This is a genomic window from Microbacterium sp. nov. GSS16 (genome assembly GCF_028198145.1).
Taxonomy (GTDB): Bacteria; Actinomycetota; Actinomycetes; order Actinomycetales; family Microbacteriaceae; genus Microbacterium.
The window spans coordinates 2,389,014-2,617,235 of record NZ_CP116338.1 but is presented as its reverse complement, the minus strand read 5'-3'; the positions used below and the strand labels follow the sequence as shown (position 1 = coordinate 2,617,235).

214 protein-coding genes, 4 tRNA genes, 1 other RNA gene and 1 pseudogene (2 of these 220 running past the window's edge) are annotated in these 228,222 nt (G+C 68.9%); 159 read left to right on the top strand and 61 right to left on the bottom strand.

What is annotated here, in order from left to right; genetic code table 11:
* From lysA to prfA, 5 genes are all read left to right on the top strand, one after another.
* Positions 1–1,310, top strand: partial view of a diaminopimelate decarboxylase gene (lysA, locus tag PGB26_RS12475; RefSeq protein WP_271637945.1) — the 3' portion only. Its footprint begins 82 nt before the window's first position; the window shows 1,310 of its 1,392 coding nt (coding positions 83–1,392); its start codon lies off the left edge, out of view; the stop codon is at positions 1,308–1,310.
* Positions 1,311–1,368: 58 nt separating this feature from the next.
* Entirely contained in the window at positions 1,369–2,685 is a 1,317-nt protein-coding gene (locus tag PGB26_RS12470; RefSeq protein ID WP_271637943.1) for a homoserine dehydrogenase, read from the top strand.
* A gap of 77 nt (positions 2,686–2,762) precedes the next feature.
* A complete protein-coding gene (gene thrB, locus PGB26_RS12465) occupies positions 2,763–3,671 on the top strand; it encodes a homoserine kinase (protein ID WP_271639667.1) in 909 nt (302 codons plus the stop codon).
* A 167-nt stretch (positions 3,672–3,838) separates the two neighbouring features.
* Complete coding sequence (gene rho, locus PGB26_RS12460; RefSeq protein WP_333909426.1) at positions 3,839–5,941, top strand: transcription termination factor Rho; 2,103 nt, start codon at positions 3,839–3,841, stop codon at positions 5,939–5,941.
* A gap of 24 nt (positions 5,942–5,965) precedes the next feature.
* Positions 5,966–7,042 carry a peptide chain release factor 1 gene (gene prfA / locus PGB26_RS12455; RefSeq protein WP_271637942.1) on the top strand — a complete coding sequence of 359 codons (1,077 nt, stop codon included), beginning with the start codon at positions 5,966–5,968 and terminating at the stop codon, positions 7,040–7,042.
* Between the two features lie 10 nt (positions 7,043–7,052).
* Here the strand turns inward: prfA and epsC are convergent, their stop codons facing one another.
* Positions 7,053–7,616 (bottom strand): serine O-acetyltransferase EpsC, encoded by a 564-nt coding sequence (gene epsC / locus PGB26_RS12450; protein WP_271639665.1) that lies wholly within the window; start codon positions 7,614–7,616, stop codon positions 7,053–7,055.
* 14 nt (positions 7,617–7,630) lie between these two features.
* On the bottom strand, positions 7,631–8,569 hold the full coding sequence (cysK, locus tag PGB26_RS12445; protein WP_271637940.1) for a cysteine synthase A: 939 nt from the start codon (positions 8,567–8,569) through the stop codon (positions 7,631–7,633).
* Positions 8,570–8,686: 117 nt separating this feature from the next.
* Here cysK and prmC point away from each other — a divergent pair, with 117 nt between their 5' ends.
* The 17 genes from prmC (at position 8,687) to PGB26_RS12360 (ending at position 25,601) form a co-directional block, all read left to right on the top strand.
* Positions 8,687–9,544, top strand: coding sequence for a peptide chain release factor N(5)-glutamine methyltransferase (gene prmC / locus PGB26_RS12440; RefSeq protein ID WP_271637939.1), 858 nt, complete (start codon positions 8,687–8,689; stop codon positions 9,542–9,544).
* Between the two features lie 69 nt (positions 9,545–9,613).
* Positions 9,614–10,405, top strand: a complete 792-nt coding sequence (locus PGB26_RS12435) for an L-threonylcarbamoyladenylate synthase (protein WP_271637938.1) — start codon at positions 9,614–9,616, stop codon at positions 10,403–10,405.
* On the top strand, positions 10,402–11,601 hold the full coding sequence (locus tag PGB26_RS12430; RefSeq protein ID WP_271637937.1) for an MraY family glycosyltransferase: 1,200 nt from the start codon (positions 10,402–10,404) through the stop codon (positions 11,599–11,601). Before PGB26_RS12435 ends, PGB26_RS12430 begins: the two co-directional genes overlap by 4 nt.
* Entirely contained in the window at positions 11,598–12,107 is a 510-nt protein-coding gene (locus tag PGB26_RS12425; RefSeq protein ID WP_271637936.1) for a hypothetical protein, read from the top strand. Before PGB26_RS12430 ends, PGB26_RS12425 begins: the two co-directional genes overlap by 4 nt.
* A 179-nt stretch (positions 12,108–12,286) precedes the next feature.
* Positions 12,287–13,027 carry a F0F1 ATP synthase subunit A gene (atpB, locus tag PGB26_RS12420; protein ID WP_271639664.1) on the top strand — a complete coding sequence of 247 codons (741 nt, stop codon included), beginning with the start codon at positions 12,287–12,289 and terminating at the stop codon, positions 13,025–13,027.
* Positions 13,028–13,070: 43 nt separating this feature from the next.
* On the top strand, positions 13,071–13,310 hold the full coding sequence (atpE, locus tag PGB26_RS12415) for an ATP synthase F0 subunit C (protein ID WP_045265023.1): 240 nt from the start codon (positions 13,071–13,073) through the stop codon (positions 13,308–13,310).
* A gap of 27 nt (positions 13,311–13,337) precedes the next feature.
* On the top strand, positions 13,338–13,880 hold the full coding sequence (locus PGB26_RS12410) for a F0F1 ATP synthase subunit B (RefSeq protein WP_271637934.1): 543 nt from the start codon (positions 13,338–13,340) through the stop codon (positions 13,878–13,880).
* A complete protein-coding gene (locus PGB26_RS12405; RefSeq protein WP_271637933.1) occupies positions 13,880–14,668 on the top strand; it encodes a F0F1 ATP synthase subunit delta in 789 nt (262 codons plus the stop codon). The genes PGB26_RS12410 and PGB26_RS12405 overlap by 1 nt, the downstream gene beginning before the upstream one ends.
* Positions 14,669–14,718: 50 nt before the next feature.
* On the top strand, positions 14,719–16,359 hold the full coding sequence (atpA, locus tag PGB26_RS12400) for a F0F1 ATP synthase subunit alpha (RefSeq protein ID WP_271637932.1): 1,641 nt from the start codon (positions 14,719–14,721) through the stop codon (positions 16,357–16,359).
* A gap of 19 nt (positions 16,360–16,378) precedes the next feature.
* Positions 16,379–17,272: a F0F1 ATP synthase subunit gamma gene (locus PGB26_RS12395; RefSeq protein ID WP_271637931.1), complete on the top strand. Its 894-nt coding sequence runs from the start codon at positions 16,379–16,381 to the stop codon at positions 17,270–17,272.
* A 25-nt stretch (positions 17,273–17,297) separates the two neighbouring features.
* Complete coding sequence (gene atpD / locus PGB26_RS12390) at positions 17,298–18,752, top strand: F0F1 ATP synthase subunit beta (protein WP_271637930.1); 1,455 nt, start codon at positions 17,298–17,300, stop codon at positions 18,750–18,752.
* A gap of 2 nt (positions 18,753–18,754) precedes the next feature.
* Positions 18,755–19,015 carry a F0F1 ATP synthase subunit epsilon gene (locus PGB26_RS12385; protein ID WP_099197126.1) on the top strand — a complete coding sequence of 87 codons (261 nt, stop codon included), beginning with the start codon at positions 18,755–18,757 and terminating at the stop codon, positions 19,013–19,015.
* A 76-nt stretch (positions 19,016–19,091) separates the two neighbouring features.
* Complete coding sequence (locus tag PGB26_RS12380) at positions 19,092–19,832, top strand: YaaA family protein (protein ID WP_271637929.1); 741 nt, start codon at positions 19,092–19,094, stop codon at positions 19,830–19,832.
* 111 nt (positions 19,833–19,943) lie between these two features.
* Positions 19,944–20,777 carry a large exoprotein gene (locus PGB26_RS12375; RefSeq protein WP_271637928.1) on the top strand — a complete coding sequence of 278 codons (834 nt, stop codon included), beginning with the start codon at positions 19,944–19,946 and terminating at the stop codon, positions 20,775–20,777.
* Positions 20,778–20,927: 150 nt separating this feature from the next.
* Complete coding sequence (locus PGB26_RS12370; protein WP_271637927.1) at positions 20,928–21,911, top strand: aldo/keto reductase; 984 nt, start codon at positions 20,928–20,930, stop codon at positions 21,909–21,911.
* A gap of 68 nt (positions 21,912–21,979) precedes the next feature.
* Entirely contained in the window at positions 21,980–22,819 is an 840-nt protein-coding gene (locus tag PGB26_RS12365) for a PP2C family protein-serine/threonine phosphatase (protein WP_271637926.1), read from the top strand.
* Positions 22,820–22,877: 58 nt separating this feature from the next.
* Positions 22,878–25,601 (top strand): FtsK/SpoIIIE domain-containing protein, encoded by a 2,724-nt coding sequence (locus PGB26_RS12360; RefSeq protein ID WP_271637925.1) that lies wholly within the window; start codon positions 22,878–22,880, stop codon positions 25,599–25,601.
* Positions 25,602–25,613: 12 nt separating this feature from the next.
* Here PGB26_RS12360 and PGB26_RS12355 read toward each other — a convergent pair whose 3' ends face one another.
* Positions 25,614–26,609, bottom strand: coding sequence for an asparaginase (locus PGB26_RS12355; RefSeq protein ID WP_271637924.1), 996 nt, complete (start codon positions 26,607–26,609; stop codon positions 25,614–25,616).
* A gap of 40 nt (positions 26,610–26,649) precedes the next feature.
* Here PGB26_RS12355 and PGB26_RS12350 point away from each other — a divergent pair, with 40 nt between their 5' ends.
* On the top strand, positions 26,650–27,138 hold the full coding sequence (locus PGB26_RS12350; protein ID WP_271637923.1) for an OsmC family protein: 489 nt from the start codon (positions 26,650–26,652) through the stop codon (positions 27,136–27,138).
* A gap of 2 nt (positions 27,139–27,140) precedes the next feature.
* Here the strand turns inward: PGB26_RS12350 and PGB26_RS12345 are convergent, their stop codons facing one another.
* Positions 27,141–27,929, bottom strand: coding sequence for a lysophospholipid acyltransferase family protein (locus tag PGB26_RS12345; protein WP_442922986.1), 789 nt, complete (start codon positions 27,927–27,929; stop codon positions 27,141–27,143).
* A 159-nt stretch (positions 27,930–28,088) separates the two neighbouring features.
* Between PGB26_RS12345 and PGB26_RS12340 the strand changes: the two genes are divergently transcribed.
* Positions 28,089–29,003: an FKBP-type peptidyl-prolyl cis-trans isomerase gene (locus tag PGB26_RS12340; RefSeq protein WP_271637922.1), complete on the top strand. Its 915-nt coding sequence runs from the start codon at positions 28,089–28,091 to the stop codon at positions 29,001–29,003.
* Positions 29,004–29,064: 61 nt separating this feature from the next.
* Positions 29,065–30,147: a 1-deoxy-D-xylulose-5-phosphate reductoisomerase gene (gene dxr, locus PGB26_RS12335; protein ID WP_271637921.1), complete on the top strand. Its 1,083-nt coding sequence runs from the start codon at positions 29,065–29,067 to the stop codon at positions 30,145–30,147.
* Between the two features lie 57 nt (positions 30,148–30,204).
* Here dxr and PGB26_RS12330 read toward each other — a convergent pair whose 3' ends face one another.
* A complete protein-coding gene (locus tag PGB26_RS12330; RefSeq protein ID WP_271637920.1) occupies positions 30,205–31,815 on the bottom strand; it encodes a Mur ligase family protein in 1,611 nt (536 codons plus the stop codon).
* Positions 31,816–31,902: 87 nt separating this feature from the next.
* Here PGB26_RS12330 and PGB26_RS12325 point away from each other — a divergent pair, with 87 nt between their 5' ends.
* Positions 31,903–33,216 carry a M50 family metallopeptidase gene (locus PGB26_RS12325; RefSeq protein ID WP_271637919.1) on the top strand — a complete coding sequence of 438 codons (1,314 nt, stop codon included), beginning with the start codon at positions 31,903–31,905 and terminating at the stop codon, positions 33,214–33,216.
* A 107-nt stretch (positions 33,217–33,323) separates the two neighbouring features.
* On the opposite strand, the gene PGB26_RS12320 is transcribed toward PGB26_RS12325, so the two are convergent.
* Together PGB26_RS12320 and PGB26_RS12315 are read right to left on the bottom strand one after the other, a co-directional pair.
* Positions 33,324–35,204: an anthranilate synthase family protein gene (locus PGB26_RS12320; protein ID WP_271637918.1), complete on the bottom strand. Its 1,881-nt coding sequence runs from the start codon at positions 35,202–35,204 to the stop codon at positions 33,324–33,326.
* 194 nt (positions 35,205–35,398) lie between these two features.
* Positions 35,399–36,643 carry an HNH endonuclease signature motif containing protein gene (locus PGB26_RS12315; protein WP_271637917.1) on the bottom strand — a complete coding sequence of 415 codons (1,245 nt, stop codon included), beginning with the start codon at positions 36,641–36,643 and terminating at the stop codon, positions 35,399–35,401.
* Between the two features lie 134 nt (positions 36,644–36,777).
* Here PGB26_RS12315 and ispG point away from each other — a divergent pair, with 134 nt between their 5' ends.
* Positions 36,778–37,908, top strand: coding sequence for a flavodoxin-dependent (E)-4-hydroxy-3-methylbut-2-enyl-diphosphate synthase (ispG, locus tag PGB26_RS12310; protein ID WP_271639662.1), 1,131 nt, complete (start codon positions 36,778–36,780; stop codon positions 37,906–37,908).
* Positions 37,909–37,925: 17 nt separating this feature from the next.
* Positions 37,926–38,780, top strand: coding sequence for a hypothetical protein (locus PGB26_RS12305; protein ID WP_271637915.1), 855 nt, complete (start codon positions 37,926–37,928; stop codon positions 38,778–38,780).
* Positions 38,781–38,854: 74 nt separating this feature from the next.
* Here PGB26_RS12305 and PGB26_RS12300 read toward each other — a convergent pair whose 3' ends face one another.
* Complete coding sequence (locus tag PGB26_RS12300) at positions 38,855–39,376, bottom strand: hypothetical protein (protein ID WP_271637914.1); 522 nt, start codon at positions 39,374–39,376, stop codon at positions 38,855–38,857.
* A gap of 130 nt (positions 39,377–39,506) precedes the next feature.
* On the opposite strand from PGB26_RS12300, the gene PGB26_RS12295 reads away from it, so the two are divergent.
* Positions 39,507–40,256, top strand: coding sequence for an alpha/beta hydrolase (locus PGB26_RS12295; protein ID WP_271637913.1), 750 nt, complete (start codon positions 39,507–39,509; stop codon positions 40,254–40,256).
* Positions 40,257–40,279: 23 nt separating this feature from the next.
* On the opposite strand, the gene PGB26_RS12290 is transcribed toward PGB26_RS12295, so the two are convergent.
* Both PGB26_RS12290 and PGB26_RS12285 read right to left on the bottom strand, forming a co-directional pair.
* Positions 40,280–41,131 (bottom strand): phosphotransferase, encoded by an 852-nt coding sequence (locus PGB26_RS12290; protein ID WP_271637912.1) that lies wholly within the window; start codon positions 41,129–41,131, stop codon positions 40,280–40,282.
* Positions 41,128–42,549: an RNB domain-containing ribonuclease gene (locus tag PGB26_RS12285; protein WP_271637911.1), complete on the bottom strand. Its 1,422-nt coding sequence runs from the start codon at positions 42,547–42,549 to the stop codon at positions 41,128–41,130. The genes PGB26_RS12290 and PGB26_RS12285 overlap by 4 nt, the downstream gene beginning before the upstream one ends.
* Before the next feature lie 79 nt (positions 42,550–42,628).
* Here PGB26_RS12285 and PGB26_RS12280 point away from each other — a divergent pair, with 79 nt between their 5' ends.
* From PGB26_RS12280 to rbfA, 7 genes are all read left to right on the top strand, one after another.
* Positions 42,629–43,399, top strand: coding sequence for an isocitrate lyase/PEP mutase family protein (locus PGB26_RS12280; protein ID WP_271637910.1), 771 nt, complete (start codon positions 42,629–42,631; stop codon positions 43,397–43,399).
* Positions 43,400–43,440: 41 nt separating this feature from the next.
* Positions 43,441–45,195 carry a proline--tRNA ligase gene (locus PGB26_RS12275; RefSeq protein WP_271637909.1) on the top strand — a complete coding sequence of 585 codons (1,755 nt, stop codon included), beginning with the start codon at positions 43,441–43,443 and terminating at the stop codon, positions 45,193–45,195.
* A gap of 42 nt (positions 45,196–45,237) precedes the next feature.
* Entirely contained in the window at positions 45,238–46,272 is a 1,035-nt protein-coding gene (locus tag PGB26_RS12270; protein WP_271637908.1) for a TIGR00730 family Rossman fold protein, read from the top strand.
* A 79-nt stretch (positions 46,273–46,351) separates the two neighbouring features.
* Positions 46,352–47,335: a transcription termination factor NusA gene (gene nusA / locus PGB26_RS12265; RefSeq protein ID WP_271637907.1), complete on the top strand. Its 984-nt coding sequence runs from the start codon at positions 46,352–46,354 to the stop codon at positions 47,333–47,335.
* 60 nt (positions 47,336–47,395) lie between these two features.
* Positions 47,396–47,668 carry a YlxR family protein gene (locus PGB26_RS12260; protein WP_271637906.1) on the top strand — a complete coding sequence of 91 codons (273 nt, stop codon included), beginning with the start codon at positions 47,396–47,398 and terminating at the stop codon, positions 47,666–47,668.
* Between the two features lie 94 nt (positions 47,669–47,762).
* Complete coding sequence (infB, locus tag PGB26_RS12255; protein ID WP_271637905.1) at positions 47,763–50,522, top strand: translation initiation factor IF-2; 2,760 nt, start codon at positions 47,763–47,765, stop codon at positions 50,520–50,522.
* Positions 50,523–50,583: 61 nt separating this feature from the next.
* A complete protein-coding gene (rbfA, locus tag PGB26_RS12250) occupies positions 50,584–51,012 on the top strand; it encodes a 30S ribosome-binding factor RbfA (protein WP_271637904.1) in 429 nt (142 codons plus the stop codon).
* 12 nt (positions 51,013–51,024) lie between these two features.
* Here rbfA and PGB26_RS12245 read toward each other — a convergent pair whose 3' ends face one another.
* Complete coding sequence (locus PGB26_RS12245) at positions 51,025–51,927, bottom strand: A/G-specific adenine glycosylase (protein WP_271637903.1); 903 nt, start codon at positions 51,925–51,927, stop codon at positions 51,025–51,027.
* A 73-nt stretch (positions 51,928–52,000) separates the two neighbouring features.
* On the opposite strand from PGB26_RS12245, the gene truB reads away from it, so the two are divergent.
* The 7 genes from truB (at position 52,001) to PGB26_RS12210 (ending at position 58,952) form a co-directional block, all read left to right on the top strand.
* Positions 52,001–52,894, top strand: a complete 894-nt coding sequence (gene truB / locus PGB26_RS12240; protein ID WP_271637902.1) for a tRNA pseudouridine(55) synthase TruB — start codon at positions 52,001–52,003, stop codon at positions 52,892–52,894.
* On the top strand, positions 52,891–53,259 hold the full coding sequence (locus PGB26_RS12235) for a hypothetical protein (protein WP_271637901.1): 369 nt from the start codon (positions 52,891–52,893) through the stop codon (positions 53,257–53,259). The genes truB and PGB26_RS12235 overlap by 4 nt, the downstream gene beginning before the upstream one ends.
* 44 nt (positions 53,260–53,303) lie before the next feature.
* Positions 53,304–53,723: a hypothetical protein gene (locus tag PGB26_RS12230; protein ID WP_442922985.1), complete on the top strand. Its 420-nt coding sequence runs from the start codon at positions 53,304–53,306 to the stop codon at positions 53,721–53,723.
* Positions 53,720–54,670 carry a bifunctional riboflavin kinase/FAD synthetase gene (locus tag PGB26_RS12225; protein WP_271637900.1) on the top strand — a complete coding sequence of 317 codons (951 nt, stop codon included), beginning with the start codon at positions 53,720–53,722 and terminating at the stop codon, positions 54,668–54,670. The genes PGB26_RS12230 and PGB26_RS12225 overlap by 4 nt, the downstream gene beginning before the upstream one ends.
* Before the next feature lie 65 nt (positions 54,671–54,735).
* Positions 54,736–55,368: a hypothetical protein gene (locus PGB26_RS12220; RefSeq protein WP_271637899.1), complete on the top strand. Its 633-nt coding sequence runs from the start codon at positions 54,736–54,738 to the stop codon at positions 55,366–55,368.
* A 167-nt stretch (positions 55,369–55,535) separates the two neighbouring features.
* The gene (locus tag PGB26_RS12215; protein ID WP_271637898.1) at positions 55,536–57,701 is read left to right on the top strand and encodes a DEAD/DEAH box helicase; all 2,166 of its coding nucleotides are present in this window, start codon (positions 55,536–55,538) and stop codon (positions 57,699–57,701) included.
* A 222-nt stretch (positions 57,702–57,923) separates the two neighbouring features.
* Positions 57,924–58,952: an ATP-dependent 6-phosphofructokinase gene (locus PGB26_RS12210; protein WP_071642302.1), complete on the top strand. Its 1,029-nt coding sequence runs from the start codon at positions 57,924–57,926 to the stop codon at positions 58,950–58,952.
* A gap of 58 nt (positions 58,953–59,010) precedes the next feature.
* On the opposite strand, the gene PGB26_RS12205 is transcribed toward PGB26_RS12210, so the two are convergent.
* On the bottom strand, positions 59,011–61,131 hold the full coding sequence (locus PGB26_RS12205; protein ID WP_271637897.1) for a S9 family peptidase: 2,121 nt from the start codon (positions 61,129–61,131) through the stop codon (positions 59,011–59,013).
* A 151-nt stretch (positions 61,132–61,282) separates the two neighbouring features.
* Here PGB26_RS12205 and PGB26_RS12200 point away from each other — a divergent pair, with 151 nt between their 5' ends.
* The 4 genes from PGB26_RS12200 to PGB26_RS12185 all read left to right on the top strand — a co-directional run bounded on the left by PGB26_RS12200 (position 61,283) and on the right by PGB26_RS12185 (position 65,553).
* A complete protein-coding gene (locus PGB26_RS12200; RefSeq protein WP_271637896.1) occupies positions 61,283–62,758 on the top strand; it encodes an inorganic phosphate transporter in 1,476 nt (491 codons plus the stop codon).
* Complete coding sequence (locus PGB26_RS12195; RefSeq protein WP_271637895.1) at positions 62,755–63,084, top strand: peptidase; 330 nt, start codon at positions 62,755–62,757, stop codon at positions 63,082–63,084. The genes PGB26_RS12200 and PGB26_RS12195 overlap by 4 nt, the downstream gene beginning before the upstream one ends.
* Before the next feature lie 38 nt (positions 63,085–63,122).
* Positions 63,123–64,031: a phosphodiesterase gene (locus PGB26_RS12190; protein ID WP_271637894.1), complete on the top strand. Its 909-nt coding sequence runs from the start codon at positions 63,123–63,125 to the stop codon at positions 64,029–64,031.
* A gap of 61 nt (positions 64,032–64,092) precedes the next feature.
* Positions 64,093–65,553 carry an aspartate ammonia-lyase gene (locus PGB26_RS12185; RefSeq protein WP_271637893.1) on the top strand — a complete coding sequence of 487 codons (1,461 nt, stop codon included), beginning with the start codon at positions 64,093–64,095 and terminating at the stop codon, positions 65,551–65,553.
* Between the two features lie 85 nt (positions 65,554–65,638).
* On the opposite strand, the gene PGB26_RS12180 is transcribed toward PGB26_RS12185, so the two are convergent.
* Positions 65,639–66,508: a fumarylacetoacetate hydrolase family protein gene (locus PGB26_RS12180; protein ID WP_271637892.1), complete on the bottom strand. Its 870-nt coding sequence runs from the start codon at positions 66,506–66,508 to the stop codon at positions 65,639–65,641.
* 59 nt (positions 66,509–66,567) lie between these two features.
* Here PGB26_RS12180 and PGB26_RS12175 point away from each other — a divergent pair, with 59 nt between their 5' ends.
* The 3 genes from PGB26_RS12175 to PGB26_RS12165 all read left to right on the top strand — a co-directional run bounded on the left by PGB26_RS12175 (position 66,568) and on the right by PGB26_RS12165 (position 69,055).
* A complete protein-coding gene (locus tag PGB26_RS12175; RefSeq protein WP_271637891.1) occupies positions 66,568–67,770 on the top strand; it encodes a PrsW family intramembrane metalloprotease in 1,203 nt (400 codons plus the stop codon).
* A gap of 219 nt (positions 67,771–67,989) precedes the next feature.
* Positions 67,990–68,358, top strand: coding sequence for an FKBP-type peptidyl-prolyl cis-trans isomerase (locus PGB26_RS12170; protein ID WP_271637890.1), 369 nt, complete (start codon positions 67,990–67,992; stop codon positions 68,356–68,358).
* 148 nt (positions 68,359–68,506) lie between these two features.
* Positions 68,507–69,055 (top strand): YceI family protein, encoded by a 549-nt coding sequence (locus PGB26_RS12165; protein WP_271637889.1) that lies wholly within the window; start codon positions 68,507–68,509, stop codon positions 69,053–69,055.
* A gap of 45 nt (positions 69,056–69,100) precedes the next feature.
* On the opposite strand, the gene PGB26_RS12160 is transcribed toward PGB26_RS12165, so the two are convergent.
* Positions 69,101–70,327 (bottom strand): MFS transporter, encoded by a 1,227-nt coding sequence (locus PGB26_RS12160; protein ID WP_271639660.1) that lies wholly within the window; start codon positions 70,325–70,327, stop codon positions 69,101–69,103.
* 205 nt (positions 70,328–70,532) lie between these two features.
* Between PGB26_RS12160 and rpsO the strand changes: the two genes are divergently transcribed.
* The 3 genes from rpsO (at position 70,533) to PGB26_RS12145 (ending at position 71,937) form a co-directional block, all read left to right on the top strand.
* Positions 70,533–70,802: a 30S ribosomal protein S15 gene (rpsO, locus tag PGB26_RS12155; protein WP_071642334.1), complete on the top strand. Its 270-nt coding sequence runs from the start codon at positions 70,533–70,535 to the stop codon at positions 70,800–70,802.
* Positions 70,803–71,096: 294 nt separating this feature from the next.
* Positions 71,097–71,522, top strand: a complete 426-nt coding sequence (locus PGB26_RS12150) for a hypothetical protein (protein WP_271637886.1) — start codon at positions 71,097–71,099, stop codon at positions 71,520–71,522.
* Positions 71,515–71,937, top strand: a complete 423-nt coding sequence (locus PGB26_RS12145; RefSeq protein ID WP_333909425.1) for a transcriptional regulator — start codon at positions 71,515–71,517, stop codon at positions 71,935–71,937. The genes PGB26_RS12150 and PGB26_RS12145 overlap by 8 nt, the downstream gene beginning before the upstream one ends.
* Here the strand turns inward: PGB26_RS12145 and PGB26_RS12140 are convergent.
* The gene (locus PGB26_RS12140) at positions 71,934–72,938 is read right to left on the bottom strand and encodes an isopenicillin N synthase family dioxygenase (RefSeq protein ID WP_271637884.1); all 1,005 of its coding nucleotides are present in this window, start codon (positions 72,936–72,938) and stop codon (positions 71,934–71,936) included. The genes PGB26_RS12145 and PGB26_RS12140 overlap by 4 nt on opposite strands.
* Before the next feature lie 142 nt (positions 72,939–73,080).
* Between PGB26_RS12140 and efeU the strand changes: the two genes are divergently transcribed.
* The 3 genes from efeU to efeB are packed head-to-tail and all read left to right on the top strand — an operon-like array spanning position 73,081 to position 76,525.
* The gene (gene efeU, locus PGB26_RS12135; protein WP_271637882.1) at positions 73,081–74,037 is read left to right on the top strand and encodes an iron uptake transporter permease EfeU; all 957 of its coding nucleotides are present in this window, start codon (positions 73,081–73,083) and stop codon (positions 74,035–74,037) included.
* Positions 74,034–75,266: an iron uptake system protein EfeO gene (gene efeO, locus PGB26_RS12130; protein ID WP_271637881.1), complete on the top strand. Its 1,233-nt coding sequence runs from the start codon at positions 74,034–74,036 to the stop codon at positions 75,264–75,266. Before efeU ends, efeO begins: the two co-directional genes overlap by 4 nt.
* An 11-nt stretch (positions 75,267–75,277) precedes the next feature.
* Positions 75,278–76,525: an iron uptake transporter deferrochelatase/peroxidase subunit gene (gene efeB, locus PGB26_RS12125; protein WP_271637880.1), complete on the top strand. Its 1,248-nt coding sequence runs from the start codon at positions 75,278–75,280 to the stop codon at positions 76,523–76,525.
* Between the two features lie 7 nt (positions 76,526–76,532).
* Here the strand turns inward: efeB and PGB26_RS12120 are convergent, their stop codons facing one another.
* Complete coding sequence (locus PGB26_RS12120) at positions 76,533–77,657, bottom strand: acyltransferase family protein (RefSeq protein ID WP_271637879.1); 1,125 nt, start codon at positions 77,655–77,657, stop codon at positions 76,533–76,535.
* A gap of 135 nt (positions 77,658–77,792) precedes the next feature.
* On the opposite strand from PGB26_RS12120, the gene PGB26_RS12115 reads away from it, so the two are divergent.
* Both PGB26_RS12115 and PGB26_RS12110 read left to right on the top strand, forming a co-directional pair.
* On the top strand, positions 77,793–78,992 hold the full coding sequence (locus PGB26_RS12115; RefSeq protein WP_333909443.1) for an LLM class flavin-dependent oxidoreductase: 1,200 nt from the start codon (positions 77,793–77,795) through the stop codon (positions 78,990–78,992).
* A gap of 1 nt (position 78,993) precedes the next feature.
* Positions 78,994–79,638 (top strand): FMN reductase, encoded by a 645-nt coding sequence (locus tag PGB26_RS12110; RefSeq protein WP_271637877.1) that lies wholly within the window; start codon positions 78,994–78,996, stop codon positions 79,636–79,638.
* 57 nt (positions 79,639–79,695) lie between these two features.
* On the opposite strand, the gene PGB26_RS12105 is transcribed toward PGB26_RS12110, so the two are convergent.
* Positions 79,696–79,869: a DUF5302 domain-containing protein gene (locus PGB26_RS12105; RefSeq protein WP_099194908.1), complete on the bottom strand. Its 174-nt coding sequence runs from the start codon at positions 79,867–79,869 to the stop codon at positions 79,696–79,698.
* A 316-nt stretch (positions 79,870–80,185) separates the two neighbouring features.
* Between PGB26_RS12105 and PGB26_RS12100 the strand changes: the two genes are divergently transcribed.
* The 5 genes from PGB26_RS12100 to PGB26_RS12080 all read left to right on the top strand — a co-directional run bounded on the left by PGB26_RS12100 (position 80,186) and on the right by PGB26_RS12080 (position 85,652).
* Positions 80,186–82,453: a polyribonucleotide nucleotidyltransferase gene (locus tag PGB26_RS12100; protein ID WP_271637876.1), complete on the top strand. Its 2,268-nt coding sequence runs from the start codon at positions 80,186–80,188 to the stop codon at positions 82,451–82,453.
* Between the two features lie 183 nt (positions 82,454–82,636).
* On the top strand, positions 82,637–83,695 hold the full coding sequence (locus PGB26_RS12095) for an aldo/keto reductase (RefSeq protein WP_271637875.1): 1,059 nt from the start codon (positions 82,637–82,639) through the stop codon (positions 83,693–83,695).
* Positions 83,696–83,798: 103 nt separating this feature from the next.
* Positions 83,799–84,401 carry a histidine phosphatase family protein gene (locus tag PGB26_RS12090; protein WP_271637874.1) on the top strand — a complete coding sequence of 201 codons (603 nt, stop codon included), beginning with the start codon at positions 83,799–83,801 and terminating at the stop codon, positions 84,399–84,401.
* 64 nt (positions 84,402–84,465) lie between these two features.
* Positions 84,466–85,212: a 4-hydroxy-tetrahydrodipicolinate reductase gene (gene dapB, locus PGB26_RS12085; protein ID WP_271637873.1), complete on the top strand. Its 747-nt coding sequence runs from the start codon at positions 84,466–84,468 to the stop codon at positions 85,210–85,212.
* Positions 85,209–85,652, top strand: a complete 444-nt coding sequence (locus tag PGB26_RS12080; protein WP_271637872.1) for a hypothetical protein — start codon at positions 85,209–85,211, stop codon at positions 85,650–85,652. Before dapB ends, PGB26_RS12080 begins: the two co-directional genes overlap by 4 nt.
* A gap of 11 nt (positions 85,653–85,663) precedes the next feature.
* Here the strand turns inward: PGB26_RS12080 and PGB26_RS12075 are convergent, their stop codons facing one another.
* From PGB26_RS12075 to PGB26_RS12065, 3 genes are all read right to left on the bottom strand, one after another.
* Complete coding sequence (locus PGB26_RS12075) at positions 85,664–86,089, bottom strand: OsmC family peroxiredoxin (protein ID WP_071642358.1); 426 nt, start codon at positions 86,087–86,089, stop codon at positions 85,664–85,666.
* A gap of 89 nt (positions 86,090–86,178) precedes the next feature.
* Positions 86,179–86,754 carry a DUF4395 domain-containing protein gene (locus PGB26_RS12070; RefSeq protein ID WP_271637871.1) on the bottom strand — a complete coding sequence of 192 codons (576 nt, stop codon included), beginning with the start codon at positions 86,752–86,754 and terminating at the stop codon, positions 86,179–86,181.
* On the bottom strand, positions 86,751–87,176 hold the full coding sequence (locus PGB26_RS12065; RefSeq protein ID WP_271637870.1) for a thioredoxin family protein: 426 nt from the start codon (positions 87,174–87,176) through the stop codon (positions 86,751–86,753). Before PGB26_RS12065 ends, PGB26_RS12070 begins: the two co-directional genes overlap by 4 nt.
* Positions 87,177–87,244: 68 nt before the next feature.
* Here PGB26_RS12065 and PGB26_RS12060 point away from each other — a divergent pair, with 68 nt between their 5' ends.
* The 16 genes from PGB26_RS12060 (at position 87,245) to dapF (ending at position 102,646) form a co-directional block, all read left to right on the top strand.
* Positions 87,245–88,054, top strand: coding sequence for a thymidylate synthase (locus tag PGB26_RS12060; protein ID WP_271637869.1), 810 nt, complete (start codon positions 87,245–87,247; stop codon positions 88,052–88,054).
* Positions 88,051–88,527, top strand: a complete 477-nt coding sequence (locus tag PGB26_RS12055; RefSeq protein ID WP_271637867.1) for a dihydrofolate reductase — start codon at positions 88,051–88,053, stop codon at positions 88,525–88,527. The genes PGB26_RS12060 and PGB26_RS12055 overlap by 4 nt, the downstream gene beginning before the upstream one ends.
* Complete coding sequence (locus PGB26_RS12050) at positions 88,527–89,288, top strand: SDR family NAD(P)-dependent oxidoreductase (protein ID WP_271637866.1); 762 nt, start codon at positions 88,527–88,529, stop codon at positions 89,286–89,288. The genes PGB26_RS12055 and PGB26_RS12050 overlap by 1 nt, the downstream gene beginning before the upstream one ends.
* A 42-nt stretch (positions 89,289–89,330) precedes the next feature.
* Complete coding sequence (dapA, locus tag PGB26_RS12045; RefSeq protein ID WP_271637865.1) at positions 89,331–90,308, top strand: 4-hydroxy-tetrahydrodipicolinate synthase; 978 nt, start codon at positions 89,331–89,333, stop codon at positions 90,306–90,308.
* A gap of 60 nt (positions 90,309–90,368) precedes the next feature.
* Positions 90,369–92,045, top strand: coding sequence for a ribonuclease J (locus PGB26_RS12040; protein ID WP_271637864.1), 1,677 nt, complete (start codon positions 90,369–90,371; stop codon positions 92,043–92,045).
* A 60-nt stretch (positions 92,046–92,105) separates the two neighbouring features.
* Positions 92,106–94,865, top strand: a complete 2,760-nt coding sequence (locus PGB26_RS12035; protein WP_271637863.1) for a DNA translocase FtsK — start codon at positions 92,106–92,108, stop codon at positions 94,863–94,865.
* Positions 94,865–95,440 (top strand): CDP-diacylglycerol--glycerol-3-phosphate 3-phosphatidyltransferase, encoded by a 576-nt coding sequence (gene pgsA, locus PGB26_RS12030; protein ID WP_271637862.1) that lies wholly within the window; start codon positions 94,865–94,867, stop codon positions 95,438–95,440. Before PGB26_RS12035 ends, pgsA begins: the two co-directional genes overlap by 1 nt.
* A complete protein-coding gene (locus PGB26_RS12025) occupies positions 95,437–95,919 on the top strand; it encodes a CinA family protein (RefSeq protein WP_271637861.1) in 483 nt (160 codons plus the stop codon). Before pgsA ends, PGB26_RS12025 begins: the two co-directional genes overlap by 4 nt.
* 153 nt (positions 95,920–96,072) lie before the next feature.
* Positions 96,073–96,381 (top strand): helix-turn-helix domain-containing protein, encoded by a 309-nt coding sequence (locus PGB26_RS12020; RefSeq protein ID WP_071642381.1) that lies wholly within the window; start codon positions 96,073–96,075, stop codon positions 96,379–96,381.
* Between the two features lie 16 nt (positions 96,382–96,397).
* The gene (locus tag PGB26_RS12015) at positions 96,398–96,619 is read left to right on the top strand and encodes a DUF3046 domain-containing protein (protein ID WP_271637859.1); all 222 of its coding nucleotides are present in this window, start codon (positions 96,398–96,400) and stop codon (positions 96,617–96,619) included.
* A 246-nt stretch (positions 96,620–96,865) separates the two neighbouring features.
* Entirely contained in the window at positions 96,866–97,909 is a 1,044-nt protein-coding gene (gene recA, locus PGB26_RS12010; protein WP_182252964.1) for a recombinase RecA, read from the top strand.
* A gap of 48 nt (positions 97,910–97,957) precedes the next feature.
* Positions 97,958–98,650, top strand: coding sequence for a regulatory protein RecX (locus tag PGB26_RS12005; RefSeq protein WP_271637857.1), 693 nt, complete (start codon positions 97,958–97,960; stop codon positions 98,648–98,650).
* Between the two features lie 59 nt (positions 98,651–98,709).
* Positions 98,710–100,263 (top strand): tRNA (N6-isopentenyl adenosine(37)-C2)-methylthiotransferase MiaB, encoded by a 1,554-nt coding sequence (gene miaB / locus PGB26_RS12000; RefSeq protein ID WP_271637856.1) that lies wholly within the window; start codon positions 98,710–98,712, stop codon positions 100,261–100,263.
* Positions 100,264–100,304: 41 nt separating this feature from the next.
* A complete protein-coding gene (miaA, locus tag PGB26_RS11995; protein ID WP_271637855.1) occupies positions 100,305–101,189 on the top strand; it encodes a tRNA (adenosine(37)-N6)-dimethylallyltransferase MiaA in 885 nt (294 codons plus the stop codon).
* A 38-nt stretch (positions 101,190–101,227) separates the two neighbouring features.
* The gene (locus tag PGB26_RS11990) at positions 101,228–101,764 is read left to right on the top strand and encodes a dihydrofolate reductase family protein (RefSeq protein ID WP_271637854.1); all 537 of its coding nucleotides are present in this window, start codon (positions 101,228–101,230) and stop codon (positions 101,762–101,764) included.
* Positions 101,765–101,773: 9 nt separating this feature from the next.
* Positions 101,774–102,646 (top strand): diaminopimelate epimerase, encoded by an 873-nt coding sequence (gene dapF / locus PGB26_RS11985; protein ID WP_271637853.1) that lies wholly within the window; start codon positions 101,774–101,776, stop codon positions 102,644–102,646.
* Positions 102,647–102,656: 10 nt separating this feature from the next.
* Here the strand turns inward: dapF and PGB26_RS11980 are convergent, their stop codons facing one another.
* Positions 102,657–103,304 (bottom strand): class I SAM-dependent methyltransferase, encoded by a 648-nt coding sequence (locus PGB26_RS11980; RefSeq protein WP_271637852.1) that lies wholly within the window; start codon positions 103,302–103,304, stop codon positions 102,657–102,659.
* A gap of 70 nt (positions 103,305–103,374) precedes the next feature.
* On the opposite strand from PGB26_RS11980, the gene hflX reads away from it, so the two are divergent.
* A complete protein-coding gene (hflX, locus tag PGB26_RS11975; protein ID WP_271637850.1) occupies positions 103,375–104,883 on the top strand; it encodes a GTPase HflX in 1,509 nt (502 codons plus the stop codon).
* Positions 104,884–104,925: 42 nt separating this feature from the next.
* Here the strand turns inward: hflX and PGB26_RS11970 are convergent, their stop codons facing one another.
* Positions 104,926–105,579, bottom strand: coding sequence for an SIMPL domain-containing protein (locus tag PGB26_RS11970; RefSeq protein WP_271637849.1), 654 nt, complete (start codon positions 105,577–105,579; stop codon positions 104,926–104,928).
* 159 nt (positions 105,580–105,738) lie between these two features.
* Here PGB26_RS11970 and ssrA point away from each other — a divergent pair.
* Positions 105,739–106,108, top strand: a transfer-messenger RNA (tmRNA) gene (ssrA, locus tag PGB26_RS11965).
* 43 nt (positions 106,109–106,151) lie between these two features.
* Here ssrA and PGB26_RS11960 read toward each other — a convergent pair.
* Positions 106,152–106,757: a TetR/AcrR family transcriptional regulator gene (locus PGB26_RS11960; protein WP_271637848.1), complete on the bottom strand. Its 606-nt coding sequence runs from the start codon at positions 106,755–106,757 to the stop codon at positions 106,152–106,154.
* 117 nt (positions 106,758–106,874) lie between these two features.
* Between PGB26_RS11960 and PGB26_RS11955 the strand changes: the two genes are divergently transcribed.
* Positions 106,875–107,072 (top strand): hypothetical protein, encoded by a 198-nt coding sequence (locus tag PGB26_RS11955; protein WP_271637847.1) that lies wholly within the window; start codon positions 106,875–106,877, stop codon positions 107,070–107,072.
* 46 nt (positions 107,073–107,118) lie between these two features.
* Here PGB26_RS11955 and PGB26_RS11950 read toward each other — a convergent pair whose 3' ends face one another.
* The 5 genes from PGB26_RS11950 to PGB26_RS11930 all read right to left on the bottom strand — a co-directional run bounded on the left by PGB26_RS11950 (position 107,119) and on the right by PGB26_RS11930 (position 110,344).
* The gene (locus PGB26_RS11950; protein ID WP_271637846.1) at positions 107,119–107,688 is read right to left on the bottom strand and encodes a hypothetical protein; all 570 of its coding nucleotides are present in this window, start codon (positions 107,686–107,688) and stop codon (positions 107,119–107,121) included.
* Between the two features lie 36 nt (positions 107,689–107,724).
* Complete coding sequence (locus PGB26_RS11945) at positions 107,725–108,534, bottom strand: inositol monophosphatase family protein (RefSeq protein ID WP_271637845.1); 810 nt, start codon at positions 108,532–108,534, stop codon at positions 107,725–107,727.
* Positions 108,535–108,633: 99 nt separating this feature from the next.
* The gene (locus PGB26_RS11940) at positions 108,634–109,002 is read right to left on the bottom strand and encodes an A1S_2505 family phage non-structural protein (protein ID WP_271637844.1); all 369 of its coding nucleotides are present in this window, start codon (positions 109,000–109,002) and stop codon (positions 108,634–108,636) included.
* Between the two features lie 86 nt (positions 109,003–109,088).
* Positions 109,089–109,161, bottom strand: a tRNA-Lys gene (locus PGB26_RS11935).
* Positions 109,162–109,255: 94 nt separating this feature from the next.
* Complete coding sequence (locus tag PGB26_RS11930; RefSeq protein ID WP_271637843.1) at positions 109,256–110,344, bottom strand: LOG family protein; 1,089 nt, start codon at positions 110,342–110,344, stop codon at positions 109,256–109,258.
* A gap of 99 nt (positions 110,345–110,443) precedes the next feature.
* On the opposite strand from PGB26_RS11930, the gene PGB26_RS11925 reads away from it, so the two are divergent.
* Positions 110,444–110,923 (top strand): hypothetical protein, encoded by a 480-nt coding sequence (locus PGB26_RS11925; RefSeq protein ID WP_271637841.1) that lies wholly within the window; start codon positions 110,444–110,446, stop codon positions 110,921–110,923.
* Here the strand turns inward: PGB26_RS11925 and PGB26_RS11920 are convergent, their stop codons facing one another.
* The 4 genes from PGB26_RS11920 to PGB26_RS11905 are packed head-to-tail and all read right to left on the bottom strand — an operon-like array spanning position 110,924 to position 113,933.
* On the bottom strand, positions 110,924–111,421 hold the full coding sequence (locus PGB26_RS11920; RefSeq protein WP_442922984.1) for a YbaK/EbsC family protein: 498 nt from the start codon (positions 111,419–111,421) through the stop codon (positions 110,924–110,926).
* A 22-nt stretch (positions 111,422–111,443) separates the two neighbouring features.
* On the bottom strand, positions 111,444–112,670 hold the full coding sequence (locus PGB26_RS11915; protein WP_271637838.1) for an MFS transporter: 1,227 nt from the start codon (positions 112,668–112,670) through the stop codon (positions 111,444–111,446).
* Entirely contained in the window at positions 112,667–113,113 is a 447-nt protein-coding gene (locus PGB26_RS11910) for a MarR family winged helix-turn-helix transcriptional regulator (RefSeq protein ID WP_271637837.1), read from the bottom strand. Before PGB26_RS11910 ends, PGB26_RS11915 begins: the two co-directional genes overlap by 4 nt.
* Positions 113,114–113,147: 34 nt before the next feature.
* Positions 113,148–113,933: an IclR family transcriptional regulator gene (locus tag PGB26_RS11905; protein ID WP_271639659.1), complete on the bottom strand. Its 786-nt coding sequence runs from the start codon at positions 113,931–113,933 to the stop codon at positions 113,148–113,150.
* Positions 113,934–114,043: 110 nt separating this feature from the next.
* On the opposite strand from PGB26_RS11905, the gene PGB26_RS11900 reads away from it, so the two are divergent.
* The 3 genes from PGB26_RS11900 to PGB26_RS11890 are packed head-to-tail and all read left to right on the top strand — an operon-like array spanning position 114,044 to position 116,654.
* Complete coding sequence (locus PGB26_RS11900; protein WP_271637835.1) at positions 114,044–114,823, top strand: CoA transferase subunit A; 780 nt, start codon at positions 114,044–114,046, stop codon at positions 114,821–114,823.
* Positions 114,824–114,825: 2 nt separating this feature from the next.
* On the top strand, positions 114,826–115,479 hold the full coding sequence (locus PGB26_RS11895) for a CoA transferase subunit B (protein ID WP_271637834.1): 654 nt from the start codon (positions 114,826–114,828) through the stop codon (positions 115,477–115,479).
* On the top strand, positions 115,476–116,654 hold the full coding sequence (locus PGB26_RS11890) for an acetyl-CoA C-acetyltransferase (protein ID WP_271637833.1): 1,179 nt from the start codon (positions 115,476–115,478) through the stop codon (positions 116,652–116,654). The genes PGB26_RS11895 and PGB26_RS11890 overlap by 4 nt, the downstream gene beginning before the upstream one ends.
* A 56-nt stretch (positions 116,655–116,710) precedes the next feature.
* Here the strand turns inward: PGB26_RS11890 and PGB26_RS11885 are convergent, their stop codons facing one another.
* Complete coding sequence (locus PGB26_RS11885; protein WP_271637832.1) at positions 116,711–116,989, bottom strand: hypothetical protein; 279 nt, start codon at positions 116,987–116,989, stop codon at positions 116,711–116,713.
* Positions 116,990–117,123: 134 nt separating this feature from the next.
* Here PGB26_RS11885 and PGB26_RS11880 point away from each other — a divergent pair, with 134 nt between their 5' ends.
* The 7 genes from PGB26_RS11880 (at position 117,124) to ilvC (ending at position 125,840) form a co-directional block, all read left to right on the top strand.
* Entirely contained in the window at positions 117,124–118,347 is a 1,224-nt protein-coding gene (locus PGB26_RS11880; protein WP_271637831.1) for an MFS transporter, read from the top strand.
* Positions 118,348–118,419: 72 nt separating this feature from the next.
* Complete coding sequence (locus tag PGB26_RS11875) at positions 118,420–119,847, top strand: alpha,alpha-trehalose-phosphate synthase (UDP-forming) (RefSeq protein ID WP_271637830.1); 1,428 nt, start codon at positions 118,420–118,422, stop codon at positions 119,845–119,847.
* A complete protein-coding gene (gene otsB / locus PGB26_RS11870; protein WP_271637829.1) occupies positions 119,844–120,641 on the top strand; it encodes a trehalose-phosphatase in 798 nt (265 codons plus the stop codon). Before PGB26_RS11875 ends, otsB begins: the two co-directional genes overlap by 4 nt.
* A gap of 9 nt (positions 120,642–120,650) precedes the next feature.
* Entirely contained in the window at positions 120,651–122,384 is a 1,734-nt protein-coding gene (ilvD, locus tag PGB26_RS11865; RefSeq protein ID WP_271637827.1) for a dihydroxy-acid dehydratase, read from the top strand.
* Positions 122,385–122,417: 33 nt separating this feature from the next.
* Positions 122,418–124,220 (top strand): acetolactate synthase large subunit, encoded by a 1,803-nt coding sequence (locus tag PGB26_RS11860; RefSeq protein WP_271637826.1) that lies wholly within the window; start codon positions 122,418–122,420, stop codon positions 124,218–124,220.
* Positions 124,221–124,223: 3 nt separating this feature from the next.
* The gene (gene ilvN, locus PGB26_RS11855; RefSeq protein ID WP_271637825.1) at positions 124,224–124,733 is read left to right on the top strand and encodes an acetolactate synthase small subunit; all 510 of its coding nucleotides are present in this window, start codon (positions 124,224–124,226) and stop codon (positions 124,731–124,733) included.
* Between the two features lie 78 nt (positions 124,734–124,811).
* Positions 124,812–125,840 carry a ketol-acid reductoisomerase gene (gene ilvC, locus PGB26_RS11850; protein ID WP_271637823.1) on the top strand — a complete coding sequence of 343 codons (1,029 nt, stop codon included), beginning with the start codon at positions 124,812–124,814 and terminating at the stop codon, positions 125,838–125,840.
* A 66-nt stretch (positions 125,841–125,906) separates the two neighbouring features.
* Here the strand turns inward: ilvC and PGB26_RS11845 are convergent, their stop codons facing one another.
* Complete coding sequence (locus PGB26_RS11845) at positions 125,907–126,836, bottom strand: hypothetical protein (RefSeq protein ID WP_271637822.1); 930 nt, start codon at positions 126,834–126,836, stop codon at positions 125,907–125,909.
* Between the two features lie 70 nt (positions 126,837–126,906).
* Between PGB26_RS11845 and PGB26_RS11840 the strand changes: the two genes are divergently transcribed.
* The 3 genes from PGB26_RS11840 (at position 126,907) to serA (ending at position 129,548) form a co-directional block, all read left to right on the top strand.
* On the top strand, positions 126,907–127,443 hold the full coding sequence (locus PGB26_RS11840) for a DNA polymerase III subunit gamma/tau (RefSeq protein WP_271637821.1): 537 nt from the start codon (positions 126,907–126,909) through the stop codon (positions 127,441–127,443).
* Positions 127,440–127,787: a hypothetical protein gene (locus PGB26_RS11835; protein ID WP_271637820.1), complete on the top strand. Its 348-nt coding sequence runs from the start codon at positions 127,440–127,442 to the stop codon at positions 127,785–127,787. The genes PGB26_RS11840 and PGB26_RS11835 overlap by 4 nt, the downstream gene beginning before the upstream one ends.
* Positions 127,788–127,928: 141 nt before the next feature.
* Positions 127,929–129,548 carry a phosphoglycerate dehydrogenase gene (gene serA / locus PGB26_RS11830; protein ID WP_271637818.1) on the top strand — a complete coding sequence of 540 codons (1,620 nt, stop codon included), beginning with the start codon at positions 127,929–127,931 and terminating at the stop codon, positions 129,546–129,548.
* A 203-nt stretch (positions 129,549–129,751) separates the two neighbouring features.
* Here the strand turns inward: serA and PGB26_RS11825 are convergent, their stop codons facing one another.
* A complete protein-coding gene (locus tag PGB26_RS11825) occupies positions 129,752–130,321 on the bottom strand; it encodes a TetR/AcrR family transcriptional regulator (protein ID WP_271637816.1) in 570 nt (189 codons plus the stop codon).
* An 82-nt stretch (positions 130,322–130,403) separates the two neighbouring features.
* Here PGB26_RS11825 and PGB26_RS11820 point away from each other — a divergent pair, with 82 nt between their 5' ends.
* The 22 genes from PGB26_RS11820 (at position 130,404) to PGB26_RS11715 (ending at position 166,639) form a co-directional block, all read left to right on the top strand.
* Positions 130,404–131,933: an MFS transporter gene (locus PGB26_RS11820; protein ID WP_271637815.1), complete on the top strand. Its 1,530-nt coding sequence runs from the start codon at positions 130,404–130,406 to the stop codon at positions 131,931–131,933.
* Between the two features lie 92 nt (positions 131,934–132,025).
* A complete protein-coding gene (locus PGB26_RS11815; RefSeq protein ID WP_271637813.1) occupies positions 132,026–133,075 on the top strand; it encodes a 3-isopropylmalate dehydrogenase in 1,050 nt (349 codons plus the stop codon).
* 47 nt (positions 133,076–133,122) lie between these two features.
* On the top strand, positions 133,123–134,226 hold the full coding sequence (locus PGB26_RS11810; protein WP_271637812.1) for a branched-chain amino acid aminotransferase: 1,104 nt from the start codon (positions 133,123–133,125) through the stop codon (positions 134,224–134,226).
* Positions 134,227–134,421: 195 nt separating this feature from the next.
* A complete protein-coding gene (locus PGB26_RS11805; protein WP_271637811.1) occupies positions 134,422–135,402 on the top strand; it encodes a type IV toxin-antitoxin system AbiEi family antitoxin domain-containing protein in 981 nt (326 codons plus the stop codon).
* 253 nt (positions 135,403–135,655) lie between these two features.
* Positions 135,656–136,432, top strand: coding sequence for a fumarylacetoacetate hydrolase family protein (locus PGB26_RS11800; protein WP_271637810.1), 777 nt, complete (start codon positions 135,656–135,658; stop codon positions 136,430–136,432).
* A gap of 5 nt (positions 136,433–136,437) precedes the next feature.
* A complete protein-coding gene (locus PGB26_RS11795) occupies positions 136,438–137,691 on the top strand; it encodes an MFS transporter (protein ID WP_271637809.1) in 1,254 nt (417 codons plus the stop codon).
* 34 nt (positions 137,692–137,725) lie between these two features.
* On the top strand, positions 137,726–138,484 hold the full coding sequence (locus PGB26_RS11790) for a class I SAM-dependent methyltransferase (RefSeq protein ID WP_271637808.1): 759 nt from the start codon (positions 137,726–137,728) through the stop codon (positions 138,482–138,484).
* A gap of 62 nt (positions 138,485–138,546) precedes the next feature.
* On the top strand, positions 138,547–140,052 hold the full coding sequence (gene gltX, locus PGB26_RS11785; RefSeq protein WP_271637807.1) for a glutamate--tRNA ligase: 1,506 nt from the start codon (positions 138,547–138,549) through the stop codon (positions 140,050–140,052).
* Positions 140,049–141,362 (top strand): threonine/serine exporter family protein, encoded by a 1,314-nt coding sequence (locus tag PGB26_RS11780; RefSeq protein WP_271637805.1) that lies wholly within the window; start codon positions 140,049–140,051, stop codon positions 141,360–141,362. The genes gltX and PGB26_RS11780 overlap by 4 nt, the downstream gene beginning before the upstream one ends.
* Positions 141,363–141,462: 100 nt before the next feature.
* Positions 141,463–141,534: transfer RNA gene (locus PGB26_RS11775), tRNA-Gln, on the top strand.
* 208 nt (positions 141,535–141,742) lie between these two features.
* Positions 141,743–141,925 (top strand): helix-turn-helix domain-containing protein, encoded by a 183-nt coding sequence (locus tag PGB26_RS11770; protein WP_271637804.1) that lies wholly within the window; start codon positions 141,743–141,745, stop codon positions 141,923–141,925.
* Positions 141,918–143,123 (top strand): tyrosine-type recombinase/integrase, encoded by a 1,206-nt coding sequence (locus PGB26_RS11765; RefSeq protein ID WP_271637803.1) that lies wholly within the window; start codon positions 141,918–141,920, stop codon positions 143,121–143,123. Before PGB26_RS11770 ends, PGB26_RS11765 begins: the two co-directional genes overlap by 8 nt.
* A 783-nt stretch (positions 143,124–143,906) precedes the next feature.
* Complete coding sequence (gene mobF / locus PGB26_RS11760) at positions 143,907–147,374, top strand: MobF family relaxase (RefSeq protein ID WP_271639658.1); 3,468 nt, start codon at positions 143,907–143,909, stop codon at positions 147,372–147,374.
* 141 nt (positions 147,375–147,515) lie between these two features.
* Positions 147,516–147,692, top strand: coding sequence for a helix-turn-helix domain-containing protein (locus tag PGB26_RS11755; protein WP_442922983.1), 177 nt, complete (start codon positions 147,516–147,518; stop codon positions 147,690–147,692).
* A gap of 79 nt (positions 147,693–147,771) precedes the next feature.
* Positions 147,772–151,836 (top strand): protein kinase domain-containing protein, encoded by a 4,065-nt coding sequence (locus PGB26_RS11750; RefSeq protein WP_271637799.1) that lies wholly within the window; start codon positions 147,772–147,774, stop codon positions 151,834–151,836.
* On the top strand, positions 151,833–155,393 hold the full coding sequence (gene pglX / locus PGB26_RS11745; RefSeq protein WP_271637798.1) for a BREX-2 system adenine-specific DNA-methyltransferase PglX: 3,561 nt from the start codon (positions 151,833–151,835) through the stop codon (positions 155,391–155,393). The genes PGB26_RS11750 and pglX overlap by 4 nt, the downstream gene beginning before the upstream one ends.
* Complete coding sequence (locus tag PGB26_RS11740; protein ID WP_271637797.1) at positions 155,390–158,974, top strand: hypothetical protein; 3,585 nt, start codon at positions 155,390–155,392, stop codon at positions 158,972–158,974. The genes pglX and PGB26_RS11740 overlap by 4 nt, the downstream gene beginning before the upstream one ends.
* Complete coding sequence (gene pglZ, locus PGB26_RS11735; protein ID WP_271637795.1) at positions 158,971–161,646, top strand: BREX-2 system phosphatase PglZ; 2,676 nt, start codon at positions 158,971–158,973, stop codon at positions 161,644–161,646. The genes PGB26_RS11740 and pglZ overlap by 4 nt, the downstream gene beginning before the upstream one ends.
* A complete protein-coding gene (gene brxD, locus PGB26_RS11730) occupies positions 161,646–162,956 on the top strand; it encodes a BREX system ATP-binding protein BrxD (protein WP_271637793.1) in 1,311 nt (436 codons plus the stop codon). Before pglZ ends, brxD begins: the two co-directional genes overlap by 1 nt.
* Positions 162,904–165,051 (top strand): DEAD/DEAH box helicase, encoded by a 2,148-nt coding sequence (locus PGB26_RS11725; RefSeq protein ID WP_271637792.1) that lies wholly within the window; start codon positions 162,904–162,906, stop codon positions 165,049–165,051. The genes brxD and PGB26_RS11725 overlap by 53 nt, the downstream gene beginning before the upstream one ends.
* A gap of 41 nt (positions 165,052–165,092) precedes the next feature.
* Positions 165,093–165,683, top strand: coding sequence for a type IV toxin-antitoxin system AbiEi family antitoxin domain-containing protein (locus PGB26_RS11720; RefSeq protein WP_271637791.1), 591 nt, complete (start codon positions 165,093–165,095; stop codon positions 165,681–165,683).
* Between the two features lie 95 nt (positions 165,684–165,778).
* On the top strand, positions 165,779–166,639 hold the full coding sequence (locus tag PGB26_RS11715; protein ID WP_271637790.1) for a nucleotidyl transferase AbiEii/AbiGii toxin family protein: 861 nt from the start codon (positions 165,779–165,781) through the stop codon (positions 166,637–166,639).
* 281 nt (positions 166,640–166,920) lie between these two features.
* On the opposite strand, the gene PGB26_RS11710 is transcribed toward PGB26_RS11715, so the two are convergent.
* Entirely contained in the window at positions 166,921–168,492 is a 1,572-nt protein-coding gene (locus PGB26_RS11710) for a molybdopterin-dependent oxidoreductase (protein WP_271637789.1), read from the bottom strand.
* 182 nt (positions 168,493–168,674) lie between these two features.
* On the opposite strand from PGB26_RS11710, the gene PGB26_RS11705 reads away from it, so the two are divergent.
* On the top strand, positions 168,675–169,019 hold the full coding sequence (locus PGB26_RS11705; RefSeq protein WP_271637788.1) for a hypothetical protein: 345 nt from the start codon (positions 168,675–168,677) through the stop codon (positions 169,017–169,019).
* 37 nt (positions 169,020–169,056) lie between these two features.
* Here PGB26_RS11705 and PGB26_RS11700 read toward each other — a convergent pair whose 3' ends face one another.
* Entirely contained in the window at positions 169,057–169,650 is a 594-nt protein-coding gene (locus PGB26_RS11700) for a PRC-barrel domain-containing protein (protein ID WP_271637787.1), read from the bottom strand.
* 28 nt (positions 169,651–169,678) lie between these two features.
* Positions 169,679–170,314, bottom strand: a complete 636-nt coding sequence (locus PGB26_RS11695) for a hypothetical protein (RefSeq protein WP_271637786.1) — start codon at positions 170,312–170,314, stop codon at positions 169,679–169,681.
* A gap of 202 nt (positions 170,315–170,516) precedes the next feature.
* Between PGB26_RS11695 and PGB26_RS11690 the strand changes: the two genes are divergently transcribed.
* Entirely contained in the window at positions 170,517–171,512 is a 996-nt protein-coding gene (locus PGB26_RS11690; protein WP_271637785.1) for a pirin family protein, read from the top strand.
* A gap of 1 nt (position 171,513) precedes the next feature.
* Here PGB26_RS11690 and PGB26_RS11685 read toward each other — a convergent pair whose 3' ends face one another.
* Genes PGB26_RS11685 through PGB26_RS11675 form a run of 3 tightly spaced genes read right to left on the bottom strand, consistent with a single transcriptional unit; the run spans position 171,514 to position 172,738 of the window.
* Positions 171,514–171,906, bottom strand: coding sequence for a DUF1304 domain-containing protein (locus tag PGB26_RS11685; RefSeq protein WP_271639657.1), 393 nt, complete (start codon positions 171,904–171,906; stop codon positions 171,514–171,516).
* Between the two features lie 11 nt (positions 171,907–171,917).
* Positions 171,918–172,268, bottom strand: a complete 351-nt coding sequence (locus PGB26_RS11680) for a GNAT family N-acetyltransferase (protein ID WP_271637784.1) — start codon at positions 172,266–172,268, stop codon at positions 171,918–171,920.
* The gene (locus PGB26_RS11675; RefSeq protein WP_271637782.1) at positions 172,265–172,738 is read right to left on the bottom strand and encodes a carboxymuconolactone decarboxylase family protein; all 474 of its coding nucleotides are present in this window, start codon (positions 172,736–172,738) and stop codon (positions 172,265–172,267) included. The genes PGB26_RS11680 and PGB26_RS11675 overlap by 4 nt, the downstream gene beginning before the upstream one ends.
* Before the next feature lie 165 nt (positions 172,739–172,903).
* On the opposite strand from PGB26_RS11675, the pseudogene msrA reads away from it, so the two are divergent.
* Together msrA and PGB26_RS11665 are read left to right on the top strand one after the other, a co-directional pair.
* Positions 172,904–173,462, top strand: a pseudogene (msrA, locus tag PGB26_RS11670) (peptide-methionine (S)-S-oxide reductase MsrA).
* Positions 173,463–173,547: 85 nt separating this feature from the next.
* On the top strand, positions 173,548–174,888 hold the full coding sequence (locus PGB26_RS11665) for an APC family permease (RefSeq protein ID WP_271637781.1): 1,341 nt from the start codon (positions 173,548–173,550) through the stop codon (positions 174,886–174,888).
* Between the two features lie 2 nt (positions 174,889–174,890).
* Here PGB26_RS11665 and PGB26_RS11660 read toward each other — a convergent pair whose 3' ends face one another.
* Complete coding sequence (locus PGB26_RS11660; RefSeq protein WP_271637780.1) at positions 174,891–175,370, bottom strand: Lrp/AsnC family transcriptional regulator; 480 nt, start codon at positions 175,368–175,370, stop codon at positions 174,891–174,893.
* A 114-nt stretch (positions 175,371–175,484) separates the two neighbouring features.
* Here PGB26_RS11660 and PGB26_RS11655 point away from each other — a divergent pair, with 114 nt between their 5' ends.
* A complete protein-coding gene (locus tag PGB26_RS11655; protein WP_271637779.1) occupies positions 175,485–176,675 on the top strand; it encodes a trans-sulfuration enzyme family protein in 1,191 nt (396 codons plus the stop codon).
* A gap of 25 nt (positions 176,676–176,700) precedes the next feature.
* Here PGB26_RS11655 and PGB26_RS11650 read toward each other — a convergent pair whose 3' ends face one another.
* On the bottom strand, positions 176,701–177,609 hold the full coding sequence (locus PGB26_RS11650; protein ID WP_271637778.1) for an SDR family oxidoreductase: 909 nt from the start codon (positions 177,607–177,609) through the stop codon (positions 176,701–176,703).
* A gap of 122 nt (positions 177,610–177,731) precedes the next feature.
* Here PGB26_RS11650 and pepN point away from each other — a divergent pair, with 122 nt between their 5' ends.
* Positions 177,732–180,233, top strand: coding sequence for an aminopeptidase N (gene pepN / locus PGB26_RS11645; RefSeq protein WP_271637777.1), 2,502 nt, complete (start codon positions 177,732–177,734; stop codon positions 180,231–180,233).
* Between the two features lie 78 nt (positions 180,234–180,311).
* Here the strand turns inward: pepN and PGB26_RS11640 are convergent, their stop codons facing one another.
* A complete protein-coding gene (locus PGB26_RS11640; RefSeq protein WP_271637776.1) occupies positions 180,312–180,950 on the bottom strand; it encodes an MBL fold metallo-hydrolase in 639 nt (212 codons plus the stop codon).
* A gap of 145 nt (positions 180,951–181,095) precedes the next feature.
* Here PGB26_RS11640 and PGB26_RS11635 point away from each other — a divergent pair.
* The 3 genes from PGB26_RS11635 (at position 181,096) to PGB26_RS11625 (ending at position 182,431) form a co-directional block, all read left to right on the top strand.
* A tRNA-Glu gene (locus PGB26_RS11635) sits at positions 181,096–181,168 on the top strand.
* Between the two features lie 100 nt (positions 181,169–181,268).
* A complete protein-coding gene (locus PGB26_RS11630; protein WP_271637775.1) occupies positions 181,269–182,294 on the top strand; it encodes an Atu2307/SP_0267 family LLM class monooxygenase in 1,026 nt (341 codons plus the stop codon).
* A 64-nt stretch (positions 182,295–182,358) separates the two neighbouring features.
* Positions 182,359–182,431 (top strand) — tRNA-Glu (locus PGB26_RS11625).
* Between the two features lie 55 nt (positions 182,432–182,486).
* On the opposite strand, the gene PGB26_RS11620 is transcribed toward PGB26_RS11625, so the two are convergent.
* From PGB26_RS11620 to PGB26_RS11610, 3 genes are read right to left on the bottom strand one after another with little or no spacing between them, the layout of a single operon-like run.
* Complete coding sequence (locus tag PGB26_RS11620; protein WP_271637774.1) at positions 182,487–183,293, bottom strand: SDR family oxidoreductase; 807 nt, start codon at positions 183,291–183,293, stop codon at positions 182,487–182,489.
* A 49-nt stretch (positions 183,294–183,342) separates the two neighbouring features.
* A complete protein-coding gene (locus PGB26_RS11615) occupies positions 183,343–184,470 on the bottom strand; it encodes a DUF4349 domain-containing protein (protein ID WP_271637773.1) in 1,128 nt (375 codons plus the stop codon).
* Entirely contained in the window at positions 184,467–185,024 is a 558-nt protein-coding gene (locus tag PGB26_RS11610; protein WP_271637772.1) for an RNA polymerase sigma factor, read from the bottom strand. Before PGB26_RS11610 ends, PGB26_RS11615 begins: the two co-directional genes overlap by 4 nt.
* 226 nt (positions 185,025–185,250) lie before the next feature.
* Here PGB26_RS11610 and PGB26_RS11605 point away from each other — a divergent pair, with 226 nt between their 5' ends.
* The 7 genes from PGB26_RS11605 to PGB26_RS11575 all read left to right on the top strand — a co-directional run bounded on the left by PGB26_RS11605 (position 185,251) and on the right by PGB26_RS11575 (position 192,797).
* The gene (locus tag PGB26_RS11605) at positions 185,251–186,237 is read left to right on the top strand and encodes a TerC/Alx family metal homeostasis membrane protein (RefSeq protein ID WP_271637771.1); all 987 of its coding nucleotides are present in this window, start codon (positions 185,251–185,253) and stop codon (positions 186,235–186,237) included.
* A 179-nt stretch (positions 186,238–186,416) separates the two neighbouring features.
* Positions 186,417–187,844 carry a 3-isopropylmalate dehydratase large subunit gene (gene leuC / locus PGB26_RS11600; RefSeq protein ID WP_271637770.1) on the top strand — a complete coding sequence of 476 codons (1,428 nt, stop codon included), beginning with the start codon at positions 186,417–186,419 and terminating at the stop codon, positions 187,842–187,844.
* Positions 187,844–188,464, top strand: a complete 621-nt coding sequence (gene leuD / locus PGB26_RS11595; RefSeq protein ID WP_271637769.1) for a 3-isopropylmalate dehydratase small subunit — start codon at positions 187,844–187,846, stop codon at positions 188,462–188,464. The genes leuC and leuD overlap by 1 nt, the downstream gene beginning before the upstream one ends.
* Before the next feature lie 139 nt (positions 188,465–188,603).
* A complete protein-coding gene (gene murA / locus PGB26_RS11590; RefSeq protein WP_271637768.1) occupies positions 188,604–189,932 on the top strand; it encodes a UDP-N-acetylglucosamine 1-carboxyvinyltransferase in 1,329 nt (442 codons plus the stop codon).
* 4 nt (positions 189,933–189,936) lie between these two features.
* Positions 189,937–190,686, top strand: a complete 750-nt coding sequence (locus tag PGB26_RS11585; protein ID WP_271637767.1) for a lysophospholipid acyltransferase family protein — start codon at positions 189,937–189,939, stop codon at positions 190,684–190,686.
* Positions 190,676–191,812 (top strand): NAD(P)H-dependent glycerol-3-phosphate dehydrogenase, encoded by a 1,137-nt coding sequence (locus tag PGB26_RS11580; RefSeq protein WP_271637766.1) that lies wholly within the window; start codon positions 190,676–190,678, stop codon positions 191,810–191,812. Before PGB26_RS11585 ends, PGB26_RS11580 begins: the two co-directional genes overlap by 11 nt.
* A complete protein-coding gene (locus PGB26_RS11575) occupies positions 191,718–192,797 on the top strand; it encodes a D-alanine--D-alanine ligase family protein (protein ID WP_271637765.1) in 1,080 nt (359 codons plus the stop codon). The genes PGB26_RS11580 and PGB26_RS11575 overlap by 95 nt, the downstream gene beginning before the upstream one ends.
* Here the strand turns inward: PGB26_RS11575 and PGB26_RS11570 are convergent.
* Positions 192,763–193,323 carry a DUF3515 family protein gene (locus PGB26_RS11570; RefSeq protein ID WP_271637764.1) on the bottom strand — a complete coding sequence of 187 codons (561 nt, stop codon included), beginning with the start codon at positions 193,321–193,323 and terminating at the stop codon, positions 192,763–192,765. The two genes, PGB26_RS11575 and PGB26_RS11570, sit on opposite strands and share 35 nt — an antisense overlap.
* A 23-nt stretch (positions 193,324–193,346) precedes the next feature.
* Here PGB26_RS11570 and thiL point away from each other — a divergent pair, with 23 nt between their 5' ends.
* Positions 193,347–194,354 carry a thiamine-phosphate kinase gene (thiL, locus tag PGB26_RS11565; protein ID WP_271637763.1) on the top strand — a complete coding sequence of 336 codons (1,008 nt, stop codon included), beginning with the start codon at positions 193,347–193,349 and terminating at the stop codon, positions 194,352–194,354.
* 16 nt (positions 194,355–194,370) lie between these two features.
* Here the strand turns inward: thiL and rsmD are convergent, their stop codons facing one another.
* Complete coding sequence (rsmD, locus tag PGB26_RS11560) at positions 194,371–194,946, bottom strand: 16S rRNA (guanine(966)-N(2))-methyltransferase RsmD (protein WP_271637761.1); 576 nt, start codon at positions 194,944–194,946, stop codon at positions 194,371–194,373.
* Positions 194,947–195,000: 54 nt separating this feature from the next.
* Between rsmD and PGB26_RS11555 the strand changes: the two genes are divergently transcribed.
* The 6 genes from PGB26_RS11555 (at position 195,001) to mutM (ending at position 200,156) form a co-directional block, all read left to right on the top strand.
* Positions 195,001–197,172, top strand: a complete 2,172-nt coding sequence (locus tag PGB26_RS11555; protein ID WP_271637760.1) for an ATP-dependent DNA helicase RecG — start codon at positions 195,001–195,003, stop codon at positions 197,170–197,172.
* 57 nt (positions 197,173–197,229) lie between these two features.
* Positions 197,230–197,727: a pantetheine-phosphate adenylyltransferase gene (coaD, locus tag PGB26_RS11550; protein WP_271637759.1), complete on the top strand. Its 498-nt coding sequence runs from the start codon at positions 197,230–197,232 to the stop codon at positions 197,725–197,727.
* Between the two features lie 109 nt (positions 197,728–197,836).
* Positions 197,837–198,331: a YceD family protein gene (locus PGB26_RS11545; protein ID WP_271639656.1), complete on the top strand. Its 495-nt coding sequence runs from the start codon at positions 197,837–197,839 to the stop codon at positions 198,329–198,331.
* A gap of 2 nt (positions 198,332–198,333) precedes the next feature.
* Positions 198,334–198,543 (top strand): 50S ribosomal protein L32, encoded by a 210-nt coding sequence (rpmF, locus tag PGB26_RS11540; RefSeq protein WP_040165203.1) that lies wholly within the window; start codon positions 198,334–198,336, stop codon positions 198,541–198,543.
* A gap of 11 nt (positions 198,544–198,554) precedes the next feature.
* Complete coding sequence (gene rnc, locus PGB26_RS11535; RefSeq protein ID WP_271637757.1) at positions 198,555–199,247, top strand: ribonuclease III; 693 nt, start codon at positions 198,555–198,557, stop codon at positions 199,245–199,247.
* 6 nt (positions 199,248–199,253) lie between these two features.
* Positions 199,254–200,156, top strand: a complete 903-nt coding sequence (gene mutM / locus PGB26_RS11530) for a bifunctional DNA-formamidopyrimidine glycosylase/DNA-(apurinic or apyrimidinic site) lyase (protein WP_271637756.1) — start codon at positions 199,254–199,256, stop codon at positions 200,154–200,156.
* Positions 200,157–200,165: 9 nt separating this feature from the next.
* On the opposite strand, the gene PGB26_RS11525 is transcribed toward mutM, so the two are convergent.
* Genes PGB26_RS11525 through PGB26_RS11510 form a run of 4 tightly spaced genes read right to left on the bottom strand, consistent with a single transcriptional unit; the run spans position 200,166 to position 203,164 of the window.
* Positions 200,166–200,684: a GNAT family N-acetyltransferase gene (locus tag PGB26_RS11525; protein WP_271637755.1), complete on the bottom strand. Its 519-nt coding sequence runs from the start codon at positions 200,682–200,684 to the stop codon at positions 200,166–200,168.
* On the bottom strand, positions 200,684–201,781 hold the full coding sequence (locus PGB26_RS11520) for a GNAT family N-acetyltransferase (protein WP_271637754.1): 1,098 nt from the start codon (positions 201,779–201,781) through the stop codon (positions 200,684–200,686). Before PGB26_RS11520 ends, PGB26_RS11525 begins: the two co-directional genes overlap by 1 nt.
* Entirely contained in the window at positions 201,778–202,875 is a 1,098-nt protein-coding gene (locus tag PGB26_RS11515; protein ID WP_271637753.1) for a GNAT family N-acetyltransferase, read from the bottom strand. Before PGB26_RS11515 ends, PGB26_RS11520 begins: the two co-directional genes overlap by 4 nt.
* Before the next feature lie 7 nt (positions 202,876–202,882).
* On the bottom strand, positions 202,883–203,164 hold the full coding sequence (locus PGB26_RS11510; RefSeq protein WP_099194771.1) for a hypothetical protein: 282 nt from the start codon (positions 203,162–203,164) through the stop codon (positions 202,883–202,885).
* 535 nt (positions 203,165–203,699) lie between these two features.
* Between PGB26_RS11510 and smc the strand changes: the two genes are divergently transcribed.
* Genes smc through PGB26_RS11495 form a run of 3 tightly spaced genes read left to right on the top strand, consistent with a single transcriptional unit; the run spans position 203,700 to position 208,689 of the window.
* Positions 203,700–207,227: a chromosome segregation protein SMC gene (gene smc, locus PGB26_RS11505; RefSeq protein ID WP_271637752.1), complete on the top strand. Its 3,528-nt coding sequence runs from the start codon at positions 203,700–203,702 to the stop codon at positions 207,225–207,227.
* A gap of 37 nt (positions 207,228–207,264) precedes the next feature.
* Positions 207,265–208,140: a signal recognition particle-docking protein FtsY gene (gene ftsY, locus PGB26_RS11500; RefSeq protein WP_071644703.1), complete on the top strand. Its 876-nt coding sequence runs from the start codon at positions 207,265–207,267 to the stop codon at positions 208,138–208,140.
* A gap of 48 nt (positions 208,141–208,188) precedes the next feature.
* Complete coding sequence (locus PGB26_RS11495; RefSeq protein WP_271637750.1) at positions 208,189–208,689, top strand: DUF2004 domain-containing protein; 501 nt, start codon at positions 208,189–208,191, stop codon at positions 208,687–208,689.
* 97 nt (positions 208,690–208,786) lie between these two features.
* Here the strand turns inward: PGB26_RS11495 and lipA are convergent, their stop codons facing one another.
* Together lipA and lipB are read right to left on the bottom strand one after the other, a co-directional pair.
* On the bottom strand, positions 208,787–209,779 hold the full coding sequence (gene lipA / locus PGB26_RS11490) for a lipoyl synthase (protein ID WP_271637749.1): 993 nt from the start codon (positions 209,777–209,779) through the stop codon (positions 208,787–208,789).
* Positions 209,776–210,426, bottom strand: a complete 651-nt coding sequence (lipB, locus tag PGB26_RS11485; RefSeq protein ID WP_271637748.1) for a lipoyl(octanoyl) transferase LipB — start codon at positions 210,424–210,426, stop codon at positions 209,776–209,778. Before lipB ends, lipA begins: the two co-directional genes overlap by 4 nt.
* A 100-nt stretch (positions 210,427–210,526) precedes the next feature.
* Between lipB and PGB26_RS11480 the strand changes: the two genes are divergently transcribed.
* Both PGB26_RS11480 and ffh read left to right on the top strand, forming a co-directional pair.
* Positions 210,527–211,111, top strand: coding sequence for a TetR/AcrR family transcriptional regulator (locus tag PGB26_RS11480; RefSeq protein ID WP_271637746.1), 585 nt, complete (start codon positions 210,527–210,529; stop codon positions 211,109–211,111).
* 39 nt (positions 211,112–211,150) lie between these two features.
* The gene (gene ffh / locus PGB26_RS11475) at positions 211,151–212,704 is read left to right on the top strand and encodes a signal recognition particle protein (RefSeq protein WP_271637745.1); all 1,554 of its coding nucleotides are present in this window, start codon (positions 211,151–211,153) and stop codon (positions 212,702–212,704) included.
* A gap of 63 nt (positions 212,705–212,767) precedes the next feature.
* Here the strand turns inward: ffh and glpK are convergent, their stop codons facing one another.
* The 3 genes from glpK to PGB26_RS11460 form a co-directional block, all read right to left on the bottom strand.
* Positions 212,768–214,282 carry a glycerol kinase GlpK gene (gene glpK / locus PGB26_RS11470; RefSeq protein ID WP_271637743.1) on the bottom strand — a complete coding sequence of 505 codons (1,515 nt, stop codon included), beginning with the start codon at positions 214,280–214,282 and terminating at the stop codon, positions 212,768–212,770.
* A 28-nt stretch (positions 214,283–214,310) separates the two neighbouring features.
* A complete protein-coding gene (locus tag PGB26_RS11465) occupies positions 214,311–215,063 on the bottom strand; it encodes an MIP/aquaporin family protein (RefSeq protein WP_099194781.1) in 753 nt (250 codons plus the stop codon).
* An 87-nt stretch (positions 215,064–215,150) separates the two neighbouring features.
* Entirely contained in the window at positions 215,151–216,869 is a 1,719-nt protein-coding gene (locus tag PGB26_RS11460) for a glycerol-3-phosphate dehydrogenase/oxidase (protein WP_271637742.1), read from the bottom strand.
* A 100-nt stretch (positions 216,870–216,969) separates the two neighbouring features.
* On the opposite strand from PGB26_RS11460, the gene PGB26_RS11455 reads away from it, so the two are divergent.
* Complete coding sequence (locus tag PGB26_RS11455; RefSeq protein WP_271637741.1) at positions 216,970–217,938, top strand: sugar-binding transcriptional regulator; 969 nt, start codon at positions 216,970–216,972, stop codon at positions 217,936–217,938.
* Between the two features lie 51 nt (positions 217,939–217,989).
* On the opposite strand, the gene PGB26_RS11450 is transcribed toward PGB26_RS11455, so the two are convergent.
* On the bottom strand, positions 217,990–219,138 hold the full coding sequence (locus PGB26_RS11450) for a glutamate--cysteine ligase (protein WP_271637740.1): 1,149 nt from the start codon (positions 219,136–219,138) through the stop codon (positions 217,990–217,992).
* A gap of 209 nt (positions 219,139–219,347) precedes the next feature.
* On the opposite strand from PGB26_RS11450, the gene rpsP reads away from it, so the two are divergent.
* From rpsP to trmD, 4 genes are read left to right on the top strand one after another with little or no spacing between them, the layout of a single operon-like run.
* A complete protein-coding gene (gene rpsP / locus PGB26_RS11445) occupies positions 219,348–219,776 on the top strand; it encodes a 30S ribosomal protein S16 (protein ID WP_271637739.1) in 429 nt (142 codons plus the stop codon).
* Positions 219,777–219,782: 6 nt separating this feature from the next.
* Complete coding sequence (locus tag PGB26_RS11440) at positions 219,783–220,013, top strand: RNA-binding protein (protein WP_071644715.1); 231 nt, start codon at positions 219,783–219,785, stop codon at positions 220,011–220,013.
* Position 220,014: 1 nt separating this feature from the next.
* On the top strand, positions 220,015–220,578 hold the full coding sequence (rimM, locus tag PGB26_RS11435; RefSeq protein WP_271637737.1) for a ribosome maturation factor RimM: 564 nt from the start codon (positions 220,015–220,017) through the stop codon (positions 220,576–220,578).
* Positions 220,579–220,594: 16 nt separating this feature from the next.
* Complete coding sequence (gene trmD / locus PGB26_RS11430; protein ID WP_271637736.1) at positions 220,595–221,305, top strand: tRNA (guanosine(37)-N1)-methyltransferase TrmD; 711 nt, start codon at positions 220,595–220,597, stop codon at positions 221,303–221,305.
* 10 nt (positions 221,306–221,315) lie between these two features.
* Here trmD and PGB26_RS11425 read toward each other — a convergent pair whose 3' ends face one another.
* Together PGB26_RS11425 and map are read right to left on the bottom strand one after the other, a co-directional pair.
* Positions 221,316–222,023 (bottom strand): DedA family protein, encoded by a 708-nt coding sequence (locus PGB26_RS11425; protein WP_271637735.1) that lies wholly within the window; start codon positions 222,021–222,023, stop codon positions 221,316–221,318.
* Positions 222,024–222,138: 115 nt separating this feature from the next.
* Positions 222,139–222,921 (bottom strand): type I methionyl aminopeptidase, encoded by a 783-nt coding sequence (gene map, locus PGB26_RS11420; protein ID WP_271637733.1) that lies wholly within the window; start codon positions 222,919–222,921, stop codon positions 222,139–222,141.
* A gap of 102 nt (positions 222,922–223,023) precedes the next feature.
* On the opposite strand from map, the gene PGB26_RS11415 reads away from it, so the two are divergent.
* The 8 genes from PGB26_RS11415 to PGB26_RS11380 form a co-directional block, all read left to right on the top strand.
* Positions 223,024–223,518, top strand: a complete 495-nt coding sequence (locus tag PGB26_RS11415) for an MFS transporter permease (RefSeq protein ID WP_271637731.1) — start codon at positions 223,024–223,026, stop codon at positions 223,516–223,518.
* Positions 223,519–223,692: 174 nt separating this feature from the next.
* Positions 223,693–224,040, top strand: a complete 348-nt coding sequence (rplS, locus tag PGB26_RS11410; RefSeq protein WP_182253088.1) for a 50S ribosomal protein L19 — start codon at positions 223,693–223,695, stop codon at positions 224,038–224,040.
* Between the two features lie 117 nt (positions 224,041–224,157).
* Positions 224,158–224,889 carry a signal peptidase I gene (gene lepB / locus PGB26_RS11405; RefSeq protein WP_271637728.1) on the top strand — a complete coding sequence of 244 codons (732 nt, stop codon included), beginning with the start codon at positions 224,158–224,160 and terminating at the stop codon, positions 224,887–224,889.
* A complete protein-coding gene (locus PGB26_RS11400; RefSeq protein ID WP_271637727.1) occupies positions 224,886–225,545 on the top strand; it encodes a ribonuclease HII in 660 nt (219 codons plus the stop codon). Before lepB ends, PGB26_RS11400 begins: the two co-directional genes overlap by 4 nt.
* Positions 225,546–225,588: 43 nt before the next feature.
* A complete protein-coding gene (locus tag PGB26_RS11395; protein WP_101186491.1) occupies positions 225,589–225,915 on the top strand; it encodes a DUF2469 family protein in 327 nt (108 codons plus the stop codon).
* A gap of 119 nt (positions 225,916–226,034) precedes the next feature.
* Positions 226,035–226,397 carry a YraN family protein gene (locus PGB26_RS11390; protein ID WP_271637725.1) on the top strand — a complete coding sequence of 121 codons (363 nt, stop codon included), beginning with the start codon at positions 226,035–226,037 and terminating at the stop codon, positions 226,395–226,397.
* Positions 226,394–227,923, top strand: a complete 1,530-nt coding sequence (locus tag PGB26_RS11385; protein ID WP_271637724.1) for a YifB family Mg chelatase-like AAA ATPase — start codon at positions 226,394–226,396, stop codon at positions 227,921–227,923. Before PGB26_RS11390 ends, PGB26_RS11385 begins: the two co-directional genes overlap by 4 nt.
* On the top strand, positions 227,920–228,222 hold the start of the coding sequence (locus PGB26_RS11380) for a DNA-processing protein DprA (RefSeq protein WP_271637723.1). The gene runs 873 nt beyond the window's last position; only the first 303 of its 1,176 coding nucleotides appear in the window; its start codon is at positions 227,920–227,922; its stop codon lies off the right edge, out of view. The genes PGB26_RS11385 and PGB26_RS11380 overlap by 4 nt, the downstream gene beginning before the upstream one ends.

Sequence of the window (228,222 nt, the reverse complement as noted above, 5' to 3'; positions counted from 1 at the left end):
CGATGTCGGCGCAGCGGGATGCCGACGGTGAGCTGCACATCGCCGGCGTGGCGGTCGGCGAGCTGGTCCGCGTTCACGGCACGCCTCTGCAGGTGATCGACGAGTCCGAGGTGCGCCGCCGGGCTGCAGCGCTGCGCTCCGCCTTCGAGCGAGCGGCGGTCGCTCACGGAACGACGGCGCGCGTCTACTACGCGGGCAAGGCTCTGCTGAACACGTCGATCGTGCGCTGGGTGCTGGACGAGGGGCTGAACGTCGACGTCTGCACCGGCGGCGAGCTCGAGGTGGCGCTGGCCGGGGGAGCGGATGCCGGGAGGCTGGGTTTCCACGGCAACAACAAGTCGGTGGCAGAGCTCGAGCGGGCCGTGGATGCCGGCGTGGGCACCATCATCATCGACAGCGTCATCGAGGTCGAGCGTCTGGCCGCCATCGTCTCCCGCACCGGCGCGTCGCAGCGGGTCATGCTGCGCGTGAACAGCGGCGTGCACGCCGAGACCCACGACTTCCTGGCGACCGCCCACGAGGACCAGAAGTTCGGCTTCCCGCTCGGGCAGGCGCCGGCCGTCGTCGCGCGGATCCGCGAGATCGACGGACTCGTGTTCGCCGGCCTCCACTGCCACATCGGCTCCCAGATCTTCGGGGTCGCCGGGTTCCGTGAATCCGCCTCGCGCCTGCTCGACCTGCACCAGCAGCTGCTCGAGGGCGGCGCCATCCCCCAGCTCAACCTCGGCGGAGGGTTCGGCATCGCTTACACGCGCGTCGACGACCCGACGCCCATCGCCGATCTCGCCGACGGCATCGTCGCGGCTGTCGCCGAAGGGTGCGCAGCCCGCGGCATCCCCGTGCCCGCACTCTCGTTCGAACCGGGCCGGGCGATCGTCGGCAACGCCGGCGTGACCCTCTACGAGATCGGGACGACCAAGGACGTCGCTCTCGAGACGGCCACTCGCCGCTACGTGAGCGTCGACGGAGGCATGAGCGACAATGCCCGCCCGGCCCTGTACGGCGCGCAGTACTCGGCGCGCCTGGCCTCCCGGATAGGCACCGACGATCCCGTGCTGGTGCGCGTCGTGGGCAAGCACTGCGAGTCGGGCGACATCGTCGTCGACCACGAGTACCTGCCCGGCGATCTGACCCCGGGCGACCTTCTCGCCGTCCCCGCCACGGGAGCTTACTGCGCGCCCCTGTCGAGCAATTACAACCATGTGCCCCGGCCGCCCATCGTCGCCGTGGCCGACGGAGAGGCACGCGTGATCGTGCGCGGCGAATCGCTCGCCGACCTGCTCGCTCGCGACGCGGGCATCCCGCAGTGAGCCCGGGCCGTCCGCGGCCAGACCGAAAGCCCCGACCCGACCGTGCTGAGGAGCGCAGATGACTGACTACCGACGACTTCGTGTGGCGCTGCTGGGAGCCGGAGCCGTGGGCTCTCAGGTGGCCTCCCTGCTACTGCGTCACGGCGACGAGCTCGCCGACCGCGCCGGCGCCCGCCTGGAGCTCGCCGGCATCGCCGTGCGCGACGTCGACGCTCCACGCGACGTCGACCTGCCTCGCGAGCTGTTCACCACCGACGCCGAGACGCTGATCACCGGATCCGACATCGTCATCGAGCTCATGGGCGGCATCGAGCCGGCTCGCTCCCACATCCTGCTGGGCCTGGGCTCGGGCACAGACGTCGTCACTGCGAACAAGGCGCTGCTCGCCACCCACGGGCCGGAGATCTATGAAGCGGCCGAGCGGGTGGGTGCCTCGGTCTACTACGAGGCCGCGGCCGCCGGCGCGATCCCGATCATCCGCCCGCTCCGCGACTCGCTGGCCGGCGACAGGGTGGTGCGCATCATGGGCATCGTCAACGGAACGACGAACTACATCCTCGACCGCATGGACGGCGAGGGCGCCGACTTCGCCGACGTGCTCGCCGACGCCCAGCGGCTCGGCTACGCCGAGGCCGATCCGACGGCCGATGTGGAAGGCTACGACGCCGCGCAGAAGGCGGCGATCCTGGCATCGCTCGCCTTCCACACCGCGGTTCCGCTCGAGGCCGTGCATCGCGAGGGCATCACGGGCGTGACCGCCGACATGATCGAGGAGGCCAGGGAAGCCGGCTTCGTCATCAAGCTGCTGGCCGTGTGCGAGCGTCTCGGCGAGGGTGGGCCCGAGTCGATCTCGGTGCGGGTGTACCCGGCCCTCGTCCCGCGCGATCACCCGCTCGGCGCCGTGCACGGAGCGAACAACGCCGTCTTCGTCGAGGCCGAGGCCGCCGGATCGCTGATGTTCTACGGCGCCGGTGCAGGCGGCGTGCAGACCGCATCCGCCGTGCTCGGCGATGTCGTCTCGGCCGCACGGCGGCACATCGCCGGCGGCACGGGCGTCGGCGAATCCACGCGCGCCAACCTGCCGATCGTCTCGATCGGCCACGTGCTCACCCGCTACCAGATCACTCTCGAGGTATCGGACGAGGCGGGTGTGCTCGCGGCCATCGCCGGCCTGCTCAGTGACGGCGGCGTGTCCGTCGCGACGCTCGTGCAGACCGTCATCCCGGCATCCGACGGCACCGACCGGGAGAGCGCGCGGCTGATCATCGGGACGCACCGTGCCACCGACAGCGCCCTGAGCGCCGCCGTCGACCGGCTGACGGCGAGCGATGTCGTCGAGCGGGTCGTGTCGGTGCTGCGCGTCGAGGGGGAATGAGCGTGGGGGTCACCCTCGTGCCGGCCGAGCCGGTCACCTCCCAGGCACCGCACGTCGACGGCGCGATCCGCACCGTCATGGTCACCGTCCCGGCGACCAGCGCCAACCTCGGCCCCGGATTCGACACCCTCGGTCTGGCACTGAGCGTGTACGACACGCTCACCGCCTCGTCCTTCGACGACGACCGTCTCGTGATCGAGGTGACCGGGTCGGGCGCGGCGGATATCCCGACCGACGAGAGCAACCTCGTCGTCCGATCCGTCGCGCACGTCTACGCCGATGTCGGCCGCCGGATGCCGGGTCTGCACCTGCACGCCGAGAACGGTGTGCCGCATGGGCGCGGCCTCGGGTCGTCAGGCGCGGCTGTGGCCGCGGGCATCCTGATCGCAAAGGGGCTGCTGGCGGGGGATGTCGACCTCGACGACGAGGCGCTGCTGCGCCTGGCGACGGAGCTCGAGGGCCATCCCGACAACGTCGCGCCCGCCCTGTTCGGCGGTCTGACCATCGCCTGGACGGGGGAGCGCGGCCCGCAGCACAAGAAGCTGCTCGTGCACCGCGGCGTCGCGCCGCTCGTGTTCGTGCCGGGCTTCACGATGTCGACGTCGCTCGCCCGTTCGCTGCAGCCGCCGCACGTCTCGCGCGAGGACGCCGTCTTCAACGTGTCGCGCTCGGCGCTGCTCATCGCCGCGCTCACGCAGAGCCCCGAGCTGCTGCTCGACGCGACCGACGACCGTCTGCACCAGGAGTACCGCGGTCCGGCGATGCCGGAGACCCTGCGTCTGGTCCAGGCGCTGCGGGCCGAGGGGTTCGCGGCGGTCGTCTCGGGCGCCGGCCCCAGTGTTCTCGTGCTGGCGGACGGGCCAGGCGCGCGCCAGCGCGCCGTGGAGCTGGCCGATAGGGTGACGGACACTCCGTGGCAGGCGCACATGCTCGCAGTGGACGTGCAGGGTGGTACAGTGAGGGAACGAGCGGAGGGCACCACGTAACTTCGTGAATCTCGCCCTATCGCACTTCTGCGAAGTCCGCACGCGATCCCCAGGAACATCCAGGTACTGGCTGGCAGGCGCTCTGCGTCGGCGCGTGTGATGCCCGCAGCATCTGCTGCGTGCAACTTCGGACTGCTCGTCTTCCCACGACATATGAGGGAGTACTCGTGGAGAACCTCTCCGAGACCCAGAACGACACCACGACCACCGAGTCGGTGACGACCGAGACTCCGGCGCCGGCGCGCAAGCGCGCTCCGCGCCGCGCGACGACGGCCTCCGCCGCCGCAGCAGCCGAGGCCGACGCCGCTGACACCTCGACGGCGCCTGCTGCCGACTCCGCCGCAGCCCAGCCCGGGCCGGGAGCCGATGCGGCGCCTGCTGCGGAGCAGCCGAAGGCCAAGGCGCCACGGCGCACGCGCGCAAAGAAGGCCGACGCCGAGACGCTCGACCTGCCGGCCGCGGATGCGCCTGCAGCCGCACCGGCGGCAGCTGCGCCCAGCGAGTCCGCGACGGATGCTTCGGCGACGACCGCGGCTCCGGCCGAGCAGACCGACGTCGCGGAGGCGCCGGCGAAGCCGGCTCGCAAGCGCCCCTCCCGCGCGAAGAAGAGCGAAGCCCCCGCCGAGCCGACGAGCGACGAGGGCGCCACCGAGGCGACCGCCGCAGCGAGCGAGGCCGCCGGTGCCATCGATGAGCAGACGGCGGACGCCCCTGCCGAGCCCGCCAAGCGTCCCTCTCGCGGACGCCGGGGCGCGAAGGCCGCCGAAGACGAGAGCGGCGCCGAAGCACCGGCCGAATCCGCCCCGAGCGAGCAGACCTCGCCGGCGAACGAGCAGAGCGGCGGCGACAACGACGGCGAAGGCGAGGGCTCCGGCCGCAGCCGCAGTCGCAGCCGTAACCGCAGTCGCGGGCGCGGCGGCGACAAGAACGGCGGCGACAAGAGCAGCAGTGGCCAGAACGGCGGCTCCCAGACCGGCGGACAGAGCGACTCCGACGAGGACGCCGGCTCGGGCCGCGGCCGGCAGCGGGGCAGCAAGCGCCGCGGCGGCGGCAACACCACAGTCGACGAGTTCGAGACCGAGATCGGCGAGGACGACGTGCTCATCCCCGTCGCCGGCATACTCGATGTGCTCGACAACTACGCCTTCGTGCGCACCACCGGCTATCTCGCCGGTTCCAGCGACGTCTACGTCTCGCTCGGCCAGGTGAAGAAGTACAACCTGCGCAAGGGCGACGCGGTCGTCGGTGCGATCAAGCAGCCCCGCGAGGGCGAGCAGCAGGGCCGCCAGAAGTACAACGCCCTGGTCAAGGTCGACTCGATCAACGGCCTCTCGCCCGACGACGCCGCGAACCGTGTGGAGTTCGGCAAGCTGACACCGCTGTACCCGCAGGAGCGGCTGCGTCTGGAGACCGCTCCGGAGAAGCTCACCCAGCGGATCATCGATCTGGTCGCGCCGATCGGAAAGGGCCAGCGCGGCCTGATCGTCGCACCGCCCAAGGCGGGCAAGACCATCGTGCTGCAGCAGATCGCCAACGCGATCGCGCAGAACAACCCCGAGGTGCACCTCATGGTCGTGCTCGTCGACGAGCGCCCCGAAGAGGTCACCGACATGCAGCGCACCGTGAAGGGCGAGGTCATCGCGTCGACCTTCGACCGTCCGGCAGAGGATCACACGACGGTCGCCGAGCTCGCGATCGAGCGTGCCAAGCGCCTCGTCGAGCTGGGTCGTGACGTCGTCGTGCTGCTCGACTCGATCACCCGTCTCGGCCGCGCGTACAACATCTCGACGCCTGCGTCGGGCCGTGTGCTCACCGGCGGCGTCGACGCCGCGGCGCTGTACCCGCCGAAGCGCTTCTTCGGCGCCGCGCGCAACATCGAGAACGGCGGATCGCTCACCATCCTCGCGACCGCTCTCGTCGAGACCGGGTCGAAGATGGACGAGGTCATCTTCGAGGAGTTCAAGGGAACCGGCAACAGCGAGCTGCGTCTGTCGCGTCAGCTCGCCGACAAGCGCATCTTCCCTGCGGTCGACGTGAACGCGTCGAGCACGCGCCGCGAGGAGATGCTGTTGTCGGCCGACGAGGTCAAGATCACGTGGAAGCTGCGTCGTGCCCTCGCCGGCCTCGACCCGCAGCAGGCGCTCGAGGTCGTGCTGGGCAAGCTCAAGGAGACCGGCTCGAACGTGGAGTTCCTCTTCCAGATGCAGAAGTCTGTGCCGACGCCGAACACCAACGGCGGCGCGCACGCCCACGAGAACAGCATCCGCTGACCCACCGCTGAGCGGAGCAGAGGCGTGTTCGAGTCGGTCCAGGCCCTCATCGAGGAGCATCGCCGGGTGCAGGAGGAGCTCTCCGACCCGGCGGTGCACGCCGATGCGGCGCGCGCCAAGCGGGTCAACCGGCGCTACGCCGAGCTGAACCGCATCGTCGCCGCACACGAGGCGTGGACGACGGCATCAGACGACCTGGAGGCGGCTCGCGAGCTGGCCAGGGAGGACGACGCCTTCGCCGACGAGGTGCCCGCGCTCGAGGAGGGGCTGCGGGTGGCGCAGGAGAAGCTGCGGCGCCTGCTCATCCCGCGCGACCCCGACGACGCTCGCGACGTGATCATGGAGATCAAGGCCGGAGAGGGCGGCGCCGAATCCGCCCTGTTCGCCGCCGACCTGCTGCGCATGTACGTGCAGTACGCGGCATCCAAGGGCTGGAAGACCGAGCTGCTCGAGCGCAATGAATCCGATCTGGGCGGCTACAAGGACGTCCAGGTCGCGATCAAGGGCTCGTCGTCCGACCCGTCGCAGGGCGTGTGGGCGCACCTGAAGTACGAGGGCGGCGTGCACCGTGTGCAGCGCGTGCCCGCCACCGAGTCGCAGGGCCGCATCCACACCTCCACCACGGGCGTGCTCGTCTTCCCCGAGGTCGACGAGCCCGAGGAGATCCAGATCGATCAGAACGACCTGAAGATCGACGTCTACCGCTCGTCCGGCCCGGGCGGCCAGTCGGTGAACACCACCGACTCCGCGGTGCGCATCACGCACGTGCCCACCGGCATCGTGGTGTCGATGCAGAACGAGAAGTCGCAGCTGCAGAACCGCGAGGCGGCCATGCGCGTGCTGCGTGCCCGGCTGCTCGCGAAACAGCAGGAGGAGCGGGATGCCGCGGCATCCGACGCCCGCCGTTCGCAGATCCGCGGCATGGACCGCTCCGAGCGGATCCGCACCTACAACTTCCCGGAGAACCGCATCGCTGATCACCGCACCGGGTACAAGGCGTACAACCTCGACCAGGTGATGGACGGCGCGCTCGAGCCCATCATCGAGTCGGCCGTCCACGCCGACGAGGAGGCCAGGCTGTCCGCCCTCGGCGGCGAGTGAGCGACAGGTCTCAGATCGCGTAGTCGGGCGCTGTCAGCAGCGCCCGCGAGTCGTCCGAATCGGTGCGCCGCCGCGGCTTCGCCGGAACTCCGACGAGGATGCTGTCGGCCGGAGCATCCTTGGTGACGACGGCGTTCGCGCCGACGACCGACCGCGCGCCGACGCGCACCGGACCGAGGATCTTCGCGCCGGCGCCCACCGACACGCCGTCCTCGAGGGTGGGGTGCCGCTTGCCGTGATCGCGCGTGCGGCCGCCGAGCGTGACGCCGTGGTAGATCATGACGTCATCGCCGATCTCGGCTGTCTCGCCGATCACGACGCCCGTGCCGTGGTCGATGAAGAAGCGCCGGCCGATGCGCGCGCCCGGATGGATCTCGATCCCCGTGAGCCAGCGCGTCAGCTGGGACCCCATGCGCGCGATGAAGCGCAGCCCGCGCCGCCACAGCGCGTGCCACACCCGGTGACCCCACACCGCGTGCAGGCCGGGGTAGAGCAGAGCCACCTCGACCCCGCTGCGGGCAGCGGGGTCGCGACGGCGGGCGGCCGCGATGTCTTCGCGGACCCGGGAGAGCATGCTCACGGGGACGGTCAGTCCTCGCGCAGGTCTTCGAACAGCGCGGTGGAGAGGTACCGCTCGCCGGTGTCGCAGCCGATGACCACGATCTGCTTGCCCTTGCTCTCGGGTCGAGCCGCGATCTTCAGCGCCTGCGCGACGGCGGCGCCGGCCGAGATGCCCACGAGGATGCCTTCCTTGGCCGCGAGCGCACGGGAGGTCTCGAGGGACTCCTCGAAGCCCGCGGTGATGATCTCGTCGATCACGTCGCGATCGAGGATCGCGGGCACGAAGTTGGGTCCGATGCCCTGGATCTTCGCGGGGCCGGTGCGTCCCTCCGAGAGCAGGGGGGAATCGGTCGGCTCGACGGCGACGACGTGGACCTCGGGCTTGACCGACTTGAGGGCCTGCCCGACGCCGGTGATGGTGCCGCCCGTGCCGACGCCGGCGACGAAGATGTCGACCTGTCCGTCGGTGTCGCGCAGGATCTCCTGTGCGGTCGTCTCACGGTGGATCTGCGGGTTGGCGGAGTTCTCGAACTGACGGGCCCACACCGCTCCGGGGGTGGACTCGATGATCTCCTGCAGCTTCTCGATCGCGCCCTTCATGCCCAGCGTCGGGTCGGTGAGCACGAGCTCGGCGCCGAACGCCTTCAGCAGCACGCGACGCTCCTTCGACATGGAGGCGGGCATGGTGAGGATCACCTTGTAGCCGCGTGCGGCGCCGACCATCGCCAGGGCGATGCCGGTGTTGCCGCTGGTCGCCTCGACGATGGTGCCGCCCGGCGCCAGCTCTCCCGACGCCTCGGCGGCGTCGACGATCGCGATGCCGATGCGGTCCTTCACGCTCGAGGCCGGGTTGAACGACTCGAGCTTGACGAGAACGGTGGCGTCGAGGCCCTCGGTCAGGTGGTTCAGCCGCACCAGGGGCGTGTTGCCGAAAGTGCTCGTGATGTCGTTGTGGATGCCGGTCATGGCAGACCTTTCGTCAGCGGAGTTCTGGTGAACGGAGTTCAGCGAGATCAGCCTACGGGGCGTGGTCTGGATGATGACAGAGTGTGACCGGGCGCCCGCACCGCCTACGCTGAGAGGATGCCCATTCTCATCTCGGCGCAGCTGCGCGTCATCGCGCAGCGACTCGCCGATGCGGGCGTCCCGGACCCGCTCGTCGACGCCGAGCTGCTCATCGGACACGTGCTCGGGCTCGGTCGCGGCGAACTGCAGGCGGCGGTCGTTCGGGGAGAGCGGATCGCCGAACCGGATGCCGAGCGGCTGGCCCTCCTGGTCGACCGGCGCGCAGCGCGCGAGCCCCTGCAGCACCTCACCGGCCGAGCAGCCTTCCGTCACCTCGAGCTGGCCGTCGGCCCGGGCGTCTTCGTGCCGCGGCCGGAGACCGAGACCGTCGTGCAGTTCGCGATCGACGCGCTGCTGGAGAGCGCGTCCGCGCAGCCGATCGCCGTCGACCTCGGCACCGGCAGCGGCGCGATCGCACTGGCGATGGCCACGGAGGTGCCGCACGCGAGGGTGCACGCGGTCGAGCGCTCCGCCGACGCGCATGCCTGGGCCGAGCGCAATGTGAGCGGTGTCGGCAATCTCACGCTGGTGCTCGGCGATCTCGCCACGGCGTTCGATGAGCTGCGCGGCGCTGTCGACGTGGTCATCTCGAACCCGCCGTACGTGCCAGACGACGCGATCCCGCGAGACCCCGAGGTGCGGCTGCACGACCCGGCGCAGGCGCTCTACGGTGGCGCGGACGGCCTGGATGTGGTGCGCGTGATCAGCTCGCGTGCGCGGCAGCTGCTGCACCCCGGCGGGCTGCTCGTGCTCGAGCACGGCGAGCTGCAGGGTGCCGCCATCCGCGACATCCTCACCGTCGACGGCTGGCGCGCAGCAGCGACGCATCAGGACCTCACCCGTCGCGACCGCGCGACGACGGCGCTGCGGGCCTGATCGGGGCCGCCCCCGGGCGGGCTCGCACGCCAGGGGGCACGGAGATCACCGACGTAGACTAGGAGTGCCATGTCAACTGTCTTCGATTGCCGCGACGACTCCCAGATCCTCGCCGGCATGCGCCATGCCCGTCAGGCGATCGCCCGTGGCGAGCTCGTCGTGCTGCCCACCGACACCGTGTACGGCGTCGCCGCGGACGCGTTCTCGCCCGCCGCCGTGCAGCGCCTGCTCGACGCCAAGGGTCGCGGACGCGACATGCCGCCGCCCGTCCTCGTCGCGGGACCGGACGTGCTCGCCGCCCTCGTCGAGTCGGTTCCCGCGCCGGTGCAGAAGCTCGTCGACGCGTTCTGGCCAGGGGGGCTCACCATCGTGCTGCCCGCCCAGCCGTCGCTGACCTGGGACCTTGGCGAGACGAAGGGCACCGTCGCCGTGCGGATGCCGGATCGTCGCATCGCACTCGAGCTGCTGGCCGAGACCGGCCCGCTCGCCGTCTCCAGTGCCAACCTCAGCGGCCGCGACGCGGCGATCATCGCGTCGGACGCGCAGGCGATGCTGGGCGACAGCGTCGCGGTCTACCTGGAGGAGGGCTACAGCGAGACCGGCGTGCCCTCGACCATCGTCGACGCCACCTCGCTCGTCGCCGCGCCCGACGGCGAGACCCCGATGGTGCGGATCCTCCGTGACGGCGCAGTGACCAGGGAGCAGCTGTCCGAGGTGCTCGGCGACCTGCTCGAGCCCGAGGAGCAGCCGGGCGAGGACGGGAGGAGCCCGGCCGGTGAGAGCCCGGTCGGTGAGAGCCCGGTCGACGAGAGCCCGGTCGACGAGAGCCCGGTCGACGAGAGCCCGGTCGACGAAGAGTGAAGCAGTATCTGTTCACGATCATCCTCACGGCGGCGATCACCTTCGCGCTGTCGTGGGCGGTGTGGCGGCTGAGCCTGCGGTTCAAGCTGTACCCCGGCATCCGTGAACGCGATGTGCACAAGACGCCGACCCCGCGCCTGGGCGGCGTCGCCATGTTCATAGGCATCGCCAGCGCCGTCCTCATCTCCGCCGCGAATCCGTTCTTCGAGAACATGTGGTCGCCGCCGAACACCCTGTGGGCCATCCTCGCCGCCGCGTTTCTTATCGCGGTGGTGGGCGTGATCGACGACCTGATCGATCTGGACTGGATGATCAAGCTCGCCGCGCAGTTCCTCGCCGCTGGGATCATCTCTGTCGGCGGCGGACTGCAGATCCTGTCGCTGCCGGTCGGCGACATGATCCTCGTCTCCAGCTGGGTGAGCATCTCGATCACGATGTTCGCGATCGTCGTGGTGATGAACGCCGTCAACTTCATCGACGGGCTGGACGGGCTGGTCGCGGGCGCCTGTCTCATCGCCAACGGCGTGTTCTTCGTCTACGCCTACATCCTCACGCGCGACTCCGGCGCGACCAGCTACTTCAACCTCGCGACCTTCCTCGCGGCGGTGCTCATCGGGGCGTGCCTCGGATTCCTGCCGCTGAACTGGAGCCCGGCGAAGCTCTTCATGGGCGACTCCGGTGCCCTGGTGCTGGGTCTGCTGATGGCGACCTCCACTATCGCGCTGACGACGCAGGGCGATGTCAACGCCTTCGATCCCGAGCGCTTCGGCCGCTCGCAGCTGCTCGGTGCGTTCATCCCCATCGTCCTGCCGCTCGTGATCGTCATGCTGCCGCTGCTCGACTTCGGCCTCGCCGTCTCACGCCGCATGCGCGCGGGCAGGTCGCCGTTCTCTCCGGATCGCAAGCACCTGCATCACCGGATGCTCGATCTCGGTCACCGCCACCGCGACGCCGTGCTGATCTTCTATGCGTGGAGTGCGATCATCTCGCTGACCGTGCTGCTGATGTACATCGCCGGGCGGCAGGACTGGCCCGGCGGGTACCTCGCCGCCGTCGCGTTCGGCATCGTGGGCGTCGTCGCCTGCCTGATCGTCACGCGCACCCCGCTGCGGGTGCGGCGAAGAGCCGCAGAGCGCAGAGCCGCCAGCCCATCCGATCCGACCCCTCCCGACACCGAGCACATGGAGCCCCGATGACCCCGAGCCCCGTCTCCAGCACACCCATCCTGCGGCGCACGCTGACGTGGTCGGCGGGTGCGGCCGTCGTGCTCGCCCTCGCCGCGGGCGGCATCGGATACGCCGTCGACGGGACGAGCGGGCTGTGGAGCGGACTGGTCGGCGTGCTGCTCGCCTTCGTGTTCCTCGGGATCACGGCCGGAAGCATCCTGTTCGCGAACCGCTGGTTCGGAGAACCCCTCTACGTGCAGCTCTTCTTCGCGATCGTGCTGGGCGGCTGGCTGGTCAAACTGGGTCTGTTCCTCGTGATCATGATCGTGATCAGCGGACAGCCGTGGATCTCGCCGCTCGTCTTCTTCCTCTCCATCGTCGCCGGGGTGATCCTCTCCCTGGTCGTCGACGCGGTCGTGCTCGTCCGCATGCGTCTGCCGCACGTGAGCGACATCGAACTCCCGACGGTCAACCCCGAGGACGAACCCGACACCGGCGGCCGAAACGCGCATGGCAGGACCGAGGGCGACCGCTGAATCTGGTAGTGTTGTCCCGTGCCCGCCGCTCGTCTCGCGAGCGCTTGCGCTGACGCACAACGTCCCTCGTCGCCCCGGTTCTCGCCGGTGACCCGAAGCTGGAGCCCGCGCTGTTGAATCCCGTTGCGACCCTGACCCTTCGTCCGATCGCCGGTGACGGTGAATTCCACGGCCCGTCGATGGGCGAGTTCTTCCCGGACATCCTCTTCACCGTGTTCGGTGTGCCGATGCACCGCATCCACCTCATCCAGCTGCTGTCGGTGATCGCCGTCGTGCTGATCATGTGGCTCGGCACCCGTCGCATGAAGGTCGTGCCGGGCCGCTTCCAGAGCCTCGTCGAGATGGGCATCGGGTTCGTGCGCACCGGCATCGGTCACGACCTGCTCGGCCGCAAGGACGGCGAGCGGTTCGCGCCGCTGCTCGTGACGATGTTCTTCATGATCCTGTTCATGAACATCACCGGGATCATCCCGTTCCTGAACATGCCGGGAACCGCGATCATCGCCGTGCCGCTCACGCTCGCCGTGATCAGCTACGTGACCTTCATCTACGCCGGCATGAAGAAGAGCCCGCTCGGGTTCTGGAAGAACTCGCTCTTCCCCGCGGGCGTGCCGTGGCCGGTCTACATCATCGTCACCCCGCTGGAGTTCATCTCCACCTTCATCATCCGTCCGGTGACCCTCACCCTGCGTCTGATGATGAACCTCGTCGTCGGCCACATGATCCTCGTGCTGTGCTTCGCGGCAACGCACTTCTTCTTCTTCACCGCAGGTGGCGGCTGGGCGGCGCTCGGCGTCGGCACGCTCGCCTTCGGCGGCGCCTTCACTCTCTTCGAGATCCTGGTCGTCGTCCTGCAGTCCTACGTCTTCACCGTCCTCACCGCGATCTACATCCAGCTCGCGGTCGCAGAAGAGCACTGAGCGGGTCGGCAACTGCCGTCCCACCCAACGAAAGGAAAAACCCGTGGACGCTACTACGGTTCTCGCTGAAATCAACGGTCACATCGGTGCGGTCGGCTACGGCCTCGCAGCCATCGGACCGGCCATCGGCGTGGGCATCGTCGTCGGCAAGACCATCGAGGGTGTCGCCCGTCAGCCTGAGCTGGCCGGCCGTCTCCAGGTCCTCATGTGGATCGGTATCGCCTTCACCGAGGCACTCGCGTTCGTCGGCATCGCCGTCGCATTCATCCCGTTCCCCGCGTAATCCACACCGACTTCTGAAGGAGACAGGATGCTGAACGCTCTTGTCACGAACCTCGCGGCGGAGACCGAGGCGCAGAACCCGCTCATCCCCGCGTGGTACGACATCATCTGGTCGGGCCTGTGGTTCCTCATCATCCTCATCGTGGTGTGGAAGGTCGCCCTTCCTCGCCTGACCGCGATGCTCGACGAGCGCTCAGCCGCTATCGAAGGCAACATCGCCAAGGCGGATGAGGCGCAGAAGCAGGCCGAGGCCGCGCTGGAGGAGTACACCCGCCAGCTCGCCGAGGCACGCACCGAAGCCGGTGAGATCCGCGAAGCCGCCCGTGAGGACGGCAAGAAGATCGTGACCGAGGCCAAGGAGGCCGCGGTCGCCGAGGCGGGCCGCATCACTGCAGCCGCTCACTCGCAGATCGAGGCCGAGCGCCAGGCGGCGTTCGTCTCACTGCGCAGCGAGGTCGGCACGCTCGCGATCGACCTCGCCGGCAACGTCGTGGGGGAGACCCTCAGCGATGACGCCCGCGCGACGGCCGTCGTGGACCGCTTCCTCGCCGACCTCGAGAAGGCCAAGTAATGGGCAGCGCGACCACTCAGGCACTCGCGGCATCGACGGACGCGCTTGCCGCAGCGTCGGGCCTGAACCTCGACAGTGCGGCCGAGCTCTTCGCTGCGGCCCGCACGATCGGGGAGTCGGCTCAGCTGAGCGGCGCGCTCGCCGATCCCGCAGCTCCGGCTGAGGCGCGCAGCGCGCTCGTCTCGGCCGTCTTCGCCGGTGTCTCGGCTCCGGTGCGCACGCTGCTGACCGCGGTCGCAGCTCAGCGCTGGTCGTCGGAGTCCGACCTCGTCGACGGTGTCGAAGAGCTCGCGATTCGGGCAGCCGCCGCTGCGTCTGCCGGTGACGACGTCGCGACGGAGCTGTTCGGCTTCTCGCGCGTCGTCGCGGCGAACCCGGAGCTCGAGCTCGCGCTCGGCGGTCGGCTCGGTGGTGACGCCGCAAAGCGCGCACTCGTCGAGCGCGTGCTCGGCGGCGCCGTGTCACCGGCGACCATGCTGATCGCCTCGTCCCTGGTGCCGCGGCCGCGTGAGCGCCGCGTTCGCCAAGTGCTCAGCCGCGCGGTTCGCATCGTCGCAGCTCAGGCAGGCCGTTCGGTGGCGACGGTGTACACCGCCGCTCCTCTCGAGGCTGCACAGGAAGCGCGTCTGCGTGACGCGCTCGCACGCCGCTACGGCGGCGAGATCTCCATCAACCAGGTGATCGACCAGACCGTCGTCGGTGGCCTGCGCGTGCAGATCGCCGATGACGTCATCGACGGCAGCATCTCCGCCCGACTCGCCGATCTTCGCCAGAAGCTCGCGAGCTGAACAACTTCACGCGGGGAACCGCGGACACCCAGACACACAAAGGGAAGACAATGGCAGAACTATCGATCAGCCCCGACGTCATCCGTGACGCGCTGAAGGACTTCGCCGCCGCCTACGAGCCCACCGGCGCCGCGGCGACCGAGGTCGGCACCGTCACCGACGCAGCCGATGGCATCGCGCACGTCGAGGGACTGCCGGGCGTCATGGCCAACGAGCTCGTCACCTTCGCTGACGGCACGAAGGGCCTGGCCCTGAACCTCGACGAGCACGAGATCGGCGTGGTCGTGCTCGGCGACTTCACCGGCATCGAGGCCGGCCAGGAGGTGACCCGCACCGGCGAGGTTCTCTCCGTACCGGTCGGCGACGGCTACCTGGGTCGTGTCGTCGACCCACTCGGCAACCCGATCGACGGACTCGGCTCCATCGCGACCGAGGGCTCGCGTGAGCTCGAGCTGCAGGCGCCCGGCGTCATGCAGCGCAAGTCGGTGCACGAGCCGATGCAGACCGGCGTCAAGGCGATCGACGCCATGATCCCCGTCGGCCGCGGTCAGCGCCAGCTGATCATCGGCGACCGCCAGACCGGAAAGACCGCGCTGGCGATCGACACGATCATCAACCAGAAGGCCAACTGGGAGTCGGGCGACGTCAACAAGCAGGTGCGCTGCATCTACGTCGCGATCGGTCAGAAGGGCTCGACCATCGCCGGTGTGCGCGGCGCCCTCGAGGAGGCCGGCGCGATGGAGTACACCACCATCGTCGCGGCCCCTGCGTCCGACCCGGCCGGCTTCAAGTACCTCGCCCCCTACACCGGTTCGGCCATCGGCCAGCACTGGATGTACGGCGGCAAGCACGTCCTGATCATCTTCGATGACCTGTCTAAGCAGGCTGAGGCCTACCGCGCCGTGTCGCTTCTGCTGCGCCGCCCGCCGGGGCGCGAGGCGTACCCGGGTGACGTCTTCTACCTGCACTCGCGTCTGCTCGAGCGCTGCGCGAAGCTGTCCGACGAGCTCGGTGCCGGTTCGATGACGGGTCTGCCGATCATCGAGACCAAGGCGAACGACGTCTCGGCGTACATCCCGACCAACGTGATCTCGATCACGGACGGCCAGATCTTCCTGCAGTCCGACCTGTTCAACGCCAACCAGCGTCCCGCGGTCGACGTGGGCATCTCGGTCTCGCGAGTCGGCGGTGACGCCCAGGTGAAGTCGATCAAGAAGGTCTCCGGAACGCTGAAGCTGGAGCTCGCGCAGTACCGCTCCCTCGAGGCGTTCGCGATGTTCGCGTCCGATCTCGATGCGGCGTCGCGTCGTCAGCTCGCCCGTGGTGCGCGCCTGACCGAGCTGCTCAAGCAGCCGCAGTACTCGCCGTACCCCGTCGAGGAGCAGGTCGTCTCGATCTGGGCCGGAACGAACGGCAAGCTCGACTCGATCGAGGTCGAGGATGTGCTCCGCTTCGAGCGCGACCTCCTCGACTACCTGCGTCGCAACACGTCGATCCTCGACACCCTGCGTGACACCAACGTCCTCGACGACGCCACGGTGGCAGAGCTCGACAAGCAGACGGACGCCTTCATCCTGGAGTTCCAGGGCGGCAAGGGCCAGTCGATCAGCAACCCGGGCAATGAGCAGGTGTCGGCAGAGGACGCCGGTGACGTCAGCCAGGAGAAGATCGTCAAGGGTCGTCGCGCGTAACCGCGTGAGGTACTGATTCATGGGCGCTCAACTCAGGGTCTACAAGCAGAAGATCTCTTCTGCTCAGACGACCAAGAAGATCACGAAGGCGATGGAACTCATCGCGGCTTCGCGCATCCAGAAGGCGATGGCACGCGTCAAGGCGTCCAGCCCCTTCGCGCGGGCCGTGACGAGGGCCGTGTCCGCCGTCGCGACGCACTCCAGCGTCGACCACCCGCTCACCCGCGAGGCTGAGACGATCCGCCGGACGGCGGTCGTCATCTTCTCGAGTGACCGGGGTCTGGCCGGCGCGTTCAACTCCCAGGTGATCCGCGAGGGTCTCGAGCAGGGCGAGCGTCTGCGTGAGCTCGGCCGTGAGCCGGTGTACTACCTGATCGGGCGCAAGGCGGTCGGGTACTTCCAGTTCCGTCGCATCGAGTCCGCCGCGGAATGGATCGGCGACACCGACACGCCGTCGTTCCACACCGCCGAGGAGATCGCGCACACGCTGCAGGAGGCCTTCCTGCGCGGTGGCGCCTCCGAGGGCGTCGACGAGATCGTGCTGGTGTACAACCGCTTCGTCAGCATGATGACGCAGGAGCCCACCGCCCTTCGTCTGCTGCCGCTCGAGATCGAAGAGGCCGAGGACACGGCGACCGCCGCGGTGTACCCGCTCTACGAGTTCGAGCCCGACGCCGAGACGGTGCTGGACGCCATCCTGCCGGTGTACATCCAGAGCCGCGTGTTCAACGCGCTTCTGCAGTCGTCGGCAGCGAAGCAGGCCGCGACGCAGAAGGCGATGAAGTCGGCCAGCGACAACGCCGACAAGCTGATCACCGACTACACCCGCCTGCGCAACAACGCTCGCCAGGCCGAGATCACCCAGCAGATCGCAGAGATCGTCGGCGGCGCCGACGCCCTGGCATCCAGCTGACACACATCAGGAGAAGAGACGAGAAATGACCACCACCGCCATGGCTGAGCAGCCGGCGACCGCGGTCGTCGGACGCGTCGCACGCGTCAACGGTCCGGTTGTCGACATCGAGTTCCCGCACGACTCGATCCCCGACATCTACAACGCCCTCAAGACCACCATCACGATCGGCGAGGACTCGACCGAGATCACGCTCGAGGTCGCACAGCACCTCGGCGACGACCTCGTCCGCGCCATCGCCCTGAAGCCGACCGACGGCATCGTCCGCGGTCAGGAGGTGCGCGACACCGGCGAGGCCATCTCGGTCCCCGTCGGCGACGTGACCAAGGGCAAGGTCTTCAACGTGATCGGCGAGGTCCTCAACGCCGAGCCCGGCGAGACCATCGAGGTCACCGAGCGCTGGCCGATCCACCGCAAGGCGCCGAACTTCGACCAGCTCGAGTCGAAGACCACCATGTTCGAGACCGGCATCAAGTCGATCGACCTCCTCACCCCCTACGTGCAGGGTGGAAAGATCGGTCTGTTCGGTGGCGCGGGTGTCGGCAAGACCGTGCTCATCCAGGAGATGATCCAGCGCGTCGCGCAGGACCACGGTGGTGTGTCGGTGTTCGCCGGTGTCGGCGAGCGCACCCGTGAGGGCAACGACCTCATCCACGAGATGGAGGAGGCGGGCGTCTTCGACAAGACCGCCCTCGTCTTCGGCCAGATGGACGAGCCGCCGGGGACGCGTCTGCGCGTCGCCCTGTCGGCGCTGACCATGGCGGAGTACTTCCGCGATGTGCAGAAGCAGGACGTGCTGCTCTTCATCGACAACATCTTCCGCTTCACGCAGGCCGGTTCCGAGGTCTCCACGCTGCTGGGCCGCATGCCCTCGGCTGTGGGCTACCAGCCGAACCTCGCCGACGAGATGGGCCTCCTGCAGGAGCGCATCACCTCGACGCGCGGCCACTCGATCACCTCGCTGCAGGCGATCTACGTGCCGGCCGACGACTACACCGACCCGGCCCCCGCGACCACGTTCGCGCACCTCGACGCCACCACCGAGCTCTCGCGTGAGATCGCGTCGAAGGGTCTGTACCCCGCGATCGACCCGCTGACCTCGACGTCGCGCATCATGGACCCCCGCTACCTGGGGGAGGACCACTACCGGGTGGCGACCACCGTCAAGCAGATCCTGCAGAAGAACAAGGAGCTGCAGGAGATCATCGCCATCCTCGGTGTCGACGAGCTCTCCGAAGAGGACAAGATCGTCGTCTCGCGTGCCCGTCGCATCCAGCAGTTCCTCTCGCAGAACACCTACATGGCGAAGAAGTTCACCGGCGTCGAGGGCTCGACCGTGCCGCTGAAGGAGACCATCGAGTCGTTCGATGCGATCTGCCGCGGTGACTTCGACCACGTCGCCGAGCAGGCGTTCTTCAACGTCGGCGGCATCTCCGACGTCGAAGAGGCATGGGCGAAGATCCAGAAGGAGAACGCCTGACCATGGCGCTGCACGTGAGCCTCGTCTCCGCTGACGCGGAGGTCTGGACGGGGGAGGCGTCGCTCGTCGTCGCCAAGACCGTCGAGGGCGAGATCGGCATCATGTCCGGTCACGAGCCGGTGCTGGCCATCCTCGCTCAGGGCGAGGTCCGCATCACTCAGACCGACGGCAGCAAGGTGCTCGCGAACGCTCAGGACGGCTTCCTCTCGATGGAGGGCGAGACGCTCACCATCGTGGCCGGCAACGCCGCGCTGATCGCCTGACAGCAGTACTGCCCCGCGTCCGCTCCGGATCGTGCCCCGCACGAACCGGAGCGGACGCTTCTCATGTGTGGAGCCCATGAAGATCCTTCTGCCCCCGTCAGAGACCAAGCGTCCAGGCGGATCCGGAGACCCGCTGCGCCTCGAGAACCTTGCGCTGCCGGCGCTGACCCCGCAACGCGCCGAGCTGATCGACGCCCTCGTCGCGCTCTGCGCCGACGAGAGCGAGGCCCGGCGAGTGCTGAAGCTCAGCGAACGTCAGGCGGGTGAGGTCGAGCACAACCGGATGCTGCGCGCAGCCCCCACGATGGCCGCCATCGACCGCTACACCGGCGTGCTCTACGACGCTCTCGATGCCGCTTCACTGGATCGGCGAGCCCGGCACTGGCTCGGCGAGCACGTCCTGATCCACTCGGCGCCGTTCGGCCCGATCGGCGCCCTCGACGAGATCCCCGTGTACCGGCTGGCGGCCGGCACCTCCCTGCCCGGCATCAGGGCTCTGCGCCGCCACTGGGCGCAGGCGACCTCCGAAGCGCTGACGGAGGCCGGCTTCGTGCTCGATCTGCGCAGCGAGTCGTACGTGGCGCTCGGGCCGGTGGCGGGGGTCGTTCCATCGACGTACGTGCGGGTGGTCACCGACGAGGGTCGCGCGCTGAATCACTTCAACAAGAGGGGCAAGGGCGCTCTCGTGCGCGCCCTCGCCACGACACGCCCGAGGGCTCGATCCGCGAGCGCGCTGCTGCGGTGGGCCGAGCAGAACGGCATCCGGATGCGCGAGAGCGCGGATGCCGGTGTGCTGGAGCTCGTCGTCGGCGACTGATCCGCCGGCGTCTCGTTGCCCGTGATCCGGCGGCTTCGCTAGCATGTCGGGTGCACGAGATCCGCACGGGGGAGCACTACGGCTTCCTCTCTACGAGAGACTGGTTCATTCATGGGATATGGCGACTACGGCGACTACACCGCCTTCGCTGCGATCATCGGCCTGGTGACGGTGCTGCTGTTCATCGTCGGGCCGATCATGTACGTCATCTCGTCGATCTTCATGATGAAGATCTTCGAGAAGGCCGGCGTCGTCGGTAAGTGGCGCGCCTGGGTACCGGTCTACCGCGAGATGATCTTCTTCAAGCTCGGCGACATGAGCCCCTGGCTCGTGCTGTACACGCTGGGCGCGACGCTTCTGCTCTCCTGGACGGGCATCGGCGGCATCTTCGGTCTGGTCTTCACCGCCCTCTTCGCGATGGCGGGCTGGCGCGTGGGGCTCAAGCTGCAGAAGGAAGCGGCCTGGGTCATCCTCTTCGTGCTGCTGAACATCGTGTGGATGGGCATCGCCGCGTTCGACCGCTCACGCTGGAACCCGAACATCGCGCCCGCGCCGTGGGCCGGCAACGGCTTCCTCGCCGACCGCACTGTCTGGGACGGCGTCCCCGTGCAGCCCGGCCAGAACGCAGCCCCGGCGGCCGCCTGGGGCGCGCCGCAGGGCTACGCGCCGCCTGCCCCGCAGGGGTACACGCCTCCCGCCCCGCAGGGCTACGCCCCTCCGGCGCAGCCCGGTTACGGGCAGCCGGCCCAGCCGGGCGACGAGCAGCCGGGCTATGGCGCTCCGGTCAATCCCGCAGCGCCGGTTCCGCCGGCACCGGGCGCGCCGGTGCCGCCGCCGGCGACCCCTCCCGCGCCTCCCGCCCCGCCGGCAGCGCCTCCGGCCGCACCTCCCGTGCCTCCTGCGCCCCCGGCAGACCCGGAGGACCCGTCGCAGCCGCGTCCCTGAACCGATAGCGCAGAGCCCCCGACCTCGTCGGGGGCTCTGTCGTGTCTGTGCGCCGCACGTCCGCCGATCCGGGCGCATCTGCCGTCGCGATGGCGTCACCCGACCGCCGCGCCGGTCCGGGCACGTCCGTCGCCCCGATAGTGTGGACATATGGTCACCTCGCAGCGTCGCGTCGGCGCATCCGGACTCGTCGTATCCGCCGCCGGTCTCGGCTGCAACAACTTCGGGCGTGCGGGAACCGTGACCGAGACGCTCGACGGCACCCGCGAGGTGATCGACGCCGCGCTCGCGAACGGCGTGTTCTTCTTCGACACCGCCGACATGTACGGCGCCGACGCGGGCCGAAGCGAAGAGCTCATGGGCGAGGCGCTCGAGGGACGCCGCGAGCGCGTCGTGCTGGCTACCAAGTTCGGTCACGAGCGCGATATGGGCTACGACTTCCCGGGTGGTCGCGGATCGCGCCGATACGTCCGGCACGCTGTCGAGCACTCGCTCCGCCGTCTGCGCACCGACTGGATCGACCTGTACCAGCTGCACCTGCCCGACCCGCAGACGCCGATCGCAGAGACGATCGACGCCCTCGACGAGCTCGTCGACGAGGGCAAGATCCGCTACTACGGGCACTCGAACTTCACCGGCTGGCAGATCGCCGAGGCCGAGCTCACCTCCCGCGCCCGCTCGACCGGGCGCTTCATCTCCGCACAGAACCACTACTCGCTGCTGGCGCGTGCCTCCGAGCGCGAGGTGCTGCCTGCAGTCGACCGCTACGATCTCGGCTTCTTCCCGTTCTTCCCGCTGAAGAACGGGCTGCTCACCGGCAAGTTCACCCGCGAGGGCGGACCGTCGGGCAGCCGGATCATGCAGACGCGTCAGCATATCTGGGCGGATGCCCCCTGGGACGCTCTCGAGCAGTACCAGGCCTTCTGCGATCAGCGCGACATCACGATGCTTCAGGCCACGTTCGGATGGCTGCTCGCACAGCCCGCCGTCTCGAGCGTGATCGCCGGGGCGACGACACCCGAGCAGGTCGAGGCGAACGCCGCCGCCGCCGACGCCTGGACGCCGTCGGCGGACGACCTGGCCGAGATCGACGCACTGTTCCCGCTGCCCGAGGACCCTGGCGACCGGATGTGACGGCGCCACTACGATGATCATGAATCCTGCGGCCGACCGGCCGCCGCACCGCCTTATGGAGAGCCCACGTGCCTGAGACCACGACGCAGACTTTCCGCGTCAGCGATGACCTCGAGCTCACCTGGGCGGGCGTGACCGACCGGGGCCGCCGCCGCGAGAACAACCAGGATTCCTTCCTCGCGAAGTACCCGCTGTTCATCGTCGCCGACGGCATGGGCGGGCACGCGGGTGGGGAGATCGCCAGCCAGGCCACCGTCGATCGGCTCTCCGACATGGTCGACGCGGGCCCGATCGACGACGAGCGCATCGTCGCCGCCCTTCAGCTCGCCGTCGATGACATCCACCGCCATCCCGAGACGACCGATGAGGGCACCGGAACGACCCTCACCGGCGTGTACCTGGATCGCGGTGAGGACGGCTGGCGCTGGATCTCGCTGAACATCGGCGATTCGCGGGTCTACCTCGAGCGCGAAGGCCGCCTGATCCAAGTCACCACCGATCACTCGGTCGTGCAGGAGCTCATCGCCTCGGGCAAGATCAGCCCGGAAGAGGCCGACGCCCACCCGTACAGCAACGTCATCACTCGAGCGGTCGGGGCGAACGAGCTCGTATCACCCGACTACGTCGCGATAGACGTCGTCGACGGCGACCGCTTCATCATCTGCTCCGACGGCCTCACCAAAGAGCTCACCGACTACGGCATCCTGCACTTCCTGCGTGAGAACGCCGAGCCCGCAGATGCGGTCAACGCGATGGTCGACGCCGCGCTCGAGAACGGCGGACGAGACAACGTCACGCTGATCGTGCTCAACGTGCGCTTCACCGGTGGCGCCGACGACCAGACCGCCACGGGGCGCTCGACCGCCGCCGACGAGTCCTCCTCCACAGAACCCGCAATCGAGGATTGAGCCGATCGGGCCTGTGGACAGGTCCGATCGGGCCGCCGCGATGCGCTGAGATGGGCGGATGGATGCCACGACCATCGTCCTGCCCGCAGCTCCCGCACAGCCGACGCGACCACCGCTCCCGCTGCTGGCCGCCATCGTCCCGGTCATCGCCGGCGTGGTGCTGTGGCTGATCACGGGATCTCTGTTCGCACTGTGCTTCGCCGCTCTCGGCCCGCTCATGCTGCTCGCCTCCTTCTTCGACGGCACGCGATCGCGGCGCCGAGCGCGTCGGCAGGCGGAGGGCGAATCCGATGCGGCGTGGCAGCGCGCGGAAGACGAGCTTGTGCGCCTGCATGAGCAGGAGCACCGCATTCTCTGGCATCGCTCACCCGACGTGGCCGGATGCCTGCTCGACCCGCCGCTGCGCGGCGGCGCGCGGCTGAGCGCCGCCACCGAGCTCGTGATCGGGCGAGGGCGCAGCGCGAGCCGGGTGCGCGCATCGGGCGGCGACGACGAGAGATCCCGCGCCTTCCGCGAGCGCGCCGAGCAACTCGCCGACGCCCCGATCATCGTCGAGCTCGGCGGCGGAGTGTGCGTGCGCGCGCCCCGGCCGGTCGCGACCGCCGTCGTCCGGGCACTGGTGGCGCAGCTCTGCCTGCGGTTCGGGACCTCGGAGCTGAGCCTGCACGGCCCCGGAGTCTCGGACTGGGGGCTCGGCGGCTTCCCGCACGTCGATCGACGCAGCGCGCGATTCCGGCTGAGGGTCGGCGACGGAGCAGAACCTGCCGATGCGGTCATCTGCATTCGGCTGCCGGGGGAGGAGCCACCGGAGGGCGTCACGACCGTACTCGAGTGCATCGCGCCATCCCGGGCGGTGGCGCGAACCGCGGAGGGGCTGCGGGATCTGTCCCTCGAGGCGGTCTCGGAGCAGCAGATCGGCATGGTCGCCGTCGGAGCCGTCAGCCGGTCGGAGGACGACGCTCGGCTCCCGGATGCCGTGACGCTCGGGGAGCTCGAGGCCGGGGCCGGCGGAGACGGCCGGCTCCTCGCCCGATTCGGGCGGGGCGCGCAGGGCGACGTGCTCGTCGATCTCGTCGACGACGGGCCGCATGCGATCGTCACCGGCATGACCGGCACGGGCAAGAGCGAGCTGCTGACCAGCTGGGTGGCCGCGATCGCGGCCGCGCACGCACCCGAGGAGGTGACGTTCGTGCTGATCGACTTCAAGGGAGGCACCGCGTTCGATCCGCTGCGCGCCCTGCCGCACGTCGTCGCGGTGGTGACCGATCTCGACGCGGCCGGCGCCCGACGCGGTGTGGGGAGCCTCAGCGCCGAGCTGCGTCGCCGGGAGGCGGCGCTGGCCGCAGCCGGTGCGCGGGACGTGGCCGCGTTCCCCGCGCTCGCGCGGCTCGTGATCGTGGTCGACGAGTTCGCCGCCCTCGTGCAGGAGCATCCCGATCTCGCGCAGATCTTCACGGATGTCGCCGCCCGCGGCCGTGCGCTGGGCATGCACCTCGTTCTCGGCACGCAGCGCGCGGGCGGCGTGATCCGGGATGCCCTGGCGGCGAACTGTCCGCTTCGGCTGAGCCTGCGCGTGGCCGAACCCGCCGACAGCCGCCTGGTGATCGGATCGGAGGCCGCTGCCGAGCTGCCAGGCGGACCGGCGTCGCGCGGGCTGGCCTACGTGCGACGACCGGAGGACGTCGAGCCGCAGGCCATGCGCGTCGCGCTGACCGCACCGCACGACCTCGCGACGGTGGCGCGCCGGTGGGCGGGAGTCGAGACGCCGGCCAGCCCTTGGCTGCCGCCGCTGCCCCGCATGATCGACGTGCCCGCCGACCGCAGCGGTGGCGAGCGCGGCGGCGTCGTGCTCGGCAGGGCGGACGAGCCCGAGCAGCAGAGACAGCCGTGGGTGCGTCTTGCAGCCGGTGAAGGGCTCGGTGTCATCGGCGGGCCGTCCTCGGGCAAGAGCACCCTGATCCGCGCCGTGCACTCCCAGGTCCCGGATGCGGTCGTCATCCCGGTGGACGCGGAGGAGGCGTGGGATGCTGTCGCCGAGCTGTCGTCGGGCCGCCACGGAATGGTCCTCTGCGATGATCTCGATGTGCTGTTCGCTCAGTACCCGGCCGAGCACGCGCAGCTGTTCGTCAGCCGCTGGGAGCGCATCCTCCGGGCCCCGGCGGGTGCCGTGATCACCGTGTCGCGGGCGTCGGGTCCGGTCGGCCGGCTGCTCGACGGCGTGACGCACCGAGCGCTGCTGCGGCTGGGCAGCAGGGTGGAGCACATCGCCGCCGGCGGAGAGTCCGCCGGGTTCGATCCGCATCGCCCGGCTGGCCGCGGATGGGTGGACGGCCGTGACGTGCAGCTGTGCTGGGCGGATCCGGTCGCTGGGACGAGCGGGCGTGGGGCCGGCACGCGCGCTCGCGGCGGCGCGACCTGGCGGCCGCAGCGCTCGACCGCGGGGGTCGTGACATCGGCGGTCGACGAGACCCGCGCGTCGCTCGCACACGCGAACCCCGGATGCCGGGTGATCACCCTGGCGGAGCGCGATGCCGCGGCGGACGCCCCGGATGCCGATGGCTCGCCGCGGGTGATCGTCGGCGATCCCGAGCAGTGGCGTGCGCAGTGGTCGCTGCTGCAGAGCATCCGCACCGCAGGCGAACTCGTGATCGCGGCCGAATGCGCCACAGAGCTGCGCCAGCTCGCCGGGGTGCGCGATACTCCGCCGTTCGCCAGGCTCCACGAGGGCAGGGCGTGGGCGGTGGTGGCAGGAGGCCGCGCGAGGCGCGTGCGGGTGATGTGACGAGCGGGGGCGTCAGATGCCGGAACCGGGACGAATCATGCCTACGGGCTGACCGCCGCCGAGCACGTCGAGCGGCAGCGCCGTCGCGAGAGCGGCGACGTCCGCCTCGGTGAGCGCTCCCGTGCGCGCGAGCAGGGTCGCGGCCACGATCGCCGATGCGCGGCTGCTGCCGTCGAGGGTCTTCAGCGCAACGGTCGTGTTGTCGGGGGCGATCATGACCATCACGCCCTCGGCGCCGTGCTTGGCGAACACGCCGAGCGTCTCGATGGCGATGGTGTCCGGCTCGCCCGGTCCCGCGATCGTCCACGGGTTCTCGCGCACGGCCCGCACGAGCGCGCCGGCGACCCGGTGCAGGGCGAACGGGGAGCGCTCGGAGGCCGAGCCGATCCGGTGGAGCGCCCGCGCGAGACCGAGCAGAGTGATGGCGTGCACCGGCGCGCCGCACCCGTCGATCGCCGTGTGGGCGATCTTCTCGCCGGCGAGGCGCTCGACGACATCGCGGATGTGCACCTGCAGCGGGTGCGCGGTGTCGAGATATCCCTCGGTCGGCCACCCGGTCGCGACGCAGGCGCGGAGCATCAGAGCGTGCTTGCCCGAGCAGTTCATCCGCACCCGCGCCTTGTCGGCGTGATCGCGGAGCATGTCGCGCCGTGCCGTCGAGTCAGAGGGCCATGCGGCTGGGCAGCCCAGGTCGTCCTCGTTGAGCCCGCCGGCGGCGAGCATCTCGCGCACGACCTCCACGTGCCGATCCGTGCCGCTGTGGCTGGCTGTGCCGAGCGCGAGCTGCTCGCCCTCCAGCGTCGCACCCGCCGTCACACTGGCGATCGCCTGCAGCGGCTTCAGGCTCGAGCGCGGCAGGATCAGGGCCTCGGCATTGCCGTGCTGTGCGATGACCTCCCCTTCGGGGGAGAGCACGACCGCGGCGCCCGCATGGCGGGACTCCACGAAGCCGTTGCGCTCCACGATCGCGAGTTCGACGGCGTCAGCGATGGTGAGAGTCTCGAGCACCACACAAGCCTAATGCGCCGCCGGATGGCACAATGGCGCGATGGCCCCGCTCGGCGAACACCACTACGCGCTCACCACCACCTGGACGGGAAACCGCGGCACCGGCACGAGCGGCTACCGCGACTACACCAGAGACGTCACGATCGGCATCCAGGGCAAACCCGACCTGCTCGCCTCGGCAGACAAGCCGTTCCGCGGCGACCCCGGCCGGTGGAACCCGGAGGACCTGCTTCTGGCCGCCCTGTCGGAATGCCACCTGCTGTCGTACCTGCATGCGTGCGTCACCGCGGGTGTGGTGGTGACCGACTACCGCGACGACGCGACGGGAGTGATGCGCGAGGACGGCCGGGGCGGGGGTGCGTTCACAGAGGTGACGTTGCGACCTCGAGTGCAGGTGGCCGACGAATCGATGCTCGACGCGGCCAGGAGGGCGCACCACACCGCACACGAGTGGTGCTTCATCGCCAACTCGGTGAACTTCCCCGTGCATCATGAGGCGACGGTCATCGTGGCGCCCGCGCCGGCCTGAGCTCAGCGGCGCTCGTGGGGGAGCGCCTGCCTGATCTTCTCGATCGGGGTCTGCGCGGGCGGCTCGTTGTACACGCCCGCGAGCTCCTGCCCGCTGAGGGCGTGGATGGCGGCCATGATCTCGTCGGTGGCGAGTCGGCGAGCCCGTCCGCTCGTCGCCGGGCCGTGCGTCGACACGTCGATCGGGGTGCCGAAGCGCACAGTGACGCGCTCGCTGAGCGACGGCATCTTCGCGCCCTTCGGCATCATCCTGTCGGTGCCGATGAGGCCGACGGGAACGACGGGAGCCCCGGTCTGCAGGGCCAGGAAGGCCACGCCGGTGCGTCCCTTGTACAGCCGGCCGTCCGTAGACCGGGTGCCCTCGGGATACAGGGCGACGGCAAGGCCGTCGTCGAGCAGCTGGCGCTGCTGGTCGAGCGCGTCGAGAGCGGCCTGGCCGGCCCCCCGGCGCACGGGGATGGCCCCGACGGACGTGAAGAAGTCGCGCGAGATGGCGCCCTTGAGCCCGGTGCCCTCGAAGTAGGTCGACTTCGCGAGGAAGTGCACGGGGCGGGGAGCGGCGATCGGGATCGCCATCGAGTCGATGAACGACAGGTGATTGCTGGCGAGGATCACCGCGCCGGTGAGCGGCACGTTCTCGCGCCCCTCGATGCGGGGCCGGTACACGACCCGCGCCACGGAAGCCGCGAGCATCCGTCCGACCTTGTACTTGAAACCGGCCTGGCGGGGGGATCGGTGCCGCGGCGTCTCGGGTTCGGGATCCGCGGGGATCGCCGGCTGCTCAGAACTCACCGGAAGAGCCTATCTTCCGGCGCATGCCCGCCGCGGAATGACGGCGTGCGGGTCGGGCACTCAGGGACGGCAAAGCACGGTGCGTCAGGATGGGATCTTCCCGTTCCGCGAAACCGAGGTCTCATTTTGCGTCTGCGCCCCCTCACCCTTGCGTCCACCGTGGCCGTCACCGCACTGCTGCTCACCGGCTGCTCCGGAGCACAGGACGAGTCGAAGTCCGCCGATTCGAAGGGCGGCGCCGACGTCTGCGCGCAGGTCGCCGCGCCCGGCGCGCTCACCGACAGCGTCGACGTCAGCGGCGAGTTCGGTCAGCCCGCGAAGATCACCGTCGCGAAGGATCAGAAGGTCGATGACGTGCAGCGCACGGTCATCTCCGAGGGCGAGGGCGAGAAGGTCGGGGAAGGCGATTACATCGCCTACGCGATGAGCGCCTTCGATTCCAAGACCGGTGACCACCTCGGTGACATCGGCTACACCGAGGGCGAGCTGCTTCCGCAGGACGCGCTGGCGAACCAGGCGCTCGCCGAGGCGGTCGGCTGCTCTCCGGTCGGCACGCGCGTCGCGTTCGCGCTGCCCGCCTCCGACGGCGCAGAGTCGCAGCTGTACATCATCGACGTGCTCGACAAGGTGCCCACCGCCGCGTGGGGCGCGAAGCAGGAGCCGGTCGACGGGATGCCGACCGTCAAGCTCGCCAAGGACGGAGAGCCCGATGTGGCCGTCCCCGCCGGCGACGCCCCCGACGAGCTGAAGATCTCGGTGCTCAAGCAGGGCGACGGGCCCGAGGTCGCCGACGGCGACACCACCCTGCTGCAGTACTACGGCGTCGACTGGGAGAGCGGCGAGAGCTTCGACTCGTCGTGGTCGAAGGGCGCGCCGTACGCCGCACCTGGCAACACCTACGTGCCCGGATTCGTACAGGCGCTCGCCGGACAGAAGGTCGGATCCCAGGTGCTCGTCGTCATCCCTCCGGCTCTCGCCTACGGCGACGACCCGGAGGGCCACGAGCTCGGCGGCAAGACCCTCGTGTTCGTCATCGACATCCTCGCGACGCAGCACGCACCCGCCGCGCAGTGATCCGCTGAACGAGAGGGCGGTGATCCGACAGGGTCGCCGCCCTCTCGCATAGGCTGACGGCATGCGTCGCGTCATCGTCCTCGGCTCCACAGGCTCCATCGGCACCCAGGCGCTGGATGTGATCCGCGCGAACCCGCGCCGGTTCGAGCTGGTCGGCATCGCAGCGGGCAGCAACGCCGAGCTGGTCGCCGAGCAGGCACAGCAGTTCCAGGTCGAGCACACCGCTCTCGGCGCTGTCGAAGCCGAGCAGCTGGTGCGCGACGTGGACGCCGATGTCGTGCTGAACGCGATCACCGGATCGATCGGCCTCGGGCCGACGCTCGCGGCCCTTCGAGCAGGACGCACGCTGGCTCTCGCCAACAAGGAGTCGCTGATCGTCGGCGGTGAGCTGGTGCGCGCGGCGGCGGCGGCGGATCAGATCGTCCCGGTCGACTCGGAGCACTCCGCCCTCGCCCAGGCGCTGCGCGCCGGCACACGTGGCGAGGTCCGCAGGCTCGTCGTCACGGCATCCGGCGGGCCGTTCCGCGGTCGCTCGCGCGCCGAGCTGGGTGACGTGACGCCCGCGCAGGCGCTCGCGCATCCGACCTGGGACATGGGGCGGATGGTGACCACCAACTCGGCCACGCTCGTCAACAAAGGGCTCGAGGTCATCGAGGCGCATCTGCTGTTCGACGTGCCCTACGACGACATCGAGGTGGTCGTGCATCCGCAGTCGATCGTGCACTCGATGGTCGAGTTCGTCGACGGCTCCACCATCGCACAGGCCTCTCCGCCCGACATGCGCCTGCCGATCTCGCTCGGCCTGGACTGGCCGCACCGTGTCGGCGGCGTCGGCCGACCGCTGGATTGGCGGACCGCGACGTCATGGACGTTCGAGCCCCTCGATGACGAGGCGTTCCCCGCCGTCACCCTCGCGAAGGCGGTCGGTCGCGCCGGCAGCACGTTCCCGGCGGTCTACAACGCCGCCAACGAGCAGGCTGTGCACGCCTTCCACGAGGGGCGGCTGACGTTCCTCGGCATCGTCGACACCGTGCGCCGGGTCGTGGATGCCCACGATGCGCCGGACGAGCTGACCATCGAGGCGCTCGCCGAGGCCGAGGCCTGGGCACGAGCAGAAGCGGATGCCCTGATCGCCGCGTCCTGATCGGCCGGAGCCAGCGCAGATGCCCCGATGCCCGACGCTCAGTCGGCGCAGGGGAGCTCAGTCGGCGTAGGGGACGGGCCAGTGCGATTCGGGCGTCGGCCAGCCGGCGGCGATGAGCGCCCGGCGGGCCAGCTCGCGGGCCGAGTACGGCGTGCGGACTCCGCGGATGTCGCGGTAGTCCTGGTGCCCCGGCCCGGCCCAGAGGATGGCATCCCCTTCGCCGACCAGCCCGACGGCGGTCACGATCGCGTCCTCCGGAGGAGACACCTCGTGGATCTCGGCATCCGGTCGTGCGCGACGCGCGCCCTCGACGAGGGTGGCGCGGATCGACGCGGCATCCTCGAAGCGGGGGTGGTGATCGGTGACCACGAGGATGTCGCTGCCCTCGACCGCGGTGCGGGCCATGTCGAAGCGCTTGGTGGCGTCGCGGTCGCCGTCGGCGCCGAACAGCATGAGCACCTTGCCCGGGGTGACTCGGCGCACGGCGGCGAGCGTCTTCTCGAATGCGTCGGGGGAGTGCCCGAAGTCGACGTATACGGCCGGGCCGGTCTCGCCCGAGATGAACTGGGTGCGCCCGGGCAGGTGTGCGACGATGTGCCCGTCGCGCTCGAGCGCGTCGGTGATGCGCTCCCAGTCGTACCCGCCCTCCAGCAGCATGACGATCGCGAGTCCGGCGTTGGCCGCCATGTGCGGTCCGATCACCGGCACGACGGTCGACAGCGTGCGCCCGGCAGGACCGGTGAGCGTGAACGCGGTGCCGCTGGGGCGTTCGTCGTCGATCGAGACGACCCAGTCTGCGCGTGAGGCGGCATCGGGATCGGCCGCGATCGCCGGCGTGCCGACGGTGACGACGGGGACGGTGGCGCGCTCGACGACGACGGCTCCGGGAGCGGAGTCCACGCTCACCACCGCGCGACGCGAGCGCTCCGGAGTGAACAGCGGCAGCTTCGCTTCGAAGTACTCCTCCATGTCGGCGTAGTCGTCGAGATGGTCGTGCGAGAGGTTGGTGAATCCGGCGACGTCGAACATGATCCCGTCGACGCGGTGGCGCGACAGGGCCTGCGCGCTGACCTCGACGGCGACGGCTTCGACCTCGCGCTCGCGCATGAGGGCGAGCAGGGCGTGCATCTCGGATGCCTCGGGCGTCGTCAGACGCGACACGATGACCTCGCCCGCGATGTGACGCTCCGCCGTGGACGACAGACCCGACACGACACCGATCTGATCCAGCAGCCCTTGCAGCAGGTGCGACACGCTCGTCTTGCCGTTGGTGCCGGTCGTGCCGAACAGCAGCGGCAGCGGGTCGCCCGCCCCGGTGCCGTACACCCAGGCGCTCAGCGCACCCAGTACCCCGCGCGGGTCGTCGACGACGACGACCGGCAGGCCGGCCGGGGCGGCGATCTGCGCGCCTGCCTCGTCGGTGATCACCGCGACCGCGCCCTGCTCTGCCGCGATCTGCGCGAACTCGGCACCATGGCGATTGACGCCCTGGATGGCGACGAAGGCCTCACCCGCGCGCAGGTCGGCGGTGGCGAGGGTGATGCCGCTCAGCTGAACGCCGTCGATGTCACCCCGGACGTCTCGGGCGAAGCGGTCGGCCAGCTCCGTCAGCGCACGACGGGGTGGGTCGGCCGGACGAAGCACAGGGGGCAGTGATGTCGTGGTCATATCCCGTCCATGATCTCACGCGGCCCGGTCGCCCCCGGCGTTCGGGGGATCCAGGGGATTCCTCAGACCTGCCACTAGCGTGGTCGGGTGGAGATCCTGCTGTACCTGGGCGGCGTCGTGTTCATGCTGATCGGCCTCGGCCTGTCGATCGGCCTGCACGAGGTCGGGCACCTGCTGCCCGCGAAGCTGTTCGGCGTACGCGTCGGTCAGTACATGATCGGCTTCGGTCCGCGGCTGTGGTCGAAGCGGATCGGCGAGACGGAGTACGGGTTCAAGGCGCTGCCGCTCGGCGGCTTCATATCGATGTCGGGGATGTACCCGCCGTCGGCGAAGAGCACCCCCGCTCGCGGTCTGTTCGCCTCCCTCGTGCAGGATGCGCGCACCGCCAACGACGAGACGATCGCAGACGGCGACGAGGATCGCGTCTTCTACCGCCTGCCGGTCTGGAAGCGCGTGATCATCATGCTCGGCGGGCCGGCGATGAACTTCGTGCTCGCGATCGCCATCTTCACGATCATGGCATCCGGGATCGGCATCCAGCAGGCCAGCACGACCGTCGCGTCGGTGACCGAATGCGTTCTTCCCGCCGGCACGACGCAGCAGAGCTGCGAGAGGGATGACCCTGCCGCACCCGCGGCGCAGGCGGGTGTCCAGGCGGGCGATGTGCTCGTCAGCGTCGAAGGCGAGCGGGTCGACACCTTCGCAGAGGCCTCCGCGATCATCCAGCGCTCGCCGGGCGAGCCGCTGGATCTCGTCGTCGAACGCGACGGTCAGCGGGTGGATCTGACGCTGACACCGGTGGCCGCGGAGCGCGGTGAGGTGGATGCCGAGGGCCGCGCGGTTCTCGACGAGCAGGGCGAGCCGGTCACGCGCACGGTCGGGTACGCGGGCATCTTCGCGCAGAGCGAGTACGTGCCGCAGCCGATCGCCACCGGTCCTGAGCTCGCGCTGCAGCAGACCGGGGCCGTCGCCTCTCTCGTGGTCAACCTGCCCGCGAAGCTGTGGAACGTCGGCGCCTCTCTCGTGACGGGGGCCGAGCGCGACCCGAACGGTCCGCTCAGCGTGGTCGGCGTCGGTCGTCTGGCCGGCGAAGTGGCCGCCACGGATGCCCCGGTGCTGAACCGCCTTGTCGTGCTGATGAACCTGCTCGCGGCGCTGAACATCGCGCTGTTCGTGTTCAACCTCATTCCGCTGCTGCCGCTCGATGGCGGGCACGTCGTCGTCGCTCTCTGGGAGGGCGTCAGACGCGCGTGGGCGAAGATCACCGGGCGCGCGGCTCCGAAGCCCGTCGACGCGACCCGGCTCGTTCCGGTGACCGTGGTCGTGGCGGTGCTGCTGATCGGCATGGGCGCGCTGCTGATCGTGGCAGACCTCGTGAAGCCGATGAGCCTGCTGGGCTGAGTCTGTCAGCAGAGTCTCCGCGGCTGACCCTCTCAGCAGGCTCTGCCTGCATCTGACCCTCTCAGCAAGCTCTGCCGTCATGAGTCTGTCGGGCAGAGCCTCGCGAGTCAGGCGAGGGCGTGGGCGGCGAGCCGTTCGAGCGTCTCGAGTCCGTCGCGCGACAGTATCGACTCGAGGTGCCCCTGCACGGACGCGAAGCGCTCGCCACGCAGCGCGTAGACGTCGCCACTGGAGGCATCAGCCGACACTTCGGCATCCGCCACCGAAGTGGTGCCGGGTGCGACCCGGGCGGTGAAGGTGTTGTAGAAGCCGACCGAGGCGTCCTGCCCGAAGACCGGAACGGTCTTCTGCACGCCCTGATGCGGTGCATCGAGCGGCACCAGGTCGATGCCGAGCCGGTCAGCGAGGATCTGATGGCTCAGGCACACGGCGAGAAGCGGTGCCCCTGCGTCGCGACGGCGCGCGACGACCTGCTGCATGCGCGCTATGCGCGGCGAGGCGGCGTCGCGGGGATCGCCCGGCCCTGGGCCTGCGACGACGAGGTCTGCGGCATCGATCGCGCTGTCGGTCACGACGTCCCACGCGGCGATCTCGACGTCGAGTCCCAGGTGGCGCAGCTGGTGGGCGAGCATGGTGGTGAAGCGGTCTTCGGCGTCGACGACCAGCGCACTCCGACCGGCGAAGCGGCCACCGGGGTGGGCATTCTGCGGCTGCATCCAGAAGTCGGCGAGGCGAGTGTTTCGGGACGCCAGCAGAGCGGCGACCTCGGGGTCGTCGGCCAGCCGCGTCTCGCTCGGTGCGTCGTCATCCCGCGCCTCGGCAGCACGGTCACGCTCGATCGCGCCGATTGCGCCGAGCACGCCGGCCGCCTTGCCGTGCGTCTCGCTGACCTCGCCGAGCGGGTCGGAGTGGCGCACCAGCGTGGCACCGACCGGCACTCGCAGCTGCCTGTCGGAGAGATACACCGTGCGGATGAGGATCGGGGCGTCCAGATCGTGTCCGCCCTCGCCGTTGGGGGTGAAGAGCGCGGCGACGCCCGAGTAGTAGCCTCGCGGAGACCGTTCGTGTCTGCGGATGACCGCGCACGCGTTCTGCATCGGCGATCCGGTCACGGTGGGGGCGAACATCGTCTCGCGCAGGATGTCACGCGGATCGAGGCGACTGCGGCCGCGCAGCATGTACTCGGTGTGCGTGAGTCGCGACATCTCCTTGAGGTGCGGGCCGGTGATCCGCCCGCCGTCCGAGCAGACCTGGCTCATCATCTTGAGCTCTTCATCGACGACCATGAACAGCTCTTCGGTCTCTTTGGTCGAGGAGAGGAACTCGGTCAGCGATTCGCGAGTCGATCCGCCCGCCGGGTGGCGGAAGGTGCCCGAGATGGGATTCATGGTCACGACGCCGTCGCGTGCGACGACGTGCGCCTCGGGACTGGCGCCGACGGCGATGTGGCCCGGGGTGATGACCGCGAACGTCCAGTACGCCCCGCGCTCGTGCTCTAGCAGGGCGCGGAACCAGGTGAGGGCGGCCGTGCGGTCGTCGGCGTCGAACCTCGCGCGGTAGTCGCGACGGATGACGAAGTTCGCCCCTTCGCCCCTGCCGATCTCATCGGCGATGACGCGCTCGACGATGTCGGCGTAGTCGTCATCGGAGATGTCGAAGCCTCCATCGCTGAGCGCGATCGGGCTCTGCGGGAGGGCGGCGATCAGCTCGGCCCTGTCGATCTGCATGTGCTCGTCGACGAGCAGGCAGCGCAGGGGCGTGCCGTCGTCCTGCGCGTCGAACCCGCGCTCGCGCACCTGGCGGTACGGAACCAGGGCGAACACCTCGCGAGGTCCATCTGGGCCGTCGAGCGGGATGTCGGCGAGATGATCCACATCGGCGATATCGCCCGTGAGCAGGTCGATGCCGCCCTCACGCGCGATCAGCACGAACGATGCGTCGTGATCGGCCGTGAGCTCAGCCAGTCGGGCGAGCGGAACTGCGGTCATCGGTGTCTCCTCGGTCGGGGATCCGGTGCGGACAAGAAAAAGACCGCCCCGGAAGGCGGTCTGATCTCGTGGGTACGCGAATCACCGCCTAGAAGGCGGGCCACCAGGTGCGGGTCGCGGACATACCGTGAAATTAGCACATCGCGCGGGGCGCGATCGGGCGTATGACGGACACGGTGCCCGCTTCCAACGGTTCAGAAGGGTGGTGGTGCGGTGCTGGTGTATCCGGTGGGGGAGACGATCTGGACGGTGCGGTCGGGTCGGGTGCGATAGCGGACGCGGGTGCGATGTCGGATGGTGTGGTCGCGCGGGCAGAGTGGTCGCAGTTGCGTCAGATCTGTGGTCCCGCCTTCGGCCCAGGGGCGGTCGTGGTCGAGGTCGGCGTCGAGGGCGAGGCGGGTGCATCCGTCGCGGGAGCAGGTGCCGTGGTGCAGGGTGAGCCAGTCGCGTTGTGCTCGGGTGGGGCGGTAGGTGCGGCGGTCCATGTCGACGACCACGCCCTTGACGGGGTCGGTGATCACCCGGCGGAAGCCGCGGGCATCGAGGAAGAGCTGCTTCGCCGTGAGTGGGTCGATGCTGTCACCGCCGACGATCGAGGCGGACTCGACGGCGACGGGTTCGCCGGCGAGGAGTTGGACGGGCACGGTGACGAAGATCTTCGTCTCCACCGCCGTGGCGGTGCCGATGCCGCGCAGCCAGGCGCTGAACAGGTCGGCACGGATCTGATCCCGCGTGCGCCCGTCGCGCCTGTCTTTCTGGGTGTGCTTGGCCGTGGCGGTCAGGCGCCGCATCACCGCGACGGCTTCGTGAGTGGGCACGAGCGCGGTGATCCAGGACATCCCGTCGCCGGCGGGGGAGCGGCCGACATGCCGGTCGGCCATCGCACGGGTGTGCCGACGCGCGGCGCTGTCGCCGGTGATCCGGTCGACGAGCCTCTTCGCCCGCTGCCGCAGCACCGCCGATGAGCAGGTCAGCACCCACTCGTGCGCCGCTCGGTCAAGCGTCGCGAGCGCGGCGGCCTCGGCATCCTCGACCTCCCGCGGCGCACCCACCGGGGAGGCGAGCGCGCCGGCGGCGGTGACGATCACGCCGACGTTGTGCATCGACGCGAACCCGTCACGGGCGCGCTGCCACAGCAGCGGCAGATCCCGCGTCGCGGTCTCCGCGACAGAACACAGCTCCCGCACCCGCTCCTGCGAGATCCGCAACCGCAGCGACAGCTCCAGAACAACAGCCCGCTCCGCCATCTGCACATCCGCGTCGATCGTGTAGACCTCCGGATGCCGACGCGCGAAATCCACCGCCTCCACCACCCGCTGCGCCTGACGCGCCGCATACCGATTCGCGTCCACCTCCGAACAGGTCACGTCATCGAGAAGCACCCCCAGCACATCACCCGCCGACTGCGGCATCGGCCCGGACTCCTCATCGATGAGCATGCCACCAGTATAGAACAAAGATTCGATAGAGTCCATACTCTCGTGGATGTCGTGACGGACACGAAGAGGCCCGCTTCCAGCCGACGTCGATCGGGCGGCGGTAGCCTGGACGCGTGCCTGCAGTGAATCTTGGGATGCCGCGCGTCCCCGAAGTCCTCGCCCCGCGTCGCAAGTCCCGTCAGATCCGGGTCGGCAAGGTGCTCGTCGGCGGAGATGCCCCGGTCAGCGTGCAGTCGATGACGACGACCAAGACCACCGACATCAACGGCACGCTGCAGCAGATCGCCGAGCTCACGGCATCCGGCTGCGAGATCGTTCGCGTCGCCGTGCCGTCGCAGGACGACGCCGATGTGCTTCACATCATCGCGAAGAAGAGCCAGATCCCGGTGATCGCCGACATCCACTTCCAGCCGAAGTACGTGTTCCAGGCGATCGACGCCGGGTGCGCGGCGGTGCGCGTGAACCCCGGCAACATCCGCAAGTTCGACGACCAGGTCGGCGCGATCGCCAAGGCCGCGCAGGCGGCCGACGTCTCGCTGCGCATCGGCGTGAACGCCGGGTCTCTCGACCGCCGACTGCTCGAGAAGTACGGCAAGGCAACGCCGGAGGCTCTGGTCGAGAGCGCGGTGTGGGAGGCCTCGCTCTTCGAGGAGCACGACTTCCACGATTTCAAGATCTCGGTCAAGCACAACGACCCCGTCGTCATGGTGAAGGCGTACCGCCAGCTTGCCGAACGCGGCGACTGGCCGCTGCACCTCGGCGTGACCGAAGCGGGCCCGGCGTTCCAGGGCACGATCAAGAGCGCCACCGCATTCGGCATCCTGCTGGGCGAGGGAATCGGCGACACGATCCGCGTCTCGCTGTCGGCGCCGCCCGCAGAAGAGGTGAAGGTCGGGCATCAGATCCTGCAGTCGCTGAACCTGCGCGAGCGCAAGCTCGAGATCGTGTCGTGCCCGTCGTGCGGTCGTGCGCAGGTCGACGTGTACTCGCTCGCCGAAGACGTCACCGAGGGGCTCAAGGACATGACGGTCCCGCTGCGTGTCGCCGTGATGGGCTGTGTCGTGAACGGCCCCGGCGAGGCGCGTGAGGCTGACCTCGGCGTCGCATCGGGCAACGGCAAGGGCCAGATCTTCGTCAAGGGCGAGGTCATCAAGACCGTCCCCGAGGCCGATATCGTCGCCACGCTCATCGAAGAGGCCAACCGCATCGCAGCCGAGATGGGCTCCGACGCACCGCTCGGCACCGCCCAGGTCATCACCGGCTGAGCCGGCGAGAGGAAGCCATGCAGTCGACGCTCGTCTCGTTCCCCGATGGCGCACTGACCGGCGAGGGCGAGGTGCTTCTCGTCGATCAGACCGCCGCGATCGTGGTGGTGGACGCCACCCCGTTCCATCCTGTCGACCACACCTGGCCCGACCAGCCCGGCGACGCCGGGTTCATCACCGCCGGTGACGTGCAGGTGCGTGTGACCGAGGCCGTCATGGCTGCCATCAGTGATGAAGGTGCCTTGGCCATCGGAGCCGACATCCCCGTCAAGCGCGGTGGGGAAGGCTGGACGTGGATGGTCGGCCACCGGACCGAGGGAGCGATCCCGGCAGATATCGCCGTCGGCGCCTCCGTCACACTGACAGTGGATGCCGATCGCCGGGCGTCGCTGAGCCGAGGCCACACCGCGTGCCATCTGGCATCTCTCGCGCTCGACGCGGCGCTGGCCGACCTGTGGCGCAAGGAGATCGGCACCGATCCCCTCGGCAATCCCGACTTCGAGGGGAAGGCGAATCAGTCCAGCCGCATCCACGCCGACGGCAGCGTCGACGAGTACCGTCTGGGCAAGAGCCTGCGCAAGGCCGGGTTCGACTCGGAGGGCTTCGCCGCCACGCTCGCCGAGCGTGAGACGCAGATCAACGAGACGCTCGCCGGCTGGATCGCCTCGGCGGGTCGGAGTCGCATCGATGTCGACGGGCCGAGCATCATCGACCGTCGCACCTGGCGCTGCACGCTGCCCGAGGGCGAGGTCGGATTCCTTTGCGGTGGCACGCACGTGCGGTCGCTGGCCGAATTCTCCTCCATCAGAGTCGCCCTGGATCTGAGTGACCCGCAGCTGCTCGTCATGACGACGACGGTCACGCCGGCCTGATCACCCGTCTTCACGCGGGACGAGACAGGCCAGTGAATGGGTCGCGCGAACCTCGGAGACACTGAACATCCGTCTCATCGTCGGAAGCCCGCCTGCACGCGTCCGCCGGCACGATCGAGTTCCGCGTGAACCTGCTCGGCCAACGCGGCATGATCCCCGGACACCAAGGGTTCGGCGAGCGCTTGTGCGCGCGTCGCGTCCCACTCGCGCAGGCGCCGGGGAAGCCATTTGCCCGTTCCGATCCACTTTCCCGTCAGCAGCAGCATGAGCTCTGCCGTCCGCTCGAACAGCAGACCGGAGATCACCTGCTTCTCGAGGGGATCCGTCGCATCACGCAGATCGTCGAGCAGGTCGGTGATGATGTATCGGCGAAGCCGGGATTCGGCATCCGCCAGCGTCGGCCCCTCAGCCAGTCGGTCTGCCCAGAACGTCCGCAACGCGTCGAGAGTCCGATCTCGGCGCACCGGGAAGCCGTGCACGAGCATCTCCACGATCACGGGTCGAAAGCGCTCCATATCTCGCGCGGCCCATTCGGCGAAACCGTCCGCGGTGTATGCGAACACCTCGAATATCTCACCCGCGAAGGAGTACGTCACCGCCTCACCGGATCGATCGTCACCGGACAGGTCGTCGCCGATCAGATGCGGCGGTTCGCGTACTCTTCACGCCGCGCGGATCGGCGGCCCCGGCGCATGGCCCTGGTGACACCCATGCTTGACTGAGCGGATGCTGCTGAACGCCGTCGTCACCGGGCCCGCCGACGCCGAACGCAGCGTCCTCCTGCTGCACGGCATGATGGGATCGTCGGAGAGCTGGTGGCGAGTCAGCGAACGGCTCGCGGCACAGGGCACGCGCGTGATAGCGCTGGATCTGCCGGGCCACGGGCTGTCGCCGCGCGATCCGCGAGGCTCGGTCGGCTCGGCTGCGGATGCGGTGGTTGCGACGGTCGCCGCGCTCGCGCACCGGCATCGGCTCATCGGCCATCCTCGTCGACTCGCCGGCATAGGACACTCCTACGGCGGAACCGTCCTGAGCGCCGCAGCGGCGCGCCTCGCCCTCGACACGCAGGTCTACGTCGACACCGTATGCGCGTTCGCCGGGGGCGGCGACGTCAGCGAACTCACCACGCAGTACGAGGCAGACCGTCGCGCACGTATCGACGCCGATCGGCTGCGACAGAGTCGATTCTTCTACAGCGCTGACGACGCGGTCGTCGAGGCCAGGGCGGCCTGGCGCTTCGATCCGGCGACTGCGGCATCGGTGTCATCGGAGTCGGACGTCGATCACCGTCCTGGCGCCGGTGCGATCCTCGTTCGGGCGCATCCGAGCCGGTTCGTCTCCGACGACGACGCGAACGCACTGCGCCTCGCCGGCGTCGACGTCCGAGCCATCGACGGCGCTGCCCATTCCATGTGGTACAGCCATTTCGAGGGCTTCGTCGAGGCACTACCGGAGATATTCCGCCCGAATGCTTAGCGGTGCGGAGCAGCAGCGGCGGATCAGAACGCGGCGAGCGCCTCTGCGATCATCCGGTGCCCCTGCGCCTCGAAGGCCTCGTCGCCGACCTGGAACGCCCAGCAGGCCGTGCCGATGGCCTCACGAAGGGCATCCATCCGCCAGCGGTCCGGGATGCGGGGATCGCCGCCGTAGCCAGTGAAGAACGCAGCCTCAAGGGTCGGGTCGTCTCGCCACTGCTGCGCGGCGAGTCGGGCGAGATCGGAGGCGGCGGGGCGGAACGCGAAGCGCCCGAAGTCGATCACCCGCACCGTACCGTCGTCAACCAGCCAATTGCGCGGCTGCCAATCGCCATGGGTGGGCACGACCGTCACCGGGGCTGCGGGATCTGCCAGGAGGACGCCTCGCGCGTGCGCTGCGGATGCTCGATCCACCCGGTGAGTGCCGTCCAACCAGGCGAGGGCGCGCTCATTCGCCCGGCGCTCATATACGGCATCCGTGCGCTGCTCGCGGTCGTGCAGCCGCCGCAGCAGGTTCCCCGCCTGAACGTAGGTGGACGGATGCCCTTCGGCGTCAGTCCCCTCGACCAGCTCACCAGGCAGGTGCGCGAGCACCATCACCCGCTCGTCAGCGGAGCTGTCGAGCAGCCGGGCAGCATGCCCGGTCGCCTCGAGAGGCGCCGTCCACCCCACGTGGGCGCTGATCTCACGGCCGATGTGGTGATTCGCCGGGCCGCCTGCCTTCACGATGACATCGCCGTCTGTCGTGCGCACGTGCAGCACCACTGAGTCCGACGAATCCCACGACAGGTCGTCGATCAGCGTCGGCTCGGACAGACGCGCGTGTACCCATGCCGCCTGAGAGCGCTGCAGGCGACCACCATGCCAGCTGTTCACGCGGCGAACTCCACCTCGCCGTGGGCGATGTCGACGGCGATCAGGTGAAGCTGCACGTGCGAGCCCGGCTCGGCGTCCGCGGGCACGGGTGCCGTGGCCGTCACGGCGGGTTCCGCGATCTGCACCGCGGCGCGATCCTCGCCGCGCAGCTCGATGACCGTGGCGTCGATCCGTGTCCCGACCAGCGGCTGCAGCAGCGCCGCCTCGACACGGTTGAGGGTCTCGGCATCCAGCCGCGACGCCCGTTGCGCCGACTCCTGCATGAGCGACGGCAGCTCCGCGAGTGAGTCGCGTGCCCAGTCCGGCGCGGGTCGGCCCTGCGATACGGCCTCGCAGATCGCCAGCGACCACCGGTCGACCAGTCTGCGCAGGGGAGCGGTGGCGTGCGCGTAGGGTGCGCCGATCGCGGCCTGTTCGAGGTCACCGTCGGGCAGTCGCCCGTCGAAGGTGACGTAGCCGGCGCCGCGGAACAGCGACGCCGCAGCCTCGAGAACGGGCAGCGTCAGCGGATCGTTCTTGTCGAGCGCGCGCAGGTACTCGCCGTACCGGCCGTCCTTCCACGGCCGCCCCAGCGCTTCGGTCTGCCGGCGGAAGCGCGCGAAGGCCTGCTCGTCCGGCTGCGGCATGGTGCGCAGCACGCCCACCTTCGCGTCGATCATCAGCTCGGCCGCTGCCATCCCCGTCAGAAGCGACAGCTGCGCGTTCCAGTCCTCGACGGCCAGTGGGTGGCGGCGCTCGATGTCGTAACGGCCGTCCGCGCGCTGCACGACCTCCTCATCAGGCAGGTTAAGACTCGCGCCACCGCGTTCGGCCTCCTGCACTCGGCGCAGTTCGCCGATCTCCCGCAGCAGAGCGAGATGGTGATCTCCGTCCCGATCGACGGATGCCTGTGCCGAGACGTAGTCGAGCTGCGCCCGCGACCGGATGAGGGCGCGCTCGAGCCGGAAGTCCGTCTTCGACCCCTCGGCGTCGAGGGTGAACGTCCACACGAGCGCCGGCCGCTCGGCATCCGGAAGCAGCGACGCGCGATCCTCGGACAGCACCCGGGGGTGCAGCGGGATGCTGCCGTCCGCGAGATAGAGGGTCTGCCCGCGCAGGCGGGCCTGCGCGTCGACGGCGCCACCGGGCGTCACGAAGCCGGGCACATCGGCGATCGCGTACCGCACCTGGTAGCCCGAGCCGGCGCGCTCGAGGTGGAACGCCTGGTCGAGATCCTTCGAGCCCAGCGGGTCGAGAGTGGCGAAGGGCACGTCGCGCAGATCCAGCTCCGGCGTCGGCGCGCTCGCCGCCTCGGCTTCGGCGACCGCCTCAGGTGGGAACTCGACGGGCGCCTCGATCCCCTCGCGTAGCGCGGTCAGCGCCTCAGCGAGCTCGCTCTGCGCGGCGGAGGGCGAAACGTGTGATCGACGCTGAGGCATGCGTCCACCCTATGCAGAGCCCTGGAGATCTCGGGTGACAGCGGCCCCCGCACCGCGCCACGCGCACTACCGTGAGGGCATGACGAATGCTGACAAGGCCCGCACCCTCATCGACCTGTACGACGCCCCCGAGATCCTCCGCGTCGTCAACATCTGGGACGTCGTCTCAGCGAAGGCCGTCGCCGCGCTTCCCGAGACCAAGGCTCTCGCGACGGCCGGTCACTCGATCGCGGCGACCTTCGGCTACGCGGATGGCCAGATCCCACGCGACCTCATGATCGACTTCGTCGGACGCATCGCCGCCGGTGTCGACCTCCCCGTCACCGCCGACCTCGACGACGGATACGGCGACGCCGGCGAGACCACCCGGCTCGCGATCGGCGTCGGCGTGGTGGGCGCGAACATCGAGGATCGACTCGCGCCGTTCGCCGAATCCGTCGCGAAGGTCGAGGCGATCGTCAAGGCCGCGGAGGCCGAAGGCGTGCCGTTCGCGCTCAATGCCCGCACGGACGCGATCGTTCGCGGCGGCGACAAGCCGCTCGCCGACAAGCTGACGGATGCCGTGCAGCGCGGTCGCGCGTTCATCGAGGCGGGGGCGACCGCCGTCTTCGTCCCCGGGGTGCTCGACGCCGATGCCACCCGCACCCTGGTCGACGGAATCGGCCGCAACAAGGTCAGCGTCATCGGGCTGCCGGGAGCGCTCACCGCAGCCGAGTACGAGGCATTGGGCGTCTCGCGCATATCGTACGGGCCGATGACGCAGCGTGTCGCGCTCACCGCACTGCAGGACCTCGGAACCGATCTGTGCGCGAACGGCGTCATCCCGGAGAGCACCCGAGCCCTGAACTGACCACGACGGGACGGGTGACCGCGGGTCACTAGACTTGCCCCGTGGTCACTCGTCTCTCGAACTTCTTCCTCCGCACGCTTCGCGAAGACCCGGCCGGCGCCGAGGTCGCCAGCCACAAGCTGCTGATCCGCGCCGGGTACATCCGGCCGCAGGCGGCGGGCATCTTCGCCTGGCTGCCGCTGGGCCTGCGGGTGAAGGCGAGGATCGAGACCGTGATCCGCGAGGAGATGGCCGCGGCGGGAGCCCAGGAGGTGCACTTCCCGGCGCTGATGCCCCGCGAAGCATACGAGGCCACCGGACGGTGGGACGAGTACGGCGACCTGCTGTTCCGGCTGCAGGATCGCAAGGGCGGCGACTACCTGCTCGCGCCCACCCACGAAGAGGCGTTCACCCTGCTCGTGAAAGACCTGTACTCGTCGTACAAGGATCTGCCGCTGACGCTCTATCAGATCCAGGACAAGTACCGCGACGAGGCCCGTCCCCGTGCAGGGCTGCTGCGCGGCCGCGAGTTCACCATGAAGGACGCCTACTCCTTCGACGCCTCCGACGAGGGCCTCGACGCCAGCTACATGGCGCAGCGCGACGCCTACGAGCGCATCTTCCGGCGCCTCGGCCTCGAGTACGCGATCGTGCAGGCGGATGCCGGCGCGATGGGCGGCTCGCGAAGCGAGGAGTTCCTGCACCCGACGCCCGTCGGAGAGGACACCTTCGTGCGCAGCGAGGGCGGCTACGCCGCCAACGTCGAGGCGTACACCACCACCGCTCCGGATGCCGTCGGCTGGGAGGGCGTGGGACCGGCGACGATCTTCGACTCACCCGACACGCCCACCATCGAAACCCTGGTCGCGCACTCCAACGCCGTGCTCGACGGGGAGTACACGGCAGCGGACACCCTGAAGAACGTCGTGCTCGCGCTGACGCACCTCGACGGCTCCCGCGAGCTCGTGATCGTCGGCATCCCCGGCGACCGCGACGTCGATCTCAAGCGCGCGGAGGTCGCCTTCGCACCCGCCGAGGTCGAGGCCGCCACCGACGCGGACTTCGAGCGGAACCCGCTGCTCGTCCGCGGCTATATCGGACCGTGGTCCGCGACCGGGCCGGTGCTCGGCGAGGAGTCGGCCACCGGCATCCGGTACCTGGTCGACCCCCGCGTCGCCGACGGCACCCGCTGGATCACCGGTGCCAACATCGACGAGAAGCACGCGCACACCGTCGTCGCCGGTCGCGACTTCACCGCCGACGGCACCGTCGAGATCGCGAACGTCCGCGACGGCGACCCGGCGCCCGACGGGTCGGGCCCGGTCTCGCTGGCCCGCGGCATGGAGATCGGCCACGTCTTCCAGCTCGGGCGGAAGTACGCGGAGGCGCTGGGACTGAAGGTGCTCGACCAGAACGGCAAGCTGGCCACGGTGACGATGGGCTCGTACGGCATCGGCGTCACCCGCATCCTGGCGATCATCGCCGAGCTGAACAACGACGACAAGGGGCTCATCTGGCCCGCGTCGGTTGCCCCGTTCGACGTGCAGGTGGTCGCCGCCGGTCGCGATCAGATCGCCTTCGACGTGGCTGAGGACATCGCGAACCGACTCGAGGCCGCCCGCCTCGATGTGCTCTACGACGACCGGGTCAAGGTGTCGCCCGGTGTCAAGTTCGGCGACGCCGAGCTCGTGGGCGTGCCGAAGATCGTGATCGTCGGCCGCGGGGCGGCCGACGGGCAGGTCGAGCTGTGGGACCGCGCCAGCGGTGCGCGGGAGTCACTGTCGGCCGACGAGGCGGTCGCCCGACTCACCGCGTGAGTTCTGCAGGCCGCCTCGGGAGGGCTGTGCGAAGGTGGAGGCATGACGGACGCCGCACTTGACGAAGACCTGCGCCGGCAGATCACCGCGCTTCTCGATGAAGCAGGCATCCGCACCGAGCGGGGTCTCATCGCCCGGCTGCTGCAGACCTCGCTGTCGCTGGGACAGGAGGGCACCGACCGACTCGATCTGAAGATCGCCTCGGCTGCACTGCAGGAGATGCACAACGCATTCCGTCTGTTCCAGCCGTTCCACCACGTGCCCAAGGTCACGGTGTTCGGCTCCGCACGCACGGGTGAGGACGACCCGCTGTACGTGCAGGCCCGCGACGTGGCGTCGGCCCTCGCCGACGACGGCTGGATGGTCGTCACCGGCGCCGGGCCCGGGATCATGCAGGCGGCGGCCGAGGGCGCCGGATCGAAGATGTCTCTCGGCGTGTCGATCCGCTTGCCGTTCGAGGAGCGCGCGAACACGATCGTCGCCGAGAGCACGCAGGTCGTGTCGATGAAGTACTTCTTCACCCGCAAGCTCATGCTGATCAAGGAGTCGCGCGGGTTCATCTGCCTGCCCGGCGGCTTCGGCACCATGGACGAGATGTTCGAGCTGCTCACCCTGCAGCAGACCGGCAAGGCCGAGCCGATGCCGATAGTGCTCCTCGACGCGCCCGATGGCACATTCTGGAGCGGACTGAAGCGCTTCGTCGACGAACACCTCGCACCGGCCGGGGTGATCTCACCGCATGACCTCGATCGCGTGCTGATCACCGATTCGGTGGACGAGGCGGCCGCCAGCGTCACCGGGTTCTGGAGCAACTACGACTCGCTGCGCTGGGTCGACGATCTGCTCGTGCTGCGTCTGGTGCACGCTCCGACGGATGCTGAGATCGAGAGCCTCAACGAGCGCTTCGGGCACATGTGCGAGTACGGACGCATCGAGCGAACCGAACCTCTCGACGTCGAGCGCAGCGCGGGCGACGTCGTGGAGTTGCCCCGCCTGGCCCTGCACCTCGAGCAGCGCAGCGTCGGCCAGCTCTACGCCCTGATCCGGGCCATCAACGAGCTGCCCTCGGCGAGCTGAGCCGCGCCGGATCGGCTATTCTTGTCTGATGCCCGCGGAGCACCTGTCCGCGGTGAGAGCTGAATAGAGGAGACCGCTGATGGACATCGAACTCGCCCTGCTGCGTGGAATCGAGAAGGAGAAGGCGATTCCCTTCGACGAACTCGTGTCGATCATCGAGCAGGCCATCCTCACCGCCTACGGCAAGCACGTCTCGGAGGACGGCTCCGTTCCCGCCGGAGTGCGGGTCGAGCTCGACCGCAAGACCGGACACGTCGCAGTCCTGCAGCCCGTCACCGACGAGGAGGGCGCGGTCATCGGCGAGGAGGAGGCTGCGACCGAGAATTTCGGCAGGATCGCGGCCTACGCCGCCAAGCAGGTCATCAGCCAGCGGCTGCGAGACATCGCCGACGACGCCGTTCTCGGCGAGTTCCGCGGCAAGGAGGGCGACATCGTCGCCGGCGTCATCCAGCAGGGTCCCAACCCGCGCATGATCCACGTCGACCTCGGCACTGTCGAGGCCATCCTGCCGCCGGAGGAGCAGGTGCCCGGTGAGGACTATGGGCACGGACGTCGCCTGCGTGTATACGTGACCAGCGTCGCCAAGGGCGCCAAGGGTCCGCAGATCACCGTGTCGCGCACCCACCCCGGCCTCGTGCGCAAGCTCTTCGCCCTCGAGGTGCCCGAGATCGCCGGCGGCCTCGTCGAGATCGTCTCGCTCGCCCGCGAGGCGGGCCACCGCACCAAGATCGCGGTCAAGGCGAACGATCCCTCGGTGAACGCCAAGGGATCGTGCATCGGCGAGATGGGTCGACGCGTCCGTGCTGTGACAGAGGAGCTCGCGGGGGAGAAGATCGACATTGTCGACCACCACCCGGATCTGGCGACCTTCGTCGCGCACGCCCTGTCACCGGCGAAGGTGACCTCGTCGTTCGTCCTGGACGCGAGCACCAAGGCCGTGCGTGCACTGGTGCCCGACTACCAGCTGTCGCTCGCCATCGGTAAGGAGGGGCAGAATGCCCGCCTCGCCGCCAAGCTGACCGGCGCCAAGATCGACATCCAGCCCGACAGCGTGATGGAGTGAGCAGCGCCGACCTGCCCGCCGGCGGGGCGGCGGGCGTCGGGCGACGCGCTGAGGTGTAAGATGGAACCTGTACGAACGTGCGTAGGTTGCCGCGGTCGTGCCTCTCGATCCGCCCTGATCAGGGTGGTCGTGCAGAACGACCGGCTCGTCGTAGACGAGAGGGCTGCTCTGCCGGGGAGGGGCGCATGGCTGCATCCGACGCCCGAGTGCCTCGACACCGCGCTGCGGAGACGGGCCTTCGCACGAGCACTCCGCGTGCCGCCGTCCATCGGATTCCCCGAGGCGGAGGACGCGCAGACCATCCAACGGTACTTCCACCGGAACAAAGGCTGAACGGCTATGGAAACAAAGTGAACGGCTCGAAATGAGACCCGTCCGCGACTAGTGGTCTGCCCTGCCTGGGCGGACCGACCCAGACAGGAGAATTGTGGCTGCCAAACCACGTGTGCACGAGATCGCCGCTGAACTCGGCGTTGACAGCAAGTTCGCACTCGCGAAGCTCAAGGAGCTCGGCGAGTTCGTGAAGAGCCCGTCTTCGACGGTGGAGCCCCCGGTGGCGCGCAAGCTGCGCGCTGCGATCGAGGCCGACCCCAACGCGAAGCCGGCCGAGAAGACCGAGGCGAAGCCGGCGGCGAAGTCCGCGGTCACCTCGCCCAAGGCGCCGACCCCCGGACCCAAGCCGGGTCCCGCCAAGAAGACGGCTCCGGCCGAGGCCGCCGTCGAGACGCCCGCTGAGCCTGCCGCTCCCGCGGCGACGTCCGGCGCGCCCACGCCCGGACCCGCCAAACCGTCGGCTCCCAAGCCCGGTGGCAGCGCCCCCGCGGGTGACAGCGCCCCGAAGCCCGGCGGTGCCCCGAAGCCCGGCGCCCCGCGCCCCGGCAACAACCCGTTCTCGTCGGCTCAGGGCATGGGGCAGCGCCCCGCAGGCCCTCGCCCGGGCAACAACCCCTTCGCCTCGGCTCAGGGCATGGGCCAGCGACCCACCCCCGGCAACATCCCGCGTCCGCAGGCTCCGCGTCCTGGGTCCCCCCGCGTCGGCGCCCCGCGTCCCGGTCGTCCCGGTGGCGCGCGCGGCGGTCAGGGCGGACGTCCCGGTGCACCGTTCCAGCAGCGTCCCGGCGCTCCCGGCCGTCCCGGCGGCGCCGGTGCAGGTGCAGGCGGCGGCTTCCAGCGTCCGGGCGGCGGCTTCGCCGGTCGTCCCGGCGGCGGCGGTGGCCGCGGTCGTGGCCCCGGTGGCGGAACCGCAGGCGCCTTCGGCAAGGGCGGCGGCAAGAGTAAGCAGCGCAAGTCGCGTCGGGCGAAGCGCCAAGAGTTCGAGATGCGGTCGGCGCCGGTCGTCGGCGGCGTCAACGTCTCGAAGGGCAACGGCGAGATCATCCGTCTGCGCCGCGGCGCATCCATCGCGGACTTCGCCGACAAGCTCGAGGCTCTGAACGGCTACACCGTGCAGCCTGGCACCCTGGTGACGATCCTGTTCAACCTGGGTGAGATGGCCACGGCCACCGAGTCGCTCGACGAGGCGACCTTCGAGGTGCTCGGCGAGGAGCTGGGCTACAAGATCCAGATGGTCTCGCCCGAGGACGAGGACAAGGAGCTCCTCGAGGGCTTCGGCCTCGACCTGGCGGCCGAGCTCGAGGCCGAGAGCGACGAGGATCTCGAGATCCGCCCGCCCGTGGTCACGGTCATGGGTCACGTCGATCACGGTAAGACCCGACTGCTCGACGCGATCCGCCAGTCCAACGTCATCGAGGGCGAGGCCGGCGGCATCACGCAGCACATCGGTGCATACCAGATCTGGACCGAGCACGACGGCATCGACCGTGCCGTGACCTTCATCGACACCCCCGGTCACGAGGCGTTCACCGCCATGCGTGCCCGTGGTGCTCAGGTCACCGACATCGCGATCCTGGTGGTCGCCGCCGACGACGGCATCATGCCGCAGACGGTGGAGGCGCTCAACCACGCGCAGGCCGCCGATGTCCCGATCGTGGTCGCCGTCAACAAGGTCGACAAGCCCGAGGCCAACCCGGCCAAGGTGCGCCAGCAGCTCACCGAGTACGGGCTGGTCGCCGAGGAGTACGGCGGCGACGTCATGTTCGTCGACGTCTCGGCTCGCCAGGGCACGGGTATCCAGGAGCTGATCGACGCGGTCCTGCTGACCGCCGACGCGGGTCTCGACCTGACGGCCAACCCGAACAAGGCAGCCCGCGGTGTCGCCATCGAGGCGAAGCTCGACAAGGGCCGTGGTTCGGTCGCCACCGTGCTGATCCAGTCCGGAACGCTGCGCGTCGGCGACGCGATCGTCGCCGGCACCGCGTACGGCCGCGTCCGGGCGATGCTCGACGAGAACGGCGAGTCGGTCTCCGAGGCCTTCCCGTCGCGCCCGGTGCAGGTGCAGGGTCTGAACTCGGTGCCGCGCGCCGGTGACGTCTTCATCGTCACGGACGAGGACCGCATGGCGCGCCAGATCGCTGAGAAGCGTGAGGCCGTCGAGCGCAACGCCCTGCTGGCCAAGGCCCGCAAGCGCATCTCGCTCGAGGACTTCACCCGGGCGCTCGAAGAGGGCAAGGTCGAGACGCTCAACCTCATCATCAAGGGCGACGTCTCCGGTGCCGTCGAGGCGCTGGAGGAATCGCTGCTCAAGATCGAGGTCGACGACTCGGTTCAGCTGCGCATCATCCACCGCGGCGTCGGTGCGATCACCGAGTCGGATGTGAACCTGGCGACGATCGACAACGCGATCATCGTGGGCTTCAACGTCCGCCCCGACACCAAGGCCCGCGAGGCCGCCGCCCGCGAGGGCGTCGACGTGCGGTTCTACTCGGTGATCTACTCCGCGATCGACGAGATCGAGAACTCGCTCAAGGGCCTGCTCAAGCCCGAGTTCGAAGAGGTCCAGTCGGGTGTGGCCGAGATCCGCGAGGTGTTCCGCTCCTCGAAGTTCGGCAACATCGCCGGTGTCATCGTCCGCTCCGGAACGATCACGCGCAATGCCAAGGCGCGCGTCATCCGCGACGGCGTCGTCATCGCCGATGGCCTGGCCATCGAGTCGCTGCGTCGCTTCAAGGACGACGTCACCGAGGTCCGCACGGACTTCGAGGCGGGTATCGGCCTGGGCAAGTACAACGACATCCAGATCGGCGACGAGATCGAGACCACCGAGATGGTCGAGAAGCCTCGCGGCTGATCCATACGGCACGATGAGGGGCGCCTGCGGGCGCCCCTCATTCGTCACCAAAGGAGTGAAAATGGCTGGAGAACGACAGGCACGTCTGGCGGACCGCATCCGCGTCATCCTCGCCGAGCGTCTCGAGAAGGGGCTGCGCGATCCGCGTCTCGGATTCGTGACCATCACGGAGGTGCGCGTCTCGGGCGACCTGCAGCACGCCTCGGTGTTCTACACCGTGCTCGGCACGGACGAGGAGCGCGTCGCCAGCGGCGCGGCGCTCACGTCGGCGACCGGACTGCTGCGCAAGGAGGTCGGTCGGCAGCTCAACGTGCGCCTCGTTCCCACGCTCGAGTTCATCCCGGATGCGCTGCCCGAGAGCGCTGGTCACATCGCCGACCTCCTTCGGGAGGCGCGCGAGCGCGACGCCGAGGTGGCGAGACTGGCGTCCTCCGCCACGCACGCAGGCGAAGCCGACCCGTATCGTCGCGACGAGGAGGACGAGGACTGACACCCGTGCTGTTCAGCGGGGCAGCAGCAGCGCTCCGCCGACTGCCTCGATGAGCCCGTCGGCGATGAGCGAGTCGATCGCGCGATCGCGCTGAGCAGCATCCGGCCAGTCGGCCGCGACCACGTCCGCCGCCAGCCGGTGCTCGGGTGCGAGACGCAGCGCTCGGAGCACCGCTCCGCGTGCCTGACGATCCGATCCCTCGAAGCGCGCCTGCCGGCGACGCGAATCACCGGTGTCGGGCCGGCCTGCGGCCAGCCACGCGCATCCGGATGCCAGAGGGCAGACGCCGCACTTCGGTGCGCGCGCCGTGCAGACCACCGCTCCCAGCTCCATCATGGCGGCGTTGAAGATCGCCGACTCGGCGACGTCATCTGGCAGCAGGTCGGCCATCCTGGCGAGATCCCGCTTCGCCGGCGGATCGGGCTGGGAGCGCCCGTCGACCGCCCTGGCGATCACGCGGCGCGTGTTCGTGTCGACGACCGGGTGCCGGTCGCCGTAATGGAAGACCGCCACGGCGCGCGCGGTGTACTCGCCGATGCCGGCCAGCGCGAGCAGCGCAGGTACGTCGCGCGGCACGGTGCCGTCGTGATTCTCGACGATCTCGGTCGCCGCCCTGTGCAGCCACAGCGCCCGCCGTGGATAGCCGAGGTTCGCCCACTGATGCACGACCTCGGCAGGCGAGGCGCTCGACATGGCGGCCGGAGTCGGCCAGCGGCGCAGCCACGCGTCGAGGTGCGGGATGACCCGGGTCACGGGCGTCTGCTGCAGCATGAACTCGCTCACCAGCGTGCCCCACGCGCCGTACTCCACGGCGAACTCGGCGCGCCGCCACGGCAGGTCGCGCGCGGTCGCGGCGTACCAGTCGAGCAGCGCTCCGCGCCACGCGTCGGCTGACTGCGAGCAGGACACGGGCATCCGACCAGCCTAAGCCGCCGGACTACCGGCTCGACGCGTCGGTGTGCCGATGTGCACGCTCTAGGCTTGAGGGATGGTCTCACCCGGCATCCTGCTCGTCGACAAGCCCGGCGGGCTGACCAGCCACGACGTCGTCGCCCGCACCCGGCGCGCTTTCGGCACCCGCAAGGTCGGACATGCCGGCACCCTCGACCCCATGGCCACCGGACTTCTGGTGATCGGCATCGAAGGGGCCACCCGGCTGCTCACGTACATCGTCGGCGCCGACAAGACCTACACCGCGACCATCCGGCTCGGCGCGCGCACCACGACGGACGACGCCGAGGGTGAGACGGTCGAGACCGCCGAGCGCGCTGATGTCGAAACCGTGACCGATGGCGGCATCGCGGCAGGCGTCGCCGCCCTCACCGGCGCGATCTCGCAGGTGCCGAGTTCGGTCTCGGCGATCAAGGTCGACGGACGACGCGCGTACGACCGCGTGCGAGCGGGCGAGCAGGTCGACCTCGCCGCACGGCAGGTCACCGTCTCGCGCTTCGAGATGCTCGACGTCCGTCGAGAGGACGGCGTCATCGACGTGGACGTCATCGTGGACTGCTCGTCGGGAACCTACATCCGCGCCCTGGCCCGGGATCTGGGGGCGGCGCTCGGCGTCGGCGGGCACCTCACCGCTCTGCGGCGCACCCGCGTGGGCGGCTTCGACGTGGCCGACGCCGTCGGAATCGACGGGCTCGCCGGTGCCGTGACCCTGAGCCCGGCCGCCGCAGCCGGGCGCACGATGCCGGTGCTGGCTGTGACCGGCGACGAGGCGAAGGATCTGCGCCACGGCAAGCGGCTCCACGGCCAGGCGGGGCGGCTGGCCGACTCGGAGGTCGCGGCGATCGACCCCGATGGGCAGCTCGTCGGCGTGGTCGAGGCCCGCGGAAAGGACATCAAGAGCGCCATGAACATGCCGGAGGTTCAGCCGTGATCCTGTGGTTCACCCTGACGCAGATCGTCGTCGCATCCGCTGCAGGGCTGTTCTGCCTCGTCGCCGGACTCGCCGGACGCCGACCGAGCGACTGGACGGTCGGCAGCCTGCTGCTGGTCGAGCTGCTGCTCATCGCCCAGGTGGTGATGGCGATCGTCGCGCCACTGGCCGGCAATCCTCCCACCGGGGATCTGCTCGAGTTCTGGGTCTACCTCGTCTCGGCCGTGCTGCTGCCCGTCGGCGGTGCGGCATGGGCGCTGATCGATCGAACCAGGTGGAGCACGGTCATCCTGGGTGTGATCGGCCTGTCGCTGGCGATCATGCTGTGGCGGATGAACGCGATCTGGACCATCCAGGTCGCGTGATGCCGTCGGCCCGTGTCGCCGACGCGCGTAAGATGGACGACGCAATGTCCCACACCGTTTCGCGCGCCCGGATGACGGGTATCGGCCGAGTCCTCGTCATCGTCTACGCCGTGATGGCTCTGGCGGCCACCGGTCGCAGCTTCGTCCAGGTGGTGCGCCGCTTCGATGAGGCGCCGCTCGCCTACAGCCTCTCGGCGCTGGCCGCCGCGGTGTACATCCTCGCGACGCTGGCGCTCGTGCTGGCGCACCGCCGTGGCTGGTACACCGTCGCCTGGATCGCGATCGTCTTCGAGCTGACCGGTGTGATCGTGGTCGGCGCCCTGAGCCTGCTTGCGCCGGCGCTGTTCGGCCACGACAGCGTCTGGTCGTACTTCGGGATGGGCTACATCTTCATTCCGCTCGTGCTGCCCGTGTTCGGGCTGTGGTGGCTGCGCACGCACCGGCCGCAGGGTGAGGCGGCATGATCGTCTTCCGCGATCCCGCTGACGTGCCGCCCGACTTCGGCCGCTCGGTCGTCGCCATCGGGAAGTTCGACGGCGTGCACGTGGGGCATCGAGCGGTGATCGAGCGGATGCGTGAGGATGCGCGCGCGATCGGGGCTCGCACCGTCGCCGTGACCTTCGACCGCAACCCGCTCGAGGTGCTTCGTCCAGAGCTGTGCCCGGAGAACGTCGTCGCGACCGACCGCAAGGTCGAGCTCCTCGGCGAGCTCGACCTGGACGCCACCCTGGTGCTCACTTTCGACCGCGCACTGGCGGCACTGGCCGCCGAGGACTTCGTCCGCGAGATCCTGGTCGACTCCCTGCACGCCGCGATGATCCTCGTCGGCAGGGACTTCCGCTTCGGTCGCGGCGGCGCGGGCGATCCCGCACTGCTGCAGAAGCTCGGCCCGCAGTACGGCTTCAGCGTCGACGTGATCGACGACGTCACCCCCGAGGGCGGCGGCCGCAGGGTGTCGTCGACCTGGGTGCGCGAGCTGCTCGCCGCCGGTGAGGTCGCCCAAGCGGCCACCGTGCTGGGGCGGCCGGTCACCGTCACCGGCGAGGTCGTGCACGGGCTCAAGCGCGGCCGGGAACTCGGATTCCCGACCGCCAACCTGTCTGAGATGATCGACGCCCTCGCGCCGGCCGACGGCGTGTACGCGGGATGGCTCGACGACCACGTCACGGGCATCCGGCATCCCGCGGCGATCTCGGTCGGAACCAACCCGACCTTCGACGACGTCGAGCGCCGCCAGGTCGAGGCGCATGTGCTGGATGAGACCGGACTCGATCTGTACGGGCATCGTGTGACGGTCGAGTTCACCGACCATCTGCGCGGCATGGTGGCGTTCGAGGGCATGGATGCGCTCATCGCGCAGATGGCGGACGACGTGTCGGTCGCGCGCGAGCGACTGCTCGGCCACCGCTGACCGGCCGTGCAAACGAGTTCATCGGCCCGCTCGGCGCTGCGACCGGGGGCGAGTAGCATCGGGGCATGTCCGCTCGTATGCGTCTCGCCATCGTCAGCGGCGCGATCATCGCCGTCTCGCTGACCGCCTGCACGCCCGGCACGCCGGACCCCACGGCGGGTGACACGTCGACAGCCAGCCCTGGCCCCGCGAGCACGGGCACGCCTTCAGCGGGTCCTTCGAGCACGGCGGCACCCGCCGACGACTCGATCGAGCTGCCCGCAGCATGCGAGGACGTCTTCAGCGCGTCGATGCGCGATCGCCTCACCGCGGCGCATCTGCCGGCGAACGACCCGACGCTGACCATGCCTTCGACCGACCTGCCGGTGGCGGTGCAGATGATCGAGAGTCTTCCGCACCTGCGCTGCACGTGGGGAGTGGCGTCGGAGGTCGGCATCGCGACGACGGTCGCACTCGTCGACGCAGAGCAGTCGGAGGTCCTGCGTGATGCGTACCGCGCCGCGGGATCGGACTGCCAGGTCGTCGACGGCGACCCGCAGCAGACGCGCTGCCTCGCCGAGGAGAAGTTCGAAGGCGAGATGCCCGGTGCGATCGGCGAGATCCACGTCTTCCGGGCCAACGCGTGGCTGTCGACGAAGTGGATCAACGCCGACATGGCAGGGTACGCCGACGACATGGTCGCACAGCTCTGGGGATGACCTCGGGCATGGCGTAGACTGTTGGCGAGGGTTCTGGCATCCGCGTTTCTGACCAGGTCCGCACCCGACCCTCGCACTCCGCATCCTCGCGGTCGCCTCATCGGAGCCGCTCACGGAGAGCAGCTTCCGGCCCCGCCGGATGACCGGTACTCACGCTCAGGAGGAGCATGCCGAGCACGGCGACCGCCGCCCCGCGGCGAAAGAAGACGTCCCGTCGAGACGAAGAGGCGCCGCTGATCCCGATCCTCGCGCGCAAGGTGCGCGAGATCGAGGCGAAGGCGCAGCGGGCCAAGCTGGGCCCGACCAACCGGGTGAAGTTCCAGGTGATCGCCTTTCTGGTGCGTGAGGAGCGCGCCAGGGTCAAGGCCGACGGCGAGCTGACGGACGCGGCCAGGGTCGAGCTGCTCAAGCGGCTCGACGGGGTCGCCACGATCCTCGCGAAGACGGCCGCCCGCGACACATCGCTGATCCAGCTGCTCGAGGCTGATCAGGCCACCTCGCCGGTCGCGAAGCGCATGCGTCGCGACTGGCTGCTCGAGTCGGGGGCCGAGCTCGCCCCCGAGGAGCTGGTGATCACCGACGTCGCCCCGATCGTGCAGACCCCCGTGGTTCCGGCCGCTCTCGCAGAGAAGCAGGTCACCCCGCCGTCGGTCGAGTCGCGTCTGCTGGCGTCGCCCTTCCTCCCGCCCGATCTGACCCCCCGCCCCGCCGCCGTGCCGCGCCGCCGGCTCGACGGATGGGAGCTGATGGGTCCGCTGTACAAGGCGTTCGAGTCGGGTGCCGGTGGGGGAGCGGCCACGATGGAGCTGCCCCCGACGCCCGAGTACGACCACATCTCGCCCAAGGGGCGCGAGGTCATGGTGCATCAGTCGCGCTTCGTCGAGGCGGTGCGCTCAGGTCATCGCAGCTTCCTGCTCGCCGATGAGCCGGGACTCGGCAAGACGGCGCAGTCGGTGCTCGCCGCCTCGGTCGCGAACGCGTACCCGCTGCTCGTCGTCGTTCCCAACGTCGTCAAGATGAACTGGGCGCGCGAGGTCGAGCGCTGGACGCCGCAGCGCCGGGCCGCCGTGATCCAGGGCGACGGGGCCGACATCGACGCCTTCGCCGACGTCTTCATCGTCAACTACGAGATCCTCGACAGGCACCTGTCGTGGCTCGGCTCCATCGGCCTGAAGGGCATGGTCGTCGACGAGGCGCACTTCATCAAGAACCTGTCGTCGCATCGCTCGCAGAACGTGCTGGCTCTCGCGAGTCGCATCCGTGACCGCGAGCGCAACCCGCTCATGCTCGCGCTGACGGGCACTCCGCTGATCAACGACGTCGAGGACTTCGACGCGATCTGGCGCTTCCTCGGCTGGACGAACGGCGAGAAGCCCGAGCGCGAGCTGATGGAGAAGCTGGATGCCACCGGACTGACCCCGGCGGACAAGTCCTTCTACGCCGAAGCGCGCGAGGCGGTCATCTCGATGGGCATCGTGCGGCGCAAGAAGAAGGACGTCGCAGCGGATCTGCCCGACAAGCTCATCGCCGACCTCCCCGTGCAGCTGGACGACGAGTTCGGCCGGGGCATCCGGGCGGCCGAGCGCGAGCTGGGCGAGCGGATGGCCGCGAAGTACCGTCGGATCGTCGAGGCGCGCACCGCCGCGCACGGGTCGTCTGCAGGCGGGTCCTCGAGCGTGTCGCAGAGCATCGACGACGACATCGTGCGCCTCGTCGCTCACAACGAGCTGGAGGAGTCGAAGGCCGCCGGAGCCGGCGGCGACAACGTCTTCACCATGGTGCGCAAGATCGGTCAGGCCAAGGCTCTGCTCGCCGCCGATTACGCGGCACAGCTGCAGCGCTCGGTCGAGAAGGTCGTGTTCTTCGCCAAGCACGTCGACGTGATGGATCAGGCCGAGGCGCACTTCGCCGCCGCCGGGATCAAGTCGGTGTCGATCCGAGGCGACCAGACGACCCCCGCGCGCCAGCAGGCGATCGACGCGTTCAACACAGACCCTGAGGTGGGCGTGGCGGTCTGCTCGCTCACGGCGGCCGGCGTCGGCGTCAACCTGCAGGTGGCCTCGAACGTCGTGCTCGCAGAGCTGAGCTGGACGGCGGCGGAGCAGACTCAGGCGATCGACCGCGTGCACCGCATCGGTCAGGACGAGCCGGTGACCGCGTGGCGCATCATCGCCGCGCACACCCTCGACACGAAGATCGCCGAGCTGATCGACCAGAAGCAGGGGCTCGCCGCCCGCGCGCTCGACGGCGAGGCTGTCGCCGAGGAGCCGGGCGAGTCGGTGCAGATGGCTGCGCTGATGCATCTGCTGCGGGAGGCTCTCGGCGCGGAATGACCCGGGGAGCGACTACGGGCGTTAAGAACACAGGTTCTTGGCGCCCGTTCGCGTCTGTTCAGGGCGATATCGTCCAAGAACCGCACATTGCGGCGACGCTCGCGGCAAGATCCTCCGTTTTCGGCGACTCCGAATGGCGTTTCGAGACCGAGGAGCGCTAGGGTCGACAGCAGGCAGCGTCGCCTCTTCTATCCTTTCCACCCGAAGCACGAAGGCAGCAGCATGAAGATCGGCATCCTGACCAGCGGCGGCGACTGTCCCGGCCTCAACGCGGTCATCCGCGGCATCGTGCTCAAGGGCACCACCACCTACGACCTCGAGTTCGTCGGCATCCGCGACGGCTGGAGGGGCGTCGTCGACGGCGACTTCTTCCCGCTCACCCGCCACGAGGTGAAGGGGCTGTCGAAGGTCGGCGGCACGATCCTGGGCACGAGCCGCACCAACCCGTACGAGGGCACGCGCGGGGGAGCCGAGAACATCGCCAAGACGCTGTACGGTCACCGGATCGACGGGATCGTGGCGATCGGCGGCGAGGGCACCCTCGCGGCCGCGGATCGCCTGGCCAAGGACGGCATCAACGTGCTCGGCGTGCCCAAGACGATCGACAACGATCTGCGCGCGACCGACTACTCGTTCGGCTTCGACACCGCGGTGAACATCGCCACCGACGCGATGGACCGGCTGCGCACGACCGGCGACTCCCACCAGCGCTGCATGGTCGCCGAGGTCATGGGCCGGCACGTGGGCTGGATCGCGCTGCACGCCGGCATGGCCGCCGGGGCGCACGTCATCTGCATCCCTGAAGTGCCCATGTCGATGGACGAGATCTGCTCGCTGGTCAGCAGCGCCGCGGCTCGCGGCCGCGCACCCCTCGTCGTCGTCTCGGAGGGCTTCACCCTCAAGGGCATGGACGAGGCGTACAGCGACAAGGGACTCGACGCGTTCAACCGGCCGCGTCTGGGCGGCATCAGCGAGATCCTCGCTCCCGAGATCGAGCGGATCACCGGCATCGAGACGCGCTCGACCGTGCTGGGTCACATCCAGCGCGGCGGATCCCCTTCGGGATTCGACCGGGTTCTGGCGACCAGACTCGGGCTGCACGCGGCGGACGCCCTCGTCGACGGCGCGTGGGGCCAGATGGTCGCGATGCGCGGCACCGACATCGTACGGGTGCCCTTCGCCGAGGCACTGGGCGAGCTGAACACCGTGCCTCGCAGCCGGTACGACGAAGCAGCCGCGCTGTTCGGCTGAGCGCCCCGGTCGGAGCTCATCGACCGGGGCGGATGCCGGACGCCGTGCGCCCGGGCCGTCAGTCGGTCAGGTCCAGCACGTCCAGGATCCACGCGAGCTCGAACGCGCGCTCGCGCCAGGAGTTGTAGCGTCCGCTGACGCCGCCGTGCCCGGCCGACATCTCGCACTTCATCATCACGTCCTGTGCGCCGGCGTACCGCAGAGCCGCGACCCACTTCGCCGGCTCGACGTACAGCACGCGGGTGTCGTTGAGCGATGTCATCGCCAGGATCCGTGGATAGTGCACACCCTCGCGGATGTTCTCGTACGGCGTGTAGGACTTCATGTACGCGTAGACCTCGGGGTCGTGCAGCGGGTCTCCCCACTCGTCCCACTCGACCACGGTGAGGGGCAGCGAGGGATCGAGGATCGAGGTCAGCGCGTCGACGAAGGGCACGCCGGCCAGAATGCCGGCGAACAGCTCGGGGGCGAGGTTGGCCACGGCGCCCATCAGCAGGCCGCCCGCGCTGCCGCCCTCGGCGACGAGCTGTTCGGGCACCGTGACTCCGGTGCTGATCAGGTGCTGTGCGCACGCGACGAAGTCGGTGAAGGTGTTGCGCTTGTGCAGCTCCTTGCCCTCTTCGTACCAGTGCCGGCCCATCTCGCCGCCACCGCGCACGTGGGCGACCGCGAAGATCACGCCGCGATCGAGCATCGACAGGCGCATGGTGGAGAACGCGGGATCGATCGAGTGCTCGTACGATCCGTAGCCGTACAGATGCACAGCGCGCGGTTCGACGCCGGGATCGCCGAAAGAGCGCTTCCACACGAGCGAGACCGGCACCTGGGCGCCGTCGTCGGCCGTCGCCCACACTCGCTGCTGCCCGTAATCGGCCGGGTCGTATCCGCCGAGGACCGCCATCTGCTTGCGCAGGTGCTTCTCGCCGGTCGCGACGTCGAGATCGAGCACCTGCGACGGCGTGACGAACGAGGTGTACGCCATCCGCAGGAACGGCGAGTGCCACTCGGCGTTCCCGCTGAAGTAGGCGTCGAACAGCGGCTCGTCGAAATCGACGTCGTCGAGCGCCCCCGTCGCGAGATCCATGATCGCCGAGCGCACGAGCCCCTCGCTGCGGTACTCGACGGTCGCGAAGTCGCGGAAGCAGTCGACATCGATGATCCGCCGACCTGCGTGGTGCGCGATCAGCACCTGCCGTGCGCCCGCGGGGTCGGATGCCGCCACCGAGACCAGCTCGAAGTCGAGGGCGTCGTCGTTGTGCAGGATCAGCAGGCGATCCTCGCCGTCGACCACGGCGTGATCCACGGAGTACTCCACGCCGTCACGCCGCGGCCATACCACCTGCGTTTCGACGGTCAGCGGATCGGCGGCCAGCTCGGCGAGGTCGATGAGCAGCTCCTCGCTGGTGATCTTCGATCCCAGCCCGATCACGAGGTATCTGCGGCTGCGGGTGATGCCCGCGCCCATCCAGAAGCGCTCGTCCGGCTCGTGGAACAGCTTGACGTCCTCGCCGACGGGGGTTCCGACACGGTGCAGCCACAGGGTGTCGGGTCGCCAGGCCTCATCGCGCGTGGTGTACAGGATCGCCGTGCCGTCCGGCGTGAAGAACGCCTGGCCGGTGTTCGGGATCACGTCGGCGAGCTTGTCTCCGGATGCCAGATCGCGCACATGCACGGTGTACAGCTCCGAGCCCTCGACATCCACAGACCACAGCAGTCGAGTGCCGTCATCCGACACATCGAAGGCGCCGAGCGAGAAGAACTCGTGTCCCTCGGCCTCGACGTTGCCGTCGAGCAGCACCTCCTCGCCCGGGACCGGCACGCCCGGCTCGAGCACGGGGGGCGTCCAGTCGTCGCCGTGGGCGGCGGTGCGGCAGTGGATGCCGTACTGGGCGCCTTCCTGGGTGCGGCTGTAGAACCACCAGTCGCCCCGCCGCGTGGGAACGGACAGGTCGGTCTCCTGCACGCGCGAGCGGACCTCCTCGAACAGGGTCTCGCGCAGCGCGGCGAGATGCGCGGTTCGCGCTTCGGTGTAGGCGTTCTCCGCCTCCAGGTGCGCGATGACCTCGGGATCGTCCTTGGCCCGGAGCCACTCGTATGCGTCGGCGAACTCGTCGCCGTGGTGGGAGCGCTTGGTGATGCGGCGGGCCGCCGCGGGCGGCTGGATGCGGGAATCGGTCACCCTGCCACGCTACCCGGCGAGTTGACCGCGACCGGGCAGGATGGGAGGATTCATCAGGGTCATCTAACGGATGGCAAACCCACGGTGAACTCTTCGTTCGTCACAAGCCGATCTCTCGGCCCCTCCCTGGCAGTCCCAACGAAAGAGACCGGTGGAAACCGCAGCCCTCATCGTCGTGCTGGTCATCGCGCTGGCGCTCTTCTTCGACTTCACCAACGGATTCCACGACACCGCCAATGCGATGGCGACCCCCATCGCCACCGGCGCACTGAAGCCGAAGACGGCAGTGCTGCTCGCCGCGGTGCTGAACCTGGTCGGCGCGTTCCTGTCGACCGAGGTCGCCAAGACCGTCTCGGGCGGGATCATCAGAGAAGACGCGATCAGCGAGATGGGCGCGCAGATCTTCCTGCCGCTCATCTTCGCCGGACTCATCGGCGCCATCACCTGGAACATGCTCACGTGGCTGCTCGGTCTGCCCTCGAGCTCTTCGCACGCGCTGTTCGGCGGCCTCATCGGCGCCACCCTGGTGGGCGTCGGCGCCACGGGAATCGACTTCGGCATGGTGCTGTCGAAGATCATCCTCCCCGCCGTGATCGCACCGCTCACCGCCGGCATCATCGCATTCATCGCGACGAAGATCGCCTACGGCGTCACGCGTCGGTACGACGGCAAGCCCGACGGTCGCTCGGGCTTCCGCTGGGGTCAGATCTTCACCTCTTCCCTGGTGGCGCTGTCGCACGGCACCAACGACGCGCAGAAGACCATGGGCGTCATCACTCTGGCGCTGATCACGATCGGCTGGCAGACGGGCGATCCCGGCAGCGACGACTACCACAACCCCGAGTTCTGGGTCATCGTGGCCTGCGCATTCACGATCGCCCTCGGCACGTACCTCGGCGGGTGGCGGATCATCCGCACCCTCGGCAAGGGTCTCACCGAGGTCAAGCCCGCACAGGGCTTCGCCGCCGAGAGCTCCACCGCCGCGACGATCCTCGCCTCCAGCGCCCTGGGGTTCGCGCTCTCGACGACGCAGGTCGCCTCGGGCTCGGTCATCGGCTCCGGCCTCGGTCGACGCGGCGCCTCGGTGCGCTGGGCCACCGCCGGCCGCATCGCGATCGGCTGGCTGCTCACCCTTCCCGCGGCGGGCGGCGTCGGCGCCCTCGCCGCACTCCTGGTCATCTGGTTCGGCAACTGGGGTGTCGCGATCGACGCGGTGCTGGCGCTTGTGATCATCGTGGGCCTGTTCCTGTACTCGCGCCGCAACGCTGTGACGTCCGCGAACGCGATGAGCGACGTGGCCGAGTCCGGCCTCGCCGTCGACCAGCCCGATGTGCCGGCCCCCACCCGTCGCGCCAGCCGGATGGAGCTCGTGCGCGCGCTCGAGCGCGCCGAGCGGAAGGCGGACGAGGCCGAGCGCGCGGCACGCCGGGCGAAGAAGCTGAAGAAGGCGGGCGCATCGCCCGCCGAGATCAAGGCGGCCAAGCGCGCTGCCGAGAAGGCGGCGCACAAGTTCGCCGCCGCAGAGAAGGCCGCTCAGGAGTGGGAGAGCGCCATCGCCAACCGCAAGGCCCGGGCCAAGCTCGCCGAGTGGGACATCGCCGTGGACGAGCAGGAGGACGCACGATGAGCATCGACTGGGGCGCCTTCGTCAACGTCTTCCTCGCCGCGCTGCTCGGGGCCGGCACCATCGTGCTGTTCTATGCGCTGGGTCTGCGGATGCTCGTCCGTGCCGGACGGGTTCCGGTGGTGACGCCGGCGGAGTTCACGGATGCCATCACCGTGCTCTCCGAGAAGGAGATCAGACGCGCGGCGAAGCAGGCGGCCAAGGCGGCGCGCAAGAGCCCGTTGAGCGAGGGGCAGAAGACCCTGGCCTTCGTGGCCGCGATCGGCTGCTTCATCCTGTGCGGCGCGGCGGTGCTCGGCGGCATCCTTCTCATCGTCGTCGGCCACTGACGGGGATCCGCGGGCGAGGGTGGTCCTAGGCTGAGGGCATGTCAGGCCTTTTCGTGTTCGGCCGCCACGCGCCGGCGTCCCACGTCATCGTGCACATCAGCGATCCGCACCTGCTCGCGGGCGGTGCTCGTCTGGGCGGTCGGTTCGACGTCGAGGAGAGCCTCGGCCGCACGCTCGACGCGATCCGAGCCACCGGCAGCGATCCGACGGCGATCGTCGTCACCGGGGATCTCGCCGACCTGGGGGAGCCCGACGCGTACCGCCGCCTCCGAGCCGCGATGGAGCCGCTCGCGGCCGATCTCGGCTGCCCGATCGTCTGGGTCGCGGGCAACCACGACGAACGGCCTGCGCTGCGGCAGCACCTGCTCGATCTCGAGCCGACCGAGCAGCCGGTCACCGGGGTGTGGAATCTCGACGGGCTGCGACTGGTCGCTCTGGACACCAGCGTTCCGGGCTGGCACCACGGCGACCTCGGGGCCGATCAGCTCGAGTGGCTTCGCGACGTGCTGCGAGAGCCGGCACCGCACGGCACGATCCTGGCGATGCACCATCCGCCGCTGCCCAGCCACATCCCGCTGTTCGACATTCTCGAGCTGCGCCATCAGGACGAGCTCGCCGACGTGCTGCGCGACACCGACGTGCGTGCCATCCTGGCCGGCCACCTGCACTACTCCTCGCACGGACTGTTCGCCGGCATCCCCGTCAGCGTCGCCTCCGCGACTTGCTACACCATGAACGTCGCGCGGCCGGCGGTCGAGGTCAACGGCATGGATGCCGCTCAGTCGTTCCAGCTCGCGCACGTCCACCCCGACACGATCACCCACACGGTGGTGCCGGTGATCGCAGCGCCGACCGGCGACCACTTCACGCGCGAGTGGGCGCAGCGCATGGCGTCCCTGACACCGCAGCAGCGACTCGAGGAGTTCTCCCGCAAGCCCATGCGCTGAAGCGTCGTAGACTAGAGGAATCCCCCGAATCCCTGATCGCCACTACCCACAAGGATGTGACATGGCCGCGTCTGAGCCTGTTGTTACCCGCACAGAGACCGATTCGATCGGAAGCATCGAGATCCCGGGAGACGCCTATTACGGCGTGCACACGCTGCGAGCCGAGCAGAACTTCCCGATCACGAAGCGCCCCATCTCGGTGTACCCCGACCTGGTGCGCGGCCTTGCGATGGTCAAGCAGGCCAGCGCGCGCGCGAACAAGGAGATCGGGGTGCTCGACCCCGACAAGGCCGATCTGATCGACGCGGCCGCGCAGCGAGTCATCGACGGCGAGTTCCACGACCAGTTCATCGTCGGGGTCATCCAGGGCGGGGCCGGCACTTCGACAAACATGAACGCCAACGAGGTCATCACGAACATCGCGCTCGAGATGGCGGGTCGGGAGAAGGGCGACTACGCCTTCCTCTCGCCGATCGACCACACCAACCGCAGCCAGTCCACCAACGACGTCTATCCGACCGCGGTCAAGATCGGACTCTCGCTGAACCTCGTCTCGCTGCTCGACGAGCTCGACCTGCTGCGCAAGTCGTTCCTCGGCAAGGCGAACGAGTTCCACGACGTGCTCAAGGTCGGCCGCACCCAGCTGCAGGACGCCGTGCCGATGACCCTCGGGCAGGAGTTCCACGGTTTCGCGACGACCCTCGGGGAGGACCACAGCCGTCTCACCGAGAACGCCTCGCTGCTGACCGAGATCAACATGGGCGCCACCGCCATCGGCACCGGCATCACGACCCACCCCGACTACGCGCCCACGGTGCTCAAGCACCTGCGCGAGATCAGCGGACTCGACCTCAGCACGGCGACCGACCTCGTCGAGGCGACGAGCGACACCGGCGCCTTCATGTCGTTCTCGTCGTCGCTGAAGCGCAACGCGATCAAGCTCTCCAAGATCTGCAACGACCTGCGTCTGCTCTCGTCCGGCCCCCAGGCCGGCATCGGCGAGATCAACCTGCCGGCCATGCAGGCCGGCTCCAGCATCATGCCAGGCAAGGTCAACCCCGTCATCCCCGAGGCCGTCAACCAGGTCGCCTTCGCCGTCGCCGGCGCTGACGTCACGGTCACCATGGCGGTCGAGGGCGGTCAGCTGCAGCTCAACGCGTTCGAGCCGGTCATCGCGCACTCGATCTTCCAGTCGATCACCTGGATGCGTCAGGCGATGTGGACGCTGCGCGTGAACTGCGTGGACGGCATCACGGCGAACCGCGAGCGCCTCGGCGCGATGGTGGGCGCGTCGGTCGGCGTCGTCACCGCGCTCACCCCCTTCATCGGCTACGCGGCATCCGCGGCGCTGGCCAAGACCGCGCTGCTCACCAACCGCAACGTCGCCGACCTGGTGGTCGAGGCCGGCCTCATGTCGCGCGACGAGGTCATGAAGCAGATCTCGCCGGCCCGCCTGTCGGGACTGGAGACCGTGACCGCCGCGATCCCCGTGATCGCCGCGGAAGACCTCCCGCAGGCGTAGGCAGGGAGATGCGAAGAGGCGGATGCCGTACGGCATCCGCCTTCTCGGCGTCAGAGCGGGGATTCGGCGTCAGAGCGGACTCGGATCAGCCGGACGTGCGGCAGTGCGTGGTGAGCTCGCCGATGCCGTCCACAGCCACCGTGACGATGGAGCCGTCGCGCAGGAAGATCTGCGGATCGCGCGAGTAGCCGGCGCCCCCGGGGCTGCCGGTGGAGATCAGGGTGCCGGGCTGCAGGGTCGCGGAGGACGACAGGTGCGCGATCAGCGTGGCGACGCTGCGCACCATCTGCCCCGTGCTGGCGTCCTGCACGGTCTGCCCGTCGACGACCGCCCAGATGTGCAGGTCCTGCGGGTCGGGGATCTCATCAGCCGTCACCACCACCGGGCCGGTCGGGGTGAAGCCGTCGAACGACTTGCAGCGCGACCACTGCGCCTCGGCGAACTGGATGTCGCGCGCGGTGATGTCGTTGACGACCGTGTATCCCCACACGGTGTCGAGCGCCTCGTCGGCGGTGACGTCCTTCGCGGGTCGGCCGACGATCACACCGAGCTCCGCCTCGTAATCGACCGATTCGCTCAGCGCGCGCGGCCACAAGGTGGTGCCGCCGTGGGCGGCGAGGGAGTTGGGCCACAGCGTGAAGACGGTGGGCGCGGTGTCGGTCTTGAGCCCCAGCTCACTGGAGTGGGCGGCGTAGTTCAGGCCCACGGCCAGGATGAGCGGGGGCGAGACGACGGCGGGGCCGAATCGCAGATCCGCCACCGGATGCCGCGGTGCGTCGCCCGCGCTGTATGCGGCGCGCAGCTGCTCGAGCAGCTCGTCGCCGCCCTCGATCAGCTGCTGCAGGGTCGACGGAGCGGGGGAGAGGAGGTCGCTGACGAGGGTGGCCTCCGTGCCGTCGATGACGGCGAGCTGCAGAGCCTCGGAATCGCGAGCGCTCAGATGGGCGAAACGCATGTCTCTACGCTACCCGCCGCCGTGCCGCCCGCGGCAGAGGCGGCCTCTAGGCTTTGCTCATGAGCTTTGGAGGACGGCCGTCGGCCGCGCAGCCCTCGGACCCGTTCCCGACCATGCTCGCCGGTCGCTCACCGCACGCCCCGCCTGCCCCGTCGGCGCCGGCGCCCGCTCCGGCGATGCCGGCGATTCCGATGCCGGCCCGACGGGGACGCAGCGCGTCGGTCTGGGTGTTCGGGGTGCTCGCTTTCGTGATGATCGCGCTGATCGCGTACTTCGCGCTGTTCCTCGGAGTCGGCGCGTCCGTCGTCGGACTCGTCCTCGCTCTCGTGCCGCTCGCGATCGTGCTCACCGGCGTGCGCATGATCGACCGGTGGGAGCCGGAGCCGAAGAGCCTCGTGATCTTCGCGCTCGCCTGGGGAGCGGTGGCCGCCGTGGGCATCACGCTGCTCGTCGACCTGGCGTTCGCGCTGGCTGTCGGTCAGCGCAACGAGTTCTTCGCCGCGGTCATCCAGGCGCCTGTGATCGAGGAGCTCGCCAAGGGAGCCGGTGTTCTGCTGGTTTTCGTGATCGGTCGACGGGCATTCGACGGCCCGGTCGACGGCGTGGTCTACGGCGCACTGGTGGGCGCGGGCTTCGCGTTCACCGAGAACATCCAGTACTTCGGCACCAGTCTCACCTCCGGCGGTGCCGGAGAGCTCACCGTCACGTTCATCCTGCGCGGACTCGTCTCGCCGTTCGCGCATGCGATGTTCACGGCCCTGACGGGATTCGCCATCGGGCTGGCCGCGCGTCGCGGTGCGAGCACGGCAGGCGCTGTCGGATCGGCCGCGACGGGACTGGTCGGCGCGATCGCACTGCACGCGTACTGGAACGGCTCGTCTCTGCTGGGCGACTTCATCGCGCTGTACATCACCACCCAGGTGCCGCTCTTCATCGCCTTCATCATCGCGATCCTGGCGCTGCGACGGGAGGAGGCGCGGCTGACGCGTCTGCGCCTCGGCGACTACGCCGCTGCGGGATGGTTCACTCCGCAGGAGGTCGAGATGCTGGCGACGCCGGCCGGCCGGCGCACCGGTCTGCAGTGGGCGGCCGGCCTGCGCGGCGACCGCCGAGACGTGATGAAAGCGTTCATCCGCGATGCCGCCGCTCTCGCCGCGGTACGCCAGCGGGCGATCACCGGACGCGACCCGCTCGCCTCAGCCGACGAGCACGCGCTGCTGATGCGCACCCGGGATGCCAGAGCCCGCCTGCTCGCGTACTGACGGCTCGGGCCGTAGCCCGGGGACAGACTCAGCGCCCGGTGCTGCGGCGATGCCTGCGAGTCTCCCGGGCGCTGAGTTGATCTACACACAGCGTGCCTCGCGCACCCGGCGAAGTCAAGACCCTGCGCGGATCGCCACAGGGAAGGGCCAGGTCACGGTTACGCGCTCAGCGGATGTCTCGCATTGACCGGGGCACGCGCGCCGGGGTTGGATGGAGCCATGACTGAACGCACGAAGCCTGAGTTCGACGCACCCACCGGACCCGCCCCCGCAGAGCTCGTCATCCGCGACATCGTCGAGGGCGACGGCGCCGAGGCAAAGCCCGGCGACACCGTCACCGTGCACTACGCCGGTGTCGAGTACGACTCCGGTGAGGAGTTCGACTCGTCGTGGGGCCGAGGCGAGACCATCCAGTTTCCGCTGCGCGGCCTGATCCAGGGTTGGCAGGACGGCATCCCCGGGATGAAGGTCGGCGGACGCCGTGAGCTCGTCATCCCGCCGCACCTCGCCTATGGCGCGGCTGGATCCGGACACTTCCTCTCCGGCAAGACCCTCATCTTCATCATCGACCTCGTCGCGGTCGGCTGAGCGGATCCGTATCCAGGGAACCCCCGTCCACCTCAGTGGGCGGGGGTTCTCACATCGATCCGACATCACGGGAATATATGCATGTGAATGTAAGTTATCCTCGGTACGGCGCGACAGCGCACGTATGACCATCAAGGAGAACACACACATGTCGATCGAGATCCCCGGCTATCGTCCCGGCACCTGGGTCCTGGACCCGAGCCACAGCGAGGTCACCTTCAGCGTGCGTCACATGATGATCTCGAAGGTGCGCGGCTCCTTCGGCATCAAGAACGCCACGCTCACCGCACCTGAGAACCCGCTCGATGCCACGGTCGAGGCGAGCGTCGACGTCGCGTCCGTCGACACCAAGGACGAGGGTCGCGACAACCACTTGCGTTCGGCGGACTTCTTCGACGTCGAGAACTTCCCGACCATGGAGTTCGTCTCCACCGGAGCGCGCGTCGAGGACGGCGACTTCTTCGTCGACGGTGACCTCACCATCCGCGGGGTCACGAAGCCGGTGAGCTTCGAGTTCGACTTCGGTGGCTTCGGCACCGACCCGTGGGGCAACTACAAGGCCGGGGCCTCGGCCACGACGGTGATCAACCGGGAGGACTTCGGTCTGACCTGGAACGCCGCTCTCGAGACCGGTGGCGTGCTCGTCGGCAAGGACATCACGATCAACCTCGACCTGCAGGGCAGCCTGCAGGCCTGATCGCGACGGCATCCCGAGCCCGGGGGTCGAGCCGCCACGAGCGGTTCAGGCCTCCGGGCTCAGTGCATCGTAGGCGCGGAAGCGCGGTGTGAGCCGAGCGATCGTGAGGGCGAGGCCGATCACCAGCATCCCGCCCAGCAGCGGCGGAAACCACAGCGCGGTGAGCGTCGCCAGCGTGCCGGCGTACAGCGCCCCGAGTCGCGGCCCGCCGGCGACGACGATGATGAAGACGCCCTGCAGACGTCCGCGCATGGCGTCCGGCACCGCGGCCTGCATCATCGTGTTGCGATAGATGGAGCTGATGTTGTCGGCGGCTCCCGAGAGGGCGAGCGCGATGCACGCCAGGACGATGAGCGGCACATCGGGGGAGTGCTCGGATGCCGTGGGCAGGAATGCTCCGATGAGCAGGACGGCACCGAACATCGCGATCGTGGCGCCGTAGGCCTGCACCGCCCTGGCGATGCCGACTCCGTGCCAGCGGTATTGCACGATCCTGCCCGAGAACAGGCTCGACGCGAATGTCCCCACTGCCACCGACGCGGTCAGCAGTCCGGTCGTCACGGCGCCCCCGCCGAGCAGCACCGTGCCGAGGGCGGGGTAGAGCGCGAGAGGGTTGCCGAAGGTCATCGCAGCGATGTCGAGCAGGTACTGCGCGCGGATGTTGCCCGCCCGACGCAGGAAGCGCCAGCCGTCGACGAGGGATGCCAGCCCCGGCCGCACGATCGTGCCCTCGGGCAGCAGGGCGGGCAGTGTCCACAGTCCGAGGAACATGCACAGCATCAGGACCACGTCGATCGTGTACGTCCATCCGAACCCGGTGAGGGCGACCAGCACGCCCGCCACAGCGGGCCCGACCATCACCGTCAAGCCGAAGGCGACGCCGTTCAGCGCCGACGCCGCGGCGAGCTGATTCAGTGGGATCAGTCGCGGCACGATCGCGGTGCGGGTCGCCATGCCCACCGAGTTGGCTGCGGCGATGACCATGCTGAGGCCGTACAGCCACCAGATCGTCTCGGTGCCCGTCCATGTCAGCGCGGTGAGCAGCGCCGTGGCCGCGAACGCGACGGACGCGGCGATGAGGGCCACACGTCGACGGTCGAAGGCGTCGGCGAGCATTCCGCCGTAGAGTCCGGCGAGGATCATCGGCACCAGGCCGGCGACCGCGATCATGGAGACGGCGAATGTGCTGCCGGTCAGCTCGAACACATGCAGCATGACGGTCACGATCGTGAGCTGGCCGCCGATCCCGGCGAGTGCAGAGCCGATCCACATGCGGGCGAAGGCCGGGCTGGATCTCAGCGGGCTGAGATCGATCAGGTGGGAGCGGGAGAACTGCACCCGACGAGGCTACCGGCGCGCATCCGCCCTGCTGAATGCTGGTAGGCTGTCGAGGTTGCCGTTTGATCGGCCGCGGATAAAGAGAGCCCACGCATTCGGCGTCGGGCACCGCGCAACAAGCAGAGAGGGGATCGAATCTATGGCACTGGAAGCAGACGTCAAGAAGGCGATCATCGAAGAGTACGCGACGCACCCCGGTGACACCGGATCCCCCGAGGTGCAGGTCGCAATGCTGACGCAGCGCATCAAGGACCTCACCGAGCACCTCAAGGCACACAAGCACGACCACCACTCGCGCCGTGGCCTGTTCCTGCTCGTCGGTCAGCGCCGTCGCCTGCTGGGTTACCTGCAGGATGTCGACATCAACCGTTACCGCTCGCTCATCGAGCGTCTCGGTCTGCGCCGGTAATCGACCAGCGTTCAATCGCGCAGAACATTCTTGGAGAGCCGCCCACGGTGTGGGCGGCTCTCGTCATTCCCGCCGCGCTTGCCACCTCGGTCACTTTCCGGTAGGAAAGTTAACAGTTTCCAGATGGAAAGCGAGGAGCGCCGTGGAGCACCGAGCGGAACCCGGCCTTCAGCCCTACGACCCGCCGTCGGGTGATGTCGCCCGCGCGTATCTCGACGAGTCCGCGCGTGTCGCGCGGCGGCGCGAGGCGATGATCGATCGACACGGGGCCTCGCCCCCGCTGCACTCGCACTCGTGCTCTTCGGCATCCTCGCGGTCGACGAGGGTCGACGGGCCCCGTCCGAGCGGGGGTCGCGGCAGCGCATCCCCTTCGACCGTGCAACTCGGATCGAGACGATGTGCATCGGCCTGGCGATGGGCATCATGATCGCGTGCGTCGCCACGCCATCAGCTATCGTCGCTCACATCGCCAGCCTCGTCGTGATGCTGGCCCTCGTGGCGTGGCTCTTCTCTGCGATGGGCGCCGACGGCTCCCGCACCGCCGCGGCCTGGGGCGCCTTCCACTGGAACTGCCTGGCGAGCGGCGGGGCGATTCTCGTGGCACTGGCGCTGACGGCCCAGTTCACCACGCTTCCGCTTGCGGCGGCGGCGTGCGCAGCAGGCGCGGTGGTCACAGCGGCCTTCGCGCTCGGCGCGGCCCTGGAGCAGCCGCATGCCTGAACGGCCGGCTGGGCAGCACCCGCGACTGCGACTCGACGACAGCTTCGCAAGCCCCATCCGCTTCTCTCTCATGGCTGCGCTCGGCGACGACCTCGAACTCGACTTCGCCACGCTCGGCAGCATCCTGCAGGTGTCGGACTCGGCTTTGAGTAAGGCGATCTCGGCGCTGGAGACGGTGCGCTACGTGCGGGTCAGGCGGGGACGGGCAGGCAGTCGCCCGCGCACCTGGGTGGCCGGTACGGCCGAGGGTCGGCACGCGTTCCAGGCGCACCTCGATGCGCTGCGAGCGATCGTCGAGTTCGGCTCGGCTCCGGCCCAGTCGGATCAGTCCGGCCAACCTCGCGAACCGGCCCGACCCGGTCAGCCTCGCGAACCGGACCGGCCCGGCCAGCCTGGCCCTGCCGAGGCGGGCTAGGAGGCTGCCCCGACGAGGTCGGGGTGATGGATGGCCGCGACGTCGGGATGCGCTCGCAGGCGCGACTTCAGCGCGTTCTCGCCGTAGAGGCTGTGGATCGGGTTCCCCGGGTCGCGGGTCACGCCGCGCGCGTGCGCGGCGAGGTCGGCCGGGAGCTCGATCAGCGGCAGCTTCGTGTCTAGCGCCGGATTGAAGAAGAACGGGATCGACAGCCGGTCGTGCGGCGCGCGGGGCGAGACGACCCGGTGGTTGGTCGCTCTGAGGTACCCGTTCGTCGCGTACTCGAGAAGCTCGCCGATGTTCACCACGAAGGCACCATCGACGGGTGGGGCGTCCACCCACTCGCCGCCGCGCTCGACCTGCAGTCCGCCGCGGCCGGGCTCCACCCAGAGCAGGGTCAGCACGCCGCTGTCCTTGTGGGCGCCGACGCCCTGCTGTGGCTCGGGCTCGATCGTGCCCGGGTACCGGACGATCTTGATGAGCGTCGACGGCTCACCGAAGTGGTCGTCGAAGTACGACTCCTCGGCGCCCAGGGTGAGTGCCCACGCGCGCAGCAGCCTCCGCGCGATGCCGGAGAGAGCGGCGTGCCACTCGGCGACGACGGCGCGCAGCTCCGGCTGGGCCTCGGGCCAGAGGTTCGGGCCGACGAGGCGGTTGAATGCAGGACCGCCCTCGACAGCGTCCCGTTCCGGACCGATGTCGATCTGCTCGCGCCAGTCGATGGCTCCCTTCGTCCGCTCCCCGCCGATGCGCGTGTACCCCCGGAAGTGCGGGCTTTTCACGTTCTCGATGGCGAGCTTGTCCTCTTCGGGAAGCGCGAAGAAATCCCTTGCGGCGCGGTGCAGCCGCTGTTCGAGATCGGTGGGGATGCCCGTGCCCGTGAGGTAGAAGAAGCCCACGTCCCGCGTCGCGGCGCGCAGGTCCGCGCGGAACCGCGCGGCCGCCTCTGGGCCGGCGTCGAGCTGAGACAGGTCGAGGATGGGGAGGGTGAGATCGGTCATGCGTCGACGGTAGGACCAGGTCCGGCGATCCGCACGAATGTTGCCTTCTCTTACCGGTCGACGCGCGGGGGCGCAGGGAACCGGGTGCTAAAGTTGCTTAGGTAAGGCACCCCTTACCGATCCCTCGGCAGAATCGAATCCCGTGTTCGCAGCGCTCCTCATCGGTCTCCGCGAAGGCCTCGAAGCCGCCCTCGTCGTAGGCATCCTGGTCGCATACATCCGCCGGCTCGGCCGGGCGGACGTGCTGGGGCGCATGTGGATCGGCATCGGTCTCGCCATCGCCCTCGCGCTCGGCATCGGCGCCGTCCTCACCTTCGGTGCGTACGCTCTCACCACCGAGGCCCAGGAGATCATCGGCGGCTCGCTCTCGCTGGTGGCGGTGGGCATGGTCACCTGGATGATCTTCTGGATGCAGAAGGCCGGCCGCACGATGAAATCGAACCTGCAGGGCGGTGTGGATCGCGCTCTCGCGCACGGGAGCCTGTGGGCGCTGATCGCCGTGGGATTCGTCTCGGTGGCCCGCGAGGGGATCGAGACCACGCTGCTGCTGTGGTCGATGGTGCAGTCCTTCGGCAACGCGCCGCAGTCGCTGCTCGGTGCGCTGCTCGGTCTGCTTCTCGCCGTGATCGTCGGCTGGCTGCTCGCACGCGGCGCCGTGCAGCTCGACCTCAGGCGGTTCTTCGCCTGGACGGGCGGCTTCCTCGTCGTCGTCGCGGCGGGTGTGCTCGCCTACGCCGTGATGGATCTGCAGGAGGCCGGCGTGCTCGGCGGTCCCTTCACCGCCGCCGCGCCCACGGATGCGCTGACCGGAACAGTGCTCACCGGCCTCGCAGGCTTCCCCTTCGGGTGGGCCTTCGACGTCACCGCCGTGATCGCCCCAGGCGGTGCCTGGGCGACCGTCCTTCAGGCGACGATCGGCTTCATGCCGCGCATGACCTGGCTGCAGGTGATCGCGTGGGCGCTGTACATGGCGGTCGTCGGCACTCTCTTCGTTCGCGGGCTGGCACGCTCCCGCGCCCCTCAGCCCGCTTCGAGTCCCGCATCCGCGCCCGCGGTGCGCCGCGAAGACCTCGTGACCCACTCTTCTGGAGCAGCATGACCCACGCACCCCGAACGCTGAGCGTCCTCGCACTCGGCGCCATCGCCGTGACGGCCCTGAGCGGCTGCGTCGCAAAGCAGTCCGCCGACCCCGCGGCATCGTTCACCGTGTCCTCGACCGACAGCGCATGCGACGTCTCGACGGGCACGGCCACGAGCGGCACGCTGACATTCGAGGTGACCAACGCCGGCGACCAGGTCACCGAGTTCTACCTTCTGGCCGACGACGGCCTGCGCATCGTCGGCGAGGTCGAGAACATCGCTCCGGCGGCGTCGCGCACCCTCACGGTCGTCGCGCAGCCCGGCGACTACTACACCGTGTGCAAGCCCGGGATGATCGGAGACGGCGTGGGCAAGGCCGCGTTCACTGTCACGGGCGACAAGGTGAGCATCGACGGGCCGGACGCCGAGCAGAAGCAGCAGGCGGTCGATCTCTACGTCGCGTTCGTGAAAGATCAGGTCGGAGCCCTCGTGCCCGATGTCGCCGACCTGGTGAGCGCCTACACGGCGGGGGACGACGAGCGGGCGCGTGCGCTCTTCCCGCTGGCTCGCGCCTCTTACGAGCGCATCGAGCCCGTCGCCGAGGCGCTGGGCGACCTCGACCCGCGCATCGACTACCGCGAGGTCGACGCCGTCGCCGAGGGTCTGGAGTGGACCGGGTTCCACCGCATCGAGAAGGATCTCTGGCAGCCGGCACCGGATGCCCTCAACTCCGACGGCGCGACTCCCGCCTGGCAGGGGTGGGCGCCGTCGACGCCCGAGGAGCGCGCCGAGTACGGCGATCTGCTGATCGCCGACGTGCAGGAGCTCTTCGACTACGTGCATTCGGACGACTTCACGACCGCTGTGGATGATCAGGGCATCGCGGGGATCTCGAACGGCGCCGTGGCGCTTCTCGACGAGGTCGCAACAGGGAAGATCACCGGTGAGGAGGACTGGTGGTCGCACACCGACCTCTACGACTTCGCCGCCAACGTCGAGGGATCGAAGATGGCATTCTTGCTGGTGCGGGAGCTGGCCGCGTCGAAGGGCGCCGACGGCGAGCGGCTCGTCGACGAGATAGCGACCGGCTACGCCGACCTCGAGAGCGCGCTCGCTCAGCACGGATCCCTGCAGAACGGCTTCGTCGCGTTCACCGATCTGACCGACGGTCACAGACGAGAGCTCATCGATCTCATCAACGCCCTCGCCGAGCCGCTGTCGCAGCTGACCGCCACGACGCTGTCCTGAGGGGAGCAGGCATGCCGCAGCACGACGAGCAGCCCCGCGCCGGCCTGAGCCGGCGGGGTCTGCTGGGCCTGGCCGCCGGAGGAGGGGCGGCGCTCGCGCTGGCCGGCGGCGGCATCGGATACGCATTCGGCGCCCCGCGCAGGGACGCGGATGCCGAAGACCGCCACCCGTTCTTCGGCGAGCATCAGGCGGGCATCACCACCGACGTGCAGGAGCATCTGCACTTCGCCGCATTCGACATGATGCCCCGCAGTGACCGGACCGACCTGATCGAGCTGCTGCAGGACTGGAGCTACGCGGCGTCGCGCCTCACGCAGGGACTCGAGGTGAGCGGGTCCGGCGCCATCGGCGGCGGGCCCGACTCCCCGCCCGACGACACCGGAGAGGCTCTCGGGCTGCACGCCGCGAACCTCACCATCACGTTCGGGTTCGGACCTACCCTGTTCGCGAACGAGGACGGCGATCGGTATGGCATCGGCAATAGACGCCCGACGAAGCTCGAACGGCTGCCGGCCTTCCTCGGCGACGACCTCGATCCTGGTCAATCCGACGGCGACCTGTGCATCCAGGTCTGCGCGGACGACCCCCAGGTCGCCGTGCATGCGATCCGCAACCTCAGCAGGATCGCCTTCGGGCGCGCCAAGCTGCGCTGGTCGCAGCTCGGCTTCGGGAAGACGTCTCGCACGAGTGCGCAGCAGCAGACGCCTCGGAATCTCTTCGGCTTCAAGGACGGCACCGCGAACATCCTCGCCCACGACCGGGACGCGCTCGACACGCACGTCTGGGCGGGCGATGAGGATGCGGAATGGATGGCGGGCGGTTCGTACCTCGTGGCCCGCAAGATCGCGATGCTCATCGAGACGTGGGACCGCGTGCGCCTCGGCGAGCAGGAGCGGATCTTCGGGCGCGACAAGGCCGAGGGCGCGCCGCTCAGCGGCGGCACCGAGATGACCAAGCCGAAGCTGGCCGGCCTCGACGTGCACAGCCACGTGCGACTCGCGCACCCGGACACGAACGGCGGCGTGCGGATCCTGCGCCGAGGCTTCAACTACGTCGGCGGGAACAACGCGCTCGGACGTCTCGATGCCGGACTGTTCTTCCTCTCGTACCAGCGGGATCCTGCTCAGTTCACCGCACTGCAGAAGCGCCTGTCGACCGATCTCCTCGTCGAGTACATCCGGCACGTCGGATCGGGCGTCTGGGCGGTGCCGCCGGGCGCGGCCTCCGGATCGTACGTGGGGGCGGCGCTGTTCGCCTGACCGGGTCTCAACGGCTGCGCCGCGAGCCGGTGGGATCGCTGCGATGGTCGCCGCCCGACGACAGGTCCGAGTCGCGGAACATCCAGCGCGGGCGCGGTTCGATCAGCGGGCGGAACAGCGAGCGCACCGGCTTCGACGAGAGCACGAAGGCGATGCCGACCGAGAGCGCGATGATCAGCGGCAGCCAGATCCACGTCGGATCCAGGCCCCGCAGCACGCCCGATTCGCGGAACGGGTAGAGCACGAACGAGTGGAGCAGGTACACGTACATCGTGTACTGCCCGAGTGTCGTCCAGCGCTGGGTGCGCCGCGGCAGCAGCGCGAAGAAGCATGCGCTCAGCAGCACGGCGAGAAGAATGAGGCCGAGGCGGATGGCACCCGCCCACCACTGCTCACCGGCGAGGTCGGCGTAGGAGTCGTCGTAGAACAGCCAGTGCCTGAGGTCGATGGTCTCCCACACATCCAGCCACAGCCAGCAGGCAGTCCCCCACGCGACGAGCACGGCGACCGCGACGGCCCGCACCCACCAGGGGCGGAACTCGATGAGGTGCAGCCGCCGCACCACGTCACGCTCTCTGAGCCACCACCCCAGCGTGAAGAAGAACAGCAGACCCAGCGTCCGCGACAGCGAGAACGTGCTGTCGACGTTCGTGACGTACCCCACTCCGACCGAGATCGCCAGGGCCCAGGCGAGGGGCCAGCGCAAGAGCGCCAGATAGGGGAGCACCAGACGGAAGATGCCGAGGGCGAGCAGGAACCACAGCGTCCAGGAGGGCTTCGTGAGGTTGGGGTCGGCCTTCCCCTCGACGAGCCACTTCGTGAGCGTCCACAGCCCCTCGAAGATCACGTAGGGAACGAGGATGTCGGTGATCACCCGAGCCATCTGACGTCTTGTGGGGCTTCCCGCTTTGGAGAAGTAGCCGGAGATGATCGCGAAGGCCGGCATGTGGAACGCGTACACCCACAGGTAGAACGCGTACGAGACGTCGGAATCGTAGATCAGACGCTGAGTGCCATGCCCGATGACGACCAGTACGATGCAGGCGAAGCGCGCGTTGTCCCAGAACGGAACCCGTCGACGCGGCTTGGCGACCGCGGCGGTCGCGGGCGGATGCTGCTCGGCACTGCTCATGGCATGAGGCTAGCGGTTGCGGGTGGGCGGGAATAAAGTGACCGCTTCGGCGTTTCACCAAGTACATTCAAGTGAATAGAACGGATGCGATCCCGCATCCGGAGCGGAGAGAGAACAGTGAACGAGCAGAGCGCGATGCAGTTCGGCATCATGTCGGTCAGCGACATCACGCAGGACCCGACGACCGGGGTGACTCCGAGCGAGGCCGAGCGCATCAAGGCGACCGCGACGATCGCCAGGCACGCCGAAGAGGTGGGCCTCGACGTCTTCGCGATCGGCGAGCACCACAACCCGCCGTTCTGGTCGTCGAGCCCCACCACCTTCCTCGCCCACGTGGCCGCGCAGACCGAGCGACTGATCGTGTCGACCTCCACGACGCTGATCACCACCAACGACCCCGTGCGCATCGCCGAGGACTACGCGATGCTGCAGCACGTCACCGACGGACGCATGGACCTCATGCTCGGTCGCGGCAACACCGGCCCGGTCTACCCCTGGTTCGGAAAGGACATCCGCCAGGGGCTGCCCCTCGCGATCGAGAACTACGCGCTGCTTCGCAAGCTGTGGGACGAGGACGTCGTCGACTGGGAGGGGAAGTTCCGCACCTCGCTGCAGGGCTTCACCGCCACCCCGCGGCCGCTCGACGGCGTGGCGCCGTTCGTCTGGCACGGATCCATCCGCACGCCCGAGATCGCCGAGCAGGCCGCCTATTACGGCGACGGCTTCTTCGCGAACAACATCTTCTGGCCGAAGGAGCACTACCAGCGCCTCATCGAGCTGTACCGGCAGCGGTACGCCCACTACGGCCACGGCACGCCCGAGCAGGCCATCGTCGGCATCGGCGGTCAGGTGTTCATGGCCGCGAACTCCCAAGACGCGGTGACGCAGTTCCGCCCCTACTTCGACAACGCGCCGGTCTACGGCCACGGTCCCAGCATGGAGGACTTCACCGAGATGACGCCGCTGACCGTCGGATCGCCCCAGCAGGTCATCGACCGCTACGCGTCGATGCGCGACACCTTCGGCGACTTCCAGCGTCAGCTGTTCCTCATCGATCACGCGGGTCTCCCGCTGAAGACCGTGCTGGAGCAGCTCGACATCCTGGGTGGCGAGGTCGTGCCGGTGCTGCGTCGCGAACTCGCCAAGGATCGCCCCGAGACGGTTCCGGATGCCCCCACGCATGCTGCACGGGTGCGTGCGGTCTACGGTGACGGGCCCTCTCGCCAGGCGCGCCCGTCGGCGAACCGCGGTGACAACCTCACCGCCGGATCCCCATATCAGGACGCACCCGTTCCCGCCGGTGCGGCGTTCGGTCTCGCGCGGAAGGGAGCCTGAGATGAGCGAGCGACGCATCGCCGTCGTCTCGGCCGGCCTGTCGAACCCCTCGTCGACCCGCATGCTCGCCGACCGACTGGCGGCGGAGACGGCTAAGGCGCTGCATGAGCAGGACATCGACGTGAAGGTCGACGTGATCGAGCTGCGCGACCTCGCGCACGACATCACCGACAACCTCCTCACCGGCTTCGCGCCTCCGGCGCTCGAGACGGCGATCAACACAGTCGTCTCGGCGGATGCGCTGATCGCGGTGACGCCGATCTTCTCGACCAGCTACTCCGGCCTCTTCAAGTCGTTCATCGACGTCCTCGACCCGGATGCCCTGACCGGCAAACCCGTGCTCATCGGCGCGAACGCCGGCACGCCTCGGCACTCCCTGGCGATCGACTACGCGATCCGTCCGCTCTTCGCCTATCTGCACGCCGAGGCGGTCTCGACCGGAGTGTTCGCGGCATCGAGCGACTGGGGCGGCGCGGGCGATGAGGTGGCCCCGCTGGCCAAGCGGGTCGAGAAGGGGGCGAAGGAGCTCGCCGAGGCGATCGTCAGGCGCGGCGCCGCCGAGGTCGTCGACCCCTACGATCCGGCGACCTACCTCGGCGAGGGTCGCTCGTTCGGGCACCTGCTCGGCGGGCTGGCCGGGGAGTGAGAGACGAAGGGCTGCGACGGTCCCGTCGCAGCCCTTCGTCGCCGCCCGGCAAGCAGCTCAGCCGCTCTTGCGCCGAAACTCGCGCTTCATCTGCGGCGCGTGCGTGGCATGGACGGCGGAATCGCCGTCCAGGTGGGCCTCGCCGCCCCGATTCTGCGCGTTCTTCTTGTCGAGCGCTTCCTTGAACTTGCGCTTCATCTCCTCGGAGGAGACTGCCTTGTCTTCGCTCATGGTGGTCAGCCTAGGCGAAGCCTGCATCCGACCGCGATCACGACTCCGGATCCCGCCCCCGACACGCCGACTGATAGGATCGGGCGTGGCGCACTCTGCGCCGCACAACAGAACACGGTACGGAGCGGTCGGCTGAGAAGCTGGTCCCCTGTGGTGGGTTCCTCGTCGCACACGGCGCCGGGTGGTCTTCTACTGGTGGCCAGCGCAGGCGAGATTCGCGGGATGCCCGCGCGCTTATATCTGTCCGCATCCGCTCCTTCGCGATAACTCGCGCGCCACACGGGCGCGCGAGCCTAAACAAAGAAGGAGAGACCTCTTGGAAGGTCCTGAAATCACCGCCACCGAGGCCGTTCTCGACAACGGCCGCTTCGGCACCCGCACCATCCGCTTCGAGACCGGACGCCTCGCCCAGCAGGCCCAGGGCTCGGTCGCGGCCTACCTCGACGACGAGACCATGCTCCTGTCGGCCACCAGCGCCGGCAAGCACCCGCGCGAGGGCTTCGACTTCTTCCCGCTGACGGTCGATGTCGAGGAGCGCTCGTACGCCGCCGGAAAGATCCCCGGCTCGTTCTTCCGCCGTGAGGGCCGCCCCTCCACCGAGGCGATCCTCGTCTGCCGTCTGATCGACCGCCCGCTGCGCCCGTCGTTCGTCGACGGCCTGCGCAACGAGGTGCAGATCGTCATCACCGTGCTGTCGATCGCCCCCGGCGAGTACTACGACGCGCTGGCGATCAACGCTGCCTCCGCCTCGACCCAGATCTCGGGTCTGCCGTTCTCCGGCCCGATCGCCGGTGTGCGCCTCGCGTTCATCCCCGGTCACGGCGAGCACGCCGACCAGTGGGTGGCGTTCCCCACCGCCGAGCAGGTCTCCGAGGCCGTGTTCGACCTGATCGTCGCAGGCCGCGTCGTCACCAAGGCCGACGGCTCGGAAGACGTCGCGATCATGATGGTCGAGGCCGAGGCGACCGAGGGCAGCTGGAACCTGATCAAGGCCGGCGCCACCAAGCCCAACGAGGACGTCGTCGCCGAGGGCCTCGAGGCCGCGAAGCCGTTCATCGCCCAGCTCGTCAAGGCGCAGGCGGAGCTCGCCGCCACGGCGTCGAAGGAGCCGGGCGTCTACCCGGTCTTCCCGGCGTACAGCCAGGAGGTCTACGACTTCGTCGCCGGCCGCGCCTACGACGAGCTCACCGGTGTCTACCAGATCGCCGACAAGCAGGAGCGCCAGAGCGCCGATGACGCGATCAAGGACCGCGTCAAGGCCGAGCTCATCGAGGCGACCGAGGCCGGCCAGCTGCCCGCCGCCGCCCCGCTCGAGTTCTCCGCGGCGTACAAGTCCGTCACCAAGAAGATCGTCCGCGGACGAATCCTCACCGACGGCGTGCGCATCGACGGCCGAGGCCTGGCCGACATCCGTCCGCTCGACGCGGAGGTACAGGTCATCCCGCGCGTGCACGGCTCGGCGATCTTCCAGCGCGGTGAGACCCAGATCATGGGCGTCACCACGCTGAACATGCTCAAGATGGAGCAGCAGATCGACTCGCTCTCGCCCACCACGAGCAAGCGGTACATGCACCACTACAACTTCCCGCCCTACTCGACCGGTGAGACCGGTCGTGTCGGGTCGCCGAAGCGTCGCGAGATCGGGCACGGCTTCCTCGCCGAGCGCGCCCTCGTGCCGGTGCTGCCCAGCCGCGAGGAGTTCCCCTACGCGATCCGCCAGGTCTCCGAGGCGCTGAGCTCGAACGGCTCCACCTCGATGGGCTCGGTGTGCGCATCGACCCTGTCGCTGCTGAACGCCGGTGTGCCGCTGCGCGCCCCCGTCGCCGGCATCGCCATGGGCCTCGTGTCCGACGAGGTCGACGGTGAGACCCGCTACGCGGCCCTCACCGACATCCTGGGAGCCGAGGACGCCCTGGGCGACATGGACTTCAAGGTCGCCGGCACGAGCGAGTTCGTCACGGCCATCCAGCTCGACACCAAGCTCGACGGCATCCCGTCGTCGGTGCTCGCAGGGGCCCTGACCCAGGCGCGCGACGCGCGCCTGACGATCCTCAACGTGCTGAACGCCGCGATCGACGCTCCCGACGAGATGGCGCCGACCGCGCCGCGCGTCATCAGCGTGCAGATCCCGGTCGACAAGATCGGCGAGCTGATCGGGCCGAAGGGCAAGACCATCAACGCCATCCAGGATGAGACCGGCGCGCAGATCTCCATCGAGGAGGACGGCACCGTCTACATCGGCGCGACCGACGGCCCGTCGGCCGAGGCCGCCCGCGCTCAGGTCAACGCGATCGCCAACCCGACCAACCCGGAGGTCGGCGAGCAGTTCCTGGGCACCGTCGTGAAGATCGCCACCTTCGGCGCCTTCGTGTCGCTGCTGCCCGGCAAGGACGGCCTGCTGCACGTCACCGAGGTGCGCAAGCTCGCCGGTGGCAAGCGCGTCGAGAACGTCGACGACGTCCTCTCGGTCGGCCAGAAGCTGCTCGTGCGCATCACCAAGATCGACGACCGCGGCAAGCTGTCGCTCGAGCCGGTCATCGACGACGCACCCGCAGAGGGCGCGTCGGAGACAGCCGAAGCGTGAGCCACGGGGATGCCGGCTGATCGGCATCCCCGACCCGGGAACCCGGGATCGCGCGCCCAGCGCCGCGATCCCGGGTTCTTTCGTATCCGATGTGATCGAACCGTTACGAGAACCTGCCGCCCGTGCCGCTGTCGTGAGCGGAACCGTGCCCGCGCTCGCCTACCCTCGAAGTACGCACCAGAGGTGCGTGGCTACGGGGGTGGCGATGTGAAGCTCTTCGGCACAGGCACGGCAGGCTCGGCCGGCGCGCCGACCAGCACCGCGCCCGGCCTCGACTCGCACCCGTCGGCGCCGATCCCAGTGGTCGGACCCGGGGTCGGCGAGGGGATCAGGGTGCCTCTCGGCGAGACCGGACTGTCGATCTTCCCCCTCATGCTCGGCGCCGCCGAGTTCGGCTGGAGCATCGACCAGCACACCAGCAGCCAGATCCTCGATCGCTACGTCGAATTCGGCGGCAACGCGGTGCACACCGCCGACGGCTTCTCGGGCGGACGAAGCGAGCACATCATCGGGCAGTGGCTGCGTGCGCGCGGCGTGCGCGACCGGATCAGTCTGAGCGTGCGCATCGGCTCCCACGCCGACAACCCCGGTCTCGGATCGGTGAACCTCGTCCGCGCGGTCGAGGGGTCGCTCACGCGACTCGCCGTCGACTGCATCGACGTGGTGTACCTCGACGCCTCACTCGATGGCAGCTCGGTGCTGGAAGACACCCTCGCGACGGTGGAATGGCTGCGCGACGCGGGGAAGATCCGCTCGGTGGGAGCGTTCCGCTTCGCCGCGGAGCGTCTCGTCGAAGCGAGGATCCTCGCCTCGGCCGGCTACCCGCGCATCGAGGTCGTCGACGAGCCCTACAACCTCGTGCGTCGTCGGGGATTCGAGGGCGATCTGCGCCTGGTCGCCGGGGCTCAGAACCTGGCGGTCACTCCGTCGCACGCGCTCGAGCACGGCTTCCTCTCAGGTCAGCACCGCAGCAGGTCCGCGGTCGCCGGCGTGCGCGGCGAGCAGATGAAGGGAAACCTCAACCGCCGCGGCATCCGCGTGCTGCGAGTGCTCGACCGCATCGCGGCGGAGCTCTCGGTACCGGTCGCGGCTGTCTCGATCGCGTGGCTGCTCGCGCAGCGCACAGTGGTGGCTCCGATCGTGAACGCGTTCGCGCCGCAGCACGTCGAGGAGCTCATGCAGGGCGCAGGGGTCACGCTGCTGCGCTCGCAGGTCGCCGAGCTCACCCGCGCCGGCGACTGAGCGCACAGTCCGTGCGCATCCCGTCGCGCCTCGGCGTCGTGTCGGTGCGGTGACCTAAGCTGGGTTCGCCCTTCCGAGGGGGACGGGCTGAAGCGAGCGGGCAGTGACGCATTACATCTATCTGGTCAGACACGGTGAACATCAGGATGCCGAGCACGGCGTCGACGACGGACCCCTCTCGCCTCGAGGGCGGCGTCAGGCCGAGCTGATCGCGGATCGCCTCTCGGGGCTGCCGCTGGATTCGGTCTGGCACTCTCCGCTGCTGCGCGCGGCGGAGACCGCACGCACCATCGCGGCCCGGCTGCCCTCGGTCGACCCGGTGCCGTCGGCTCTGCTCTTCGACTGCGTGCCCAGTGGGATGAGCGTCGACGTGCCCTCGGTGTACGAGCCGTTCTTCGGATCGGTCAGCGAGGCCGAGATCGAGGCGGGATCGGCGCAGATGACAGACGCGGTGGGTGAGTTCCTGCGGCGCCGCAACGGCGACGTGCACGAGGTGCTGATCACCCACAACTTCGTCATCTCGTGGTTCGTGCGCGAGGTGCTCGGCGCCCCGGACTGGCGGTGGATGACACTCAACCAGGCGCACTGCGGACTGACCGTGATCGCTCAGAAGCAGGGCAGACCGTGGACGCTGCTGAGCCACAACGATCTGGGGCACCTGCCGATGGAGCTTCGCACCGGATTGCCCGAGGGCGCGCTCGTCTGACTCGGCGGCGAGCTGCCGGGTCACGTTCGCGGAGCCTCCCGGCCGGCGAATCTAGACTGGGAGCATGACGACACAGGTCGCCCTCGTCGGCGGTACAGGCTCACTCGGTCGCATCATCCACGCGGTGATCGATCAGCTCGACGGCTTCGAGGTGCGCTCCGTGCTCGGGTCGGCGAGCGACCTCGATGAGATGGACGGCGCCGACCTCGTCGTCGATGCGTCGATTCCGGCGGTGAGCATCGACGTGGTGCGGGCGGCGGTCGAGCGCGGCATCAACGTGCTCGTCGGGACCTCGGGATGGTCGCAGGAGCGCATCGCACTGGTGCGGCCCCTGGTCGATGCCGCCGACACCGGTGCCGTGTTCATCCCGAACTTCTCCCTGGGGTCGGCCCTGGGCTCGGCGTTGGCGGCAGCCGCGGCGCCGTTCTTCCCCTCGGCGGAGATCATCGAGGCGCATCACGATCGCAAGATCGACTCGCCCAGCGGCACCGCGGTGCGCACGGCCGAGCTGATGGTCGCCGCGCGCGAGGCGCAGGGTCCGTTCCAGGCGCCGCACGTCGACCAGCGTGCGCGCGGGCAGCAGATCGCCGGGGTGCCGGTGCACTCGCTGCGCCGCCCGGGCGTCATCGCCAAGCAGGAGGCCATCCTGTCGGGTCCGGGTGAGACGCTGACGGTCGTGCACGACACGATCGACTCGGCGGCCGCCTACGCGCCCGGCATCCGGCTCGCGGTTCCGTACGCGCGCGATGCGCGCGGGGTGGTCGTCGGCCTCGAGAATCTCGTCGACATCGGCATCCGGGCCCGCGCATGAGCTCGCGGATCGGGGTGGCTGTGATGGCAGCGGCCCTGCTGCTCTACGTCGTCAGCGCGGGCTGGCTGGCGGTGATGTTCCTCCGGGTCGCGACTCCGATCTCGATCGGGATGGCGACCGCCCTGATCCTGATCTCCGCGATCGGGGCGTGGGCGCTGGTGCGCGAGCTGATCTTCGGCTTCGCGGCCGATCGGCTGGGGCGCACGCTCGACGCCGAGGGCGGGATGCCGGCCGCGCCGGAGCAGCTGACGCCGAGCGGGCGTCTGATGCGCGATGACATCGAGCCGCAGGTCGAGAAGTACGCCGCGGCCGCGGAGGCGGAGCCCGCCGACTGGCGCGCTCGTTACCGCCTGGGTGTGGTGCAGGACGCCGCCGGACGGCGCAAGGACGCCAGGACCAGCATCCGCGAGGCGATCAGGCTCTCCCGGACGCGGCCCTGACGACGCGGATCTCAGGCGAGGCTGGCCTCGAGGGTGATCTCGATGCCGGCGAGCGCCTGCGAGACCGGGCATCCGGTCTTGGCGCCCTCGGCGATCTCCTGGAACTTCTCGGGAGTGAGGCCGGGAACGCTCGCGTTGACGTTCAGGTGGCTGCCGGTGATGCCGGTGCCCGGCTTGAAGGTCACCGACGCCGAGGTGTTCACCCGCTCGGGCGGGGTGCCGTTCTCGGCCAGGGCGTGCGAGAGCGCCATGCTGAAGCACGACGCGTGCGCTGCGGCGATCAGCTCCTCCGGCGTCGTGGTCGACTCGGACCCTTCGCTGCGCGACTTCCAGTCGATCGGGAAGGTGCCGAGGTTCGAGCTCGAGAAGGCGACGGTGCCCGAGCCCTCCATCAGGGATCCGGTCCAGGTGGTTGCGGCTTCGCTGGTGACGGTCATTGTTCCTCCGAGAATCGCTCGTGGCATCGCTACGCGGATTCGCGTCGCCCGGCCAGCCTATCCAGACGCAGGCTCCGCGGGAACAGCACTCAGGCGGACGCTCCGCCGCGTCCGAGCGGGCTCACGCGCTGCAGCAGCAGATAGAGCTGGCAGCCCAGGCAGAAGCCGAACGCCGCGTTGAGGAAGGCCGCGACGAACGCCGCGGAGGTCGCGATCGGGAGGGCCAGCGGCACACCTGCGAGGTGCAGCACCAGCCCGGCTGCGACGACGATCAGCCCGACACCCTGTGCGAAGCGCGGCGGGCGCGCATCCTCGAGTTCGACGGGAGGGGCGAGGCGAGGGCGGACCGACGTGCGGAACAGCACCGACCACGGTGAGGTGGACGGAGAGACGACGCCCCAGACGAACAGGGCGGCCACCACCGAGGCGATGATGAAGCCCGGGTCGGATGCCCGCTCCGCGACGGACGCCGTTCCGATCAGCCGATGACCACCGGGGAACGTCGAGGATGCGAGGGGCTGATACGCGAACCACCCGAACGACGCGCTCGCGCTCGATGCCGCGATGCCGGTCAGCGCGAAGACGGTCGCGATGAGCAGCAGTGCGGAGGTGATCCATGCGGCGAATCGCGGAGCCCGCGGGTCGATCGTGGTGTGCGAGGTCATGAGGCGTCCTGGAGGGCGGGCAGTTCGTCGAGAGCGGCGATGACGGCTTCCCGGCGCGGCACGCCGGTGAATCGGGCGACGACCTGAGCATCGGCGTCGACGAGCAGCGTGGTCGGCGTGCTCAGGACGCGGTTCTTCGCGGCCAGATCTGCGCGGTGCGTGAGATCCACATCGTGCACGACGAGCGCACCGCGATCCGAGACGACTCCGTGCAGCATCCGTCTGACCTGCGGGCAGCGAGCGCAGGTCTCGGTGCTGAACAGGACGAAGGCGGCTCGGCCCGGCGTCAGGCCAAGGCGAACGACGTCGACGCGACCGGATGCACGCCGGCGCCGGCCGTCGAGCACCCGCCACACCGCCCCGACGCCGACGGTCGCGAACAGCAGGGTGCCGACGGTGAGCAGGGCGGTCTCGAGCGGCATGGGTCGAGGCTACGTCGAACGCCGCAGCCGCGCCCGAGTGTGACATCGCGTGACGTATCGTTGCTGGCATGAGTGCAGTCGTGCCGACACCATACGAAGATCTGCTGCGTGACGTGCTGGAGTCGGGTACCCATAAGGACGACCGAACGGGTACGGGCACGACCAGCGTCTTCGGACGCCAGATCCGGTTCGACCTCTCTCAGGGGTTTCCCCTGATCACCACCAAGCGCGTGCACTTCAAGTCGATCTCATACGAGCTGCTGTGGTTCCTGCGCGGCGACTCCAACGTGCGCTGGCTGCAGGAGAACGGCGTGACGATCTGGGACGAGTGGGCCGACGCCTCAGGCGACCTCGGACCGGTGTACGGAGTGCAGTGGCGCTCCTGGCCGACACCGGACGGCGGCCACATCGATCAGCTCTCCCAGGTGATCGAGCAGATCAGAGCGACACCGGACTCGCGCCGCCTCATCGTGTCGGCGTGGAACCCCGCCGACATCCCCGACATGGCGCTCGCACCGTGCCACGCGCTGTTCCAGTTCTACGTCGCCGACGGCAGGCTGTCGTGCCAGCTCTACCAGCGCAGCGCCGATCTGTTCCTCGGCGTCCCGTTCAACATCGCCTCCTACGCGCTGCTGACCCTCATGGTCGCGCAGCAGACCGGGCTCGAACCCGGCGACTTCGTATGGACCGGCGGCGACTGCCACATCTACGACAACCACGTCGAGCAGGTCCGCGAGCAGCTCGGGCGCGACCCGTATCCCTATCCCACGCTGAAGATCGCGCGCACGCCGGAGTCGATCCTCGACTACCGCTACGAGGACTTCGTCGTCGAGGGCTATCAGCATCACCCGGCGATCCGAGCGGCGGTGGCGGTATGACCTGGGCAGGGCTTATCTGGGCCCAGGCGAGAGGCGGCGTGATCGGAGCCGACGGAGGGATGCCCTGGCACGTGCCCGAGGATCTCGCGCACTTCAAGGAGGTCACCTCGGGCACGCCCGTGATCATGGGCCGCCGCACGTGGGACTCGCTGCCCGAGCGCTTCCGCCCGCTGCCCGACCGCGAGAACATCGTCATCACCCGCAGTCAGGACTGGAGTGCGGACGGCGCTCGTCGCGTCGCCGGCATCGCCGAGGCCGTGCGGGGTCAGGATCGCGTCTGGATCATCGGCGGAGCGGAGATCTTCCGGCAGGTGATCGGCGACGCCGACCGCCTCGAGGTGACCGAGCTCGACATCGAGGTCGACGGCGACGCGTATGCACCCTCGGTCGACGGCTGGCGTCTGGTCGACGAAGGGGAGTGGCAGACGTCCCGCACCGGCATCCGGTACCGCTTCCTCGGATACGAGCGCTGATGCCGACCGCACTCATCACTGGAGCCAGCGCAGGACTCGGCGCCGAGTTCGCGCGGCAGCTCGCCGCGCGACACGCCGACCTCGTTCTCGTGGCGCGCAGCGCCGACGCCCTCGAGACATTGGCCTCACAGCTGCGCGAGGAGCACGGCGTGCACGTCGAGCTGATCGTCGCCGACCTGGCGCTCGAAGCCGACCTGCACCGCGTGGCGGAGCGGGTCGCCGACGCCGCAGCCCCGATCGACCTGCTCGTCAACAACGCGGGCTTCGGGCTGCCCCTGCAGTTCGCCGACAACCCGATCGATGACGAGGTGCGGCATCTGCGCGTGCACGTGGAGGCGTCGATGCGACTCATGCACGCGGCCATCCGCGCGATGCGCGGCCGCGGCGGACGGATCATCAACGTGGCATCCGTGGCCGGATTCATCTCCCGCTCCACCTACTCCGCCTGCAAGGCGTGGCTGATCGGGTTCAGCCGGTGGGCGAACGCCGAGTATGCCCGGGACGGCATCAGCGTCACGGCGCTGTGCCCCGGCTTCACGCACACGAGCTTCCACGAGAGGATGGGGCTCACGCCGGGCCGGGAGGGCGTGCCCGGCATCATGTGGCTGGACGCACCCCGGGTCGTGCGCGCAGGCCTGCGGGATGCCGCGCTCGGCCGCCCCGTGTCGATCCCCTCGCTGAGGTACAAGCTCATCGTCGCGCTCACGCGCGTGCTGCCCAGCCGGCTCACCTCCGGCATCGCACGTCGCGGTCGCGTCTGACGCGGGTCCCGGCGCCGGGCGGTGAAACGCTACGCTGAGAGGATGACGCACGCGGAGAATCCCTTCGGACAGGTGCTCGTCGCACTGGTCACCCCGATGACCGCCGACGGCGAGGTCGACTGGCCGGCCACCGAGAAGCACATGGACCGCGTCATCAGCGACGGTGCCGACGGCATCGTCGTCACCGGGACGACCGGCGAGACCTCCACACTCACCGACGACGAGAAGATCCGTCTCGTCGAGGTCGGCAAGGACGTCTCGGCGGGGCGGGCGAAGATCATCACCGGCGGAGGGTCCAACGAGACCGCGCACGCCATCGAGCTGTACAAGGCGAGCGAGAAGGCCGGCGCCGACGGCATCATGATCGTCACGCCGTACTACAACAAGCCGACCCAGGCCGGCATCCTGACCCACTTCCGGCTCGTCGCCGACGCGACCGATCTGCCTGTCATCCTCTACGACATCCCCGGCCGCACCGGCGTGCCGATCAGGTACGAGACGATCCTGCGCCTGGCCAAGCACCCCAACATCCTCGCCGTGAAAGACGCCAAGGGCGACTTCAGCGAGGTCAGCCGCGTGCTGAACCAGACCGATCTGATGTACTTCTCGGGCGATGACTCGAACGTGCTCCCGCACCTCTCGATCGGCGCCACGGGCATGATCGGCGTCACCGCCAACATCACCTCGGCGCCCTACCGCACGATCGTCGACGCGGTGAACCGCGGCGACCTCGCCACGGCGACCGCCGAGCACAAGCGTCTCGAGCCGCTCGTGCGCGCGGCGATGACGCACGTGCCCGGCACCGTGTCGGCCAAGTACATCCTGCACGGCCTGGGTCGCATCAACAGCCCCCGCGTGCGTCTGCCCCTCGTGGGGCCGGAGGAGTGGGAGGCGGCCCTCATCGAGGACGAGCTCGCCCTCGTCAAGGATGTCGCGGGCGCCGACTTCTCGAACTTCCGCCCTGACCGCAACGCGGCCGCGGGCGGCGCACTGCCCAAGGTGCACGGCACCACACGATGAGCGCGATTGCGCGCTGACACCGACATGACCGGGCCTCACACGCCCGCTTGAGGAGACCGAATGACCTTCCCCCTCGCCGACCCCGAGCCGCTCGCCCCCGGAACGCTGCGGGTCACCCCGCTGGGCGGTCTGGGCGAGGTCGGTCGCAACATGACCACGTTCGAGTACGAGGGCAAGATCCTCATCGTCGACTGCGGCGTGCTCTTCCCTGAAGAGCACCAGCCGGGCGTCGACCTGATCCTGCCGGACTTCGAGCCGATCAAGCATCGCCTCGACGACGTGGTCGGCGTCGTGCTGACCCACGGCCACGAAGACCACATCGGCGCGGTGCCGTACCTGCTGCGTTTGAAGCAGGACATCCCGCTGATCGGATCGGGGCTGACGCTCGCGCTCGTCGAGGCGAAGCTCAAAGAGCACCGGATCAAGCCCTTCACGCTCACGGTGAAGGAGGGCCAGGAAGAGAGGGTCGGGCCGTTCGACCTCGAGTTCGTCGCGGTCAACCATTCGATCCCGGATGCCCTCGCCGTCGCCATCCGCACCCCTGCCGGCCTCGCGCTGGCGACCGGCGACTTCAAGATGGACCAGCTGCCGCTCGACGGACGGATCACCGATCTGCGCGCCTTCGCGCGTCTCGGCGAGGAGGGCGTCGACCTGTTCCTCGTCGATTCCACGAACGCCGACGTGCCCGGCTTCACACCGACCGAGCGCTCCATCGGCCCCGTGCTCGAGCAGGTGATCGGCAAGGCGCGCCGCCGCGTCATCGTCGCCAGCTTCTCCAGCCACGTGCACCGCGTGCAGCAGGTCATCGACGCCGCGCACGCGCACGGGCGTCGCGTCGCCTTCCTCGGCCGCAGCATGGTGCGCAACATGACGATCGCCGAGCAGCTGGGGTACCTCAAGGTGCCCGCGAACGTGCTGATCGACTACAAGAAGGCGCGCGACCTGCCCGACGACAGGATCGTCTACATGTCCACCGGCTCGCAGGGTGAGCCGATGGCCGTGCTCAGCCGCATGGCGAATCTCGACCACGCGATCGAGCCCGGTGAGGGCGACACCGTCATCCTCGCCTCGAGCCTGATCCCGGGCAACGAGAACGCCGTCTACCGCGTCATCGACGGGCTCACCAAGCTCGGCGCCGACGTCGTGCACAAGGCCAACGCGAAGGTGCACGTCTCGGGACACGCTGCGGCCGGTGAGCTGATCTACTGCTACAACATCCTGAAGCCGAAGAACGTGCTGCCCGTGCACGGTGAGTACCGCCACCTGATCGCGAACGCCAAGCTCGCGCAGGACACCGGCATCCCCGAGGAGCGCACGATCGTCGGGGGCAACGGCACCATCATCGACCTCCGCGACGGCGAGGCGCGGGTCGCGGGGCAGCTCGACATCGGCTTCGTGTACGTCGACGGATCGACGGTCGGCGGCATCACCGACGCAGACCTGAAGGATCGCCGGATCCTCGGCGAAGAGGGCTTCGTCTCCGTCATCGTCGTCGTGGACTCCTCGACCGGACGCATCATCTCGGGCCCCGAGATCCATGCGCGCGGCGTCGCGGAGGAAGACCGCGTGTTCGACGACATCACGCCGAAGATCGTCGCCGCCCTCGAAGAGGCGGCGAGCAACGGCGTGCGCGACAACCACGCGCTCTCGCAGATCATCCGTCGCACGATCGGTCGCTGGGTCAACCAGAAGCTGCGCCGCCGCCCGATGATCGTGCCCCTCGTGATCGAGGCCTGATACCGCGCAAAGCCGCGTCACTGCGGGCCGTTGTCCGCCGTCGGCCGTACCGTGGATGACATGGCCAGGAGCACCACCAAGTCCGAGCGCGCGTCCGAGAGCGCGAGCTCGTCTCGCCCGAAGCGGCAGACGACGGCCCGATCGAGCGCGAAAGCCGCTCCGGCTCCGAAGAAGTACATCGACGACGCCGAGCGGCCGCCGCTCGGGGTGCGCATGTGGCTGGGGCTCGCGCACGGCGTGGGCGGTCTGTTCCGCGCGTTCGGACCCGAGAACCTCGAGAAGGACCAGCGGCGCGACGGCTTCCCGCTGCTGCTGGTGCTCTTCGCCATCGTCGGCGGCGTGGTCGAGTGGTTCTTCATCGGCGACGTGATCGCGCAGAACGTCAGCGCCTTCACCTGGGGGCTGCTGGTCGGCCGGGTCGCGTTCGTGCTTCCCGTGCTGCTGCTTCTTCTCGCGGGCTGGCTGTTCCGGCATCCGTCGTCGGTGCACGACAACGGCCGGATCGGGATCGGCTTCGGGCTCTTCGTGCTCTCGCTCGCCGGCATCCTGCACGTCGCATCGGGCACGACCGGGGCGACCGGCGCGATCGTCCGGCCGCAGCCGCGCGACGGCATGCCCGAGCTCAGCGCCGCCGGTGGCCTCTTCGGCTGGATGCTCGGTGAGCCGCTGGCCTTCCTGACCCCGGCCGTCGCGTACATCGTCCTCGCGATGCTGGCCGTCCTCAGCATCCTGATCCTCACCAAGACGCCGCCGAACCGCATCGGCGAGCGACTGGGCGATCTGTACGCGTGGATGTTCGGCGCCGAGCGCCCCCTGCGCCAGACCGCCGAGGAGGCGGGCGCCGCTGACGACGCGGAGAACGACGACGCGCTGCCGTGGTGGCGCCGCAACAAGAGCGGGCGGGAGGAGACGCCGGACGACGACGTCGACTCCCAGGCCATCACGGCTCTCTTCGACGAGCCCGCCCAGAAGACCGCGTACGACCAGGCGGTCATCGTCGACGACGAGCCCGCGCACGGCGGGGCGGATGCAGCGACCGAGGTGCTCTCCGACGTCAGCGCCCTCACCGGGATGCTCGGTGAGCAGAACACGACCGCGCTGCTCGACGACTCCGGATCCACCGGTGAGCTGCCAGGGCTCGACGGCTTCGGGACCGACGGACCGGGGGAGAAGGGGCTGCAGGCGCCAGCGGCTCCGTACGTGCTGCCCTCGACGGCGGTGCTTAAGTCGGGACCGCCGCCGGTGGTGCGCTCGGACGCCACCGACCGCACGATCGAGCAGATCACCAGCGTGCTCGAGCAGTTCAAGGTCGACGCCAAGGTCACCGGCTTCTCACGCGGACCGACGGTCACGCAGTACGAGGTCGAGGTCGGTCACGGCGTCAAGGTCGAGAAGATCCTTCAGCTGAGCAACAACTTCGCCTACGCGGTCGCATCGAACGACGTGCGCATCCTGTCGCCCATCCCCGGCAAGAGCGCCATCGGCATCGAGATCCCCAACGTCGACAAGGAGACCGTCGCGCTCGGCGACGTGCTGCGTTCGAGCGCCGCGCAGAAGAGCACGCATCCGCTGACCATCGGCGTCGGCAAGGACGTGGGCGGCAACATCGTCGTGGCGAACCTGGCCAAGATGCCGCACCTGCTCGTGGCCGGTTCGACGGGGTCGGGAAAGTCCAGCTTCGTGAACTCGATGATCACGAGCCTGCTCATGCGAGCCCGCCCCGCCGATGTGCGCATGGTGCTGATCGACCCCAAGCGGGTGGAGCTGACCAGCTACGCCGGTGTGCCGCACCTGATCACGCCCATCATCACGAACCCCAAGAAGGCGGCGGAAGCGCTGCAGTGGGTCGTGAAGGAGATGGACATGCGCTACGACGATCTGGCGTCGTTCGGGTACCGCCACATCGACGACTTCAACAAGGCCGTCCGCGCCGGCGAGGTGCAGGTTCCGCCGGGCAGCGAGCGCGTGCTCAAGCCCTATCCGTACCTGCTGGTCGTGGTCGACGAGCTGGCCGATCTGATGATGGTCGCCCCGCGTGACGTCGAGGACTCGATCGTGCGCATCACGCAGCTGGCCCGCGCGTCTGGCATCCACCTCGTGCTCGCCACGCAGCGCCCCAGCGTCGACGTGGTCACGGGCCTGATCAAGGCGAACGTGCCCTCCAGACTCGCGTTCGCCGTGACGAGCGTGACCGACAGCCGGGTCATCCTCGACGCACCGGGTGCTGACAAGCTCATCGGCCAGGGAGACGCGCTCTTCTCGCCGATGGGCTCGTCGAAGCCGTTCCGTCTGCAGGGCGCCTGGGTCGACGAGGCCGAGATCTCGGCGGTCGTCAAGCACGTCACTCAGCAGGCGCGCCCGGAGTACCGGCCCGACGTGCAGGAGTCTGCCGAGGCGCGCAAGAAGGAGGTCGACGAGGACATCGGCGACGACCTCGAGCTGCTGCTCGCCGCCGCCGAGCTGATCGTGTCGTCGCAGTTCGGCTCGACCTCGATGCTGCAGCGCAAGCTGCGCGTCGGCTTCGCGAAGGCCGGTCGTCTCATGGATCTGCTCGAGTCGCGCGAGATCGTCGGCCCATCCGAGGGATCCAAGGCCCGCGATGTGCTGGTGACATCCGAGCAGCTTCCCGGTGTGCTCGCGAAGCTGCGCGGCGAGGACGCGCCGGCACCGGCCGCGCCGGCCGCGCCGGCCGCGAGCGCGTCCGCCTCCGCCGACCAGTACGGCCACGACCCGGTGGCCCGGCAGTTCGAAGGGCTGCCGGTGGTGGAGAGTGATGACGACGGCGACGAGGACGCCTGGGGCCTGACGGGGCGCGACTGATGGCGATTCCCCGGCAGCTCCCCAACGCGATCACGGTCGCGCGCATCCCTCTCGCGGTCGTCTTCTTCGTGCTCCTGCTCATTGCAGGCACATTCGGCGCCGACGACATCGTCATGCGCTGGGTGGCCGCCGTGCTGTTCGTGCTGGCCATATCGACCGACTGGGTCGACGGCTACCTCGCCCGCAGGTACGACATCGTCAGCGACTTCGGCAAGCTGTGGGACCCGATCGCAGACAAGCTGCTGACAGGTGCGGGCTTCCTCGGGCTGGCGATCCTCGGCGAGGTTCCCTGGTGGATCATCGTCGTGATCCTGATCAGGGAGTGGGCGATCACCATCCACCGCTTCACTCTCGTGCACGAGCACGTGGTCGCCGCGGCCTGGATGGGAAAGATCAAGACCGTCGTCCAGGGCATCGCCCTGAGCTGGGCGCTGCTGCCGCTGCACGGCCTGGTCGGTCAGACGGCCTGGGTCGTGGTCACGCAGGTGCTGATGATCCTGGCGCTCGTGCTCACCGTCGCGAGCGGCATCGACTACGTCGTGGCACAGGTGCGCGGTCGTCGGAGGGCCGGATGACCGACGCCGAGCTGCTGGTCGCCGCTCTGCGCGAGCGCGGCTGGACGCTGGGCGTGGCCGAGTCGCTCACCGGCGGAGCAGTCGCCTCCGAGATCGTGTCGGTCCCCGGTGCGTCCGCGACGCTGCTGGGCGGCGTGGTCGCCTATGCCACGCCGGTCAAACACACCCTGCTCGGCGTGGACGCCGGTCTGCTCGTCGAGCATGGTGCGGTGCATCCGGACGTCGCCGTGCAGATGGCCGAGGGCGTGCGGCGGGCTATGGCCGTCGATGCGCGCCCCGCGGACGTCGGCATCGCGACCACGGGCATCGCCGGGCCCGACTCGCCCGACGGCCAGCCGGTGGGCACCGTGCACATCGGCGTCGTCACCCCGACGGGCGCATGGAGCATCCCGCATCTGTTCATGGGGACGCGCGCCGAGATCCGCGCCCAGGCGACCGCGGCGGCCATCGCGGCGGCGCTGGACGCCGTGCGGGAATAGCGCCTCGCGCGCCGGCGTTCCTCCCTGTGTGACAAGTCGTTCACTCACAACTCAAACACAGCGAGAAACAGTAGATTCAACGACACCCGGTCGGGTTAGACTGGCGATCCCCTCGGAGCAGGTTCCGGGTGGCGCGAAGGAGAGGAGGTTCCGATGATCCTCGTCAGACAGGAAATCGGCGATGTGCTGCGGGACTTCCGCCTGCAGAAGGGGCGCACCCTGCGACAGGTCGCGAGCAAGGCCTCAGTGGCCCTCGGCTACCTGAGCGAGGTCGAGCGCGGTCAGAAGGAGGCGTCGAGCGAGATCCTCGCATCGGTCGCCGAAGCGCTCGATGTGCCGATCTCGACGATCATGCGCGAAGTGGGTGACCGCATCTCCGTGCTCGAGGGCCTCAGCCCGTTCCCGGATGTGGTGCCAGACGACCTCGTCGCCGAGGTCGAGCCCGAGCTGTCGCTGCACTGACGCTGCAGCGACTCCCATGAGACGAAGCGAGTTCCTCCGCGCGGTCGCCGATGAGTTCGGCGGCCGCGCGGACTCTCTTGTGCACGACCTGATCCTCGGGTCGCTCGGCAGGACGGCGCGCGAGGCGCTGGATGCCGGTGTTCCCCCGCGCGACATCTGGCTCGCGCTGTGCGACGAGACCGACGTTCCCGCGACGCGTCGCTACGGCGTCGGGCGCCTGGATCCCCGCGAGCGCTGAACGAAACTCCGCGGTTCGCTTTCGGCGTGTCGTCGAAGATGTGTTCGATGTCCGCGTAGTGTTCTGCACAAGTGGTCTTGAGGTCATCTTCTCCACATCAGACGCTGTCGCCGATCCAATGTCGGTGGCTGCTCGTACGGTGAGGGATGTGGCACTGAGCCATACGCCTTGTCGCAGAGTCACTCCATCCGGAACGGCCGCGACAGCCTACAGGCGGCAGAACTTCGAGATACAGAGGAGCACGTCATGCCATCAACCGACGACCGCGAGAAGGCCCTGGACTCCGCGCTCGCGCACATCGAGCGTCAGTTCGGCAAGGGTTCGATCATGCGACTGGGCAGCGACGAGCGCGCTCCCGTCGAGGTCATCCAGACCGGGTCGATCGCCCTCGACGTCGCCCTGGGCATCGGAGGTCTGCCGCGCGGACGCATCATCGAGATCTACGGTCCCGAGTCGTCTGGTAAGACCACGCTCACGCTGCACGCGATCGCCAACGCGCAACGCGCGGGCGGCATCGCCGCGTTCATCGACGCCGAGCACGCGCTCGACCCCGAGTACGCGCGCAAGCTCGGCGTCGACATCGATCAGCTGCTCGTCTCGCAGCCCGACACGGGTGAGCAGGCGCTCGAGATCGCCGACATGCTGATCCGCTCGGGCGCGATCGACCTCGTCGTCATCGACTCCGTCGCCGCCCTCGTTCCCGAGGCGGAGATCAAGGGCGAGATGGGCGACTCGCACGTGGGTCTGCAGGCCCGACTCATGTCGCAGGCACTGCGAAAGCTGACCGGTGGGCTGAACCAGACGAAGACCACCGCCATCTTCATCAACCAGCTGCGCGAGAAGATCGGTGTGTTCTTCGGTTCTCCGGAGACGACGGCCGGTGGTAAGGCGCTGAAGTTCTACGCCTCGGTCCGCCTCGACATCCGTCGAATCGAGACGCTGAAGGACGGCACCGAAGCGGTCGGAAACCGCACCCGCGTCAAGGTCGTCAAGAACAAGATGGCCCCGCCCTTCAAGCAGGCCGAATTCGACATCCTCTACGGCGTAGGCATCTCGCGCGAGGGCAGCCTCATCGACTTCGGCGTCGAGCACGGCATCGTCAAGAAGTCGGGCTCCTGGTACACCTACGACGGCGATCAGCTCGGGCAGGGCAAGGAGAACGCCCGCAACTTCCTGATCAAGAACGACGACATCGCCATGGCGATCGAGACGCAGATCAAGCAGAAGCTGGGCGTCGGCGTCAAGGCCGAGGCCACCGTCGACGAGCTCGCCGAGCGTCGTCCGGCCTGATGTCATCCGCTGACGTGTTTCGACGTCGCTCAACAACCGTGGTGAGTCATGTCATCCGCTGACAAGCTCGCGCCGGTGATCCCGCTCTTCGGTGGCGCGCGTGGCGTCGGCCCTGCCACGGACTCCGTGAGGGCCGCGCCCGCGCCGGCCGGCGTGCGATTCGACGATCCGGGCGACGCCCATGACGAGCCAGCGCCGGTCGAACCCGACGCCGACGAGATCCGTCAGCGCGCCGAGGAGACCCTGGTGCGCAAGCTCCGCGCCAAGCAGCTGTCGGTCTCGGAAGCGCGATCGGTTCTGCGCGAGAACGGCCTCGATCGCGACGCGATCGAAGACGTGATCGATGAGTTCCTCCGCCGCAGCTATCTCGACGATCACACGCTGGCGTCGCTGCTGGTGACCTCGGGCTCCGAGCGAAAGGGACAGGGCCGCATCGCCCTGGCTCGATCGCTCGCGCAGCGCGGCATCCCGCGCGACATCGTCGACGACGCACTCGCAGAGCTGCCCGACGACGATGCCGAGCGTGCACTGGAGTTCGCCCGCAGCAAGGCATCCGGCATGAGCCGCCTCGAGTACGACACCGCCCTGCGCCGGCTTCACGGGCAGCTCGCCCGTCGCGGCTACGGCGGATCGGTCGCGATGGACGCCGCTCGCACAGCTCTGAGCGAGGTCGGCGTGCGTCGTGCGGCGACCCGCCCCGGCATGCGGCCCTCGGGCGTCCGGTTCGTCGACTCCGACTGAGCATCCGCTCTACGGGCCGCTCAGCCACCAGGCCGGGCGGCTCGTAGAATGGACGCACCATGTCTTCTCTCTCCTCCGAACCGACGATCATCGCGCTCTCCGACGCGGCGATCGCCGCCGATGGGCGCCGTCGCTCCTACGAGCTGCGCACCTTCGGCTGCCAGATGAACGTGCACGACTCCGAGCGTCTCTCCGGCTCGCTCGAGAGCGCAGGGTACGTGCGGGCTGATGCCGGCGACGAGGCCGACATCGTCATCATCAACACGTGCGCCGTCCGCGACAACGCCGCCGGCAAGCTCTACGGCACCCTCGGGCATCTGAAGTCCCGGAAGGACAAGCACGAGGGCATGCAGATCGCCGTCGGCGGGTGCCTCGCGCAGATGGATCAGCAGGCCGTGCTCGACAAGGCGCCCTGGGTAGACGTCGTCTTCGGCACGCACAACATGGGCTCCCTGCCGGGGCTGCTCGAGCGCGCCCGCCACAACGGCGAGGCGGAGCTCGAGATCCTCGAGTCGCTCGAGGTCTTCCCCTCGACCCTGCCCACCAAGCGCGACTCCGCGCACAGCGGCTGGGTGTCGATCTCGGTCGGATGCAACAACACCTGTACGTTCTGCATCGTGCCGAGCCTGCGCGGGAAGGAGAAGGACCGCCGGCCCGGCGACATCCTGAATGAGATCCGCCTGCTCGTCGAAGACGGGGCCATCGAGGTCACTCTGCTCGGGCAGAACGTCAACTCCTACGGCGTCGAATTCGGCGACCGCCAGGCGTTCAGCAAGCTGCTGCGTGCGGCGGGCGAGATCGAGGGGCTCGAGCGCATCCGGTTCACCAGCCCGCACCCCGCAGCCTTCACCGACGACGTCATCGACGCAATGGCCGAGACCCCCAGCGTCATGCCGCAGCTGCACATGCCGTTGCAGTCCGGCAGCGACAGCGTCCTCAAGGCGATGCGCCGCTCGTACCGCAGCTCGCGCTACCTCGGCATCATCGAGAAGGTGCGCGAGCGCATCCCGCACGCCGCCATCACCACCGACATCATCGTCGGCTTCCCCGGCGAGACCGATGAGGACTTCGAAGACACCATGCGCGTCGTCGAGCAGTCCCGCTTCTCAGGCGCCTTCACGTTCCAGTACTCCATCCGCGAGGGCACGCCCGCCGCGACCATGCCGAACCAGGTGCCCAAGGATGTGGTGCAGCGGCGCTACGAGCGCCTCATCGCGCTGCAGGAGCGGATCTCGCTGGAAGAGAACCAGAAGCAGGTCGGCCGTGAAGTCGAGGTGCTGGTCTCGGTCGGCGAGGGCAAGAAGGACGCCTCCACGCACCGCCTCACCGGTCGCGCAGAGGACAACCGTCTGGTGCACTTCGAGGTGACGTCGGGGTCCGAGCTGCCGCGCCCCGGCGACGTCGTCACCGTCAAGATCACGCACGGCGCGCCGTTCCATCTCCTCGCCGACGATCCGACCGGTGCGCCGCTGCGCATCCGCCGCACCCGAGGCGGCGACGCATGGGACCGCGCGCAGGCCGCGTCGTGCGGGGTTCCCGCCACGGCTGGCGAGTCGGGTGCGCCGCGCGCCGTCTCGCTGGGCCTGCCCACCCTGCGCCCCGCGGGGTCTTGACCCCGCACTCGGCGCGACCAGGCCACCCGCGGCTCTGGGCGGTGGTCGGCGCCACGGGCACCGGCAAGAGCGAGCTCGCTCTCGACCTCGCCGAGCGGCTGCGCGCACGCGGCAATCCGGCCGAGATCGTCAACGCCGATGCCATGCAGCTGTATCGGGGCATGGACATCGGCACGGCTAAGCTCGCCGTCGCCGAGCGGCGGGGCATCCCGCACCACCTGTTCGACGTCCGCGAGGTCGCCGACGAGGCGGCGGTCGCCTGGTATCAGCCACGCGCCCGAGAGTCGATCGCAGCCATCCACGCCCACGGCGGCGATGCGATCCTCGTCGGCGGCTCCGGACTGTACGTCTCGAGCGTGATCTTCGACTTCCGCTTCCCCCCGAGGGATGCCGCCGTCAGAGCCCGTCTCGAGGCTGAGCTCGACGCGCACGGTGCCGGAGCGGTGTTCGAGCAGCTGCGCGCGCGCGATCCCGAGACCGCCGCCCGGATCGATCCGAAGAACGGACGCCGTATCGTCCGCGCGCTCGAGGTCATCGAGCAGGGCGGCGCGACGCACGGGGCGGCTCTGCCCGAGAAGCCCGAGCTGTGGCATCCCGCGACACGGATCATCGGCCTCCACACGCCGCGAGAGCAGCTCGTCGAGCGCCTCGACCGGCGCGTGGAGCGGATGTGGCAGGACGGGATGCTCGAAGAGGTCGACCGCCTGCGCGCCGACGGCATCGAGAGGGGCGTCACCGCGTCACGCGCGATCGGATACGCGCAGGCGCTCGCGCAGCTGGGCGGCGAGCTGACCCAGCATGAGGCGATCGCCGAGACGCAGGCGCTCACTCGCCGCTACGCGCGGCGACAGGTGTCGTGGTTCAAGCGCTACCCCGACATCGAATGGGCCGAGCACCCCGTCGACGTCGACTCGCTCATCGACTGACTCTGGCGGGCGTCGGCGGCTGCAGGCACGATGGGCGCATGGCCACGCACTACTACACCGCCTCGTCACTCGACGGGTTCATCGCCACGCCCGAGCACTCGCTGGATTGGCTGCTCAGCCAGGACATCGACGAGAACGGTCCGATGGCCTATCCCGGGTTCATCGCCGTGATCGGGGCTCTCGCCATGGGATCGTCCACGTTCGAGTGGGTCATGCGGCACGAGGAGGGACGATGGGACTACGCGCAGCCGACCTGGGTGTTCACCCACCGCGACATCCCCGCTCCGGCACGGGGCGACGTGCGCTTCACACATGAGGACGTGCGTCAGGTGCATGCCGAGATGACGGCGGCGGCCGAGGGGAAGGACCTCTGGATCGTCGGCGGGGGAGACCTGGCCGGCCAGTTCGCCGACGCCGGGCTGCTCGACGAAGTCTGGGTGCAGTACGCGCCGGTCATGCTCGGATCCGGGGCGCCGCTCCTGCCACGGCGAGTGGACCTCGAGCTGATCGATGTGGCGCGCAACCGCAGCTTCATGTGCGGCAGGTACCGGGTCGGGGGTTCCGACGCTCTCTAGACTGTTCGCATGGTCGCATTCACCAAAGGGCACGGCACGGGCAACGACTTCGTGATCATCGAAGACGCCGACGGCGCTCTCGATCTCACGGCCACTCAGGTGCAGGCCCTGTGCGACCGCAACTTCGGCGTCGGCGCCGACGGCGTGCTGCGCGTGGTGCGATCCGCGTCGATTCCCGAATGCGCGGCGGCTCTGGCCGAGGAGCCGGATGCGGAGTGGTTCATGGACTATCGGAACGCAGACGGGTCGATCGCCGAGATGTGCGGCAACGGCATCCGCGTCTTCGCGCACTACCTGCTTCGCGCTGGCCTCGCCACGATCGACAGCGGCTCGACGCTGCCCATCGGCACGAGGGCCGGGGTGCGCGATGTGCTGCGCTCCCAGAACGGCTACCAGGTCGATCTCGGCCTGTGGAAGCTCGTCGGCGGCGAGCCGCTCGCGCGGGCGGCGGGACTTTCGGTCCCGCGCCCTGGCCTCGGCATCGACGTGGGCAATCCGCACGTCGTGGTCGCCCTGGCATCCGACGACGAGCTCGCCGGGGTCGACCTGAACCCGACACCGATTCTCGACCCCGCGCCGGTCGACGGCGCGAACGTCGAGTTCGTGGTGCCGGGGGAGCCCCTGGTACGAGACGGGATCGGGCATGTGCGCATGCGCGTGCACGAGCGCGGTGTCGGCGAGACGCTCAGCTGCGGCACGGGTGTGGCGGCGACCGCCCTCGCGGTACGGCACTGGGCGGGGTCGCAAGCGCCGCATCAGTGGCGCGTCGAGGTGCCCGGAGGGGTGCTCGGGGTGCGGATGTTCCCCGCGGAGGACGGCGAGCACGTCGCCCTGTCGGGGCCCGCGCAGCTCGTCTACCGCGGCGAGATCGACCTCGTCTGAGGCCGATCGCTCATTCGGGCAGCACGATCGGGGCGGTCGGCGGGGTGCCGTGCCGGCGCACCTTGAGAATGCGGTACCCCTTGCCGGTCGCCGCGCGGGTCACGCTGAAACCCGGGCTGAACACCGAAGCCATCCACCGCTGCAGCGAGTCGGATCCGAGGTTGCGCTGCACCACCAGCCAGGCGTCGCTGCGCTCGTCGAGGCGGGGGATCCAGCGCTCGAGCATGGAGTGCAGCTCGCTCTTGCCCACCCGGATCGGCGGATTCGAGCGGATCGTGGTGAACACCACGTCGTCGGGAACATCCTCGGGCTTCACGGCGTTGACATTGGTGAGGCCGAGGGACTCGGCGTTGCGCCTGGTGAGATCCAGCGCCCGCTCGTTCACGTCGACCGCCCAGATCGTGGCGTGCGGCGCCGAGAGGGCCATGGTGAGACTGATCGGGCCCCACCCGCATCCGAGATCGAGGAAGTTGCCGCTCGGCGGCAGAGGAGCCATGTTGGCGAACAGCACCGCAGTGCCGGTGTCGAGCCGGTCGGGACTGAACACGCCGCCCGCGGTGGTCACCTCCCGATCGCGCCCCGCGAGCGGAACGGTGATGGTTCGGAGGTTCTCGGCACTGGCCGGGGCCGCACTGAAGTAATGATCGGACGACGGCATGCAGTGAGCGTACCGGACACCGCGGGCTAAGGTTAAGGCGCTTCTCAGAGAGGACAGAGTTCACCACCGGATGACGAACACCAACGACGACAACATCACACAGGACGCACTGGATCGCGTGCTCGCGAACGCAGAGCCGCGCACGCAGGCGCGCGTCTTCGGCGCAGCCCAGGCGCTGCAGGATGCGGCATCAGCCGCCCACACCGACGCGGACGGCGCGCAGTGGGACCTCGAGGATCGCCATGCCCTCCGACGTGTCGCGGGCCTCTCGACCGAACTCGAGGACGTCACCGAGGTCGAGTACCGGCAGCTGCGTCTGGAGAACGTCGTATTGGTCGGCGTATATCCGCAGGGCGCGCAGGAGGATGCCGAGAACTCGCTGCGCGAGCTCGCCGCCCTCGCTGAGACGGCAGGCGCCGTGGTGCTCGACGGTCTGCTGCAGCGCCGGCCGCACCCCGACCCTGCGACCTACCTCGGCCGCGGCAAGACGCAGGAGCTCAAAGACATCGTCGCCGCCGTGGGCGCCGACACGGTCATCGCCGACACCGAGCTCGCCTCCAGTCAGCGACGCGCGCTCGAGGACGTCGTGAAGGTGAAGGTGATCGACCGCACCACCGTCATCCTCGATATCTTCAGCCAGCATGCGAAGAGCCGCGAGGGCAAGGCGCAGGTCGAGCTGGCTCAACTCGAGTACCTGCTGCCGCGACTGCGCGGCTGGGGCGAGTCGATGAGCCGTCAGGCCGGCGGCCAGGTCGGCGCGGGCGGCGCGGGCATGGGCTCACGTGGACCCGGTGAGACGAAGATCGAGCTCGATCGCCGTCGCATCCGCACCCGTATGGCGCAGCTGCGCAAGCAGATCCGCGAGTTCGCTCCGGCGCGCGACGCCAAGCGGGCCGAACGCAAGCGCAACACCATTCCCTCGGTGGCGATCGCGGGGTACACGAACGCCGGCAAGTCGAGCCTGCTGAACGCTCTGACCAGCGCCGGCGTGCTCGTCGAGAACGCGTTGTTCGCGACACTGGATGCCACCGTCCGGCGCGCCGAATCGGCCGACGGCCGCGTGTACACGCTCGCCGACACGGTCGGCTTCGTGCGCAATCTCCCGCATCAGCTGGTCGAGGCGTTTCGTTCGACGCTGGAGGAGGTCGGCCAGGCCGATCTGCTCGTGCACGTCGTCGACGGCTCGCATCCCGACCCCTCCGCGCAGCTGCAGACGGTGCGCGATGTGATCGGCGACGTCGGCGGGCGGGACATCCCGGAGATCGTCGTCTTCAACAAGGCCGACCTGATCGACCCCGACGAGCGCCTCGTGCTGCGCGGCCTCGCACCCGACGCTCACTTCGTGTCGTCGCGTACGGGGGAGGGCATCGCGGAGCTGCGGGCCGAGATCGAGCGGCGCCTGCCGATGCCGGCCGTCGAGGTACGCGCGCTCGTGCCGTACGACAGGGGAGATCTCATCTCGGCGGTTCACGAGAGCGGTGTCCTGGTCTCGGCTGAACACGAGGAGAACGGCACGGCCGTGCACGCGCACGTCTCCGAGCGCCTCGCGGCCGAACTCGCGCCCTTCGCCATCGGCTGACGGCTGCTGCTGCGGGCGACGGTTCGCCCGCAGCAGGAGCCGTCAGGATGCCGAGAAGCGGCCCTCCACCGTGGCGGAGACGGTGATCTCCTCGCCCTGGAACTCCATCGCCGGCGCCGTGTCGAAGGCTCCGGCAGCACGCATCGCGACCGGTGCGAAGCCGGCGGTCTCGGCCGAGATCAGCCCGCGATCGGCGATCTCCAGGGGGATGACGGTGCTGAGACCGAGCGCCTCAGCGTAGGCCCGAGCGCGCGAGACGGCGACGCCGACGGCCTGGGTCGCGACCTCGCGCTCGACCTCGCGCTCGGTCTCGGGGGTCAGATGCCAATCGACCCCGCCGAGGGCGACGCCGTCCTCGGCGGAGAGCTCGGTGGCCCACAGCGACAGCTCCGAGATGTCGGCGAACGTGGCGGTGAAGTCGATGCTCGCGCGGTAGACGGGCGCGAGCCTGCGCCCATCGGCGTTCCAGGGCCGCTCGGCGTACACACTCAGCCGCTGGCTGGTCCAGGCGGTCACGCTGCGCGCCTCCTCCCGTGAGACGATGCTCTCGCGCACCGGCCCCGCGAGGGCCAGAACCCGCTGCGCCACCGCCTCACGCTCGGGGCCGTCGAGCGCCACGCTGAGTCGGACGGTGGCGCGCTCGGGTGCGACGCGCAGTTCGTGCTCGCCGCGGACGGTGATGATGACTTCGCTCATGCGAGCGACTGTACGGCACAGCGCGGACCGGCGGGTGCGGACGGACCCGGGGCGGAATAGCATCCGGCGTCGATCCGTTGTAGTCTGTGATGCTCGGGAGCACATGCTCCCGCTGGTAATTCCACAGTGTGACAGCGGCTCCTTCGCGAGAAGGTCCACGGGGCTGATCGGTTTCGACGGCGCCTGTGTATCGACGAGAAGCGGGCCGAGGATGCAGGGTTATCTCGTGAACGCTCCCTGCAAAAACATAGTTGCCGAAACCAAGCGCAACGACTTCGCCCTCGCTGCCTAAGCGAGCCCGATAGTCCGTCAGACCGTATGTGATCCCCATACGGACCCTGGCGTCATCTAGGGATCTTGCTGCGTGACGGCGTCTGGACGTCACGTGGGACTCTTCCCAGACTGGGCTCGTCGACTTAGGTGTCTGTGACAAAGGTCGGAGCCGAGCAGAACGCCTCCACAGACTGCGCCCGGAGAAGACGTGGATTAGCAGCGTCGGACGGGGGTTCGATTCCCCCCAGCTCCACCAGCCGCTGTCACTGTGGAAGACCAGTCCCGAGGGCCCACGCCCCTCACACCCGAGGGCGCAGCCCGTCGAGTGCGACCGCGCGGATCTCTGCGCCCAGCAGCTGCGGGTCGACGGGGCCATCCGGCCGATACCACTCGACGACCGAGTTGATCATCCCGAAGATCAGGCGGGTGGCGACACCGGCGTCCAGATCCGCTCTCACCAGTCCTTCGGCCTGCGCCTGTCGCACCATGCCGGTGACCGTGTGGTCGAACCGACGACGCCGCTCGAGAGCGGCGAGCTCGATCTCGCTGTTGCCGCGCAGGCGCAGCAGCAGCGTGACCTGCGGCAGCCGCTCGGTCAGCACCCGCACGGCGCCGTCGACGATGGCGGTGAGCCGCTCACCGGCCGTGGGATGCTCGAGTGCCGCGTGCAGGGCATCCTCCAGACCTCCCAGGGCGTCGTCGAGGGCGATCTGCAGGATCTGCTCCTTGGAATCGACGTGGTGGTACAGCGCGGACTTCGTCACGCCGAGCCGAGCGGTCAGATCCGACACCGATGTCGCATCGTAGCCCTGCTCGTTGAACAGCTGCACGCCCACGCGGATGACGTCGGCACGATCATGCCCCGGGCGTCCGCGGCGCGAGGGACGGTCTGTCGTCGCGGTCACGGGCGAGTCCTCGGCATGCACCAACTCTAACCGCGCGGCTCCCACGGACGCGGCCGCGGAGTCGCCGGTCAGACCGGTAAGCTGAGAGGGTAATCCGACGATCGGAAAGGCTTCGACATGGTCGACTTCATCGTGTTCCTCGTGCTGTTCCTGGGCGGCATGTGGCTTCTCGGCGCCGCGTGGGAGATGCCCGCCTGGCAGGGCGTGGCGTTCAGCGCCGGCATCATCCTCGTCAGCCTGGCCATGGCGTACGTGATGCGCCAGCGCGGCTCGGCGACGCGCCGCACCGACAGCTGGGGTCAGCGCCAGAAGTGACGGAAGGCGCCGCTCGCGCGGCGCCTTCGCTCCCGGGCCTGTTCGCTCATCCCTTCCATTCGATGAGCAGCAGGCCCTGTTTCGTGTCCGCGAACTTCACCCAGCCGTCGCCGAACTCGTAGGTCATGCCGAAGCCGTCGTCGTCGGTCGCGATGGCGTAGGCCGGGTCCTCGGTGAAGTACACCAGATCACCCTCCGTCGAGCGCAGCCAGCCGTCGCGCTTCAGGTTCGACTGAGCGACGTCGGAGGTGCGCGCGTCCAGCGCGCCCCACCCGTACATCTGACCGTGGTCCGATGCCGTGCTGAAGTCGGCCCACATGCACAGCAGGCCGTCCTCGATGAGCGTCTCGCCGATGCGCAGCTCTTCCTGCTTCGCGGTCCATCCCTGGGAGGTCAGGGCGTCGACGGTGCCGGGCGTGATGATCGTCTTGCAGGTGGGCTCGGCGCCGGGCGCCGGCGTGGCGTCGTCGACCGGCGCGGTGGTCGCGGCAGTCGTCGGCTCGACGCTCGTCGATGCGGGGGGCGTGGGCGTCGGCGTAGGGTCCGGGGCGGAGCACGACGCGAGCAGGAGGACGGCTGCGAGCGCGCTGAAGGCGAGGGGAGTGCGGGGGCTCATGGGGAATCCGGGGAGAGGGGAGGTGCCGCGGCGTGCTCAGGGGAGTCGCGCGTCGCGGAACAGGGACAGGAAGGGGTCGTGCAGTATGCCGTTCGTGGCGAGCGTGGACAGCGCCGACAGGGTCTCGGCCCCGTCGAAGGCAGTCATGCGGCCGCCCGCTTCTCGGACAATCGCCACGGCTGCGGCGATGTCGTACTCCTTGACGTCGAACTCCGCGACCATGTCGATGCGGCCCTCGGCGAGCAGCATGTAGCTGTACACGTCACCGTAGGCGCGGTCGCGCCACACGCGGTCGGCGACCGCGTGGAGCTCGGGGAGCTTCCCGGCGTCGGCCCACTGACCGATGCTCTGGAAGCTGATGCTGGCATCGTCGAGCGAGTCCACATCAGACACCGAGAGGCGGCGGGGAGCGTCCGCGGTGTTCGTCCACGCGCCGAGACCGTCGGCGGCCCACCAGCGGCGTGACAGGGCCGGCATGCTGACCGCGCCGACGCGTGGCACGCCGTCGATCGCCAGGGCGATCATCGTGCCCCACAGCGGCACTCCGCGCAGGAAGTTCGCCGTGCCGTCGATGGGGTCGATGATCCACTGCCGGTGGGTGTCGCCCTCCGCGCCGTACTCCTCGCCGAAGATGCCGTCGGCAGGGCGCTCGGCGGCGAGCAGCTCGCGGATCGCGCGCTCTGTGGCGAGGTCGGCATCGGTCACGTGCGTGCGGTCGGCTTTGCGCGAGACCTGCAGATCGGCCGCGTCGAAGCGGGGGAGAGACTGGGCGTCCGCCGCATCCGCCAGCCGCAGAGCGAGCGCGAGATCGGCGGCGAGGTCGGCGTCGTCGCGGGTGTCGGTCACCTATCCAGGATAAGCGCGGCCTCTCGGGCGAACCCGCCTGCAGGATATCGGTCCAGACACGAAACGCGCCCGCCGCCCGGCCTCTGCAGGCCGAGTCGCTCAGAGGTACGGCACGAACGAAGCGGGGACGGCGACGTTCTCGGGCACACCCGCGAACAGAACGGCGACCTGCTCCGGCGTGTATCCGGCGATGCCGCAGCCCACCGGGGTGAGCAGGACATGCAGATCCGGATGCTCGGTCGCGAACCCGATGAATGCACGCGCCTCACGTGTGAGCACGTCGAGGCCGCTCATCGTGTCGATGGCATACGACTGACCGTGATGGCCGTGCCCTTCGCCCCACACGGCGCCGAACCTCTCGTGGGCGACGCGGGCGGCGCCCCCGCCGTGCTGACCTGCGGCGTTGCTGCCGAAGACGAACACCTCATCGGCGCGCAGGCTGACGACGACGTCCGGCGTGATCTCCATGCCGGAACTCTACGTGGCGTGTGGCGACGTGCGGCCCGCATGCAGAAAAGCCCCGAAGACTGGCGAGAGTCTTCGGGGCTTGTCCGTGCACCCCCAGGGACTTGAACCCTGAACCCACTGATTAAGAGTCAGTTGCTCTGCCGATTGAGCTAGAGGTGCGTGGCCCGGGAAGATTTCCCCGGCCGAGGAATTACATTACCAGCGGCCGATGGTCGCGCCAAATCGCATCGGTCTGCCGGGCGGGTTGCGCGCCTCAGGTGCCGGCGGTGGCGAGATCGACCGCTTCCTGCACGGTGTCGACGAGGTGCACGTGGCGCTCCATCGGCCGCCCGGCGGCGAGTGCGGTCAGCAGCGGCCAGGCGGGGTACTGCTCGGTCCAGTACGCACACCCGACGAGGATCATCGGGGCGACCGACGACTCGTCGGCGTAGAAGTTCTCGCAGGCATCCTGGAAGATCTCCTGCACGGTGCCACCCGACCCCGGCAGGAACACGATGCCGGCCTGGCACACCTCCAGCAGGATCGCCTCGCGCTGCGCGTTGCGGAAGTACTTGGCGATCGCGCTGGCGAACGGGTTCGGCGGCTCGTGTCCGTAGTGCCAGGTGGGGATGCCGAGCGATTCGCCGCCGCCGGGGAACTCGTGCCGCACGGCGAATGCCGCGTCGGCCCACGCGGCGATGCTCGGTGCGAAGCTCGGCACCGCGGCGAGCATCCCGAGCGCGTGCTCTCGGGCATCCGCTCCTCGGCCCGCGAGATACCCGCCGAGGTTGACGGCCTCCATCGCGCCCGGTCCGCCGCCGGTCGCGACCGTCAGCGTCTGAGACAGGTGCTGGCCGAGCTCGACCCCGTCGGCGTACTCGCGGCTGCCGCGCACTACACCATGCCCGCCCATGACGCCGACGAGCCGCCGACCGCTCACCCAGTCCGAGAGCGCCAGATCGATGGTGTGATCGTGCAGCGACTTCGCGAGCGCGGCATCCCTCGACGTCACGCGCTTCGACCAGGCGTAGGTGCGCGCATCGAGACTGTCCGCGTAGTCCGCGGTTCCGAACAGCTCGCCAGGCGTGTACAGCGCAGTGCGGTAGGTGTCGATCGGGATGCCGGGAACCTCCGGGAACACCACCGCGCCACGCGCCCGCACCGACGACTCGTCGGCGAGCGCCAGGCGACAGCCCAGGAACAGCGATCCGGTGACATCGACCGACCGCAGGGCGCTGCTGCGCTCGGTCAGGTCCAGTGCGCGCATCCGCCATCCGTAGAGCGAGCGGGCGCCTGCGGCGAGACGACGGTCGAAGTCCGCGAGCGTGTCGACATCGACGACCCGTCCACGCGTTCTCCTCATGCGACGACCTTAGAGCAGCGCGGCACCGGCACCACGCTTCCTTCGGCTCTTCCGTACGCGGCCTCCCGGTGAGAACATGGCGGACAGGAGGTGGCTCTCATGATCGATCTCGACGACATCGACACCGATGAGGACGGCGCGCTCACCGCGACCGTGGAACTGCCCGGAGGCCGACGCGTCACGGTCGAGTACGAATTCGATGAGGAGTTCGACTACGACGACGAAGATGAGGACGACGAAGAGGACGAGGAGCCTGTCGAGCGGGAGGACCTTCCCGACCTCGAGACCATGCAGGAGACCGTGAAGCACGCCCTGGCGCGTCTCACGGAGGAGATCCTCGAGGCGCGCGAGAGCGAGGTCGTCGAAGAGCTCACCGAAGCCGCCTACGAAGACGACGACGAGGCCGACCTGGTCGAGGCGCTGCAGGCGCTGAGAGACGACATCGCTCTGGACGGCGTTGTGGTGTTCGGCGACGGAGGCATCACGCTGCTCTTCATCGCTCCGGAGGAGTACCCCGACCTGATCATCTACTGCCTGCTCGACGAGGACCTCGAGATCGACGACCTGATGGTCGAGTGATCAGCGCACCCGCACCATCCTGCCGCCGGTCACCTCGGTCAGCTGCGCGAAGGTGAGCGGCAGCACGGTCTCGGCGGTGCCCCCTGCCGTCCACACCTCGCCGAACGCGCTGAGAGACTCGTCGAGGTAGGTCGGCAGGGGAGCGGGGTGCCCGACCGGCGCCACCCCGCCGATGACCTGTCCCGTCGACGACCGCACGACCGCCGGCGACGCCATCGCCACGGACTCCGCCCCGATCTGCTCGGCGAGCACGACGAAGTCCACACGATGGGCCCCACTGGTCATGACCAGGATCGGCTCCCCGTCGGCGACGAGCACGAGACTGTTCGCGATCGCGCCCACCGGGCATCCGATGGCGTGCGCGGCCAGGGCGGCGGTGTGCGCCGATTCGGGCAGCACGATGATGCGGGCGTCGATCCCGGCTTCGGCGAGACGCTCGCGCACGAGACGGCTGCGGGGCGGAAGCGTGTCGTAATCGGTCACGAGCTCTCTCCTCATCGGCGCGAAGGGTGGATGCCGCTCACGCGGCGTCTCCGATGAGGATAGCCGCGGCCTCCTCGCCGTCGCCCGCGGCCGGGTCGTCGATGTGGGCGAGGGCGCGGCGACCGAGAAGAACCGTCAGAGCCGCGAGCAGCACGGCGGCCGCCGCGAACAGGTAGGGAACGGTGTCGCCGTACGCGTGGGCGAGGGCGGCCGCCGTCGGGGGCGCCATCGCGCCGCCGAGGAACCGCACGGCGGAGTAGGCCGACGAGGCGACCGAGCGCGGCAGGTCGGTGGCCTCCATCACGGCCTCGGTCAGGACGGTGTTCATCACGCCGAGCAGCAGACCGCCGGCGATGATGCACACCACCAGCGCGGCGGGGTCGGCGACGACGAGACCCGCGACGATGAGGTCGACGGCCAGAAGTGGCAGGGTGATGAGGATGATCGATGCACGAGAGGCGCGGCGCATCAGGGCGGGAGCCACCCAGACGCTCGTGACCGCGAGTGCCACACCCCAGCCGAAGAAGGTCAGACCGATGCCCATGGCACCGAAGCCGAGGGGGAACGGCGAGAACGCCAGCAGCACGAAGAAGCCGATGTTGTAGAACAGGGCGGCCACGGCGAGCACGGCGAGGGCGGGGCGGCGCAGCGCGCGGAACGGCGCTGAGAACGGCATCGGCTCGCGGCGCTCGCCGTCGGTGCGCACGAGCGTGAGCACGGCGATGAACCCGATGGCCATCAACACCACGACGCCGAAGAACGGGCCGCGCCAGCTGAGCTCGCCGAGCAGACCGCCGAGCAGCGGACCGACCGCGATGCCGAGACCGAGCGCCGCCTCGTAGAGCACGATGGCGGCGCCGCTGCCGCCGGCAGCGGCGCCGACGATGGTCGCCAGCGCGGTCGAGATGAAGAGCGCGTTGCCCAGTCCCCAGCCGGCGCGGAAGCCGATCACCCAGTCGACGCTGCCGCTCACCGCGCACAGCAGGGCGAAGATCACGATCAGCCCGAGGCCCACCAGCAGCGTGGCCTTGGCGCCGATGCGGCTGGAGATCCAGCTGGTGATGAGCATCGCGAGCCCGGTCACCAGCAGGTAGCTGGTGAACAGCAGCTCCGTCTCGACGGGGGAGGCCTGCAGCGATTCCGCGATCGCAGGAAGGATGGGGTCGACCAGACCGATGCCCATGAACGCGACGACGCACGCGAACGCGACCGCCCACACCTGTGCCGGCTGACGCCAGATCGATCCCTGTGGTGTTCCGCTCATTCGTGTGCTCCTGTCGTGTCGGATGATGTGCTCTGCGCGCGCTCGCCGAGGATGGCGGCGGTGCGCTCGATCGCTCGCCAGTCGTCGTCGCCGAGGCCGTCGAAGCGCGGGGCCAGCGTGGCGCCCAGCTCGGTGCGCCAGTCGTCAAGGGCGCGGATTCCGGCCTCCGTCGCGGTGACGACGGTGGCTCGGGAGTCGTGGGGGTCGGCGGTGCGCTCGACCAGGCCCGCCTGCTCGAGCGTGCCGATCAGGCGAGTCATGCCCGGCTGCGTCGTGCGGGCGGCGGACGCCAGGGCGCCGAGACGCATCCCGCCCCGCTGATCGAGGATGCTGAGAGCACGCCACTGCGCCGACGGTGCGTCGTTGCCGGCATCGTGTGCGGCGATCCGCGCCAGCGCGTGCGCGGCGAGAACGATCGCCGTGACCGCTTCGGATTTATGCATACCAACAAGTATATACCCGACGGTATCTAATGGATCAGTGGCGGCCGCCTGCGATCCGCGACGAGAGCTGGTGCGCGTGCGCCAGCAGTGTTCGGCCCAGCTGGGGAAGCCTATCCGCTGAGAAGCGGAACTCGACGCCGGTGATGCTGAGGGCCCAATCCGGACGGCCCTCCCTGTCGAACACCGCGGCCGCCATGCCCCACGAGCCCTCCACGATCAGCCCGGGGTTGACCGAGTACCCGCGCGCCTTCGTCTCGCCCAGCCTTCGCCGCAGCGGGCGGTCGCCGTGCGCCGAGCCCCATCGCTCCTCCAGCTCTGGGTGGCGTTCGAGATACGCATCCACATCGTGGTCGGGGAGGAAAGCGAGGATCGCCAGGCCCGCACTCGCCACACCGAGGGGGAAGCGCACCCCCTCGCTGAGCACGAAGGAGCGGATGGGGAACGAGCCCTCCTCGCGCACCAGGCACACCGTCTCGTCAGCACGACGCGTGGAGAGGAACGCGCTCTCGTCCGTCTTCACGGCGAGCGATCGCACGATGTCGCGAGAGAGCTCGGTGATGTCGTACCGCGCGGCCGCGACGGTTCCCATCAGATACAGCTCGGGCCCCGGCATCCATCTCGCCGTCGTCTCGTCCTGGTCGACGAGCCCCTCGACGCGCAGCGCCGTGAGCAGGCGGTGCGCGGTAGAGCGGCTCAGCCCGGCATCCCGCGCCAGCGACTGCAGGCCGACACCGTCTGCGGATGCCGAGACCAGGCGCAGCAGCGCCGCAGCGCGCGCGACCGCCTGCGCTCCGGGCACTGTGCGCCGCGTGCCGTCCAGCCGTTCCACGATGTGGACGCTAGTCGGTCGGACGACCACATCGCAAGCGCCGGCTTGCCTGCTGTCGGGCGTGCGCGGATGCTGGAGACAGCGCACACGAAGGAGTGGTCTTGATCGACAAACAGTTCCCATCGGCGGCCGAGGCGGTCGCCGACATCCCGCACGGCGCGTCGCTCGCCGTCGGCGGCTTCGGCCTCTCCGGCAATCCCATGGCGCTCATCGAGGCGCTGCATGCGCAGGGCACCGGCGATCTCAGCGTCGTGAGCAACAACTGCGGCGTCGACGACTGGGGCCTGGGCATCCTGCTCGGATCGCGCCGCATCCGCAAGATGACCTCCTCCTACGTCGGCGAGAACAAGGAGTTCGAACGGCAGTTCCTCGAGGGCGACCTCGAGCTCGAGCTCACCCCGCAGGGGACGCTGGCCGAGAAGCTGCGCGCCGGCGGTTCGGGCATAGCCGCATTCTTCACGCAGACGGGTGTCGGAACGCAGGTCGCCGAGGGCGGGCTCCCGCGCCGGTACAACGCCGACGGCACGATCGCCGTGGCTTCGCCCGTCAAGGACGTGCGCGCCTTCGACTTCCACGGCGAGCAGCGCGACTTCGTGCTCGAAGAGGCGATCACCACCGACTTCGCGCTCGTGCACGCGCTGATGGGCGACCGGCACGGCAACCTCGTGTTCAACAAGGCCGCACGAAACTTCAACCCTCTCGCGGCCATGGCGGGCCGCATCTGCATCGCGCAGGTGGAGCAGCTCGTAGAACCGGGCGAGCTCGACCCCGACAGCGTGCACCTCCCCGGCGTCTACGTGCACCGGGTGGTCGAGGTGGGCGGCGACATCGAGAAGCGCATCGAGCGCCGCACGACCCGCCCCCAGGAAGGGAAGAGATGACCATGGCGCTCACCCGCGACGAGATGGCGGCCCGAGCCGCCCAGGAGCTCACCGACGGCGAGTACGTCAACCTCGGCATCGGTCTGCCCACCCTGGTGCCCAACCATGTGCCGGACGACGTGACCGTCGTGCTGCAGTCCGAGAACGGCATTCTCGGGGTCGGCCCGTACCCGACCGAGGAGAACGTCGATCCCGACCTGATCAACGCCGGCAAGGAGACCGTGACCCTGTTGCCGGGCGCGGCGTTCTTCGACTCGGCGACGAGCTTCGGCATGATCCGCGGCGGCAAGATCGACGCCGCGATCCTCGGCGCCATGCAGGTGTCGGCGACCGGCGACCTGGCGAACTGGATGATTCCCGGCAAGATGGTCAAGGGCCCGGGCGGTGCCATGGACCTCGTGCACGGCGCCGGCCGGGTCATCATCCTCATGGAGCACGTCGCCAAGGACGGATCGGCGAAGATCGTGAACGACTGCTCGCTGCCGCTGACCGGCAGGGGTGTGGTCGACCGGATCATCACCGATCTCGCCGTCATCGACGTGACACACGACGGGCTCGTCCTGGTCGAGACCGCGCCGGGTGTGAGCGTGCAGGACGTCGTCGCCGCCACCGAACCCGCACTGACCATCCCCGAAACTCTGAAGGAGCACTCATGAGCGACATCGTCATCGTCGCCGCCGCCCGCACCCCGCAGGGGCGGCTGAAGGGTCAGCTGGCCTCGTTCACCGCACCGCAGCTGGGCTCGCTGGCCATCCGCGGCGCGCTCGAGCAGGCGTCGGTCGCGCCGGATGCCGTGGACGCGGTGATCATGGGGCAGGTGCTGGCCGCAGGCTCCGGGCAGAACGCCGCCCGCCAGGCCGCGGTCGGCGCGGGCATCGGCTGGGACGTGCCGGCGAGCTCGGTCAACAAGGTCTGCCTGTCGGGGCTCACGGCGATCATCGATGCGGCGCGCATGATCCGCACCGGCGACGCCACAACCGTCGTCGCGGGCGGCATGGAGTCCATGACCCGCGCGCCGCACCTGCTGATGGGCTCGCGCGAGGGATGGACCTACGGCAGCGTCGAGGTCCTCGATCACATGGCCCACGACGGGCTCACCGACGCCTACGATCGCGAGAGCATGGGCGCGTCGACCGAGCGGCACAACCCGCGATTCGGGATGACCCGGGAGATGCAGGACACTGTAGCCGCGCTGTCGCACCAGCGTGCCGCCGCGGCGCAGGACGAGGGAGTGTTCGACGCCGAGATCGTCGAGGTGAGCGTGCCGCAGCGCAAGGGGGAGCCCATCGTGCTCGCCAGCGACGAGGGCATCCGTCCCGACACGACAGTCGAGTCGCTGGCCGGTCTCCGCGCCGCGTTCGCCGAGGGCGGCTCGATCACCGCGGGCAACGCCTCGCAGATCTCCGACGGCGCGGCCGCCGTCGTCGTCACCACCCGAGAGAACGCCGACGCCCGGGGGTGGCCGGTGCTCGCCGTCATCGGTGCCAGCGGCCAGACCGCAGGACCGGACAACTCGCTGCAGGCGCAGCCGGCGCGCGCCATCGAGCGGGCGCTCGAGAAGCAGGGCATCACCGCCGACGATCTCGACCTCGTCGAGATCAACGAGGCCTTCGGTGCGGTTGTCGCACGATCGCAGCAGGAGCTGGGACTGTCGAGCGACATGATCAACGTGCACGGCGGTGGCATCGCCATCGGACATCCGATCGGTGCGAGCGGAGCCCGCCTCGTCGTCCACCTGGCGCACGAGCTCTCACGCCGCGGATCGGGCACCGCGGTCGCCGCGCTGTGCGGCGGAGGCGGGCAGGGGGAGGCACTGATCCTCACCCGCTGAGTCTCTTCGGCGGCGCTCCGGCCGACGCCCGGCGGCGGTCGGAGCGCGATGCGCGATCAGCGCTGCTTCGAAAGGCGCTTGACCTCGTCGCGGCGCTTCTCGCGAAGCTCCTTCTTGTCGGGCTTGGGTGCGAAGGGCGAGTCGGCCGAGACGGGCAGCCCCTTGTCGACGCGGCGCATGTCCTTGACCGCGCCGATCGCGAGTGAGAGCGTGATCGCCCAGCTCACCCAGGCGAGAACCGCCCGCCACGTGAACTTCTGGCCGCGCGAGCCGCGCAGCAGGGTCCACCCCGTGGAGATGGCGCTGAAGAGTCCGGTGCGAAGGAGATAGCGCATGGCTCCACGCTATCCGAGCGGGCCGGATGCTCGGGTAGGGTTGACAGCAGATCCTGCTGTGTATCTACCGGCCGCCGGCATCCCGGCGGACAGCGGCGGCACCCGACCCGCGTCCCTCGACGTGTGAGAGCCACATGACACAGATCACCGCCAATTCGCCGAGCCTGCTGCGGCTGATCGGCATCCCGTATTTCGTCATCGCGTTCGTCGCGCGACTGCCCTTCGCCATGATGGTCGTCGGCGTGCTGACCATGGTCGTCACCGTCCGCGGCTCGCTGAGCCTCGGCGGGCTCACCTCCGCCGCCGTCGGCCTCGGCACGGCACTGGTCGGTCCGTTCCTCGGCGCGGCGGCCGACCGGTGGGGCCAGCGACCCGTGCTGCTGCTGTGCGGCGTGCTGAACGCCGCGATGCTCGCCGTGTTCGCCCTGATCGTCTATGCCCCCGCCGCCGACGCCCTCGTGCTGGCATCGGCCTTCACCATCGGGGCGACCGCGCCCCAGGTCTCGCCGATGTCGCGCTCCCGGCTCGTCACGATCATCGCCGAGCGGATGCCCGAGATGCAGCGCGCCCGCACCACCTCGGCGACCATGTCGTACGAGTCGGCCGCCGATGAGACCGTGTTCGTGTTCGGACCGTTCCTGGTCGGCATCCTCGCCTCGTTCATCGCGCCATGGGCGCCCATCGCGATCGCATCGGCCCTGACGCTGCTGTTCGTCGGAGCCTTCGCGCTGCACCCCACCGGACGCCACGTCTCCCTCGAGCGCGACTCCGACGGCCGCGCGCCGTCGCGCGCGCGTGAGCTGTTCCGCCCCGCCCTGCTCGTGGTCGTGACCGGGATCTTCGGCATCGGTCTGTTCTTCGGCACCGCGCTGACCGCGCTCACCTCGTTCATGGCCGATCGCGGGGCCGCCGAGCAGGCGGGTCTGCTGTATGGGGTGATGGGCGTCGGATCGGCCGTGCTCGCGCTCGGCGTCGTGTGGCTGCCGCCGCGATTCACGCTGCATGCGCGCTGGATCGTGTTCGCGACGATCCTCGTGGCGGGCTCTGCGCTGTTCGCGGCCGCCGGGTCGGTGGGCGCGATGATCCTCGCGCTCGCGCTGCTGGGCATCGGTGTCGGGCCGACCATCGTCACGCAGTACAGTCTCGGCGCGGCGCGAAGCCCGCTCGGTCGCTCGGCGACGGTGATGACGATGCTCGGCTCGGGCGTGGTCGTCGGCCAGGCTGCGGCCTCCGCCGGCACCGGAGCGATCGCCGAGAGCCTCGGCACGCAAGCCGCATTGCTGCTGCCGCTCATCGCCTCGGGGATCGTGCTGATCGCCGGCATCGTGAACCGCCTGATCAGCCCCGTGCAGCGCTGACGACGGCTCGTCAACCCCCGTAACCCTCGCTGCGGTCATCGGTAGCCTGGGGACACCGAGCAGAGGAGTCACATGGTCGCCGCAGAGTTCGTGGTCGTCGCCAACCGCCTTCCGGTCGATCGGATCATCACCCCCGACGGCGAGGAGATCTGGCGCACGTCTCCCGGCGGGCTGGTCGCAGCGCTGGAGCCCGTGATGCGCAGCGTCGACGGCGCGTGGGTCGGCTGGGCAGGCCAGGCGGACCTGCGGATCGAGCCGTTCACCGCCGACGGCATCCGGCTGCTTCCCGTGACCCTGAGCGAGCAGGAGATCCAGGACTACTACGAGGGCTTCTCGAACGACACGATCTGGCCTCTGTACCACGACGTGATCGCGCCTCCGCAGTACCACCGGGAGTGGTGGGAGGCCTACGTCGCCGTCAATCTGCGCTTCGCCGAGGCGGCGGCCGACGCCGTCGCCGAGGGCGGCACCGTCTGGGTGCACGACTACCAGCTGCAGCTCGTGCCCGAGATGGTGCGCAGCCTGCGCCCCGACGTGACCATCGGCTACTTCCATCACATCCCGTTCCCCGCGCACGGCCTCTACGCACAGCTTCCCTGGCGCGACCAGGTGCTTCGCGGGCTGCTCGGGGCCGACGTGATCGGCTTCCAGCGGGCGCAGGACGCCGCGAACTTCCTCGCCGCAGCCAAACGACGACTCGGCCACGAGACGAGGGCGTCGAGCATCACCCTTCCCGACGGGCGGATGCCGCTGGTGAAGGCGTTTCCGATCTCGATCGACACGACGCCCTACCGCGAGCTCGCCCAGCGCCCGGACATCCGCGCGCGGGCACTCGAGATCCGCGAAGGACTGGGCAACCCGAAGCACATCCTGCTCGGCGTCGATCGCCTCGACTACACCAAGGGCATCCGGCACCGCATCAAGGCGTACGGCGAGCTGCTCGACCAGGCGCGCATCTCGGTCGAGGACGTCGCGTTCATCCAGGTCGCGAGCCCGAGCCGGGAGCGAGTGGACGCCTACATGCATCTGCGCGACGAGGTGGAGCTCGCGATCGGCCGCATCAACGGCGACCACGACACGCTCGGACACACCGCGATCCGCTACCTGCACCAGGGGTTCCCCCGCGAGGAGATGGTCGCCATGTACCTCGCCGCCGACGTCATGCTCGTGACTGCGCTGCGCGACGGCATGAACCTCGTGGCCAAGGAGTACGTGGCCACCCGCGCCGACAACCGCGGCGTGCTCGTGCTGAGCGAGTTCACGGGCGCCGCCGACGAGCTGCGTCAGGCCCTGCGTGTGAACCCGCACGACATCGAGGGCCTCAAGGATGCCATCGTCGACGCGATCGAGATGCCCCGCGCCGAGCAGGGCAAGCGGATGCGCGCGCTGCGCAAGCGAGTGCTCGAGAACGACGTCACCGCCTGGTCGCAGTCGTTCCTGCGCGCGCTCGAGCAGGCCGGGCGCAATCGCCACCGCCGGCACGAGGGAGCACACGGATGACCCGCGAGTGGCATCCGGGCGCATCCGACCCGGCCGTGTCGGCGATCGCCCGCACGCAGAGGCTGCTCGTCGCGCTCGACTTCGACGGCACGGCGTCCGAGCTCGTCGCCGACCCGATGTCGGCGCGCGCGATCCCCGAGGTGCAGAAGGCGCTGGTCGATCTCACCGCTCTGCCACACACGACGGTGGCCTTCATCTCCGGACGCAGCCTCGTGCACCTGCGCGAGATCGCCGAGCACGGCGACGACTCGCCGATCGTGCTGGCCGGATCCCACGGCGCCCAGTACTGGTACCCCGGGGAGGGCGAGGCGGGGGCTGACGCCGAAGACCCGGACAGAATGCTGCGCGACGCCCTGCTCGAAGAGCTCGCACCCCTTCTGAGCGCGTATCCCGGGGTCGAGCTGGAGAGCAAGACGTTCGGGATCGGCATCCACGGTCGCCCCGCACGGCCCGAGGTGGAGCAGGAGGCCTTCACAGCGGTCGACGAGGTGTTCGCGCGCCGCGCCCGGCACTGGCGCCGCCGCACCGGCGATCGCATCCTCGAGTACTCCTCGCGCGACGAGGGGAAGGACACGGCGATCGCGGTGCTGCGCGCGCACACAGGTGCCACCGGCATCCTGTTCGCCGGCGACGACGTCACCGACGAAGACGCACTGCGGGTGCTCACCCGTGACGACCTCGGCGTGCGCGTCGGACCGGGGGAGACAGCCGCCACGCTGCGTGTGGGATCCCCACAGCAGGTCGCCGAACTTCTGGAAGTCATCGCGTCGGAACGGGCCGCCCGACCGGAATAGACTTCCGTCATGTCCACCCGCGATTCTCAGCCCGGCATGTCGGGCGCCCAGCCAGACATCGACATCAAGCCCCGCAGCCGCGTCGTCACCGACGGCATCGAGGCGACCACCTCCCGCGGCATGCTCCGCGCCGTGGGCATGGGCGACGCCGACTGGGAGAAGCCGCAGGTCGGCATCGCATCGAGCTGGAACGAGATCACGCCGTGCAACCTGAGCCTCGACCGGCTCGCACAGGGCGCGAAGGAGGGCGTGCACTCGGGTGGCGGGTACCCCCTGCAGTTCGGCACCATCTCCGTCTCGGACGGGATCTCGATGGGCCACGAGGGCATGCACTTCTCACTGGTGTCTCGCGAGGTCATCGCCGACTCGGTCGAGACGGTGATCATGGCCGAGCGCCTGGACGGCACGGTGCTGCTCGCCGGCTGCGACAAGTCGATCCCCGGCATGCTGATGGCCAGCGCTCGCCTCGGCCTGTCGAGCGTGTTCCTGTACGCGGGATCGATCGCGCCCGGCTGGGTCAAGCTCTCTGACGGCACCGAGAAGAACATCACGATCATCGACTCGTTCGAGGGCGTGGGCGCGTGCCGAGCGGGCCGGATGTCTGAGGAGGACCTCAAGCGGATCGAATGCGCGTTCGCGCCGGGTGAGGGCGCGTGCGGGGGCATGTACACCGCCAACACCATGGCATCCGTCGCCGAGGCGCTCGGCCTGAGCCTTCCCGGCTCGGCTGCGCCACCGGCGGCCGACCGCCGCCGCGACTACTTCGCGCACCGCTCGGGCGAGGCAGTCGTGAACCTGCTGCGTCAGGGCATCACCACGAAGGACATCCTCACCAAGGAGTCGTTCGAGAACGCCATCGCGCTGGCGATGGCGCTCGGCGGCTCGACGAACGTCGTGCTGCACCTGCTGGCGATCGCCAACGAGGCGGGAATCGAGCTGTCGCTGCACGACTTCAACCGCATCGGAAGCCGCACCCCGCACGTGGCCGACATGAAGCCGTTCGGTCAGTACGTGATGAACGACGTCGACCGTCACGGCGGCATCCCGGTGATCATGAAGGCGATGCTCGACGAGGGCCTGATCCACGGCGACGCGCTGACCGTCACCGGCAAGACCGTCGCCGAGAACCTGCGCGACCTGAACCCGGATCCCGTCGACGGCGACGTGATCCACACCTTCGACAACCCGATTCACGCATCGGGCGGCATCACCATCCTGCACGGCTCGCTCGCTCCTGAGGGTGCCGTGGTGAAGTCCGCGGGCTTCGACGCGGACGTGTTCGAGGGTCCGGCACGCGTGTTCGAGCGCGAGCGCGGGGCGATGGATGCCCTGGCGGCCGGGGAGATCAACGCCGGCGACGTGATCGTCATCCGATACGAGGGCCCCAAGGGCGGACCCGGCATGCGCGAGATGCTCGCCATCACCGCGGCCATCAAGGGCGCGGGCCTCGGAAAAGATGTACTACTGTTGACGGACGGACGATTCTCAGGCGGCACAACCGGCCTGTGCATCGGCCACATAGCACCCGAAGCCGTGGACGCAGGTCCTATCGCCTTCGTGCGCGATGGTGATCTGATACGGGTCGATATCGCGGCTCGCTCCCTCGAGCTACTCGTCGAGGAGGCTGAGCTGAGCTCCCGCCGTGAGGGCTGGGAGCCCCTTCCCCCGCGCTATACCCGTGGCGTCCTCGCCAAGTACTCCCGTCTCGTGCGCTCCGCCGCACAGGGCGCGGTGACCGGCTGACCTCCTGACGACACAGATCACCAAGGATGCGAAATGACTCCTGAATCTGCGACCGCCGTGCCGCGGCCGCCCGCACGTCCCTCCGCAGCTCCCGAGATCTCAGGGGCCGAGGCCGTCGTCCGCTCGCTCGAGAAGCTCGGTGTCACCGACGTCTTCGGCATCCCCGGCGGCGCCATCATGCCGGTTTACGATCCGCTCATGGATGCCTCGGGTCTGCGTCACGTGCTGGTCCGGCACGAGCAGGGCGCGGGTCACGCCGCCGAAGGCTATGCCGCGGCCACCGGGAAGGTCGGCGTCTGCATCGCCACCTCCGGCCCCGGTGCGACGAACCTCGTCACCGCGATCGCCGACGCCTATATGGACTCGGTGCCGATGGTCGCGATCACCGGTCAGGTGTTCTCGACGCTGATGGGAACGGACGCCTTCCAGGAGGCCGACATCGTCGGCATCACCATGCCGGTGACCAAGCACTCGTTCCTCGTCAAGACCGCGGAGGAGATCCCCGGCGCGATCGCCGCGGCGTTCGAGGTCGCCTCGACCGGCCGCCCCGGCCCGGTGCTCGTCGACATCACCAAGGACGCACAGCAGCAGATCGCACCGTTCGTGTGGCCCCCGCGGATCGACCTGCCCGGGTATCGCCCCGTCACCAAGGCGCACGGCAAGCAGATCCAGGCCGCGGCCACCCTGCTGGCCGAGTCGAAGAAGCCCGTGCTGTACGTCGGTGGCGGCGTGATCCGCGCGCACGCCTCGGCCGAGCTGCTGACGCTCGCCGAGTCGACCGGCGCGCCCGTCGTGACCACGCTGATGGCCCGTGGTGCCTTCCCCGACTCACACCCGCAGCACCTCGGCATGCCCGGCATGCACGGCACGGTCCCGGCTGTGCTGGCGCTTCAGGAATCCGACCTCATCGTCTCGCTCGGCGCGCGCTTCGACGATCGTGTCACGGGCAAGGCCGCACTCTTCGCCCCGAACGCGAAGGTCGTGCACGTCGACATCGACCCTGCTGAGATCTCGAAGATCCGTACGGCCGATGTGCCGATCGTCGGCGATGTGCGCGATGTGCTCGTCGACCTCGACACGGCCTTCCGCGGCGCGATCGCGGGTGGGACGCCGGACACCGAGGAGTGGTGGTCGTACCTCGACGGGCTGAAATCCGAGTTCCCCCTGGGCTACGCCCAGCCGGAGGACGGCCTGATGTCGCCGCAGTACGTCATCCAGCGCATCGGCGAGCTCACCGGCCCCGAGGCGGTCTATGCGTCCGGGGTGGGGCAGCACCAGATGTGGGCGGCGCAGTTCATCAAGTACGAGCGGCCGAACTCCTGGCTGAACTCGGGTGGCGCGGGCACCATGGGCTACTCCGTTCCGGCGGCCATGGGCGCGAAGGTGGCCGAGCCCGACCGCGTGGTCTGGGCCATCGACGGCGACGGATGCTTCCAGATGACGAATCAGGAGCTCGCGACCTGCGTCATCAACAACATCCCGATCAAGGTCGCCATCATCAACAACTCGTCGCTCGGCATGGTGCGCCAATGGCAGACGCTGTTCTACGAGGGCAGGCACTCGAACACCGACCTGAACACGGGACACGGCACCGTGCGCATCCCCGACTTCGTCAAACTCGCCGAGGCGTACGGCTGCCTCGCGCTGCGAGTCGAGAAGCAGGAGGACGTGGATGCCGCGATCCGGACGGCACTCGAGACCGACGACCGTCCGGTCGTGATCGACTTCGTCGTCAGTGCCGACGCGATGGTCTGGCCCATGGTGCCCCAGGGCGTCAGCAACAGCTACATCCAGTACGCGCGTGATCACGCCCCGGCATTCGATGAGGAGATCTGAGCCATGTCCACACACGTGCTGAGCCTCCTCGTCGAGGACACCCCGGGCATCCTGACCCGCGTCGCGGGCCTCTTCGCCCGCCGCGGGTTCAACATCCACTCGCTCGCCGTCGGCGTGACCGAGGTCGCGGGCATCTCCCGCATCACGGTCGTCGTCGATGTCGACGCCCTGCCGCTCGAGCAGGTCACCAAGCAGCTGAACAAGCTGATCAACGTGATCAAGGTCGTCGAGCTCGAGCCGTCGAGCTCGGTGCAGCGCGAGCACATGCTCATCAAGGTGCGCACCGACAACAACACCCGCTCGAACGTGCTCGAGATCGTCAACCTGTTCCGGGCGTCGATCGTCGACTACGCCCCGGATGCCGTGGTCGTCGAGGTCACGGGCGACCAGGGCAAGGTGCAGGCGCTGCTGCGCGCACTCGAGCCCTTCGGCATCAAGGAGCTCGCCCAGTCGGGCCTGCTCGCCATCGGCCGCGGCGGCAAGAGCATCACCGAGCGCGTCCTGCGCGGCTGACTCGCAGACGATACGAACTTCTGGGTCCCTGAGCCTGTCGAAGGGCCTGTTCAACCACTAGCAAGGAGAAACAACACCGTGAGCACCGAGATCTTCTACGACGCAGACGCCGACCTCTCGATCATCCAGGGCAAGAAGGTCGCGATCGTCGGCTACGGCTCGCAGGGCCACGCCCACGCCATGAACCTTCGCGACTCGGGTGTCGAGGTCACCATCGCCCTCAAGGAGGGCTCGAAGTCGATCGCGAAGGCCGAGGAGGCCGGCTTCCCTGTCAAGAACGTCGCCGACGCGGCCGAGTGGGCCGACGTCATCATGATCCTCGCGCCGGACCAGCACCAGCGCACCATCTACAACGAGTCCATCAAGGACAAGCTGACCCCCGGCAAGGCGCTCGCCTTCGCGCACGGCTTCAACATCCGCTACGGCTACATCGACGCTCCCGAGGGCATCGACGTCATCCTCATCGCCCCCAAGGCTCCCGGCCACACCGTGCGCCGCGAGTTCGTCGCCGGCCGAGGCATCCCCGACATCATCGCCGTCGAGCGCGACGCGTCGGGCAAGGCGTGGGAGCTGGCCCTGTCGTACGCGAAGGCGATCGGCGGCACCCGCGCCGGCGTCATCAAGACGACGTTCACCGAAGAGACCGAGACCGACCTGTTCGGCGAGCAGGCCGTGCTCTGCGGTGGCATGAGCCACCTCGTGCAGGCGGGCTTCGAGACGCTGGTCGAGGCGGGATACCAGCCGCAGATCGCCTACTTCGAGGTGCTGCACGAGCTCAAGCTCATCGTCGACCTGATGTGGGAGGGCGGCATCGCCAAGCAGCGGTGGTCGATCTCCGACACCGCCGAGTTCGGTGACTACGTCTCGGGTCCGCGCGTCATCGACGCCGGTGTCAAGGAGCGCATGCAGGGCGTGCTCGCCGACATCCAGTCGGGCGCTTTCGCGAAGCGCTTCATCGAGGACCAGGACAACGGCGCCGAGGAGTTCCTCGCGCTCCGCGAGAAGGAGCAGGGCCACCCCATCGAGGCGACCGGCAAGGAGCTGCGTTCGCTGTTCGCGTGGAAGTCGCAGGACGAGGACTACGTCGAGGGCAGCGCGGCGCGCTGATCCCGTTCGTGTGAGGGAGGCATCCGGTTCGCCGGGTGCCTCCCTCACTTCGTCTCATGGCTCGGGTCAGCCGGCCGCCGGGGCGTCGTCGACGACGATCGGGGGTGTATCGCCCTGCCCCCATCGCGGTGCGGGCAGGGTGACCGCCGCGCCGTCGCGGATCGCACGCAGCGCATCGGCGATCTCCGCTGCGTTGGACGGCACGGGCAGAGCGCAGGTGCGCAGCTCGGAGGCGAACTCGAGCGTCAACCGGGTCTTGCCGGCCTCGACGGCCTCACCGGTCGTGCCGTACCTGATCTCGCTGCCGGTCTGGATGTCGGGGACCTGATCGCACACGTGGTACACCCTGCCGCCGTCGACCCAGGTCACCTCATCCGCACCGAGCAGCTGGACGACGGTCGACTGGTCGGCGGTGTACTGCTCGACGGAAGGCGGCTCGGTGTCGACCCCGATGATCGTCGCGACGACCGCGAGGACGATGCCGACCGCACCGGCGATCGTCTTCTGCCGCCCGCTCATGTCCTTGTTCAGGAAGACCATGATGATCAGCGGAAGGAACGCCACCACCGCGATGATGGCGCCCAGCTGATTCTGCACGAAGAAGCGCACGGCGTCGGAGCGCTGCGCCGGGTCGAGCCGGTTCGCTCTCTTCCAGAGGATGGAGCCGCTGATGGCCAGAGCGGCGATGACGGCGAGCAGCACGAGCAGCGTGATGAACGCCCACTGCGGGAACACCGACTCTGCGCCGTCCTTCACGAGCAGTCCGCTCTCGGGGTCGCGCATGAGCCGACCCTCGCCGCCGGTCGTCTCGCGCTGCCGCAGCAGCCAGAAGATCGCGGTGGCCTCGGCGGCGATGGCGATCGCCCAGAGCACGGCGGCGATCGCGCGCAGCATCGTCGACCTCCGCTTGGCGTCGGCCGTCGGCCGCCAGCTGTGCTCGGCCGCGGCCGCGCTGCTGTCACGGGGCTCGGAGACCCGCCTGCTGTCGTCTGTCACGTTCGTCCTCCCGGATGCTGTGAGCCCGAGCCTAGTGGGAGGGTCGCAGCGCGCTGGGTACGCTGGAGAGATGAATTCCGATCCCGAGGATGACGCTCTCAGCTGGGAGGGCGACGACGCGCTCGAGGCGCGCCGACCCCACCCGCGCCGCGAACAGGACCGCGATGTCGCATCCCGTCGTCCCGCGGACCGCCGATCAGCCGATCAGGGATTTGCAGAAGCGGCCGTCGCCCCCGCGAGCGGGCATCCCGACGCACCCACGACGGTCGACTCCGTCCGCGGGGCCGACGTCGAGGACGAGTCGCAGGGCATCGGCACGGCGACGCTCGTGCTGCTCGGGATCCTCGGCGGCGTCTACCTGCTCTACACGATCGGCTGGGCGATCGGGGGAGTGGGGATGCAGGCGAAGGCGATGTTCATGCTCCCGGCTCCGCTGTATCTCGCAAGCATGTGGATCGCCGTGCTCGCGCCTGCGCTCTGGTTCACCGCCACGATCCTGCTCACCCGCGGAGTCAGGGACTGGGTGCGCATCAGCGCCCTGGTGGTCGGCGCCGCACTGCTCGTGCCCTGGCCGTTCGTCGTCGCCGGCGGAGGGGGAGTGCTGTGAGCGAGAACACTCCGACCGCCGCCCCCACGGCATCGCGGCTCGTCAGCGCGGCGCGCGGGTTCGCGACCGGCATCCTGGGTCTGGCTTACGCATTCGTCATCTGGAATGCCACCTTCTATCTGATCGAGATGGCGCAGGCCGGCATCAGCGGGTACGGCTGGACCCTGCTGGTGATGCCGGTGATCGTGCCGATGATCGTGTTCGCGATTGCGCTGCTGGTCACGCGCCGCCGCCCGCTCGGCGTGTTCATCGTCGCGATGCTGGCCGGGCTCGGCCTCAGCGCGGTGTTCTGGCTCGACACGCTGAGCTTCGCGCTGCGCAACGGCGGGTCGCTGCTGAGCTGACCGTCCGCGATCGTGCCGCTGACTCGGGCCGTCACACGGTCGGGGGCGCCGGCGGCGCTGAGGTAAAGTTTGTCGCGATTGCGCCCCGACGGCGTGCGGCGCATCGGCTGACCATCGCTCGTCCTGCCCCGAAGGATACCTGTGCCGAACAACACCGCCACCAAGCCCGTCGTCCTGCTCGCGGAGGTGCTCTCGCCCGCGACGATCGAGGCGCTCGGGCCCGACTTCGACGTTCGCGAGGTCGATGGAACCGATCGTGAGGCGCTGTTCGCGGCCCTCGCCGACGCCGACGCGGTGCTCGTGCGCTCCGCCACGCGCATCGACGCCGAGGCGCTCACGCATGCACCAAAGCTGAAGGTCGTCGCCCGGGCCGGCGTCGGTCTCGACAACGTCGACATCAAGGCCGCGACCGCCGCGGGCGTCATGGTCGTCAACGCGCCGACGTCGAACATCGTCTCGGCCGCAGAGCTCACCGTCGGGCACATCCTGAGCCTGGCCCGTCGCATCCCCGCTGCGCACGCGTCCCTGTCGAGCGGCGCATGGAAGCGCACCTCGTTCACCGGAGCCGAGCTGTTCGAGAAGACCGTGGGCATCATCGGCCTCGGCCGGATCGGCGCACTCGTCGCGGCGCGACTGAACGCCTTCGACATGCGCGTCATCGCCTACGACCCCTACGTCACCAGCGCTCGCGCGCAGCAGCTCGGGGTGCAGCTCGTCACGCTCGACGAGCTCGTCGCCGAGTCGGACTTCATCACCATCCACATGCCGAAGACGCCCGAGACGACCGGCATGATCGCGGCCGAGCAGTTCGCCTCCATGAAGCCGACCGCGTTCGTGGTCAACGTCGCGCGCGGCGGTCTGATCGACGAGGCCGACCTGCACGAGGCGCTCGTCGCCGGCGAGATCGCCGGCGCCGGACTGGACGTGTTCACCTCCGAGCCCCCCGCCGAGGGCAGCACCGCCCAGGCGCTGCTGGGTCTGCCCAACGTCGTCGTCACCCCGCACCTCGGTGCGAGCACCGACGAGGCGCAGGAGAAGGCCGGCGTCTCCGTCGCGCGCTCGGTGCGCCTCGCGCTCGGCGGCGACCTGGTGCCCGACGCCGTCAACGTCGCCGGTGGCGTCATCGACCCGTACGTGCGTCCGGGCATCCCTCTCGTCGAGAAGCTCGGCCAGATCTTCTCCGCGCTCGCGCAGGCGCCGATCACCAGTCTCGACGTCGAGGTGCACGGTGAGCTGAACAACTACGACGTCAGCGTGCTGCGCCTCGCCGCGCTCAAGGGCGTGTTCACGAACATCGTCAGCGAGACGGTGTCGTACGTGAACGCGCCGCTGCTCGCCGAGCAGCGAGGCATCGCCGTGCGCCTGCTGCAGGATGAGATCAGCGAGGAGTACCGCAACGTCATCACCCTGCGCGGGGCTCTCTCCGACGGGTCGCAGCTGGCGGTGTCCGGCACGCTCACCGGGCCGAAGCAGATCGAGAAGCTCGTGTCGATCAACGAGCACGCGATCGAGCTGCCGATCGAGAAGCACCACGTCGTGATGTTGTACACAGACCGCCCCGGAATCGTCGCTGTCTACGGCCAGAAGTTCGGCGACGCCGGCATCAACATCGCCGGGATGCAGATCGCACGAGAGGCGGCCGGTGCCCAGGCGCTCAGCGTGCTGACCCTGGACTCGCCCGTCGCCGAGGAGCTGCTCGAGGACGTCAGCGCGGCGATCGACGCGGATCTGTTCCGTCAGATCGAGATCGCCGAGGTCTGATAGCTCTCACATGCCTCCTCGCTTCTGGTGCGAGGAGGCACGTGCCGGTGATGCGGCGCTCACAGCCGGCATGTGGCTCCCGGCTCAACCCGGGCGGGGTGGGGTCGGCTGAGGCGAGGAGCCGGATGCCGGTTATGGACCCCGCGTAGGCGACATCTGGCTCCCGGACAGGCGCAGCCGTGCCAGGTGACACGGAGCCCCAGTCAGCTCGCGGTCGGGGTCGTCGCGTTCACCACCAGGTCGATCAGTCGCTCGAGCGCGGCGCCCGCGGGCACGAACTCGCTCAGCGTGCTCTGGTCGTCGCCGGGCTCGGCGAGCGAGTTGTTGAAGTACAGCCCGTCGCTGAGCAGCATGACCAGATCGAGTGCCGTCTCGTCGCGTACGTGCGGACGGATCGCATCCGCCCACCGGGTGCGCACCTCGCGCAGGGCATCGGATGCCGTCGCCGAGCCGCCCTGTGCGAGCCGCGTCATGGCGATGAGCGTGCGGTCGAGCGCGTCGTCTTCCATGACCGAGGTGCGCACGTAGTAGGCGATCGGCCCCTCCGCCGCGGCCGACATGCGGTGCAGGTCGTCATCGGTCAGCGCGGCCAGCCGGGCGACGAGTCCGGCGGTCAGGTCTTCCTTCGCGGCGAAGTGATAGAGGAGCCCGCCCTTCGAGACCCCGGCCTCGCGCGCCACCGCCTCGAGAGTGGCGGCTCGCTCGCCCTCGGCGATGAGAATGCTCTGATATGCGTCGAGTACGCGTTCGCGAGCAAGCGGGGGACGGGACATCGGCTACTCCTGACGATCGGGATCCTGTGTTACTGTACCAGCCGGACGGTTTAGAAACTGGCGAAGCAGAAGAGGTGCAGGAATGTCCGTCACAGCCCCGACCCGGCTGACCCACGACGAGGGTGCGCGCGTCGGTGCACGAGGGTGGGCCGCGCTGGCCGTGCTCATGCTGCCCGTGCTGCTGGTGTCGGTCGACAACACCGTGCTCAGCTTCGCGCTGCCCGAGATCTCGCTCGCTCTTCGTCCCACCGGTGCCGAGCAGCTCTGGGTGATCGACGTCTACTCCCTGGTGCTCGCGGGCCTGCTCGTCACCATGGGCGTCATGGGCGATCGGTTCGGTCGGCGACGGATGCTCTTCATCGGCGCCACCGGCTTCGCCGTCGTGTCCGCGCTGGCGGCGTTCGCGCCGACGGCCGGCCTGCTCATCGCCGCACGGGCGGCCCTGGGCTTCTTCGGCGCCATGCTCATGCCATCGACCCTGTCGCTGCTGCGCTCGATCTTCCCGAACCGCGACCAGCGCCGCCTGGCCATCGCCATCTGGGCATCGGGCTTCTCGGCAGGATCGGCGCTGGGGCCGGTCGTTGGGGGATTCCTACTCGAGCATTTCGCGTGGGGCTCGGTGTTCCTCATCGCGGTGCCCATGCTCGTGCCGCTGCTCATCGGCGGCTATTGGCTGCTGCCGGAGAGCCGCGACCCGAACCCAGGACGCATCGACCCGCTCGGGATCGCCCTGTCGATGGCCGCGATGATCCCCATCGTCTACGCGATCAAGTCGTTCGCCGTCGACGGACCGACGATCGTCGCCGCGCTGCTCGTCGTCGTGGGCCTGGTGATGGGGTGGCTGTTCGTGCGTCGCCAGCTGCGCGTCGAGACGCCCATGCTCGACATGAGCCTGTTCCGTCGCGGCGGCTTCAGCGGTGCGATCCTCGTGAACCTGCTCAGCGTGATCGCGCTCGTCGGATTCCTCTACTTCGTGCCTCAGCAGCTGCAGCTCGTGCTCGGGCTCTCGCCGATGGTCGCCGGTCTCGCCCTGGTGCCCGGCATGGCCGCCATGATCGTCGCCGGCCTGAGCGTGGTGCCCATCTCGCGCCGTGTGCCACCGCACATCGTCGTTCCCGCAGGGCTGCTGCTGTCGGTCGGGGGATACCTCATCGTCGCGTTCACCGCCCAGTGGAACAGCGTCGCCTGGCTGATCCTGGCATTCGTGGTGCTGGGCATCGGAATCGGCGCCGCCGAGACCATCTCGAACGAGCTCATCCTCGCTCACGCTCCGGCAGAGAAGGCGGGCGCCGCGAGCGCCGTCTCCGAGACCGCATACGAGCTCGGCGCGGTGCTCGGCACGGCTGTGCTGGGCGGGATCATCACGGCCTTCTACCGCGGCGCGCTCACGATCCCGGACGGCGTGTCCGGGACGGCCGCCGCCCAGGCACGCGAGACTCTCGCCGGCGCGTACGCGGCCGCGCAGGATCTGCCGAGCGGCCAGGCGGATGCCCTGTGGCAGGCCGCCGCGCACGCCTTCGACTCCGGCATCGTGACAACCTCTCTCATCGGCGCGCTGCTCGTCGCATCCGCCATCGTCGTCGCCGCGACCACACTGCGTCCGACGCGCTGACATCCGGCGTGAGCGGTGCCAGGGCGCCGCTACGCTGGAGACAGAGTCCGCGGCGACCCGCGCTGCGGACGAGCAGGGCCCCAAGGAGACTCATGTCGCGCGTCGTGAAGCTGGCCGTCATCCCGGGTGACGGCATCGGACGAGAGGTCATCGCCGAGGCCGAGCGGGTGCTCGATGCGGTCACCGCAGACGGCGACGTGACATTCGAGAAGACGTCGTTTTCGCTGGGTGCCGATCGCTACCTCGCCACCGGCGACACTCTCACCGACGACGACCTGCAGGCGATCCGCTCGCACGATGCGATCCTGCTGGGCGCCGTGGGCGGCATGCCAGGTGACGAACGCCTGAAAGACGCGAACATCGAGCGCGGCCTGCTGCTGAAGCTGCGCTTCGAACTCGACCACTACGTGAACCTGCGTCCCTCGAAGCTGTTCTCCGGGGCATCCGGGCCGCTGGCAAACCCCGGCGAGATCGACTTCGTCGTCGTGCGCGAGGGCACCGAGGGGCCGTACGTCGGCAACGGCGGGGCGATCCGCAAGGGAACCCCGCACGAGGTCGCGAACGAGACGAGCGTCAACACCGCATTCGGCGTCGAGCGCCTGGTCCGCTACGCCTTCGAGCTCGCCGAGCGGAGGCGCCGAAAGCTCACCCTGGTGCACAAGACGAATGTGCTCGTGCACGCAGGCGCGATCTGGCGGCGCATCGTCGATCAGGTCGCATCCGAGCATCCTGACGTCTCCGTCGACTACCTGCACGTCGACGCCGCCACCATCTTCCTCGTGACCGATCCGGCGCGATTCGACGTGATCGTCACCGACAACCTGTTCGGCGACATCCTCACCGACCTCGCCGGTGCCGTCACGGGCGGCATCGGCCTGGCAGCCTCGGGCAACATCAACCCCGAAGGCGCCTTCCCCTCGATGTTCGAGCCGGTGCACGGTTCGGCTCCCGACATCGCGGGGCAGCAGAAGGCCGATCCGACCGCAGCGATCCTGTCGGTCGCCCTGCTGCTCGACCACCTCGGCCTGCGCGACGAATCCGCGCGGGTGCAGCGGGCGGTCGAAGCAGACATCGCCGGCCGGGGCGCCGCGCGCACCACGGCCGAGACGGGCGACGCGATCATCGCCCGGCTGCAGGCGTAACCTGAGAGCACGCGCGCATCGCCGCCGCATCCCGACAAAGGACAGACATGACCGACACCGCCACCACAGCCAGCTCCGACACCGCTGAGCTCACGTTCGCCGTGACGAAGAATCTCGCCGCCAAGAGCCCGGCACAGCGTGAGGAGATCCTGCAGAACCCGGGCTTCGGCACGAACTTCACCGACCACATGGTCGACATCTGCTGGTCGGAGAAGGGCGGCTGGCACCGGCCGCGCGTGCAGCCGTACGGCCCGATCTCACTCGACCCGGCCGCCGCAGTGCTGCACTACGGGCAGGAGATCTTCGAGGGCATCAAGGCGTACCGCCATGCCGACGGTGGCGTGTACACGTTCCGCCCCGACCGCAATGCCGAGCGCCTGCGCCGCAGCGCCCGCCGTCTCGCCCTGCCCGAGCTGCCCACCGAGTACTTCGTGCAGTCGATCCGCGAGCTCATCGCCGTCGACGGAGCCTGGGTGCCGTCTGGAGTCGACCAGAGCCTGTACCTGCGGCCGTTCATGTTCGCGAAGGAGGCGTTCCTCGGGGTGCGCCCCGCGAAGAAGGTGGCGTACTACCTGATCGCCTCGCCCGCAGGCGCCTACTTCACCGGTGGCGTGAAGCCGGTGCGCATCTGGCTGTCGAAGACGTACGCCCGCGCGGGCAAGGGCGGCACGGGTGCGGCCAAGACCGGCGGCAACTACGCCTCCAGCCTGCGGCCGCAGGCCGAAGCCTCGGCGAAGGGCTGCGACCAGGTCGTCTTCCTCGATCAGGACGGCAATGTCGAAGAGCTCGGCGGCATGAACATCGTCTTCGTGTACAAGGACGGCCGGGTCGTGACGCCGCAGTCCGACAGCATCCTCGAGGGCATCACCCGCGACTCGCTGCTGCAGCTCGCGGAAGACCGGGGGCTGACGGTCGAGCGCCGTGCGGTCTCGCTCGACGAGTGGCGCCAGGGTGTGGCATCCGGTGACATCGTCGAGGTGTTCGCCTGCGGCACCGCCGCCGTCGTCACCCCGATCGGCTCCCTCGTCTCGGACGACTTCGAAGACGAGCAGCCACTCGGCGACCTAGCCCTTTCGCTGCGCGAGGAGCTGACCGACATCCAGTACGGCCGGCGCGAAGACAAGCACGGCTGGCTCGTCCGGGTCGACTGACCTGGGCCTCTCTGCCGTTTTTCGCCGACACCCCTACCTGCTGCCGACACCCCTAGGTGCGGCCGTCCGCAGGTAGGGGTGTCGTCCTTTTGTAGGGGTGTCGCGGGGTACGGACTCGTTCTGCACAGGCAGGGTTCAGCGATCTTGCCTGTGGAGGGCCGGAATGTGCCCGGTCCGGCGGATCAGGATGTCGGAATGCGCCGACGTCTCGAGATCTCTCAGGCCAGGAAGCTGCTGCTGAGCAGAGAGCAGCTTCTGGCGGCTGGCTTACCTGTTCGGCGACTGCGCCAGGACGTCGCTGCGGGGCGACTGATCAGGCTGCATCGCGGTGCCTATGTCCGCGCGGGCGACTGGTCCACTCTGTGGTGGGAGGGCCGGCATCTGCTGAAGGTGCTGGCGGTGCGCGCAACCAGTCCCGGAACGGGGCCCCTGTTCAGTCATACGTCCGCAGCGGTCATCTGGGGCCTGCCGCTGTACCGCATGGGCGACAAGCCGGTGCAGATCGTCGTCGACGGACGACGGCACAGTCGGGTGATCGCCGGGGTCATCCGGCGGGACATGCGGCTGGCGGCTGACGAGGTGGCGGAGCTCGATGGCCTTCGGCTGACATCGCCGGCCCGCACTGCACTAGACGTCGCGCGGACGGGAACGTTCGAGATGGCCGTCGGCTGTGCCGATGCGGCACTTCGGCAGGTGTCGGTCACCGGCCAGCAGCGGGATGCCGACGCGGACGCGGAATGGCGAGCGGATGTCCTGAAACGGGCAGGCATCGGGCTCCGAGGCGTGCGGCAGGCACGGTGCGTCATCGAGTTCGCCGACGGCCGCGCTCAGCTGCCAGGCGAGAGTGTGAGTAGAGTCCGCCTGCACCAGCTCGGGTTCTCGCAATATGACCTGCAGATCCCGGTCACCGGGTCGCAGGGCGACCAGTACTGGGTCGATTTCGCATTCCTGCGTTCCCGCACCTTCGGCGAGTTCGATGGTGAGGGCAAGTACACCGACGCGACTCTGCGGAGCGCGCCTGACGCACACACGGCAGTGCTGGCGGAGAAGCGGCGTGAGGACGACATCCGCGGCGTGACCGGGTGGCGATTCGCTCGCTGGGGATACGAACACATCAGGACGCCGGATGCCCTCGGCGCGCGCCTCGCGGCATTCGGCGTCCGTCCACCCGGCTGAGCGCTCTTGCCTTCTGCTCGCTGCTCACGCTCCCGCCTCCAGCCGCCGGTCGCGCGGCCGCCGACACCCCCACCTACTGTCGACACTCCTACGTACGGTCGCCCGTAGCTGGGGGTGTCGGCAAGAAGTAGGGGTTTCGACGCAATTGATGGGAGGCGGGGCGGAGGGCCGGCGGGGGAGAGGGCGTGGCGGGGCAGAGGGCGGGCGGGGCGGAGGACCGGCGGGGGAGGGACGGCGGGGATAGGCTGACGGGGTGAAGATCGCGCGTTTCAGTCACAACGACGGCATCCGGTACGGCATCCTCGACGATGACGAGATCGTCGTGCTCGACGGCGACCCCATGTTCGCCGGCTACGAGCCGACGGGGGAGCGCGTGCCGGTCGGCGACGTCGCACTGCTCGCCCCGGTGATCCCACGCTCGAAGGTCGTCTGCGTGGGGCGCAACTACCACGACCACGCGGCGGAGTTCGGCAACGTCGCGCCGGAGGAGCCGCTGCTCTTCCTCAAGCCGAACACCGCGGTCATCGGCCCGGGCGACAGCATCGTGCGCCCCGCGATCTCGGAGCGCACCGAGTTCGAGGGCGAGCTCGTCGCTGTCATCGGCCGCATCGCCAAGAACGTCAGTGCCGCGGATGCCCTGGACTACGTCTTCGGTTACACGATCGGCAACGACGTGACCGCCCGCGATCTGCAGCGCAAGGACGGGCAGTGGACCCGCGGCAAGGGGTTCGACACCTTCTGCCCGCTCGGGCCGATCATCGAGACCGAGTTCGACGCGGCCGGCGCCAGGCTCGAGACCCGTGTGAACGGCGAGACCCGCCAGCAGGCTCCGCTGACCGACATGATCCACTCGGTCGCCGACATCATCGCCTACGCCTCTGCGGTCTTCACCCTGCTGCCCGGGGATGTGATCATGACCGGGACACCCGCGGGCGTCGGCGAGATCGTGGCAGGAGACATCGTCGAGATCGAGATCAGCGGACTGGGCGTGCTGCGCAACCTCGTGCGCGACGCCGCCCCCGCCGCGTGAGTGCGGTGAGCACGCCGCCGATCGAGGATCTGCCCGCCGTCCAGAGGCGCACCGTCGGCGTGCTCGCCGCCGGGCAGGTGCTCGGCGGCATCGCATTCGGCGCCACGGTCTCGCTCGGCGCGCTGCTCGCCGCCGACCTCTCCGGCGATGACGCGCTGTCGGGGCTCGCGACCGCATCGGTCACCCTGGGAGCCGCCGCCTTCGCCATCCCGCTGTCCCGGTTCGCGGCGCGCCGCGGCCGGAGGATGTCGCTGACTGCAGGCAACCTGCTGGCCCTCATCGGCATCGGCATCGTGATCACCTCTGCCGCGCTGCGCTTCTTCCCGCTGCTGCTGGTCGGCATCATCATGATCGGGATGGGCAACGCCGGCAATCTGCAGTCGCGCTTCGCCGCCACCGACCTCGCCTCGCCCGCACACCGCGGGCGTGATCTGTCGATCGTCGTCTGGTCGACCACCGTGGGCGGCGTGACCGGGCCTCTGCTGCTGCCGCTGGGCGAAGAGGTCGGCGCCCGGATCGGGATGCCGCCGCTGACCGGCTCGTACCTCTTCTCGCTCATCGCGCAAGCAGCGGCGCTCGTGCTGTATGTCGTCGCGTTGCGTCCTGACCCGCTGCTGACCGCCATGACGGTGGCGAGATCCTCGGCGAAGGGCGCCGTGCTCGGCGCGGACATCGACCGACCGGTCGTCGCGCGCTACGCGATCTTCGCCGTCTCCGGCTCGCACGCCGTGATGGCGTCGGTCATGGCGATGACGCCGATCCATCTGAAGCACATGGCGCACGGCGGCGGACACGGATCGACGCAGGATGTGACACTGCTGGTCGGTGTCACGATCGCGCTGCACGTCGCAGGCATGTACGGCCTGTCACCGCTGTTCGGCATCCTCGCCGATCGGTGGGGGCGCATCCGGGTCGTGCTGCTCGGGCAGGCCGTGCTCACCGCCTCGCTGCTCACCGCGATGATCGCCGGCGATCATCCGGCGGGTGTGATGGTCGCGCTGATCCTGCTCGGCCTGGGCTGGAGCGCCGCGACCGTTGCCGGGGCGGCGCTGCTGACCGAATCGTCGACCGTGCTCATGCGCCCGAGGCGTCAGGGCGTCAGCGACTCGCTGATGAGCCTCACGGCGGCCGTCGGCGCCGCAGGCGCGGGTATCGTGCTCACCCAGTTCGGCTACGGCGGCCTCGCCACGGTCGCGCTGGTGCTCGTGATCGCCATCATCGCCCTCTCGCCGTTGGGCCGCATCCGCGAGACGGCATGATCGGCGAGTGCGGCATGATCCGGGATGGTGCGGCGTGAGCTGGGCGGGCACGGGCGAGGCGTTCGCCGCCTCGTACGCCGCGCTGTGCGCGGGCACGGGTGAACGGCTGCGGGAGATCGCCGGGCCTGCTCGCGGCCGCGCGCTGCTCGACGTCGGCGCGGGAGACGGCACCCTCGCCGCGGCATGGGCGGATGCCGGCTGGCGGGTCACCGCAGCCGAGCCCGAGCCCAGCATGCGAGAGGTCGCCCGCGCCCGGCATCCGAAGCTGCCCATCGTCAGCCACGCGCTACCGCATCTCCCGTTCGACGACGGCCGGTTCGACGCGGTCACGGCGAACTTCGTGCTGAACCACGTTCCCGACCCGCGAGCTGCGGCCACCGAGCTGCGACGGGTGTCCCGCGACCTCGTGATCGTCACGACCTGGTCGGCGGCACCGACTGCGCTGTGGCGCGAGGTCACCGCGCGCGCCGGCCTCGCTCCGGCATCCCCGGCACGACTCGACCCCGACAAGGACTTCGAGCGCACCGCCGACGGCCTGCGACGGATGCTGACGGAGGCGGGGTGGCACCCCGAGGTCACTGAGCTCACGTGGACGTGGCACGTCGAGCCGGAGGCGCTCTGGCAGTCGGTCACCGGGGGAGTGGCCGGTGCGGGTGCGTTCTACGCGACGCTGGCAGACGCCGATCGCGCGCGGTTCCGCACGGCGTTCGACGACCTGACCGCAGATCGCACCGACGGCGGACGGATGCCGATGACGCAGACCGCAGCGATCGCCGTCGAGCACGTCCACTGATCGCAGTGCGGTGTCGGGGCGCGCCGGGGTCGGGCATCCGCCCCGGATAGAATCGAGGGGATATGGCTACCGTGCATCCCCTCACCACCACCGCGACCGGATCCGACATCCGCGTGCGCTTCTGCCCCTCGCCGACCGGCCTGCCGCACGTCGGCATGGTGCGCACGGCGCTGTACAACTGGGCGTACGCGCGCCACAACGGTGGCAAGCTGATCTTCCGCATCGAAGACACCGACGCCGCGCGCGACAGCGAGGAGAGCTTCCGCCAGCTGGTCGACGCGCTCACCTGGATGAAGATCGACTGGGATGAAGGGGTCGAGGTCGGCGGTCCGCACGCGCCGTACCGCCAGTCCGAGCGGCACGACATCTACCGCGGCGTCATCGAGAAGCTGCTGGCGACCGGCGCGCTCTACGAGAGCTACTCGACGGCGGAGGAGATCGACGCGCGCAACGAGGCCAACGGCCGCGCGAAGCAGTTGGGCTACGACAACTTCGACCGCGACCTCACCGACGAGCAGAAGGCCGCCTTCCGCGCCGAGGGCCGTCAGCCGGCGCTTCGGCTGCGCGTGCCCGACGAGGATCTCACCTACGTCGACCTCATCCGCGGCGAGGTGACGTTCCCCGCAGGATCGTTCCCCGACTTCGTCGTCGTGCGCCCCAACGGCGTGCCGCTGTACACGTTCGTGAACCCCGTGGACGACGCGCTGATGGGAATCACCCACGTGCTGCGCGGCGAAGACCTCATGCCGTCGACCGCTCGCCAGCTCGCGCTGTACGACGCCCTGATCGAGGCCGGCGTCACCACCTTCGTGCCGCGCTTCGCGCACATGCCGCTCGTGCTCGGCGAGACGGGCAACAAGAAGCTGTCCAAGCGCGATCCGCAGGCCGACCTGTTCCTGCACCGCGAGCGCGGCTTCATCCACGAGGGCCTGCTGAACTACCTGGCGCTTCTCGGCTGGTCGATCGCGGCCGATCGCGACGTGTTCTCGCTCGACGAGTTCATCGCCGCGTTCGACATCGCCGACGTCAACCCGAACCCGGCCCGCTTCGACCAGAAGAAGGCCGAGTCGATCAACGGCGACCACATCCGGATGCTGGATGAGAAGGACTTCGCCGAGCGGATGCTGCCCTATCTCGCCGCGGCCGACGTGTTCGGCGGCGAGCCGACCCACGAGCAGATCGTTCTTGCGTTCCGCGCGGCGCCGCTCGTGCAGGAGCGCATGCAGCTGCTGGGCGAGTCCGCCGGCATGCTCGGCTTCCTGTTCACCGACGACGTCTCGTACGAGGCCGATGCGCTGAAGGGCCTGCCGGCGAACGCCGCCGAGGTGCTCGAGGCGTGCGCCGCGGCTCTCGAGCCGGTCGAGGACTTCACCCCGGATGCCATCCAGACGGCGCTCTCGGCGAAGCTCGTCGACGAGCTCGGGCTGAAGCCCCGCATCGCGTACGGCCCCCCGCGCGTCGCTCTGACGGGTCGGCGCGTCTCGCCGCCGCTGTTCGAGTCGATGGAGCTGCTGGGCAAGGGCGAGTCGCTGCGTCGTCTGCGCATGCTCGCCGACTTCCTGGCGTGAGTCGTCTGGCGCCGGATGCCGTGATGCCGGCCGCCGAGACGGATGTGATCCTCGGCGATCTCGGCGTGCTGCTTCTCGAATGCGGCACCTCGGTGACCGATGTGCGGGGATCTCTCGAGCAGGTGAGCCGTCGCGCGGCGCCCGAGACGACCCTCGAGTTCGCGATCCTGCCGGAGATGGTCATGGTCAGCAGGCCCGGTGCGGCGTCGGCGACCACGACGGTGATCGGCAAGGGCGAGGCGCTGACGTTCCGTCAGTCCGCTCGCGCGAGCAGGCTGGTGCGCGACCTCGAGATGGGGGCGGTGCCGCTGGCATCCGCTCCCGCGCGCATGGCGGCGATCCGCGCGACGCCCCGCCGGATGCCGGGCGCGCAGAGCGTCATCGGCTGCGGACTGCTCTCGGCGGCGCTGGCGGTGCTGTTCCGCTGCCCGTGGTGGGCGGCGGCGCTCGCGCTGCTGGTCGGACTGCTCGTCGGCGGGCTCACCCTGCTGATGATGCGGGTGCGCGCAGCGGCGGCGGTCGCGCCCTTCGTGTCGTCGTTCCTGTCGACTCTGCTCGTCGGCCTGGTCGCCAATGCCCTGGAGCTCGGGCCGGTGCCCCTGTTCGCGGTGTGCGCGCCGGTCGCGATCCTCGTTCCGGGCGCGCTGATCACGAACGCGCTGCTCGAGCTGACCTCGACGGACATCGTGACGGGCGCATCACGGCTCATGTACGGACTGATCATGCTGGCGTTCATGGCAGCAGGTCTGTACTCGGGTGCCGCGCTGACGGGCCTGCGCGTCGATTCGGCCTCGGCCGCACTGGTCGGCGAGGCCGTGCACCTCGCGAACGAGAGTGGGGGATGGGATGCCCTGCCGCCGCTGTGGACTGCATGGCCTGCCGTCATCGTCCTCGCCGTCGGCATCGGTCTGGCGTTCGGATCCGGCTTCCGGCTCACGTTCGTGTGCATCGCGGCGATGACCGGCACCTACGCGGTGCTCGCGTTCTTCAGTCAGCAGGTGGGCAGCGTCGTTGCGACCGGGATCGCCGCGGCGGTGCTGTTCGTCGCCGCCCGCGTGCTCGAGCGCGTGATGCTGGCCGTGCCCGCCACCGTGTCGTTCCAGCCGGCGTTCCTGCTGCTCGTGCCCGGCACGGTCGGTCTGGTGTCGCTGGCGAGTTTCGACGCGCAGGCGCTGGCGTCGGCACCGATGATGTTCCTCAGCCTGTGCATCGGCACGAAGGTCGGCGCTCTGCTGGCGGATCTCGCGCGCATCACCCGCTCGACGGTGTTCCTGCGGTGGACGAAGCCGGCCCGCATGGGGGAGCTGTGATGGCGCCGGGGGCGCCACGCCCGGGCATCCGGCGCCGATTCGCCATCTGCACGCCGCTCGGGTAAGCTTGACTCTCGGTGCGAGGCTCCGGTTTCGCCCTTGGGGTATGGTGTAATTGGCAACACGGCTGATTCTGGTTCAGTTGTTCTTGGTTCGAGTCCAGGTACCCCAGCAACGAATCGCTAGAGTTCCCTAGGAAGTCCGGCTCCCTCCTCACTCCGTCAAATGGCGCGATTCGGCGTCTGGTGACCAGATTGGTGACCAGAAACCCCCATCGGGCGCGTTTCGTGGTCGTCTCTGCGGATGAGGTACGCACTCGCCCCCGCTCGTTTGCGTGGGTACGCGCTCCGCACCTGTCAGGCATGGAAGCTCATGTACGCATGGATGTCGAGCCCGCGTTCCTGACCCAGGCCGAGGTCGCCGTGCTGCTGGGCGTGCCCGAGCGCACGGTCGAAGGCTGGCGGCTCACGAAGTCGGGGCCGCCGTGGCTGAAGCTCGGCCGACACGTCAAGTACGACCGCGACGACGTGCTCGCGTGGGCGCGGGAGCAGCGTCATGGCTAGGCCGAAGATCGCCGCGGGCGCGGTCGGCCAGGTGCAGGTGACCCAGCTCGCGAACGGGAAGTGGCGGGCACGCGCCCGGATGCGCGACGACTCCGGGGAGCTGGTGCAACTCCGCGCCGAAGGCACCACCGAAGCTGAGGCCCGCGAGGAGCTAATGTCTCGCGCGAAGGCGCAGACGACGCACACGAAGGCCATCGTCACCGCCGCATCGACCATCCAGGAGGCGGCGGAGGCATGGCTGCCGACGGTGAGAGTGCGCGCCGAGAACGGCACCCTGTCGTGGTCGACGTACGAGAACTACGAGACCACCGTCCGTCTCACCCTCGTGCCTTTTTGTGGCGGCGTCACGCTGGAGGCGCTCACGGTCGGCCGCTGCGACCGGATCATCCAGAACCTCCTCGCCGACCGGGGCGTGTCCGCAGCGCGGAAGGCCCGCTCGGTGCTCTCGCTCATCTGCGGGTTCGCCGTGCGCGACGACGCGATCCCGACGAACCCGGTGCGCGACGTCACACGGCTGCCGACGCCGGAGAAGAAGACCGCGATGCTCACTCCGCAGCAGATCGAGGCCATCCGTGACCTCATGACCCACTGGCGCGAGACGGAGGGCACGGGGCCGCGCCCGAACTGGCGGGCGCTCGTGGACGGCATGGACATCATGCTCGGCACCTCCGCCCGCGTGGGGGAGTGCATCGGCCTGCGCCGCTGCGACGTGGACATGACCACCGCCCCGCCGACGATCCTGATCGACGGCACCGTGATCCAGAACAAGGCGCAGGGCATCCAGCGGAAGAACGCCCCGAAGCGCACCCGCCAACGTCGTCGCGTCGCCCTCCCCGCTCTTGCGGCCGACGCGGTGCGACGCCGACTCGCGCTTGCGGAGAAGGGGCTGGAGGCGTTGCTGTTCCCGACGAAGACCGGCAAGCCGATGAGCGTGTCGAACTACGAGCGTCTACTGCGCTCGTTCATCGACGACAACCGTGATGAGCTCGTGCGTCTCGGTGTTGACGTGGATGAGTACTCGACGCACATCTACCGGCGCACCACCGCGACTCTCGTGGAGCGCGCGGCGGGGCTCACGATCGCATCACGGCTGCTCGGGCACGCGAACGAGATGGTCACCCGCAACAGCTACGTCATCACGGCCGAGCAAGTCGACGTCGTCACCGCCGACATCCTCGACACGATCCTTGGGACATGAGGCATGCGGCTCGCCGGTCGGGCGGGAGGCGCCGCGTACCTTCTCACCGAAGCCTTGCGCCTGTGCGGGAGGAGAGGTAACGTACCTGCACCACAAGTCCATGAGCGTGCGGCGGCGGTGTGGAATCTCAACCACCGTAGGTCGGCCGGGGATGGCTGTGCCGGGTCGAGGCTCGGTGACGGGGGTGTCGATTCGGCACCCCCGGTGAAAGACCTCCGGTTGTGCCGAATCGGCACCACCGTGGTGGCGCAAATCTTGCACCACCACGAAGCCCGAGCCCCGGGATTGCAGGCGGTGTCAATTTGCCACCACCGTACGAGGACTCGGCCGTCCAGACTTTGGGAGGCCGGACGGTTCCGTCAATTTGGCGGCACCGTGGACGACGCGGATAAACGTGTTGGACGGCGCGCTCACGCCCTTCGCTGACGGTCCCGGAAAATTGCCGGGACCGTCGCATCGGACCCTGAAGCGGTCGCTTCCGCTTGTTCTGGCGTTGTGAACGACCGCTTCGCGCTGTCCGGTCATGCTTCCGGTCCGTGTCCGCAAACGGATGAGTTCCTGAGGTCGTCGTAGAGCTGCTCGGCTGCGCTGGTCGGCTCGACACGCCCGCGCGTTACCAGCGCGCCGCGACCATGTACGGCGCTCCAGGAACCATCGTCGCCACTCTGCCCCAACCGTCTCGACCGAGCGTCTGCGCCCCGGCGCAGGCGCTCGCACCACGCGCATCTCCTCAGATCATTCATGGACGTATGCCACCGCGGGTGGGGCGTGCGCACCTCCCTCATGAGACGACTCGTGAGGAGGCCCGGGGTGAAGGGCGGTGTGATTCTGTTCCGCGGTATCGGCGCGGCCGCGCGCCGATACCTGGAGTCGGACAGGTCGACCGCCGACGAGTACTACCTGGAGGGCGGCACCGCGCTCGCGGAGTTCACTGTCACCGACCCCGCGGGCGAGGTCATCGAGGCACGGACGCTCGACCCGGTGCAGTACGCCGCGTGGGTGGACTGGACGGACCCGATCATCGGCACATCGATGGGAACCCCGCGGGGCGCAGGCGAGGGCATGCGGGGTTCGCCCCGGTTCGCGGAGATGGTGATCAACGCCCCGAAGTCCCTCTCCATCGCCGCTGCCTTGCACCCGGAGGTCTCCGACGTGCTCGACGTCGCGCAACAGGATGCGGCGGCGGAGATCCGACGCTGGCTCGCCCAGCACTCGGTCACCCGGATCGGGCCTCGGAACGCGCGAGAGATTGTGCCGGTGCAGCAGTTACAGACCGTCGCCGTCACGCACAAGACCAGCCGTGCGGGTGACCCGCACCGGCACATCCACTTCCAGATCGGTACCCGCGTCTACGCCGCGGGGAAGTGGCGCGGCCTGGACACCGCGGCGCTGTTCAAGCAGCAGGGTGCGATTCGCGCCCTTGGCACCGCGATCATCGCCGCGCACCCGCGGCTTGCGGCCGTGCTCGACAAGCACGGTCTCACGCTCGACCCGGTGACGGGAGAGGTCGCAGAGTTGGAGCCGTTTAACGCGGCCCTGTCGAAGCGCGGTGCGCAGGTCGAACGCAATCTCGCCACCTTCGAGGCCGAGTGGGAAGCTGCGCATCCCGGCGAGGAACCGGGGCCGGTGGTGCGGGCGCGGCTGAAAGCGAAGGCGTGGGAGCACGAGCGTCCGGGGAAGAAGCCCACGGTGCTCGGCAGCGAGGCCGGTTGGCGTGCGGAGCTCGAAGACGCGGGCTACAGCCCGGATGCACCACGGGCGCACAGGCCTGCACCGGTTGCGCTCGACGAGCTGCGGATCGAGGAAGTCGCCTCTCGTGCACTTGACCGTGCGGCGGCGGGTGCATCGGCGTGGACGGCGCACACGCTGCGCGAGCACGTCACCCGCGTCACCACCGAGCACGGCGTGCAAGCCACACCCGAGGAGCTGCGAGAGTTCGTCCAACTGGCGACGCAGCTCGCGGCATCGGATTGCCTCTCCGTCCTCCCACCCGGTGCGCCGAAGCCGGAGCACGTCGCGCATCTGACATCGCTGCGCGTCGTCGCTGCGGAGGCGGAACTGCGCGACCTGGTCACCGCGCGCGCGGAGAAGTCCAACCAGCGCATCCCGGACGTCCACGAGCTCGGGGCGCAGGCGGGCCTGGATGACGACCAGGAGCGAGCGGCCGCAGTCGTCGCATCCGCCGACCCGCTCGTCGTGGTCGAAGGCGCCGCGGGGTCGGGTAAGACCACGATGCTCAAGACGGCCATCGAAGCCGCAGCAGCCGAGGGCCGCGGGATGCGGGTCGTCACGCCGACGAAGAAGGCCGCCGACGTCGCCGCGCAGGAACTCGGCATCCCGACCGACTCCGTGGCCGCGCTCGTCTATGCACACGGGTTCCGGTGGAACAGCGACGGTATGTGGACACGCCTGCGGCCCGGTGATGCCGATCCCGAAACCGGAAGCACCTACCGGGGGCCGGTGCATGAGGCGCATCTCGCGCGAGGTGAGCGGATCGTCGTCGACGAGGCAGGAATGCTCGACCAAGACTCCGCCCTCGCCCTGTTGCAGGTCGCGGACGAGGCCGGGGCGACTGTCGCGCTCGTCGGAGACCGGGCGCAGCTCCCCGCGGTCGGTCGCGGAGGCGTTCTCGACATCGCCGCCAAGCTCACCCCAGCAGTCGTCGATATGACGAGCCTGCACCGCTTCACCGACCCCGCCTATGCGGCGCTCACGCTCGAGCTGCGGCATGCCCGCAACCCCGTCGCGATCTTCGATCGACTGAACGAGTGTGGACTGATCGTCCTGCACGACACCGACCACGACGTGCGGGAGAACATTGCCAGGACGACGCACCCAGCGGATACGATCACCGCTGCGACAAACGACGAGGCCCGGTCGCTGAACGAACGCATCCGTGCCGAGCGGGTCGACCGCGGAGAGGTCGATGACGCGCGGACGGTGTTCGGCAGCGACGGCCTACCAATAGGTGTCGGGGACGTGATCCAGACCCGCCGCAACGAGTCCACGCTCGGCGTTGCCAACCGGCAGACCTGGACAGTGCAGCACGTCGGCGAAGACGGCGCGCTGAGCGTCGTCGAGACCGGCAACGGTCATAAGCAGCAGCGCACCGTAACCTTGCCCACGGAGTACGTGGCCGAAGACGCGCACCTGGCCTACGCGGTCACCGCGTACGGCGTCCAGGGCTCGACCGTGAACGCCGCACACACGTTGCTCTCCGACGCGCTTGATGCAGCAGGCGTCTATGTCGGCATGACCCGCGGGCGCGAGACGAACAGGCTGCACATCGTCGCCAGCGATCTCGCAGACGCGAAGCAGCAGTTCGTCGATGCGCTCGCCCGAGACCGCGCAGACCGCGGCCTGGAAGACGCCACCGAACGCGCCCGTGAGGCCGTCGCGGACCTCGTGGCAGACGGGCCGATGTCCATCGTGAGCGCGGAGCGCAACCGGATTGTCGAACGGATCGCGAAGGCTGACGCGGAGCGCGAGCGCTGGGTGTCAGCAGCCGCCAGATTGCGCGATCAGTCCGAGCGACATAAGGCCGAGTACGAGCCGCAGCGCGAACTGGCGGAAGCCGCCGACGCGAAGGCTGCTGCCGTGCTCGCGGACGTTGTGGAATCGCTGACACAGGAGGCAGTCGCGGATGGCGCCACGTTCCTGGCTGCGCAGCGGAACGCCATCGCGGCACGCCGGGCCAAGGAGAGCGCGTCTCGGTTCCGCAAGCGCTCTGCCACCCGCACCGCGAACAACGCCGACGCCCGGCGTGCGGAGACAGAGCGGGTTGTGCGCGGCCGGTGGCAGAGCGTCCCCGGCAGCGAGAGCAATCTGCCCGCGTGGTCCGAGTCAGTCGCCCAGCACGAAGCCGGCCACGTGCCCGCGGTCGTCGAAGCACGCGCGGAAGCCGCGCAGGCGCGCCAGATCGTCAGCGAGATCATCGCGAGGCAGTCGCGGGAGCACACGGCGCTGTACGAGCGCGTCCTCGGGAACTGGCGTCCGAGCGCGGTTGCCGCGCGGGTGAAGGCCCTGCGCGAGCAGGCGGCGCAGGAACGCCGCTACCTCGCCCAACTCGATGCACTTCTGCCGGATGAAGCGGTGAAGCTCGTCCACGAGCGTGCTGGCCAAGGCGAGGCTCGGCGCCTCGCCGCCGGGGAATCCCGCAGAGCGGCGCAAATGCGGGCGACGCGGCTCGATGCCCCGGCGTTTGAACGGAACGGAGGTCGCTCCCCACATCGCGACGGCCCGTCACTGTAGTCGCGGCGTGGGAGCTGAGCTGAGCTGAGTTGAGCGAGACCAAACCGGGAGAAACCGGTCAAAAAATGGTTCCGCCGATAGGCTCTGAGGTATGACTTCGATCGAACTCGTCAAGCCGGTGCCCTCGTGAGCGAGCCTTGGTTGTCTGCCGATGACATCGCCGCTCACCTGGGCGTCACTAAGGAGACGGTCTACGCCTGGATCGCCGACAAGGGGATGCCCGCTCACAAGGTGGGCCGCCTCTGGAAGTTCCAAGCGTCCGAGGTCGACGAGTGGGTGCGGGGCGGTGGCGCCGCACGCAAAGACGGAGAGATCTGACGCGGGCAAAACGGGTGGCGACGGAAGAACTTGAGCTTGTTGAAGGCTCTCGAAAGTGTGGACATGAAGGCGGGTGAGTATGCGAGCTGAATCTCCGCTGTGGCGAGTACTGGGCGAGCCTGCACAAGCGCAGGAAGCGGAGGCGCTGGAGAAGCTGCGCGAGCTGCTGCCGGATGACGGTGTCGCCCGCGCGTGGACGAATCTGACCTTCACCGACGGCGATGGGCGCCTCAATGAGGTCGACGCCCTGATTCTCACGAAGACCGGCCTGCTGCTCGTGGAGCTGAAGGGCTGGCACGGTGAGATCACGGGCGACCAGACGCGATGGCACCACGCTGGTCGGGTACATGACAACCCGCGGAAGCTCGCTAACGCGAAAGCGAAGCGCCTCGCGAGCGTGCTCAAGGATCTCGCTCGCACCGCCAACCTGCCGAACGGTGCAGTCCCGTTCGTGACCGAGGCGGTCGTGTTGCACGGTCGCGACTCGCAGGTTCGACTCGACCGGTTCGGCGCCGAGTCCGTCTGGGCACTCGACGGCTACAACGTGCGGGGGCTCGGGCAGGGAAAGAACCTCTCCGACTTGCTGTCTCGCGCTCCGCAGCGCACACCGATTGACCGCAACCAGGCCGCCGTCATTGACCGCCTCATGCAGGCGGCGGGCCTCATGCCGCGCCCCCGACAGCGGATGATCGGCCAGTACCCGCTGGACTCTGGTGAACCACTCGGGGAGGGACCCGGTTGGCAGGACTTCCTCGTTACGCACCCGCAGGCGAAGGTGAAGCGACGTATCCGGCTCTTCCCGTACCCGAAGGGCGCCGCCCGCGACGTCCAGCATGCGGTCGACATCCGCGCAAGGCGTGAGTTGCAGCTCACCTACGGGATGACGCACCCCGGCATCGTCGGACCGGCCGAGCTGCTCACGCCAGAGGAAGGTCCTGCGCTCGTCTTCGCATATGACCCCGACGAGGTGAGCCTCGCGGCATACCTGGAGACGAATGCGGATCGTTTGACCTTCGAGGACCGGGAGCGCCTCGTGCAGGACCTCGCCGAGCTGGTCCGGTTCGCTCACGGTCAGCGACTGACACACCGCGCGCTGTCGCCGCTCAGCGTGCGTGTGAGAGTGACGGAGGGGGTAGCACCGATCCTCCGCATCCGCGACTGGGACCTTGCCCGCCGCCCCGATGGCGGGACGACGACCTCGACCGAGATCTCGCGCGGTGTCACCGACGTGGTGGGTCAGGTCGAGCAGGAGGCCATCCTATATCTCGCTCCGGAGACACTTCGTGGGGCGACGCCAGCCTCCGCCCAGACCCTAGACGTGTACGGCGTTGGTGCGCTCGCTGCGCTCATCCTCACTGGCAAGCCCCCGGCCGCAAATGTCGCCGCCCTGCAAGAGCTTGTCAACTCCGACGCGGCGGGTATCGACCCTCGCGCAGTGATGCCCGAGCTTGCAGACGAGTACGCGAACGTGATCCTGGAGGCGACCGCCTTCCAGGAGGTGCTTCGCACACTCGACATTGGCGAATTCCTCTCCCAGTTCGAGGCTGCCCGCACGAGCGTGCGTCAACAGGTCCGCGGCGCCGAGCCGGAGGTAGCTCAGGTCGATCCGCTCGATGCCGCGGTCGGGGACATCGTGGGTGAGCGTTTCGAGATCATCAAACGGCGAGGCTCCGGCTCGACAGGTGTCGCACTGGAGGTCACGGACTACGATCGCGGATTCGAGCACGTCATCCTGAAGCTCGCCAAGGATGACGCGGCCGCTTCCCGGCTGAGCGTGGAAGCGGCGGTTCTCGGGCGGCTCGACCATTCGCGCATCGTGAAGCGGCTCGACGGCCCGCTCGCCGTTGGCACTCGGCAGGGACTCCTTATGTCGGACGCCGGGTTGGAGACGCTCGCCGACCGCATCCGACTGGAGGGCCGGGCGACGATCGAGCAGCTCGAGCGCTACGCCGCCGATCTCTTCGACGCCGTCGCACACCTCGAGGCGAATGGTGTTTTTCACCGCGATATCAAGCCGTCGAACCTCGCGGTGAAGCCGGACCCGGGCACGCGGAAGCCGCATCTGACGCTGTTCGATTTCTCCCTCGCCGAGGAGCCGTTGACGAACATCCGCTCCGGCTCACGACCATATCTCGACCCCTACCTCGGTCCGAGTCGGCCGCAATACGACAGCGCCGCCGAGCGCTTCGCGATCGCGGCGACGCTCTTCGAGTTGGCGACGGCCGACCCGATCTGGTGGGAGCAGGGTGATGCCCCGGCGTCGGGGAGCGACGCGCCGATCGTGCAGGCGGCCATGTTCGATCCGGCGATCGCCGAAGGCCTGGTTTCCTTCTTCCGCACCGCCCTGGCCCCGAAGTCGGCGGACCGACATCCGAGTCTCGACGCGATGCGGCAGGGGTGGACCGCCGCCCTCGCCGGCGCGAAGCCAGGGATCAATGTCGAGGCGAATCACGCGAAGGCGGCCGCCGCAACCGAGTCGACGCCGCTCCGCGACGCGGGGCTCAGTGCCCGCGCACTTTCCGCACTGGCGAGGCTCAAGGCGGAGACGGTCGGTGAGCTGCTCGGGGTCCCGCCGATGCAGATCAATCAGATCCGCGGGCTCGGCGAGCAGGTCCGCCGCGAGATCAGCGGCCGCATCCGCGAATGGCGCCATCGCTTCGCCGCGACAACGACTCAGCACGATGCGCCAATCGAGGCCGCTGGGCGCCGAGCGGTCGAGAAGTACATCGCGACGATCTCTGCGAAGCCGGAAGAGACCTCGGAGGACCGCTACAAGCGGCTGAGGAAGAACCAGACGCTGCAGGGCGTCACCGCCGATGTGACCCGCTGGCTCCGCGAGTTGGGGAACCTGGCGACCCTCGACGAGCTGGCCCGTCGACTGCTACGCGAGTACGGTTCGACGCTGAATGATCCGCAGCGCACCGAGGCGGCGATCGCGCTCACCCGCGCAGTGCTCGAACTCGACAGCCGCTCGCGGGAGCCGCTGTTCGTCTTCCAGGCGACGAAGGACCGGTCGAAGACCGCGATCGCCTACGCGCCCGAGGACGAGTCGGGGCTGACCTTCGATGAGGCGGAGGAACACCTGGATGCGCTGCTGCACTTCGGCGATGTCATCGATCAGGTTCTCGCCGACCAGGACGTCGTGTCGGGCCCGCGCCTGCGCGAGGCGCTGCTCGACTCGGGGGCGCCGCCGCTGCGACTCCCCGAGCCGCGACTCGTCCAGCTCGCTGTGGGGCTGTCTGCCACAGGCCGCCTGTCATTGATGGGCGAGGCATATCGCACCGACCTTGACCCGGCTCGCGCCGTCGAGATGGCACTCCGCGGGGCGCCAACCCGAGAGCTTGCCATGCAGACGATCGAGCAGCGGGTCCGAGCGAGGTTTCCAGATGTGCCATCGATCCCGGCGCGGCCTGCGCTGGACGCCCCGGTCCGGGCCGCCATGCCGCACCTCGAGTGGCAGGAGACTGTCAGCAAGTACGTGACGCGCGCGATCGACACGATGTCGCTCACGTACACGAACTCCGCGACGACTTGGGGCCGCTCTGCGGGGGACCCGGCCATCGCAGCGAAGCTCACCGGGTCGATCCGCGACCGAGCGGCGCTGACGCTCGTGGTGCCGAGGAACCAGGGCATCACCGCGCCGGCGGCACGCCTCGCACGCGAGTACGGACTTGAGGTGGTTGACCTCGCCGACGTCGCCCTCGACGCGTTGAAGGCGACGGCGAGTGCGAAGCGGGTGGACTGGCCCACGGTGCTGAAGGCGGATGGCGAGCCGGCGGAGTCCCGCGGAAGGGTAAACTTGCAGCGGCTCGCCCGCGAGGCGATTACCCCTGCCTGGGCGGAACAGCTCGCGAGTCCCGAACCGACGATCTTCCTCAATGCCGCCGTTCTGGCTCGCTTCGGACTCGTCGACCTCATTGCCGGCGTCACCGACCTCGCCACGCCTCGCCCGGCCGCGCGGTGGTTCCTGCTGCCGCGACCGCTGAGCGGCAGTACGCCGGATCTCGACGGCACCCCGATGCCGTTCGGAGCCGACGGCTGGCTCGAGCTGAGCCTCGACGCAACTCCGGTGGTTGAGCCTGTCGAAACCACCAGCCCACAGACTTCAGCCAACATGCTTTCCCGGAAGGCCCCATCCAAGTGATCGATTCCGCTCTGCTCCTCTCCGACCTCAAGCGGGTTCTCAAGTCGCTCGAGGCTGATCTCAAGGTCCGCGCCGAGGACTCATCGACCGACTGGGGTCGTCGGCTGCGCGACGAGTACGACCGGGCGAAGGCGAAGGAGCGCACGGGTCTGGCGTGGATCGACTGGCGCGACGGTGAGGTGTCGCAGGCGGCCGTCGCGTGGATCATCGCCACGGTTTTCATCCGGTTTGCGGAGGACAACGGTCTGCTCGCCGGTGCGGAACTGGACGGGCGCCGCGTGTCGCTGCCGTGGATCGCCGCGCCTAGCGACGGTCTGGAGCGGGCGGTCGAGAACGAGACCGCGTTCTATGCGGCATCCCCGACGATGACCAGCCGCGACTGGCTGCACCAGGCGTTCCGCACGCTGGCGGCGTTGCCTGCAGGCAAGCCGCTGGTCGATCCGGATCACTCGCCGGTGTGGCATGCGCCGATCTCGGCGACCGCGTCGGATGCGCTGCTCGAATTCTTCCGGCGAACGACGCCGGATGGTGCGCTCGTGCACGACTTCAGCGACCCGGAGCTCGGCACCCGCTTCCTCGGCGACCTCTATCAGGACCTCTCCGAATACGCGAAGAAGACCTACGCGCTGTTGCAGACGCCGGTCTTCGTCGAGGAGTTCATCCTCGATCTCACACTCACCCCGGCGATCGCCGAGTTCGGTCTGACGGGGCTGAAGCTCATCGACCCAACCTGCGGTTCGGGGCATTTCCTGCTCGGGGCCTTCGAGCGGCTCGTTGCCAGTTGGGCGGAAGCTGCCCCTGCGGAGGACAGGCGTGCCAGGGTGCAGAAGGCCCTCGACTCGATCCACGGCGTGGACCTCAATCCTTTCGCCATCGCGATCTCACGCTTCCGCCTCACGGTCGCTGCGCTCAGGGCGTCTGGTCTCAAGTCACTCGTCGAGGCTCCCGCGTTCCATTACCACCTTGCGATCGGTGACTCGTTGCTCGGCAGCGTGAACCCGAACGCGGGCCTCGAGCTCGGGGATGACGAGTATTTCGAGTACGACGCGGAGGACCTCACCGAGTACGCCGACATCCTGAAGTCGGGTCAGTACCACGTCGTCGTCGGGAACCCGCCGTACATCCAGCCGCCGGACGCCAAGCTGCGCGACACGTACCGCGCGCTCTACCCGACTTGTCACCGGAAGTATGCGCTTACGGTCCCGTTCATGGAGCTACTATTCCGCCTGGCGAAGCGGCCAAACGGTGGTAGTGCGGGATACGTGGGGCAGATCACCTCGAACTCGTTCATGAAGCGTGAGTTCGGCAAGAAGCTCATCGAGCAGTTCCTGTCTGGGAACTTCACTGGGATGTCGCCCGACTACGTCGATCTCACCCACATTATCGACACTTCCGGCGCATACATCCCCGGTCACGGCACCCCGACGGTAATCCTTGCCGGGCGCCCGCGGAAGCCGCAACTCGATACAGTGGTGGCCGTTCTTGGTGTCCGGGGGGAGCCGCAGCAGCCGTCGGACCCGGCTGATGGGCTTGTCTGGCGTGACATCGTCGATCACGTCGACCGCCAGGGATATGAGGGGCCGTATGTGACCATTTCCGACGTTCCCCGATCAACGTTCGCGTCCTTCCCCTGGTCACTTTCCGGTGGAGGTGCCGGGGACCTTAAGGAGCGGTTGGAAGAGGACCGCCGTCAGCTCGGCAATGTCGTGGAAAGCATGGGCTTTGGAGCGATAACTGGTCTCGACGACTTCCATGTCCGGGACGCCCTGACCGGATCTGCAGCATGGGAATCAGTGCCGACGTTGCCGTATGTCGAAGGAGAAGCGGTTCGGGACTGGGGGATCCAGCGTCACCGCGTCGTACTGAATCCATATGGGCCCGGGATGCCTCGCAGTGAGAGTGCCACCTACTGGCCGTATAGACACTCACTTGATGCCGTGCTCTACTTCGGTGCGACGCCTACGATGCGCGGTCAGTGGTGGGGCGAGTTTGCCTTCGCAAACCCGGGTCGCCTTTCTTCGACCCGGCTCATTGCTCTCGCATTCGTGGCAACGCACAATCACTTCGTCTTGACTCATCAGCAAGCAGTTCTTAACAAGTCCGCACCGGTGATCAAGCTGCCCGAGGGTGCGACCGAGGACGACCACTACGACCTGCTCGGCGTGCTCAACTCCTCCGTCGCCTGCTTCTGGCTCAAGCAGGTAAGCCACAACAAGGGAGGACCGGGTGGCGGCAGTAGTAAGGACGAGAAGTGGCGCGACTTCTACGAGTTCACAGCAACGAAACTTGAGCACTTTCCGTTGCCCGATGCCAGTCTTGGCGCGTATGCCCAACGTCTCGATCAACTCGCGAATGAGTCCGCCCTCTTGCTCAAACATGCGTTGGGATCCAGCGAACGTCTGGGTACGGCATTGCAGGTCGCCGGGGAACGCTGGGTCGAGATCCGCCGTGAGATGATCGCCGTGCAGGAGGAGCTCGACTGGGCGACATATCGGGTATACGGGCTCACTGACTTGGAACCGCTGGACCCTGCCGAAATCACGTTCAGCCTGGGTGTTGGCGAGCGTCCCGTCGAGATCGCACTGGCGCGCCAGGTGAAGTCCGGCCAGATTTCAACGCGATGGTTTGATGAATTTGCGGAAATCGTCACGACCGAGGTGCCTGACTTCGAGGACGCTGAATATCGGCAACTTGTCAACCGGCGCCTCGTTGAAATTGAGACAAACGCACAGGTGCGACTCCTTGAGACTCCCGATTTCAAACGCAAGTGGGAGACGATTGGCTGGGCCCGAATGGTGTCCGCTGCCACACATCAGGCGCTGCTCGACCGGCTGGAAGCACCCGAGCTGTGGCGGGACGGGCGCGGCGTGCCGCTCGTGCGTTCCGCCGCGCAGGTCGCAGACGACCTGCGCCGCGACGATGCCTTCCGCGAGCTGCTCACCATCCACCTCGGCACCCAGGATTACGACCTCACGCACGAGGTCGGCAAACTCCTGGCAGGCGAGGCCGTCCCTGGGCTCGCGGCGCTGCGCTACAAGGCGTCCGGGATCGAGAAGTTCCGCGCTTGGGAGCACACCTGGGAGCTCCAGCGCGCCGAGGACCGCGGCGAGCGAGTCGACATCGCGGTACCACCGAAATACGTCAAGGGTGACTTCCTCAAGGACTCATACTGGACGGCGCGCGGCAAGCTCGACGTGCCGAAGGAGCGGTTCATTTCTTACCCCGGTTCGCGCCTTCGCGAAGACACCACCGAGCTGTATGGCTGGACCGGTTGGGACCACGCAGAGCGGGGCCAGGCGGTCGCCCGACTCGCCAACGAGCTCAGTCGTGCCGCGGCCTCCGACGAGCAGATCATCCCCCTTGTTGGGGTGCTGCTCGAGCTCGAACCATGGCTGAAACAATGGCACGATGAAATCGACGCCCGTTCGGGCGTCAGCCCGGCCACCGCAATCGCCGGAGCCACCACGACGCTGCTCGCACGCCTCGGCGTCGGGCGCGACCAGGTCGCCGCCTGGCGACCACCAGCATCCAAGCGCGGGAGGAGGAGCGCATCATGACCGACCTCACCACACCCCTGCGCGACCTCATCCACATTCCCGAACGCGTCGAGGCCGCCGACTTCGTCATCAAGCTCGACGAAGGCGTCGCCCGGCATGAGCAGACGATCAAGGACTATGTCGTCACTGACGCCATCGCCAGGGCCGTCGCCGAAGGGCTCGACCTCGTCGCCGGATCGCTGAGCGGCCAGAAATCGCAGGGCGCATTCCTCGACGGCTCCTTCGGCTCCGGCAAGTCGCACTACATGGCGGTGCTCCACCTGCTGCTCTCCGGCAACGTCACCGCCCGCCAGATCCCTGGGCTGGAGGCCGTCGTCGCAGCGCGCACCAGCACGCTCGACAAGCGGCTTCTCGTGCTCGACTACAACCTGCTCGGCGCACGGTCCTTCGAAGACGCGATCTTCAGCGGATACCTCGACCACGTCGCCGCCCATCACCCCGACGTCACGGCGCCCGTGCTTCACGCGAGTGACGGGCTGATCTCCGACGCACGAGCGCTGCGCGAAGCAATGGGTGACGACGCGTTCTTTGCTCGGCTCGGCGGTGGCGACAGCGGCTGGGGCGACCTCGACGGTGCCTGGAATGCCGCTGCCTTCGAGGCCGCCGCTGCCGAGTCGCCCGGGCACCCCGATAGGGACCGCCTCGTCGCCGACCTTCGGGATGCCTACTTCCAGGCGGCAGTGCGCGCCTCCGAGTGGCTCCCCATGAAGGACGGGCTGCGCGCCCTCACCGGGCACGCGAAATCGCTCGGCTACCAGGGTCTCGTCTTCCTCATCGACGAAGTCGTGCTCTGGCTCGGCCAGCACCTCGGCGACCAGAGCTGGGTGCAGGGTGAGATCGAGAAGGTTGTCCAGCTCGGCGAGAACGCCGCAGCGAATCTGCCCATCCCCATCACCTCCTTCCTCGCCCGCCAGCGCGCGCTGAGCGACTTCCTCGGCTCCCACGTCGCCGGTGCGCAGCGCGTCGCTCAGGGGCAGCTTTTCCAGTATTGGGAGGACCGCTTCTCGAAGATCCGCCTGCAGGCTGCCGACCTGCCCAAGATCGTCAAGCAGCGCCTCCTGAGCCCCGTCTCGGCCGAGGCTGCCGCCACCCTGGAGACTGCGGTCGCCGAGGTGAAACGCGACTATGCCGCCTGGGGATACTTGCTCTCGGATGAGGCAAACTCCGACGAGAAGGCATTCGCGAACGTTTACCCGTTCTCGCCCGCGCTCGTCGACACGATGGTCGCGCTCTCCAGCCTCATGCAGCGCGAGCGCACCGCCCTCAAGCTCATGGCCGAGCTGCTCAGTGAGGGCCGCGACAGCCTGCTCGCCCGCGACGTCATCCCCGTCGGCGACCTCTACGCGCCCGTCGTGCTCGGCGGCTCGCAGCCACTCACCGACGACATGAAGCAGCACTTCGCGATCTCCGCCCGCTTCTACCGGACCAAGATGCAGCCCTACCTGCTCCGTAAGCATGGGCTCACCGAGGACCAGCTCGCCACCTTGCCCCGCACCCACCCGTACGTCACCGAGGATCGACTCGCGAAGACCGTACTCATCGCCGCGCTGGCCCCCCAGGCGAAGTCGCTGGCGAACCTCACAGCCGCGAAACTCGCCGCCCTCAACTGGGGCACCATCGACGCCTTCATCCCCGGGAGCGAGGCGGAAGACGTGCTCGCCCGTGCGCGGGCCTGGGCGAGCGAGTTCGGCGAGATCAGCATCGGCGACGGCGCCGACCCGATCATCACCGCTACCCTCAGCGGCGTCGACTACGACTCGATCCTCGACCGGGTGCGGACCGAGGATAACCAGCAGACCCGGCGCGAGCTCGTCCGCAAACTCATCGCCGATGAGCTCGGCCTGCCGCCGGACAACCTCGTCGGCCGCACCCTCGACCACGTCTGGCGGGGACACAAGCGCACCGTCACCGTGAAGTTCGGCAACGTACGCGACGACGCCGACGTGCTCGACAGCGACCTCGTCCACAGCGATCCCGAGTGGCGCGTCGTCATCGATTTCCCCTACGACTCCGGCAATCACAGCCCCGCCGACGATGTCGCACGGCTCCGCAAGTTGCGTGAAGGCGGACGGTCGGCGAACACGATCGCGTGGATCCCGAACTTCCTCTCCGACGCCCGGCAGAAAGACCTCGGCGACCTCGTCATCCTCGAGTACCTGCTCACCGGCAGCCGCTTCGACCAGAACGCCGACCATCTGCCACTGTCTGACCGGGGGCCCGCTCGGCAGACGCTCGAATCGCGCCGCCGCACCCTCCGAGACGTGCTGACCGCCGCGCTCCGCCAGGCATATGGTGTGAACGCCGCCGATGAGTCGAACGTCGGCAGCGACCTCGCTGGCAATGAGATCTTCGGCGCCCTCGCTGCCGGGCTCACCATCCCGCCGCCCGCGACCGGCAACCTCCTCACCGGCCTCAAGCACGCGCTCGACACGGCCTGGACCAACGAGTTCCCCGAGCACCCTGACCTCGGCACGGAAGAGGTCCGACCGGCCCGGCTCATTGAGGCCGTCACGCTTGCGACCCAGACCATCGAAGGCGGTGGCCGTCGTCAGGGCCTCAGTGCCGGCGAGCAGCGCGTTGCGCGCGAGATCATCACCCCGCTCGGTCTCGGTGTACTCAACGAGAACGTGCTTGTCGTCGATAACGCGCACTTCAAGTGGGGCGCGAACCTTGCCCGCTGGGAAGGCGAGCTCGGTGCAGGCTGCACTGTCGGCGCCCTTCGAGCCAAGCTCGCGCCGTGGGGCATGACGACCGCGATGCAGGATGCGATCCTCATCGTCTGGTCGCTGCTCGACAATCGCGAGTTGGGTGGCGGCGCCGCGCCCCAGGTCGGCAGTATCCCGGACGGCGCTACCCCCCGTCGCGCCAACCTGCCCGACGCCGGTGACTGGGATATTGCCATGGACCGCGCGGGAGCGATCTTCGGTGTTCCACCGGAGACGAACCTCACCCCGCGCTCCGTCGCCCGCTGGGGTGGCGCACTCCGCAGCCAGGCGAACAACTCCAAGGTCGCCGACCTCCTCACCGCACTCGAAGCACACGCGGCCGTGCTCGGCATCGACCCGGCCGCCCCGACCGGCAGACTCGCCACAGCCCGACGAGTCGCTGAGGTGGTCCGCGCCATCAGCAGCGCCCGCGAGGACAAGGCCCTCGTTGAGACCGTCGCCACCTTCGACCTGCCCGACGTGCTCACCCCACACGGCAGCGCGCACGGCAGCGCTGAGCGACTCGCGCGCGAGCTGGGTGGACTCGACTGGGGCATCATCGAGGCCGCGAAGTCTCGAGCCGACGCCGGATTCGAGGCTTCACTGGCTTCGCTTCAGGAAGCAGCCAGGCTCGATGAATCTGTGATGCCGCTGGAGCCGCGATTGAAGGACGTCGCCGCGAAGGCGCGCGCGCTCGTGGTGCAGGCTCCGCCCGCACCCACGCCTCGGCCCGCCCCCTCGTCACACAGGACACACACACGCAGGGCCGCCGTCGCTGACCTCGACGTCGTGCTGCAGCAGCTCCAAGCCGAGATCGAATCCGAGGCTGGGGAGAGCGGGACGGTCACGATCACCTGGCAGGTCGACGAGCCGTGACCGCACCGAAGGCGACGGAAGCGGCGCTGCGGGACCACCTCGCGGCGTGGCTTGGCGCGTCCCGGCGACGTGCGCGCACTCTCCTCGTCCGGGCACAGCCGTCGTGGTCCGGTCCGAGCATGCTCGATATCGACGGGCGGACCGTCCGTATCGTGGAGGGAGTCTCCGGACTCGCTGCCCTCGACGCGATGCGCTCTGCGGCCGACGGTGAGTTCGTCGCGGTGCTCACCGACCTCGACGAGGCTGCGCTCGGCACCGCCGTCGTGCTCGACGCTGAGCATCGCAAGCTCACCGACCTCGACGAGTGGAGTTCAGTCCCGGCCTTGTTCGGTGCTCGAGACACCAGTGTTCCTCGTCCCGTGCGGGAGCTCGGGCCGTGGGTTCCGCGGCTACTCGGCACGTTGCGCCATGATCGCGGTTACCCGGCTGCGCCCGGTGGGAATCTGTCAGCCGACCATGTGGTGCGCTCGATCCTCGTCGCGCTACTCGGCCTCGAACGGCCCGAATACCTCGACATCGCCGACGCACTCACGCCACTCGATGACCTGACAGTCCGGGCCAGACTCACCGAGCTAGACGCGGAAGCTCGTAACGCCTTGATTCGCGCCGTCGGCGTACATATCGACCAGCACCTCGCCATGGCGCTGCGCGCTGCCGTTGCACCCGAGCGCATCTCCGTCGTCGCCGTCGGCCTCGTCGCGGCGGAGTTGTGGTCCGCCGGGAGCGTGGCACCGGACGCAACCACCGCTGCAGCGCGGGTGCGCGCCGAACACTATGTGGGTCCTTCGCCGAGCGCAGCGGCCGCCACACGATTCGGCGCAGCTGCCCAGCTCATCACCCGTCGATGGCTCGCCAGCGGAGATCATCACGCCCGGGACGCTTTCGATCAGGCCGAAGCGCTGTGCACCGACCTCGGGTGGAGTGAAGGCGCCGCCTCGTCCGCCTTCCTGCCCGCCGGTCTCCGCGCGCGCGTGCAGCGTCTCGCTGAGGCCATCGAGTCTGCTGCCGCCGCCCACAGCGCTGCCGCGTCCCGTGCCGTTGATGCCGCACTCGACGCCGTCGAAGCGCATGGTGCTAAGTCGTTGTTCGACCGCTCTCTGCCGACCGCCCGGATGGCCGCTCGTCTCGTCCGGTGGCTGGCCTCGGAGGAAGGCACGGCGGCCACGCTAGATGCTGCCGTCCGCGAATACGCCTCGGACGCCGCCTGGGCAGAGCGTGCACTTGGCGATCTCTGGGATGGCGACTCCGACCGCGGCCTCGCCACCGCATACAAGGCTCTCGCCCACGCGGTGCAGACCCGTCGCCGACGAGCCGACGCAGCTGCCGCCACGAAGCTGAGCGGTGCTGTCGTCATGGGCGATATGGTGACGCCGGTCGAGCGTCTGCTCGCCGACCTCGTCGTGCCACTGTCCGCACGCGAGCGCGTCCTGCTCATCGTCCTCGATGGTATGAGCGCTCCGGCCGCGGTCGAGCTCGGCGCCGAACTGGCCGCGACCGAGTGGACTGAACTCGTTCGCGCCGACCGACGCCGCGGTGCAGCGTTGGCTGCCCTTCCGACGGTCACCGAGTACTCGCGCACCTCACTCTTCGCCGGAGAGCTCACCGCAGGCAATCAGCAGCACGAGAAGTCAAGATTTGCCGCCGCGGTGAACGGCATCGTGTTCCACAAGGATGACCTCCGATCCGAGGCTGGCTACGCGCTCCCTCCGGCGGTTGCCGACGCGATCAGCGATCCGAGCAGGAAGATCGTGGCCGCGGTGTTGAACACCATCGACGACGCCCTCGCGAGTGCTGACGTCGACGCGCTGCGATGGACGCTTCGATCCGTGGCGAACCTCGAAGCGCTGCTCGCCGCTGCTCACACCGCTGGACGGATTGTTATCCTCACCTCCGACCACGGACACATCGTCGAGCGGGGGAGCGAGCTCCGCAACGTGCCGGAATCCTCGGCGCGGTGGAGGGTTCCCACCTCTGGCCCTGTCCAGGCGGACGAGGTCGAAGTGAGCGGGCCGCGCGTGCTCGCGCCCGGCGGGACGGCCATCCTCGCGGTCTCAGACGGCATCCGGTATGCCTCGAAAAAGGCTGGCTATCACGGCGGCGCCTCGCTTGCCGAGCTGACGATCCCGATCCTCGTGCTCAAGCCTCGCGGCACCGATGACCCGTCGGGTTGGTTTGAGGCCCCACCCCAAGAGCCGACCTGGTGGAACGAGCCGAACCGCAGTGACGTGCCGCCGGCCCAACCGGTCGCGGCCGCGCCGAAGCCGAAGCCGAGGACGAAGGTCGCCAAGGCGCCGAGCCAAGCAGAGCCGACCCTCTTCGATCCCGAGCCGGAGATCGTGGAAGCTGCACCCACCGCGGTGAGCCTCGGAGGCAAGCTCATCGCCAGCAGCATCTATCGCGGTCGCCGCAACCTCGCCGGGCGCCACCCCGTCGAGGACAGCGTCGTCGGGACCATCATCGACACGCTGGCTGCGGGCGGCGGGCGCGCCCACCGCGACACCCTCGCCGTTCAGCTCGGCGTTGCGGCGTATGCGTTCGATGGTGTGCTCACCGCGCTCCGCCGGGTGCTCAACGTCGACGGCTACCCCGTCCTTGATCGTGACGCCGACGGTGTGACCGTCCTCCTCGACGTGCCGCTGCTGCGCGAGCAGTTCGAACTCGGGGGCGCGTGATGGTCGACATCAGTCCACGCCGCCGCCGCGAGATCATCGACGCCCTCCGGCGCGGGACCGTGCCCCAGCGCGGCCTCGACGTTATGGCGGTCGGCCTGGAGCGCTTCCAGGAGTCGCTGCTCGCTGAACTTGATGTCACGGCCGACGGTGGGGCTGTCTTCAAAGCAGTCCGCGGCGAGTACGGGGCTGGCAAGACATTCTTCGCCAGGTGGCTCACCGAAACGGCGAAGCAGCGCGGTTTCGCGACCGCCGAGGTGCAGATCTCCGAGACCGAGACCCCGCTGCACCGGCTCGAGACTGTCTACCGGCGCATCACCGAGAGCCTTGCCACCGAGGCAATCGGCCCGAGTGCATTCCGCGACATCATCGACGGCTGGTTCCGCGTGCTCGAAGAAGACGCCATCGCGGCCGGAGCCGATCCGGCCGACCCCGCAGCGGTCGCGACTCGTACCGATGCACTGCTGGAACAGCGGCTCGCCGCCGTCAGCCGCACGGCACCCGCCTTCGCTGCCGCGTTGCGCGGGTACCACGGCGCAGTTCGCGCGGGCGACACCCCAACTGCAGACGGCCTCGTCGCGTGGCTCGGCGGGCAGCCCTCGGTCGCCGCCAGCGTGCGACGAGTCGCCGGGGTCCGCGGCGACATCGACCACTTCGCTGCGTTCGGATTCCTACAGGGCCTGCTCGCCGTGCTCCGCGATTCCGACTACCAGGGGCTCGTGTTGGTGCTCGACGAGGTCGAGACGCTGCAACGTGTCCGCAGCGATGTTCGCGAGAAGTCGCTGAACGCACTCCGCCAGCTCCTCGATGAGATCGATGCCGGGCGATTCCCGGGACTGTATGTCCTCATCACCGGCACACCCGCTTTCTACGACGGCACCCAGGGCGTCCAGCGCCTGCCTCCGCTCGCCGCCCGAATCGGGGTCGACTTCTCCGGCGACCCGCGGTGGGACAATCCGCGTGCGCCCCAGGTGCGACTGCTTGGCTTCCAGCAGGAGAGTCTCATCGAGCTCGGTCAACGCATCCGCGACATCTATGCGACCGGCAGCCCCGCCGCAGAACGGATCATGACGCTCGTCCCTGGCGACTACCTCGTCGCGTTCGCGGCTGGGGTCGCAGGGCAGCTCGGGGGACGAGTCGGGATCGCCCCGCGGGTCTTCCTGCGGAAGCTCGTCGACCTGCTTGACAAGATCGAGCAGTTCCCCGACTTCATACCTGACGCGGCCGGTACGGTCCGTATCGCCGCGCGCGAGCTCAACGATGACGAACGCGCCGCAGTCGGCGGCCTCGACGCGATCCAGCTCGATGTCTGAGGCGTCCGGTCTCGCCCCGGCGCTGGAGTATCACGTCGCGAACACACTCGGCTGGCCCGATCTCCGCCCGCTGCAGAAGGCGGCCGTGCAACCCGTCGTCTCCGGCGCGGACTGCCTGCTCATCGCGCCAACCGCCGGTGGCAAGACCGAGGCCGCGTCGTTCCCGATCCTCACCCGAATGGTCGTCGAAGGCTGGAGCGGCCTCTCCGTCATCTACGTCGCGCCGCTGAAGGCACTGCTCAACAACCTGTTGCCGCGCCTCGAGCAGTACACCGCATGGCTCGGACGGCGCGTGGCGCTCTGGCACGGCGACGTCGGGGAGAGCGCGCGGCGCGCGATCCTCAGCGAACCCCCGGACATCCTGCTCACCACCCCCGAATCCTTGGAGGCGATGCTCGTCTCCCGGCGGGTCGACCACCGGCTGCTGTTCCGCGGACTGCGCTCGGTCGTCGCCGATGAGATCCATTCCTTCGCCGCCGGTGATCGAGGGTGGCACCTGGTGGCCGTGCTCGAACGCATTCAGCGACTTGCCGAGCACCGCATCCAGCGGGTCGGCCTGTCCGCCACCCTCGGGAACCCCGAAGATGTGCTCGCCTGGTATCAGGGATCCAACGTTGCTACCGGCGTTGTCGCGCAGGTGGTTGCAGCCGGTGACCCGCCCGCTGCACCGGAGCTCGTGCTCGACTATGTCGGTACGCTGGAGAACGCTTCCACGGTCATCTCGCAACTCCACGCCGGTGAGAAGCGACTCGTCTTCTGCGAATCGCGGAAGCAGGCGGAGGAGCTTGCCTTCGAGCTGCGCGGTCATGGCATCACGACCTTCATCTCGCACTCCTCGTTGTCGCTCGACGAGCGGCGCCAGAGCGAGCGAGCTTTTGCCGAGGCTCGGGACTGCGTCATCGTGTCGACGTCCACGCTCGAACTCGGCATCGACATCGGTGACCTCGACCGGATGATCCAACTCGACTCGCCGCGGTCGGTCGGGTCCTTCTTGCAGCGCCTCGGTCGCACCGGCCGTCGGCCTGGCACGGCCCGCAACGCGCTGTTCCTCACCACCGATTACGACACGTTTCTGCGGGCTGCGGGCCTGCTGCACCTGTGGGGAGGCGGCTTCGTCGAGCCAGTAGTACCGCCGCCCTCGCCGCGGCATCTCGCGGCGCAGCAGTTCCTCGCACTCGCGCTGCAGGAAGGCCGCTTCGCGCGCGCGACCTGGCACGAGTGGTGGGCCGGCAGCCCGGTGATGGAAGACGGCTTGGAGGTGCTTGAGTACCTCGTCGGCAATGAGTTTCTTGTCGAGGACGGCGGGTGGCTTTTCATCGGTCGCGCCGCCGAGAAGAACTTCGGCGGTCGTCACTTCATGGACCTCCTCAGCACGTTCATCGCGGACCTCGAACTTGCCGTGTTGCACGGTCGCAAGGAGATCGGAGGCGTCACGCCCCTATCGCTCAGCCAGCCGGTGATCCGCGGCGAGAAACCGATTCTGCTTGCCGGCAATGCTTGGCGAGTTGTCGCGATCGACTGGGAGCGACACCGCGTCGACGTCGAGCCGGAGGTCGACCGCGGCCGCGTGCGCTGGTCGTCAGAGCCGCTGCCTGAGTCCTACGAGATGGTGCGCGCCCGACGTGACGTCATGCTCGGTGCCGACCCGCCGGTGCAACTCACCGAGAGGGCCGTGAGGACCCTCATCGCAGCGAGAGAAATGTGGGAATCCCGCGTCGACAGTGCGGGCCCCGTCCTCACTCGGGGCGCGAACGAGATTACGTTCTGGAGCATGGGCGGGCTCCGGGCGCATGAGACCCTGGCGGCGGCCCTTCCCATTGAGTTCGAAACGCGCTCCACCAACGAGTACATGCGCTTTACTGCTGCCTTCGATGTAAACAGCATGCGTGCTGTCCTTCTGGACGGTGTGGTCCCTTACATCGCCCCGCAAGCTGTCGAGGGGCTGAAGTTTTCCGTTGCCCTGCCGGCGGACCTGGCTCGCGCGACGCTCGCCGAACGATTCGTCGATGAGGAGCATGCGGCTGGTCTTGCGGCTGCGACTATTGTGATGCGTGCAGATGCAGTGCAGGAAGAGCGCGTGGCCCGAGATGGATAAAAAACGCACATAGTTGAGCGGCCTGTGCAAGCATTGTATCCATGAAGGGGTTGGACGAGTCGCTCCCGTCGACGTTCACGACGGAGACCTCGCGGGCGCACGGTGTGCATCCGCGAGACCTCTATGCCTGGCGAGATGGCGGGCAGATCATCGAACTCTCGCGCGGGGTCTTCCGTCGAGCGGACGCGCCCCCGGCGTCGTACCCCGACATGATCGCAGTGGCGCACCGCGCTCCTCGCGCGATCGTGTGCTGTATCTCCGCGGCAGCGATCCACGACCTGACGGACGAGATGCCGGCGTCGGTGCAGATCGCTGTGCCCAAGCGGTCGCATGCGCCGGTGATCGCTTACCCGCCCGTGATGGTGTTTCGCTTCGAGGAGGCCACGTTTGAACTCGGTGTGACCGCGTTCGAGGCGGGGCCGGGGGAGTCAGTGCGCATCTACGACGCGGCGAGGACGGTAGTGGATCTCGTGAGATTTCGGAGACGCCTTGGCGAGCCGATTGCGCACGCCGCGCTTCACCGATACCTGGCGGCGTCGAACTCGAAACCGGCACTGCTGCTGGAGTACGCGGAGGCGCTGGGGACGTTCGGGCCGATGCGTGCTGCGCTCGATGTTGCGAGTGCCCGATGAGTCGCCCCACGCGAGGGAGCACCGCAGGGCGCGCATACCTCGACCTGCAGAACCAGGCTCGCCGCCAGAACCGTGGCACGCAGGAACTGCTCACGATGTACATCGTCGAGCGCTGGCTGTCGCGGATGTCGCGCTCATCGTACGCCGAGGACTTCATCCTGAAGGGCGGGATGTTGCTGGCTTCGTTCGGCACCCGCCGTCCCACGGTCGACGCCGACGCCCTCGCGCGCAACATGGCCTCCGACGAGAAGACCGTCGCCCGCCGCGTCGCTGACATCGCCGCGATCGAAGACCCAGACGACGGCGTGGAGTTCCTGCCCGACACGGTCACCACTGCGGTGATTCGCGATGACGCGCTGTATTCCGGCGTGCGGGTGACGATGACGGCACGGCTCGCGACAGCGCAGGTCAAGCTGCGGCTCGACATCAACTTCGGCGACCCCGTCACGCCGGCCCCGCGAACAGTTGAGCTGCCGTCGCTGCGGCCGGACGCTCCGCCGATCCGCATCCTGGGCTACCCGATCGAGACGGTGCTCGCGGAGAAACTCGTCACCGCGATCGAACTGGGACGAGCGAATACGCGCGTGCGTGACTTCGCTGACATCCATCTCTTGACCGGCACACAGGCTCTCCAGTGCGGGGAACTGCGTGACGCGCTCACGGCGACCGCAACTTTCCGCGGGACCACGTTGATTCCGTTAGCGCAGGCCACCGAGGGGCTCGCAGTGCTCCGAGACTCAACCTATGTCGCCTACCGGAAGGGGCTCGGCGAGGCGGGCGCGAGTCTGCCGGAGAGGTTCTCTGACACCGTTGCTGCGGCTGCCGACTTCGTCGACCCGGCGCTGGACGGGCTCGACGCCAAGGCCTTGTGGAGCCCCGTCGAACGGAATTGGAACACGGCATCCGGCGCACCGTCTGAGCCGACCGAATCGGCTATGGGTAGGGCGGAACTGTGACGGTTTCTGCCGGACCCCGCGGCACCTGATCTGGTGACCAGATTGGTGACCAAAAACCCTTCCGAGTGGCGCGAATCAGCACGAATCACTGCGTAGCTGTCGGTAGCCCGCGGTAGACTCGACCCCATGAGATCCCTGAAATTACGGGGAACTCTACCGATTCGGGGCTTCGTCCGGACGGGCCAGGTGGCTCTCAGTTGTTCTTGGTTCGAGTCCAGGTACCCCAGCAAAGAAAAACCCCCGCTCAGGCGGGGGTTCTCTGTTTCTCCGACGCGCGAGTCTCAGCTCACGGCGATCAGGGATCGCTGCCAGCCTGTGGATCCGTCCGGCGCGATCGGCGCGCTCTCCTCGACCTGCATCTCGCCGTCCTTGTTGATGGCACGCACGGTGACGTAGTGGGTTCCCGGGGTGGCATCCCACTCCAGCATCCACTGCACCCAGGTGTCGGTGTTGATCGGGGTCGACAGGTCCGCTCGCTGCCAATCGCCGTCGTCGATGCGCACTTCGACGGCCTCGATGCCCACGGTCTGCGCCCACGCCACACCGGCGATCGGGATGCGTCCGGCGGCGACGCGCTTGCCGATCTTCGGCGTGTCGATGCGCGACGAGAACTTGATGGGCGCCTCTGCGCTGTAGCCGCGCGGCGTCCAGTACGCCTCGTCCTTCTCGAACGTCGTGACCTTGAGCTCGGTCACCCATTTCGTCGCCGAGACATATCCGTACAGTCCGGGCACCACCATGCGGACCGGGAATCCGTGCTCGAGCGGCAGCGGCTCACCGTTCATGCCGACGGCGAAGATCGCGTCGAGCCCCTCGTCGGTGAGCGCCGACAGAGGCGTGCTCGCGGTGTAGCCGTCGACGCTGCGGGAGAGCACCATGTCGGCGTCGGTATGCGGGCCGGCCAGCTGCAGCACATCGCGGATCGGCACCCCGAGCCACATCGCATTCCCGACCAGTTCGCCACCGACCACGTTCGACACGCAGGTCAGGGTGATCGCGTACTCGTCCAGCCCCACCTCCACCAGCTGGTCGAACGTGAGTTCGACCCGCTTGTCGACCATGCCGTCGATCACCAGCCGCCACGTGGCCGGGTCCACTGTGGGCACGGTGAGGGCGGTGTCGACCCGGTAGAAGTCCGAGTTGGGGGTGAACAGCGGTGTGATCCCGGGGACCTCGAGCTCGGCTCCCTCGGGGATCGTCACCGAGGATCGGGGTGCAGGCAGGCGAAGCCCCTTGCGGATCGCCGCGACGGATGCGGTCGCCGCGTTCACTGCGCGGGCCGTGATCCCGACGATCAGCGCGGATGCCCCGGCGATCCCGGCGAGAGCGAAGAACCGTCGCCTGTCGATGGTCACACCGTCTGCTGGGGCGGCTCCTGCCTCGGGGGCGACGGCCGCACGCTGCCAGGATATGAGCCGCTTGCAGAGGAAGATGAGAGCGACGCATCCCGCGACCGCGCCGATCACCGGCGGGAGGAACGCGAGCGGGGTGACTCCCGCGCGCGTCGTGGTCGCGGCCACCGACAGCGTCCCGGCGATGCCGAGTGCGATCACGCCGAGAGGGGGCCGGACGAGCTGCAGGATGCCGGCCACGGACGATGCGATGACCACTGCGAGTCCCAGTCCGATCAGCAGCGCGATCTTGTCGAACTCCCCGAACGTCGAGATGGCGAACTCCTTCAGCGGCTGCGGCACGACGTCGATGACGAACGAGCCCACCGCCAGCACCGGACTCGCATCCCTGGCGACCAGCAGCGCCGACAGCTCTGCCGCCGCGAGGAACACCAGACCACTGACCACTCCCGCGATCGCGGCGAAGACGATGAACGTGCCCTGACGATTCTGCTTCGACATTGCTCCCCGATCCTCCGATCGGCCCCGAGGGCCGCTTGATGAGTGGTTCGGAGTCAGAACCGGATCGGATCGAATGCGCGCCGCGTGCCTAGCATCCGTCCTCCGCACCCGCCAGGGCCTTCGGGTCGCCGCCCCGCTGTCGCAATGTGGAGCAGGCACGCACGAGCGAAGGGGAGAAGACCATGGCCACCCAGCTGAACAAGAAGGCTCTCGAGCACGCCCGAGGACTGCTGCGCAAGGGCGACGTCGTCCGAGACCAACGCGACGACTGGAGCGAGCATGCGCCGAGCACGGACGATGAGAACGCGTTCATCGACAAGCGCGGCATGGACGAGTTCGCGCTCTGGCATCTGGGCGAGGACACCAGCGCCACCGAGGGCACGAAGGGCCGGTACAGCTTTCCGTACGGCGACTTCCGCCGTCTGCACCGGTGCGCGGTGATCTCGGCCGAGAGCAGGGCGGGCAAGTACGATCACACGTCGATCGAGAAGGCTCTGAAAGACCTGCTCAGCGACATCGACGACTGACAGCGATATGCCGAGTCGCCCTGCGGCGCCGTCGCGCTCACTCGCGATGGCGCCGCAGCTCGTCGCCTCCGCGATCGCGCGACTCGTCCGCTGCGCTCACTCGCGATTCGTCGAGCCGGTCCGGACCCGGGTCCTCGACCGTCTCGTACCGTGTCTCGTCGACGACCCGGCCACGATCCGACGCTGCGTCGTGCTGCGTGGCAGAAGCGGTGGCCGTCCGCTGGTCCGTGATGACGTACCTGTGCACGCGGATCCGCTTGCGCGCGGGTCGCTGGTCCACAGCGGCGGACTCGACCGAGGCGGCATCGCGCGTGTCGGAGTCGCTGTCGTCGTAGTAGTCGTGGATGCGATCGATGTCGTCGTCGGTCAGAGCACCGTCGGCATCGATGCGGGGCGCGTGCTTGACCGTGTCCTTATCGTGCTGCACGTGCAGCGTCTCGCCGTCGAAGTCGGCGTCGCGCAGCGGCACGAACGACTCCGATCTGCCGAACCAGCCGGTGGCGACACCGGCGAACAGCGGCTGACCGCCTTCCGGATCGACGTACACATGCTTCACCGTGCCGATCCTCGATCCGTCTGCGTCGACGACGTCCGCGTCGAACAGGCTGTTGATCCTGTGTGCCTCGATCATGGGTTGTCCTCTCTCTGTCGCCGGCGGTTCAGCGTCCGAGTCCTACGCGGTCGACCCGGCGGTGGTAGCGCATTCCGCCGATGCCGCCGAGGATCGCGCCGCCCAGACTGACCAGAGCCACGACGATCGCGGTGACGATGCCGGTGACAGTCAGGCTGCCCTCATCCACGGGGATGCGGGGGAAGCTGTTCAGCTGACCGAGCACATTGAACTGCGAACCGGCCACCGCGGCGATGACGGCCACCACGATCGCGATGACGATGGCCCAGATCCAGACGGCCAGGCCCTGCTTCGCCCCGGAGAACCGTGCCATCCGACCGGCGACGTAGCCGCCGCAGTAGTAGGCGATGAACAGCAGGACGGCCAGGGCGATCGCGCCGATGATGGTGACCGTCTGAGCATTCGCCCCGATCTCCTGCGCGGCGTCTTCGACGTCGCCCTCGGTGACACCGAGACCGAGGCCGGCCCCGACCGCACCCAGAAGCGCCGTCAGCAGAACCGCCGTGCCGGTCGCCGTGAGCCAGCCGAAGAAGGCCGATCCCCACTTGAAGCCGCCGAACCGCTCCTGCTCCCGCTCCAGCGCCTCTTCGCGCTGGGTGGGTCCTCGCTCGGCGGACACGGCTGCGGCTTCGCGGTCACGAGGATCCGAATTGGGTGTGCTCATCTCGCCTCCTGACGTCTGGTGGGCGGATCATGCCCACGTCATCTCCCCAGAGTCGGCGCTGAGCCCTGCGCCGAGGAGGGGGTTGACCTCGCGGCATCCGATGTGCCGCCGTCGCGGCTGCACCGCCCAGGGACCCATTCATGTGGATCGCGGCTACGCTGACTGCATCCCGCACGCAGTCGCAACAGACTCAGGAGCCGCGATGACCAACCTCGAGAAGAACCCGCCGCTGAGCGTTCTCGACCCGGGCGAGCCGTGCACCGCGGTGGAGGTGCTCACACCTCGTGAGGTGCCGCTCGGCGGCATCCGGGCGATGACGGTCTACCGCACCCTTCCGCAGAAGCGCCGCTCGCTCGTCGGCGCGTGGTGCTTTCTCGATCACTACGGCCCGGATGACGTCGCCGAGACAGGCGGCATGAAGGTGCCGCGGCATCCGCACACCGGACTCGCCACGGTGTCGTGGCTCTTCACCGGGCGCATCGACCACCTCGACTCGAACGGCGTCGCGGCAGCGGTGCTCCCGGGTGAGCTCAACCTCATGATCGCGGGTCAGGGGATCACCCATCAGGAGATCAGCACCCCCGAGACGACGGTGCTGCACGGAGTGCAGCTCTGGTATGCCCTCCCGGATGCCACCAGGTTCTCCGAGCACGGCTTCGCGCACTACGTGCCCGAGTGCGTCGAACGGCCCGGCGCGAGCATCCGGGTGTTCATCGGCTCGCTGCTCGGCTCCATCTCGCCGGTCGACACACGAACCCCGGACATGCTCGGTGCCGAGCTTCTTCTCGAACCCGGCGCGAGTGTCACGCTGCCGGTTCGTCGCGACTTCGAGCACGCGGCCCTCGCCGAGACCGGATCCATCGCCGTCAACGACGCCGCAGTGCAGCATCGCGAGCTCGGCTACGTGCCCACCGGCGCTGACACGATGCAGATCACCGCGGGACCCGAGGGCGCGCGCGTGATCCTGCTGGGCGGCGTGCCGCTGGGCGAGCAGATCGTGATGTGGTGGAACTTCATCGGGCGCAGCCACGACGAGATCGAGGAGTTCCGCCGGCGCTACCAGGCGGAGCTCGGGTTCGAGAGCGCCGACCCGCGCGATATGGGGAAGCCTGCGCTGTTCGGTCCCTATCCCGACGGTCAGCTCGCCCCGCTGCCGGCTCCGCCGCTGCCGACGGTGCGGCTGCGCCCGCGCGAGTAGCTCAACCCCGCAGCGCGAGACCGATCGTCAGGGAGATGACGGTCAGCAGCGGCAGCACGCCCTGCGTCAGCGCGGCGCCGCGCTTGTCACTGCTGGAGGCGAAGAGCACCGTCGCGGCGGCGGCCATCGAGCCGGCACCGGCGTAGACGAGCGCGGCTCCCGCGTCTGCGGCTCCGTTGACGATGAGCGCGATGCCGATCGCGGTGATCAGCGCGAGGAACAGGTTGTAGAACCCCTGGTTGTACGCCATCTCCTTCGTCGCCTGCGCCTCCTCCAGCGAGGTGCCGAAGGTCGAGCGCACCCGTGGACTGGTCCACGCGATCGACTCCATGTAGAAGATGTAGACGTGCAGCAGCGCCGCCAGAGCGGCGAGGACGAGCGCGGCGATGATCATGATCATGCCTCTCAGTCGGTCAGAGCCTTGACCGCCGCGCCGTGCTCGCTGCGGCGCTCGACGACGTGATCGGCGTACTGCGGATGCTTGGGAAGCCACGCCGCGACATAGGGGCAGACCGGGACGATGCGTTTGCCGGCGGCTACGATGTCGTCGACGACGGCGCGCACCAGCTTCGACCCCAGCCCCTTCCCGCTGTACGCCTCAGAGACGCCGGTGTGGTACAGCACCCGCTCGTCGCCCACGTCGGCGTACGACACCTCGCCGATCTCATCCGACAGCGTGCCGTCCGGCCCGCGGTCGATCAGCACGTAGTGCGACTGGTCGGGAACCTCGCGGACTTCAAATCGCTCCTCGGTCATGACAGCACCTTTCCGTTGTCGTTGCGTGGGCGCACCGGATGCTCGCTGAGGATCGAGATCCTGTTGAACATGTTGATGGTCAGCGCAACCCATTCCGCGGCGGCGAACGCCTCGTCGCCGAGAACGGCATGAGCACCTGACAGATCGGCCTTCGACTCCTCCGTGAGCGGCAGACGGGTCGCAGCCTCCGCGATCGCCAGCACCGCGTTCTCTCGCTCAGAGAAGAGGCTCGTGTCACGCCATGCCGGCAGAAGATCGATCTTCTGCTGCGGGATTCCGGCGCTTCGGGCCTCGCGCGTGTGCAGATCGAGGCAGAACGCGCAGGCGTTCAGCTGAGAGGTGCGGATCTTGATGAACTCGCTCTCCTGCAGCGTCAGGCCGCGGCGCTCGGCTTCGCCTGCCACAGCGCGAGAGTAGTCGCCCGCGGCCTTCCAGACCTCGGGAGCGGACTTGTCGAGATAGGGGCGCATTTCTCTCCTCGGATGCCGGGACCCGCCGCCGTGCGGCTCTCAGCACCAACCTAGACGCCGAGCCCTGCATTCCCGGGCAGTCGGCGCCGAGACCGGCCCTCGGCAGGCCCGACGAGGGCAGAATGGAAGACCCGGGCATCCGGATTCGATCAAGAGGAGACGAGCATGACCAGCGGAACCAGCGACACCGGAGAGATCACCCGCCGCGACGGCGCTGAGACGGCGGTGCTCGCGGGCGGCTGTTTCTGGGGTATGTGAGGATCTGGTGCGTCGCCAGCCCGGTGTTCTCGCCACGCGGGTCGGGTACACCGGCGGTGAGAACGATCACGCCACCTATCGCAACCACCCCGGTCACGCAGAGGCGCTCGAGATCGTCTACGACCCTGCGCAGACCACGTATCGCGACATCCTGGCCTTCTTCTTCCAGATCCACGACCCCTCGACCCTGAACCGCCAGGGCAACGACATCGGCACCAGCTATCGCTCGGCGATCTTCCCCCTCGACGCCGAACAAGAGCGCGTGGCGCGCGAGACCATCGCGGATGTCGATGCCTCGGGTCTATGGCCGGGCCCAGCCGTCACGACCATTGAGCCCGCCGCGCCGTTCTGGGAGGCCGAGCCCGAGCATCAGGACTACCTCGTGCGGTACCCGAACGGCTACACGTGCCACTTCCCGCGTGCGGGCTGGGTGCTGCCTCGTCGCGAGGCCGACGCGACGGCCTGAGCCCCGGCCGCCCGTGCGGCTATCGGTGCAGCCGAGCAGGTGTCAAGGGGGTGCGCCGGCGGCGCACTCTCCGTAGCGTCGGGGGATGGACACCACCGAGAGCTCTCCCCGCCTGCGCCGCGCGATCAGCGGCCCGATGCTGTTCGCCTTCATCCTCGGCGATGTGCTGGGCGCGGGGATCTACGCCCTCATGGGTGTGCTGTCCGAGAGCGCGGGCGGCATGCTGTGGGCACCCCTGATCGTCGCGCTGCTGCTGGCGCTGCTCACCGCGGGCTCGTACGCCGAGCTGGTGACCAAGTATCCGCGGGCCGGGGGAGCGGCCGTGTTCGCCGAGCGCGCGTTCCGCAGCCCCCTGCTGTCGTTCCTGGTCGGGTTCAGCATGCTCGCGGCCGGCGTGGTGAGCGCGGCGGGCCTCGCCATCGCGTTCTCGGGCGACTACCTGGCCACCTTCATCGACGTGCCGGTGATCCCTGCGGCGATGGTGTTCCTCGTTCTCGTGGGACTGCTCAACGCGAGAGGCATCCGCGAATCCATGGGCACGAATCTCGTGATGACGGCCATCGAGCTCTCCGGACTCGTGATCGTGATCGTCGTCGTGGCCATATACGTCGGAGGGGGTGGGGGAGACCTCGGCCGAGCGACCGAGCTGCCCGAGGGGGTCGGCGTCGCCGGCGCGGTGCTGGGCGGCGCGATCGTCGCCTACTACTCGTTCGTGGGGTTCGAGACCTCGGCGAACGTGATCGAAGAGGTGAAGCGGCCCAGTCGGGTGTATCCGCGGGCGCTGTTCGGCGCCCTGGTCACCGCCGGTGTGGTCTACGTGCTTGTGGGCGTCGCGAGTGCTGCAGCCCTGCCGACCGACGAGCTGCAGAAGTCGACGGGTCCCCTGCTGGCGGTCGTCGAGGCGACCGGGGTCAGCGTGCCGTCGTGGCTGTTCAGCCTCATCGCTCTGATCGCCGTCGCCAACGGTGCTCTGCTGACGATGATCATGGCCAGCCGGCTCGCGTTCGGCATGGCCGAGCAGGGTCTGCTCCCCGCACCGCTGGGGCGGGTGCTGCCGCGGCGGCGCACCCCGTGGGTGGCGATCGCATCGACGACCGTGGTGGCGATGCTGCTGACGCTGGTCGGCGACCTCGCGACTCTCGCCGAGACCGTCGTGCTGCTTCTGCTGCTGGTCTTCATCAGCGCCAACGTGTCGGTTCTGGTGCTGCGCCGTGATAGGGTGCAGCACGAGCACTTCCGGGTGTGGACGTTCGTGCCGGTGCTCGGCGTGATCTCGTGCCTGGTGCTGCTGAGCCAGCAGCGCCCGATCGTCTGGCTCTTCGCGGCGATCCTGCTGGCCGTGGGCGTGATCCTGTGGCTCAGCACCCGTCGCTTCGCCGGAGAGCCCGTCGCAGATCGTCCCGACGAGATCGCGGCGGAGCGCTGAGCTCACCGACGCGGTAGGACGCCCGCACCCTCGCGCAGCTCGAAGACCAGCTGCGTCTCGGTCGCCCGCACGATGTCGTGCACCGTGATGCGCTCGAGCACGATGTCGCGCAGCGCGGCGGCATCGGCCACGGCCACGTGCACGAGGAAGTCGTCGGCCCCGGCGATGTGGAAGACCTGCAGCACACCCCGGGTCGTCGCGAGGGCGTCGAAGAGCGCCTCCACGCCGTCCCTGCTGTGGGTGCCGAGGCGCACGCGGATCATGGCCTGCACCGGAGCGCCGACACTCGCCGGATCGATCTCGAGGCGTGAGCCCGTGATCACTCCGCGACTGCGCAGGGTACGCAGCCGGAAGGCGCAGGTGGATGCGGGGATGCCCAGCTCCAGCGCGAGCTCTTTGATCGGGGCGTCGGGGGCCTCGATCAGCGCCGCCAGAATGCGCAGGTCGAGCTCGTCGACGAGGCCGTGCTGTGCTGCCGCCAACTTGTGCTCCTGAGTCTCACGGCGAATTGCTCTGCGAACAACATACGCGTGTTCGGTGTCATTCTTCGACAATGAGGCTGGACTGGGATGCGAGATGAGAGCAGGATCTACGGCATGCCCGACATGCCGCTGCACCCCGACACCGTTGCCGTCCACGCAGGCCGCGCCGACTTCGGCGCCCTCGGCGTCCACGCCGCGCCCATCGACCTGTCGTCGACGAACCCGCTGCCCGACATCCTGCACGGCGGCGACTCGTACGAGTCGATGGCGACCGGCGGCCATCCGCTGCCCGACGGCGGCAACGTGTACGCCCGGCTGTGGAACCCCACGGTGGCGCGCTTCGAGGAGGCGCTGTCCGAGCTCGAGCACTCCGAGGCATCCGTCGCCTTCGGCTCGGGGATGGCGGCCATGACCGCCGCGATCCTCGCTCACACGACCGCCGTCGGCAAGCGCCACATCGTCGCGGTGCGGCCCCTGTACGGCGGCACCGATCATCTGCTCGACTCGGGCCTGCTGGGGGCCGAGGTCACCTTCTGCGACGAGCACGAGGTGTCGGCGAGCATCCGCCAGGACACCGGCATGATCGTGCTCGAGACGCCTGCGAACCCGACGCTGGACCTCGTCGACATCGCCGCCGTCGTGGCGCAGTCGGGCGGCGTCCCCGTACTCGTCGACAACACGTTCGCTACCCCGCTGCTGCAGAACCCGCTCGACCTCGGCGCGACCATGTCGATGCACAGCGCGACGAAGTACATCGGCGGTCACGGCGATGTCATCGCCGGCGTGATCTCGTGCAGCGAGCAGACCGCTCAGGCGCTGCGGCGAGTGCGCGCGATCACGGGCGCGCTGCTGCATCCGCTCGGCGCGTATCTGCTGCATCGAGGCCTCGCCACACTGCCCATGCGCATCCACGCGCAGCAGAGCACCGCCCGCTCGCTCGCTCACGCCCTGCAGCAGAATCCGGCCGTCAGCGAGGTGCTGTACCCGGAGTTCGGCGACGAGCGGGGGCTGATCGGACGGCAGATGCGCGGTGGGGGAGCGATGATCGCCATCCGCCTCGCCGGCGGTTACGCCGCGGCGGAGGCGCTCACCGGAGCCGTGCGCCTGTTCACCCACGCGGTGTCCCTCGGCGGCGTGGACTCGCTGATCCAGCATCCGGCCGCGCTCACCCATCGTCCGGTCGCACCGGAGGCACGACCGGGGGCCGATGTCGTGCGGCTGTCCATCGGGCTCGAGAACGTCGACGACCTGCTCGCCGACCTCGAGCAGGCGCTCGCGAAGGCGCCGGTGCGCACCACGGCGTGATCCGCACCGGCGACATCGCGCGTGCTCACGGCGTGGGCATGCCGCCGTTCACGTTCAGGGTCTCGGCCAGCACGTAGCTCGACTCCGGCGAGGTGAGGAACACGTAGGCCGGGGCGAGCTCGGTGGGCTGACCGGCGCGACCGAGCGGAGTGCTCTTGCCGAACTCCGGCAGCGCGTCCTTCGGCTGGCCGTCCGAGACCTGCAGGGGCGTCCAGATCGGACCGGGCGCGACCGCGTTCACACGGATGCCCCTGCCCGCGACCTGCTGCGCAAGACCCTTCGTGAAGTTGTTGATCGCGGCCTTGGTCGAGGCGTAATCCAGCAGGTGCGGCGAAGGCTCGTACGCCTGGATCGAGGTGGTGTTCACGATCGTGGACCCGGCGGGCATGTGCGTCAGGGCCGCCTGCGAGATCCGGAACATCGCGACGATGTTCGTCGTGAACGTCTCGGTGACCTGCTCGTCGCTGAGGTCGGCGATGTCCTCGACGGCGATCTGCTTGCCGGCGTTGTTCACCAGGGCATCGAGGCCGCCGAGGGCCTGCACCGCCTTCTCGACGAGCTCGGCGCAGAAATCGCGGTCGGTGAGGTCTCCCGGGAAGAGGAACGCCCGACGCCCGCATTCCTCAATCACGGCCTTCACATGCTGCGCGTCCTCCTCCTCTTCCGGCAGGTACGACAGCGCGACGTCGGCACCTTCGCGGGCGAACGCGATGGCCACGGCCGCGCCGATCCCGGAGTCGGAACCGGTGATCAGGGCACGACGCCCCTCGAGCCGCCCGGTTCCGCGGTAGGACTGCTCTCCTCGGTCGGCCTTCGGCTTCAGCTCGGCGTCGAGGCCCGGCTCGGGCTGATCCTGCTTCGGCGGGGTGATCGAGGGGAAACGATCCACGGGGTTCTGGAAGGTCAGCTGGTCGGGGGTGTTCTCGTCGGTCATGTTCACTCCTTCTCACGTGGGGTACCCGAACCAGGCTCGCGTCACTGGATCCGCACGGAAAGGGGGTTGCGCTCTCGGCGCAGGCCACTGCGACGGCTGCCGCGACATGACACGATGGAGGAATGAGCTCTGCCAACCTGTCCCGCGACGAGGCCTCCCGTCGCGCAGCGTCGATCGCGCTGCGCGAGGTGCGCGTCGAACTCGACCTCGCCGGTGCGCCCGAACGCGCTCGCACCGGATTCCCCACGGTGACGACGCTCACCTTCGACGCCACCGAGGCCGAGACGTGGCTGGACTTCATCGGGGAATCCGTCGACCGAGTCGTCGTCGATGGTGACGAGCGGGAGGTGCGCTGGGACGGCGCTCGCATCCAGCTCGACGGCCTCGGCGGCTCGCACGTCGTCCGCGTAGAGGCTGTCGCGGCGTACAGTCGCTCGGGCGAGGGCATGCACCGCTTCCACGACCCCGTCGACGGCGAGACGTATCTCTACACGCAGTACGAGCCGGCCGACTCGCGCCGGGTGATGGCGTGCTTCGAGCAGCCCGACCTCAAGGCCGCTTACACCTTCCGGGTGGTCGCTCCCGCCGGCTGGCACGTGCTGTCGAACCAGTCGCCCGCGCACGTGGTCTCCGGCATCGGCGTGCAGACGGTCGAGTTCGCCCCCACGCTGCCCATCTCGAGCTTCATCACGTCGGTCGCGGCCGGGCCCTACGCCCGGATCGACGGCGAGTGGATGCGGGACGACCAGCGGATCACCCTCGGCGTGCTGTGTCGCGCGTCCCTCGCCGAGCACCTCGAAGCAGACGAGATCCTCGAGGTCACCCGCCAGGGGCTCGACTTCTTCACCGACGTGTTCGCGTATCCCTATCCGTGGGGCAAGTACGACCAGATCTTCGTGCCCGAGTACAACCTCGGTGCGATGGAGAACCCGGGTCTGGTCACCTTCACCGAGGCCTACATCAGCAGGGGAGCGGCGACCGACGCTCAGCGCGGCGCGCGCGCCAACACGATTCTGCACGAGATGGCGCACATGTGGTTCGGCGACCTCGTGACCATGCGCTGGTGGGACGACCTGTGGCTCAAGGAGTCCTTCGCCGACTACATGGGCACTCACGCCTCGGCCGCAGCCACGCGCTTCACCGACGCGTGGGCCCGGTTCGCGAACAGCCGCAAGACCTGGGCGTACCGGCAGGACCAGCTCCCCACCACCCACCCCATCGTCGCCGACATCCCCGATCTCGAAGCGGCGAAGCTGAACTTCGACGGAATCACCTACGCGAAGGGCGCCTCCGTGCTCAAGCAGCTGGTGGCGTTCGTCGGAGAGGAGGCGTTCTTCGAGGGCGCCCGCCGCTACTTCGCCGCGCACGCGTTCGGCAACACGACCCTGGGAGACCTCCTCGACCAGCTGGAGGCGGCCTCCGGCCAGCCCCTGCGCGACTGGTCGCGGTCGTGGCTCGAGACCAGCGGTGTCTCGGCTCTGTGGCTCGAGACGGATGCCGAGGGGCGACGCGTCATCGTGCAGGACAGCGGGGAGGTCGCCCCCCGCCCGCACCGGCTGCGCGTCGGGCTGTACGACGTCGTCGACGGCGCGCTCGCCCTGCGCGAGCGCATCGAGGTGACCGTCGACCAGGAGCGCACCGAGGTGCAGATCCCGGATGCCGACCTCATCCTGCTCAACGACGAAGACCTGACCTACGCCAAGGTGCGACTCGACGAGCGCTCGCTCAGCACGGTCGCCGCGTCGCTGTCGACCATGTCGGACGACCTCGCCCGCGGCCTCATCTGGTCGTCACTGTGGAACGCCACACGAGACGGCGAGCTGGCCGCCACCAGCTATCTCGAGATCGTGCGGGCGCACGCGCCCGCCGAGCCGAACGTCGCACTGCTGAGTGCGACGCTGCTGAACGCCGCGTTCGCGATCGGGCACTACGTCGTCGACGACGAGCGCGCCCGGCAGCGCCGTTCGTGGGTCGACTCGACCTGGGCGGCACTGCAGAGCGCCGACTCCGGCAGCGACGCTCAGCTCGCATGGGCACGGGCCTTCGCCGCCGCATCGTCGTTCGACGATTCCCGGGCCGCCGACGTGCGCGCCATCCTCGACGGAGACGCACCGCAGGGGCTGCCGATGGACGCCGACCTGCGCTGGCTTCTGCTCACCGCGCTCGCGACCACAGGGCTTGCGGATGCCGAGGCGATCGCCGCCGAGCATGCCGCCGACGACACGGCCGCCGGCCGCACGGCCGAGATCCGTGCACTGGCGTCCCGACCCGACGCGTCGACCCGCGCCGCGGCATGGGAGTCGGCGTGGAACGACCTCGACCTGAGCAACGACCACCTCGACGCCACGATCTCCGGATTCCGGGCCGGTGGGCGTCGCGATCTCATCGCCCGTTTCGACGCGCAGTACTTCGAGCGCATCCGGGGAGCCTGGGCCGAGCGCAGCATCGAGCTGGCGCAGCGTCTCGTGCTGGGTCTCTTCCCCGCGAGCGAGAGCACCGATGCCGTCGACGCCTGGCTGGATCAGAACGCCGATGCGCCCGGCGCACTCCGACGCCTGGTGATCGAGTCGCGTGACGATCTTGCACGCGATCTGCGGGGGCGGGCGGCTCAGGCCGGGCTGTGAAGGCGGAGCGGCACTGATCCAGACGTCGAGGCGTTGCGGAAGACGTCGAGGCGTTGCGTCAAACGTCCAAGGCCGGAGTCAGACGTCGAGGCTCTCGGTCGGGTCGAGCTCGAAGAACGTTCCGCCGCCCTGCTCGGTAGCCCATTGCAGGCGCTGGCGGTGCATGTCGCGCCCGACCGTCGACAGGGTCATGTCGTGCGTGCCGAAGCATCGTCGCGGCGCGACCGCGAGCACGAAGTCCATGGCCTCGCCGATCTTCAGCCAGGGAGCACCGAGCGGTGCAGCGAGGGTGCGCACCTCGATCCCCTCGGGGATCGCGTAGGAGTCTCCGGGATAGTACAGCTCGTCGTTGACGAGCACCGCGAGATTATCGACCACCGGCATGCTCTCGTGGATCACGGCATGCCGACCCCCGAAGAACTGCAGGGTGAATCCGCCGACCGTCACCTCGTCACCAGGCGACACGACGGTGATCTCGTAACCGGGCGCGGCGGCCGCTACGCCTGCTGTGCTGAAGATCGGCGTGCCGGGTGCGGCACGAAGAACCCGGTCGAGGTGGGAAGAGGTCCAGTGGTCGGGATGCTCGTGCGTGATCACAACGGCCACGATCCCGCTGAGATCGTCGGGCGGGGTGGTGAACGAACCCGGATCGATCAGAAGGGTCGCGTTGGCCTCATCCACGCGCAGTGCTGCGTGTTCGTACTTCGTGATGCGCATGACCGAAGTAAACTCCGCCGGTCCTCTCCGGGCAAGTCGGCCGATGCGACACGCCCGTGATGCGGACGACTGCGGGCCGATTTGGACGGTCGGCGCGCAGCGTGACAGACTTGCACGGTTGCCAGATCGGCCCTCAGGGCCGAACGGCCCCATCGTATAGCGGCCTAGTACGCCGCCCTCTCACGGCGGTAACGCGGGTTCGAATCCCGCTGGGGTCACAGCGACACAGAAGGCCCTCCGAGATCTCGGAGGGCCTTCTGCATATCCGCACATTGCATTCACCGGAATGAATCTTCGTGACAGACGGTTCCTGTCGGCATGACTGACATCGAATTCGGGCTCGACACCTTCGGGGGAGTCACCGAGGACGCCGACGGCGAAGCCGTCCCGCATCCGCAGGTGATCCGCGACATCATCGAGGAGGCCGAGCTGGCCGACCGGGCGGGACTGGACTTCTTCGGCCTGGGAGAGCACCACCGCCCCGACTTCGCCGTCTCGAGCCCCGAGATCGTTCTCTCCGCCATCGCTGCGCGAACCGAGCGCATCCGGCTCGGCTCGGCCGTGACCGTGCTCAGCTCCGACGATCCGGTGCGCGTATTCGAGCGCTTCTCCACACTCGACGCCGTCTCCAGCGGGAGGGCCGAGATCGTCGCCGGACGCGGGTCGTTCGTCGAGTCGTTCCCGCTGTTCGGCTTCGATCTGCGTCAGTACGAGGAGCTGTTCGAAGAGCGTCTCGACCTGCTCTCGCTGCTGCTGAAGGAGGAGCCGGTGACCTGGCAGGGCAGCACGCGTCCGCCGCTCGAGAATCAGCGGGTCTTCCCGACGACGGCGAACGGCCTGCGCACCTGGGTCGGGGTGGGTGGCAGTCCCGACTCGGTCGTCCGCACCGCACGCTACAACTTCGGACTCTTCCTCGCGATCATCGGCGGTCCGGCGGCGCGCTTCGCGCCGTACATCGACCTGTTCACGCGGGCGCAGGATCAGTTCGGAGTGCCCCATCAGCCTGTCGCCGTGCACTCACCGGGCCTCGTCGCTGAGACCGACGAACAGGCTCGAGCGCTCACCCACGACGGCTGGCTCGCCATGCGCACGAGGCTCGGTCGGGAGCGAGGCTGGCCGCCCCCCGCTGTCGGCGACTTCGAGCGGGAGATCGAGAGCGGTGCGCTGTACATCGGATCCCCGGAGACGGTGGCTCGCAAGATCGTCGGCACGCTGCGCACTCTGGACGTCGACCGCTTCGATCTGAAGTACGACCAGAGCGGCATCACCCATGCCACGATGCTGGATTCGATCGGCCTGTACGGCGAGAAGGTCGTGCCGATGGTGAAGGACATGCTCGCCTGAGCAGGTGGCGCACCGATTTGGATCGCCGGGAACGGTCATGGCATACTTGAACGGTTGCAGTGACGGCCCCATCGTATAGCGGCCTAGTACGCCGCCCTCTCACGGCGGTAACGCGGGTTCGAATCCCGCTGGGGTCACCGACATGAAGAAGGCCCTCGGGTTCCGGAGGGCCTTCTTCGCATCTGAGGCGCCTCAGCCCTTGCGCCATTCGTCATCGGTCAAGTGCGATCCGGCCTGCGGGCCCATCTGCAGCATCCCACCGTCCACGCTCCAGTCCGCTCCCGTGACGTAGCTCGCATCCGCCGAGGCGAGGAAGGCGATGACGGCCGCGACCTCCTCCGCCTTGCCCGGGCGTCCCAGCGGCACGCCGGGTCGGTGGGTGCGATCGGCATCCTCCGATGTGCGTCCACTCGCGGCCGTGGCGATCTCGCCGGGCGCCACGGCATTCGCCGTGATCCCGTGCACGCCGAGCTCCTGCGCCATCGTCTTGATCAGACCCGAGAGGCCGTGCTTCGCCGCGATGTAGGCGGCCAATCCCACTCGCGGCTGGTGCGCGTGCACGCTCGTGACGGCGACGATCCGTCCGCCCGCCCCTGAGGCGACCATGCGGCGTGCCGCCGCCTGCATCCCGACGAACGCGCCGTCGAGGTTCAGCGCGACCGTCTCGCGCCATTCGCGCAGAGGCACATCGAGGAACGGACGCGGCACGCTCGCCCCGGCGTTGTTCACGAAGACGTCGAGTCCGCCGAGGCGTTCCGCGAGATCATCGATCACCCCGGCGACGTGGTCGAGCTCGGTCGCATCGAACCGCGTGACGATCGCGTTGCGACCACGCTCGCGCACGCCTGCTGCGGTGCGCTCGGCCCCTTCTTCATCGCTGTGCCAGGTGATGCCGACATCCATGCCGGCGTCGGCGAGTGCCAGCGCCGTCGCGGCGCCGATGCCCGAGTCGGAGGCGGTGACGATGGCGTAACGCGGGGTGAAGGTCTGAGCTGTCATCACCGCACGCTACCGGACGCCCGTGCCGCCCTGGAAGAAGGCGGTCAGATCACGGGGCGGCGTCCGCAGGCCGTCCCGCGCGACGCCGTCGGCGAATCAGCCAGATGGCCAGCAGCACGACAGCGACGATGCCGAGCCACGGCAGCAGGAACCCGATGACGACCACGAGTCCGTTCAGGGCGCCGATCAGGCCGTTCCAGCCGGCGAGCAGACCGTCGCCGAAGCCCGCCGGGTCGGCCCCGCTCGCCGTCGTCTGCTCGGTCAGCTGGATCGTCAGAGTAGACAGCGCCACCTGCTCGTCGAGCCGCTTCAGCTGCTGCTCGTAGCTCTCGAGCAGTGCCTGACGCTCACTCAGCGCAGACTCCGCCTCGATCAGATCTCCCACCGAACCCGACTCGCCCATGAGCTCGGTCAGACGCTGCACCGACGCGCGCGCCGCATCGATCCGGGCTCGCAGGTCGACGGCCGCAGCGGTCACGTCATCGCGCGAGATCGACGAGCGCACGACCTCCGCATCGTCTCCGACCGCCGCCATCACCTCGTCGAGATCGGCGGCGGGAACTCGGATGCTGATCCACCCGGTGCCCGGTTCGCGAGGCTGCTCGGGGACGGTGTCGCCGGCATCCGGATCCAGGCCGAGTGAGGCCGACTCCACGAAGCCGCCGTGCTCCACGGCCAGTGCCGTGATGTCGTCCGCCGCCTTCTCGGCATCGCGCACGCGGAGCGTCATCTCCGCCGTGACGATGATCTCGCGTGTCTCATCGAGGTGGGCGAACGGCAGATCGGCGCCCTTGCTCCCGGGGTCGTCGCGAGGTGCGACGACGCCGCCGCCTGCAGAGTCGGTGCCGCCGTCCGCGGATCCGCCCGAGAAGCCCTCGACTGCGGTGGGTGGAACCTGGCCGACGGTGTCGCCCTCCGGTGACACCGCCGACGAGTCGCCGCTTGAGGCGCTCAGGCCCGTACCGATGCCGTCGAGCAGCGGGGGCGCGATCAGAGCGCCTGCTGCGAACGCTGCGGCGACGCCGAGCGCAGTGACCCACCCGCGCCTGCGCCGATCTCGAGCCGACTGCACCCCGCCCGGTTCACGCGGTTCCCGTGCGATGCGGTCGAAGACCACCTGTTCCATGCCGGCGATGCGCTCGTCGCTCAGCGGCGGCAGCCCGATCTCCTCGCTCATGCGTCTCTCTCTTCCTTCACTGCGCCGCGAAGTCGCGAACGCACCCTCGAGAGACGATTGCGGACCACGGCGTGGCTCACCCCGAGCTTCGCGGCGGCAGCCTCGTAGGCGTAGCCCTCCACCGCACACAGGCGGAAGATCTCGCGATCCGTGTCGCCCAGGCGCTCCACCTCGGCGGCTATCCGCTCGGCGAGCGACGACGCGATGACCTGATCCTCGACGCTCACCGTGTCGGGCAGTGACTCGTCCGCGGCATCGGCGGTGTTCGCCGCGTCGCGGCGCATGCGACGCAGGCGGTTCGCCGCCTGGAACCGGCATATCGTCGCGAGCCACGGCAGCAGGGACTCGCCCAGCAGGTCGAGTCCGGGCAGCTTCCGCCAGGCGACCACGAAGGTCTCCTGCACCACGTCCTCGGCATCCGAGAGCGAGCCGAGGATCCCGAACGCGGTCCAGTACACCGGACGCACATGGGCGCGGTAGATCGCGCGGAACGCATCCTGATCACCGGACGCAGCCCTGGCGGCCCACTCGCGGTCCTGCGTGCTTGCCCACATCCTTCTTCCGATCGTCGTCGACAGTCTGAGTGTCTCTCATATGCAGGTGTCCGGGAACGGGCCACCGTCTCGGATCGGCTACGATCGATTCAGCGAGGGGGAGTATCCCGACATCGCACGGATCGTCATCACGAGCACCATCAAAGCTGCTCCGGCCGTGCGACGCATGTCACCATGCGGGGAGAGACTTTCGGTACTCACTGCACCCTCCGAAAGGCGTCAGTCCTTGATTCCCGTCTGGTTCGAAGTCACGTCCCTCATCGTGCTCACCGTGGTCCTCATCGCGGACCTGCTGCTCATCCTCAAGCGTCCGCACATCCCCTCGACCAAGGAATCCAGCCTCTGGGTCGCGTTCTACGTCGCGCTCGCGCTGATCTTCGCCGGGACGCTGTTCTTCTTCGGCGACACGAAGTCGTCGCTCGACTTCCTCACCGGATGGGCGATGGAGTACAGCCTCTCCATCGACAACCTGTTCGTGTTCGTGCTGATCATGACGCAGTTCTCGGTGCCGCGCCGCTATCAGCAGGAGGCGCTGATGGTCGGGATCATCATCGCCCTGATCCTGCGTGCGATCTTCATCCTCATCGTCGGAGCGGCGGTCGAGCACCTCAGCCCGATCTTCTACCTCTTCGGCGCGTTCCTCGTCTTCACCGCTGTGCGTCAGGCGATGCCCGACAAGGGGCAGGACGACGTGAAGACCGAGAACTTCATCGTCAGGCAGATCCGCCGCGTGATACCGATCAGCGACGAGTACGACGGCCCGAAGCTGCGCACCGTCGTGGCCGGTCGCAAGATCTTCACGCCGATGCTCATCGTCTTCGTGTCGCTCGGCGTCACCGACCTGATGTTCGCGGTCGACTCCATCCCCGCGATCTTCGGGGTGACGACCAACCCGTTCATCGTCTTCACCGCCAATCTGTTCGCTCTGATGGGTCTGCGTCAGCTGTACTTCCTGCTCGGCGACCTGCTCGATCGACTGCGCTACCTGCACTACGGGGTGGCGTTCATCCTGGGATTCATCGGGGTCAAGCTGATCCTGCACGCGATGCACGAGAACGAGCTGCCGTTCATCAACGGCGGTCAGCCGATCGAGTGGGCTCCTGACATCAACAACTGGGTGTCGCTCGGTGTCATCTTCGCGTCGATGGCCGTCGCCACCATCGCCAGCCTGGTCGCCTCGCGACGCGACCGGAAGGCCGCGATCGAGGGCTGATCCCGACCGGTTCCGCAGTGTGAAACACACCGGAAGGCCACCCGTCGACGCCGTGTAAACTGACCGGCATGCGGCGGGTGGTTCTTCTTAGCAGCCGCGACGGGACCTCGATCTAAGGCCTTCCTCGTCGCGGAGTCCATCGTGGGCCGACTCTTCGAGCCATCTAAGGAACACACCGCATGACCAGCAGCACAGCGCCGCGAACCCTCGCCGAGAAGGTCTGGGACGACCACCTCGTCGTCAAGGGCGAGAACGGCGAACCCGATCTCCTCTACATCGACCTCCACCTCGTGCACGAGGTCACCAGCCCGCAGGCGTTCGACGGGCTGCGCGCCGAGGGACGCCCGCTCCGCAGGCTCGATCTGACGATCGCGACCGAAGATCACAACACGCCGACGCTCGCGATCGACAAGCCGATCGCCGACCTCACCAGCCGCACGCAGATCGAGACGCTGCGTCGCAACGCCGCGGAGTTCGGCGTGCGACTGCACTCGCTCGGCGACGCCGAGCAGGGCATCGTGCACGTGGTCGGGCCGCAGCTCGGGCTGACGATGCCCGGCATCACCGTCGTCTGCGGAGATTCGCACACCTCCACGCACGGCGCCTTCGGAGCGATGGCGTTCGGCATCGGCACCAGCGAGGTCGAGCACGTCATGGCGACCCAGACCCTGCCGCTGAAGCCGTTCAGGACGATGGCGATCAATGTCGAGGGGACGCTGCGCCCCGGGGTCACCGCCAAGGACATCATCCTCGCCGTGATCGCGAAGATCGGCACCGGTGGGGGTCAGGGCTACGTGCTCGAGTACCGCGGCAGCGCCATCCGCGCCCTCTCGATGGAGGGGCGCATGACGATCTGCAACATGTCGATCGAGGCCGGTGCCCGTGCCGGCATGGTCGCGCCCGACGAGACCACGTTCGCGTACGTGAAGGGCAAGCCGCATGCCCCGCAGGGGCAGGACTGGGACGATGCGGTCGCATACTGGCGCACTCTGCCTACCGACGAGGGCGCGACCTTCGATGCGGAGGTGTTCATCGACGCCGGCGCGCTGGAGCCCTTCGTCACCTGGGGCACCAATCCCGGCCAGGGCAGCTCGCTGTCGTCGTCCGTTCCGGATCCCGCCTCGATCGCCGATGCCAACGAGCGCGCCGCCGCTGAGCGTGCGCTGGAGTACATGGATCTCGCTCCCGGCACGCCGCTGAAGGAGGTGAAGGTCGACGCCGTCTTCATGGGCTCGTGCACCAACAGCCGCATCGAGGATCTGCGGGCCTTCGCATCGATCATCGACGGCAGGAAGAAGGCCGACGGCGTGCGCGTGATGGTCGTCCCCGGTTCCGCGCGTGTGCGCATCGAGGCGGAGGCCGAGGGGATCGACAAGATCGTCGAGGCGTTCGGCGCCGAATGGCGCTTCGCCGGATGCTCGATGTGCCTCGGCATGAACCCCGACCAGCTCGCTCCGGGTGAGCGCTGCGCGTCGACGTCCAACCGCAACTTCGAGGGCCGCCAGGGCAAGGGCGGTCGAACCCACCTGGTCTCGCCGCTGGTCGCCGCCGCGACTGCGGTCCGCGGCACGCTGTCGAGCCCCGCCGACCTGGAAGCGAGCATCTGATGGAGAAGTTCACCACCCACACCGGCATCGCCGCTCCGCTGAAGCGCTCGAACGTCGACACCGACCAGATCATCCCCGCGGTGTTCCTCAAGCGCGTCACGAAGACCGGTTTCGAGGACGCCCTGTTCCACGGCTGGCGTCAGGACCCGGATTTCGTGCTGAACCAGGCTCCGTACCAGGGCGCGTCCGTGCTCGTCGCGGGGCCGGACTTCGGCACGGGATCGAGCCGCGAGCACGCGGTCTGGGCATTGCGCGACTTCGGGTTCGCGGTCGTGCTCTCCTCGCGCTTCGCCGACATCTTCCGCGGCAACTCCGGGAAGCAGGGGCTGCTGGCGGCGACCGTGGAGGAGTCGGAGATCGAGCGGATCTGGGAGCTGATCGACGAGCAGCCCGGCCGCGTGATCACGGTCGACCTCGAGGCTCGCACGGTGACCGTACCCGGATCGACGGCAGGAGCGGGGCCTGTCTTCCAGGCCTCGATCGGGATCGACGATTACACTAGATGGCGGCTCCTCGAAGGGCTCGACGACATCGGGCTCACGCTGCGCAACGAAGACAAGATCGCGCAGTTCGAGGCCCGTCGCGAGTCGTGGCGGCCACGTACGCTTCCTGTCCGATAGGTCGCAGCATCGTGGGCCGGGGGCCACAAGCCCCGCGGCATCCGCCGTGACAGACGCAGACACGCGGTGACCGCCGCGATGTCCCGAAGAAGATGAGGCCCGAATGACGACATCGCCGCGAGTTGCTGTAGACGATCGGATGCCGGCTCCCGCCGGATCCGTCCTCGCGATCCGCGGCGGCAGACCGCTGCGTGGGCGCGTCGACGTCAAGGGCGCCAAGAACCTCGCCACGAAGGCGATGGTCGCGACCCTGCTCGGCGAGACGGCGAGCACGCTGCGCGACGTCCCCGGTCTCAGCGACGTCGCCGTGGTGCGCTCGCTGCTCGAGGTGCACGGCGTGACCGTCACCGAGGGCGACGAGCCCGGCTCGCTGATCCTCGACCCGAGTGACGTCGAATCCGCCCACTACGAGGAGATCGATGCGCACGCCGGCGCGTCGCGCATCCCGATCCTGTTCTGCGGTCCGCTGCTGCACCGGCTCGGCCAGGCGTTCATCCCCGACCTCGGCGGATGCCGGATCGGCGACCGTCCGATCGACTTCCACCTCGACGCGCTGCGCAAGTTCGGCGCGGTCGTCGAGAAGCAGCCGAGCGGCATCCGGCTCTCGGCCCCCAACGGTCTCAAGGGCGCGAACATCCACCTGCCGTACCCGAGCGTCGGCGCCACCGAGCAGGTGCTGCTGACCGCGGTGCGCGCGCAGGGCGTGACCGAGCTGCGCAACGCCGCCATCGAGCCGGAGATCATGGATCTCATCGCGGTGCTGCAGAAGATGGGCGCGATCATCTCGTACGAGCCCAACCGCGTCATCCTGATCGAGGGCGTCGAGACGCTGCGCGGCTACGATCACCGAGCCATCTTCGACCGCAACGAGGCCGCATCGTGGGCGTGCGCCGCACTCGCGACCGACGGTGAGATCTTCGTCGCCGGAGCCAAGCAGCAGGAGATGCTCACCTTCCTCAACGTCTTCCGCAAGGCGGGCGGCTGGTTCGACGTGCAGGAGGACGGCATCCTCTTCCGGCGCGGCGGCGAGCTCAAGCCGGTCATCGTCGAGACCGACGTGCACCCCGGATTCATGACCGACTGGCAGCAGCCGCTGATCGTGGCGCTGACCCAGGCGCCCGGCCGCTCGATCGTGCACGAGACGGTCTACGAGAACCGCTTCGGATTCACCCAGGCCCTGGTGAAGATGGGCGCCGACATCGAGGTGCACCCGCACGGGCTGCAGAACGGACCGCGGCGCGTGCCGCGCCGGGAGCTGGAGCAGGCGGCGGTCATCACCGGACCCACGCCGCTGCACGCCGCCGACATCGTGGTGCCCGACCTGCGCGGCGGCTACAGCCACGTGATCGCCGCTCTGACGGCCGAGGGCGAGTCTCAGGTGTCGGGTGTGGACATCCTCAGCCGCGGCTACGAGAAGTTCCTCGACAAGCTCCGCGCCCTGGGTGCGGACTTCGACGTCGTCCGGTGAGCTGATGGCCTCCTCCGAACGCAGCCGCCCCAGTCTGTTCTGGCCGCTCGCGGCGATCGTCATCCCGCCGGTGTCGCTCCTGGCGAAGATCACGGTCACCGGCGCTGAGAAGCTGCCCCGTACAGGTGCTTACGTGGTGGCGCCGAACCACTACTCCGAATTCGATCCGCTGATCGTCGCGATCGCCGTGTTCCGCTCCGGCCGGCTGCCCAGGTTCATGGCCAAGGACAGCCTGTTCCGCGTCCCCGTCCTCGGCTGGATCCTGCGGAAGACGGGCATGATCCCCGTCGCGCGTGCGTCGTCGGCATCCGCGGCGAAGCAGACGCTCACGCAGTCCCGTGAACTGGTCGAGAACGGTCGGGGCGTGATCGTGTACCCCGAGGGGACGCTGACACGCGACCCCGGGATGTGGCCGATGCGCGGCAAGTCGGGTGCGGTGCGCCTTGCGCTCACCGGCGACATCCCGCTCATTCCGATGGCGCAGTGGGGCACCCAGCAGATCATGGGGCGCTACCAGAAGGGGCTCAGCCTCTGGCCGCTGCGCAAGCGGGTGCGGGTGCTGATCGGCGATCCCATCGATCTGTCAGACCTGCGCGGTCGCGCCGGCGACCCCGGTGTGCTGAACATCGCGACCGAGCGGCTGATGGCCGCCATCACGGCTCTGCTCGAAGAGCTGCGCGACGAGAAGGCTCCTGACAAGCGCTGGAATCCGGGCGATCACGGCCAGAAGGAGACGGGGCGCCTTGATTCATAAGCGCACACCGCAGCCGTCCGGCACACGAGCGGCCGTCATCGGGGCGGGCAGCTGGGGCACCACTTTCGGCAAGATCCTCTCCGACGGCGGCGCACAGGTCACCATGTGGGCGCGCCGGCCCGAGCTCGCACACGAGATCGACGAGGCCAAGCGCAACTCGAAATACCTGCCCGGCATCAATCTGCCCCGCAACATGAGAGCCACGCACGAGCTCGCCCACGCCCTCGACGGCGCCGAGCAGGTGTACCTGTCGGTGCCGAGTCAGACCCTGCGTGAGAACCTGAAGGCGCTCCGCCCGCTGCTCGCCGGTCGCGACATCCCGATCGTCAGCCTGATGAAGGGCGTCGAGCGCTCGTCGGGACTGCGGATGAGTCAGGTCATCGAGCAGGAGCTGCGGTGCGATCCGGATCGGGTCGCGGTGGCATCCGGACCCAATCTCGCCCTCGAGATCGCGCGCGAGCAGCCCACGGCGGCCGTGATCGCCGCGCGGAGTCAGGAGACGGCGGATGTCGTGGCGCGCACCGCCCGCAACCGGTACTTTCGCTCGTTCGTGAACACCGACGTGATCGGGACCGAGTTCGGCGGTGTGCTGAAGAATCTCATCGCGGTCGCCATCGGCATCGTCGACGGCGTCGGATACGGCGAGAACACCAAGGCGTCGATCATCACCCGCGGTCTGGTCGAGATGACCGACTTCGCAGTCGCGAACGGCGCCAGGCCCGAGACCCTGCAGGGTCTCGCCGGGCTCGGCGATCTCATCGCCACCTGTCAGTCGCCGCTGAGTCGCAACAACACCGCCGGGCGGCTGCTCGGGCAGGGCTACAGCTTCCACGATGTGGTGAAGCAGATGAATCAGACCGCCGAGGGACTGGCTTCGGTCGCGCCCATTCTGCAGCTCGCGCACGAGTCCGAGGTGCACATGCCCATCGTGCAGCAGGTGAAGATGGTGCTCGACGGACGGATGGATCCGCGCGACATCGCACCGCACCTGACCACCGACGACGACACTCCGCAGGAGGAGAGGACCAATCATGGACAAGCAGACGGTGGTGGTGCTCTTCGGCGGGCGTTCCAGCGAGCATTCGATCAGCTCCGCAACGGCGGGCGGGGTGCTGGCGGCGATTGATCGCGATCGCTACGACGTGATCCCGGTCGGGATCACGCGCGAGGGCGCGTTCGTGCTCGAGCAGGACGACCCGGCGAAGTTCGCGCTGGACGCGGCGCACATGCCCGAGGTGATCGACAACGGCACCCGGATCCGCTGGCCCGAAGCCGGCGACCGCGTCCTGCGGGTGATCGCGCCGGACGGCTCCGCGGTCGAGCTCGCCGCCGTCGACGTGGTGCTGCCGATCCTGCACGGCACGCACGGCGAGGACGGCACGATCCAGGGCTTCTTCGACATCCTCGAGATCCCGTACGCGGGCGGCGGGGTGCTCGACTCGGCGATGTGCATGGACAAGCACTTCATGAAGGTCGCCCTCGAATCCGAGGGCATCGCCGTGTCGCCGTGGGTGACCGTGCGGCAGCGTGCCTGGCAGCAGGAATCGGCGCCGCTGCGCGCGGCGATCGCCGAGCTGGGTCTGCCGCTCTTCGTCAAGCCCGCGCGGGCGGGGTCCAGCGTCGGGGTGTCGAAGGTCGAGAGTCTCGGCGAGCTCGACGCGGCTCTCGAGGTGGCCTTCGCGGAAGACGAGAAGGTGCTCGTCGAGACGGGCATCGTCGGCCGCGAGATCGAGGTCGCGATCCTCGAGACCGCCGACGGCGTGCGCGCATCGCTGCCGGGTGAGATCGTGCTCACCTCGCGCGGATTCTACGACTTCGAGGGCAAGTACCTCGGTGGCGACGGTGTCGACGTCGTCTGCCCGGCGGAGATGTCGGATGCCGAGATCGCGGCCGTGCAGCAGGTCGGCGTGCGCGCGTTCGAGGCGGTCGACGGCAAGGGCCTCGCGCGGGTCGACGTGTTCCTCACCGCGGACGGCGGGATCGTCGTGAACGAGCTGAACACCATGCCGGGGTTCACCCCGATCTCGATGTTCCCGAAGTGCTGGATCGCGTCGGGCCTGAGCTACGGCGACCTGATCACCGAGCTGATCGAAGGCGGGCTGCGCCGCTGAGCCTTCTGGGCCTCTGTTCCCTCTGGGGCCCTGAGCCTGCCGAAGGGCTACTCGGCAGCTCGTCCGGGGTCGAGCAGGCGCTGTCGGCCTCGATCATCCGCACGCCCGACACGATGCCGGAGCTGGTGAGCACATCGTTGGCGCTGACGACCTCGGTGTCGACGAAGACCTGCACCGCCGGGCTGCGGCCGTAGGTCGTCATGCGCATCCGCGGCGCGTCCGACTCGTCGACGAGCCAGTCGATGCCCTCGAGGGTCACGCACTGCAGGTCGGCGGTGGGACCCGGAACGGCGACTCCGCAGGTCAGGATCACGCTCGTCTTCCCGTCCGTGCCGTATGCACCGGTGGCCTGCGCGTCGGTCCACCGACGGTCCTGCCCGGCGACGCTCTGCGGCAGGCGCACCGTCACCTCCGCGCACGCGGGATTGTTCGCATCGTCGGCGGGGGTGAGGGCGACGGTGGTCGAGCAGCCGGTGAGGGCGAGCATCATCGCCGCACCGATGATCAGGGCGAGACGGCGCAGCATGATTCCAGGCTACCGTTGTCGGCATGGCATCCGGTTCCGACGACGACCCGCGCATCGGCGACATCTCGGAGGGAGCGGTGCTCCGCGCGATCCTCTCGCGCACGGCACCGGCCGCGCACGCCGTGCTCGGTCCCGGCGATGACGCGGCCGTGATCGACGCCCCGTCGGGGTCGGTCGTGGCCAGCGCCGACACTCTGGTCGAAGGGCCCGACTTCCGGCTCGCGTGGTCGAGCGGCTACGACCTCGGCTGGAAGTCTGCGGCGGTCAACCTCTCCGACATCGCCGCGATGGGCGCGGTCCCGACCGGCCTGCTCGTGTCGCTCGCGGTGCCCGCAGACACCCGGCTCTCGTTCATCACGGCGATGGCCGACGGCTTCCGCGAGTGCTGTGCCCGGCTCGCGCCTGGATGCTCGGTCGTCGGGGGCGATCTCACCGTGTCCGAGCTGCTGATGATCGCGGTGACGGCGCTGGGCGACCTCGACGGACGCCCTGCGGTGACCCGTGCCGGTGCGCGCCCCGGCGACGTCGTCGCCCTGGCCGGCGAGCTCGGCGTCGCGGCGGCGGGCCTCGGGCTGCTGTTCGCCCGATTCCGCGACGGTGCCACTGCGATTCCGGTCGATCGCGCGTCGCTGGATGCCGTTCAGCTGCGCGCCCTGGATCGCCAGCTGCGCCCGGTGCCACCGCTGCATCTCGGACCGATCGCGGCGGAAGCCGGCGCCCACGCCATGATGGATCTCTCCGACGGCCTGGCGCTTGACGCCTCACGACTGGCGGATGCCTCGGGAGTCACGATCGCACTCTCGGGACAGGCGCTGGACGCGCTGGCGTTCGGCGGCGATCGCGGTCGTGCGCTGGGCGGGGGAGAGGACCACGGCCTGCTGGCGATCTTCCCCGACGGCGGCGTCGTGCCCGAGGGCTTCGAGAGGATCGGCACGGTGACCGCCCGCATGGGGGCTCCGGTTCTCGTCGACGGGCAGGCCGTCGACGAGACGGGCTGGGACCCGTACCGCGACTGGGATCACGCGCGCTGACCCCGGTGGGACGACGTCAGGCGTCGTCGCTGGCGAGCTCAGCCCACCACACCCGGGTGTCTCCGTAAGCCTTCTCTCTCAGGAGAGTGAGGCCGGCGGCGTCGAGGTCGGGCGGCGCCGCGCGCTTTCCGCGCTCGATGACCACCACCGCGTCCGTCGACAGCAGAGGAGCGAGAGCGATGAGATCGGCTGTCATCGCCGAGTCGTCCAGGTCGTAGGGCGGGTCGGTGAACACGAGATCGAACTGGCCCTGCGCGCGCGACAGATAGGCGCGCACAGTGCTCTGATGGACTTTCGACGCCGCAGCGCCGCCCATGGCCTTGGCGACGACGCCCGCATTGCGGCCGACGACGCCTACAGCCGAGCGCGAGATCTCGACGAGATCGACCGATCGGGCGCCCCGGCTCAGGGCCTCCAGGCCGAGCGCGCCACTGCCGGCGTACAGATCGAGCACGCGGGCGCCGTCGATCGCGTCCATCGCCTCCAGCGCGCCGAAGAGCGACTCGCGCACCCGGTCGCTGGTGGGTCGGGTTCCGGTGCCCGGCACGTCGAGCCGTGCGCCTCGTGCGCCGCCGGCGATGATCCTCGTCACCCGATCACGATACGACAAGCGGTCGATGTCCCCGGCGCTCCGTAGACTCGAACCATGCGCTTCGAGCTCGACACGCCGCTGACGACCGCCCTCGGCGCGTCAACGGCCAAGACACTCGAGAAGGCGTTCCGGATGACCGGCGTCGGCGATCTGCTGGGGCACTATCCACGGCGTTACGCCGATCGCGGGGAGCTGACGCCGATCCTCGAGCTGCCCGTCGGCGAGACCGTCACCATCGTCGGCGAGGTCATCTCGGCGACGGCCCGCGAGATGCGCAATCGGCGTGGCGCGATGCTCGAGGTCATCATCGGCGACGGCGTCGGGCAGATGTCGCTGACCTTCTTCGCGAAGAACATCGGACAGGCCGAGTGGCGCCGGAAGGAGCTGTCGGTCGGGCGCCGCGGCATCTTCTCCGGCAAGGTCGGCATGTTCAAAGACCGGGTGCAGTTCGCGCATCCCGACTACCAGCTCTTCGAAGACACCGAGAGCGCCTACCGTCAGGCGGATGCCCTGCAGGACGTCCCCATCCCGATCTATCCGGCGACCTCGGCGATGCAGAGCTGGCAGATAGCGAAGCTGGTCGGCGTGGTGCTCGATCAGCTGGGTGAGGTGCCCGACCCGCTGTCCGACGACGTCCGGGCCCGCGAGGGGCTGCTCACCGCCCGGCAGGCACTCGAAGCGATCCATCGGCCGCGGCGCAAGGCCGACATCGATCCCGCCGTCCGCACGCTGCGCATGCACGAGGCCCTCGTGCTGCAGACGGCGCTGCTGCAGCAGCGCATCCAGGTGCGTGCGCTGACCGCCACCCCGCGGATCGCCCAGCCGGGGGGACTCCTCGAGCGCTTCGACGCCCGCCTCGAGTTCACCCTCACTCCAGACCAGCAGCGCGTCGGTGCCGAGATCGCCGCCGACCTGAGCGCCGATCGGCCGATGAACCGTCTGATCCAGGGGGAAGTCGGCTCGGGCAAGACGCTGGTCGCCCTGCGAGCGATGCTGCAGACGGCCGAGTCGGGCGGACAGGCGGCGCTCATCGCCCCGACGGAGGTGCTCGCGGCGCAGCACCTCCGATCGATCACGAAGATGCTCGGCCCCGACATGGCCTCCGAGCTCATCCCGACCCTGCTCACCGGCCAGATGTCCGCACCGGAGCGGCGCAAAGCCGCGCTGCGGGTGGCATCCGGCCAATCGCTGATCGTGATCGGCACTCACGCCCTGCTCTCCGAGAAGACCACCTTCGCCGACCTGGCGCTCGTCGTCGTCGACGAGCAGCATCGCTTCGGCGTCGAGCAGCGCGAGATGCTGCGCGCCAAGGGCACCGCCCCGCACGCCATCGTGCTGACCGCGACGCCCATCCCGCGCACCGTCGCGATGACCGTCTTCGGGGATCTCGACACCTCGGTCATCCGGTCGATGCCGGCCGGCCGTGCCGGCATCACCACGCACGTCGCGCCGCTGGCCGAGCATCCGGAGTGGTTCCAGCGGGTCTGGGCGCGCGCCGCCGAGGAGATCGCGGATGGGCGCCAGGTCTTCGCCGTGTGCGCGGCGATCGACACGGCGAAGGAGTCGGTGGAGGCCGACGATCAGCCGCCGCCCGACGTCGAGGGCAAGGGTCCCCGGTGGGGAGTGGTGCAGCTCGACGAGCTGCTCGCCACGCATCCGGCACTCGGCACAGTGCGACGGGCGGTGCTGCACGGCAAGATGCCCGCGGAGGAGAAGGACGCCGTGATGCGCGCGGTCGCGCGCGGCGAGATCGACCTGCTCATCGCCACGACGGTGATCGAGGTCGGCGTCGACGTGCCGAACGCCTCGACCATGATCATCATGGACGCCGATCGATTCGGTGTCTCGCAGCTGCACCAGCTGCGCGGTCGCGTCGGCCGAGGTGCGCACCCCGGCCTCTGCCTGCTCGTCACCGAAGCCGAAGGCGCCTCGCTCGCGAGAGAGCGAGTCGAGGCGGTCGCCGCGACGCTCGACGGATTCGAGCTGGCCGAGGTCGACCTCGAGCTGCGCGGTGAAGGCGACGTGCTCGGCGCCGCCCAGGCCGGCGTCAAGTCATCGCTGCGGCTGCTTCGGGTGGTCAAAGACGCCGGGCTCATCGCCTACGCGCGGGACATCGCCGCCGACATCCTCAAAGACGATCCGATGCTGGTGGCGCACCCCGGGCTGCGCGTCGCGATCGCCGGTCGGGTGAGCGAATCCGATCGCGCCGCCCTCAGCAAGAACTGAGGGTGCGGTGTCATAGGCTGAAGACGTGCCTGTACTGAGTGAGCGGAGTGCATCGAAGTGAATTCTCGGATCGCCGTCGTTCCCGGATCGTTCGACCCGCCCACGCTGGGGCATCTCGATGTCATCTCGCGCGCAGCTCGTCTGTACGACGAGCTGCACGTGCTGGTCGTGCACAACCCCGGCAAGGAGGCGATGCTTCCGATCGCTCAGCGGCTCAGCCTGCTCGAGCAGTCGATCGCCGAGGCGGGTATCGACGGTCACATCATCGTCGGATCGTGGAGCATGGGACTTCTCGTCGACTATGCTCGCGACGTCGACGCCGGGGTGCTGGTGAAGGGCATCCGCTCTCAGGTCGACGTCGCCTACGAGTCGCCGATGGCGATCGTGAACCGTCACCTGGCCGACATCGAGACGGTGTTCCTCCTTCCCGATCCCGCGCACGCGCTCGTGTCCAGCTCGCTGGTGCGCCAGGTGGCCGCGCTCGGCGGCGACGTCTCGCCGTTCGTTCCGCCCGTCGTCGCATCGTTCCTCGACACCGGAGCCCGAGGGCTCTGAGCCGTTCGGCCCTCGTGCAGGTCGCGACCGGTAGCATGGCGGGGTGAAATCCCGAGTCGACGGCCCCTTCTTCCTCCCTGTCCGTGACATCGTCCGCAAGCCGGGCGAGATGCGCGAGCACCGCTTCGAGGTGACCCTCAGCGAGAAGTGGGGTGAGGGCATCGTCTCGGTCGAAGCTGGCGAGACTCTCGACCTCGACGTGCGCCTCGAGTCGGTGCACGAGGGGATCCTCGTGTCGGGCACGGCCGATTCGGAGTACTCCGGAGAGTGCGGACGCTGCCTCACCGAGATCTCCGCGCCTGTCGAAGTCGAGTTCCAGGAGCTTTTCGCGTATCCTGGTGAGGAAGAAACTGACTTCGAAGTTCAAGACGACCACGTGGATCTTGAAACTCTGGTCAGGGATGCGATCGTATTGTCGCTTCCATTTCAGCCGGTGTGTCAGCCGGATTGCCCGGGTCTCGACCCGAACACGGGCGAGAAGCTGTCCAAGAGCGCCGGTGCAGAGAGCCCTGCTCCCATCGATCCTCGGTGGAGCGCGCTCCGACAGATCACAGACCAGGACGACGCGGCAGAGAGCCGCGCCGCCGAGAAAGAAGAGAGCTAGTCATGGCTGGTAACCCCCCGAAGCGCAAGGTCTCCCGTTCGAACACCCGCTCGCGCCGCGCGCAGTGGAAGGCCGAGGCTCCCGCGCTCGTCAAGACCGTCGAGAACGGCAAGGTCGTCTACAGCCGCCCGCACCAGGCGAAGGTCGTCACCGACTCGCAGGGCACCGAGCTGTTCCTCGAGTACAAGGGCCGCAAGGTCGCCGACATCTGATCGGATCGGTCATGGCCGATATTCTCACGGGGCGGGCATCGCTGGTCGAGAAGCTCGGCGTCGACATCGATCCTGAGCTGCTGGAACGAGCGCTCACGCATCGTTCCTACGCGTACGAGCACGGCGGCATCCCGAACAACGAGCGTCTCGAGTTCCTCGGGGACTCGGTGCTCGGGCTCGCTGTGACCGTCATGCTCTTCACCACGCTTCCCGACCTCGACGAGGGCGAGCTGGCCAAGCGGCGCGCGAGCGTCGTCTCGACAGTCGCCCTCGCCGAGGTCGCTCGCGCTATCGGTCTCGGTGAGCACCTCCGGCTCGGACGAGGCGAGGAGCAGACCGGTGGTCGCGACAAGGACTCGATCCTTGCCGACACGATGGAAGCCGTCTTCGGCGCGACCTTCCTGTCGGCGGGGCCGGATGCCGCCACCGAGCTGGTGCTGCGGCTGACCGCGCCGCTCCTTGCCGACCCAGAGCGCTACGGCGCGGCGATGGACCCCAAGACGAGTCTGCAGGAGCTGGCCGCCCGGCTCGGGGCGACCCCTCCCATGTACTCCATCGAGTCGGACGGCCCCGACCATCACCGGGTGTTCACCGCGACAGTGCGGGTCGGCGACCTGACGAGCAGCGGCGTCGGCACGAGCAAGAAGACGGCCGAGATGGCTGCCGCGCTCAACGCCTGGCGTCTGCTCAGCGAACGGGTCTGATCCGGCGTGCCCGAGCTTCCCGAGGTCGAGGTCGTCCGTCACGGCCTCGCCCCGGCCGTCACCGACGCCCGGATCGTGTCGGTCGACGTGCTCGACGAGCGTGCCCTCACCAGGCATCCGCACGACGCCGCCGACTTCGTCGGCCGTCTCGAGGGCCGCGACGTGCGCGCCGCTGCGCGGCGGGGGAAGTTCCTCTGGCTGCCGCTGTCGGCGCGCAGCGGGGAAGTGGAAGCATTGGTCGCGCATTTGGGCATGAGCGGGCAGATGCTGCTGCGCGATCCGGATGCCCCGCTCGAGCGCCACGAACGCGTGCGCCTGCGCATCGAGCATCCGAGTCACGGCGTACTCGCCGTCGTCTTCGCCGATCAGCGCACCTTCGGCTCGCTCGCCGTCGACCGTCTGCTGCCCACGCCGGATGCCGCACCCGGCGGCTACGGCACGGCCGATCCGCTGGTGCCGTCGCAGGTCGCGCACATCGCCCGCGATCCGCTCGACCCCGCGTTCGCAGAGCCAGATGTGGTCGCGCGCATCCGTCGCAGATCCAGCGCGATCAAGCGCATCCTCCTCGACCAGTCACTGGTCAGCGGCATCGGCAACATCTACGCCGACGAGTCGCTGTGGGCGGCGCGCATCCACCCCGAGACGCACGGCACCGCCCTGTCGGTGCAGGCGCTGCGCCGGTTGTTCGCCGAGGTCCGTCTCGTGCTCGAGAGGGCCCTGGCAGAGGGCGGTACGAGCTTCGACGCGCAGTACGTCAACGTGAATGGGCAGGCCGGCTATTTCGCGCACTCGCTGAACGCCTACGGGCGCGGAGGTCAGCCGTGTCCACGCTGCGGCGGTCCCATCCTTCGCGAGGCGTTCATGAACCGCTCCAGTCATTACTGCCCGCGCTGCCAGCGTCGCCGCTGAGCCGGGCCGTCATTCCGCCGGACGGTCGATCGCGAACGCCAGGTGGGGCATGTCCACACCGCGGTAGTGCTTGATGAAGCGTCCTCGCACTGTCATGCCCAGTCGGATCGCGACGTTCATCGACGCGATGTTCGTGTCGCGCACCTGAGCCCACACGCGGTCGGCACCGAGTGCCGTGAACGCATGGTCACGGCATCCGGCCGCCGCCTCGGTCGCGTACCCGCGCCGCCAGTGCTCGCGATTGAACAGGTAGCCGACCTCGATCACGTCCTCCCCGAGGATGTGCTGCCTGGTCAGTCCGCACTGGCCGATCATCTCCCCGGATTCGCGCAGCACCACGGCCCAGAGCCCGAACCCGTCGTCGCGGTAGCGCTCGCGCATCCGGCTGAGCCAGGCCTGCACCATCTGCTCGTCGAACGCGCCCTCGTACGCGGTCATCGTCTCCGGATCCTGCAGGATGGCACGAAGCGCCGGCAGGTCGTCGTCGGTCAGCTCGCGCAGGTCGAGGCGTGAGGTGGTGAAGAGCATCAGGCCAGCTTCTTCTGCCAGGCGCCCGCGTACGAGGCGGGCACGAAGCCCATCGCCTCGTTGATGTCGAGCATCGGGCGGTTCTCCTCGGCGTTGAACGTGGTGATCCGCGGCGAGCCCGGGGCGATGCCGCGCCAGCGCAGGATGTTGGCGCACTTCACGACCTGACCGAGACGGTGCCCGCGGTGCTCCTTGAGCACCAGCGTGCAGTACTGGTGCGTCACGCCCTCGGGATCAGTGCCGGTCACGAGCTCGTTGAACGCGGCGAGCGTGCCCGTCGGGACGTGCTCCACCGCGGCGACCGAGACGGTCTGGCCGCCCTCGACGAACCTGCCGTCGCGCCGCGCGATGCGATCGGCATCCCAGATCTCCTCATCCACTTCGAGGTCTCCGCTGGGTGCATCCGTCGACATCCGCGACAGCGCCCACGCATAGCCCGCGCGCAGCTGGGGCGGGGTGGGTACGGTCCACTCGACGAGACGGTAGTCGTCGCCTGCGACCGCCAGCGCGTCGGCGAGCATCCTCTCGACCGGGGAGAGATCGCCGTGCAGGTCGAAGGCACTGTTGCGCTCCACCTGCTCGAGTGTGAAGCCGTCGCCATCGAGCAGCTGCGCGAGCGGGGTGCGCGACACCCGTCCCCATCCGGTCTTCGGAACCAGCGGAGCGTCGCCGGGGTCGGGGCGGTGCAGCGTCCAGGTCTGGATGACCTTGCGGCCGAGCGCGCGCACCTCCTTCTCCGCAGCGGAGAGCAGAGCCCGCTCGATGCCGCGCCCCCAGTTCGCGGGCATGACCATCAGGTCGATCTCGGCGCTCGTGGGCTCGGCGGTGGCGTGGGTGACGGTCACCGCGCCGACGATCTCGCCGTCCTCGCGGGCGAGCAGCGTCCGCTGCACGTAGTCGGTCGTCGCACGCCAGTGCGGCAGCATCTCCTCCGCAGTGGTACCCAGGTCGTGCAATCCCGTGTCGCTGAGGCAGATGGCGTTGTTCAGCGCGACGAAGGTGTGGAAGTCCGCCGCGTCGTGAGCGTCCAGCGCCTCCGGAACGGTCAGTGCGGTGATGGACAGTGCGGCAGTGCCGGTCGGCGTCGTCGTGCTCATGCGAGGTCCTTCCTCCAGGCGCCCTCGTAGGCGATCGGGGCGAAGCCGATGGCTTCATTGATGGAGAGCATCGGCCGGTTCTCCTCGGCGTTCCATGTGGTGACTCGGGGCGAGAGCGGATGTCGGTCGCGCCAGGCGAGCAGGCCAGCCGTCTTCACGAGCATCCCGAGTCGGTGTCCGCGATGCTCGGCGAGCACGAGGGTGTCGAACTGGTGCGTGCCCGCGGAATCGTCCTGCCCGATGGCGAGCTCGTTGAATGCGCAGAGCTCACCGGTGGCGACGTGCTGCGCCGCGGTGACGAGAAGCGTCCAGCCGCGCTGCGTCAGTCGCGACTCCTCTCGGCGCAGGCGATCGGCGTCCCAGATCTCCTCCGGCATGCCGAGCTGCGCATCAGGCACGTCGGTCGACATGCGCGACTTCATCCAGGCGTAGCCGTCGACGTACTCGTCCGGTGTCGGCATCGCCCACTGCACGACGCGGTAGGCAGTGGCGTGCGCCGCGGCATCGTCGCGCAGATCGCCCAGGCGCTTCGCGGTGCTCTCGTCCCAGATCAGTGCGCTCCCGCGTTCGACCTGCTCCAGCCGGAAGCCGGTGCGCTGCAGGAAGCGCGCGGTGCGGTCGAGGGGAGCGGACCCGGCACCGGTCGGCGAGTCGATCCGCGGCAGCGGCGTCGCCTCGTCGTGGTGCTCCGACCAGTTGAGCAGCTTGCGCACCCCCGCATCGCGAGCCGCCTGCTCGATCACAGCGTATGCGGCCGGGCCGATACCCTGGCCCCACGCGCGGCGGAGCAGAGCGACGGTCACGAACGCGGTCTCACCGCCGTCGTCGCGCAGGATGTCGAGCGCGCAGCGCCCGACAGCGTCGCCGTCGAGTTCGATCGTCCAGTGACGTCGGTCGCGGTCGGGAGTGGGGGAGAGCGTCGAGAGCAGTTCGGACGCGGTGAGGCAGTCGTCATCGCGACCGGTGGTCTCGATGAGCAGCTCGTTGCGCACGGCTGCGTAGGCACGCACTGCGGGGGACGGCCCCGCGTCCGCTCGGGCGGAGAGCTCGAGCGGACGCAGGGTCGCACCGGCGGGAAGGGAGATGCTCATCATCGGCCTTTCAGAGGATGTTGCGCTGCAGGCCCCAGACCAGCAGGTTGATCGCCTCGGTCTCGCGGATCGGCCGGCGGTCGAGATCCGGGATCGCGGAGGGGGCGGTCGCACGGACCCGAGTGCTGCGCTTCAGCAGCCAGAGTCCGATTCGGAAGGAGAGCCGGTCGGCCGCCGTCAGGCGCTGCAGACCGTCTCGGTCGGGGATGCTGATGGTCTGACGACCCTCGGTATCCGGTGGGTGGATGGATGTGGACAGCTGCCGGTGATCGGTCAGCAGAACGGTGCTCACGATGTGTGCGCTTTCTGTGGTGATGGCTGGGCGAAGCCACCGCCGTTGCCGGCGGAGTCGGCGCCCGGGGATGCAGCATCGCAGCGGACCGGCCGACACGCGGTTCGACCGAGACGTCAGGATGCTGACGGGGCGTGGCCCGCGATGCGGGCGGGCGTCGGCTGCCGGGAAGGCGACGACGGCGATCATCGATCAGACGCACAGAGGCGTCAGAGAGATCGGGAGAGGCGAGGTGGTTCTAGCCCTGAGAACGGGCGAAGGTCACCGACGCGGCGGCGTGTGGCGCGCTCGCAAGCGGCATGGTGAAGAACCAGGCGGCGTTGTCGTTCGTGATCATCGGTGACCTCCTCTCTTGTGATCGGACGCCACGCTAGTGAAGACTCTCAGCTCGCGTCAAGCTTTTTCTCTCGGCCCGGCGTGTCGCGGGTACCGCATCCCAGGGCTGAACGCGTGGAATACGGCGCGGAATCCGTGTCGTTCCGCGTGATTCCGGTAGCGTCTGACCCGTGAACCCCCTGACCCCGAAGGCGCCGGCATGCATCTGAAGAGCCTGACGCTGAAGGGCTTCAAATCGTTCGCGCAGCCCACCTCCTTCGTGTTCGAGCCCGGGGTCACCTGCATCGTCGGCCCGAACGGGTCGGGCAAGTCGAACGTCGTCGACGCCCTCGCCTGGGTCATGGGGGAGCAGGGCGCCAAGACGCTGCGCGGCGGCAAGATGGAGGACGTCATCTTCGCGGGCACGTCGACCCGTGGTCCCCTCGGCCGTGCCGAGGTGCAGCTGACCATCGACAACAGCGACGGCGCGCTGCCCATCGACTACGCCGAGGTGACGATCAGCCGCACGCTCTTCCGCAGCGGCTCCAGCGAGTACGCCATCAACGGCTCGAGCTGCCGCCTGCTCGATGTCCAAGAGCTGCTCAGCGACTCGGGACTCGGCCGTGAGATGCACGTCATCGTCGGCCAGGGGCGCCTCGACACCGTGCTGCAGGCATCGCCCGAAGACCGCCGCGGCTTCATCGAGGAGGCCGCGGGCATCCTCAAGCATCGTCGCCGCAAGGAGAAGACGGTGCGCAAGCTCGACGCGATGGAGACGAACTTCACCCGGCTCAGCGATCTCGCCGGGGAGATCCGTCGGCAGCTCAAGCCGCTGGGGCGGCAGGCCGAGATCGCCCGCGAGGCGCAGACCATCGCGGCGGTCGTGCGAGACGCCAAGGCCCGCCTGTTCGCCGACGATGTGGTCGCGCTGCGCACCGCCCTCGCCGACCACGCCCGGACCGAGCACGAGCGGCACACCGAGCGACTCGTGCTCTCCGAGCAGGCCGAGGGCGTCCGGGCGGGCATCCAGCGACTGGAGCAGCAGCAGAACTCCGCCGCTGTCGACCGAGCGCGCGGCGTCGCATTCGCGCTCGAGCAGGCGCAGGAGCGGATGCGCAGCCTGTACACGCTGGCGAATCAGCGTCTCGCGCTGCTCGGCAGCGAAGACGACGACGCGGTCACCGCGATCACCGTCACGCAGGAGACCATCGACGAGGCGGCCGACGAGATCACCCGCATCTCGGAGGGCCTCGGCGACGCGCAGGACGCTGCGGTGGCCGCGAGTCGGGATGTCGTGAACGCTCGGGCCGAGCTCGACACTCTCGACGTCGACATCGCCGAGCAGAGCGCGCTGGTGTCGCAGTACGACATGCGGCTGAACACCCTGCGCGGCAACGCCGACGCGGCGGCTTCCGCTCTCGCCGCCGTCCGCGGGGCGGTGCTGCGGCAGGAGCAGGCACTGGAATCCGCTCACCAGCGCCGCCGCGAGGCAGCCGACGCGCTCGAGGCGATCGACGACGCGCACGCACCAGACGGCTCCGCCGCAGAGTACGCCGCGGCGTACGACCAGGCGCAGAAGGACGTCGCCGCCGCGGAGGCCGAGCGCGACTCGCTGCGGGAGCGGCTGCACGAGGCCGAACGCGAAGCCGATGCGCTGACGGCCAAGGCGGCCGCACTGACCAGCGCGCTGTCGCTCTCGGGCGGAGCGGCGGAGATGGTGGCATCCGGAGCCCCAGGGGTGCGCGGCCTGGTCGGTGACGCGGTGCAGGTGCGTGCGGGGTTCGAGGGCGCGATCGCCGCGGTTCTCGGCCCGCTCGCCGAGGGCGTGCTCGTCGACTCGGTCGATGATGCGTTCGCTCTCGTGTCGGAAGGCGCGCGCGCGACGGTCGATCTGGTCGTCGCCGAAGGCACGGTGCGAGCGTCGATCGACGCTCCAGCTGTCGACGGGGCCGTTCCCGCGGTCGAGGTCGTCGACGCTCCGCACGGTGTGAGGTCTCTGCTCGCCGCGGTGCTGATCGCCGACGACATCGACGCGGCGAGGCGGGTGCGCCGCGTTCTCGACGAGCTCGGCGATGATCGCATGACGATCGTCACCAGAACCGGGGAGGTGGTCACGGCGCACACCCTCCGCGCCGGATCCGGGGAGACGTCGCGCCTCGAACTCGCGGCAGAGCGGGACGCCGCCGCGGAGCGCCTCGCAGAGGTGCGCACGATCGTCGACGCGATGCGCGAGGCGCGCGTGGATGCCACCGACCGCCTCGATGAGGCGAGGCGCGTCTCGAAGGATGCGCTGCGAGCACTGCGGGAGCACGACGCCGCGCTGGCGAATCACGCCGAGCAGGTCAACCGCGTCACCGTGCAGCACGAAGCGGCGGTCGCCGAGTGCGACCGACTCGAGTCGAGCCTCGCGCAGGCGCAGTCAGCCGTGGCGGATGCCGAGCAGAAGGCACTCGCTGCCAGGGAAGACCTGCGGGCAGCCGAGTCCGAGCCGCGTCCCGTTCTCGACGCCTCCGCCCGTGACGGGCTGCTCGACGCGCTGGAGACGGCACGCGAGGGCGAGGTGCGGGCGCGCCTCGAGATCGAGACCCTCCGCGAACGGGTGCGTGCGGCCCAGGCGCGCGTCGTCGCTCTCGAGCGTCAGCGGGAGCAGGAGAGGGATGCCGCGGCCGAAGCGGCCAGACGCGCCGTGATCCGCCGCGCGCAGCGGGCGGCGGCGTCGGGGGTCGCGGAGGAGCTGCCCCGTGTGCTGGACTCGATCGATCGATCCGTGAGCGAGGCGCGGGTCGCTCTCGCGGTCGCCGAGGCAGAGCGTTCGGCGCACAACGAGGAGCTGGTCGCCCTGCGCAAGCAGGAGAGCTCGCTGCGTGACCGACTCGCCGGACTCACCGAGAGCGTGCATGGCCTCGAGCTGCAGATCCACGAGAAGAAGCTGCACCTCGGCAGCCTCCTCGACCGGGTGGCATCGGAACTCGCGCTCGATGAAGATATTCTCGTAGCGGAATATGGTCCGGATCAGCTGATTCCGCGGGACCCCGGTGTTGAGGCCGACGGCGGCGACGACGACGCCGGCATCCCGTTCGATCGGCGCGCACAGGAGCGACGACTGAAGGACGCCGAGCGGAAGCTCGCGCAGCTCGGCAGGGTGAATCCCCTGGCCCTCGAGGAGTTCGCGGCGCTCGAGCAGCGGCATGCCTTCCTCACCGAGCAGCTCGCCGATCTGACCAAGACGCGCCAGGATCTGCTCACGATCATCGCCGAGCTCGACGAGCGCATGCAGACGATCTTCGCCGCCGCGTTCGAGGACACCAGGCAGGCCTTCGGCGAGGTGTTCCCGCTGCTGTTCCCCGGCGGGTCCGGCAGCATCTCGCTCACCGACCCGGACGACATGCTGACCACGGGGATCGAGGTCGCCGTGCGACCGGTCGGCAAGAAGATCGAGCGGCTCTCCCTGCTCTCGGGCGGCGAACGGTCGCTCGCGGCGGTCGCGCTTCTGGTCGCGATCTTCAAAGCCCGGCCCAGCCCGTTCTACATTCTCGATGAGGTGGAGGCGGCGCTCGACGACGCGAACCTCGGTCGGCTGCTCACCGTGTTCGAGCAGCTGCGCGAGAGCTCGCAGCTGCTCGTGATCACGCACCAGAAGCGCACGATGGAGATCGCCGACGCCCTGTACGGCGTGTCCATGCGCCAGGACGGCGTCTCGGCGGTCGTCGGGCAGCGCGTGGGCGACCGCGCCGCGGCATCCGCCTGATCCGGCTCAACCCAGCGTGAACACCTAGGCTGGAGGCATGGCGGAGAAGTCCTGGTCCCTCGGTCGTGCGCTGCGCGGCATGTTCGTCAAGCCCACGATCGATGAGACGACGTGGGAAGACCTCGAGACGGCGCTGATCACCGCCGACTTCGGCCCGGACATCACCGAGCAGCTGCTCGACGAGCTGCACGCGAAGGTCGACCGGTACCGCACCACGGATCCGCGCGACCTGCAGCGCATGCTGCGTGAGACCCTCGAAGAGCGCTTCGCCAAGTTCGACACCACGCTCAAGCTCACCGAGCGACCGGCCGTCGTGCTCGTGGTCGGCGTCAACGGCGTCGGCAAGACCACGACGATCGGAAAGTTCACGAAGTTCCTGCGCGGCTTCGAGCGCAGCGTCGTGGTGGGCGCCGCCGACACGTTCCGCGCGGCGGCCGTCGAGCAGCTCGCGACCTGGGCGCAGCGCGGGGGAGCGGCCATCGTCCGCCCGCAGCAGGAGGGGCAGGACCCGGCATCCGTCGCCTTCCAGACGGTCGAGTACGCCAAGAATCAGGGCATCGAGATCGCGATCATCGACACGGCCGGCCGCCTGCACACCAAGAGCGGCCTGATGGACGAGCTGTCGAAGGTGCGCCGCGTCATCGAGAAGCAGGCGCCGATCAGCGAGGTTCTGCTCGTGCTCGATGCGACGACCGGCCAGAACGGGGTCATGCAGGCGGAGTCGTTCCTGCAGCACGCCGGCGTCACGGGGCTCGTCATCACCAAGCTCGACGGCTCGGCCAAGGGCGGCTTCGTGCTCGCCGTGCAGGAGCGCACGGGCATCCCGGTCAAGCTGCTCGGCCAGGGCGAGGGCATCGACGATCTCACCGGTTTCACTCCGCACGTGTTCGTGTCGTCGCTGGTCGGCGCGTGAGACGACCTGGGGCTACCGCCGTGGCGGAGAGGCTGGTTTCATAGCGATATGGCGATCGAACACGACTACTTCGGGGTGCTGTCCTCGGGGCCCGATGGCGCCATCTTCTGGACCGAGCGAGTGGACTTCGGTGATCAGTCGGTGACCGTCGATCTCACGGCTCCCGATCAGGACGACGTCTCGATGGCGGCGCTCGACATCGCCGCTGCGCTGATCGCCGGGATCGAGGAGCTGGATGCCACGGTGCGCGGCGCGATGCTCACCGAAGTCGACGATCGAACCAGCGAGGTGACCGAGTACATCCTGCAGCAGCAGGAGGCGTTCGGCGACGACCTCGAGGACGTGCTGGTCGACGTCAGCGGCGACGCCGCGGTCGACATCATCCGGTCGCTGCGGCTGTCGAGCATGACGATCCTCGCCGACGAACACGGCGGGTCGGAGCCGTTCGCCGTGCTCGAGTATGCGCTCGACGCCGACGAGACCGACGAGGTGCTGCTGGTCAACCTGGCATCCGACGGCTCGGTGCAGTCGGTCACGAGCGCCGACTGATCCCCACGCCCGCTCCAGACAGCGCTGGGCGCTGCGTGGAGCCTCGGGGCGCGTGGGCCCCTCCGCCTCGCTCAGCACCCCGTCGAGCGGAGCCCGTCTACACCGCCTGAGCGAATCCGAGGTCGGCGCCCTCGGCGATGTGCGCGAGATGCGGCGGGATCTTCCGCCCCTTCGAGATCATCGACTGCGCCCAGAGTCGTCCGGCGCGGTACGACGAGCGCACCAGCGGGCCGCCGAGCACGCCGAGGAACCCGATGCGCTCGGCTTCGGCCTTGAACTCGACGAACTCGTCAGGCTTCACCCAGCGCGCTACCGGGAGGTGACGCGGTGTCGGCCGCAGGTACTGCGTGATCGTGATGATGTCGCATCCGGCACCATGAAGGTCGTTGAGCGCCTCCACGACCTCCTCGGGCTCCTCGCCCATCCCGAGGATGAGGTTCGACTTCGTGATGAGTCCCGCCTCGTGGCCCTGGGTGATCACGCTCAGCGAGCGCTCGTAGGTGAACGCAGGGCGGATGCGCTTGAAGATCCGCGGCACGGTCTCGACGTTGTGGGCGAAGACCTCGGGACGGGCATCGAAGATCTGGCCGAGGAAGGCGGGGTCGGCGTTGTGCTCGTTCGCGAGCAGCTCGACTCCGGTGTTCGGGTTCAGCGCGTGGATCTGCCGCACCGTCTCGGCATTGAGCCACGCACCGGTGTCGGGCAGATCGTCGCGGGCGACGCTCGTGACCGTGGCGTAGCGCAGGCCCATCCTCCGCACGCTCTCGGCGACCCGGCGCGGTTCATCGGTGTCGTACGCGTCCGGCTTGCCGGTGTCGATCTGACAGAAGTCGCACCGCCGGGTGCACTGCGAACCGCCGATGAGGAAGGTCGCTTCGCGATCCTCCCAGCATTCGAAGATGTTCGGACAGCCGGCCTCCTGGCAGACGGTGTGCAGATCCTCGGTCTTCACCAGTGACTGCAGGGCCGTGTACTCCGGACCCATCTTCGCCTTGGTCCTGATCCATTCGGGCTTGCGCTCGATCGGCGTCTCGGCATTGCGGACCTCCAGGCGCAGGAGCTTCCGGCCCTCGGGGCGTGCGGCGCTCATGCGGCGATCCCTTCGTCCTCGGTCGCGTAGTCGGCAGCGAAGACGTCGGCGAGGGACTGCACGATGTCAGCCGGGGTGACGTGCCGACCGGTGACCTCGCTCACGGTCGTCACGCCGGCGTCGGTGATGCCGCACGGGATGATCCCGCGGAAACCTGCCAGCGTGTTGTCGCAGTTGATCGCGAACCCGTGCATGGTCACCCCCTGCTGCACCCTCACCCCGATCGCCGCGACCTTGTCCTCGCCCAGCGGACGGCGCACCCATACGCCGCTGCGGCCGTCGACCTGATAGCCGTCCACGCCGAGCGGGCGGAGGATGCCGATCAGCAGCCGCTCGAGTCGACGCACATGCTCGACCACGTCGATCGGCTCGCGAAGACGGACGATGGGGTAGCCGACGAGCTGACCCGGGCCGTGCCAGGTGATCTTCCCGCCGCGGTCGACATCGACGACGGGCGTGCCGTCGTGCGGTCGCTCGTGCGCCTCGGTGCGCTTGCCTGCGGTATAGACGGCCTCGTGCTCGAGCAGCAGCAGTGTGTCGGGCCTGGTGCCCGCGACCACGTCGTGGTGGATGCTGCGCTGCAGCTCCCACCCGTCGAGGTAGGGCACGAAGTCGGGTGCGAGGCTGGGGGTCTGGATGTCGAGCATCGGAGATTCCTCATTGTTGGATGGTGTCCAAGAAGTGGTGACATTCACAATACGCCGTTCAGGCGACCGTCGGGCGCGACTCGCGGCTACGCTGATCGCTATGACCACGGCTTCGCGAGCAGGGCGTCCCCGGGCGTCGTCTCGCGAGACTCTCGCGGAGGCCGCCTGCGAACTGTTCCTCGAGCAGGGGTATGAGGCGACGTCGATCGTCGACATCACCCGTCGCGCCGGAGTGAGCCGGTCGAGCTTCTTCAACTACTTCTCGTCCAAGAGCGACGTGCTCTGGTCGGGATTCGACGCCAGAGTCGATGCGGCCCTGGTGGCGCTGGCGCGCCTGGGGACGGATGCCGACGGCGCAGCGGTACGAGACGCGCTGCGACCCATGCTCCACGATCTGGCACCCGATCCGCTGGCGCTCGCGCTGCGTCATGCGAGCGCGATGGGCGTGGAAGCGGAGCTGATGCGGGACACGGGGCTGCGGCACGCGCGGCTGGCATCGGCGATCGCCGCGGCAGCACGCAGCGCCGGCATCGAGGTGATCCGCGCCGACATCCTGGGTTCCGCGTTCGCGACGGCAGTGCTGTCATCCGTGCGGGTGTGGGCCGAGCGGGGCGCCGGGCAGGCGTCGCTCGAGGCGCAGTTCGAGGACGCGATGCGCAGCGTGCACGATCTTCCCTGGCACTGAGCGGACGCCGCTCGCCGCTCGCGTAGAATCAGAGGCACCATGGCTACCTTTGGCACGCTCTCCGATCGGCTCACCGAGACCTTCCGCAATCTGCGCACGAAGGGAAAGCTGACTCCCGCCGATGTCGACGGCACCGTCCGCGAGATCCGTCGCGCTCTGCTCGACGCGGACGTCGCGCTCGCGGTGGTCAAGGACTTCACGGCGAAGGTGCGCGAGCGCGCCCTCGGCGACGAGGTCAACAAGGCGCTGAACCCGGCGCAGCAGGTCGTGCAGATCGTCAACGAGGAGCTCATCGCGATCCTCGGCGGCGAGCAGCGTCGTCTCGAGTTCGCCAAGAACCCGCCGACGGTCATCATGCTCGCGGGGCTGCAGGGATCGGGAAAGACCACCTTCGCCGGAAAGCTGGCCAAGCAGCTCGAGGGTGAGGGGCACACGCCGCTGCTCGTCGCCGCCGACCTGCAGCGTCCGAACGCCGTCAACCAGCTGCAGGTCGTCGCCGAGCGCGCGGGTGCCACGGTCTTCGCCCCCGAACCCGGCAACGGCGTCGGCGACCCGATCCGCGTCTCGAAGGATGGCGTCGACTACGCGCGCCGCCACCAGCACGACGTCGTCATCATCGACACCGCGGGACGCCTCGGCGTCGACGCCGAGCTGATGAAGCAGGCATCCGACATCCGCAAGGCGACCAGTCCCGACGAGGTGCTGTTCGTCATCGACGCGATGATCGGTCAGGATGCGGTGAACACGGCCAAGGCGTTCCAGGAGGGCGTCGACTTCACCGGTGTCGTGCTGTCGAAGCTCGACGGCGACGCGCGCGGTGGCGCCGCGCTCTCGGTGGCGTCGGTCACCGGGCGTCCGATCATCTTCGCCTCCACCGGCGAGAACCTCGAGGATCTCGAGCCGTTCCACCCCGACCGCATGGCGAGCCGCATCCTCGACCTCGGTGACATCCTGACCCTCATCGAGCAGGCCCAGCAGGCCTTCGACGAGGAAGAGGCCATGAAGATGGCCGAGAAGCTCGCCAACGAGGCCTTCACCCTCGAGGACTTCCTCGAGCAGCTTCAGCAGATGAAGAAGATGGGCTCGATGAAGAAGATGCTCGGCATGCTGCCGGGCATGGGCCAGATGAAGCAGCAGCTCGAGGACTTCGACGAGCGCGAGATCGACCGCACCGAGGCGATCATCCGCTCGATGACCCCGGGCGAGCGTCGCAACCCCAAGATCCTCAACGGCTCGCGCCGCATGCGCATCGCCAAGGGCTCGGGCATGACGGTCACCGACGTAAACCAGCTGGTGCAGCGGTTCGAGCAGGCCGCGAAGATGATGAAGACCGTCGCCCGCGGCGGCACGCCGAACATCCCCGGCATGGGGCCCATGGGCAAGCCCGGCGCTTCGAGCAAGCGCGGCAAGAAGGGCGCCAAGGGCAAGGGCGGTGGCTCCCGCTCGGGCAACCCGGCCAAGCGCGCCGCAGAGAACGCGGGCCTCGCGACCTCGAACACCACGCCGACGGGCACCGGCTTCGGGCTCGGCGGGCAGAAGGCGCCCAGCGAGGCCGATCTCGCGGAGATCCAGAAGCTGTTCGGCAAGAGCTGACAGCGCCCAGACGAGAAAGCGGGCCCGGGGAGGAATCCCCGGGCCCGCTTCGTCAGTCTGCGATCAGCGCACGTCGGCGTCGACCCAGTCCATCGACTTCGAGACGGCCTTGCGCCACAGGCGCAGCTGGCGGTCGCGCTCCTCGGCATCCATGCTCGGCTCCCAGCGCTTGTCCTCCTGCCAGTTGGCAGACAGATCGTCCAGGCCGTTCCAGAATCCCACCGCCAGACCGGCCGCATAGGCGGCGCCGAGTGCGGTGGTCTCGGCGACGACCGGCCGCACGACCGGCACGCCCAGAACGTCAGCCTGGAACTGCATGAGCGCGTCGTTCGCGACCATGCCGCCGTCGACCTTCAGCTCGGTGAGATCCACACCCGCATCCGCGTTGACGGCGTCCAGCACGTCGCGGGTCTGGAAGGCCACGGCCTCGAGCGCGGCACGAGCGATGTGGTTCCGGTTCGAGTACCGGGTCAGGCCCACGATCGCGCCGCGGGCGTCCGGACGCCAGTACGGCGCGAACAGACCCGAGAAGGCGGGCACGATGTACACGCCTCCGTTGTCGTCAACCTGACGAGCGAGGTCCTCGACCTCGGGCGCCGAGCCGATGATGCCCAGCTGATCACGCAGCCACTGGATGAGCGATCCGGTGACCGCGATCGATCCCTCCAGGGCGTAGTGGGTCGGGCCGTCGCCGAGCTTGTACCCGACCGTGGTGAGCAGGCCGTTCTTGGAGTGCACGACCTCCTCGCCGGTGTTGAAGATCAGGAAGCAGCCGGTGCCGTAGGTGTTCTTGCTCTCACCCTTGTCGAACGCGGCCTGACCGAACGTCGCGGCCTGCTGGTCGCCGAGGATGCCTGCGATCGGCGTCTCGCGCAGCAGCGACGAGCTCTCTGCCGCGCCGTACACCTCCGACGAGGAGCGGATCTCCGGCATCATCGAGCGCGGCACGCCGAACGCCTCGAGGATGTCGTCGCGCCACTCGAGCGTCTCGAGGTCCATGAACATCGTGCGCGACGCGTTGGTCACATCCGTCGCGTGCACGCCGCCGTCGACGCCGCCGGTGAGGTTCCAGAGAACCCAGCAGTCGGTGGTGCCGAACATCAGGTCGCCGGCATCCGCCTTCTCGCGCGCACCCTCGACGTTCTCGAGGATCCAGGTGATCTTGGTGCCGGAGAAGTAGGTCGCCAGCGGCAGGCCCACGACCGGCTTGAACCGCTCGACCCCTCCGTCAGCGGCGAGACGGTCGACGATCTCCTGCGTGCGGGTGTCCTGCCAGACGATCGCGTTGTAGACCGGCTTGCCGGTGTTGCGGTCCCACACGACGGCGGTCTCGCGCTGATTGGTGATGCCGACCGCGGCGATGTCGTGGCGGGTGAGGTCGGCGCGGCTCAGCGCCAGGCCGATCACCTCCTGCACGTTGCGCCAGATCTCCAGTGCGTCGTGCTCGACCCAGCCCGCCTTCGGGAGGATCTGCTCGTGCTCCTTCTGGCCGGTGGCGACGATACTGCCCTTCCGGTCGAAGATGATGGCACGGCTCGACGTGGTGCCCTGATCGATCGCGATGATGTACTCAGCCATGTTGTTTCTCCTTTGAAATCGAATCGGGTCAGGCCAGGCTCAGCAGAGCCGGTGCGGCGAGCGCAGCGATCGCGGCGCCGATGAACGGGCCGACGACGGGCACCCACGAGTACGACCAGTCGCTCGAGCCCTTGCCCTTGATCGGCAGGATCGCGTGGGCGATGCGGGGTCCGAGGTCACGGGCCGGGTTGATGGCGTAGCCGGTCGGACCACCGAGGGAGGCGCCGATGCCGACCACGAGCAGGGCGACGGGCAGCGCCGTGAGCGGGCCGAGGCCGCCGGGGGTGCCGATCTCGATGTCACCGTAGTCCGCGAACGCGAAGATGACGAACATCAGCACGAAGGTGCCGATGATCTCGGTGACGAGGTTCCAGCCGTAGGAGCGGATCGCCGGACCGGTCGAGAACACGCCGAGCTTGTTCGCGGCCTCGGGCTCGTCGTCGAAGTGCTGCTTGTAGGCGAGCCATACGAGAACGGCGCCGACGATGGCGCCGAGCAGCTCGGCAGCGGTCGCGACCAGGAAGGCGACGAAGGTGATCTTGCCGGCGATCAGCAGCCCGAGCCCGACGGCGGGGTTGATGATCGCGCCGGAGTACGCCGATGCCAGCACACCGGCGAACACGGCGAGACCCCAGCCCCAGTTGACCATGAGGAAACCGCCCGCGAAGCCCTTGGTCTTGGCAAGGGCGACGTTGGCGACGACGCCGCAGCCGAGCAGGAGCAGCATCGCTGTTCCGACGAACTCGGAGAGGAAGTACAAACCGAGATTGACATCAGTCATGTCTTCATTGACCTTTCGTGCTGCCCGCGCTCTCCCCGGCGCGGGCAATGGGTGAATTCATGTCGCGGGGAGGCGACGGTCGGTGCTTCAGCCGTTCTGATGCGACGGAAGTGCGGGAAGGTCGAGGCCGTGTCGGTCGTTGAGCAGAGAGCGCGTCTCCTCGAGTTCGGCCACGCGTCGCTCGGCGTCCCAGTCGAGGAGAGGAGCCATCGCATCGGCGAGCTCGACGAGCACCTCGTCGGTGACATCGCCGGTGAACGCCAGACTGGTGCGACGCAGGATGACATCCTGAAGGCGGACGGCGTGTTCGCGCTCGACCATCCACATCAGCTCTCGCGTCGACAGATCACCGCCGGCGAGCGGCGCGTCGTCGCCTCCGCGGACGAACTGCCAGACGTCAGCCGCGCGGGTGCCGTATCGGGTGAGCAGGCGCTCGGCGCGGTCGCCTGCGCCGGGAAGGTTCTGCTCGATCCAGCTGTGCCGGGCGCGCGCGGTGCGCGGGAAGCCCTGTCCGCCGCCGATCGCGCGGCCGACGGTCGACACTCGGCGGCCGCGACCGATCAGTCCGAGCACGACGTCGGAGAGCGACTCGCCGAGGGCGCGGAACGTGGTCCACTTGCCGCCGACGAGGCTGACCAGGGGGATGTCTCCGTCGCGGTCGACCTCGACCCGGTAGTCGCGCGAGACGAAGCCGGGCGCAGTGTCCTCGTGGCGGGGGAGCGGACGGATGCCCGAGAACGTGAAGACGATCTGATCGCGCGATACCGGGATGGACGGGAACACGTGATGGATGAGGTCGAAGAAGTAGTCGATCTCCTCCTCCGTGCACACCGGCACCTCCCGAGGGTCGGCGTCGATGTCGGTCGTGCCGACGAGCACGCGGCCCTTGAGCGGGTAGATGAGCACGATGCGTCCGTCGGAGTGCTCGAAGAAGATCTCCCGCCCGCCGGTCGCGTCGAGCAGCTCCGGGTGATCCAGCACGATGTGCGACCCCTTGGTGCCGCCCATGAAGCGGGTCTCCTCGCCGAGGGCGTCGTTGGTGAGGTCGGTCCACGGACCCGAGGCGTTGACGACCACGTCGGCGGACACCGTGAACTCGGTGCCGGTCTCGAGGTCGCGCAGCAGCACGCCCTCTGCGGTGCGGCCGACGGCCTCGACGTAGTTGAGCGCCACGGCGCCCTGGTGAGCGGCCCGCCCGTCCTGCAGCACATCCAGCGCGAGACGCTCCGGGTCGTGCATCGAAGCGTCGTAGTAAGTGGCGGTGTACTTGATCTTCGGGTCGAGCGCGGGCAGCTCCGACAACGAGCGCTTGCGTCCGAGGAAACGGTGGCGGGGGACGACCCCGCCATCGCGAGAGAACGTGTCGTAGATGGTGAGCCCGACCTTGATCAGGAAGGCGCCGCGCTCCTGCGGCTTTCCGCTGCGGTGCGTGAGGAAGCGCAGCGGTGCGGAGAGGATGCCAGAGAATGTCGAGTAGATCGGGATGGTCGTCTGCAGGGGCTTGACGTAGTGCGGCGCGATCTTGAGCAGGCCGTTGCGCTCCTGGACGGATTCCCGCACGAGGCGGAACTCGCCGTTCTCCAGATAGCGGATGCCGCCGTGGATCATGTGGCTCGAAGCTGCCGAGGCCCCGGACGCGAAGTCGCCGCGTTCGACGAGCAGCACGTCGACGCCCTGGAGGGCGAGATCGCGGAACGTGGAGATGCCGTTGATCCCCGCACCGATGATGAGAACCGTGGTGCGTCCCGACTCGCGGACTGCTTCGACCTGCTGGCGTTCACGTGATGAGTGCGTCGACTCGATCATCTTCGACCTCCCTCTTCTCTGGATGTTCTCAGCATCGACCCGAAGGGCGCCACGTGCAACCCGGATGCACATATGTGCAAGAATCGGCGCGGAGGACGACATGACGACGGACGCCGCACGCGACCGGAAGCTGATCGCGGCGCTGACCGCGGCTCAGCTGTATTACATGCAGGACCAGACGATGGAGGTCATCGCTCGCGAGCTCGGCACCTCCCGATCATCGGTGTCCCGTCTGCTCAGCTTCGCCCGGGAGGTGGGCCTGGTCGACATCCGGATCCATTCGCCGCTGGAGCGACTGGGGATGCTCGAGCAGCGACTCAACGAGCGGCACGGGATCACCGCGCACATCGCTCCGATCCCGGAGCGCGTCAGCGAGGTGGAGCGACTCGAACGCGTCGCGCTGACGGCTGGCCGCCTGCTGACGCAGTTCGTCGAGTCGAACATGGTCGTCGGCGTCGCCTGGGGCTCGACCATCAGCGCGGTCAGCCGCTCACTGCTGCCGAAGGAGACCCACGGCACGACCTTCGTGCAGCTCAACGGCGCGGGCAACACGCAGACGAGCGGACTGGAGTACTCCAGCGACATCCTGCAGCGCTTCGGATACGCCTTCGGCGCCCAGGTCGAGCAGTTCCCGGTCCCCGCCTTCTTCGACAGCCCCGCCACGCGAGAGGCTATGTGGCGCGAACGCAGCACGCGGCGGGTGCTGGCCTTCCAGGCGAAGATGGACATCGCCGTGTTCGGTCTGGGCTCGCCCGAGGCCGATGTGCCCAGTCGGGTCTACGTCGGCGGCTATCTCGGCCGCGACGACTACGGCAGCCTGAAGGAGGACGCGGTCATCGGCGATGTCGCGACGGTGTTCTTCCGGGCCGATGGCAGCTGGCGTGACGTGCGCTTGAACGCACGTTCGACCGGCCCTGGCCTCGATCGGCTCCGGCGGGTGCCGCGCAGGGTGTGCGTCGTATCGGGCGCGGCGAAGCTCGGCTCGCTGAGAGCGGCCATCGGCGCAGGGCTCATCACCGACGTCGTGCTCGACGACGCGCTGGCTCGCCGTCTGCTCGACAGCGACTGAGCCGGACTCGCGGCGGGCGGACGGTTGCGGCCGGACGAGCCGAGTCGCGGCTCAGCTGCCGACCGAGCGCTCGGGACCGGCGCGGAACTCACGGATCAGATGCTGGACCACCTGACGGAGGTCGCCGTTCGCCGCGTCGGCCGCCGCGAGCTGGCGGGAATAGCTCGCCCCCTGCTCGACGATCGTGTGCACTCCCTGCAGCTCGTGGGTGCATCGCAGATCGGCGGCGATCGGCATGAGATCCTCGACGACAGCCGTGATGTGCTCGCGCACCGGCACCTGCGAGCCCGCACGGTCGACGATGACCCTCGCGTCGAGGCCGTATCGAGCGGCCCGCCACTTGTTCTCACGATGGAACCAGGGCTGCAGCGTCGGAAGCTCCCTGCCCTCGTCCAGCTCACGCGAGAAGAACTCCACGAGTGACTGTGTCAGTGCGGCGACGGATGCCAGTTCGCTCAGCGTCGACATGCCGTCGCATGCGCGCACCTCGATGGTGCCCCACTTCGGCGCCGGGCGGATGTCCCACCGGATCTCGGACGGGTCGGCCATCACCCCGGTGCGGGTCATGTCGTCGACGAAGGTCTCGAACTCCAGCCAGTTCGATATCGACCAGGGCAGACCAGCGGTCGGCAGCTGCTGGAAGACCAGCGCCCGGTTCGAGGCATACCCCGTCCGCTCGCCGGCCCAGTAGGGGCTCGAGGCCGACAGCGCCTGGAGGTGAGGGAGGAAGCCGGCCAGCGCTCCCATGATCGGCACGACCTTCGCCCTGTCGTCGACGCCGACGTGCACGTGGATGCCCCAGATCATCATGTTGCGGCCCCACCACTGGGTGCGCTCGATGAGCTTGTGGTAGCGGTTCTTGTCGGTCACCCGCTGATCGAACCACTGGGCGAACGGATGGCTGCCGGCGGACAGCAGCTCGATGCCAGCGGGGTCGGTCGAGCGGCGCACCGCGGCGATCGCGGCGGCGACATCGTCGACCGCATCGGCGACCGTGCTGCCCACTCCACTGGTCACCTCGATGGTGTTCGTGAGCAGCTCGCCGGTGACGGTGTGGCGCTCGGGGGCGCTCTGCTGCTCGAGGCGAGTCAGCAGCTCGGGCGCGCGGCCGACGAGATCTCCCGTGGCCGGGTCGGCCAGCATGACCTCCCACTCCAGCCCCACTGTCGAACGAGCGGAGGGGGCGAATTCGATCGGCACGCGCACAGTCTGACACGCGGGGATGACACGTTGGGCGCATCGTGTGGTGTCGTTTCGCGGACGGCGGGCGAATCTGGCAGAATAGAGGGTCGGACGGCTGCTCGACCCTCTATCCAGCATCCGTCACCCCTTTCAGAGCTTCCGCCGGATGTGCACCCCACTCTCCAGGCGACCGGTTCATCTTTCTTTCCACACCATTCAGGAGAATCGTGGCTGTCAAGATCCGTCTCAAGCGCATGGGCAAGATCCGTGCTCCGCACTACCGCATCGTCGTGGCCGACTCGCGCACCAAGCGCGACGGTCGTGTGATCGAGGAGATCGGCAAGTACCACCCCACCGAGAATCCCTCGTTCATCGAGGTCGACTCCGACCGCGCCCAGTACTGGCTGTCGGTCGGTGCGCAGCCGACCGAGCAGGTCACCGCGCTGCTGAAGCTCACCGGCGACTGGGGCAAGTACAAGGGCGACAAGGACGCGAAGTCCACCGTCCAGGTCGCAGAGCCCAAGGCCGCTTTCGAGGTCGACTCCGCCAAGAAGTCGGTCATCAAGCCCAAGGCCGAGAAGAAGGCCGAGGAGGCCCCGGCCGACGCTCCCGCCGACGCGGAGGCCGCTGAGGCTCCCGCCTCCGACGCAGAGTAATCCGCTGTGCTCGCCGCCGCGCTCGAACACGTCGTCAAGGGGATCGTCGATCACCCGGACGATGTCCGCATCACCGCATCCGCGTCGCCCCGTGGCGACCTCCTCGAGGTGCACGTGCACCCGGATGACCGTGGTCGAGTGATCGGGCGCGGCGGCCGCACCGCCAAGGCGCTGCGCACGCTCATCTCCGCTCTCGCCGACGGACGTCGCGTCCGCGTCGACGTCGCGGACGACTGACGTGGCCGCCGAGAAGAACCAGCTCCGCGTCGGTCGCCTGCTCAAGGCGCATGGCCTCAAGGGCGCACTGAAGCTGGAGCTGTACACAGACAACCCCGAGCGCCGCTTCGTGCCGGGGGCCGAGTTCACGCTGCAGGTGCCGGAGGCGTCCAGCTGGCACGGCAAGACCGTCACCATCCGCGAGTACCGCGTGATGAACGGGAACTCCGTCGTCTTCCTCGACGGCGTCGACGACCGCACCGCGGCGGAGTCGCTGGTTCGCGCCATCCTCTGGATGGACGAGGACGATGAGGTCGAGGACGATGCCTGGTACTCGCACCAGCTCGTAGGTCTCGACGTGGTGCGCGACGATGTCGTCGTCGGTCGCGTCGCGCGGGTCGAGCACCTCCCTGCGCAGGACCTCCTGATCGTGAAGACCGAGTCGGCCGAGGTGATGGTCCCGTTCGTCGAGGCGATCGTGCCGACCGTCGACGTCGCCGCCGGCCGTGTCGTCGTCACTCCGCCCGCTGGGCTCTTCGAAGAGCTCCCGGCGGCGGATGCCGGTGACGACACGCTATCGGAATGAGCGGCGGCAACCCGCGATGAGGGTCGACGTCGTCTCGATCTTCCCGTCGTACTTCGACGGGCTCGCGCTCTCCCTGCTCGGCAGGGCGCGCGACTCGGGCATCCTCGACCTCCAGGTCCATGACCTGCGCGACTGGACCTCCGACCGGCATCGCACGGTCGATGACACCCCGTATGGGGGCGGCGCCGGCATGGTGATGAAGCCCGAGCCCTGGGGGCTCGCGCTCGATCAGCTCGCCGGTTCGGAGAGCGGGACCCTGGGTCCGTCGAAGAGCCGGCCCACCATCATCTTCCCCTCGCCCGCGGGCGAGGTCTTCACCCAGGCCACCGCACGCGATCTCGCCACGCGCGAGCACCTGATCTTCGGCTGCGGCCGCTACGAGGGCATCGACGAGCGGGTCTTCGAGTACGCGGCCGCCCTCGGCGAGGTGCGTCTCATCAGCCTCGGTGATTACGTGCTGAACGGGGGAGAGGTCGCCGTGATGGCGATGGTGGAGGCGATCGGCCGACTCATCCCCGGCGTCATCGGCAACCCCGAGAGCCTGGTCGAGGAGTCGCACGAGGACGGTCTGCTCGAGTACCCCTCGTACACGAAGCCCGCTGTGTGGCGCGACAGAGAGGTGCCGCCGATCCTGCTCAGCGGCAACCACGGCGCGATCGCCGCCTGGCGCCGCGAGCAGCAGCTCGAGCGCACCCGCACGCGCCGTCCGGATCTGCTCTCCGACTGAGCGCGAGCGGTCAGCGACCGGACGACACCGGCAGCTCGTCCGTCGGCGTGTCGCTGGCCTCCGAGGCCGTGTCGCGCCCGCGCTTCGCGCGCAGCGAGCGGATGCGGATGGTCACCAGCACGACGGCCGTCACCGCGACGACCACGATGACGACGTTCTGAACCACGTCCACGTACTGCTCGACGATGTGCCATCCGGAGCCGAGGAACCAGCCGCACAGGATGAACGCGGTGTTCCAGATCAGGCTGCCCGCCGTCGTCAGCGCCGCGAAGCGCCACAGCGGCATGCGCGCGACACCGGCCGGAATCGAGATGAGGCTGCGGAAGATCGGGACGAACCTGCCGAAGAACACGGCCTTGCCGCCATGGCGGCGGAACCAGGCCACGGTGCGGTCGACGTCGGAGACGTCGACGAGCGGGAGACGATGGGCGATGCGGCGCAGGCGATCGAGCCCCAGCCAGGCCCCCAGCCCGTACAGCGCGAGCGCCCCCACGAGCGACCCCAGGGTCGTCCATGCGACCGCTTCCCACAGGCCGAAGGCGCCATCGTGGGCGGCGATGCCGGCCATCGGCAGGATCGCCTCGCTCGGCAGCGGCGGGAACAGATTCTCGAGTGCGATCGCGATGCCCGCCCCGATCGGACCGATGATGTCCATGAGGCTGATCACGGCGTCGATGAGCCAGCCCAGCCAGGAGGTGTCGGTCGTGGAGCTCGTCATCGTGCGGCGTATCCCTCGGGGTCGTCGGGCGGTGTCGGAGTCGAGCCTAGGCGCGCTGCATGCGAGAGTTCTGGGAGCAGTGGGCGGGCGTGACCGGCGGCGCGGGCGAACCGGATCAGTCGACGCCGAGGAAGCTGCGGTCGGTCAATACGATCGGGCCGTCCTTCGTGACGGCGACGGTGTGCTCCGAGTGCGATCCGCGTGATCCGTCGGCGCTGCGCAGAGTCCATCCGTCTTCGTCTGTGATGAGCTCGTCGGTCGTGGCGAGGAACCACGGCTCGAGCGCGAAGACGAGTCCCTCGCGCAGCGGGAAGCCGCGCCCCGCGCGGCCGTCGTTCGGCACATGCGGGTCACCGTGCATGATGCGACCGACGCCGTGGCCGCCGAAGTCGGTGTTGATCGAGTAGCCCTCGCCATGTGCGACCGCGGCGATGGATGCCGAGATGTCGCCGATCCGGTTGCCCACGACGGCGGCGGCGATCGCGGCGTCGAGAGCGCGCTCCGAGGTGTCTATGAGGCGCAGATCCTCGTCGCGGGGCGTGCCGACGACGAACGACACCGCCGAGTCCGCCACCCAGCCATTCAGCGACACCGCGAAGTCGAGTGAGACCAGGTCGCCATCGCGCAGCGCGTAGTCATGCGGGAGGCCGTGCAGCACGGCGTCGTTCACAGAGGTGCAGATGACCTTGCCGAACGGGCCGCGACCGAAGGAGGGCGCATAGTCGATGTAGCAGGACTCCGCGCCGGCTCGGCGGATCAGATCGTGCGCTCTGGCGTCGATGGCGAGCAGGTTCGTCCCCACCTTCGTCTCGTCGCGCAGGGTCGCCAGGGTCTCGGCGACGAAGCGGCCGGCGGCGCGCATCTCGTCGATCTCGGCGGGGGTGCGCAGTTCGATCATGGGGGTTCCTCTCGTCAGCATCCATTCTCCCCGATGCGCACACCATCGATGCCCACAGCGAACACCCCGCCGCTCGCATGGACAGGGACGTACCATCGGATCATGGACCTGCGACGGCTGTTCTTCCGCTGGCTGCTGCCGGCATCGCTCGCCCTTCCGGCATGGATGCTGATCGGCTGGGCGATCTTCGGGCAGAGCGGCTGGGGGCTGCTCTGGGTGCTGCTGATGGCGATCCCCGGTGTGCTCGTCACTCAGCTCGTGCTGACCCTGCTGACGCGCTCGCGTCCGTCGGTGCGAGCTGAACGTGCCGTGTCGTGGCTCGACGTCGCGGGCTTCACCGTCTGGCACGTCCTGACCGTCCTGGTCGGTTTCTTCATCGACGGAGCGTTCCCGTGGCTGCTCGCGGGTGCCATCGTCGCAGCCGTGGCCCTCTTCTGGACGCAGATCTGGCAGCTCTGGAAAGAGGCGCGCGACGCCGGGGCGAGGCTGCGCGAGACGCTCACGTGGTCGACGATCGCCCCGCAGCAGCGCACCGGTCGTGCCCGGAACGAGCCGGATGTCGTCATCATCGAGGAGTCCCGCCGGCGGGAGTTCTGACACGCGCGTCCGAGTGGCGCGTGGCCCGCGTTCATGGCAGAATAGCTGCTTGTGCCGTGACCCGGTTCTGCCTCAGGGGAACCCGCGGACGCCTCGCGCGCCGCTCGGCACACACCCGTTCTCATCCCTTTGATTCATGCATCCGACCTGTGGCGAGTGCAGAGAGAGACGATCATGCAGATCCTCGACGCCGTCGACGCGGCTTCGCTCCGTTCCGACATTCCTGTCTTCAACCCCGGTGACACCGTCAAGGTGCACGTGAACATCACCGAGGGCACGCGTTCGCGTATCCAGGTGTTCCAGGGCGTCGTCATCGGCCGTCAGGGCGATGGTGTGCGCGAGACCTTCACGGTCCGCAAGATCAGCTTCCAGGTGGGCGTCGAGCGCACCTTCCCGGTGCACTCGCCGGTGATCGACCACATCGAGGTCGTCACCCGCGGTGACGTCCGTCGCGCGAAGCTGTACTACCTGCGCAACCTCCGCGGCAAGAAGGCCAAGATCAAGGAGAAGCGCGAGAACTGACTCGCCGCATCCTTGCACCAGAACCCCGGGACACTCGTCCCGGGGTTCTGTCGTTGCGTCGCGGGTGTGCGACGCTTGTACTGCCGCGTGCGCGGTGAGTCGATGAAGAGGAACCACATGACATCCGATGCCCCCGCGGCAGTCCAGCCACCGCAGCGGCGTCGGGGCGCACTGGTGTTCCTGCGCGATGTGCTGGTCATCATCCTCATCGCCGCGCTCGTGTCGTTCGTGGTCAAGACCTTCGTCGTGCGCTCGTTCTACATCCCGTCGGGATCGATGGAGCGGACGCTGCTGGTGAACGACCGCATTCTCGTCGACGAGCTCACCCCGCGCTGGAGCGGATACGACCGCGGTGATGTCGTCGTCTTCAAGGATCCGGGCGGCTGGCTTCCGGCCGCGCCGCAGAGACCCGCACGACCGCCGCTGGTCGAAGCTGCGGACTGGGCGCTCACCTTCGTCGGCATCTCGACCACAGACGCTCAGGACCACCTGGTCAAGCGCGTCATCGGCATGCCGGGCGACCACGTCGTGTGCTGCAATGCGCTCGGACAGATCACCGTGAACGGCTCGCCGATCAACGAGCTCGACTACCTCAATCTCCCCGAGGGCGACACCGCCGCATCGAACTCCGAGTTCGACGTCACGGTGCCAGACGACCGCATCTGGGTGATGGGCGACAACCGGGACCGTTCGCAGGACTCCCGCGCACATCAGGAGCTCCCCGGCGGCGGCTTCGTGCCGCTCGAGAACGTCGTGGGCCGCGCCTTCCTGACCACGTGGCCGCTCGACCGGTTCGGCCTCATCGACACGCACGACGAGGTCTTCCGAGCCGTGCCGGCATCCGAATGAGCGCGGTCGCGCCGACACTCACCCTCGAGCGTCGGCTGCTCAAGGAGTTCGATCTCATCATCGCGCTCGACGAGGTCGGCAGGGGTGCTCTCGCCGGTCCCGTCGCCGTCGGCGCCGCAGTGATGGATGCCGCGGGCTCGCGCCGCCGTGTGCTCGACGGGCTGCGCGATTCGAAGCTGATCACCGAGAGGCGCCGACCCGAGATGGCCGAGCGCGCCAGCAGATGGGTGCCGCTGTCGGCCGTCGGCTGGTCGAGCGCCGCAGAGATCGACGAGGTCGGCATCATGCGCGCGCTCGGCCTCGCCGCCTCACGGGCCGTGCAGGCGGTCGTCGACGGCGGAGCGACTCTCGAGCGCACACTCGTGATCCTCGATGGCAACCACGACTACGTCTCCCGCGTGCACCCCGCTCCGCTGACCGTGCGCACCGTCATCAAGGGAGACCGTGACTGCGCCTCCGTCTCGGCGGCGTCGGTCATCGCGAAGGTCGCGCGTGATGCGCACATGGCGGCGCTGCACCCCGAGCATCCGGACTATCAGTGGGAGCGCAACAAGGGCTACGCGAGCCCCGAGCACCGGCGGGCGATCCGCGAGCGGGGTCTGTCTCCGCTGCACCGGTCGTCGTGGGCGATCGCAGACGCGCCGACGCTGTTCTGAGGAATCCGCATCACGGCCTCCGTGCTCATAGGATGGAGACATCATGGATGAGGATGCCTTCGACGACTACGATCGCGAGCTCGAGCTCGCGCTGTTCCGCGAGTACCGCGACGTCGTCGGCCAGTTCCAGTACGTCGTCGAGACCGAACGCCGGTTCTATCTCGCCAACGAGGTGAACGTCGTCCGCCGCGACACCGAGCACGACTTCTACTTCGAGATCTCGATGAGCGACGTGTGGGTGTGGGACATCTACCGCGCCGATCGCTTCGTCAAGGCGGTCCGGGTGCTCACGTTCAAGGACGTCAACGTCGAAGAGCTGCAGCGCCGGGAGTTCGAGCTGCCGGAGGAGCTGTCGCTCGACGGCAAGTGAGCGTTCTCTCCGCACCGGGGTTGGCAGCAGGTTCTCCACAATCGGGGACGGCAGCGGGTTCTCCCCAATCACTGTGAAAGCCGCCCGTCGACGTCGGCGCCGCGCCGCAGGCTGTCGTCATGGCAGCGAAAGACGACTTCGGGCGAGCGGGCGAAGAGCGGGCGGCGCGGCATCTGAACTCGTGCGGCTACGAGGTCGTGGACCGCAACTGGCGCTGTGCGCAGGGCGAGATCGACATCGTCGCGGTGCGCGGTGATCTGCTCTGCGTGATCGAGGTGAAGACGCGGCGCTCAGAGCGCTTCGGGCATCCGTTCGAAGCGGTCGACGAACGCAAGCGGCTGCGTCTGTGGCGCCTGGCGTTCGCGTGGGCCGAATCACACCCTGAGGAGTCACGGGGGCGGCGCCTGAGACTCGAGGTCATCGGCCTCACCGGGGCGGATGCCTCTGACGCACGACTCGAGCACCTCCAGGATCTGCGATGAGCACGGCGCGCACGTGGGCGGTCGCGCTGACCGGTGTCGACGGCCACATGGTCGAGGTCGAAGCGGACCTCAGCAATCAGACCCCCGGTTTCCAGATCATCGGTCTGCCCGACAAAGCGCTGGGTGAGGCCGCACAGCGCGTTCGCAACGCATGCGTGAATGCGGGACTCGACTTCCCCCGCCGGCGCCTCACCGTGAACCTGAGTCCCGCCAATCTCCCGAAAGCGGGGAGCGGCTTCGATCTGAGCGTCGCGGTCGCGACCCTCGCGACCGGGGGAGCGCTGCGGCGCGAATCGGTGCGCTCCACCGTGCACATCGGCGAGCTGGGCCTCGACGGCCGACTGCGGCCCGTGCCCGGCGTGCTGCCGGCCGTGTACGCGGCCGCGCGGGCGGGTTTCACACGTGTGATCGTGCCCCACGCCAATGCGGCCGAGGCCCGGCTCGTCCCCGGTGTGGAGGTGCGCGCGGCGGTCTCCCTCGCGGAGGTCGCGGTCGCGCACGGCGCCGATGTCGAGATCGACGACGCTGATCCCGTCGCACTCCCCGCTCATGCCGACCTCGCGGACGAGAGCCTGGATCTCGCTGACGTGGTCGGGCAGGACGAAGCGGTCGACGCGCTGATCACTGCGGCGGCCGGGGGGCACCACATGATGCTGAGCGGACCTCCCGGTGCGGGCAAGACCATGCTGGCCCGGCGGCTACCGGGCATCCTGCCGCAGCTGACCGAGAGCGAAGCCCTCGAAGTGGCCGCCATCCGCTCACTGACGGGCGAGGCTGTCACGCGTCTCGACGCCCTGCCGCCGTTCGAGGCGCCGCACCACACGGCGTCGGCTGCCGCGCTGGTGGGTGGCGGCTCCCGCGTACCGCGACCGGGCGCGATCGTGCGGGCGCATCGCGGGGTGCTCTTCCTCGACGAGACGCCGGAGTTCCAGAGGAGCGCGCTCGACGCGCTGCGGCAGCCGCTCGAGTCAGGGCGCATCGAGATCGTCCGAGCCGGCTTCGCCGCGAGCTTCCCCGCGCAGTTCCAGCTCGTCCTCGCCATGAACCCGTGTCCCTGCGGCAACTACGGCGTGCGTGCAGCGGAGTGCACCTGCCCGCCGATCGCCATCCGCCGCTACGCAGGGCGCCTGTCGGGCCCGCTGCGCGATCGCGTCGACATCGACCTCCGGGTCTCGCGCGTCGCGGCATCTCTGGCCACATCAGGCGAAAGGTCCACGACAACCACCGACGAGGCGCGCGAGCGAGTCGCGCGAGCGCGGGCCGCCGCCGCCGAGCGCTGGCGCTCCAGTCCGTGGCGCATCAACGGCGCGGTGCCGGGGGAGCGACTCCGACAGGGCGCGCTGCGCCTGCCTCCCGCGGTGCGCGCACCGCTGGATCGCGCTCTCGAGAGAGGAGCGGTGACGCTGCGCGCGTACGACCGCGTCCTGCGCATCGCATGGACGCTCAGCGACCTCGCAGGCCTGACATCGCCCGGTGCCGACCAGCTCGGGCACGCGCTGTTCCTGAAGAAAGGACTCCTGGCATGATCGCCACCGGAATGGAACTGATCGATGACGCGGAGATGCGCTCGACCGCACGACTGCTGCGGACCGACGCCGATCCGACAGAGGTCGCCGCGCGGGTCGCGTGGTCGGTGCTCGTTGAGCCGGGCGATGGTGTCGCCGGTGCACTGCTGCAGAGCCTGGGGGCGGTGGAGGCGCTGCGCTGCGCGTTCGGCGATATGAGCCTGATGCCACCGGGAGTGGCGCCGCCCCGAGCGCTCGCGGAGGCGCTGGACAGGTGGCGCCCTCGTGCGAGCACTCGCGCCGTGCGGGATGCCATGCGC

Bases quoted from the DNA above. Each gene is read 5' to 3' on its own strand.
- PGB26_RS11740 (WP_271637797.1), top strand. From the start codon at position 155,390: ATGACCGACCTCACCACACCCCTGCGCGACCTCATCCACATTCCCGAA.
- PGB26_RS11520 (WP_271637754.1), bottom strand. From the start codon at position 201,781: ATGAGCACGACGACGCCGACCGGCACTGCCGCACTGTCCATCACCGCA.
- glpK (WP_271637743.1), bottom strand. From the start codon at position 214,282: ATGGCTGAGTACATCATCGCGATCGATCAGGGCACCACGTCGAGCCGT.
- PGB26_RS11610 (WP_271637772.1), bottom strand. From the start codon at position 185,024: ATGTGGGCAAGCACGCAGGACCGCGAGTGGGCCGCCAGGGCTGCGTCC.
- PGB26_RS11680 (WP_271637784.1), bottom strand. From the start codon at position 172,268: ATGACCGAGGAGCGATTTGAAGTCCGCGAGGTTCCCGACCAGTCGCAC.
- PGB26_RS11930 (WP_271637843.1), bottom strand. From the start codon at position 110,344: ATGAGGAGAACGCGTGGACGGGTCGTCGATGTCGACACGCTCGCGGAC.
- ilvD (WP_271637827.1), top strand. From the start codon at position 120,651: ATGTCCACCCGCGATTCTCAGCCCGGCATGTCGGGCGCCCAGCCAGAC.
- PGB26_RS11385 (WP_271637724.1), top strand. From the start codon at position 226,394: ATGAGCACGGCGCGCACGTGGGCGGTCGCGCTGACCGGTGTCGACGGC.
- map (WP_271637733.1), bottom strand. From the start codon at position 222,921: ATGATCGAACTGCGCACCCCCGCCGAGATCGACGAGATGCGCGCCGCC.
- PGB26_RS12270 (WP_271637908.1), top strand. From the start codon at position 45,238: ATGACGGACGCCGCACTTGACGAAGACCTGCGCCGGCAGATCACCGCG.
- recA (WP_182252964.1), top strand. From the start codon at position 96,866: ATGCCATCAACCGACGACCGCGAGAAGGCCCTGGACTCCGCGCTCGCG.
- PGB26_RS11575 (WP_271637765.1), top strand. From the start codon at position 191,718: ATGGACAAGCAGACGGTGGTGGTGCTCTTCGGCGGGCGTTCCAGCGAG.
- dapA (WP_271637865.1), top strand. From the start codon at position 89,331: ATGACGCACGCGGAGAATCCCTTCGGACAGGTGCTCGTCGCACTGGTC.
- PGB26_RS12260 (WP_271637906.1), top strand. From the start codon at position 47,396: ATGGAACCTGTACGAACGTGCGTAGGTTGCCGCGGTCGTGCCTCTCGA.
- PGB26_RS12105 (WP_099194908.1), bottom strand. From the start codon at position 79,869: ATGAGCGAAGACAAGGCAGTCTCCTCCGAGGAGATGAAGCGCAAGTTC.
- PGB26_RS11685 (WP_271639657.1), bottom strand. From the start codon at position 171,906: ATGATCATCGCCGCGCTCGTCCTCGCCGCTCTGGCGGCGCTGCTGCAC.
- PGB26_RS11920 (WP_442922984.1), bottom strand. From the start codon at position 111,421: ATGAGGAGAGAGCTCGTGACCGATTACGACACGCTTCCGCCCCGCAGC.
- PGB26_RS11690 (WP_271637785.1), top strand. From the start codon at position 170,517: ATGACCAACCTCGAGAAGAACCCGCCGCTGAGCGTTCTCGACCCGGGC.
- PGB26_RS12070 (WP_271637871.1), bottom strand. From the start codon at position 86,754: ATGACCTCGCACACCACGATCGACCCGCGGGCTCCGCGATTCGCCGCA.
- PGB26_RS12360 (WP_271637925.1), top strand. From the start codon at position 22,878: ATGGATGCCACGACCATCGTCCTGCCCGCAGCTCCCGCACAGCCGACG.
- PGB26_RS12295 (WP_271637913.1), top strand. From the start codon at position 39,507: ATGCTGCTGAACGCCGTCGTCACCGGGCCCGCCGACGCCGAACGCAGC.
- PGB26_RS12190 (WP_271637894.1), top strand. From the start codon at position 63,123: ATGTCAGGCCTTTTCGTGTTCGGCCGCCACGCGCCGGCGTCCCACGTC.
- leuD (WP_271637769.1), top strand. From the start codon at position 187,844: ATGGAGAAGTTCACCACCCACACCGGCATCGCCGCTCCGCTGAAGCGC.
- PGB26_RS12210 (WP_071642302.1), top strand. From the start codon at position 57,924: ATGAAGATCGGCATCCTGACCAGCGGCGGCGACTGTCCCGGCCTCAAC.
- PGB26_RS12425 (WP_271637936.1), top strand. From the start codon at position 11,598: ATGACCCCGAGCCCCGTCTCCAGCACACCCATCCTGCGGCGCACGCTG.
- PGB26_RS11455 (WP_271637741.1), top strand. From the start codon at position 216,970: ATGACGACGGACGCCGCACGCGACCGGAAGCTGATCGCGGCGCTGACC.
- PGB26_RS12120 (WP_271637879.1), bottom strand. From the start codon at position 77,657: ATGAGCAGTGCCGAGCAGCATCCGCCCGCGACCGCCGCGGTCGCCAAG.
- efeB (WP_271637880.1), top strand. From the start codon at position 75,278: ATGCCGCAGCACGACGAGCAGCCCCGCGCCGGCCTGAGCCGGCGGGGT.
- PGB26_RS11980 (WP_271637852.1), bottom strand. From the start codon at position 103,304: ATGCCGTCGTCCGATCATTACTTCAGTGCGGCCCCGGCCAGTGCCGAG.
- PGB26_RS11805 (WP_271637811.1), top strand. From the start codon at position 134,422: ATGCGCCGACGTCTCGAGATCTCTCAGGCCAGGAAGCTGCTGCTGAGC.
- PGB26_RS12035 (WP_271637863.1), top strand. From the start codon at position 92,106: ATGGCCAGGAGCACCACCAAGTCCGAGCGCGCGTCCGAGAGCGCGAGC.
- dapB (WP_271637873.1), top strand. From the start codon at position 84,466: ATGACGACACAGGTCGCCCTCGTCGGCGGTACAGGCTCACTCGGTCGC.
- PGB26_RS11425 (WP_271637735.1), bottom strand. From the start codon at position 222,023: ATGACGAGCTCCACGACCGACACCTCCTGGCTGGGCTGGCTCATCGAC.
- mobF (WP_271639658.1), top strand. From the start codon at position 143,907: ATGAGACGACTCGTGAGGAGGCCCGGGGTGAAGGGCGGTGTGATTCTG.
- PGB26_RS12040 (WP_271637864.1), top strand. From the start codon at position 90,369: ATGACCTTCCCCCTCGCCGACCCCGAGCCGCTCGCCCCCGGAACGCTG.
- PGB26_RS11525 (WP_271637755.1), bottom strand. From the start codon at position 200,684: ATGCTCTTCACCACCTCACGCCTCGACCTGCGCGAGCTGACCGACGAC.
- PGB26_RS12110 (WP_271637877.1), top strand. From the start codon at position 78,994: ATGAGCGAGCGACGCATCGCCGTCGTCTCGGCCGGCCTGTCGAACCCC.
- PGB26_RS12005 (WP_271637857.1), top strand. From the start codon at position 97,958: ATGTCATCCGCTGACAAGCTCGCGCCGGTGATCCCGCTCTTCGGTGGC.
- PGB26_RS12350 (WP_271637923.1), top strand. From the start codon at position 26,650: ATGGCCCCGCTCGGCGAACACCACTACGCGCTCACCACCACCTGGACG.
- PGB26_RS11720 (WP_271637791.1), top strand. From the start codon at position 165,093: ATGAAGGGGTTGGACGAGTCGCTCCCGTCGACGTTCACGACGGAGACC.
- PGB26_RS12285 (WP_271637911.1), bottom strand. From the start codon at position 42,549: ATGCCTCAGCGTCGATCACACGTTTCGCCCTCCGCCGCGCAGAGCGAG.
- PGB26_RS11465 (WP_099194781.1), bottom strand. From the start codon at position 215,063: ATGACTGATGTCAATCTCGGTTTGTACTTCCTCTCCGAGTTCGTCGGA.
- lepB (WP_271637728.1), top strand. From the start codon at position 224,158: ATGACATCCGATGCCCCCGCGGCAGTCCAGCCACCGCAGCGGCGTCGG.
- epsC (WP_271639665.1), bottom strand. From the start codon at position 7,616: ATGCTCTCCCGGGTCCGCGAAGACATCGCGGCCGCCCGCCGTCGCGAC.
- PGB26_RS12050 (WP_271637866.1), top strand. From the start codon at position 88,527: ATGCCGACCGCACTCATCACTGGAGCCAGCGCAGGACTCGGCGCCGAG.
- ilvN (WP_271637825.1), top strand. From the start codon at position 124,224: ATGTCCACACACGTGCTGAGCCTCCTCGTCGAGGACACCCCGGGCATC.
- PGB26_RS11585 (WP_271637767.1), top strand. From the start codon at position 189,937: ATGGCCTCCTCCGAACGCAGCCGCCCCAGTCTGTTCTGGCCGCTCGCG.
- pgsA (WP_271637862.1), top strand. From the start codon at position 94,865: ATGGCGATTCCCCGGCAGCTCCCCAACGCGATCACGGTCGCGCGCATC.
- PGB26_RS11910 (WP_271637837.1), bottom strand. From the start codon at position 113,113: ATGCATAAATCCGAAGCGGTCACGGCGATCGTTCTCGCCGCGCACGCG.
- PGB26_RS12145 (WP_333909425.1), top strand. From the start codon at position 71,515: ATGCCTGAACGGCCGGCTGGGCAGCACCCGCGACTGCGACTCGACGAC.
- rbfA (WP_271637904.1), top strand. From the start codon at position 50,584: ATGGCTGGAGAACGACAGGCACGTCTGGCGGACCGCATCCGCGTCATC.
- PGB26_RS12330 (WP_271637920.1), bottom strand. From the start codon at position 31,815: ATGACCACGACATCACTGCCCCCTGTGCTTCGTCCGGCCGACCCACCC.
- PGB26_RS11700 (WP_271637787.1), bottom strand. From the start codon at position 169,650: ATGATCGAGGCACACAGGATCAACAGCCTGTTCGACGCGGACGTCGTC.
- PGB26_RS12055 (WP_271637867.1), top strand. From the start codon at position 88,051: ATGACCTGGGCAGGGCTTATCTGGGCCCAGGCGAGAGGCGGCGTGATC.
- PGB26_RS12075 (WP_071642358.1), bottom strand. From the start codon at position 86,089: ATGACCGTCACCAGCGAAGCCGCAACCACCTGGACCGGATCCCTGATG.
- PGB26_RS11765 (WP_271637803.1), top strand. From the start codon at position 141,918: ATGGCTAGGCCGAAGATCGCCGCGGGCGCGGTCGGCCAGGTGCAGGTG.
- PGB26_RS11570 (WP_271637764.1), bottom strand. From the start codon at position 193,323: ATGCTGCGCCGTCTCGCCCTGATCATCGGTGCGGCGATGATGCTCGCC.
- smc (WP_271637752.1), top strand. From the start codon at position 203,700: ATGCATCTGAAGAGCCTGACGCTGAAGGGCTTCAAATCGTTCGCGCAG.
- PGB26_RS11395 (WP_101186491.1), top strand. From the start codon at position 225,589: ATGGATGAGGATGCCTTCGACGACTACGATCGCGAGCTCGAGCTCGCG.
- PGB26_RS12160 (WP_271639660.1), bottom strand. From the start codon at position 70,327: ATGTGGATCGGCTCTGCACTCGCCGGGATCGGCGGCCAGCTCACGATC.
- dxr (WP_271637921.1), top strand. From the start codon at position 29,065: ATGCGTCGCGTCATCGTCCTCGGCTCCACAGGCTCCATCGGCACCCAG.
- PGB26_RS12280 (WP_271637910.1), top strand. From the start codon at position 42,629: ATGACGAATGCTGACAAGGCCCGCACCCTCATCGACCTGTACGACGCC.
- PGB26_RS12180 (WP_271637892.1), bottom strand. From the start codon at position 66,508: ATGCGTTTCGCCCATCTGAGCGCTCGCGATTCCGAGGCTCTGCAGCTC.
- PGB26_RS12225 (WP_271637900.1), top strand. From the start codon at position 53,720: ATGATCGTCTTCCGCGATCCCGCTGACGTGCCGCCCGACTTCGGCCGC.
- PGB26_RS12320 (WP_271637918.1), bottom strand. From the start codon at position 35,204: ATGACCGCAGTTCCGCTCGCCCGACTGGCTGAGCTCACGGCCGATCAC.
- PGB26_RS11555 (WP_271637760.1), top strand. From the start codon at position 195,001: ATGCGCTTCGAGCTCGACACGCCGCTGACGACCGCCCTCGGCGCGTCA.
- PGB26_RS12410 (WP_271637934.1), top strand. From the start codon at position 13,338: ATGCTGAACGCTCTTGTCACGAACCTCGCGGCGGAGACCGAGGCGCAG.
- efeO (WP_271637881.1), top strand. From the start codon at position 74,034: ATGACCCACGCACCCCGAACGCTGAGCGTCCTCGCACTCGGCGCCATC.
- PGB26_RS12170 (WP_271637890.1), top strand. From the start codon at position 67,990: ATGACTGAACGCACGAAGCCTGAGTTCGACGCACCCACCGGACCCGCC.
- dapF (WP_271637853.1), top strand. From the start codon at position 101,774: ATGGTCGCATTCACCAAAGGGCACGGCACGGGCAACGACTTCGTGATC.
- PGB26_RS11675 (WP_271637782.1), bottom strand. From the start codon at position 172,738: ATGCGCCCCTATCTCGACAAGTCCGCTCCCGAGGTCTGGAAGGCCGCG.
- PGB26_RS11925 (WP_271637841.1), top strand. From the start codon at position 110,444: ATGATCGATCTCGACGACATCGACACCGATGAGGACGGCGCGCTCACC.
- PGB26_RS12220 (WP_271637899.1), top strand. From the start codon at position 54,736: ATGTCCGCTCGTATGCGTCTCGCCATCGTCAGCGGCGCGATCATCGCC.
- PGB26_RS12165 (WP_271637889.1), top strand. From the start codon at position 68,507: ATGTCGATCGAGATCCCCGGCTATCGTCCCGGCACCTGGGTCCTGGAC.
- PGB26_RS11715 (WP_271637790.1), top strand. From the start codon at position 165,779: ATGTACATCGTCGAGCGCTGGCTGTCGCGGATGTCGCGCTCATCGTAC.
- PGB26_RS11895 (WP_271637834.1), top strand. From the start codon at position 114,826: ATGGCGCTCACCCGCGACGAGATGGCGGCCCGAGCCGCCCAGGAGCTC.
- PGB26_RS12370 (WP_271637927.1), top strand. From the start codon at position 20,928: ATGGTCACCTCGCAGCGTCGCGTCGGCGCATCCGGACTCGTCGTATCC.
- rplS (WP_182253088.1), top strand. From the start codon at position 223,693: ATGCAGATCCTCGACGCCGTCGACGCGGCTTCGCTCCGTTCCGACATT.
- PGB26_RS11415 (WP_271637731.1), top strand. From the start codon at position 223,024: ATGGACCTGCGACGGCTGTTCTTCCGCTGGCTGCTGCCGGCATCGCTC.
- lipA (WP_271637749.1), bottom strand. From the start codon at position 209,779: ATGAGCGCCGCACGCCCCGAGGGCCGGAAGCTCCTGCGCCTGGAGGTC.
- PGB26_RS11630 (WP_271637775.1), top strand. From the start codon at position 181,269: ATGACTGACATCGAATTCGGGCTCGACACCTTCGGGGGAGTCACCGAG.
- PGB26_RS11615 (WP_271637773.1), bottom strand. From the start codon at position 184,470: ATGAGCGAGGAGATCGGGCTGCCGCCGCTGAGCGACGAGCGCATCGCC.
- ffh (WP_271637745.1), top strand. From the start codon at position 211,151: ATGGCTACCTTTGGCACGCTCTCCGATCGGCTCACCGAGACCTTCCGC.
- PGB26_RS11400 (WP_271637727.1), top strand. From the start codon at position 224,886: ATGAGCGCGGTCGCGCCGACACTCACCCTCGAGCGTCGGCTGCTCAAG.
- miaB (WP_271637856.1), top strand. From the start codon at position 98,710: ATGTCTTCTCTCTCCTCCGAACCGACGATCATCGCGCTCTCCGACGCG.
- thrB (WP_271639667.1), top strand. From the start codon at position 2,763: ATGGTCACCGTCCCGGCGACCAGCGCCAACCTCGGCCCCGGATTCGAC.
- PGB26_RS11495 (WP_271637750.1), top strand. From the start codon at position 208,189: ATGGCGATCGAACACGACTACTTCGGGGTGCTGTCCTCGGGGCCCGAT.
- PGB26_RS11695 (WP_271637786.1), bottom strand. From the start codon at position 170,314: ATGAGCACACCCAATTCGGATCCTCGTGACCGCGAAGCCGCAGCCGTG.
- PGB26_RS12230 (WP_442922985.1), top strand. From the start codon at position 53,304: ATGTCCCACACCGTTTCGCGCGCCCGGATGACGGGTATCGGCCGAGTC.
- prmC (WP_271637939.1), top strand. From the start codon at position 8,687: ATGCCCATTCTCATCTCGGCGCAGCTGCGCGTCATCGCGCAGCGACTC.
- PGB26_RS11750 (WP_271637799.1), top strand. From the start codon at position 147,772: ATGCGAGCTGAATCTCCGCTGTGGCGAGTACTGGGCGAGCCTGCACAA.
- brxD (WP_271637793.1), top strand. From the start codon at position 161,646: ATGGTCGACATCAGTCCACGCCGCCGCCGCGAGATCATCGACGCCCTC.
- PGB26_RS11950 (WP_271637846.1), bottom strand. From the start codon at position 107,688: ATGAGCCCCCGCACTCCCCTCGCCTTCAGCGCGCTCGCAGCCGTCCTC.
- PGB26_RS11725 (WP_271637792.1), top strand. From the start codon at position 162,904: ATGACGAACGCGCCGCAGTCGGCGGCCTCGACGCGATCCAGCTCGATG.
- otsB (WP_271637829.1), top strand. From the start codon at position 119,844: ATGACCCGCGAGTGGCATCCGGGCGCATCCGACCCGGCCGTGTCGGCG.
- PGB26_RS11940 (WP_271637844.1), bottom strand. From the start codon at position 109,002: ATGGAGATCACGCCGGACGTCGTCGTCAGCCTGCGCGCCGATGAGGTG.
- PGB26_RS12060 (WP_271637869.1), top strand. From the start codon at position 87,245: ATGAGTGCAGTCGTGCCGACACCATACGAAGATCTGCTGCGTGACGTG.
- PGB26_RS12315 (WP_271637917.1), bottom strand. From the start codon at position 36,643: ATGCTCATCGATGAGGAGTCCGGGCCGATGCCGCAGTCGGCGGGTGAT.
- PGB26_RS12140 (WP_271637884.1), bottom strand. From the start codon at position 72,938: ATGACCGATCTCACCCTCCCCATCCTCGACCTGTCTCAGCTCGACGCC.
- PGB26_RS11705 (WP_271637788.1), top strand. From the start codon at position 168,675: ATGGCCACCCAGCTGAACAAGAAGGCTCTCGAGCACGCCCGAGGACTG.
- PGB26_RS11545 (WP_271639656.1), top strand. From the start codon at position 197,837: ATGCGCGAGCACCGCTTCGAGGTGACCCTCAGCGAGAAGTGGGGTGAG.
- PGB26_RS12185 (WP_271637893.1), top strand. From the start codon at position 64,093: ATGGCCGCGTCTGAGCCTGTTGTTACCCGCACAGAGACCGATTCGATC.
- rnc (WP_271637757.1), top strand. From the start codon at position 198,555: ATGGCCGATATTCTCACGGGGCGGGCATCGCTGGTCGAGAAGCTCGGC.
- PGB26_RS12065 (WP_271637870.1), bottom strand. From the start codon at position 87,176: ATGCCGCTCGAGACCGCCCTGCTCACCGTCGGCACCCTGCTGTTCGCG.
- PGB26_RS11655 (WP_271637779.1), top strand. From the start codon at position 175,485: ATGCCCGACATGCCGCTGCACCCCGACACCGTTGCCGTCCACGCAGGC.
- PGB26_RS11915 (WP_271637838.1), bottom strand. From the start codon at position 112,670: ATGAGCGGAACACCACAGGGATCGATCTGGCGTCAGCCGGCACAGGTG.
- leuC (WP_271637770.1), top strand. From the start codon at position 186,417: ATGACCAGCAGCACAGCGCCGCGAACCCTCGCCGAGAAGGTCTGGGAC.
- truB (WP_271637902.1), top strand. From the start codon at position 52,001: ATGGTCTCACCCGGCATCCTGCTCGTCGACAAGCCCGGCGGGCTGACC.
- PGB26_RS11515 (WP_271637753.1), bottom strand. From the start codon at position 202,875: ATGATGAGCATCTCCCTTCCCGCCGGTGCGACCCTGCGTCCGCTCGAG.
- PGB26_RS12115 (WP_333909443.1), top strand. From the start codon at position 77,793: ATGCAGTTCGGCATCATGTCGGTCAGCGACATCACGCAGGACCCGACG.
- ispG (WP_271639662.1), top strand. From the start codon at position 36,778: ATGCCGCGCGTCCCCGAAGTCCTCGCCCCGCGTCGCAAGTCCCGTCAG.
- PGB26_RS12405 (WP_271637933.1), top strand. From the start codon at position 13,880: ATGGGCAGCGCGACCACTCAGGCACTCGCGGCATCGACGGACGCGCTT.
- nusA (WP_271637907.1), top strand. From the start codon at position 46,352: ATGGACATCGAACTCGCCCTGCTGCGTGGAATCGAGAAGGAGAAGGCG.
- atpA (WP_271637932.1), top strand. From the start codon at position 14,719: ATGGCAGAACTATCGATCAGCCCCGACGTCATCCGTGACGCGCTGAAG.
- PGB26_RS11825 (WP_271637816.1), bottom strand. From the start codon at position 130,321: ATGTCCCGTCCCCCGCTTGCTCGCGAACGCGTACTCGACGCATATCAG.
- PGB26_RS12215 (WP_271637898.1), top strand. From the start codon at position 55,536: ATGCCGAGCACGGCGACCGCCGCCCCGCGGCGAAAGAAGACGTCCCGT.
- PGB26_RS11460 (WP_271637742.1), bottom strand. From the start codon at position 216,869: ATGATCGAGTCGACGCACTCATCACGTGAACGCCAGCAGGTCGAAGCA.
- rpmF (WP_040165203.1), top strand. From the start codon at position 198,334: ATGGCTGGTAACCCCCCGAAGCGCAAGGTCTCCCGTTCGAACACCCGC.
- PGB26_RS12380 (WP_271637929.1), top strand. From the start codon at position 19,092: ATGAAGATCCTTCTGCCCCCGTCAGAGACCAAGCGTCCAGGCGGATCC.
- PGB26_RS12435 (WP_271637938.1), top strand. From the start codon at position 9,614: ATGTCAACTGTCTTCGATTGCCGCGACGACTCCCAGATCCTCGCCGGC.
- atpD (WP_271637930.1), top strand. From the start codon at position 17,298: ATGACCACCACCGCCATGGCTGAGCAGCCGGCGACCGCGGTCGTCGGA.
- PGB26_RS12395 (WP_271637931.1), top strand. From the start codon at position 16,379: ATGGGCGCTCAACTCAGGGTCTACAAGCAGAAGATCTCTTCTGCTCAG.
- PGB26_RS12375 (WP_271637928.1), top strand. From the start codon at position 19,944: ATGGGATATGGCGACTACGGCGACTACACCGCCTTCGCTGCGATCATC.
- PGB26_RS11770 (WP_271637804.1), top strand. From the start codon at position 141,743: ATGGATGTCGAGCCCGCGTTCCTGACCCAGGCCGAGGTCGCCGTGCTG.
- PGB26_RS12245 (WP_271637903.1), bottom strand. From the start codon at position 51,927: ATGCCCGTGTCCTGCTCGCAGTCAGCCGACGCGTGGCGCGGAGCGCTG.
- atpB (WP_271639664.1), top strand. From the start codon at position 12,287: ATGGGCGAGTTCTTCCCGGACATCCTCTTCACCGTGTTCGGTGTGCCG.
- PGB26_RS11620 (WP_271637774.1), bottom strand. From the start codon at position 183,293: ATGACAGCTCAGACCTTCACCCCGCGTTACGCCATCGTCACCGCCTCC.
- trmD (WP_271637736.1), top strand. From the start codon at position 220,595: ATGAGGGTCGACGTCGTCTCGATCTTCCCGTCGTACTTCGACGGGCTC.
- PGB26_RS11880 (WP_271637831.1), top strand. From the start codon at position 117,124: ATGACACAGATCACCGCCAATTCGCCGAGCCTGCTGCGGCTGATCGGC.
- rpsO (WP_071642334.1), top strand. From the start codon at position 70,533: ATGGCACTGGAAGCAGACGTCAAGAAGGCGATCATCGAAGAGTACGCG.
- PGB26_RS11390 (WP_271637725.1), top strand. From the start codon at position 226,035: ATGGCAGCGAAAGACGACTTCGGGCGAGCGGGCGAAGAGCGGGCGGCG.
- PGB26_RS12175 (WP_271637891.1), top strand. From the start codon at position 66,568: ATGAGCTTTGGAGGACGGCCGTCGGCCGCGCAGCCCTCGGACCCGTTC.
- PGB26_RS12025 (WP_271637861.1), top strand. From the start codon at position 95,437: ATGACCGACGCCGAGCTGCTGGTCGCCGCTCTGCGCGAGCGCGGCTGG.
- lipB (WP_271637748.1), bottom strand. From the start codon at position 210,426: ATGCTCGACATCCAGACCCCCAGCCTCGCACCCGACTTCGTGCCCTAC.
- murA (WP_271637768.1), top strand. From the start codon at position 188,604: ATGCCGGCTCCCGCCGGATCCGTCCTCGCGATCCGCGGCGGCAGACCG.
- PGB26_RS11480 (WP_271637746.1), top strand. From the start codon at position 210,527: ATGACCACGGCTTCGCGAGCAGGGCGTCCCCGGGCGTCGTCTCGCGAG.
- PGB26_RS11990 (WP_271637854.1), top strand. From the start codon at position 101,228: ATGGCCACGCACTACTACACCGCCTCGTCACTCGACGGGTTCATCGCC.
- gltX (WP_271637807.1), top strand. From the start codon at position 138,547: ATGGCTACCGTGCATCCCCTCACCACCACCGCGACCGGATCCGACATC.
- hflX (WP_271637850.1), top strand. From the start codon at position 103,375: ATGACGAACACCAACGACGACAACATCACACAGGACGCACTGGATCGC.
- PGB26_RS11710 (WP_271637789.1), bottom strand. From the start codon at position 168,492: ATGTCGAAGCAGAATCGTCAGGGCACGTTCATCGTCTTCGCCGCGATC.
- PGB26_RS12195 (WP_271637895.1), top strand. From the start codon at position 62,755: ATGAGCATCGACTGGGGCGCCTTCGTCAACGTCTTCCTCGCCGCGCTG.
- PGB26_RS11890 (WP_271637833.1), top strand. From the start codon at position 115,476: ATGAGCGACATCGTCATCGTCGCCGCCGCCCGCACCCCGCAGGGGCGG.
- PGB26_RS12385 (WP_099197126.1), top strand. From the start codon at position 18,755: ATGGCGCTGCACGTGAGCCTCGTCTCCGCTGACGCGGAGGTCTGGACG.
- PGB26_RS11820 (WP_271637815.1), top strand. From the start codon at position 130,404: ATGTCCGTCACAGCCCCGACCCGGCTGACCCACGACGAGGGTGCGCGC.
- PGB26_RS11955 (WP_271637847.1), top strand. From the start codon at position 106,875: ATGGTCGACTTCATCGTGTTCCTCGTGCTGTTCCTGGGCGGCATGTGG.
- cysK (WP_271637940.1), bottom strand. From the start codon at position 8,569: ATGACCGGCATCCACAACGACATCACGAGCACTTTCGGCAACACGCCC.
- PGB26_RS11815 (WP_271637813.1), top strand. From the start codon at position 132,026: ATGTCGCGCGTCGTGAAGCTGGCCGTCATCCCGGGTGACGGCATCGGA.
- ftsY (WP_071644703.1), top strand. From the start codon at position 207,265: ATGGCGGAGAAGTCCTGGTCCCTCGGTCGTGCGCTGCGCGGCATGTTC.
- PGB26_RS11885 (WP_271637832.1), bottom strand. From the start codon at position 116,989: ATGCGCTATCTCCTTCGCACCGGACTCTTCAGCGCCATCTCCACGGGG.
- PGB26_RS11840 (WP_271637821.1), top strand. From the start codon at position 126,907: ATGAATTCCGATCCCGAGGATGACGCTCTCAGCTGGGAGGGCGACGAC.
- thiL (WP_271637763.1), top strand. From the start codon at position 193,347: ATGGCATCCGGTTCCGACGACGACCCGCGCATCGGCGACATCTCGGAG.
- PGB26_RS11860 (WP_271637826.1), top strand. From the start codon at position 122,418: ATGACTCCTGAATCTGCGACCGCCGTGCCGCGGCCGCCCGCACGTCCC.
- PGB26_RS11810 (WP_271637812.1), top strand. From the start codon at position 133,123: ATGACCGACACCGCCACCACAGCCAGCTCCGACACCGCTGAGCTCACG.
- PGB26_RS12470 (WP_271637943.1), top strand. From the start codon at position 1,369: ATGACTGACTACCGACGACTTCGTGTGGCGCTGCTGGGAGCCGGAGCC.
- PGB26_RS12020 (WP_071642381.1), top strand. From the start codon at position 96,073: ATGATCCTCGTCAGACAGGAAATCGGCGATGTGCTGCGGGACTTCCGC.
- PGB26_RS12015 (WP_271637859.1), top strand. From the start codon at position 96,398: ATGAGACGAAGCGAGTTCCTCCGCGCGGTCGCCGATGAGTTCGGCGGC.
- PGB26_RS12080 (WP_271637872.1), top strand. From the start codon at position 85,209: ATGAGCTCGCGGATCGGGGTGGCTGTGATGGCAGCGGCCCTGCTGCTC.
- pepN (WP_271637777.1), top strand. From the start codon at position 177,732: ATGAGCTCTGCCAACCTGTCCCGCGACGAGGCCTCCCGTCGCGCAGCG.
- PGB26_RS11665 (WP_271637781.1), top strand. From the start codon at position 173,548: ATGGACACCACCGAGAGCTCTCCCCGCCTGCGCCGCGCGATCAGCGGC.
- PGB26_RS11875 (WP_271637830.1), top strand. From the start codon at position 118,420: ATGGTCGCCGCAGAGTTCGTGGTCGTCGCCAACCGCCTTCCGGTCGAT.
- PGB26_RS11970 (WP_271637849.1), bottom strand. From the start codon at position 105,579: ATGAGCGAAGTCATCATCACCGTCCGCGGCGAGCACGAACTGCGCGTC.
- PGB26_RS11650 (WP_271637778.1), bottom strand. From the start codon at position 177,609: ATGACCGACGAGAACACCCCCGACCAGCTGACCTTCCAGAACCCCGTG.
- PGB26_RS12305 (WP_271637915.1), top strand. From the start codon at position 37,926: ATGCAGTCGACGCTCGTCTCGTTCCCCGATGGCGCACTGACCGGCGAG.
- PGB26_RS11640 (WP_271637776.1), bottom strand. From the start codon at position 180,950: ATGCGCATCACGAAGTACGAACACGCAGCACTGCGCGTGGATGAGGCC.